Genomic DNA, 227,105 nt, shown 5'->3' on the forward strand with positions numbered 1-227,105 from the left:
CGGGGCGACCAGGATTCCGATCAGTAACGTAAGGGCGGCAAGCAGTGCTCTCATGGGGGTGGCCCTTCGGGTAAGGCGGATGGCCGAACCATAAGATGTCGAGCAGAAGGCCGCAATATTTCGACGACATTTCGCAAACATTTGACTGACAAAAGTTGTACAGTGCCGTCTCGAAGTGCTGGTCAGCGAGCGGGTACAGGCACGAACCCCGCCGTGGGCGCGGCGCAAGCCACGACGTCCGATCTACGTAAGCCGTTGCAAGCGCTTGCGCGGAAGGTCGTATAGTTTGCGCATGACTCGACGACTCGCAGAGGTGGCCAAGAAGGTCGGGGTGAGCGAGGCGACCGTGAGTCGCGTGCTCAACGGCAAGCCCGGGGTGTCCGACGCGACTCGCGAGGCCGTGCTGACCGCGCTCGACGTGCTGGGCTACGAACGCCCCACCCAGCTGCGCGGCGACCGCGCCCGGCTGGTCGGCCTGGTGCTCCCCGAGCTGCAGAACCCGATCTTCCCCGCCTTCGCGGAAGTGGTCGGGGGCGCCCTCGCGCAGCAGGGCTTCACCTCGGTGCTGTGCACCCGCACGGTCGGCGGCGTCTCCGAGGCCGACTACGTGGATCTCCTGCTCCAGCAGCAGGTCAGCGGCGTGGTCTTCGCCGGCGGCCTGTACGCCCAGGCCGACGCCTCGCACGGCCACTACGAGCTGCTGCACGAGCGCAAGCTCCCCACGGTCCTGGTCAACGCCGCCGTCGAGCACCTCGACTTCCCCCAGGTGTCGTGCGACGACGTGGTGGCCGCGGAGATGGCCATCGCCCACCTGCGCGCCCTCGGCCACGAACGGATCGGCATGGTGCTCGGGCCCAAGGACCACATGCCGTCGCGGCGCAAGCTGGAGACGTTCCAGGCCGGGGGCGGGGACGCCGAGCTGGTGGAGCACACGATGTTCTCGCTGGAGGGCGGGCACGCGGCCGCCGCCCGGCTGGTCAGGCGCGGGGTGACCGGCGTGATCTGCGCCAGCGACCTGCTGGCGCTGGGCACGGTCCGCGCCGCCCGCCGCGCCGGCCTCGCCGTCCCCACGGACATCTCGGTCATCGGCTTCGACGACTCGGCCCTGATGAACTGCACGGAGCCGCCGTTGACCACGGTCCGCCAGCCGATCGACGCCATGGGCCGCGCCGCCGTCGACCTCCTGGTCGCCCAGATCGACAAGGCCGTGGTGCCCGCCGACGAGCTCCTCTTCGAACCCGAACTGGTGGTCCGCGCCTCCACCGCCCGCGCCCACCCCTGACCCCAGGGGGTCTGCCCGGCACCGGCGAGGGGGGCCTTCCGGGCGCCCCTCCTGAGGCCCCGCCCCCCTTCCGGAGCACGCCCCCGGTGAACGGCGTGCGCGGGCCCGTCACGCCCCGGACCGCCTGACGACGGTGCTGGGCGGGCCGGCTTCCCGGGCCGGACCGGTGGGCGCCGCGGACGACGCTTCCGTGGGCCGGTCCGGCGGCACGACGCGGTCGAGCGCCGCCGATCCTCCTCCCGTCGTCCCCAAGCCCTCGGCCCGTGCGGCGGGGACGGGCGCGGCCCCGTGCCGTGGAGGAGGTTCGCCGGACCGGCGGCGTAATGCAGTCGTTATCTTGCAATATGAAGTCGAAATATTGCGCACATACGTCACGGATCCTATGGTGTGGGCACCTCGCATCAGAAGGGTCAGATCATGCAGAGATCCACCGGACTCTTGCTCGTAACCGTGCTAGGACTCGCGGCCTCGGCTTGCGGATCGGGCGGCGAGCCGGCCACCCCCAACGCCAGCGGCGGCGCCAAGGCCGTGACGATCACGGTGGCCTGCCAGCCGGCGAAGTCCGCGCCGAAGGAGCGGCAGGCCTGGGACGACGACGTGGCCACGTTCATGAAGGAACACCCCGGCGTGACGGTCAAGAGCACCGACCAGCAGCCGTGCTTCGACCCCAAGACGTTCGGTCCCAAGCTGGCGGGCGGCCAGATGGAGACCGCCTTCGTGGTGCCCGTGACCAACTACAACGACGTGATCTCCAAGGGCCAGGCGCTGGACATCACGCAGTACACCAGCAGCATCAAGAACTGGAACGACCTGCGCGCCGACCACAAGGAGCTGGTCACCAAGGACGGCAAGGTCTTCGGCGTCCCGAACGTCCACTACAGCGTGGGCCTGGTCTACAACCGGGCCCTGTTCACCAAGGCCGGGCTCGACCCCAACACCCCGCCCACGACCTGGGCCGAGGTCCGCGAGGCGGCCAAGAAGATCGCCGCGCTCGGCCAGGGCTACGTCGGCTACGGCGAGTACTCCGGCGGCAACACCGGCGGCTGGCACTTCACCCAGGCCATCTACGGTCGCGGCGGCGACATCCTGACCCCCGACAACAAGAAGGCCGCGTTCAACTCGCCCGAGGGCAAGGCCGTGCTGCAGAACCTGCACGACATGCGCTGGGTGGACAACAGCATGGGCTCCAAGCTGCTGGTCGGCTGGGAGTCGCTCATGGTCGCCATGGGCAGCGGCAAGGTCGGCATGATGCTGGGCGCCCCCGACGTGGTCACCGACGTGGTGAACAAGTTCAAGGGCAACGTGGCCGACTACGGCATCACCGGCTTCCCCGAGGCCAAGGCGTCGCTGAGCGGCGGCGAAGCGTTCATGATCAACCCTAAGGCGACCCCGGAGGAGGCCAAGGCCGCGCTGGAGTGGATCGACTTCCGCTTCAACACCGTCGGCAAGGGCCGCTTCGACTTCGCCCGCGGCAAGAGCATCGGCAACCCCGTGGGCGTGCCGGACAACGCCGTCTTCGGTGACTCGCCCACCGGCCAGGCCATCCAGGCCGACCGGGTGAAGAACGCCTCGCTCCCGGTGACGAACTACGAGTCGTACGTACAGGCCGCCGGCACGATCCCGCCGAAGGCGGAGCCGCTGCACGCGCAGGAGCTGTACGCCATCCTCGACGTGGCCATGTCCGGCGTGCTGAGCCGCAAGGACGCCAGCGTCGACCAGCTGCTCGCGGACGCCGAGACGAAGGCCAACTCGATGCTGGCGGCCAAGGGCTGACCTCAATGCAGATCTTGAGGCGCAATCTGACGGCCTACGGGTTCTTGTGCGCGGCGCTGGCCTGCTTCACGGTGTTCGCCTGGTATCCGATGGTCAGGGAGTTCATCCTGAGCTTCCAGAAGACCGACCTGATCAACGAGCCGATCTGGGTGGGCCTGGACAATTTCAAGACGGCGTTCCTGGACCCGGCCTTCGGCGAAGCCTGGCTGAACACCCTGGAGTTCACGCTCCTCGCCCTGCTGTGCGGCTATGCCGTGCCGTTCGTCGTCGCGCTCGTGCTCAACGAGCTGCGCCACGCCCGGGCCTACCTGCGGTTCGTGGTCTACCTGCCGGTCATGCTGCCGCCGATCGTGGCGGTGCTGCTGTTCAGGTGGTTCTACGACCCGGGGCCCGGGCTGTTCAACCAGGCACTCGACTTCTTCGGGCTGCCGCCGCTGGCCTGGCTGGACAGCTCGTCCACCGCCCTGATCTCCCTGGTCATCGTCTCGACCTGGATGAACATGGGCAGCGCGACGCTGATCTACCTGGCCGCGCTGCAGAACATCCCGCCGGAGCTGTACGAGGCGGCGGAGCTGGACGGTGCCGGGATCTTCAAGCGGATCAGGCACGTCACGATCCCGCAGACGCGGCTGATCCTGCTGCTCATGCTGATGCTGCAGATCGTGGCGACCATGCAGGTGTTCATCGAGCCGTACATGCTGACCGGCGGCGGGCCGGAGAACTCGACGGTCACGGTGGCGTACCTGATGTTCCAGAACGCGTTCACGCTCCAGGACTACGGCTCGGCCGGGGCGCTCGGCATGATGCTCATGATCGTGCTGCTCGTCTTCGCGGCCTTCCAGCTCCGGCTGACCAGGGAGGACAAGGCGTGATCTCCGTCGGAGCCCGGGCGACGACCGGGGGGAAGCGGGGCAGGAAGCGGTCACCGAAGCCGATCGAGGTGCAGTTCCGTACGATTGTCTCCCCGCACCAGCTCAACAGCAGGTGGGGCCGGCGGATCTACTGGCTCGTGCTGGCCACGGTCCTCGTCGTCTTCACGGCGGCCTTCGTCTTCCCGCTCTACTGGATGGTCACCGGCGCGCTCAAGACGCCGGAGGAGCTGGCGCAGATGCCGCCGACGCTCGTGCCGGCCGATCCCACGCCCGACGCGTTCTTCGAGGCGTGGGACCTGTTCGACATCGGCACGCTGCTGGCGAACACCGCCTACTACTCGCTAGGCGGCTGGATCGTCTGCATGGCCGTGGACGTCTCGGCGGCGTACGCGCTGTCGAAGCTGCGGCCGATGTTCGGCAACGTCATCCTGGGCATGATGCTGGCGACGCTGATGATCCCGGCGATGGTCATCCTGATCCCGCTGTACGTCACGGTCGTGGACCTGGGGCTGCTCAACAACCCGTGGGCGCTGTGGTTGCCCGCGGCGGCCAACGGGTTCAACATCTTCCTGCTCAAGCGCTTCTTCGACTCGATCCCCAGGGAGCTGATCGAGGCGGCGCAGATCGACGGGGCCGGGGCCGTGCGGATCCTCCGCTCGGTGGTCCTGCCGATCTCCAGGCCCATCCTGGGCGTGGTGTCCATCTTCACGATCGTCACCTCGTTCAAGGACTTCGTCTGGCCGCTGCTCGTCATGACCGACAGCGACAAGATGACCATCAGCGTGGGCCTGTCGCAGACGGCCGGGGCCGTCACCCAGAACCAGGTCATGGGCGGCCTGCTGATCACCAGCATCCCCATGATCATCGTTTTCTTCATCTTCCAACGGCACATCATGGCGGGACTCACCGCCGGAAGCATCAAGGGATAAGCGCATGTCGCAAACGTGGTGGCGGGGGGCCGCGATCTACCAGGTCTACCTGCGTAGCTTCGCCGACGGGAACGGCGACGGCGTGGGCGACCTCGCCGGCCTGCGCTCCCGCCTGCCGTACCTGCAAGAACTCGGGATCGACGCCATCTGGCTCAACCCGTGGTATCCGTCGCCGATGGCCGACGGTGGCTACGACGTGGCCGACTACCGCGACATCGAGCCGGTCTTCGGCACGCTGGCGGAGGCCGAGCGGTTCATCCAGGAGGCGCACGAACTCGACATCAAGGTCATCATCGACGTGGTCCCGAACCACAGCTCCACCGAGAGCGCCTGGTTCAAGGAGGCCCTGGAGAACCCGGCGGCTCGTGACCGGTTCTGGTTCGCCGACGAGCCGCTCAACGACTGGCAGTCGATCTTCGGCGGCTCGGCCTGGACGCAGGTGCCCGACGGGCAGTGGTACCTGCACCTGTTCGCCCCGGAGCAGCCGGACCTCAACTGGACCAACCCGGAGGTGCACCGGGAGTTCGAGGACGTCCTGCGCTTCTGGTTCGATCGCGGCGTGGACGGCGTCCGCATCGACTCGGCGGCCCTGCTGATCAAGTCCGACACCGCCTACGAAGACCTCGACGAGGTCCACGACGTCTACCGTCGGTGGCGCGAGGTGGCCGACGAGTACGGCGAGCGCATCCTGATCGGGGAGGTCTGGCTCCCCGACCAGGAGCGTTTCGCGCGCTACCTGCGGCCCGACGAGCTGCACACGGCCTTCAACTTCGACTTCCTGTCCTGCGCCTGGGACCCGGCCGACCTGCGCAGGTCCATCGACCTCACCCTGGCCACCCACACCCCCATCGGCGCCCCGCCGACGTGGGTGCTGTCCAACCACGACGTCACCAGGCCGGTTACCAGGTACGGCCGCGCCGACACCTCGTTCGCGCACGGGGGCGCCCTCCACGGCACGCCGTCGGACCCCGAGCTCGGCTACCGCCGGGCCCGGGCGGCGGCGTTGCTGGCCATGGCCCTGCCCGGCTCGGTCTACGTCTACCAGGGCGAGGAACTGGGCCTGCCGGAGGTGGAGGACCTGCCGGACGAGGTCCGCCAGGACCCGATGTACGCCCGCTCGGGCGGCACGAACCCGGGCCGCGACGGCTGCCGCATCCCGCTGCCGTGGTCGGGCGAGGAGCCCCCGTTCGGCTTCGGGACCGGCACGCCGTGGCTCCCGCAGCCGGAGAGCTGGCGCAAGCTCACGGCCGAGGCGCAGCGTACGGACCTGGACTCGATGCTCAACCTGTACCGCACGGGCCTGGGCGTCCGCCGGGACCTGCTCGGGGACGGGACGCTGACCTGGCTGTCCCTGGGGGAGGAGGTGCTGGCCTTCACCCGCGACTCGGGCCTGACCAGCATCACGAACCTGGGCAAGGAGCCGATCCCGCTGCCCGCGGGCACGGTCGTGCTGGCCAGCGGCGTGATCGAGGACGGCCTCCTGCCTTCCGACACCACGGTCTGGCTGACCTGACGTCCGGCGCCCCGAGCGGACCGCGTACCGCTCGGGGCGTTGCACACCGATCGTTCATGACGTGAGCTTGAGCGTGTAGCGCCGCAGCCCGTCCGCCTCCTCCCCGAGCACCGCGCCCAGCCGCTCCGCGAGCCGCTGCGAGGCCGTGTTGCCGGCGTCGGTCTCGATCACGATCTCGGCCAGCCCCGCCCGCCGCCCCGCCGCGAGCACGGCCTCGGCCGCCTCGGCCGCCAGCCCGGCCCCCCAGTGAGCCGGATCCAGGCTGTAGAGGAGCTCCACCCGATCCTCGCCGTGCCGCCGCAGCCCGCACACCCCGATCAGCACGCCGTCCCTGAACACCTGCCACAGCCCGTAGCCGTGCCGCGCGAAGCCGGCCTCGCTGTCGCGCAGCAGCGTCCCGGCCAGCTGGGGGGCCACTTCGCGATCGTCGAACAGGTAACGCCTGACCTGCGGGTCGTTCCAGTGCCGGACGAGCACGCCGAGATCGCGCACCCCGGCGGGACGCAGCTCCAGCCGTTTCGTGGATATCGCCGTCATATCCTCCAGCCAACACCGCCCGGCTCCCCGAGGAAAAGGGCGTTACGATCACGCCATGGCACGGCTGCGCAGAACGCCTCCGCACGACCTTGACCCCGAGGCCCGGACTCTCTACGACAAGATCGCCTCCGGGCCGCGCGGCGGTTTCATGGTCGACGAGGAGGGCGGCCTCACCGGCCCGTTCAACGCGATGCTGCTCAGCCCGCCCGTCGGCGACCCGCTCCAGGAGCTCGGGGCGGCCGTCCGCTACCGTTCCTCGCTCACCGACCGGGCGCGGGAGCTGGCGATCCTGGTCGTGGCCGGGCACCAGGACAGCGCGTTCGAGCGGGCGGCCCACGAGCCGATCGCCCGCGGCCTGGGCTTCACCGAGGAGCAGCTCCAGGCGCTGCGCGACGGCTCGCCCCTGACCCTCGACGACCCGGCCGAGGCGGCGGTGCTCGGCGTGGCCCGCGCCCTGGTGGCGAAGGGCGACCTGGACGACGAGGAGTACGCGGCGCTGGGTGAGCGGACGCTGTTCGAGCTGACCACGCTGGTGGGCTACTACTCCACGCTCGCACTCCAGCTCCGCGTCTTCCGCGTGTAGGTCACCGGGTGGCGCCGCTGGGGTCGCGCAACCACGCTTCCAGGGCCGCGCGCGCCCTCCCGGCCTCCGAGGGGAAGCGCGTCGCCCTGGCCAGCACCCACAGCGTGCCCTGCAGCCCGCGAGCCGCCAGGCAGGCCCGCAGGCCGGGAGCGTCCGGATCGGCCCCGTACGCGCGCACCGCCGCCCGCCCGTCGAGCCGCGTCGTGCGGAGCAGGCACGCCAGGTCCCACTCCACGGGCCCGGCCATGCTCTCCTCGAAGTCGTTCCAGAGCAGCCCGGCCGGGGTGGCGAGCAGGTTGCCGGGGTGCGCGTCACCGTGCACGGCCTGCGCCGCCGTCCCGTCCCGCAGCCGCTCGGCCAGCCCGGCGTGCGCGTCCCGCAGGCGGGCCGGCACCTGCGGTCCGAGCAGCTCCATCAGCCGGGCCGGCTCCTCCAGCACCGGCCCGAGCAGCGGCAGCTCGCCGGGGAACCCGCGCAGGGCCTCGTGCAGCTCGAACAGCATCCGCCCGGCCGCGTCCGGCGTCACCACATGGTCCGGATCGTGCCCGGCGTGGGCCCAGAAGGACAGCGCGACCCCGTCCCGTACGTGCGGCCCGGCCGGCAGCAGGTCGCTCGGGGGCACCACCGGCGCGCCCGCCCGGTGCAGGTAGGACACGACCGCCAGCTCGCGCTCCAGCGCCTCGGCGGGCCGGGGCCTGCCGAGCGCGGTGACGGTGGGCACCCGCGCCACGATCGGCGCGGGCGCCAGATGGATCCGCAGGTTGAACGAGTCGTTCAGCACCACCGGCGCCCGCACCCGCACCCCGTGCTCCGCGGCCACGGCGACGGCGGCGGACACGGCGGCGGTGCGGGAGATCATGCCCCTATTGTCTACAGGCGGTGCGCAGCCCGTAGAACCAGGACAGGTACCGGCTGTGGATGTCCCGCCCGGAGATCCGGACGAAGGCGTCGTCCGCGTTCTCCATGTACGTGAAGTTCGCGCTCCCCGTGTAGACCCGTGGCGTGATGTCGTCGTCGTAGAACCCGTCGATCATCATGACCTTGTTGTGCGTCACCACGTCCCGCGTGCCCACCCTGAACCGGCACGGCGTGACCTGGACGGCCCGCCCGTTGACCGTCCTGGCCAGGGTCTGCCGGATCGTGTCGTCCACGTTCTTGCTGGCCGCCCCGGCGGCGTTCTCGTAGTACACGATGTCCACCCAGCAGTTCTCACCGCGCAGCCGGACCAGCTCGTTCGCGATCGCCACCCGGTTCTTGTTGAACGCGGTCAGCGCCATGCGGATGTCGGTCTGCCGCGTGACCCCGTCCGCGTCCTGGTAGCCGCACTCGACGAGCCGCAGGATGGAGACGATGGGGTCGGCGTCGCCGGCCAGGCGGGGGTAGAAGGTGGCCCGGTGCGTGGTCCCGGTCGGCGAGGTCCAGTAGTAGCCGGGGTCGACCGCCTTGCGCCGTCCCGCCTGCAGGTCGGCGAAGTAGGTCCGGTAGGCGTTGTAGACGGCCTGGTCGGTGAAGGTGTACGCGTCGTTGTAGGAGTTGTACAGGTACCAGTTCGACAGGTTCGACGAGGTCTGGAACACCACGTTCGGGTGCGAGGTGCCGTCGATCACCACGTTGGAGAACAGCGCGAACTTGCTGTGCAGGTAGTTCCGGGCGATGCAGCCGCGATCGACCGTCGACTCGTTCGGATATTCGCAGCGGATCACCCAGGAGCCGGCCGACTCCGAGGTGCCCAGCGCCGCCCTGAGCGTGGCGGTGATGGCGTCGTTGGCGCCGTTCTCCATGCTGTCGAGGATCACCTGCACGCGTACGCCGCGGTCGTGCGCGGCGACGAGCTGGTCGGCGATCTCGCTCGACCGGTCGCCGGGCGCCCATTCATGCGTCACGAACCGGATCTCCCCGCCCGTGGGGACGGCCCGGATCAGGCGGATGAGCTGGTCCATGACGGCCGACTGCTTGGCGCTCGGGCTGCCGGCCACCCCGGAGTCGGCGGTCGGGTCGTTGAACACCGGCGCGTTCAGCACGGGCGGCCCCGTGACGTCCGCCCCGGCCGGGCCCGCGCTCGCGAGCAAGCCGGTGACCAGGCATAACGCCAGGAGGATGCGTCGGATCGTCGTCATGTGCGATTCCCTTCTGGTGGGCAGCACATGCGACCTTCTACTTAAATATGATTTTTTGTCAATGGACCTCTAGGCCGACTCCCGGACCACCAGCTCCGTGGGCAGGATGACCGGATCGGTCGGGCCCCCCTCGAACAGGTTGAGCAGCAGCCCCACCATGGCCGCCGCCTGCTCGGTCACCGGATGCCTGAGCGTCGTCAGCGGCGGCTCGGTGTATTTCGCCGCCTCGATGTCGTCGAAGCCCACCACCGCCACGTCGTCGGGCACCCGCCGCCCGGCCTGGCGCAGCGACTGCAACGCCCCCACCGCCATCAGGTCGTTGGCCACGAAGACGGCGTCCAGCGACGGATCGTCGCCGAGGAGCTGCCGCATCGCGATCGCCCCGGACTCGCGCGTGAAGTCGCCGACCGCGACGATCGAGCGGCAGTCGGAGTCGCGCAGCACGTTGCGGTAGCCGGCCAGCCGGTCCTGCCCGGCGATCATGTCCTGCGGCCCGGCGATCGTGGCGATCCGGCGCCGCCCCGACTCCACCAGGTGCCGCACCCCGGACTCGGCCCCGCCCACGTTGTCGTTGTCCACGAACGGGATGTCCACCGGCACGGCGGGCCGCCCGTAGGAGACCACGGGCACGCGCAGCCGCGCCAGCGCGGCCGGCAGCGGGTCGGCGCCGTGCATGGACAGCAGCATGACGCCGTCCACGTGGCCGCCGGCGATGTAACGCTCCACCCGGGCATGGCTCTTGGGTGAGGAGGCGAGCATCAGCACGACCTGCTTGTTGATCGCCTCCAGCTCCACCGACGCCGACCTGATCGCGGTGGAGAACAGCGGGTCCTCGGAGAAGACCCGCGTCCCCGGCTCGCTGACGACCAGGGCGACGGAGTCGGTGCGCTGGGTGACCAGGCTGCGCGCGGCCGAGTTGGGCACGTAGCCCAGCTCGTCGATCGCGCGCAGCACGGCGTCGCGGATGTGGGGCGCCACGGTCGTCTGCCCGTTGACCACACGGGAGGCGGTGGCACGCGAGACGCCCGCCCGGGCGGCGACCGCCTCGAGCGTCGGGCGTCTCATGACTGAACCAGAAGGGAGAGCACGGAAAAAATCTACAGGCCGTTTCTGCTGATCACGTCCCGGTACCACAGCGCGCTGTCCTTGGGCACCCTGGTCAGGGTCGCGTAGTCCACGTGCACGATGCCGAAGCGCCGCCGGTAACCCTCGGCCCACTCGAAGTTGTCCAGCAGCGACCACACCAGGTATCCCCGCAGGTCCGCGCCCGCCTCGATGGCCCGGTGCACCTCGCGCAGATGCCCGTCCAGGTACGCCACCCGCTCGTCGTCGTGCACCCGCCCGTCCTCCACGAGGTCGTCGAAGGCCGCGCCGTTCTCGGTGACCATGAGCCCGACCTGCGGGTAGTCCTGCGAGAGCCGTACGAGCAGCCGGGACAGGCCGTCGGGCACGATCGGCCAGCCCATCGCGGTCGTCGGCGCGTCAGCCGTGGCGAACCTGACGTCCTCCGAGCCCGGCCACGCGGCGTCGGCCGGCAGCCCGGGGCCCGACTCGACCACGCACGGGTTGTAGTAGTTGACGCCGATCAGGTCGATCGGCGCGTTGATCAGCGCGAGGTCGCCCTCGTGGATGTGCTCCGTCCCGCCGTTGCGCGCCGCGGCCTCCAGCACCTCCTCGGGGTACGTGCCGTACACGGCCGGGTCCAGGAACTGCCTGGTCAGCAACGTGTGGATGCGGTGGGCCACGGCCGCGTCCGCCTCGCTGGGCACCGCCGAGGGGTCGTTGACCTGGGCGGGGGTGAGCACGGGGGAGGAGTTGACCACCAGCATGATGCGCCGCGCCCCGGCCGCGCGCAGCCGCCGCGCGGCCAGCCCGTGGCCGAGCAGCAGGTGGTGCGCCGAGCGCATCGCGTCCGCGGGGTCGCGGCGGCCCGGCGCGTGCACGCCGTTGCCGTAGCCGAGGAACGCCGCCACCCACGGCTCGTTCAGCGTCGCCCAGTCCGCGACGCGGTCGCCGAGCTTGTCGTAGACGGCCTGGGCGTAGTCGGCGAAGCGGTAGGCGGTGTCGCGGTTGGTCCAGCCGCCGCGGTCCTCCAGCGCCTGCGGCAGGTCCCAGTGATAAAGCGTGACATAAGGCGAAATTTCGGCTTGCAGTAGCTCATCGACGAGCTTGTCGTAAAAGGCCAGGCCGCGGGGGTTGATCGAGCCATCGCCGTCGGGCTGGACGCGCGGCCACGCCACCGAGAACCGGTAGGCCCCCAGCCGCAGCTCGCGCATCAGCCCGATGTCGTCCCGGTAGCGGTGGTAGTGGTCGCAGGCCACGTCTCCGGTGTCGCCGTCGGACACCTTCCCGGGGGTGTGGGAGAAGGTGTCCCAGATCGACTGGCCCCGCCCGTCCTCCTTGACCGCCCCCTCGATCTGGTAGGAGGCCGTGGCGGCGCCCCAGACGAAGTCCTCGGGAAAGATCATCCCTTAACAGCTCCTTGCATGATTCCACCGATGATTTGCTTGCCGAACAGGGCGAACACGGCCACGAGCGGCAGGGTCCCGATCGCGGTGCCGGCCAGGCCGAGCACGTAGTCGTTGACGTACCCGCTGGCCAGGGTCGAGAGCGCCACCTGGACGGTCGGGTTGTCCGGGTTCAGCACGACCAGCGGCCAAAAGTAGTCGTTCCAGGCCGACATGAACGTCAGCATGCCCAGCACCGCCGCCGCGGGCCGCGCGGTGGGCAGCACGACGTGCCAGAACAGCCCCCACGTCGAGCACCCGTCCACCCGCCCGGCCTCCAGCAGCTCGGTGGGCAGGGCGCGCGACAGGTACTGCGTCATGAAGAACACGCCGAACGCGTTGACCAGCGCGGGCACGATCAGCGCGTAGTTGGTGCCGGTCCACTCCAGCTTCACCATGAGCATGTAGAGCGGGATGATGCCGAGCTGCGCCGGGACCATCATGGTCGCGACCGTGATCACCAGCATGATGTTCCGGCCCCGGAACTTCAGCTTGGCGAAGGCGAACCCGGCCAGCGTCGAGAAGAACATCACCGCGATCGAGATCGACCCGGCCACGATGACCGAGTTGACCAGCGCGAGCCCGAAGGGGACGGTGTCGAAGACCCTGGCGACGTTGGCGAAGAAGTTCCCGCCGGGCAGCAGCGGCGGCGGCACCTCGGCCAGCGCCGAGTTGTGCCGGGAGGCGACCACGACGCTGTAGTAGAGCGGGAAGGCCGAGAAGAAGGCCACCGCGATGAGGGTCAGGTAACGCAGCCTCATACCAGCCCGCCCTTCACCTTGCGGGTGATCAGGAAGTTGATCCCGGCGACGATCACCACGGCCACGAACATGAGCCACGACGCCGCCGAGGCGTAGCCGAAGTCGAACGTCGAGTTCGCGAAGCCCTGCTCGTAGACGAACAGCGCCAGGGTCTGGAACTGCCGGTCGGGACCGCCCGTCGCGATGCCGCCACCGCCGCCGCTGCTCTGCCCGAACAGCATGGGCTCGGCGATGATCTGCATCGCGCCGATCGTCGAGACGATGACCACGAAGATGATCGTCGGCCGGATCATCGGCATCGTGATCTTGCGGAGCTGGGTGAAGTTGCCCGCGCCGTCGAGGGTGGCGGCCTCGTACAGCTCGCGCGGCACGGCCTGCATGGCGGCCAGGAAGATCAGCGCGTTGTACCCGGTCCAGCGCCACATGATCATCACCGACAGGGCGATGTGCGAGCTGGCCGTGCCCGCCCCCCAGTCGATGGTGCCCGCCCCGAACCAGGACAGGACCCAGTTGATCATGCCGAAGTCCCGGCCGAAGAGCTGGCTGAAGATCACCACCACCGCCACCACGCTCGTGACGTTGGGCAGCAGCAGCGCGACCCGGAACAGCGTCTGGAACCGCAGCCGCCGGTTGAGCAGGTGCGCCAGCCAGATGGCCAGCGCGAGTTGCGGGACGGTCGACAGCACGCCGATGGACAGGGTGTTGAAGGTGGCGTTCCAGAAGTACTCGTCGGCGAGCAGCGTCGAGTAGTTCGCCGCCCCGACGAACTCCTGCGTCTCGGACAGCAGCGTCCACTCGTGCAGGCTCACCCAGGCCGTGTAGACCAGCGGGAACAGGCCGAAGGCGCAGAACAGCAGGAAGAACGGGGCCACGTAGGCGTACGGCGACACCCTCACGTCGAGGGTGTGCCGCACGCTGCGCCTACGCCGTCGCGTGACCGCGAGGGGAAGGGTGCTCATTTGATCTTCTTGACGTCCTCGAGTACCTGCGCCCACGCCTCGTCCGGCGTCTGCTTGCCCTGCTCGACCCGGCCGAGCCCGTTGCCGATGGCGACCCGGACGTCGGCCTCCTTCGGGCCGAGGTGCTGCGGCTTGAGCGCCTTGGCGGCCTCGGAGTAGATCTTGCCGATGGGGGCGTCACCGAAGAACGGCTTGGTGAAGTTCTGGATGGACGGGTCGTCGTACAGCGCCGGAATCGACGGGAACGTGCCCTCCTCCTTGAACACCTTGGCCTGGTTGTCCTTCGAGGTGAGGAAGTCGATGAGCTCGGCCGCCTCCTTCGGGTGCTTGCTCTGCTTGGGCACCATCAGGTGCGAGCCGCCGCTGTTGCCCGAGCCGCCGGGCACGGTCGCGATGTCCCACTTGCCGGAGGCGTCCTTGGCCTGCTCCTGGATGAAGCCGGTCATCCAGGCCGGGCAGATGATCGTGGCGAACGAGCCCTTGGCGAAGCCGGTGTTCCACGGCGGTGAGAAGGCGGCCAGCTTGGCGGTCAGGCCCTCCTGGGTGAGCTGGTTCGACAGGTCCCAGGCCTTCTTCACGTCGGGGTTGGACTCCACGATGATGTTGTCCTGGGCGTCGTACAGGCCGACGGGCGCCTGGTTGACCATCGCGCGGAAGATCTCACCGGGGGAGTCCACGAACTTGGCGCCGGCCACGTTCGCCCCGGCGAACTTCTTGCCGGTCGCGATGTACTCCTCCCACGTCGGCCAGAGCGCCGCCACCTTGTCGCGCTCCTCCGGCAGCCCGGCCTTCTTGAACAGGTCCTTGCGGTAGCACATGGCCAGCCCGCCCACGTCGGTGCCCAGGCCGAGGACCTGCGCGCCGTCCTTGCTCAGGCCCTGCTGCCACTTCCAGTCGAGGTAGTCGGCCTGCCGCTTGTCGAGCCCGTACTGCTTGAGGTCGACGAACCTGCCCGGCTGGGCGGTGAACGTGCTGACGTAGCCGACCTCGACCGCCTCGATGTCCCCCGCGCCCGCGTTCGTGGCCAGCCGCTTGACCAGGTTGCTGTGGTGGTCGTTGAACTGCGTGACGTTCTCGACGATCTCGATGTCGGGGTGGGTCTTCTTGTATTCCTCGTAGAGCGGTTTGAAGCCGAAGTCGCCGAACAGGCCGACGGTCAGCTTGATCTTCTCTCCGGGCTTGGCGCTCGCCTCGGTCGCGGTGTTCCCGCCACCGCCGCCACCGCACGCCGTCGCCAGGGCGAGGACGGACGCGGTGAGCAAGGGCAGGCCGAGCCGCCGGATACGAGGGGTCATGGAAACCCTCCTGGGTCGCACTTAGGGGAATGATGAGAGAGCGCTCTCTCACGAGATTGTTGGAGCTCACATGCCTCTGTCAACGGAAGTTAAATAACGATCCGTGTTACCCGAGAGAGCGCGTTCCCAGATTGGAAACCGGCCACCCGCTCGCGCTCGGCGCCCCGTGGTGTCCTCGCAGGCGACCCCGCCCGGTCCCATCACCGACGCCGGCGGCTTCTTCAGGCAGTGGACGCAGCGGTGTCCTCGGTCGCCCGCTCCTCGATGTCACGAGGACCTGGGTCAACCGGTCAGGGCGCGACCGGCCATCCGGGCGTACATCCGGCCCGGGCTCGGCGCCCTGGCGAGGAACCCCGGCAACATGGGCAACCCCACGGCGAACGGATCAAGGCGCTCGTACAGCTCGTTCGCGTCCGCCGGGCGATCATCCGGCTTCTTCTCCAGCAGCTGCGCCAGCAACGCCCCCAGCTCCTCCGGCAATCCGGGAATCGCCGGCGGCCGCTCCTTGACCTGCTTCTCGAAGACCACGTAGTCGGTGGGCCCGGTGAAGAGCTGCCGCCCGCTGAGCATCTCGTGCAGCACGCACCCCAGCGAGTAGAGATCGCTGCGCGGCTCGGCCACCCCGTGCTGGATCTGCTCGGGAGCCATGTACGCCGGCGTCCCCAGGATCTGCCCGATCCTCGTGAACGTGGTCACGTCGGACTCCCGCAGCATGGCCAGCCCGAAGTCGAGCACCTTCACGCTGCCGTCCGGACAGAGCATGAGGTTCGTCGGCTTGAGATCCCGATGGCAGATCGACAGCGCGTGGGCCGCCGACAGCACGGCACACGCCTGGGCCGCGATGGCCGCCGCCCACGGCACCGGCAGCGGCCCGTGCTCGTGCACCACGTCGGCCACCGTGACGCCCTCGATGAACTGCATCACCTGGTAGAGCCGCTGCTCGTGGGTGCCGAAGTCGTAGAGCACGGGAGCGCCGGGATGCTCCAGCCTGGCCAGGATGCGCGCCTCGCGGATGAACCTGGTCTCCAGCTCGTGGTCGGGCCCGCTGGGCAGCCGCAGCAGCTTCACCGCGACCCGGCGATCGAGGTGGCGGTCGTGCCCCGCGTAGACCGCTCCCATGCCACCCTGCCCGAGTGGGAGGTCGTCGAGCTCATAGCGGTCGCCGATGACCATTCGCCCCTCCCAGCAGCCTTTCGGGAAAAAGCTACACCGTCAGGACTGCGGGTGCAGGTGGCCGTCCGCGAGGCCGTCGAGGCCCAGCCGGATCAGCGTCTGCCCCAGCGTCGAGGTCTCGCGAATGGCGTCCTCCAGCACGGCCAGTTGCCGGAACGCCTCGCCGTACGCCTTCTGCTCCTTCAGCGACAGCCGCGGCAGGCGGGTGCGCCGCACGTCGAACCTGCTGGAGCCGGTCGTCACCCGCCCGCCCGCGGCCCGCAGGAAGCCGGCCAGGAAGTCGGGATCCAGCCTGCGGGAGTCGACCCGGTAGAGGGTCAGGTGCGGCCCGAGCACGGCCCCGCCGCCGTCGGCCATCACGCGTACGGCGGAGTAGGAGGCCACCACGTCGCCCGGGTGGATCGCGATGAGCCCCTGCTGCGTGGTGGTGAAGCCGGACGGCGAGCCGCCGCTGAACACGTCGTCGGAGGTCAGGACGGGCACGTCGCCCTCGTCCGCGGCCATCTTGGGCGGGGCCTGCGACGTGGTCACCAGGCCCTCCTTGATCAGGTCGCCCAGCGTGGTGGCGGGCTGGTCGAGCGGCTGCTCCAGCACCTTCAGGTCGGGCGGCACGGCGGCGGCGGCCAGGAAGCGGTCGCGCGCCTCGGCGAACGCCCGGCCCACGTCGTCGCGCCGCTGGTGGCGGGCCGGGGTCATGTCGACCTCGTCGGCCAGCAGGTCGATGATGCGTACGGTCTGGTCGGAACGGTCCTCCAGGTACGCCTGCCAGGCCGGCTCGACCGCCGGGAGGTCGGCCGTGGCGTCCAGGATCAGCACCTCGGACGGCGGGCGCTCACCCGCCGCCGGGCGGCGCAGCAGCCACAGGTCGGAGCCGGGCAGCGCCACGACCGCCCGCAGCGCTCCGGCGCGCAGGAGGTTGGCGCGGATCCGGCGGCCCGCCTTGCGGCTGGCGGCGGCCGGCGGCATGAGGATGGCGACCAGGCCGCGCGGCTTGACGTGGGTGAGGCAGTGCTGCACCCAGGCCAGCTCGGGCTCGCCGCGCGGCGGCAGGCCGTACTCCCAGCGCGGGTCGCCGGTCAGCTCCTCGTAGCCCCAGGCCCGCTCGTTGAACGGCGGATCGCACACCACCGCGTCGGCCCGCTCGTCCGGGAAGCCGTCGTGGCGCATGGAGTCGCCGGCCACGACACCGGCCTCGATGCCGCGCAGCCGCAGCCGGGCGGCGGTGATGGCGGCCGAGGTCTCGCTGAGCTCCTGGCCGAGCATCCGCGTCGTACCCGCGGGGTTCAGGAGGGTGGGGGCCAGGAGCAGCGTGCCGACGCCGCACGCCGGGTCGAGCACGGTGCCGGCGTCCGCGCCCACGAGGCGGACCATCAGCTCCGCGACGTCGTCGCGGGTGACGGAGAGCTGGCGCGAGTGGGCCTCCAGGTAGCGCTCGCAGAGGAACTCGTACGCGGCCAGCGGGCCCAGCTGCTCGCCCAGCTCCAGAATGAGCCCGGCCAACTCGGAATCCAGCCCGCCACCCGCAGCACCGGCCCCGCCACGCGCCGCTTCGGACGCGCGACCCGCCGCTTCGGACGCGCCACCCGCCGCTTCGGACGCGGGACCTGCCCGCTCCAAGCCGGTGGCCGCCTGATCAGGGTCGGCGCCCGCCTGCCCGGGCGCGGCGTGGGCCTGATCCAGCGCGCCCGGCGTCCGGTCCGCCCCGCCATGCGCCTGCTCCGTCCCGGTACCACCGCCGACACCGTCACTGCGCGGGCCGTCACTATGCGGGCCGTCACCGTGCGGGCCGTCGTCGTGCGAGCCGCCGTTCCCGGCGCCTCCGACGCTGCGCGGGGCGGCCCGGGTCAGTAGGGTTCCCGCGTGGGCCACCAGCTCGCCCAGCCGCAAATCACCCGCCGCTTTCAGGCGTTGCCACACCCGATCTCCCAGGGAGACCTGGTAGGACTTCCCGTAGCGACGCAGCCACGACTCCACCTGCCGCAGCGAGAACAGCGGCTGGTTGGCGGTGCCGCCGATGGGCTGGGGGAAGTCGTCGTGGCGGCGGCGCCAGTTGCTCACCGCGGCCCGCCCGACACCGGCGAGCCGGGCGATGTCCCCGGCGTTGACGGTCGGGTCGTGGCTCATGAAGCCCACAGTAGTTCACAAGAGTCTTCAGCGCATCTGCTTGTGAAGTCTTTCAACCAATGATTTACTGCTGGGTATGAAGCACAACATCCGCTATGCCGCCGGATCAGATGTGGGCCGCCGCAGGGAGCAGAACGAGGATTCTGGCTACGCGAGTGGCCGGTTGCTCGTGGTGGCTGACGGGATGGGTGGACACGCGGCCGGCGAGCTGGCGAGCTCGGCGGCGATCGCCGTCATGCGCGAGCTGGATGCCACGCTTCCCGAGACGGGCTCGGACCTGGAGGCCGCGCTGGAGGCCGCCGTGCACGAGGCGGCGCGCAGGCTGGTCGAGCTGGCCGACATCGACCCCGCGCGCAGGGGGATGGGGACCACGGTGACCGCCATGCTGTGGGACGGCTACCGGTTCGCCCTGGCTCATCTCGGTGACTCCCGCGGATATTTGCTTCGCGATGGTGCGCTCTACCAGATGACCAAGGATCACACACTTGTGCAGTCGATGGTGGACGAAGGACGGATAACGGAGGATCAAGCCGCCGTGCACCCCCGCCGGTCGATGGTGCTGCGCGTGCTGGGCAGCGAGGGCAGGGCGGAGCCCGACATGGCGCTGCGCGAAGCGGAGCCTGATGACCGCTACCTCCTCTGCTCCGACGGGCTCACGACCGTGCTGGGGCCCGAAGTCCTGCACGAGGTGCTGACCACGGTGGCAGACCCCGCGGCGGCCGTCCAGAGGCTGATCGATCTGGCCAACGAGGGCGGCTCGCCGGACAACGTGACCGTGATCGTGGCCGACGTGGTCGCGCCGGGCGCGGGAGACGCGGGCGTCTATCGCGTCGGTGCCGGCTGCTAACGAGGATAGTAGTAAGTCCCACCAGCCTCAGCAGCCACATAGCCGAAATTTCGGCTCATAGCAAGACACTTTCCGGGTGACACGCGCAATTCTGCGACGGCGCTACTACAGTCCATCGTGATTTGTCGGTTTTCTGGGAGGAGTCACCCTGGACCCGATCGCGGACGAGCTGCTGAAGACGGTGCGGCAGGAACTCGGCTATAAGGAGAAGAGCGGCCAGTTCACCAAGTTCGGCCAGTGGTACGCGGATCGCGTCCAAGACACCCAGTACCGCAACGCGCCATGGTGCGACATGTTCCTCGCCTATGCCGCGAACAAGGCCGGCATCTCCGACTACGTCGGTGAGTTCGCCTGGACGCCCTCCCACGCGGCCTGGTTCATCAAGCAGGGCGCCTGGACGCAGAAGCCCGAGCCGGGCGCGCTGGTCTTCTTCGACTGGCGCGGCGGCAAGAGTTACAAGGGCATCGACCACGTCGGCGTCGTGGAGCGCGTCAGCGGCACGAAGATCCACACCATCGAGGCGAACGTGGATCGCGTCTGGCTCAAGCGCAAGACCAGGGAGACGGACAAGGTCGTCGGGTACGGCATCCCGCGCATGGTCAAGGCCGGGTCCGACCGGCTGGAGGAGATCCGGACCACCGAGCGGCCGTTCGTGTCGCCGCCCCGCGCGGAGACCGGGCATGGGTCGCCGCTGGACGTCTTAGGCACTCCGCCCGCGCTGCTGGCCGCGATGGTGCTCATGACCATCGTCCTCTCGCTCCGCGTGTCGGGCCGCCGCCGCGGCACCCACCGCCGCCTCCCCTGGCCCTGGGCCGCCCCTTCCGCCGCCCAGCCCCCGGCCGGCACGAGAGTTCCGTCCCCCAGGAACCCCCTGGCGACCCGCGACCAGCCACCCGCCGACGCCAAGCCGCCCGCCCGTGACAGGGCACCGGCCCGCGAGAAGGTTCCTTCCGGCGGCAGGCCGCCTGCCCGTGACAGCGCCTCCGCCGGTGGCAAGACGGCGACCCGCGACAACACGTCCGCCGGTGGCAAGGCGGCCGCCCGTGACAGCGCCTCCGCCGGTGGCAAGACGGCTGCCCGTGACAGCGTTTCCGCCGGTGGCAAGGCGCGCGCCCGGGACAAGGCGCCGGCCGCGAAGCGGTCGCGGGGCACGACCGCGGTCACGGACCCGGAGGAGGGGCAACCGCGCCGCCGCGCGGCCGAGCAGCCGCAGGTGGAGCCGCACCCCGCCGCCGCTCCCGCCCAGTCCGCCCGCCCCGCCAAGGACCGGGTCCCGGCCGGGTCGGGCCGCTCCGCCACCAAGCACTCCACCCCCGCCAGGCGCAAGCCCTACGACCCGAGCTGAGCCGCACGGGCCCCACCGAAGGCCGGGCTAGGCCGTGAGGTCGATGACCGCCTTGACGTCGTCGTCGGCGGGTTCGAAGACCTCCAGGGCGCGCGACAGCGGCACCCGCCGCGTGATCAGCCGCTCCAGCCACCCCGGATCCGCCTCGGCCAGCGCCGCCGCCGCGGCGCGGAAGTGGCGCAGGTTCCCGTTGACCGTCCCGAAGACCACGTCGTTCTCCAGCACGATGTCCCGGTTGATCACCCCGGCGTCCACCCGGTGCGTCCGCCCGCCGGGCGAGAGCCCGCACAGGCAGAGGATCCCCGCGGGGGACGTGGTGGTCATGGCGTCGATGACGAGTTGCCCCGCCCCCGTGCACTCGATGATGACGTCCGGCTTGGCGTCGTGGAACGCCTCCAGCGTCGAGGACGAGTGGTAGGTCCCGCCCAGCTCCTCCACCAGGCTCGACTTGAGCCCCGGGGCCGGGGACCGGTCGAGGACGTGCACCTCCAGCCCGCGCTGCCGCCCGAGCAGCGCCGCCAGCAGCCCGATCGGCCCGGCACCGGTGATCAGCAGCCTGCGCGGCTCGAACCAGGCCCGCGAGCCGATCCGCTCGATCTGCTCCCACGCCTTGGCCACCACCGACGTGGGCTCGACCAGCATGCCGACGCTCTCCAGCGAGGGGTCCAGCCGTACGGCGTAGCCGGCCTCGACGGTCCAGCGCTCGCTGGCGTACCCGTCGATCTCCTTGATGCCGCGCTCGGTGTAGCGGCCGTTGCGGCACATGTCGAACTCGCCCCGCGCGCATGCCCCGCACGGCTCGGGGTCCGGCCGGCGTACGACGCCGACGATCAGGTTCCCGGGCGAGAACGCGGAGCCCTCCGGCGCCTCCAGCACCCGGCCGAGCGACTCGTGCCCGATGACCATGCGTTCCCTGCCGGGCGGCGGCCAGCCGTACTCGGCCCGGTCGAGCTCGCGGTCGGTGCCGCAGACGCCCACGGCCAGCCCCTGGACGAGCAGCTCGCCCTGGCCAGGTCGCGGGTCGGGCACTTCCTCCACGTCGAGCGTGCCCTTCCTGCCCGGCACGAACGTCAGCGCGCGCATCGGCGTCACCCCCTGGGAGTGCCTCTACCCCGGACGTCGTTGGGAAATAGTAGGACGTCCTAGTATCTTCATAGATGTAGCCTCCACGAAGGAGTGATCAGGCGTGCACGTCCCGGTTCACCCAGTCCGCTTCGTGACCGCCGCGGCCCTGTTCGACGGGCATGACGCGGCGATCAACATCATGCGGCGAATCCTCCAGTCCCAGGGGGCCGAGGTCATCCACCTCGGGCACAACCGTTCGGTGGACGAGATCGTCACCGCCGCCATCCAGGAGGACGTCCAGGGGGTGGCGATCAGCTCCTACCAGGGCGGGCATGTCGAGTTCTTCTCCTACCTGGTCGACCTGCTGCGGGAGCGCGGCGCGGGCCACGTCAAGGTGTACGGCGGCGGCGGGGGCGTGATCGTCCCCGAGGAGATCGAGCTGCTGCACTCGCGTGGTGTCACGCGCATCTTCTCGCCCGAGGACGGCCAGCGGTTCGGCCTGCCCGGAATGATCAACAAGCTCATCGAGGAGTGTGACGTCGAGCTGGGCGACCCTCCGTCGGTGGAGGCCGTGGTGTCCGGCGACCAGACCGCGCTGGCCCGCGCGATCACGCTGATCGAGTCGGGCCGCGCCCCCGAGGAGCTGGTGGCGGGGCTGAAGGGGGCTACGGAGCGGCGCGCCCCCGTGCTCGGCATCACCGGTACGGGCGGCTCCGGCAAGTCCTCGCTCACCGACGAGCTGGTCCGCAGGTTCCGCGTGGACAACGACGACAAGCTGCGCATCGCGATCATCGCGATCGACCCCACCCGCAGGCGCGGCGGCGGCGCGCTGCTCGGCGACCGCATCAGGATGAACAGCCTGGGCCCCCAGACCTACTTCCGCTCCCTGGCCACCAGGGGCGCGGCCAACGAGGTGCCCGCCTGCCTCGACGACGTGATCACCGTCTGCCGGGCCGCCGGCTACGACCTGGTGATCGTGGAGACGCCCGGCATCGGCCAGGGCGACGCGGGCATCGTGCCCCACGTGGACGTGCCCATCTACGTGATGACGCCCGAGTTCGGGGCGGCCTCCCAGCTCGAGAAGATCGACATGCTGGACTTCGCCGAGGCCGTGGTGATCAACAAGTACGAGCGCCGCGGCGCGGAGGACGCCCTGCGCGACGTGCGCCGCCAGCTCGTACGCAACCGCGAGGCATTCGGCGCCGCACCCGACGACATGCCGGTCTTCGGCACCATCGCCGCCCGCTACAACGACGGGGGCGTCACCGCCCTCTACCAGCACCTCAAGCCCCTGCTCCGGATCGGCGACGGTCCCGGGCTGCTGCCCCGGGTCGAGGGCCGCACCTCGAAGGCGTCGGAGGCCATCGTCCCGCCCGCGCGGGTGCGCTACCTGGCCGACATCGCCGAGACCGTGCGGGCCTACCACGCCGAGACGCTCGCCCAGGCGGAGGTGGCCCGCCGCCGCCAGCAGCTCGCCGCCGTACGCGACCTGCTGAGCGAGGAGGGCGCGCGGGAGGCCGAGCGGGTCGAGGGCGAGCTGTCCGACGAGAGCCGCGCGCTGCTGGACGGCTGGCCCGCCGTCAAGGAGCGCTACACCGCCGACGAGCTGGTCGTGAAGGTACGCGACCGCGAGATCCACACCCCGCTCTGGCGCGAGACGCTCTCCGGCAACCGCATCCCCAGGGTGGCCCTGCCCCGCTACACCGACCACGGCGACCTGCTGCGCTTCCTGCGCGGTGAGAACCTGCCCGGCATGTTCCCGTTCACCGCCGGCGTGTTCCCGTTCAAGCGCGACGACGAGGACCCGACCCGGATGTTCGCCGGCGAGGGCGACCCGTTCCGCACCAACAGGCGCTTCAAGCTGCTGTCCGAGGGCCAGCCCGCGACCAGGCTGTCGACGGCGTTCGACTCGGTGACGCTGTACGGCAACGACCCCGACCCGCGGCCCGACATCTACGGGAAGGTCGGCACCTCCGGGGTCTCGATCGCCACGCTCGACGACATGAAGGTGCTCTACGACGGGTTCGACCTGGCGGCGCCCAACACGTCGGTGTCGATGACGATCAACGGCCCGGCCCCGACGATCCTCGCCTTCTACCTCAACGCCGCCATCGACCAGGCCAGGGATCGTTTCCGCGGCGAGCACGGCCGCGACCCCGACGAGGGCGAGGACCGCGAGCTGCGGGCCCGCACGCTCGCCACGGTCAGGGGCACGGTGCAGGCCGACATCCTCAAGGAGGACCAGGGCCAGAACACGTGCATCTTCTCCACCGAGTTCTCCTTGCGGATGATGGCCGACATCCAGGAGTGGTTCATCCGGAACGGGGTCAGGAACTTCTACTCGGTGTCGATCTCCGGCTATCACATCGCCGAGGCCGGGGCCAACCCGATCAGCCAGCTCGCCTTCACGCTGGCCAACGGCTTCACGTACGTGGAGGCGTACCTGGCCAGGGGCATGAAGATCGACGACTTCGCGCCGAACCTGTCGTTCTTCTTCTCCAACGGCATGGACCCCGAGTACAGCGTGCTCGGCCGGGTGGCCCGGCGCATCTGGGCGGTGGCGATGCGCGAGCGCTACGGCGCCGGCGAGCGCTCGCAGAAGCTGAAGTACCACATCCAGACCTCGGGCCGCTCCCTGCACGCCCAGGAGATGAACTTCAACGACATCCGCACCACCCTGCAGGCCCTGATCGCGATCTACGACAACTGCAACAGCCTGCACACCAACGCCTTCGACGAGGCCGTGACGACGCCCTCGGCCGACTCGGTGCGCCGGGCCATGGCCATCCAGCTGATCATCAACCGCGAATGGGGCCTGGCCAGGAACGAGAACCCGCTGCAGGGCTCGTTCATCGTGGAGGAGCTCACGGACCTGGTGGAGGAGGCGGTGCTGGGCGAGTTCGAGCGGCTGTCGGACCGGGGCGGCGTCCTGGGCGCGATGGAGACCGGCTACCAGCGCGGCAAGATCCAGGACGAGTCCATGCTGTACGAGATGCGCAAGCACGACGGCTCGCTGCCCATCGTCGGCGTGAACACGTTCCGCAACCCGCGCGGCGAGAACGAGGCCGACCCGCACAAGCTGGAGCTGGCCAGGGGCACGGAGGAGGAGAAGCGCTCGCAGCTCGACCGCCTGCGCGCCTTCCACGAGCGCAACCGCTCCGAGGCCCCCGCCCAGCTCGCCCGGCTGCGTGACGTGGCGATGTCGGAAGGGAACGCGTTCGCGGTGCTGATGGAGGCGGCCCGCGTCTGCTCGCTCGGCCAGATCACCGACGCGCTGTTCGAGGCGGGCGGCCAGTACCGCCGCAACGTCTGACACCGGGGCCCACGTGACGCTCGGGACGCGGGCCGGCGCGATGCCGGCGCCCAGCCCGGCGCCTGTGCCGTGATCGGCGCCGGAGGGTGGCGCCGATAGGATCACGGTTCTGGGGACGAGATCGTTATCAGGAGGCTTTCATGTCCGACGTCACCTTCAAGGGCAACCCGATCACCGTGGCCGGCACCTTCCCGAAGCCGGGCGACGCCGCGCCCGCGTTCCGGCTGGTGGGCGGCGACCTCGCCGAGCGCTCGCTCGACGACTTCGGCCAGAAGACCAAGGTCCTCAACATCTTCCCGAGCGTCGACACCGGCGTCTGCGCGGCCTCGGTGCGCCGCTTCAACCAGGTGGCCGGTGAGCACCCCGACGTGGCCGTGCTCTGCGTGTCGGCCGACCTGCCCTTCGCCCAGAAGCGGTTCTGCGGCGCCGAGGGGCTCGACAACGTGACCATGCTCTCGCTCATGCGGGGCCGCGAGTTCCTCGCCGACTACGGCGTGGCGCAGGAGTCGGGGCCGCTGGCGGGGCTGGCCGCGCGCGCGGTCGTCGTGATCGACGGCGACAACAACGTGGTCTACTCCGAGCTGGTGCCGGAGATCACGCAGGAGCCCGACTACGAGGGCGCGCTGGCCGCGCTCAAGTAGTCGGCGAACTCTCCCGCCAGCTCCAGCAGGTGCTGATCGCTCGTGGCGGTGTGCTGGAGGTCCAGGATGATCTCGTGGACCCCGGCCTCCGCCGCGCCGGCCAGGTAGGCGGCGATCTCGGCGACCGTGCCGCTCCTCGGCGGGGTGCCCCGGTCGGTGACGATCGGGTTGGAGCGCAGGATCATGCGCAGGGCGCCCGGGTCGCGGCCGGCCTCCTCCGCGGTGCGGCACACGGTCTGCCACATCGAGGTGAGCACGGGGACCGGCAGCGTCGCCGTCAGCCAGCCGTCGGCCCGGCGGCCGATGCGACGCAGCGTGGCCGGCGAGAATCCGGCCAGATAGAGCGGTGGCCGGCGGGCCGGCTTGGGCTCGATGTGGCTGGGGGCGATCGTCCACAGCTCGTGCTCGAACGCGACCGGATCGGTCGTCCAGATGGCCTCCAGCGCGTCGAGCGTGGCGTCGTAGCGCCGCGCCCGGTCCTTCCACGGCACGCCGGCGGCGGCGTATTCGTCGGAGGACCAGCCGAGCCCGAGGCCGGCGTCGAGCCGCCCGCCGCTGAGGTGGTCGATCGTGGTGAGCGAGCGGGCCAGGACCACCGGGGGATACCAGCAGGCGTTGAGCGCGCTGGTGCCCAGGCGTACGGAGGAGGTCACCGAAGCGGCCACCGACAGCACCGCGAACGGGTCGAGGAACACCCGGTGCGCCTCGGGGATGCTGCCGTCGCCGCCCGGATAGGGGTCGCTGGGCCGCAGCGGGGTCAGCAGCCGGTCGCCCGCCCACAGGCTGTGGAAACCCATCGACTCGGCCTCGCGCGCCACCCGCAACACGCTGGACAGCGCCGCGAACCTGCCGTATTGCGGCACGGCCAGCCCGATCTCCATGCTCAGCCCTTTCTGCCCACGCCACAAAGGATCAGCGACGACTCGGGGGCGTCGACGAAGTCGATCACGTCGGCCTGCTCGGGCCGCCACTCGGGCAGCCACACCAGGCCGGGGTCCACCAGCTCGAACCCCTCGAACAACTCCATGATCCTGTCACGCCCGCGCAGGGTGAGGGGAGCACTGGCGCTCCGGTAGACCTCCGTGCCCCGGTTGACGGCGGCGGCGCGGGCGTCGCTCGTGCCGTGGGACATGACCAGGTAGCTGCCGGGGGCCAGGGCGTCGCGCAGGGTCGCGATGATCTCGCCGGGCGCGTCGGACTCGGCGATGAAGTGCATGATCGCCACCAGCAGCACGCCGACCGGCCGGCTGAGGTCGAGGGCCTCCTGCACGTCGGGATGCTTGAGGATCTCGCCGGGCCTGCGGAGATCGCCCTCGACCACGGTCGTGCCGCCCTGGCCCGCCAGCAGCGCCCTGGCGTGCACCAGCACCACGGGGTCGCGGTCGACATAGACCACCCTGGCGTCGGGAACGACCTTCCCGGCCACCTCGTGCACGTTGCCCTGGGTGGGCAGGCCGGTGCCGATGTCGAGGAACTGCGTGATGCCGGCCTCGGCCAGGTGGCGCACCGCCCGGCCCAGGAACGCCCGGTTCGCCCGGGCCGCCGCGCGTAACTCGGGGGCCACCTTCAGGATCTTCTCGGCGGCCTCGCGATCGGCCGGGAAGTTGTCCTTGCCGCCGAGATAGTAGTCATAGAGCCTGGCGACGCTCGGCACCCGCGGATCGAAGCCCGGTGATTCACGCTTCAAACCGTCATCCCCCGATCACGAGTCAAACGATCTTTGCCTGGAGTCTACGGACCCGCACCGACATTCGGCCACCGGGCCCGTGGATCTAGGCTGCTGTTGTGGATGACACCGGCGTGGCCGTGAAGATTCCCGGGACCGTGCGGCGGATCGTGTCCCTGGTGCCGTCGCTGACGGAGTCGGTGGCGGCGACCGTGCCGGAGGCGCTGGTCGGGGCGACCGACTGGTGCTCGCATCCGGCGGACCTCGACGTGGTCAGGGTCAGGGGCACCAAGAACCCCGACCTCGACGCGATCAGGCGGCTGAGGCCCGACGTCGTGCTGGCCAACGCCGAGGAGAACCGGGCGCCCGACATCGAGGAGCTGCGCCGGTCGGGCGTGCCGGTGTGGGTCACGAAGATCGAGACGGTGGCGGAGTCGTTCACGTCGCTGGAGCGCATGTTCGCCCTCGCCTGCCGTACCGATCCGCCCGCCTGGCTGGCCGAGGCGCGGCAGGCGTGGCGCGCGCCCTACGAGGGCCCGCGCAGGACGGCGATCATCCCGATCTGGCGCCGCCCGTGGATGGTGGTGGGCCGCGACACCTTCACCGGTGACGTGCTCAGGCGCCTCGGCGTGGACAACCTGTACGCCGGCCACGCGGAGCGCTACCCCAAGATCCCGCTCGCCGAGCTGGCCGGGCGGGAGCCCGACCTCGTGGTCCTGCCCGACGAGCCCTACGCCTTCAGCGCGACGGACGGCCCCGAGTCGTTCCCCGGCCTCACCTGCGCCCTGGTCAGCGGCCGCCTGCTCACCTGGTACGGCCCCTCGCTCGTGGACGCGCCCGCCCTCCTGCGCCGGGCCCTGGGCTGACGGGGGGTCAGCTCACCGCGTCGGTCTTGGCGGCCAGGGCGGCGTCCACGGCGGTGGGGGAGAGCACGTGCTCCATCACGATCACCGCCATCCCGACGATCCCGGCCCGGTCGCCCAGCGAGCTGGTGACGATCTCCAGGTTCCGGGTCGTGTACGGCAGGCTGCGCCGGTAGACGATCTCCCTGATGCCCGTCAGGTAGTGCTCCCTGGTCGCCGCCATGTCCCCGGCCAGCACCAGCACGCCGGGGTTGAGCAGGCTGACCGCCGTGGCCAGCACGACGCCCAGCGTGCGCCCGGCCTCCTGGACGCGGGCGATGGCCTCGGGGTCGCCCGCCTGCACCAGGCGGACCACGTCGCGGCTGGACGCCTGGCCCAGGTCGCCGGCCAGGGCGTGGCCGCTGGCCAGCGAGGCCACGCAGCCGCGCGAGCCGCACGTGCAGACCCGGTCGTCGGTCTCCCGCAGCCGCACATGCCCGATATTTCCGGCGGCCTCCTCGACACCACGATAAATCTGACCATCGAGGACGATGCCGGTCCCGATCCCGGTGGACACCTTGATCAGGACCAGCGAGTCGGTGTCCCGCCAGAACGACCACCACTCGCCCAGCGCCATCGCGTTGGCGTCGTTCTCCACCAGGATGGGCACGTCGTACGTCTCCGCGATCGCCTCGCCCACCGGATGGTCGTCCCACCCCGGCATCAGGAACGACCTGATCACCCGCCCCGTGGTGTGGTCCACCGAGCCGGGCAGGTCCAGGCCGATCCCGCACACCTCGTCGGCCGGCCGCCCCGCCCGGTCCAGCATCCGCTGGAACGCCTGCCGCACCCACGACAGCACCGCCTCGGGCCCGAGCTCGATCCGCATCTCGGTGCTCTCCTCGGCCATCGGCCGGGCGGCCAGGTCGGTGAGCGCCACCCGCGCGTGGGTGGCGCCCAGATCGGCCACCAGCATCAGGCGCCTGCCGGCGTCCACGTCGAGCACCGAGGGCGGTCGCCCGCCCCCGGACGCGCCCACGCCGGACTCGTGGATGTAACCGGCGTCGATGAGCCGGTCGACCCGGTCGGTGATGGTGGACCGGGACAGGCCGGTGTACTCGATCAGTTCTTTGCGCGTACGGCAGGAGCCATTGCGGATGAGCTGGAGGATCTGCCCCGCCGTCAGCATGGTCTATCCCTTCTCCGCTCCCGCGGTGAGGCCCTCCGTCAGCAGGCGCTCGCTGGCGAAGAACACGATCACGATGGGCAGCGTGAGCACCACCGAACCTGCCATCAGGACCGTTGTCGGGATCTCGATGCTCCCCGCCAGCTGAGAGAGCCCCAGGGACACCGTCCAGTTCTCCCGCCTCTCCACCAGGAAGAGCAGGGCGAACAGGAACTCGTTCCACGCGATCATGAACGCGTAGAGGCCGGTGGCCATCAGCGCCGGCTTGGACAGCGGCAGCACCACGCGCCAGATGGTCGACAACCTCGTGCACCCGTCGATCGCGGCCGCTTCCTCCACGCTTTGCGGCACGGTCTCGAAGTAGTTGCGGAGCATGTATACCGTGACAGGCACCGTTTGCGCGATATACACGAGGATCAATCCGATTAGGGACCCCCGCAGCCCGATCATCGTGAAGAGCACGAAGAGCGGGATGGCCAGCACGATCGCCGGGAACAGGTAGACCGCCAGGAACAGGAAATGCACCTGACGCCGGCCGAAGAAGCGCAGCCGCGCGACCGCGTACGCGCCCGGGATCGAGATCAGCAGCGTGAACGCCACCGAGGCGACCGCGATGATCGCGCTGTTCCTGAGGAAGGTCAGGAAGCCCTGCCTGGTCAGCACGTTGACGTAGGTGTCCAGGGTGAAGCTGCGCGGCCAGAGCGAGCCGGGTTCGAGGATGAGCTCCTGGATGTCGCGTACCGACAACATCACCATGTAGAAGAACGGGAACGCGGTGATCAGGAAGAGGAACGCGATCACCAGCGGCTTGAGCACCTTGAGCAGGCCGCGCTCGAACCTATCTCTGCTCATGCTCACCTCCGGCGAAGAACCTGAGGTAGACGGCCAGGAAGACGACCAGGAAGATCGCCAGGACGATCGCCTGCGCCGCCGCCGCGCCGATGTCGTCGCGCGAGGTCAGGAAGTTGTAGACGCGCACGCTGACCACCTCGGTGCCGGCCCCGCCGCCGGTCAGCAGGTAGACGTCGTCGAACTTGGTGAAGGTGAACACGAAGCGCAGCACCGACAGCAGGGCGATGATCCGCCAGAGCTGCGGCATGATCACGTATCTGAACCGCTGGGTGGGCGTGGCGCCGTCCACCACCGCGGCCTCGTCCAGCTCCGCGGGCAGCGCCTGCAGCCGGGCCAGGATGAACAGGAACGCGAACGGGAAATACCGCCACGCCTCGAACGCGATCACCGTGAGGAGTGCCACGGGCACCTGCATGCCCAGGAACTCGCCCCTGGCCTGGGTGAGGAACGCGACCGGCTCGCGCAGCCAGGTGTTGACGATGCCGTACTGCGGGTTGAGCATCGTCTCCCACAGGAACGCCACGGCCACCACGGGGGCCACGTACGGGATCAGGATCGAGGCCCTGACCAGCGTCCGCCCCTTGAACCTGTCGCGCAGCGCCAGCGCCGTCACCAGCCCGATCACGATCGACAGCGCCGTCCCCGCGACGGTGTAGACGAGCGTGTTGACCAGCGACGTCCAGAAGCCCGGCTCGGACATCACGTACGTGAAGTTCTCCAGCGTGTAGTGCCCGAAGACGCCCACCCGCCGGATGTTGATCAGCCGGGCGTCCTGGAACGCCAGCATGATCGCCCACAGGAGCGGCAGCACCACCACGACCAGCGTGATGATCAGCGTCGGCGAGATGAGCGCCAGCCCGGCCCGCCCCTCCTGCTCCCGCAGCGTCCGGCCGCGCTTCTTCTCACGGTGCCGCGGCGGTGGCGCCGGGGGCCGGGTGCGGGTGGCGGTCACTGCCGGATCCCGCGTTTGATCGACTCCACGTCCGTCTTGGCCTGCGCGGCGGCGGCCTGCGGGGTCAGCGACCCGTCGACGACCATGCTCAGCGCCTTGGGCACGGGCAGCTCGCCCATCGTGGCGCCGACCAGCTTGCCCTGCCCCTGCGGGATGCCCCACCTGGCGAAGGTGTCGGGGCTCTTGCGCAGGGCCTCGAGCACGTCGGCCGGGTAGACGTCGGCCAGCGGCTTCTTGGAGTCGACCCCGGCGGGCAGCTTGTTCCACTTGTCCTCGAAGCCCTTGCGGGTCGGGAACTTGCCCTCCGGCGCCATCCCGATCCAGCGCTCGTAGCCCTCGTTCATCATGTACGAGACGAACTTGGTCGCCGGGTCGGCGGCGGCGTCACGGGTGATCGCCCAGGAGACGATCTCGCCGTACTGCGCGGGGGCGCTCCCGTCGGGGCCCTTCAGCGCCGTGACCACGCCGGTGTTCTTGGCCAGCCATTCGGGGTCCGCGCGGCACTCCTGGCAGCTCGGCAGGGCGTCCTTACGCAGCCCCGCCATCTCGTCGAGGATGAACGACGACCAGATCATCATGGCCGCCTTGCCCGAGAAGTAGGTGGCCCTGGTGGAGTCGACGTCCTGCTTGCCCTTGACGGAGTAGTCCTTCGCCAGCTTCGCGTAGAACTCGAAGGCCCTCGCGCACTGTGGTGAGTCAAGGGCGACATTTCCGGAATTGTCGACCAGCTGGCACCCGTTCGCCTGCGCCACGTGCTCGAAGCTCTGCGCGGTGAACGAGTCCTTCGGCGCGATCGCGAGCGTGATGCCGGCCACCCCGCCCGTGTTGAGCTTGGCGGCCGCCGCCTCCAGCGCCTCGTACGTGTCCGGGGGCCGCAGCCCGGCCTTGTCGAACAGGTCCTTGCGGTAGAGCAGGAGCTGCGCCCACCCGTCGCTGGGCACGGCCAGCAGCTTCCCGTCGGCGGTGTTGAGCTCCAGCGCCCGCGCCGAGAACGAGTCCCGGCCGAGCTGATCGACGATCTTGCCCGGCGTCTCGGTGTCGAGCAGGTCGTTGGCCTCCAGCTCCCGGATGGACGCCAGCGGCAGCGCGCCGATCACGTCGGGCAGGTCGTCCGCCGCGGCGGCCGCGGTGATCGTCTGGCTGAACTGGTCCTCGGCCACGCCGACCAGCTTCACCTTGATCCCGGTCTTCTGGGTGAACTCGGCGACGATCGTGTTCTGCACGGTCATCCGGTCCTCGAGGTTCTCCTCGGTCCAGACCGTGATCTCGTTGCTCGTGGACGACTGTTCGCCACCGCCGTCACCGCAGGCCGCCACGGAGGCGGCGGCCAGCAGTGCGACGGAGAGGACGGCGGTTACCTTCGTCGGCATGGCACGCTCCTCTGATTGGGGATATGCCGCCCTTACCCCTGGATCAGATGGCGCAACGTGCGGTAGGCGATACCGAGACCGGTCTGTACTCTCTCCGTGCTGCCGCTCCACACGGGATCCTCATGCTCCACGGAGACCACTCCGTCGTATCCGCCCTCGTAGAGCGCGTCGATCACCGCGGTCCAGTCCACCTGGCCGAGGCCGGGCACGCGGAAGCGGTACCAGCCCTTCTCGCCGCTGATGGGGCCGTGGAAGCCGTACCTGTCGATCTTGCCCGGCAGGAACTGGGTGTCCTTGGCCTGCACGTGCGCGATGTTCGGGATGTACGGGGTCAGCGCCGCGACCGGGTCGATCCCGAGCGCCACCAGATGTGAGGGGTCGTAGTTGAGCTTGAGCCCCAGCGTGAACATCCACTCCCACAGCTCGGGGGAGTAGGCCAGGTTGCCCGGATAGCCATCGGGATGCCAGCTTTTCATCACGCAGTTCTCAATGACGATCTTGACCCCCCGTTCCGTGGCGTACTCGACGAGCGGACCGAGGACATCCGTGGCCCGCTTCAGGTTCTCGCGCACCGGCAGGCCCGGGTCGCGGCCCACGAACGTGCCGACCGTGGGGCAGCCGAGCGCGGCAGCCGCGTCCACACAGGCCCTCACGTGCGCGTTCACCTGCGGCCCTTCGTGAGGGTGAAGATTGTTCTCGTAGTACGCGATCGAGGAAAGCGTCAGTCCGGTCTCCTCGAAGATTCGCCCGACTCGATCACATTCGGCGTCGTCGAAACGATCTACTCTGATGTGATTTCGGTCATCCGAAGACGGCCAACCCGCGACTTCCAGGGCCTCGAAGCCCTGGTTCGCCGCCCAATGCGCTATGTCGGTAAGGTCGCTTTCCGGAAGACACGCTGTCAGAAACCCCAATTTCATCAGTCACCTCCGACGGAAGTCGTAGACTTACGAGTGTTACCAGCGCAACTATCGTGTGCAAACAAGCACTAAATCTTTGACTTTTGTTTGATCAAAAAGCGTAAGTGTGGGGAATGCGCGTCATCACCTTCGAAGAGCCAGGCCATGTCCGCGTCAGCCTGGAGTCGCCCGCCGATCTCGGCCCGGGCACAGTGCGGGTTCGCACTCTCTATTCAGGAGTCTCAGCGGGCACCGAACTCACCGCCTATCGCGGGACCAATCCATACCTCAATCGCAAATGGGACACCGAGCGCCGGCTCTTCGTCGAGGGCCAGACCCATGCGTACCCGCTCGCGGGCTGGGGCTACCAAGAGGTCGGCGAGGTGGTGGAGGCCGCGCCCGATGTGGCCGATCCGCCGGTCGGCAGCCTGGTGTGGGGCATCTGGGGCCACCGCGCCGAGGCCGTCGTCCCGGCGGACAAGCTCGTCGGCCACGTCCTGCCGCCCGGCGCCGACCCCCTGACCGGGGTCTTCGCCCGCGTGGGCGCCATCGCGCTCAACGCGGTCCACGCCGCGGACGTGCACCTGGGCGACCAGGTCGCGATCTTCGGCCAGGGCGTCATCGGGCTGCTCGCCACCCGCCTGGCCGTGCTCAGCGGCGCCCGGGTGGTCGCCGCCGACTCCGTCCCCGACCGGCTGGAGCTGGCCAGGAAGTTCGGCGCGGCCGAGACGTTCGACGTGGCCTCCGGCTCGGTGGCCGAGTTCATGCGCAAGCGCGTCGAGGGCGCCGACACCGCCATCGAGCTCAGCGGCAGCCACCTCGGCCTGCACGAGGCGATCAGGACCGTCCGCAAGGGCGGCCGGGTCGTGGCGGCCGGGTTCTACCAGGGCGACGGCATCGGGCTGCGGCTCGGTGAGGAGTTCCACCACAACCAGGTCCAGCTCGTCTCCTCCCAGATCGGCGGCGTCGCCTCCTGGCTGGCGCACCGGTGGGACGTCGAGCGCCTGCAGCGCACCTTCATGGAGCTCGTGCACCGCGGAGAGGTCGACGCGGGTGAGCTCATCACCCACGTCATGCCCGTGGACCGGGCCGCCGACGCCTTCGACCTGCTCGACAAGCACCAGTCCGAGGTGCTCCAGCTCGTCTTCGAATTTGAGGAGTGACTGTGAAGCTCGCCGTACAGGAGCAGCTTCTGCCTGGCCGCAGCCTGCAGGAAAAGTTCTCGTTCGCGCTCGACGCCGGGTTCGACGCCATCGAGCTGCGCGGGAAGGGTGATTTCCACTTCGCCGGCCGGCTGACCGAGCTCAAGCGCGCGCTGGCCGACGGCGTGGTGATGCCGACGGTGTGCGTGGACATGCCCCACTTCATCGGCGACTTCGACCCGGCCAAGCGCAAGGACGCCATCCAGCAGCTCAGGTCGCAGCTCACGGTGATCGCCGAGCTCGGCGGCATCGGCGTCATGACCCCGGCCTCCTGGGGCCAGTTCTCCCGGCGGCTCCCGCCGTTCGAGCCCCCGCGCAGCCCCGAGGAGGACCGCGAGGTGCTGACCGAGGCGCTGGGCGTCCTCGGCGAGCACGCGCACCGCAACGGCGTGCTCATCATGCTGGAGCCGCTCAACCGCTACGAGAACCACATGGTCAACTCGCTCGCCGAGGCGGTCTCCTACTGCGCCATGGACTCGATCAGGGTCGTCGGCGACACCTACCACATGAACATCGAGGAGGACGACCCCTGCCGCTCCCTGGTGGACGCGGCCCCCTACATCGCGCACATGCAGATCAGCGAGTCCAACAGGAACCAGCCGGGCACCGGTCACCTCGACTGGGGCGCGCAGCTGGCCACCCTGGACGCCGTCGGGTACGAGGGCTACCTCGCCCTCGAATGCCGCCTGCGTGGCGAGCCCGAGATCGTCCTTCCCCAAACAGCGGCCTTCATCAGGAAATATCTATGATCCTTCGCGACGCCGTGCGCGTCCTAGTGAGCAACTGGGATGGCGCTTACACGGTTCCCTCCCGTCGCCTGTACCCCCACCAGTGGAGCTGGGACTCCGCCTTCATCGCGATCGGCAACGCCCGCTGGTCGCCGCGTAGGGCCAGGTCGGAGTTGCTGACACTGTTCGGTGCCCAGTGGGGTGACGGCAGGGTGCCGCACATCGTGTTCAACCCGGCGGTGCCGGAAGGCGCCTACTTCCCCGGTCCCGAGTTCTGGCGGACGCGGGCGCCGTCCGGGGTACAGACCTCCGGCATCGTCCAGCCTCCGGTGCACGCGCTGGCCGCGTGGCGGACGCACCTGGCCGAGCCCGATTCCGCGTTCCTGCGCCGGATCTACCCCCGGCTGGTGGCCCAGCAGGAGTTCCTGCGCGCGGCCCGGCGCTCCCCCGAGGGCCTGATCTCGATCGTGCACCCCTGGGAGTCGGGCATGGACAACAGTCCCGCCTGGGACGCGCCGCTGCGGGAGGTGAAGACGGGGGCGGCCGGCTTCGTCCGCAGGGACCTCGAGACCGTCAGCGCCGACGAGCGGCCCACCGATCGCGACTACGAGCTCTACATCGAGCTCGCCCAGACATATCGCGACTCCGGTTACCAGGAGCCTGGCGCGTTCCAGGTCGAGGATCCGCTGTTCAACGCCGCGTACGGGCTCGCCGAGGTGACGCTGGCCAAGATCGCCGAGGTGTGCGGGCTGGACCCCGAGCCGCACGAGCGCGAGGCCGCCGCGATCACCCTCGCCATGGTCGAGCACCTCTTCGACGGCCGCCTCTTCCAGGCCCGCGACGTGCACACGGGTGCGCTGATCCACTCCAGCAGCGCGGCCGGGCTGACGCCGCTCGTGCTGCCCGGCCTGCCGGACGAGGTGGCCGACGCGCTGATCACCACCGCGCTCGACCGGTTCGGGCTCAAGGACATGGTGCTGCCCAGCTACGCCCCGGACGCGGCCGAGTTCGACCCGGCCCGCTACTGGCGGGGCCCGAGCTGGATCAACCTGGGCTGGCTGGTCTGGCACGGGCTCCAGGACCGCCGCCCCGACCTGGCCAGACCGCTCGCCGACGCGATGATGCGCGCGGTGTGCCTGTCGGGCTTCCGCGAATACTTCAACCCGCTCACGCTGCGCGGTCACGGCTGCCGGGACTTCAGCTGGTCAGCCGCCCTCATCCTCGACCTGGTCGCAGAGCACAGCCTGAACGGTCTGAAGCCGTCCGGCCGCGAGGCCGGTCAGGAAACGTGGAGCCTCTGCAAAACCGATGACGTCGGTGATCACGTGCTCGCGTAGCGGCCCGCCGCGCTCCCTGAGCAGGTTGATCGTCTCGTGCGAGAGCCGCTCCCTGTCCCAGGCGTGCGCCAGGCCGCGCGGCACCCGGCCGATCTGGGCACACCGCACCGTCAGCCCGTTGTGGTGGAACTCCTCGCCGAGCCGCACCTCCTGCGCGCCCTGCGTGTAGAAGGCCAGGTCCACCAGCGTGCCCTGGGGGCGCAGCAGCCGCAGCCCGAGCGCCAGCGCCCGGGCCTGGCCGCGGCACTGGAAGACCACGTCGGCGCCGCGGTCGTTGGGACCGTGGCGCCAGCGGCGCTTGAGGGTCACGGCCGGGTCGTCGTCGGCGGCCAGCACGTTCGCGCCGAGCGCCTCGGCGATCGCGAGTCTGGCCGGGGTCTCGTCCACCACGACGACCTCGGCGGCGCCGCCGGACAGGGCGAAGCAGGCCGTCAGCAGCCCGACCACGCCCGCGCCCACGACCGCCACCCGCCGCCCGCGCACACCGTCGCCCAGCTGCCCCACGGCCGGGCCGTGCAGGTCGTGGGCCGCGTGCAGGAGGCCGTTGGCGCAGATCGGGCCCATGTGGGCGACGTAGATGCCGAGCATGGGGTCGAGGTCCTCCGGCAGCTCCACGAACCTGTCCGCCATCGGGTCGGCCACGTACGCCGTGCGGTGCCCGTAGCACATCGCGACCAGCGCGCCCTCCCTCACAGCCCGGGTCCGCGTCTCGACCACCAGGCCGACCTGCATGTAGCCGATGCCGCGCACCGGGTAGGACACCGACGGCGCGCCCTCCATGAACAGCCCGAGCGCCGGGTCCCAGGTCGCGCCGAGGTAGGGGTTGGTGCCCTTGACGTAGGTCAGCTCGGTGCCGGCGGAGACGCCGCTGTGCGTGGTGGCCACCATGAAACCGCCGTCGGGCACGTCGGGCAGCTTCTCCTCGACCAGGCACACCTCACCCGGCCCCTCGATGCTCAGGATCTCAGCCATCCAGCGTCACCGGCCTCCGTTCGGCGGCAGAGCGTGCCAGCGCCAGCGCCAGGCGGTGGGTGCGCAGCGCCTCCCCGTACGGTACGCGGACGTCGGCCGGCCTGCCCTGCACGGCGTTGATGAACTCCCGGTCCACCCGCGTCTTCGCCTGTCCGTCGTCCTCGACCACCCGCTCACCGTCCACGAGCAGCCGCGTCTCGCTGAGCTCCAGCGCGATCCCGTCGGCGCACACCTCCAGCCCCACCCGGTGCTTGTGGGCGAGCAGGCAGGAGGTGGCCAGCAGCCCGGCCGCGCCGCCGGCGAAGCGCAGCACCGCGGCCGTGGCCCGGTCCACCTCACCGTCCACGCTGTTGTCGGCGGGCACCGCATGCACCATGGACACCTCGCCCACCAGGAGCCGTGCCAGGTCCAGCACGTGGACCGCCTGCTCCACGATCTGGCCGCCGGACCGGCTCGCGTCCAGCCACCAGCCGACCGGGGGCACCTTGTCCAGCCAGTGGCCGAGCGCGAGGCGTACCGGGCGGCCGGCCAGCAGGTCACGGGCATGTGTGGCGATGTCGAGATAACGCCAATGGTGTCCGACGGCGGAGGGCAGGGATCTCCGCTCGATTTCGGACGCGATCCTTTCTGCGGTTTGGAGGTCCAGAGAAAGGGGTTTTTCCACGAAAATCGGGAGATTGCACGACAGAACATCATGTTCCGCGTTACCGTGCGCGAAAGGAGGCACACAGACGTAGACAGCATCGAGACCGCCGGCACTGAGCAGGTCGGCATGGCCGCCGTAGGCGGGGGTGCCATGCTTCGAGGCCAGCGCCTCGGCCCTGTGGGGATCGGTGTCGGCGATTCCAGCGATCGTGACATCGGGGAAACTGGACAGGACGTCGGCATGGCGAGCGGCGACATTTCCGGCACCCACGATGCCGACACGGGTCATTGGGGACACAACCCGGCATATGCCACTTCTGGGCTGAATCAAACAAACATGTTCAGGAGCCTATAGATCGGGCAGAAGCTGGGACCTCATGAGATCGGGGCTGATGCATGGAGACAGATTTGCGAGCCTTGGCCAGGGTCCAGGAGTGGTACGGCCCGCACTCGAGCACGGCAGCCGAGTGGCCGGTGGACGCCTTAATGATGGCCAAGGGAAACACCACGGTAAGCGTTGTCCTGCCCGCTCGTGACGAAGAGCGCACAGTGGGCGACATCGTCACCGTGATCCGCCGGGACCTCGTCGAGCGCAGCAGGCTCGTCGACGAGATCCTCGTGGTCGACTCCAACTCCACCGACGCCACCGCGGAACGGGCCCGGGAGGCGGGCGCGCGCGTGGTGGCGCAGGACGAGGTGCTCTCGGGCCTGCCGCCGCTCACGGGCAAGGGAGAGGCGTTGTGGAAGGGGCTGGCCGCTTCCAAGGGTGACATCGTCGCCTTCGTCGACGCCGACCTGCGCAGCTTCGGCGCGCACTACGTGTCGGGCCTGGTGGGACCACTGCTGGTGAACGGCGACACACATTTCGTCAAGGCAACCTACGAACGGCCCTACACCGGGGCGGACGGCGTCATCCAGCGCGGTGGCGGCGGGCGCGTGACCGAGCTGGTGGCCAGGCCGTTGCTCAATATGTTCTGGCCGGAACTCGCCGGCTTCGCCCAGCCGCTCGGCGGCGAGTACGCCGCCCGGCGCGAGGTCCTCGAACAGGTGCCCTTCGTCACCGAGTACGGCGTGGAGTTCGGGCTCCTCGTCGACCTCCTCCAGCTCATCGGGCTGGACGCGATGGCCCAGGTGGACCTGGGACACCGCACGCACACTCATCAGTCGATGGCCGCGCTCGGCCGGATGGCCGGGCAGATCATGCTCACCGCCTGGTCCCGCCTGGAGCGCCAGGGCCGCGTGCTGGCGTCGGAACCCCCGTCGCACACGCTGCTGCAGTACGGGCTCGAAGGACAGGCCGACCTGGTGGACGTGGCCGTGGCGGAGCGACCTCCGCTCGCCTCCCTCGTACTTGAGGAGGACGTGGCATGAAAGTCCTGGTGAACGCGGGGCCCTGGCTCGCGGTCCCGCCCCCCGGCTACGGCGGGATCGAGAACGTGGTGGCCACGCTGGTGCCCGCGCTGCGCGAGCGCGGCGTGAGCGTGGTGCTGGCCACCGTCGGCTCCAGCACGCTCGAGGTGGACGAGCTGATCAGCGCGTACGACGCCGAGCAGTTCGCGGAGCTGCAGAAGCCGTACAACCAGGTGATGGGCATCGCCCACGCGCACCTGGCCCGGGTGGTGGCCGAGCTGCGCCGGCGCGACGACATCGACCTGGTCCACGACCACGTGGAAGTGGTCGGCCCGGCGGTGCTGTCGGCGTACGGCGGGCCGCCCGTCCTGCACACCCTGCACTGGGACCTGCACAAGCACCCGGCCTTCTACGGCGCGTTCCCGTCCTCCATCGCGGTCAACGGCGTCTCGGAGTCGCAGCTCGTCCGCGCCCCCGAGGCCCTGCGGGCGGCCGCGCTCGGGGCCGTCCACCTGGCCAGCCCGCTGGCGGACCGCGACCTGCGGACGGACCAGGGCGAGCATCTGGTGGTCATGGGCCGCATCTGCGGGCTCAAGGGCCAGCACGTGGCGGCCAGGATCTGCCAGAAGCTCGGCCTGCCGCTGGTCCTGGCCGGCCCGGTGAGCGGCCGCAACACCCCCGCCGAGCTGGACGTCGTCGCCCAGGACCCGTACCACCCGCTGCACAGCCACCCCGACGTGCGCTACCACCTCGACCAGGTGGCCCGCTATCTCGACGGGGAGCTGGTCAGGTGGGTCGGGGCGGTGGGCGGTGACGCCAGGGACCACCTGTACGCCTCGGCCCGCGCGGCGCTCTTCCCCATCCAGTGGGACGAGCCGGGCGGCACGGCCGTCGTGGAGGCGCTGGCGCTCGGGGTGCCCCCGGTGGGCCTGCGCCGCGGCTGCCTCCCGGAGATCATCGACCACGGCCGCACGGGTTTCCTCGCCGACACCGAGGAGGAGCTGGCCGAGTGGGTGCTGCGGGTGCACGAGCTGGACCCGGAGGAGTGCCGCCGCGAGGCCCGCCGCCGCTTCTCGCCGTCGGTGATGGCCGACCGGTACCTGGAGCTGTACGAGCAGGTCATCCGGGGGTCAGACAGCTGAGACGGCGTCCGCGGGGCGAACCCTGAGGGCCAGGCGGGCGGGCAGGGACGTGGACAGCAGAGCCAGGCCCGCCGCCGCCACGATCACCAGCCCGTACGCCACCGGCGGCACGTACGGCGTGGCCGAGCCCGTCATCCCCGCCCCGAACGCCGCCAGCGTCACCAGGGCGATCGCCGTGCCCGCCACCGCGGCGGTCAGGACCGCGCAGAGCGTCTCCAGGCGCAGCATGCGCAGGACCTGCCGCCGGGTGGTGCCCGCCAGCCGGAGCACGGCCAGCTCCCTGGTCCGGCCCGACGTGGCCATGGCCAGCGTGTTGACCACGGCGATCGCGGTGAAGGCGATGATCAGGCCGAGCGCCACGAACGTGACCTGCGGGTCGGCGGCGGCCACCTCGGCGGCCTCGGCGCGGTCCAGGACCGGCGCGACCGCGGCCAGGTCGGCCTTCGTGAGCGTGGGCGCCGACACCAGCAGGGTGCCCGCGGGGTCGTCCACGTGGCCGGCGACGAGCTCGTACGGCAGCGTCACGTCGCCGAAGCCGAGGCCGCGGGAGTAGACGGCGGCCACCTTCAGCGTGGCGGGGGTGCCGTCGCCCAGCGTGAGGCTCACCTGGTCACCGGGCGCGAGGCCGAGGTGGCCGGCGGCGGTGCCGCTGAGCGCGACCGAGCCCGCGCCGAACCCGTCCATCGAGCCGCCGACGATCCCCAGGTCCATCGTGCGGGGGTCGTAGGTGACGGCCTGCGCGCCGTACTTGTCCAGGCCGACCCGGATCGACGTGCGCAGCACCTGCGTGACGGCCTCGACGCCGGGGATGCGGCGGACCTGCTCGGCGGAGGCGCCGGGCAGCACGTAGCCGGCGCGGGTGCCGGCGTCGGCCTGCTCCTGCGCGGCGTGGCCCAGCGTGGTCTGGGTGAACAGGATCGTGCACGTCATCGCGACCATCAGGGTGAGCGGCGACAGCAGGGAGGCCAGCGACCTGGGCGTGGCGCGCAGGTTCCGGGCGGCCAGGAAGCCGCTCGCGCCGGCGGCCCGCAGCGGGACCAGCCGCGCCGCCCTGGCGACCAGCGGGCCGAGCACGGTCATGGCGATCGTCCCGACCAGCGCGGTCAGCATGGTCACCGGCGTGGCCGCGGCCTCGGTGTCCAGCCCGGACAGGACCAGCGTGAGCACCACGCCGCCGGCGACCAGCACCGGCCCGGCCACCAGCCGCCACCACGGCAGCCGCCCGCCGTCGAGCGCGGCCTCGCCGAGCGCCTCGACCGGCCGGATCCGGGTCAGGCGGCGGGCGGAGACGCGGGCCGCGACCCAGGCGGCGCCCACCGCGGCGACCAGCGCCAGCAGCGGCGGGAACGGGCTCACGACCAGGCCCAGGTTCGCCGGGGTCGCGCCCAGCGCCACGAACGTGGCGTGCAGCCACAGGCCGAGCCCGAGGCCGGCCGCCGCGCCGGGCACCCCGGCCAGCACGCCGACCAGCAGCGCCTCGCCGCCGACCAGCTTGCGCACCTGACCGGGCGTGGCGGCCACGGCCCGCAGCAGCGCCAGCTCGCGGTGGCGCTGCTGGATCGACAGGGCGAACGTGCCCACCACGACGAGGATCGCCACCAGCAGCGAGGTGCCGGCCAGCGCCCCGCCCATGCTGATCAGCTGGACCCGCGCCTGCTCCGCGTCCAGGAACTCCAGCGTGCCGCGCGCCTCGCCGGTGTACAGCACGGCCCCTTGGGGCGCGCGGGACAGGCCGGGGAAGACGCCGGCGGCGCTGACCTGGCCGGGGTGCCCGGCCAGGCGGCGGGCCTGGGCGGGGCTGAAGAACACGGTGTCCTGGCTGGGCAGGGCCTGCGCGGTGACGCCCACGACCCGGTAGCCGCGCAGCCGCGACCCGACCTCCAGCCCGGCGCGGGCGTCCACCACCACCTCGCCGGCGGCCCGCGGCTCGCGTCCCCGCTCGATCGTGAACGGGGTGAGCGCGGCCGACTCCCAGCCGTGCCCGGTGTACTCCCCGAACGGGAAGGTCACCTCGGTGACGACCTTCGACACGCCGGGCGTGCGCCGGAGGGTCTCGACGACGGTCCCGGGCAGCCAGGCGCGCTCCGACAGCGGCTTGGCCTTGGTCTTGGTCTCGCCGTCGCCCTTGTCGATGGTCTCGCGGACGTACTGGTCGGCGGCCACGATCGCGGGGGCGCCCGCGTACCGCTCGGGGGCGACCGTGCCGCGCAGTCCCGTCTCCAGCAGCATCAGGCACGCGCACATGAGCGCGGCTGCGCACAGCAGCGCCACGAAGGCCCCGGCGAACGCGCCCTTGCGGTTCCTCAGCGTCTTCAACGCGAACGCCATCATCACTTCCACGCTCCCAGCCCGGTCATCCGCCCGGCCACCTTCTCCGCGGTCGGGCCGGTCATGGCGTCCACGATCCGGCCGTCGGCCAGGAACAGCACGGTGTCGGCGTACGAGGCCGCCACCGGGTCGTGCGTCACCATCACCACGGTCTGGCCGAGCCCGTCCACCACCTCGCGCAGCAGCCGCAGCACGTCCCTGGCGGTCATCGTGTCCAGCGCGCCGGTCGGCTCGTCACCGAAGACCACCTCGGGGGCGGTGATCAGCGCCCTGGCGATGGCCACCCGCTGCTGCTGGCCGCCGGACAGCTGCGCGGGACGGTGCCCGGAGCGGCCGTCCAGGCCCACCCGGCGCAGGATCTCCTCCAGCCGGGCCCGCTCCACGCGGACGCCGGACAGGCGGAGGGGCAGGGTGACGTTCTCGACCACGTCGAGCGCGGAGATCAGGTTGAAGGACTGGAAGACGAAGCCGACGCGCTGCCTGCGCAGCTCGGTGAGCTCGGTCTCGCCCATCCCGGACAGCTCGGTGCCGCCGAGGCGCACCGAGCCGGACGACGGCACGTCCAGCCCCGCCGCGCAGTGCAGGAACGTGCTCTTGCCCGATCCCGACGGGCCCATCACGGCGGTGAAGGAGCCGCGGGGGATGCCCACCGACACCTCGCGCAGGGCCGCCACCGCGCCCTGACCCTTCCCGTACACCTTGCTCACGGCGTCCAACCGGACTGCGTCTGTCATGTCTCCAAGCGTGCCGACCAGCGGGTACGCGCCCCAGAGACGCCGTCACCGGTGACCCATGACGTCATCATGATCCGGACACTGGTGGACAATGTGTGCGTGATTCGCGTACTCGTAGCCGAGGACCAGGCCGTCATCAGGGGCGCGCTGGCGGCCCTGCTCGACCTGGAACCGGACCTGGAGGTCGTCGCCACCGTCGAGTCGGGCGCGGCCGCCGTCGCCTCGGCCGCGGTGGAGCTGCCCGACGTCGCCGTCCTGGACATCGACATGCCGGGCGAGCTGGACGGCCTGGAGGCGGCCGCCCGCATCCATGCCCGCGTGCCCGCCTGCCGCACGCTCATGCTCACCGGGCACGGCAAGCCGGCGCACCTCAAGCGGGCGCTGGCGGCGCAGGTGGGCGGGTTCATGCTGAAGACCGCGCCGCCGGAGGAGCTGATCGGCGCGATCCGGGAGGTGGCCGGCGGCAAGCGGGTGCTCGACCGGGCGCTGGCCGTCACGGCCTGGGACCTGGCCGACAACCCGCTCACGCCGCGCGAGGCCGACGTGCTGCGGCTGGTGGCGGGGGGCGCCGACGCCCCTGACATCGCCGCGCGGCTGCACCTGACGCCGGGGACCGTGCGCAACTACCTGACGGCCATCGTGGCCAAGCTAAACGCGCGCAACCGTACCGACGCCGTCCGCATCGCCACCGAGTCCGGCTGGATCTAGGTAGGGCGCCCGGGCGTCGAGCCGGAACCAGCCGTCCTCGACGCCCGTGGCGAGCCGGCCGTCCAGGGCGGCCAGGCGGGTGGTCAGGTTGCCCAGGCCGGAGGAGCCGCGGCGGGCCTCGCCCGGGCGGGCGCCGTCGTTGCGCACGGTCAGCCGCACCAGGCCGCCGTCGGCCGCCGTCGAGATCGAGCAGTGGCGGGCGGTGCTGTGGCGCAGGACGTTCGTCACCGCCTCGCGCAGCACGGCGCTGAGCACGGTCTCGACCTCGGCCGGCAGGGGCGGGTGGGCCAGGTCGGCGGTCACCTCCACGCGGGCCGTGCGCAGGATGGACGCGGCCGACTCCGCCTCGGCCGTCAGCGACAGGTCGCGCTGCTCGCCGGAGACCGAGCGCAGGTCGTGCCCGGCGCGCTCGGCCATCTCCAGCACCTCCGCCAGCTCCGCCCCCGCCCGCTCCGGCGGGAGGCGGCGGGCGAGCTCGCACTTGAGCAGGATGGCGGCCAGGCTGTGGCCGAGCAGGTCGTGCAGGTCGCGGGCGGCCCGCAGGCGCTCCTCGACCACGGCCGAGCGGGCCAGGCCCTCCCTGGCCGCTTGGAGCTCCTTGGCGATCCGGGCCAGGCGCAGCAGGCTGTAGACGACCAGGCCGGTGACCAGGGTGCTCAGGGTGACGTTCGCTCCTTGGGGGAGGGGCAGGCCGAACAGGGCGGCGATGGCGGCGGTCGAGGCCACGACGGCGGCCACGAGCGGCCAGGCGATCAGGGGGCGGAAGGCCAGCAGCACCGGCCCGGCCAGGAAACCGCTCGCGCCCAGCCAGATCGGCCCGAACACCGGCACCGGCGCGTAGGTGAGCACGGCCATGACGGCCAGCGCCGTCATGTGGCGGCCGGTGACGGACCTGAGCTGCATCACCACGATCACGGCCAGCATCGCGGCGCCGGGCACCAGCAGGGCCGGCGGCATCCGGAGCAGCGCCTTGACGCCGAACCCGACCAGCACGGCGGCCAGCAGCAGCACGGATACGTCGGCGGGCTCGCGCTCCTCCGGGCGGCGCTGGGGCGCGGGCAGAGTGGCCTCGACGGTGTGGCGGCCCTGGTCGGACAGGCCGCTCCGGAGCCGGCCGCCCGCGGCCCGTACCTGGCGGGCGAGGTCGGCCAGGGCGTCGTCCTCGGCGGTGCGGCGGCCGTCGTCGGTGATCCGCAGGCCCACCGTGCCGGCCTCCTCGGAGGTCTCGATCACGCAGGTACGGGCGGCGCCGTGGCGTACGACGTCGGTGACGGCCTCCCGGAGCACGGCCGCGAGCAGCGCCCCCGCCGGTCCCAGCGGCTCGGTGTGCCCCGAGCGCACCTCCACGGCCACCCCCGCCGCCGCCAGCATGGCCTTGGCCGTGGTCAGCTCGGGGGCCAGCGACATCGCGCGGAAGCCGGCCGCCGCCGCGCGGGCGTCCGCCAGCGACTGCCGTGCCGTGGCCACCACCTCGCCCAGATCGGCGGTCCCCGCCCCGGCCAGGGCCCGGCGCACCCCGCCGATGACGGTGTCCAGGCCGCGCCCCAGCCCGTCGCTGAGCTCGGCCGCGATGCGCAGCCGCTCCTCGCCCACCGCCGCGGCGGCCAGCGCTAGTCGGGTGGCGTGCAGCTCGTCCACCCGTTCCACCAGCCGGATGAGGCCGGGGACGATCAGCGTCATGAGGATCGTGGTGATCGTCAGGTCGAGGGTCGTGATCACGTCGCCGCCCCGCGCGTACGCGATCACGACGGCGCCGAACACCACCCCGGGCGCCAGCGCCCACAACCGGGTCACCAGCAGCGAGCCGGCCAGGTAGCCCAGCACCACCACGGACGCCCCGGTCCCCAGCGTCACCCAGGTGACGAGCGCGGCCTGCGCGGCCAGCAACCACCACTTCCTGGCCCAGAGCGTGTAGAGGCACTGCACCGCGAAGACCAGGACCGCCCCGGCGGCGCCCGCCAGGACGTAAACGCTGGACAGGGCGGCCAGCACCGCCACCACGATCACACGGGCCAGTAACACACCCGCAAGCCTAGGAGAACCCCCTGGGCAGAACGGTGACGGGGCAGGCGGAGGCGCGCAGCACCTTCATGGCCAGCTCGCCGAGGAACACCCGGTGCGGCTGCGCGTCCTCGCTGGCCGCGCAGACCAGCAGCTCGCCCTCCAGCCACTCGACGTCCCGCAGCGCGGCCGCCACGTCGTGCCCCTCGGCCACCTCCGACTCCGCCTCGATCCCGGTCGTCTCCCACGCCAATCGCACGGCCAGCGCGAGGTCGTCGCGGAGCTTGCCCTGGTCCTCCGTGCGCAGGTCGAGCGTGATCAGCCGGAGCGGCACGCCGAGCCGCAGCGCCGCCTGGGCCACCTGCCCGACGGCCGCGTCGCACTGCGGCCGGTGCACGTAGGCCAGCGTGAGGCGGGTGGGCTCGGTGGGCGGGAGGTAACCGGCGGGCGCCAGCATGACCGCCTCCGACGACAGGTGCAGCAGGTGGTCGGAGGTGGCGCCGATCGCGATGCGGCCGGGTGCCCCGCCGGAGGCGGAGCCGACCACGATCAGGTCCGCCCTGATCCGGCTGGCCACCACCGACAGCCCGCGCCCGGACCCCCTGCTCTCGTACGTGATGTATTCGGCGGGGACCGGCCCCAGCTCCTCGGCCGCGTGCGCCAGGTTGGCCTGCGCCTCGACCGCCAGCCCGGGGCTGCCCGGCGGGTAGATCGTGGCGATGGTGAGCTCGCCGCCGGTCACGCGCGTGATCGCGGAGCCGAGGGCGAGAGCGTCGCTCCCGCCCGCGTCATTCGTGTAGCCGACGATCACGTGCGCTCCGATCACGACACCCCTCTTACCCGCTCTGAACAGGGAATACGCGGCTTTATGGGGAGCGTTGTCAATATACGGAGGCGCAAAGAACGTGAAGATCACCCTTGACACCCGGTTCAACGGGTCCCTCGGCCCCGTCACGCTCCGTGAAGCGGTTCAGCAGCTCAAAGAGCGTGACCTGGCCTGCACGGTGGCGCTCGACACCGTGGAGAGGAAGGCCACCGTCTTCTCCGACTGCGTGGAGCGCGGGTTCACGCCGCTCCGCAGCGAGATCATGGCCGCTTACTACGTCGCCGAGCGCGACGCCACCACCGAGGCGTTCGACCGGGGGCTGATCACCCGCGGCGAGCTGGAGACCAAGCACGCCGCCCTGGCCCGCCGGCTCCTGTCCTGAGGATCTTTCCACCTTTTGGTGGAGGCGTTTGACGGGTTGAGTTCGTAAGGTCGTGTCCATTGCCTATTCACGGATTGGACACGTGTTGTACCAGGACATCGTCGACTTCTCTCTCACCACGCCCGCATGGCTCCACACGCTCGCCGAGGTCGGCACGGACGCGGGGTTATTCGTGTTCGCGGCCCTCTTCGTGGTGGCGGCGCTGCGGGCGTGGCGGGGGCCGGCGCGTGACCTGGCGCTCGTGATCGCGGGACCGGCCGGGATCGTGGCCGCGTACGTGGTGAGCGAGGTCGTCAAGCTCCTCGTCCGGGAGGACCGGCCGTGCCGGGGCGGGATCACGACGATCGCCGTGTGCCCGCCCTCGGACGACTGGTCGTTCCCCAGCAACCACTCCGTGATCGCGGCGGGCGCGGCGGCCACGCTCGTGCTGGCCTGGCGGGCCCTGGCGTGGGCGGTGTTCCCGCTGGCCGCGGTCATGGCGTTCTCGCGGGTGTTCGTCGGCGTGCACTATCCGCACGACGTGGCCGCGGGGTTCCTGCTGGGGCTGGCGCTCGCGCCGCTGTTCGCGCTGCTGCTGGTCGGGGCCGTCACCCCCGCGGTACGCCTCATGCGAACCCGTCTGTCGCCGCGATGAGCCGGTCGAGGACGCCCGGCTCGGAGTAGGCGTGCCCGGCGGCGTCGACCACGTGGAGCTCGGCCTCCGGCCACGCCCTGTGCAGGTCCCAGGCCGTGGCCATGGGCGTGCACACGTCGTAGCGGCCCTGCACGATCACGGCCGGGATGTGCCGGATCTTGCCGACGTCCCTGATGAGCTGGCCGGGCTCGAACCAGCCGCTGTGGGTGAAGTAGTGGTTCTCGATCCGGGCGAAGGCGACGGCCATCTTGTCCTCGCCGAACTCCTCGACCAGCGCGGGGTCGGGCAGCAGCGTGACCGTGCCGCCCTCCCACTGGGCCCACGCCTTGGCCGCCGCCAGCCTGGCGTCCGCGTCCTGCCCCTCCAGCCTCTTCCTGAAGGCCGCGATCAGGTCGCCCCGCTCCTCCTCCGGGATCGGGGCGACGAAGCGCTCCCACAGGTCGGGGAACAGCTCGGAGGTGCCCTCCTGGTAGAACCAGCGCAGCTCCTGGGGTCGCAGGGTGAAGATCCCGCGCAGCACCAGCTCGGTGGTCCGCTCGGGGTGCGTCTGCGCGTACGCCAGCGCCAGCGCGCTGCCCCACGACCCCCCGAACACCTGCCACCTGTCGACGCCGAGGTGCTCGCGCAGCCGCTCCATGTCGGCCACCAGGTGCCACGTCGTGTTGGCGCTCAGGTCGGTGGCCGGGTCGGAGGCGTGCGGCAGGCTCCGGCCGCAGTTGCGCTGGTCGAACAGGACGATCCGGTAGAGCTCGGGGTTCCACTGGCGGCGGTGCTTGGCGCTGCACCCGCCTCCGGGGCCGCCGTGCAGCATGACGGCCGGTTTGCCGTGGGGGTTGCCGCAGACCTCGTAGTAGATCTGGTTGCCGTCGCCGACGTCGAGCAGGCCGGAGTCGTACGGGTCGATGGGCGGGTACAGGGTTCTCATAGGCCCTGATCCTGCCTTACTTTCCGAATTCGTAGCGAGTGAGGAACGAGCGGTCGCCCGTCGCGTACTCGTGGAACGCCTGCCGCACCTCCGCCAGCTCCGGCACCATCGCGCGGACGAGCGTGCCCTCTTTGTACTCCAGCTCGTATCCCGGCGAGACCTGAAGGAAGTGCTGCCCGAAGTTCACCAGCGCCACGAACGGGTTCTGCGGCGACAGGGTGCCCAGCACGTCGTGGACGAGCCCGAGGTCGGGGTCGTTGACGATCATGCCGTCGCCCGTGTGCAGCTGCATGCCCTCGTAGACCCCCAGCGGCGCCACGTTGTGCACCAGGTCGCGCTGGGGGTCGTAGCAGACCAGGCCGTGGGCGCGGGCGATCGTGAAGACCTGGGCGGACATCTCGTCCATCGTGTCCAGGTCCATGGTCACCAGCACGTGTCCCGGATAGAGCGTGATCTCCCCGGGCAGCTCCTTGGCGACGTCGGGCACGTCACCGCCCCCCGGCTCGGTCCGCTTGACCGCCAGGTACGTCGCACGCGCCTGGTCCCTGCTGATCGGCACCGGCTCGTCCCAGACCATCAACTCAACGCTCATCGGTCCATCTTGCCGAACCGGTGCCGCCGGTCGCGTGTCACTGCCTGGGTTTTTCCGAATCCGGCACCAGCTCCACCGTGCAGCTCGCGCACCGGCGAGCCTCGGCGGGAATGTCGGACAGGCATTCGGGGCACTGCTTGGTCGCGGCCGCCTGGTCCCGGTTGAACAGGCTGATGAGCCGGGTCATCGGGGCCACGACCAGCCAGTAGACGACGGCCGCGATGATCAGGAAGGTGATCAGGTGGTTGAGGAAGTCGCCGTACCTGAACACGCTGCCGTTGACCGTGAACGAGTAGTCGGCGAAGTTCGGCTGCCGGCCCCCGGTGATCGCGCCGATCAAGGGGGTGATCAGGTCGCTGACCAGCGCCTGCACGAGGCCGCTGAACGTGGCGCCGACGATCACCGCCACGGCGAGCTCGACGATGTTGCCGCGAAGTAAGAACTGTTTGAAACCGCCCATGACATTCGCATGTAGCCCAGAGCGGCGCTCGCAAACGATGCTGGACGGGTGGGCCGCCTCCGATACCGCGCCGTCGGGGGCGGTCCACCCCTTTTGACCTCGGGCTTTGATCTCGATCTGAGTGATCATCGGTGCAGCGTGGGAAGGAACATGGTGATCAGTGGGGCCCGGGGTTGTCGGGTGGAGCGGGGGAACGGAACATGGGGAGAGACCGCAAGGGAGCCTCGATGATCGAGATCTGGCCGGGAGACCCCTATCCACTCGGGGCTACCTACGACGGTGCGGGGACGAACTTCTCGCTCTACACCGAGGTCGCGGACAAGGTGGAGCTGTGCCTGTTCGACGAGGACAACGTCGAGTCGCGGGTGCCGCTCACCGAGGTGGACGGGTTCATCTGGCACGGCTACCTGCCGGGCATCGGCCCCGGCCAGCGGTACGGCTACCGCGTCCACGGGCCCTACGACCCGTCGCGCGGGCTGCGCTGCAACCCGGCCAAGCTGCTGCTCGACCCGTACGCCATGGCCATCGAGGGCGGCGTGCGGTGGCACGAGGCGGTGTACGGCTACCGCTTCGGCCAGCCGGACACCAGGAACGACCTCGACTCCGCCCCCTACGTGCCGCGCTCGATCGTGATCAACCCGTTCTTCGGGTGGGGCCACGACCGGCCGCCCGCGACGCCGTACCACGACACCGTGATCTACGAGGCCCACGTGCGGGGGCTGACGATCAGCCATCCGAAGATCCCCCGGCACCTGCGCGGCACGTACGCGGCCCTGCACCACCCCGAGATCCTCGACCATCTCACCAAGCTCGGCGTGACGGCGCTGGAGCTGATGCCGGTGCACCAGTTCGTCACCGACCACATCCTGGAGCAGCGCGGGCTGTCCAACTACTGGGGCTACAACTCGATCGGGTTCTTCGCGCCGCACAACCGTTACTCCAGCCAGGGGCAGCGCGGGGGCCAGGTGCTGGAGTTCAAGGCCATGGTCAGGGGGCTGCACGAGGCGGGCATCGAGGTCATCCTGGACGTCGTCTACAACCACACCGCCGAGGGCAACCATCTCGGGCCGACGCTGGGGTTCAGGGGGATCGACAATCCCGACTACTACCGGCTGGTCCAGAACGACAAGCGCTACTACGTCGACACCACCGGCACCGGCAACAGCCTGCTCATGCGCTCGCCGCACGTGCTGCAGATGATCATGGACTCGCTGCGTTACTGGGTCATCGAGATGCACGTGGACGGGTTCCGGTTCGACCTGGCCTCGACGCTGGCGCGGGAGCTGCACGAGGTCGACCGGCTGAGCTCGTTCTTCGACCTGGTGCAGCAGGATCCGGTGCTGTCGCAGGTCAAGCTGATCGCCGAGCCGTGGGACGTGGGCCCCGGCGGCTACCAGGTCGGGAACTTCCCGTCCCGGTGGACCGAGTGGAACGGCCGCTACCGCGACACGATCCGCGACCTGTGGCGGGGGCAGGCGGCCACGCTGCCCGAGTTCGGCTCCAGGTTCACCGGGTCGAGCGACCTCTACCAGGACGACAGCCGCCGCCCCGCCGCCTCGATCAACTTCGTGACCTGCCACGACGGGTTCACCCTGCAGGACCTGGTCTCGTACAACAACAAGCACAACGAGGCCAACAAGGAGGGCAACCGCGACGGCACCGACGACAACCGGTCCTGGAACTGCGGCGAGGAGGGCCCGGCGGGCATCGCCATCGAGTCGCTGCGCGAGCAGCAGAAGCGCAACTTCCTCACCACGCTCTTCCTGTCGCAGGGCGTGCCGATGCTCTCGCACGGCGACGAGCTGGGCCGTACGCAGCGGGGCAACAACAACGGCTACTGCCAGGACAACGACCTGACCTGGGTGGACTGGTCGGACGTCAGGGAGAACTGGCTGCTGCTGGAGTTCACGCAGAGCCTGGCCGAGCTCAGGAAGAAGCATCCCGTTTTCCGGCGAAGGAGGTTCTTCTATGGCAAGCCGGTGCGTGGGTTGAGCGACATCGCGTGGCTCACCCCCTCGGGCGAGGAGATGACCGACGGCGACTGGCACGTGGGATACGCGAAGTCGCTGGCCGTCTTCCTCAACGGCGACGCCATCACCGAGCCCGACCGGCGCGGCCGGCCGATCCGGGACGACTCGTTCCTGCTGCTCTTCAACGCCCACTACGACACGATCAAGTTCACGATCCCCAAGGACTACGGCGAGATGTGGCACACGGAGATCGACACGGCCATGCCGATCAGGCTCGACGCCCGGATGGTCAAGGCGGGAGAGGGGATCGCGGTCCCGGGCCGCAGCGTACGGGTGCTGCGTCGTGTCTAGGCCCATCTCCACCTACCGGGTGCAGCTGACCCCCGACTTCGGCTTCGCCCAGGTGGCGGAGATCGCCGGCTACCTGCGCGACCTCGGCGTGAGCCACGTCTACCTGTCGCCGATCCTGCAGTCCACGCCCGAGTCGCGACACGGCTACGACGTCACCGACCACTCCAGGATCCGGGAGGAGTTCGGCGGCGCCACCGGCTTCAGGGAGATGGCGCAGCAGCTCGCCGCCCACGACCTGGGCATCGTGGTGGACATCGTGCCGAACCACATGAACACGGTGAACGCCCAGTTCTGGTCGGTGCTGAAGGACGGGCCCGACTCGCCGTACGCGCCCTGGTTCGACATCGACTGGGTGGACGGGAAGGTCGCGCTGCCCGTGCTGGGCGACGACACCGAGCCGGTCGTGGACGGCGACGTGCTGCGCTACCACGAGCACGCCTATCCCCATCCCGGGCACTACCGGCTGGTCGACTGGCGCGAGGGGCCCGGCTACCGGCGCTTCTTCGACGTGTCGTCGCTGATCGGGCTGCGGGTGGAGGACCCGTCCGTGCTGTTCGCCACGCACGAGGTGATCTTCTGGCTGCTCGACGAGGGGCTGGTGGACGGGTTGCGCGTCGATCACCCCGACGGGCTGGCCGATCCGCGCGGCTACCTCGATCGGCTGCGCGACCGGGTGGGCGGCGCGTGGACGGTGGTGGAGAAGATCCTCATCGGTCCCGAGCGGCTGCCGGACGACTGGGCGTGCGACGGCACCACCGGTTACGAGGTGCTCAACCGGGTCAACGGCCTCTTCGTCGATCCGGCCGGCAAGGCGCCGCTGGTCAAGATCTTCGCGGACATGACGGGGCAGCCCGCCGAGTACCGGCCCGTGATGGCGCAGGCCAAGCGGGAGGTGCTCGACCTGTTCTTCGGGGCCGAGGTGGACCGGCTGGCCAGGGTGACCTCGTGCGACCCGGCCGCCGTGCGCGAGCTGCTCGCCGCGATGCCGGTCTACCGGGCGTACGTGGTGCCGGGGGAGCCGCCGCCGCCCGAGTCGGCCGAGATCGTCGAGCTGGCCGCCGAGTCCTGCTCACCCGCCGTGCAGCCGCTGGTCCGCGAGGTCCTGTACGGCTCCGCCGAGTCGATCGTGCGGTTCCAGCAGTCGTGCGGGCCGGTCATGGCCAAGGGCGTGGAGGACACGGCGCTCTACCGGTGGTTCCCGCTGGCCTGCCTGAACGAGGTCGGCGGGGAGCCGGACGCGTTCGGGGAGTCGGTTGAGGACTTCCATGACTTCTGCGAGGAGATGTCCCCGTACGCGATGACCACGCTGTCCACGCACGACACCAAGCGGTCGGAGGACGTGCGGGCGCGGTTGTCGGTGTTGTCGGAGATGCCCGGGGAGTGGGCGGCGGCGGTGGCGGAGTGGTCGGCGCAGGTGAGCTTCGACCCCCACCTCGACTACCTGGCCTGGCAGAACCTGATGGCCGCCTGGCCGATCTCGGCCGAGCGGTTCACGGACTACCTGCTCAAGGCCGCGCGGGAGGCCAAGACCGCCATTTCCTGGATAAGTCCGGATCCGTCCTATGAGCGGCGGCTACGCTCCTTCGCCGAGGCCGCCGTACGCCTGCCGATCGGCGGGTTCACCGAGCGCATCGACCCCTTCGCGATGTCCAACTCGCTGGGGGCCAAGCTCGTGCAGCTCATGATGCCGGGGGTGCCGGACGTGTACCAGGGCAACGAGACGACCGACTTCTCCCTGGTCGATCCGGACAACCGGCGGCCCGTGACGTACCCGCGCAAGCCCGAGACGTCCTGGGACTCCGCCAAGCTGCTGGTCACGACCCAGGCGTTGCGGCTGCGGCGCAGGCTGGGGGGCGCGGCCCCGTACCTGCCGATGGAGGCGGAGGGGGAGCGGGCGGAGCACGTGATCGCCTTCGCCCGCGGCGAGCGGCCGCAGGCCGTCGCCGTCGCCACCCGGCTCCCCGTGCGCCTGGCCGCGACGGGATGGGGCGCCACGGCCCTGACGCTCCCCACGGGCACCTGGCGGGACCTGCTCACCGGCGCGCTGTTCACCGGGCGGATCCCGCTGGCGCACCTGCTCGGTCAGTATCCGGTCTCACTCCTGGAGAGACATGATCTTTGAGGTCTGGGCACCGAAGGCCACGGCGGTCGAGGTAGTCGTCCTGGGCGGGCGGCGGGCGATGTCGCCCGGGGCGGGGGGCTGGTGGTCGGCCGAGGTGGCGGAGGCGGGGCACGGCACCCGCTACTCCTTCATGGTGGACGGCGACGGGCCGTACCCCGATCCGCGCACGCGGCGGCAGCCGGAGGGGATCTTCGGGCCGAGCGCGGTGTACGACCACGCCCGCTTCACCTGGTCCGACCACGACTGGAAGGGCCGCGACCTGCGCGGGGCGGTGATCTACGAGCTGCACGTCGGCACGTTCACGGGGGAGGGGACGTTCGCGGCGGCCATCGAGCGGCTGCCGCACCTGGTGGAGCTCTGCGTGGACTTCGTGGAGGTCATGCCGGTGGCGCCGGTGCCGGGCGGGCGTAACTGGGGGTATGACGGGGTCGACCTCTATGCCGTGAACGAGACGTACGGGGGGCCGGACGGGCTCAAGTCGTTCGTGGACGCCTGCCATCGGGCCGGGATCGGGGTCATCCTGGACGTGGTCTACAACCATCTGGGGCCGTCGGGGAACTTCCTCCGGCCGTTCGGCCCATATTTTTCCGGATTTGACGGCAGTTATTGGGGCGAAGCGGTCAATCTGGACGGGCCGGAGTCCGACGAGGTGCGGCGCTACTTCATCGGCAACGCGCTGCAGTGGCTGCGCGACTTCCACATCGACGGGCTGCGGCTGGACGCCGTGCACGCGCTGCACGACAAGCGGGCCAAGCACCTGCTGGCCGAGCTCTCGGAGGAGGTGGACGCGCTGGCCTGCTCCGTCGGCCGGCCGCTGTCCCTGATCGCCGAGTCCGACCTCAACGACCCGAGCATGGTGCGCCCGCTCGACGCCGGCGGCCTGGGCATGACAGCGCAGTGGGACGACGACGTACACCATGCCCTGCACTGCGCGGTCAGCGGCGAGAGCCACGGCTACTACCAGGACTTCGCCCAGCTCTCGGCCCTGGCCAAGGTGCTGACGAGCGGGGTGCTGCACGACGGGACCTACTCGAGCTTCCGGGCCCGCGCGCACGGCCGTCCCTTCGCGGGGGTGCCGGGACACCGGCTGGTGGCCTGCCTGCAGAACCACGACCAGATCGGCAACCGCCCCGCCGGCGACCGGCTGCCGATCCCCGCGCTCAAACTCGGCGCCGGCCTGCTCCTGACCTCGCCGTTCACGCCGATGTTGTTCATGGGGGAGGAGTGGGGGGCGCGCTCGCCGTTCCTGTTCTTCTCCGACCACGTGGAGCCGGCGCTGCGGGACAGCGAGGGGACGCGGAGGGAGCGGGAGTTCGACGGGTTCGGGTACGCGTGGGAGGCGCCGAACCCTTCGGACGAGGAGACGTTCCTGCGCTCGAAGCTGGACTGGAGCGAGGTGAAGGAGGAGGCGCACTGGTCGCTGCTGTGCTGGTACCGCGACCTGATCGCCCTGCGCAAGGCCCTGCCCGAGCTGTCCGACCCGCGCCTGGACCGGGTGCGGGTGGAGGTGGATCCGCTGGGGAAGTGGCTGCTGGTGTGGCGGGGGGAGCTGGCGGTCGCGGTGAACTTCTCACTGGAGTCGGCGACGCTGCCGCTGCCGCCGGGGACGCTGCTGCTGGCTTCGGACGAGCCGGTGGCGGCGGATGGGGAGGGCTTGCACCTGCCCGCCCAGTCCATGGTGATCACCCGCCCCACACCCCCCTGACCACCCCTCCCCACAACGACCCCCAAACCACCCACCACCGACCCCCCACCGTCTCCGGACCCGACACTCACCGTCTCCGGAAACCCACCGTCTCTGGAGCTGACACCCACCGTCTCCGGAAACCCGGCTGCCCCCGAAACCCGACGGCCTCCCTTCTACGGCGTCCCCGGGAAATCGGGCTGCTCCCGAACCGGGCGGGCTCCCTCTCCGCTGTCCCCCGGAATCAGGCCGCCCTGAAACCCAGCCGCCCCGCAAGTGCGAGCCGCCCCGTACGGGCCAGCCGGCCCCTAACGGCCAGCCGCCCCGTACGTGCCGGCCGCCGCTGGAGTGCCGGGGACGCAGTTCCGCACGACGCCCTCGCCTGCGCACCACCGGCCCAGCAGCACGTAAACCTGGCGCCCGCGAGATCCCCCGGCTCGGCCGCTGCCGTGTCCCGCGCCCCGGACCGGGTGGCTCATTGATTGCCGCATGCATCGCCAGGTTTTCCACAGGCGTGTCTTCCGCCGGGAGCGTCATCCACAGAATCCCGCTCCACTCCCCGCCCCCCAGCCGCCGTCGTCCATCCTGAGTGCCTCCAGATCGGACCCGAGCCGGATCGGGCGAGGCCGGCCCATCCGACGCGGATCCAAGCAGACCCAAGTACCCAAGCAGACCCAAGTACCCAAGCAGACCCCAGTACCCAAGCCGAACACGTCCGATCTCGCCCGTTCCGCTTTCCCCTTGCCCCGACCCCTGCCCGAGCTCCATCCACCACTACGATCCCGTCCGCACGGAGGCCACCGAGCCATGAAGATCACCCTCCCTTTGCCCGACGCCATGACCTCCCTCTTCATCGTCGCTACGGATCACGCTCCGTTCGACGTCGAGTCGTTCGTGCCCTGGCGCGTCGGCGGCCCGTACCGAAGAGCCGCGATCAGCGCAGCAGGCAACGGCGCTCTGTCGGTGACCCACCACCCGACCCCGTGGAAACCCATCGAAACCAACCTCACGGACGACGAGAGACGCCGCCTGCGCCGCACAAAGCAACACATCGTGGTGGAGTCCACGGCACCCCCACACAAACTCCTCACCACCGTGCAGGTGGCCCGCGCCTCCGCCAGAGCCCTGGCCCGGGAGTGCGACGGCCTGCTGATCGACCCGCTGACCGGCTCGACCATCCTCACCTGCGGACGATGTGCCGGCGAGCCGACCCACTTCCGCCTCAACGACGACTGGCTGTCCTGGGACGTCCAGGTCCACGACGCCGCGACCTGCCCGCCCTGGGACCCGTCCGACATGGGTGCATGCGACTGCCTGCGCGTCACGTCCCGGGGCCTGCGCCGCTTCGCCCTCCCAGAGATCACCTTGGACGGCGCCGCCTGCGCCCACAACCTGTGCGCCACCAACCTCCTGCGCACGGTGGCCAACCGGCTGCTGACAGACCACCTGACCTACCTCACCACCCACCCGGCCGCCACCCACCGCAACATCGATGACTTCCTCCAGATACACCCCTCCGACCAGCCGGACGGCGGCCTCCCGTTCGGCGTCCAGCTGACGCCGTACGACGCGGACCTGGGCGAGCTGGGCCGCACCGGCAGCATCCGCCGCCTCAAGGTGGGCCCCGCCCCCGGCACCGGCCAGATCACCTGCCTCAAGGTCGGCCCACCATCAGGCTTCACCGGTTCCTTGAACGACTGGCTGTGCGCAACCCAGGCCTCCCACCACGCCACCCTGACCTCGATCGACTGCCGAACCCCAGACCCCTCGCGAATCCTGGCAGCCTGACCAAGCCACCCGACCCAGCGCACACCGCTCCAGCTGCGACACCGCTCCAACTGGGGCACCGCTTCGACCGTGGGGCCGGCTCCGCTCGTAGCGGAGTGCATTCTGCTCCGGTGCAAGGAGTGGGTGTTGTGGCCTTGCGCACCTGGCGCAGGGGCAGGAGGTCCGGCTGTGCACAGCCGGCGCAAGGAACCTGGGTGTCTCGGCCACCCCCACCACAGATCGGGCGCAACCCGTTCAAGACGGTTGGTGGCTCCACGTGAAAGCTGGCCCGAACCCCGAACCCCGAACCCCGAACCCCGAACCCCGAACCCTGTACCTGGACCGGCTGCCTGACCGCTGTGGCGGGGCGGGGCGGGGTCGCGGGGAGCAGAGGGTGAAGGCTCGGGGTGGAGGCCGGAAACGGTCAGGTGGTGGAGTTGAGGGCTTGGGCGGCTTCCAGGGATTCGGTGATGGCTGAAGGGATGTCCAGGACCGGAAAGATGACGTGGCGGATGGTGCGGGAGCGGTCGATCAGCAGGATCAGGCGCTTGAGTTTCATGGCCTGACCGGCTCGGAACGTCGGCAGTCTCAGGGCGGCGGCCAGGTGCAGGTCCATGTCCGAGAGCAGCGGGAACGGGATCGACTCCGCGGTGGCGAAGGCCGCCTGCTCGTCCGGGCGTTGCGTGCTCACGCCGTGGACGGCGACCCCGGCGGCGGTGAACTCGGGGTGGCGGTCGCGGAACAGGCGGTTCTCCAGGGTGCAGCCCATGGCCCCGGGGACCTGGTCCCAGTCAGGAGGGAGGGACGTGGCCAGGCCGGTTGACGGGTAGGCGAACAAGATCGTCGCGTTCTCGGTGTCGGAGACCACGTCGAGCTGAGGGCGGTCGGGGGTGGTCGCTTGCCGCCGTTGGGCGGATGCGGCTGGGGCCTGTTGACGGGCGGAGACGGTGGCGTCCTGTGGGTGGGGGGAAGCGGCTGCGGTGGATCGCCGGGTGTGGGGAGGTGCGTCCCGCTGCTGGGTGGAGGGGGATCCGCCCCGCCGCTGGGCGGCGGGGGATCCGTCCTGCTGGTGGGCAGGGGCGGCTGCCTCCTGTAGGTGGGGTGGGGTGGCGGGGAGGGGGAGGGGGGCGGGGATCCGGGTGTGGAGGAGGGCATGTACGCGGGCCGTCTCCGTGCCCCCCGAGCTGGGGATGCCCGTCAAGGTGCCGTCCCCCAGCAGCCAGCGGTCCGCCCAGTCCTGCATGCTGATCAACGTCGGCGCCAGGGCCCAGCCCGTGTCCGTCAGGACGTATTCGTGGCGCACCGGCCCCACCTGGTACGGCTCCCGCGCCAGGATCCCGTGCTCCACCAGGTGCTTCAGGCGTTCCGTCAGGATCTTCCTGGAGATGCCCAGCTCCCGCAGCAGGTCGTCGAAGCGGCGGTGGCCGCGCGTCACCTCCCGCACGATGAGCAGGCTCCACCAGTCGCCGATGACCGAGGCCGCCTGGGCGATCGAGCACTGGGCGTCCTGTTCGCGTAGCTCCCTGACCATGGGCGGACTTTACCGCATTGTGAGTCTCTGATAGAAACTCAGTCAGTTCCCAAAGGAGACTTATGGTGGTGACATGGGCGACATTACGACGGTCGTGGCTGGTGACGAGGCGGGCCTACCCCTGGACGTACTTCGTCGGCAACCTCCTGCTCGGCGTGTTCACGGTGAGCCTGGCCTACCTCGGGCTGCGGATCCTGGGCCGGGGTGAGGTGTCGGCGGAGTTCCGCGGGAAGTCCGGCACGGCCGACTACCTGGGCTACGTCGCCGTCGGCGCGGCGGCGCTCATGTTCGTCAAGCACTGCATCCTGTGGACCGGCAAGGCCATGATCCAGGAGCAGCGCGAGGGCACCATGGGCGCGCTGATCGTGGCCCCGGCGCGGCGCATGCCGTACCTGCTGGGCCTCTCGCTGTTCTCCTTCAGCGCCGTGGCGCTGGAGGTGGTGGTGCTGCTCGGCTGCGCGGCGCTGTTCGGGGTGCGGCTGGAGCCCACCGGGTGGGGTGACGGCGTGCTGGCCGTGGCGGGGCTGGGGCTGGCCGTGTTCGGGATGTCCGTGGTGCTGAGCAACGTGATGATCGTCGCCGGGGAGGCGCACATCACGCAGAACTCGGTGTTCTACGCGATCGCCCTGCTGTCCGGGTTCACGTTCCCGAGGGAGTACCTCCCCGAGGTGCTCCAGTGGCTCGGCGAGGTGGTGCCGGTGACGGCGGCCATGGACGTCGTACGCGGGGTGTTCACCGTCGGCACCGGTGTCGACGCCGGGCGGCTCGCCACCGCCGTCCTGATCGGCCTCCTCTACACGATCGCCGGATTCCTCGCGATGCCATGGGCGGAGCGCAGGGCCATGGAACGGAGTTACTGATGATCGAAACCGTGAACCTGCGCAAGCAGTTCGGCGCGAAGGTGGCCGTCGACGGGCTGAACCTGACCATCCCGACCGGCCGCGTCACGGGACTGCTCGGGCTGAACGGCGCCGGGAAGACCACCACCATCAAGATCCTCGCCACGCTGCTCAGGCAGACGTCGGGGACCGTGCGGATCGGCGGGCTCGATCCGGTCAGACGGTCGCACGCCGTGCGGAAGAGGATCAACCTGATCGCGGGTGGCGAGCGGATGGTGTACGCCCGGATGACCGGCCGGGAGAACCTCTGGTACTTCGGGCAGCTGTACGACGTTCCCGGAAAGGTGTTGCGGCCCCGCATCGGAGAGCTGCTCGAACTCGTCGGTCTGACCAAGGCGGCCGACACAAGGGTCGAACAGTACTCCCGGGGCATGACCCAGCGCCTGTCGATCGCCCGCGGCCTGGTGAACGACCCCGACTACCTGCTGCTCGACGAGCCCACCCTCGGCCTCGACGCCCCGATCGCCCGCGACCTGCGCAAGGTGGTGGCCGAGCTGGCCGAGCGCGGCAAGGGAGTGCTGCTGACCAGCCACTACCTGGCCGAGGTGGAGCAGCTCTGCGAGCACGTGTACGTGATCGGCGACGGCCGCCACCTCGCCGCCGGCACTCCCGCCGAGCTCATGGCCCTCACCGGCTGCCACCGCACCGTACGCGTCACGGTGACCGGCCTGACGCCGGAGGTCGAGGCCGCCGCGCTGGCGTTCGACCCGGCCGTACGGGTGCGCCCCGGCGGGGTGATCGAGCTCAGCCACCCCGGCGACGTGGCCGGGGCGCTCACCACGACGATCATCGAGGCGGGCGGCACGCTGGGCGGCCTGGAGATCGCCGAGCCGTCGCTGGAGGACGCCATCCTGGCCCTGAGCGACCGCCCGGCCATGGCGGTGGTCGCATGAGGTGGCGGATATTCGGCCGCTGGTCGGAGCGCCGTCACACGGGCGCCGGCCCGATGTGCCCGGCCTGCGCCACGGACCTGCACACCCTGTGCCCCTGCCTGATCGTCCCGTGGCAGGTGACCAGGTGAGGCACGCGGTGAAGATCCTCCGGGCCGAGGCGCTCAAGCAGCACCGGCAGATCTTCGGCAGCAAGCTGGTCATCCTGTCGATGCTGATCTGGCCCCTGCTGCAGCTCGCCGAGACCTACTACATGCTCCAGCCGCTCGCCGCCACCCCCGGCATCGCCGACCGCTGGCCCCTGGCCGCCGATCCGCAGCGCCTGCTGGCCTTCCTGGCCACCGGCGCGCTCGGGTTCACGTTCTTCTTCTCGCTGGTGCAGTCGGCCTGGCACTTCTCCATGGAACGGCAGACGGGGACGCTGGAGCTGCTGTTCCTGTCCCCGGCCAACCGGCTGGTGATGGTGGTCGCGAACGGGTTCGGGGCGCTGGTGCAGAACGTCTGGTTGTTCGCCTGCTTCTCGGCGGCCATGCTCACGCTGCTCGACGTGGTGCACGTGGCCCACCCCGCCATGTACGCGGTCGTCTTCCTGGCCCTGCTCCTGCCCGCCGTCGCCTGGGGCGCGTTCCTCAACAGCCTGCTGATCTTCTCCAGGGACTCGGCGTTCCTCTACACCCTGCTCGACGATCCGATGTGGTTCGCGAGCGGGGTGCGGCTGCCGACGTTCGCGCTGCCGGGGATCGTCCGCGCCTTCGGGTCCGTGCTGCCGCTCACCGGGAGCCTGGCGATCGTGCGCGGCGCGCTGCTCGACGGGCAGGGGGTGGGCGAGCTGGCCGGGGAGCTGGCGGCGCTGGCCCTGCTGTCCGCGGTGCTGCTGCTGGCGGCCGTCGTGGCGCTCCGGACCGGTGAGGCGAAGGCGCAACGCACGGGACAGCTGAGACTGTTCTGACCTGGTTTGATGGGAAAAGTCCATGGTCGTCCTGAACCAAATGAGGTCGTTAGCCCGTCAAAGGGTCGTGATCCCGTTTGAGATGATCGATGAAGATCTGCACACGGCGCGCCTGCGGGCGCGTCGCTGGGAGGAGCTGAACGAGCGCCGCACGGCGATCACCGGCCTGATGCGGGAGGCCCGGCGGGAGCTCGACGCGGCCGGGGTGTGGGATCCGGAGCACGTGGCCATGGAGGAGGCCCGGCTGGGGGCGTACACGATCGTGCTCGCGGCGGTGGAGCGGGAGCTGGCCGAGGTGGGGCCGGCCAAGGAGCTCTACGAGGAACTCCTGGTACGCGAGGAGCGCCGGCTGACCGGCTCGGCCGATCCGCGGGGCGCCGAGCTGCTGGAGATCCGGCGGCTGCTGGCCGAGCTCGACGTGGAGCTGCCGGCCAGGGAGCGTGCGACGGCGGCCGGGCTCGCGATCCTGGACGGCCCAGGGCCCCAGGAGGCGGCGGCCGGAGGCGGCGAAGAGGCGACGGCCGGAGGCCGGGAGGAGGCCGCGGTCGGGTTCGCCCGGGAGGTCCGGGCGCTCGGCATGACCGTGCCGCCGGGAGCCACGGGCGGCGTGGCCGGCGGCGACAGCGGTGGCGAGGTCGCGGAGGTGGTGGAGCGGCTGGAGGAGCGCCGCCGGGAGCTGGGCCGCATGCGGGACAGGCTGTGCGCCCGGCGCGAGGAACTGCTGCTCGGCTGAGAAACCGCAGACGGGAGGGGACGGGGCGGGGCGGTGCCCGAGTGGTTGCCGCCCCGCCCCCCGGCCGGGTCAGCCTTGCCGCCCCGCCCCCCGAGTCAGCATCGGCCGCCCCGCCCCGGCTGGTCAGCGGCTGAGGATCCGGCGCAGGACGCGGTCCAGCGTCTCCACCGGGTCCGGGTCCGGCTCGGGTGAGCGCCAGGCCACGTACCCGTCCGGCCGCACCAGTACGGCGCCGCCCCCGCTGACGCCGTACCGCTCCAGGAACCGCCCCTCCACGTCCAGCAGCTCGTCGTCCACCAGCAGCCGGGTGAGCTCCACCCCGAGCCGCTCCTTGACCAGCCTGCCCGCGTCCATCCACACCTGACCCGACTGCTTGGCCGCCATCAGCACGAAGCCGGTGCCGAACAGGTCGATGGTGGAGATGCGCTGCCCGTCCCAGTCGAGCACGACGTGCGGGGCCCGGCTGCCGGGACGTCCGGTCGGCACGCGCGGATCCTCCAGGATCGACCCGTCGTCGCCGGGCTCGTCGAGGATCGCCGTGGAGTGGTACCGGTGCCCGAGCAGCGCCCCCACCTGGTCCTCGAGCGGCTCCGGATAGCCGACCCGGGCCGCGGGCGGCATGCGCGCCCCGAGGTTGGCGAGCTGCGCGTCGGCCGTCAGCGCCCCGATCGGCCGGCGCTCGGCGTCGTACGTGTCCAGGAAGTCCGGCCCGGCCTGCCCCGTGAGCACCAGCCACAGCCGCCAGGCCAGGTCGCACCCGTCCTGGAGCGCCGTGCTCCCGCCCTGCCCCCCGGTGGGCGGCATGGTGTGGGCCGCGTCCCCGGCGAAGAACACCCGCCCCGCCCGGTACGACCCCGCGAGCACGTGCGCGATCCCGAACGTCGCCTTGTCGAGCACCCGCACGTCCAGGTCGGGCCGGCCCGTCCCCCGGCGTACGAGCTCGACGCAGCGCTCACCGGTGAAGTCGGCCGCGCTCTGGCCCGGGGCGAGGTTGACGCCGAGCACGTGCGCCCCGACCCCGGTGCCGGTCACGATCACGCCGGTGAAGGACTCGTTCTGCAGGTACCAGAGCGTGACCTCGCGCTCCCGGACCAGCCCGGACAGGTCGGCGTCGAACATGATCGAGCACATCTGGCCCACCTCGCCCACGCCCGAGGTGGGCACGTCGAGGGACTGCCGCAGCGGGCTGCGGTAGCCGTCGGCGGCCACCACGTAGTCGGCCCGCACGAGCCGGTCGCCGTCCTTGCCGCGGATCCACGCCGTCACGCCGTCCTCGTCCTGCTCCAGCGAGACCAGCTCGGTGGAGAAGCGCAGGTCGGCGCCCAGCTCCTCGGCTTTGACCCGCAGCACCTGCTCGATCTCGGCCTGGGGCGCGCCGACCATCGCGGCGGGCGTGAGGCCGGCCAGGAAGGCGAACTCCTCCTTCTCGTCACTGATGATCATGTGCGGATCGGGGTCGGCCAGGTCCTTGGCGATGGCGATGCGCATGTTCTCGCCGATGCCCGCCCAGATGCCCGCGAGCTGATCCTCGATCCCCGGCACCGGCCGCAGCAGCTCGACCGCCCGCGGGCCGACCCCGAACGCCTTGGGCTGGACGGAGGTGCTCGGGTGCCGCTCGACCAGCATGACGGGCACCTCGCGCCAGGCCAGCAGGGTCGCGGCGCTCAGCCCCGCGTAACCGCCGCCGACCACCAGGACCGGCACTCGCTCTTGCTCCATTGGACCCCACCTCCGAGAACGCGTACTATCGCGTCAGTGACGATAGACACGATATGTCGCGTCCTCGTAGGTGGTCAAGATATATCTCGAATTTGGCGAGAGGGGCCCCTGGGGGCAGAGGGTTCAGGGGAGGTGGCGCTCCAGGGATTCGAGCTTAGACGTCATGCCGTCGGTGACGCCCTGCCGCAGGTCGGCCTTCAGCACCAGGCTTACCCGGGGAGCGACCTCGGCCACGGCGTCCACGGCCCGCCTGACCACGTCCATCACCTCGTCCCACTCGCCCTCGACCGTGGTGAACATGGCGTCCGTCCGGTTGGGCAGCCCGCTCTCGCGGACGACCTTGACGGCGCGGGCGACGGGCTCGGCGACCCCTTCGCCGACGCCCAGCGGGGTGATAGAGAATGCGACGATCATCGGATGTCCTCTCGCGTTGGCCGGAGGGTTCCGATCCTAACCAGCGCGATCTTCACCGGTGTGAGGTGTCCGGCACCGGGGTCAGGACAGCGAAAAGCCACGACGCAGGAGAACGCCGTGGCCGCCGCCGTGTGTCAGTGGTGCTCGTGCTCGTCGTCCTCTTCCTCGCTCGGCCCCTCGGAGGGCTCCACACCGAGCACGGCCTCGCGAGGCTCGATCTCGGTGATGTGGTCGACGAGCTGCAGCACGTGGTCGGGCTCGATCAGCCACTGCAGCGCGGAGGCGCCGCTGTCGTCGGAGGAGACCAGCTCGGCCTGCTCCGTGCGCTCCTCTTCGGTGAGATCGGCGTCGGGGTGCCTGATCTCAGCCAGCGCCGCCGCCTGCAGCGCGTCCATGTCGAGCACCTCGACGGTCAGCTCGACCGTGAGACGCAGGAACTTCGGTTCATCACTCATGGCGACGATGCTAGGGCAGCTTCCACTCGACAGGTGCGGCGCCTTGCTGGATCAGCAGTTCATTGGCGCGGCTGAACGGCCGCGAGCCGAAGAAGCCGCTGCGCGCCGACAGCGGGGAGGGGTGGGCGGACTCGACGCGCGGCACGCTGCCCAGCATGGGCGCCAGGTTGCGCGCGTCGCGGCCCCACAGGATCGCCACCATCGGCTTGGCACGCGCCACGAGGGCGTGAATGGCCTGCTCGGTGACCTGCTCCCAGCCCTTGCCACGGTGGGAGGCCGGCTTGCCGGGCATCACGGTGAGCACCCTGTTGAGCAGCAGGACGCCCTGCTCGGCCCACGGCGTCAGGTCGCCGTTGGCGGGCCGGGGCAGGCCGAGGTCGCTCTCCATCTCCTTGTAGATGTTGACCAGGCTGCCCGGCAGCGGGCGCACATCGGGGGCCACGGAGAACGACAGCCCGACGGGGTGCCCCGGGGTGGGGTAGGGATCCTGGCCCACGATCAGCACCTTGACCTCGTCGAAGGGCTGGTTGAACGCACGCAACACGTGCGCGCCGGCCGGCAGGTATTGCCTGCCTTCGGCGATTTCCTTGCGCAGGAAGTCGCCCATCTGGGAGATCTGCTCGGAGACGGGCTCCAGTGCACGGGCCCATCCGGCTTCGACGACTTCGTTCAGTGGAAGACCGGCCATGGCCGTTGAGCTTAGCCAGGTCTGGTACGGCTTGCGGCCGAAACGTCGGTCCCAAGCCGTACCAGAATGATCACAACGACGGCTTGCCGGGCTTGAAGAGCCAGGCGTCGAAGAGGGCGTCGAGCTGCCTGCCCGACACGCGCTCCGACAGGGCGATGAAGGCGGCGGTGTCGGCGTTGCCGTACTTGTGCTCGCCCGCCCACGCCCGCAGGATCGCGAAGAACGCGTCGTCGCCCACCTCGCGCCGCAGCACGTGCAGGGTCATCGCGCCGCGGTCGTAGACGGGGTCGTGGAAGAGGTTCTCCGGGCCGCCCGGGTCGGCGGTCGGGGTCTGCCAGAACTCGTCCTCGGCCGCCGTCGCGTACGCCTGGTCGAAGGCGGCCTGCACGGTACGGGTGCCGAGCTTGTCGGCCCACAGCCACTCGGCGTACGTGGCGAAGCCCTCGTTGAGCCAGATGTCGCGCCACAACGTCGGCGTCACCGAGTTGCCGAACCACTGGTGGGCCAGCTCGTGGGCGAGCAGCGACTCGCTGGGCACCCGCGGGTAGATGGGCCGGGTCTGCGTCTCCAGCGCGTAGCCGACCTCCGGCGCGTGGTCCACGATCCCGCCGGTCGAGGAGAACGGGTACGGGCCGAAGATCGAGCTGAAGTAGTCGAGCACCGGAGGATGCCGATCGGGGAAGCCCGCGGCGTCGCCGGCCAGCTTGGGATCCACGGCGGTGGTCACCCGGTGGCCGCCGATCCGGGAGTCGGCGAGCTCGAACTTCCCGATCGACACCGTGGCCAGGTAGCTGGCCATCGGTTCACGGGAGTCCCACACGTACGTCGTCCGCCCGCCCTTCGGCACCTTGGCCACCAGGTCGCCGTTGGCCACCGCGACCCGGGTGCTCGGCACGGTCACCGTGAACCGGTGGGTGGCCTTGTCGGTCATGTGGTGGTTGCCGGGGAACCAGGTCATCGCGCCCTGGGGCTCGTTGGCGTTGTACACGCCGTCGCTGGTCTTGATCCACCCGTCCACGGAGCCGTCGGGGTCGACGACGTGGACGGGGCGGCCGTCGTACCTGATCACGACCGTGAAGCCGCGGCCCGCGCCGAGCGCCCTGGCGGGGGTGACCACCAGCTCGGAGCCGCCCTGCGTGTAGGAGGCAGTCCGGCCGTCCACCGTCACGGACCGCACGGACAGCGTGCTGACGAGGTCGAGGTTGAAGCGGCTCAGCTCCTGCGTGGCCCGGGCGGAGATCCGCGCGACGCCGGTCAGGCGCCCGGAGGAGGGCTCGTAGTCGAGCGAGAGGTCGTAGTGGCCGGCGTCGTAGCCGCCGTTGCCCTGGTCGGGGAAATACGGGTCACCGGCGCCCGGGGCGCCCGGCGTGCCGTGCGACAGGGCGGCGGGGTCGGTGGCAGTGGCGATGGCTGGGGCAGGAGTGAGGGGTAACGAGATGAAGGCTGCTGCGGTGAGGGCGAGGAGACGCTTCATGAAGAATCATCGAATACACATGACCAGGCGTTACGGCGGGCGCCCGCATGCCCCCCTCGGGAAGGCGGGCGCCCGTCAGCTCACCTACTTCACGGAGCCGGACATCATGCCCTGCACGAAGTACCGCTGGAACGCGAAGAACAGGATCAGCGGGATGATCAGCGACATGAACGCGCCGGACGACAGGATGTCGACGTTCGACCCGAACTGCCGCATCTGAGACTGCAGATACTTGGTCATCGGCTGGTTGCCGGTGTCGGCGAAGACCAGCGCGATGAGCATGTCGTTCCACACCCACAGGAACTGGAAGATGCCCAGCGAGGCGATGGCGGGCTTGCCCAGCGGGAAGACCACCGACACGAAGATCTTCCACTCCGACGCCCCGTCCATGCGCGCCGCCTCCAGCAGCGAGGACGGGATGCCGACGAAGAAGTTCCGGAGCAGGAAGATCGCGAACGGCAGGCCGAACGCCACGTGGAACAGCACCACCCCGGCGATCGAGCCGAAGATCCCGGCCCCACCGTAGAGGGAGGCGACGGGGATCAGCGCGATCTGGATCGGCACGATCAGCAGCCCGACGACGACCAGGAAGGACAGGTCCCGGCCGGGGAAGTCCATCCAGGCGAACGCGTAGCCCGCCATCGCCGCGATGCCGATCACCAGGAGCGTGGTCGGCACCGTGATCAGCACGGTGTTCCAGAAGGACGCGGTGAAGCCGCTGCCCAGCAGGTTGGCGTAGTTCTGGATGGTCAGCTCGGCCGGTTTGGTGAAGACCGTCCACCAGCCCTCGGCGTTGTTGACCTGCGTGGTGCGCATCGAGACGACCAGCAGGCCCAGCGTGGGCACCAGCCAGAACAGGCCCAGCAGCACCATGATCACCTGGACTGTGCCGCTGCCGATGCGATCGACGATCCTGCTCGCCAGGCCCCTGCGCGGCGTTCCGGACTCCAGCCCGGTCGGCGCCGTAGCCGTTGCCGTGGTCATGTGTCTTCCCTCCTGAACCTGCGGATGTTCATGATCATGAAGGGGAGGACCAGTATGAGCAGGAAGATGGCCAGCGCGCTGCCCAGGCCCTGGTTGTTCCCGCCGCCGAACGACACGCGCCACATTTCCAGCGCGACCACGTTCGCCTGCGGCTGGACCGAGGCCGGCGCGATGATGAAGACAAGGTCGAACACCTTCAGCGTATTGATGATCATCGTCACGAAGACGACGAGCAGCACCGGCGACAGCAGCGGCACCGTGATCCTGCGGAACACCTGCCACTCCGTGGCGCCGTCGATGCGGGCCGCCTCAAGCGCGTCCCGCGGGATCGCCGCGAGGCCCGCCGCGATCAGCACCATGGCGAACCCGGCCCAGACCCAGACGAACGCGCCGATGATCGCGGGGGTGATGAGCGTCGGGCCGAGCCAGGTCAGCCCGCCGTAGGAGGCCTCGAAGTTGGCCTGCGGGAGCCGTACGACGTAGGAGCCCGCGGGCAGGCCGTCGAAGCGGAACGAGCCGTCGTCGGCCGTCGTGGTCGTCTCGGCGACCTGCCCGTTCTGGACCGCCTCGACGGTCATGCCGGGCAGGCCCTTCTCGGTGCCGTCCACCGCGCCGCTCTGCCCGCCGCCGCCCGGCGTGAAGTCGAACCACACGACCCCGGACAGACCGGTCCCCGCCGCCGGGGGCCGCGCCGTCTGGGCGCTGGGCGGCATGACGTCCGGCTTGACGCCCACGATCGGGATCAGCACCGGCTGGCCCGCCTGGGCGGGCTGCTTGGTGACGACCGCGCCGTCCTGGGTGGCGACCGGCGACTGGTCGCCCTCGCGCGGCCGGGCCTCCGGGTAGCCCTGAGCGGAGGAGAACGTGTCGTGGACGGTGGTGAGGACGGCGTTGGCCAGGCCCCGGTCCGGGTTCTCCTCGTAGACGAGGCGGAAGATGACGCCGGCCGCCATCAGCGAGACGGCCATCGGCATGAACACGATCAGCTTGAACGCCGTCGCCCATTTGATGCGCTCGGTGAGCACCGCGAAGATCAGGCCCAGCGTGGTGACCACGATCGGCGCGACGACCACCCAGATGAGGTTGTTGCGGATCGTGGTGAGCATGCCCTGATCGGTGAAGATCGAGATGTAGTTGCCCAGCCCCACGAATCCGTCGCCCGCCGAGTCGAACAGGCTCCGGAAGATGGAGTAGACGATCGGATAGACCACCCAGATGCCCAGCAGCAGCGCCGCCGGGAGGAGGAAGGCGATGGCGACCGCCGGCGAGGGGCCGAGGCGTCTTCTCGTACGGGGGGTATCAGCCGGTCCGGTCGAGGGCCCGCCCGCGATCTCCGCGGGCGGATCCTGCCGGCCGTCCAACCGTTCGGTCACGGCCTTACCTCTTTACTTCCAGGCCTTCTTGGCCTCGGCTTCGAGAGCGGTCTGGGTGCCCTTGACGTCACTCGGGTCGCGCAGGAAGTCCTGCAGCACCTTCCACTCGCCCTTGCCGTCGGTGCCGCCGAACGCGCTCGGCGCCAGGTCGGACATGTCGTAGCGGACAGCGTCGCCGGCCGAGACGATCGTCTGGCCGAGCTGCTTGGTCAGCTCGTCCGGGTAGTTGTCGGGGGAGACGTTCTTGTTGGGCGACAGGTAGCCGGGGAGCTTGGCCCAGATCTCGCCGCCCTCCTTGGAGGCCAGGAACTGCACCAGCGCCATGGCGCCGGGGGAGTCCTTCATGGCCACGGCCACGTCGCCGCCGAGCACGACCGGAGCGGTGTCACCGGCCTTGGGGAACGGGAAGTACTTCGCCTCTTCGCCGAGCTTGGCGCCCGACTGGTCGGCCTCGACGGCCACGAAGTCGGCCTCGATGACCATGGCGGCCTTGTCCGTGCCGTAGACCTTGCTCACGCAGGTGGGGAAGTCGGTCTGCATGGTGCCCGAAGTGCCGTCGACCAGGAACTCCGGCTTGGCCGCGATCTGCTGGATCTTCTCCAGCGCCGTGGCCACGGTGGGGTCGGTCCACGGGATCTCGTGCTTGGAGAGCTTGTCGTAGTTCTCCGGCCCCGCGGTGGACAGGTAGACGTTCTCGAAGAGGTCGGTCAGCGTCCAGCCGGAGGCGCCGCAGAACGAGAACGGCGGCGTGCCGGAGTCGGCGATCGTCTGCGCGGCCTTGACCAGCTCGTCCCAGTTGGTCGGGGGCTGCACGCCCGCGTCCTCGAACGCCTGCGACCGGTACCAGACCAGCGACTTGTGCGCGGCCTTGACCAGCACGCCGTACACCTGGCCCTCGACGGAGCCGAGCTCCTTCCAGTACGGCGTGTAGTTGGCGTCGATCTCCTTGGTGACCTCGGGGGTCAGCGGCTTGAGCGCGTCCTGGTCGACGTACTGCTGCACCAGGCCCGGCTGCGGCAGGATCGCGACGTCGGGCGGGTTCTTGCCCTGGATGCGCGGGCCGAGGTAGGCGCCGGTGTCCTCACCGGTGGAGGCGTACGTGACCTCGGCGCCCGTCTTGTCGGAGAAAGCCTTGAGCACCTGCTCGAAGTTCTTCTGCTCGGCGCCGGTCCACTTGGCGGCTACCTCGAGCTTCACGCCCTGGAGCGTCTTGGCGGCGCCGGACGCCGGCGCCGACTGCGACGCGGTGGGCTCGGTCGTCGTCGGCGCGTTACCGCAGGCGGCGACGGCTACCGCGAGCCCGGCCAGGATCGCTGCTGCACTGCCTTTTCGCATGGCTGCCTCACTGGGTTCTGATGATTTCTTCGAGTTCGGACTTCATGGAGGCCGCGACATCGGCGGCGGCCTCGGGGGAGGGACTGCCGAGCGCCTTGGCGACCGAGCTGGCGATCACCAGGCTCAGCTGGTTGTAGTTGGCGCTCACCGGCCGTGCCTTGGCGGCGAGGATGCTCTCCTTGAGCACGGGCAGGTAGGGGAAGCGCTTGATGAGGTCGGGGTCGTCGTAGAGCTCGGTCCACACGGGCGGGAACGAACCCTCGGTGAGGACCCGGCGCTCGTTCTCCAGGCTCGTGAAATAGCGGATGAACTCCTGGGCGGTGTGCTGGTGCTTGGAGTAGGCGCTGATCGCCAGGTTCGCGCCGCCCAGCGTGCTGGAGCCGGGCCCGTCGAGGCCGGGCAGCCGGGTCACACCCAGCTTGTCGCCCAGCTCGGCCTTGGCCGGTCCGTACGCGTGCGGCCAGTTGCGGGCGAAGGCCAGCTCGCCCTCCTGGAAGGCCAGGCGGGACTCTTCTTCCTTGTAGCTCAGCGACTCCTTGGGGATCCAGCCCTCCCGCAGCCCCTGGAGCAGGAAGTCGAGCGCGATCTCGGCCTTGGCGGGGTCGAGGGCCACCTCGGTGCCGTCGTGGCTGACGATCTGCCCCCCGGCCGACTGCACGGCCTCGGAGAAGTTGACCGTGAGCCCCTCGTAGGCCAGGAACTGCCCGGCATAGCCTCCTATGTTGTGTTTTTTCCGTATTTCACGCGACTGGTCGCGAAGCTCGGCCCACGTCTGTGGCGGCTTCTTGACCAGGTCGGTCCGGTAGTAGAGCAGCCCCGCGTTGCTCGTGTACGGGACGGCCCAGAGCTTGTCCTTGTAGATCGCCGTCTCCACGACCGGCGGCAGGAACCTGTCGAGCGGGAACAACCCGCGCTCCAGGGGGATGATCCAGCCGTTCTCCGCGAATTCGGCGGTCCACACCACGTCGAGCCCGAGCACGTCGTAGCGGTTGCTCCGGGCCTGCAGGTTGGCCGCGATCTGAGCGCGTTGCTCGTCCGCGGCCTCGGGCAGCTCCAGCAGCGTCACCTTCTCGGCCGGGTGGGCCTGGTTCCAGCGATCCAGCAGGGGTTGCAGGTACGCCGTGGTGTCGCGTCCGGTGGCGAACGTGATGGGCCCGGTTCCGCCCGTCCCCGTCTCGCCGCCGCCCTCGTCGCCCGCCGCCGCGCATCCGGCCGCCAGGGTTACGGCCAGAAGGACCGGCAACAGGCGAAGCACCCTGTTTCCTCCGTGTTCAACTCGGTTTACATACGTGTTAGGTAGATGCATTCATGTTATGCACACCTGTAATCTGAAGGTCAACGGAAAACTGCGTAACGCCTACGTAACATGAGCGGGGAGGTGGGGCGGTGCGGCTTCACCTGCTGGCGCTCCTGGCGAAGGAGCCGGCCCACGGCTACGAGCTCAAACAGGCGCTGGAGCAGACCTTCGGCAGCGCCTATCCCTCGCCCAACATCGGGCAGATCTACGTCACGCTCGGCAGGCTGGAGAAGGACGGCCTGGTCAGGGCCGTGGACGTGGAGCAGTCCAACCGGCCCAACAAGAAGGTCTACTACCTGACCGCCAAGGGCCGCGACGTGCTCATGACCTGGGTCGACGAGCCGACCGAGGGCCCCAGGGTGCGCGACGAGTTCTTCATGAAGCTCGTGCTCGCGCCGCTGACCGGCATCGCCGACCGGATGGCGCTGATCAGCCGGCAGCGCCGCCACTACCTTTCGCTCATGGGCGATCTCAACGACCTCCTCGCCCGCACGCCGCCGACCGACCGGGTCGCGATGCTGCTCATCGAGGGAGCCATGCTGCACCTTCAGGCGGATCTTGACTGGCTCGAGCGATGCCAGGAGGATCTGGCATGAGCGCGGTTGTGAAAACGGTCAATCTGGTCAAAATCTACCAGGATGGTGCGGTCCCCGTGCCTGCCGTGCGCGGCGTGGACCTGCAGGTCGAGCCGGGCGAGTTCGTCGCGATCATGGGACCGTCCGGTTCCGGCAAGTCCACGCTCGTCCACATGCTGGGCGGGCTCGACGCCCGGACCAGCGGCGAGATCTGGCTCGACGACAAGCGGGTGGACACGCTCTCCGAGAGCGCGTGGGCGCTGCTGCGGCGCAAGAAGATCGGGTTCGTCTTCCAGTTCTTCAACCTGGTCGCCAACATGACCGTCGGCGACAACGTCGAGCTGCCCGCGCTGCTGGGCGGGGCCTCGCCCAAGGTGGCCCGCGAGCGCCGGGAGAGCCTGCTGGCGGCGCTCAACCTGACCGACCGGGCCGACGCCGCCCCCGCCCAGCTCTCCGGCGGCGAGCAGCAGCGGGTCGCGCTGGCCAGGGCGCTGGCCAACCAGCCCAGCCTGCTGCTGGCCGACGAGCCCACGGGCAACCTCGACAGCCGCAACACGCGCGACGTGCTGAGCCTGCTCGGCAAGGTCCACAAGGAGGGTCAGACGATCGTCATGGTCACCCACGACGCCCGCGTGGCGAGCCTGGCCGACCGGCTGGTGTCGCTGTTCGACGGGCAGATCGTGGACGACGGGCGCATCGCGCGCCGCCGCACCCGTACGGCCGGCGAGGTGATCGACCTCCGATGAGCGCTTCGCTGGCCGGGAGCCGGTGGATCAAGGCCGATCTGCGGGCCAGGAAGGGCCAGGCGGTGCTGACCGTGCTGGCCGTGGCCGGGATCGTGGCCGCGCTCATCACCGCGGCGACCCTGCTGGAAGACGGCACCAACCCGTGGCGGAGCCTGTCCGCCCAGACCGACGGTGCCCACGTCTGGCTGCACACCAACCACAGCCCCCAGGTGGCCCTGGGCGACATCGACGGCGTGACGCAGACCGCGGGCCCCTACCGGTCGGCGCCCGTGACCGTGGCCCAGAACGGCCGGAAGGACCCGGCCGCGCTGCGCGCGATGCCGGCCGCGCCGCCGCAGGTGGCGCATCCCGTGGTGGCCGAGGGCCGGTGGCTCGACCCCGCCCAGCCCGACGGGGTGGTCGTCGAGCGCTCCTTCGCGGCCGCTCTGGGGCTCAGGATCGGCGCGCCGCTCACGATCATCGCGCTCAGCGGCGAGCGCCACACCCTCTACGTACGCGGCATCGCCGACACCGCCGACCAGGGCTTCTATCCCGAATGGACACCCGGCCTGGCCTACGTGCTGCCCGCCATGCTCGACCGCGTCGAGCCCATGCTCGGCCGCAGCGAGTGGGTGACCGGGCTGCGCCTGGCCGACCCGGAGGCCTCGCAGGTCGTCTCCCAGCGCGTGGTCGTCATGCTGGAGGACCGGCTCCAGCGCGTCTACACCTGGCGCGAGGTCAGGGCGGCCATGGAGCTGGACAACCGGCTGCTGGGCACGCTGCTGGCGCTGTTCGGCGTGGTCGGGCTCGTGGCCGCCGCGCTCGCGCTGGCCAACGCGGCCGGTGGCCGGGTGCTCGGCCAGCTCCGCGACCTGGCCACGCTCAAGTCCATGGGCTTCACCAGGGGCCAGGTCGCGCTGCTGCTGCTGGTCGAGCACGGCGCGCTCGGGCTGCTGGGCGTCGCGGTCGGCGCCCTGGCCGGCTGGAGCGTGATGGCGGCGATGCTCGGCGCGACCTCGGTGGCGCCGATCCCGGTGCTGGCCATCGTCGCGGGCACGGCCCTGGTGGTGCTGGCCGCCGTCGGGATCCCCGCCTGGCGGGGCGGCCGCACGCCGCCGATCCCCGACGTGCCCTCCGCGCCACCGCGCGGACACCTGTCCAGGCTGGCCCGGCTGGCCCTCCTCGTACGCCTCCCGCCCGCCCTCGTCCTGGGCACCAGAGACGCCTTCACCCGCCGGGTGCCGGCGTTCCTGACGGCGTTCGGCCTGGCCGTGCCGATGATGATGATCACCATCGGGCTCGGCGTGTGGGCCACGCTGGACAACTTCCTGGCCCACCCGGAGCAGGTGGGCCAGCACGCCGCCCTCTACGTCCGGCCGGGCAAGCTGGACGCCGTGGAGGCGGAGCGGGCCGTCCGGCGGGACAGGGACGTGGCCTCCGTCTACCCGGGCACCGACGTGAACGCGCTGGCACCGGGTGAGGCCCGTTCGGTCAGGGTGCGGGCGATCGGCAGCTCGACGCAGCCGTACCCGTTCCCCGTGGTCGAGGGCCGCATGTACACCCGTCAGGGCGAGGCGGTCGCCGGTCAGGGGCTGCTCGACCTGCTCGGGCTCAAGATCGGCGACCGGGTGCGGCTCACCGTGGGCGGCACCCCGCTGATCGTCCGGATCGTCGGCAGGACCGTCGAGCCCGAGCAGGACGGCGAGGTGCTCTCGGTGGGGCTCGACAGCCTGGCGGCCAAGGACTCGGTGCCGCCGGAGTTCTACGCGCTGGCACTCAAGCCGGGCGCCGACCGGGCCGAGGTGAGCGGCCGGCTGCTGGCCGAGTCGCGCGAGGGCCTGGACGTGCAGGCCGCGGTCAACCCGGCCGACCGGCTGGCGGTCATCAGGGTGGTGATCGTGGCGCTGATCGTCGTACTGACCCTGATCGGCCTGGCCAACCTGCTCACCGCCAGCGCGCTGGGCCTGCGCGACCACGCCTTCGACCTGGCCGTGCTCAAGGCCATGGGGCTGACCCCGCGCCAGGTCATGGCCACGCTCGTGACCGGCACGGGGTTGCTGGTGGTGCTGGGTGTGGGGGTGGGCGCCGCGGTGGGCGTGTCCGTCGTCACCTGGCTGATCGACCTGCAGGGTCACACCAGCGGCGTCGGCACGGGCATCGGCCGCGCGCCGTCGCCGATGACGCTGACGGTGGCCGTGCTGGTTGCCGTGGGCACGGCCCTCGCCGTCGCGCTCATCCCGGCGCGCCGCGCGGCCCGTGCCCAGGTGCCCGTCACCTCTCGCTGAGGGTCTCCGGCTTCTTCAGCGCGAACCAGTAGAAGCCGTGCCCCGGCAGCGTGAGCAGGTAGGGCAGCTCCCCGATCGACGGGAAGGGCACCCCGCCCCGCGCCTCGACCGGCGTCATGCCCTCGAAGCGGCGCAGGTCCAGCTCCACCGGTTGCGGGAACTTCGACAGGTTGTTCACGCACAGCATCACGTCGTCGCGGTCCTCGCGCACGTACGTGAGCACGCTCGGGTTCGACGACCACATTTCCGTGTACGCCCCGATGCCGAACACCGGGTGCCTGCGCCGGATCTCCAGCATCTTGCGGGTGAAGTGCAGCAGCGACCCCTCGTGGCGCTGCTGGGCCTCCACGTTGACCGCCTGGTAGCCGTAGATCGGGTCCATGACGGCCGGCAGGTAGAGGCGGCCCGGGTCCGCCGAGGAGAACCCGGCGTTGCGGTCGGGGCTCCACTGCATCGGCGTGCGGACCGAGTCGCGGTCCTCCAGCCAGATGTTGTCGCCCATGCCGATCTCGTCGCCGTAGTAGATCACCGGCGAGCCCGGCAGCGACAGCAGCAGCGCCGTGAACAGCTCGATCCGGTCCCGGTCGTTGTCCAGCAGCGGGGCCAGGCGCCGGCGGATGCCCAGGTAGGCCCGCATGCGCGGGTCCTTGGCATATTCCTTGTGCATGTAGTCGCGCTCTTCCTCGGTCACCGTCTCGAGCGTGAGCTCGTCGTGGTTACGCAGGAAGATGCCCCACTGCGCGGTCTCCGGCAGCTTGGGCGTGAGCGACATGATCTCGGAGATCGGCTCGCGGGTCTCCTTCTTGACCGCCATGTAGATGCGCGGCATCAGCGGGAAGTGGAAGGCCATGTGGCACTCGTCGCCGCCCGTGGTGGGGTCGCCGAAGTATTCGACCACGTCCTCCGGCCAGCCGTTGGCCTCGGCCAGCAGCACCCGGTCGGGGTAGAGGCGGTCCACCTCCGCGCGGATCTTCTTCAGGTACGCGTGCGTCTCCGGCAGCCCGGCGCACGCGGTGCCCTCGCGCTCGAACAGGTAGGGGACCGCGTCCAGCCGGAAGCCGTCGATGCCCAGGTCCAGCCAGAACCGCAGCACCTCCAGCATGGCCTCCTGCACCGCCGGGTTGTCATAGTTCAGGTCCGGCTGGTGATGGAAGAAACGGTGCCAGTAGTACTGCTTGCGCACCGGGTCGTAGGTCCAGTTGGACTCCTCGGCGCCGATGAAGATGATCGGCGCGTCGGGATAGCCACCGGGGTGGTCGGACCACACGTAGAAGTCGCCGAACGGCCCCTCGGGGTCGTGCCGGGACGCCTGGAACCAGGGGTGCCGGTCACTGGTGTGGTTCATCACGAGGTCGGTGATGATCCGCAGGCCACGCTCGTGCGCCGCCTCGATCAGTTGGACGAAGTCTCCCAAGTCCCCAAAATCCGGGAGGATCTTCATATAGTCCGAAATATCGTAGCCGCCGTCGCGCAGCGGCGACTCGTACAAGGGCAGCAGCCACAGGCAGTCCACGCCGAGCCACTCGAGGTACCCGAGCTTCTCGATGAGACCGCGCAGGTCGCCGGTGCCGTCGCCGTTGGAGTCCTTGAACCCCCGGACGAGAACCTCGTAGAACACCGCCCGCTTGTACCAGGCCGGATCTTCCGAGACGAAGGCCTCGGAGATCGGCTCCGGCGTTGGGGATGCGTTGATCATGATGTCGCTCACAGGAAGAGATGTGGGCAGGACGAAGTCACCGGTTGCCCCGGCGTTGTTATCTGGTGACCGCGCCGCGTGGAGTCGTCATCCCTGCGAACTCCATGCCCTCGAACGAGACCGGATTTGTGATCTGGTGCCCGTTTGTGCGGCGCTTACGGGCCGAACACTACCAGCCCGTTGGCTTTCCGGAACCCGCTTCTGCTGTGCGACGGTTAATACCCGCGAGATCCGTATGTAATCGCCCTGTTACCCAGAGTTCACTAAAAAGGTGTGGCCAGGTCCGAGAGGTCGTTCTCGAAGTCGTTCAGCCAGAGCCCGAACAGCACCAGACCGCGCACCCAGAAGCGGTCGTTCCACCCGTTGAACCTGGTCAGGGCGTCCGGCCCGCCGGCGACCACCTCGTGCAACTCGTCCGACAACAACCCCGGCACGCGGTTCACCAAGGTCTCCAGCATGCGGTGCGAATAATTTCGGGCAGGCCCCGCCGTTGACCGCAGCGGCACCCGCTGAAGGGGCTGCTTGATGACATTCGTGGACGGCAGCGCGGCGACGCGGGGATTGGCCGCGTGCAGCACCTCGCGGTAGAAGCGGCCCTTGTCCTTGCGCGCCACGCCGACGGAAAGCGCGGCGTCGAAGAACTCCGGATGGATGAACGGCGCCGCGAACGACGCCTCGGGCCCCACCAGGTTGACCGCCGAGCGCGCGATGCCCCGCACGGTCCTGGTGTGCAGCACCGACAACGACAGCTCGGCCCGGTGCCCGTGGAGCATGGAGGTGGCGGCCGCGAACTGCTCGCGTACGGTCTCCTCCATCCACTGCGCCGCGGCCTTGGACAGGAACGGCTGCGCGGGCTGCCCGAGCGACAGCGAGGCCAGCACGGCCGCGGAGCGCTCGGCCTGCGTCCTGGCCTCCAGCGCGGCCCCGCTGACCATGAAGTTCTTCAGCAGCGGCCCGCCGGCCAGCCCGTCCACCAGGATCCGGCCCGCGCCGTGCACCTCCTTGGCGAAGGGGGCGTACCAGGCGTGGTGCGGCGTCAGGTATTCGAGCCGGCGCGCCACCTCCACCGCGTCGGCCGGGTAGTCGGCGGCGTCCTGGGTGATCACCCGGTGCGGGATGCCCAGCTCCCTGGTGATCGACCTGGCGAACGCGATGTCGGTGTCGGTGCCGTCGTCGGGGCTGGTCGTCCACGACTCCACGTCCGCCCCACGCGCCTTGGCGACGCTCGCCAGCAGCCGCGAGTCGTAGCCGCCGCTGACCGGCACCAGCAGCTTGCGCCCGTCGTAGTCGTCGTAGACGCGGTGCAGCAGCTCGACGATCTCCCCGGGGCTGATCCACGCCTCATAGGGCTCGGTACGCAGCCAGCGCGGCAGCCTTCGCTCGGTGGCCACCCGGTCGTGCTCGAACACCAGCGCGCTCGATCCCGGCAGCCGCCTGACCCCGGTGTACGGGGTCGCCTCGCCCAGCGGGAACGTCACCTGGAGGATCGAGGCCCACGCCGACCAGTCGATCTCGATGGGCACGAGGCTCAGCAGGGGCTGGATCAGGGACGAGAAGTAGACCGCGTCGCCGTGGTGCACGTAGTAGACGTCCACCAGGCCCAGCGCGCCCGTGTGCAGCGTCACCCGCCGCCCGTCGCCGATCAGCCCCGGCGTCTCGTACGTCTCCGCGATGGAGATCCACTCGTCGGCGGCCTTGGGCCTGCGCTCGCCCCAGGCGAACGCGAACGACCCGTCGGCCCGCTGGTAGGGCGGCAGCGGCGTGGAGCTGAACAGCGCCGCCTCGGCCGTCTGCAACGCCGGACGGACCTTTGGCCCGGCGGCGGTCAGCTTGCCGAGCATGGCGGTGTCGATCCGGCCGAGAGCGCCACAGATGTAGGGCCTTACGTTGAACTGCACCGGATCTCATCCCTTCGAGACGCTTCCCGCAAAAGAGTATCCTTTGCCGGGCTGAGAGAGCGGAGGTCCACTTGTCTACTGAGCTTGAGAGCACGCGCAGGGCGTTGCGGGAGGCCATCTCCCAGGCCGGGCGTGCCGCGGAGCTGGCCAGGCTGCTGGACGCCGCGCAGGCCAGGCTGGCCGCGGCCGAGCAGAGCGCGGAGGAGGCCAGGACACTGGCCGAGCAGCTCAGCGAGGCCGAGGAGCGGCTCGAGGCCGAGCAGGCCGCCGCCGACAGGCTGCGCAAGGAGCTGGCCGAGCAGCGCTTCCAGGCCGAGGTGGCCAACTGGAAGCTGTCCTCCATCAAGGTCGCCCGCTGGAACCGCCTCGGCGACGCCATCAAGAGCGGCAAGAGCAACCCGGTGCGGCTGGCCAGGGGCCTCAGGGGCGCCGCCAAGCCGGTCAAGCGGCCCACCGCGCCCAAGCGCAGGCCCGTGGCCGCCGCCAAGGCCAAGGAGGAGCGCCCCGGGGCTGCGTTCCAGGCCACCAGCACCACCAGGACGCTCGGGGGCGCCTCGTTCAAGCTCAAGCCGTTCCGGGTGCCGACCGGCCCCAACACGCGCCCGCACCTGACGGCCGCGGTGATCGCCGACCCGCACGTCGAGGCGCTGCTGCGCTACGAGTGGCGGCAGACGACCGGCTTCACGCCCCGCGACTTCTTCAGGGTGCTCCCTCTTGAGGTGCCCCACCTGCTGGTCGTCGAGTCCGTCACGCAGGGCCCGTGGGCCGAGGAGATCACCGGCGAGCCGGGCGAGGGCCTCAGGGCGCTGCTGGCCTGGTGCGCCGAGCGCGGCATCCGCACGGTCTTCTGGCACACGCAGGGCGACGTGGCCGCGTACGCCGCGGCGGCCGAGCTGTTCGAGCACCGCTTCACCACGGACATGACCGTGGCCTGGCCGCGGCTGCAGTTCGGGGTGCAGCCCCGGGTGCACAACCCGCTGCCGCTGGCCGGGGGGCGCATCGATCGGGTGCTCACGCTCGACCAGCTCCTGCCCGGCCACCTGTCCTACCCCGACGTGCTGACCTCCTACCGCTGGCCCGCCGCCGCCGACTGCCCGCCGGGCACGCCCCAGTGGCGGCTGACCGAGATCGCCGCCTGCGGCACGCCCATCGGCACCGAGGCGGACTCGCGGCGGGCGCACGTGGCGCTGCGGCGGGCGTACTCGATCGGGACGATGAGCGAGCGCATCGACGAGCTGCTCGACGCGATCGGCCTGCCCAGCGCGCGCGCCACCCTCAACACCTCCGTGATGCTGCCGATCCTCGACCCCTACCTGATGGAGCACGCGCTCGCGCAGGTCGCCAGGCAGTCGGGCGTCGACCAGCTCATCGTCATCGGGCCGCCGGAGGCGGAGCTGCGCGCCCGCGACGTGCTGCCGGACGTGGAGGTCGTCTACCGCCGTCCGCCGGCCGGGATGACCGAGGGCGCGATGCTCAACGCGGGCATCGACCTGTGCGAGGCCGACCTCGTGGCGGTCATGGACCCGCGCGACGTCTACGGCCCCCACTACCTGTCGGACCTGCGCCGGGCGTTCCTGTTCAGCACCGCCGACATCGTCGGCAAGGCCGCCTTCTACGCCCACCTGCGCAAGCCCCAGGCCACGCTGCTCAAGCAGCCGGACGCCGAGTACTCCTACCTCCCGGAGATCGCCGGCGCGACCCTGCTGGCCAGGCGTAACGCCCTGCGGGAGCTCGGCTTCGCCGACCTCACCGAGGGCTGGGACGAGGTGCTCATGCGGCAGTGCCGCACGGACGGCATCAAGGTCTTCTCGGCGGACCGGTTCGGCTACGTACGGGTGCGCGACGAGGACCGCTGGCTCCTGGGCGCGGCCCACCTGGTCGAATACGGTTCCGCGGAGCCGCACGCGCTCATCTAGGGTCGTCTCCGTGACGCCTGGGGAGCTGGCCGAGGTGCTGGGGGAGCCGCCCGTGCCCGAGGGGACGTGGGAGCGGGAGGCCCGGTATGTGTCGGCGGTCCCCCTGCGGCGGCGCGTCCCCGCGGAGCCGCTCGCCGAGCGGGTGCGGGCGCTCGACGGGGTGGCCTCCGTGGAGGTGCGGGGCAAGGGGTTCCTGCGGATCGTGGTGACCGAGCCCGGGGAGCTCCTGGAGGAAGAGCCCGTACGCGTGCCCTTCGAGCCCGGGTGGCCGGACTTCCCGCGCACCTGGGACAACCCCGGGTTCGTGGTGCGCTACGGGCACGCGCGGGCTTGCGCCGTGCGGCGGTGGGCGCGGCAGCTGGGGGTGCCGGAGGCCGGGTTCCGGCCCGGGTTGCTGGACGATCCGTGCCACCGGCGGGTGCTCAGGGTGCTGGCCGAGCTGCCGGGGCGGCTGGGCAGCAGGGAGCCCGGCTGGGAGAGTTACCTCCTGCGGCTGGCGCTGGCGTACCACGACGCCCATGAGCGGGCCTCCGCCGTGCCGGTCGGGGACGAGGAGCCGGGGCCCGTGCACACCGCGCGCGTGCGGCTGGCGCGGGTGGTGGGCGACGTGCTGCCAGGGCCCGATCGCTTGTGATAGATCACAAAATATTCGGCCAAACGGCGAAAAAGCGTAAAAATATCCCTTCGTGGGCTTGATCGCGTCTCGATACGTGGGCACGCGGTCATGGCGTACTGGCGCTTCCGATAGCCTCGATCGGGTGAGTCGATTCGCCCATCCCGCCGGGGACCGGCACGCCGAGATGCTGCCCCACGAGCGCCCGCCGCTGGCGCCCGCCGACCTCAACCGGATCAACCCCGCGATCTGGCCCCGAACGTCGACCCGGACCGATGGCTCGCTCACGGTCGGCGGCGTGGACGTGCGCGACCTGGCCCGCGACCACGGCACGCCGCTCTACGTCGTAGACGAGGACGACGTGCGCTCGCGCATGCGCGACTACGCCACGGCGTTCGCCGGCTCCGAGGTCCACTACGCCGGCAAGGCGTTCCTGTGCAAGGAGATCGTGCGCTGGCTGCAGGACGAGGGCCTCGGGCTCGACGTCGCCAGCAGCGGCGAGCTGGCGGTCGCGCTGAGCGTCGGCTTCCCGCCCGAGCGCATCACCATGCACGGCAACAACAAGTCGGTGGCCGAGCTCCGCAGGGCGCTGGAGGCCGGGGTCGGGCACATCGTGGTCGACTCGTACGACGAGATCGCCAGGCTGGGCTACCTCGCCGAGGAGCACGGCAAGCGGCCCAAGGTCATGATCAGGGTGACCACCGGGGTCGAGGCGCACACGCACGAGTTCATCGCCACGGCCCACGACGACCAGAAGTTCGGGCTGTCGCTGAGCACGGGGGCGGCGGCGGAGGCCGTACGCCGGATCCTGGCCCTGCCGCAGCTCGAGCTCGTCGGCCTGCACTCGCACATCGGCTCCCAGATCGTCGACACGGCCGGGTTCGAGGTGGCCGCGCGGCGGCTGGCCACGCTGCTCGTCCAGATCAAGCAGGAGCACGGCGTGGTGCTGCCCGAGCTCGACCTCGGGGGCGGCTACGGCATCGCCTACGTCGAGGGCGACGAGGCGCCCGACATCAAGGAGCTGGCCGACGGCCTGCGCGAGATCGTCACCAAGGTGTGCGAGGACGAGGGCCTGCCCGTGCCCCGCCTGACCGTCGAGCCGGGCCGCACGATCGTCGGCACCGGCGGCATCACCCTCTACGAGGTCGGCACGATCAAGGACGTCGAGGGCCTGCGCACCTACGTGAGCGTCGACGGCGGCATGAGCGACAACGTGCGCACGGCGCTCTACGGCGCCGAATACACCGCCGTGCTGGCCAGCCGCGCCAGCGACGCAGCGCCCATGCTCAGCCGCCTGGTCGGCAAGCACTGCGAGAGCGGCGACATCATCGTGCGGGACTTCCACCTGCCCGCCGACCTGGCCCCCGGTGATCTCATCGCCGTGGCCGCGACCGGCGCCTACTGCCGCTCGCTGGCCAACAACTACAACTACCTGCCCAGGCCCGCCGTGGTCGCCGTCTCCGGCGGCGTCTCGCGCGTGATCGTGCAGGGTGAGACCGAGGACGACTTGTTGAGGGGGCAGCTGTGAAACCGCTGAAAGTGGCCCTGCTGGGCTGCGGCGTCGTCGGCTCGCAGGTCATCAGGCTCATGCACGAGCAGGCCGACGACCTGGCCGCCCGCGTCGGCGCTCCCCTGGAGCTGGCCGGGGTGGCCGTGCGCCGGCTGGGCCGCAAGCGCGACGTCGAGGTCGACCCCGCCCTGCTGACCACCGACGCCGAGTCCCTGGTCACCCGCGACGACATCGACATCGTGATCGAGGTCATCGGCGGCATCGAGCCCGCCCGCTCGCTCATCGTCGCCGCCCTGTCCAGGGGCAAGTCGGTGGTCACCGCCAACAAGGCGCTGCTGGCCGAGGACGGCGCCACCCTGCACGAGGCGGCCAGGAACGGCAAGGGCGACCTCTACTTCGAGGCCAGCGTGGCCGGGGCCATCCCGCTCCTGCGCCCCCTGCGCGAGTCGCTGGCCGGCGACCGCGTCAAGCGGGTGCTCGGCATCGTCAACGGCACTACCAACTACATCCTCGACAAGATGGACTCCACGGGCGCGTCCTTCACCGACGCCCTGGAGGAGGCCCAGACGCTCGGTTACGCGGAGGCCGACCCGACGGCCGACATCGAGGGCTTCGACGCCGCCGCCAAGGCCGCCATCCTGGCCGGGCTCGCCTTCCACAGCCGCGTGCGCGCCGAGGAGGTGCACCGGGAGGGCATCACCGAGATCACCGCCACCGACGTGGCCTCGGCCAAGGCCATGGGCTACGTCATCAAGCTGCTGGCCATCTGCGCCCGCTCCGACGACGGCCGCTCGTTCGGGGTGCGGGTGCACCCGGCGATGATCCCGCGCTCGCATCCGCTGGCGGGGGTGCGCGAGGCGTACAACGCGGTCTTCGTGGAGGCGGAGTCGGCGGGCCAGCTGATGTTCTACGGCAAGGGCGCCGGCGGCGCCCCCACGGCCTCGGCCGTGCTCGGCGACCTGGTGGCCGTCGGCCGCAACCGCCTGGCCGGGACGCGCGGTCCCGAGGAGTCGACCTACGCGGACCTGGCGGTGCACCCCATGGGCGAGACCGTCACGCGCTGCCACGTGGCCCTCGACGTGGCCGACAAGCCGGGCGTGCTGGCCCGGGTGGCCGACCTGTTCGCCAAGCACGACGTGTCGATCCAGACCGTCCGCCAGGAGGGCCACGGCGACGACGCCCAGCTCGTCATCGTCTCCCACCGCGCCACGGACGCCGCGCTGTCGGCGACCATGGAGGGCCTGCGCGAGCTGGACATCGTCCGCGCGGTGGCGAGCGTGATGCGCGTGGAGGGCGACGAATAGCCGATTGACTTCGGAATTAGTTCCGAAGTAGCGTTTGCCGCGTGACTACGCCGACGGTTCCCTTCAGCGATCTCTCCAAGCATTCCAAAGAAGTCGCCGAGACCGTCTCGCGCGTGCGTCGAGTACACATCAGGCGGCGTGACGGCGAGGACCTCTACCTCACGACCGCCCAGCACGACCGGGAGAGGGAAGAGACCGCGAGCGTCGTGGCTCACTTGCTCGCGGCGCTCGTCATGAGCGACGAAGGAGCCCGTGCGGTGGAGCGCGCGCTCCCCGCCGTGTTCTCGTGGACCCGGCACCTCTCGGCCGGGGAACGACGGGAGTTCGTCCAGGATCTCGTGGACGCCACGAAGGATGCCGTGGATCTGGACGTCCATGCCACCCTGCACAGGGTCGTCGCGGAATGGCGGGCCACCGCCCGCATCCTGGCCGATCCCGCGCTGACCGCCCGGCTCACCCGGCCGCTGCCGGACGAGGACCACGGCGAGGTGCTCGCGCCGTGAGCCCGAAGCGAGGTGACGATGTGGCGCCTCCTTCGATCGGTGACGAATGGCGTCTCCGATTCGCCACGAACGAGGCGGCCAAAGGCTGGGCGGCGCTGTGCGCGGAGGCCTCCGGAAACACCCGCCGCTGTTTCGAGGCTCTGCGGAGCGACCCCCTCGCCACGGACAATCCGGACCGGCAACATCGGCTCCGCGGCCGGCTGGCCGTGGCGAATCTCGGCGGACGCGACCTTCCGCAATGGGAGTGCGAGGTGACCTCCGGCGGGCGAGTGAGGTATCTGGTCGATGCTCAACGGCGAACCGTGCATCTCGTCCATGCCTCCACCCGGCACCCGAAGGACACCGACGTATCGGGCTAGTTGTCGGGGAAGGCCAGGTTGCGGACGCGGCGGACGGCTCGTCTGAGCACCGTGCGGTTCTGCTCCCTGGCCAGCCGGACCGCCTCCCGGCGCCAGGCCTCGGCCTTCTCGCGCCACCGTGCCGCGTCCCGGCCGTTCTTGCCCGCCTCCCGGCGCAGCTGCGCGAGCTCGGCCCTGAGCGCGGCCGTGCGCTTGCGGTAGAGGGCGATCTCCTTCTGGTGCGCGGCGGTGAGCTGGGCCAGCTCCGACGGGGGCCGCTTGCGCGGCGGGTACAGGGCCGGGCGGCGCCTGACGCCCCACGTCTCCCTGTCCACCCATTCCACCCCGAACAAGGCGTCGATGACGTCGTCCGGGTGGTCGCCGGGCCCGGAGACCAGCGCGGCTCGGGAGAGGGCCGCCGTGCGGTCCAGGCGGGCCGCGGTCACGCCGGCTTCGGCCGTCTCCTCCAGGGCGACGCAGAGCGTGCCCAGGTCGTGCTCCTCCATGTGCTCCACCAGCCGCTCCACCGTGTCCTTCGCCACGACCCAGCCGGGCGGGACCGACAGGCGGAACGGGGCGGTGCCGGGGAGGGGGCCAGGGAGGGGGCCGGGAGATGTGCGGAGGTGGACGCGGGGGTCGTGGTCGAAGGAGGCGTGGATGAGGCGCAGGTCCAGGAGGGGGTCGCCGAGCGGGGAGCGGCGGCCGGCGGTCAGCGAGTCCCACGGGCCGATGACGGTGACCCGGACGTCCGGGAGCGAGCCGGCCAGCAGGGAGTCCACCGTCGCCCGCACGTCCTCGTACGAGCCCGCGGGCACCGTCACCTCCACGTACGGCACCAGCCACTGCCGCCCCGGGTCCGTACGCAGGTAGCGCCGGTACGGCACCCGGTCGGCCACGTACGGATCGTTGTACCGCTTCAGCGCCTGGAAGTCGCGCATCGCCGTGGGCAGCCCGACGTGCCACGCCCTGGACTCCGGGTCGGGGACGTACACCGCGCCGGCCTGCGTGAGCCGATACCCCAGCTCGGTGTCCTCGGCCAGCACCAGGGACGTGTCCATGCCGCCGATCGAGCGCAGCAGCGCCGCCGGGTACGACACCGTGGCCCCCACGTGGATCCGCGTGGCCAGCGAGCTCGGGGCGGTGCGCAGGCCGTCGTGGTCGTGGATGATCTGCTCGGCCCAGTCGTGGCGGTGCGGTGAGAGGGGGAAGAGCTCGCCCTCGGCGCCCGACTCCAGCGCCCGCACGACCCGCTCCTGCGTGGGGAGGGGCCCGTCGGCCGCGGTGAAGTCGATCCAGCCGAGCGCCACCACGTACGGGGCCAGGTGGTGCCACCGTAGCTGGGCCTCGACGTGCTGCCGGTGCGGCACCATGTCGGCGTCCAGCACGAAGACGACTTCGCCGGTCGCCGCGTCGAGCCCCGCCTGCACCGCCCAGGCGCGCCCCCATCCGCCCGGCGGGCTGGAGATCAGCTTCGTCCGGGCGGGGACGATCTCGGGCAGGCGCAGCGGTGTGGTGCTGCCGTCGTCCACGACGATGACGTCGAGGAGGTGCTCGGGATAGCTCTGCGCCGACAGCGCCGCCAGCGTCAGGTCCAGGGTCTCCTGGCGGTCGTGGGCGGGGATGACGACGGTGACCGTGAGCGTGGGCTCCCAGCCGCCGAGGGCGGGCGGGATGAGGATGCCGTAGTCCTGGCGGCGGATGCGTGGCACGCCGGTCATGCTCGCCGGCTCCCGTCCAGGGCCATCAGGGCGTTCGGCCGGAAGCCGCGCCACTGCCGCCTGTTGCGCTGCAGGAACGTCCCGATCGGCTCCTGCCAGGTGTGGTTGGCCGCCGGACCCCTGCGCAGGATGTAACCCAGCCCGTGCGTACGGTAGATCTGCCCGCCCGCCGCCTGCAGCGCCTCCTGGAACTGCGTGTCGACCGAGCGCCGCAGCGGCCGGAACCCGCCCACCGCCTGGAACGCCGAGCGCTCGACCAGGATCGTCCCGCCGGCCACGAAGCTGGTGATCTGCTCGGTGACCTGGCTGCGATGCACGGTGACGTCGATGGAGGACAGGTAGACGAACTCCGGCACCGTGCCGACCACCTGGGCCCCCGAGTACGAATGCGCCAGCAGCAGATCGGCCAGGAAGTCGGGCCCGTACCAGTCGTCGTCGTCCATCTTCAGCAGGAACGACCCCGAGGCCTTGGCGGCGGCGAGGTTTAGCACCTCGCCGAAGACGTCCTGGCGGTCGGCCTCGAACACGGTCAGCGGCCCGTCGTAGGCGGCGATCGCCGCCGCCACGTCCGGATGCCCCTTCGGCACGCCGTGCAGGGCGAGGATGACCTCAAGACGGGCGTCGCGCTGCCGGGCGACCTGCTCCAGGGCGAACGACACCATGTCGGTGCGCCGGGTGGCCAGCAGCACCGAGGTGAGCGGGGGAGCGGGGGCCGGGGCGCCGAGCTGTTCCCAGCGGGCCGCCACCCCATGGGTGCGCAGGGCCGCGCGGCGCAGGCGGATGCTGTGCTCCTCGCGCCGGAGCTCGTCGGAGAGGTCGGGGGTGAGCGTGAGCAGCTTGACCAGGTCCTCCCCGAGCGCGCCCGCCCATCGCGGCACCTCCTCGGCCACCAGCGGCACCCCGGCGGCGGCCAGCCCGGTCAGCACCCGTACGGCCGCCAGCGGGCCGCTGTGCGCGTGCCGCCAGTCCACCTCGACGCCGCGGATCTGCCGCAGCCTGGCCACGTCCGCGTCGGTGACCCCGCCCGACTCGGCGAACGACGTCACGACCTTCCCCTCCAGCAGCACCGACCAGCGGCCGTCACGCTCGGCCAGGGACGCCATGCCGCGGGAGGGCGTGGTCACGAAGCCCTGAGGGTTCACCAGCCGCTCGTCCACGGGCGGGATCATGGAGGGCTCGCCGAGCACGTCGGGGTCGGCCAGCGGCGAGCCGGCCATCCCGGGCCGCCCGAGGCGTTCCCAGCTCGCGGCCTGCAGCGTCGGCCGCTCGATGGGCGTCTCGTCGCCGGCCCACTCGACGTCCCCGTCGGCCGGCTCGCCGCCGGTGAGCTCCCCGGCGTCCGGCGGGACGGGCAGAGCGTCAGGGGAGGACGCGAGGGTACGCAGCACCATGTCGCTGCCCGGCGCGCCCACCCGCTCGGGAACGGGCCCGCCCACCTCAGAGGGCGTCGCGTTCGGGTCTCCCGGCCGCCAGTCGGCCGCCCCCACGCCCGCGATCGCCGCGGCCGGGGCCGCGATGACGTCCAGGCGGTGCCCGGCGAACGCCCGGGCCGTGGCGGTCACCGTACGCCCGGCGGGCGTTTCCGCGGAGAAGCGCGCGTCCACCACCCAGACCCGGTTCTTCGGCCGGTACACCCGCAGATCCGTCAGCGACCGCCACCGGTGCGCCGGGGTGGGCGTGGGCACGGGCGCCGGGTGCGAGGGCGGCGTGTCGAGCACGGCCACCACCACCCGCTCGGCCTGCGGCAGCAGCTTGTGCAGCGTGGCGATCCTGCGCAGGTCGGCGGGGGTCTTGGCGAGGACGAGGACCTCGCGGGAGCGCTCGGGCTCGGCCGGCGGCTCCAGCAGGTCGCGATCCAGGTCCACCACGTCGGCCCGGTCGCCGGAGTACAGGGGCGCGACGTCGTCGATCCCGGCGAAGAACACGCGCGCCGCGGGCAGCTCCGCCAGCAACCGGCTGATCACCCGGTGCTCCGCAGATGGCGGATGATCGAGCTCAGGGCGCCGCCGCGGTCCTGGTCGTCCGGCTGCTCGGAGGCGGCCGTGAGCCGTTCGACCTCGGCCGTCAGCTGTTCCACCCGGGTCCGCAGCTCCTTGACCTCGCCCAGCCGCTGCCCGGCCAGCGCCCGCCACTTCGCGGGCTCGCCGGCCAGCGGCTCGGCCTCCTCCGCCATCGCGAACTCGTACTCGGCGCCGCTCACCCACTCCGACCCGAACAGCTCGTCCACCAGGTCGTCTGCGCTCCCGGGGAACAGCGCGGCGCGGGCGAAGGCGGCCGTGCGCTCCAGGCGGGCGGTCTCGACGCCGCCCGGGCCCTCGGCGAGCGCCACGGAGACCAGGCCGAGCAGGTCCTTGTCGGCGTGCCGGACGAGCCGGGCGAGCGTGTCGGCGCCCAGCACCCATCCGGCGGGCACGGTCAGCAGGAAGGGGGCGGGCGCGGCGGAGACGGGTACGCTCTCCGCGAACTCGACCCGGGGCTCGTGAACGTAGTGATTGTGCAGGAGTCGCAGCTCCAGCATGGGATCGTCGAGGTTGGCGCGGCGCTCGCCGGTCAGCTTGCCCCAGGGGCCCACGAGCGTGACGGCCGCGTCGGTGAGCGTGCCCGCGAGTGCGGAGTCCACGGTCGCGCGCGTCTCCTCGTACGCGGTGGCGGCCACCGCGACCCGCACGTACGGGACGAGCCAGGTGCGGCGGGGATGCCGGCGCAGCCAGCGCAGATCCGGGATCAGGTCACCGAGGTAGGACCAGTTGTGCCGGTGCACCTCCTTCTCCCGCAGCATCACGGTGGAGGGCCCGACGTGCCACGCCCTGGCCTCCGCGTCGGGGATGAACACCGCCCCCGCCTGGGCCAGCCGGTATCCGAGCTCGGTGTCCTCGGCCATGTTGAGCGAGGTGTCCACGCCTCCGGCCGCGCGCAGCAGGTCGGCGCGCACGGAGGAGGAGGCCCCCGTGTGCTGCAGGTACGCGCTCGTTCCCGCGTCCTTGAGCCTCCTGGTGGACTCCAGGGTCTTCCTCGTGTACTCCGACTGGACGCCCTCCTCACCCGGCGCGTCCACGAACCGGGTGTCGCCGATCACCACCGCGTGGTCGATCAGGTGGTGCCAGCGCATGTGCGCCTCGAGGTGGTCGTCGGCCAGGATCATGTCGGAGTCGAGCCAGTGGATCACGTCGCCGGTGGCCGCGAGCTGGCCGGTCTGCCGGGCCGCGCCGCGCCCCCACCCGTCGGTCACCCGTACGACCCGCGCCCCCGCGAGCTCGATCGGCGGCTCGCTGCCGTCGTCGGCGACGATCACCTCGACCAGCTCGGCCGGGTACGTCTGCCGGGCCAGCGCCGGGACCGTACGCCGCAGCGCGTCCGCGCAGTCGTAGGCCGGGATGACCACGGACACGCGCAGCGAGGGCTGCCACGCGCCCAGCGCGGGTGGCCGCAGCACGCCGTAGTCGTTGTGCCTGACCCGCGTCATACGCGGTCCTTGGCCAGGGCGCGGACCTCCTCGCGCAGCTCCTCCACCTCGCGCGCCCGGGCCATGGCGTTCACCCGGTCCTCGCCGAGGGAGGCCAGGATGGCGCCGAGGTCGTCGGCCCGCCGCGCGGCGGACTCCTCGACGGCCTGCACCAGCACGTCCAGCCGGGTCTCGATGTTCTTGAGCACGGTGGTGGTCCGGACCAGCTCGGCCTCGTGCTTCTTGATCCGCAGATCGATCCGCTGGGTCTTCCCGTCGAGGCGGCGCACGGTGAGGAAGAGCAGAGCCAGCGCAGCCAGCGAGACCAGGAACGCCACCGCGGTCGCCGCCGCGCCGAACGTGATCAGGTCGGCGAGCACGAGGAGCGCGAGCACGCCGAGGGCCAGTGCTGCGAGGGGTGCGGCGGTCGCTGCCAGTCGGCGGGGCGAGAGCATCCGCGCATACCTTTCGTAGATCACGACGAGTAGGACATTGGAGGCGTCACGGACATCTGGGGATTATTGACAGCTTAATAAACATCGGCAACTACCGTGCCATAAGTTCCTGAAGGATCGCCGGGAATCTTGAGCCCCGCGACCTGCATCGCCGGGCCTGCCGAATCTGGCGCCCGCGCCTACCAGTCAGTAAAACGGGCGTAAGGTAGGCGCCGGTCGAGTCCCAAGCGATCGAGGAGCGCACCCACCCATGTCCGTCACCCCTTGCGGCTTCGCGCGTACGCCGGGGAAGGGGCTGGCCCGGCTGCACTGGGCCGGCGCCGGCTGGGCGGTCGACGGCCGGCCGCCGGACGTGCCCGAGCTGCGCCCGCTGCGCGGCCTGGAGGTCGAGTGGCCCGACGCCCGCGTGCCGCTCGACGGCCTGCTGGCCCTGGCCGCCGCCGGGGTGCCGATGACGGCCGACCGCGCCGCGCCCTGGGTGCCCGGCGACCTCGCCGCGCTGCTCACCGACCGCGACTGGCTCGGCCACGCCGCCGACGGCACCGCGCGTTCGGTGGCCGACCTGCGCCGCGAGGAGCACAGCGTACGGCTGCGCCGCCTGGCCCACCCCGCCGCCACTCCGCAGGTCAGCATCGTCATGGCCAGCAAGCGGCCGGGCCTCGTCGGCGCGGCCCTGGCCCAGATGGAGCGCCAGCGGGACGTCGCGGCCGAGGTGTTACTGGGGCTGCACGGGGTGGCCTTCGAGCAGGTACGCGCGGCGGTCGAGTCCTGCTCGCTGCCCGTGAGGTGGGTCGAGGCGCCCGCGTCGGTGCCGTTCGGCGAGGTGCTCAACCGGGCCGCGGCGCCGGCGAGCGGCGACTGCCTGGTGAAGTGGGACGACGACGACTGGTACGGCCCGCGCCACCTGGCCGACCTGTTCATGGCCCTGTCGTACGCCGGGGCCGACGTGGTGGGCACGACCGCCGAGTTCTTCTACCTGGAGCCGCTGAAGGCGACGATCAGGCGGACGACGTTCGCGAGCGGGGCGAGCTATCCGAGCGAGGTCTGGGCCGATCACGTGGCCGGCGGAACGATCATGATTCCCCTGGCGAAATTTCGTGAAATAGGCGGATTTCCTGAGTTGCCGCGGGCAGTCGATCTCGAATTCCTGAAAGCGGCGAAAAAGGCGGAGGCCCGCATCTACCGGACCCACGGACTCGGCTACGTCCTGCGCAGAGGGCTCAGCGGCGACCACACCTGGCAGCTGCCCTTGGCCCACTTCGTCAAGGTGGCCGCCAACCAGTGGCGCGGCTTCCGCCCGAGCCTGCTCATGGAAGCCGCATGACCACAGGCGGCGGCCACCCGAGGGTGCGCGGCAACGACTACCGGCCGCTCGCACCCGGGGAGCGCTTCACCCCGCGGTTGACGGTCAGCGTCGTGATCCCCGCCTACGGGGGCCAGGACAAGCTCGACCTGGTGCTCGCCGCGCTGGCCAGGCAGACGTACCCGGCCGAGCTGGTCGAGGTGATCGTCGTCGACAACGGCACCGAACCCCCGCTGCGCCTGCCCGCCACCCGCCCGGCCGCCACCCGGCTGATCGTCTGCCCCGTGCCGGGCCGCGCCGCCGCCCGCAACGCCGGCCTGGCCGAGGCCACCGGCGACGTCATCCACTGGCTCGACTCCGACGTGGTCCTCACCCCCGGCGCGATCGAGGCCCACATGCGCTGGCACCACGCGGCCCCGTACCTGGTGGTCACCGGCTGGATCCGCTTCACCGACGCCGACGTGCCCGCCGAGCTGCCCGACGACCTGGAGAAGGCGTTCGAGCCGGCCGAGCCGCACTCCTGGATCGTGGACCTGGTCGAGCGCACCGACGGGCTCACCGACAACCCCCAGCGCCCCTTCAGCCTGCACGTCGGGGGCGCGACCTCGGTCAGCGCGCGGCTCGTCGAGGCGGCCGGGCCGATGGACGACGAGCTGATCCTCGGCCAGGACACCGAGATGGGCTACCGGCTGTGGCAGGCGGGGGCGGTCTTCGTCCCCGAGCCGTCGGCCCGCGCCTACCACCTCGGGCCGACGATGCGCATGCGCGACAAGCAGCCCATCGACCGGGTGAGCCACGCGTTCGTGGCCGACCGCATCCCGGCCTACCGCTGGCTCCGCGGGCATCCCGGGCGGCGGTGGAAGGTCCCGTACGTCACGGTGGTCGTGGACGGCACGACCGGCTACGACGGCGTGCGCGCGACGGTGGACGCCCTGCTGGCCTGCACCATCCCCGACCTGGACGTGCTCCTCCTCGGCCCGTGGGACGCCCTCGACCGCGACCGCCGGGCCCCGCTCAAGGACCCGCACCTGGACCTGGCGCTGGTCCAGGGCCACTACCGGCACGACGGCCGGGTACGCCTGGCCGGAGCGGAGGACGTGGACCCGGCCGTGCCGTTCGTGCTGCGCCTGCCGGCCGGCTGGATCCCCGGCGAGGACAGCCTGGCCCGCCTGCTCGACCTGGCCCGCGACGAGGGGCTGGGCCTGGTCAACGTGCTGCTCGACGAGTCGTCGGAGGGCGTGGTCGCGGCCCGCCTGGAACGCGCGTCCGCCTTCGCCAGGGCGCGCGTCGTGGTGGACCCGAACGAGGACCCGGGCGAGGACCCGGGCGAGGACCTGGACGACGTGGTGGACGCGGTGTCGGGCGTGTCGTGGGTGGAGGCCGAGACCTACGACTTCACCGCGTTCGCCGGCGGCCCGGTGGCACCGGCGCTGGGACGGCGCGGCGCGTACCGGGCCCGGGTGGAGGCGCAGGCCGAGGCGGCCAGGCTGGCCAAGGAGGCCGAGCGGCTGCGCGCGCAGGTGGCCAAGTGGCGCGAGGAGGCGGGTCGCTGGCGCAAGTCGACCGTGGAGCTGCGCCGCGAGGTCGGCACCCTCCGCCGCCAGCTCGCCGCCGCCGGCCGCGCCCAGCAAAGCCTGCGCACCCTGATGTCCACCACCATGAAGCGCGCCCTCCGCAAGCGCCTGCGCGACTGACGGCGCCTCCCGTGCCGCCCGCCCGGCAGGCGGCGGGGCCGTGTCAATTAAGGCGCCGTCAGTTGGGGCGCAGGGCCGACTTCAGGCGTCGGAGCAGCGTCTTCTCGGGCGTCTCCACCGAGGCGTCCGCCGGCACCACGACGGGCGCCGCGATGGTGACCGGCTCGGGTTGCGCGGGCGCGGGCCAGAAGCGGTCCGGCGGCTCGTGTCGTACCCCGTGCGTGGCGTCGATGACGTCGTCCAGGTCGTCGCCCGCGTCGGCGAGCAGGGCGGCGCGGCCCAGGGCCGAGGTGCGTTCGAGGCGGGCCGTGCGCCCGTCCGGCAGGTCCACGACCAGGACGCCCGCGAGATCCTTCTGCACCGACTCGATCATCCGCTCCAGCGTCGCCCGGTGCAGCGGCACGTCCACCGGCCCCCGGTAACGGAACGGCGTGGGCGCGGGCGTCGGCGCGGCCTCGTCGATGAGGCGGATGCGTTCGTCGTGCGCGAACAGGTCACGCATGAGACGCAGCTCGAAACAGGGATCCGACAGGCCGAAACGGCGCGAGGAGTCCAGCAGCGACCACGGCCCCACCAGCGTCACCACGACGTCCTGCAGCTTGCCGTCCAGCGCCGCCGCCACCGCCTGCCGCACCACCGACTCGGAGGTGTCCGTGACGTCGAGCACCACCTCCACGTACGGCACCAGCCACCGCCGCCCCCGGTCCTTGCGCAGGTCCCGGCGCAGCGGGATCCGGTGCGCCAGGTACGGCTCCACGGCCCGCACGGCCCGCTCCCGGTCACGGTGCTGGGCCGGCAGCCCCAGGTGCATGGCCTGGGCAGCCAGGTCGGGGACGAACACGACCCCGTACATGGCCAGCCGGTAGGAGAACTCGGTGTCCTCGCCCCGCGCCACGTTCGGGTCGAGCCCGCCCACGGCGTGGAAGACCTCCCGGGGAAGGGCGAAGGTCGGGCCGGTGCACACGTGGTACGGATTGCGGCTCTTGCGCAGCCCGTCGGTCTTGGCGATCGTCGCCTCGGTCGAGCTCGACACGGCCGCTTCCAGGTCGAACAGCTCTCCCAGGTGTTCGGCCCGGTAGACCTGCTCGGCGGTGACCGGCGGCGCGTCGACGAACTTCTTCATCCCGATCGTGACCAGGTAGTCGGTCACGTGGTGCCAGCGCGCCAGGGCCTCGATGTGCTCCCGGCAGGCCACCATGTCGGCGTCGAGCCGCTGGATGATCTCGCCGTCGGCGGCCTTGGCGCCGGTGTTGACGGCGTTGGAGATGCCCCACCCGTCCCGTACGGGTACGAGGCGCGTGTTGACCGGCCGGATCTCCGGCAGCCTGATCGGCGGCCGGCTCCCGTCGTCGACGACCAGGACCTCCATGAGATGGTCCGGGTACGTCTGCGCGGCCAGCGCCGCCAGCGTCAGGTCGAGCTTGTCCTGCCCGCCGTGCGCGGGTATCACCACGCTCACGGAAAGTGCGGGTGACCAGGCGCCGAGCTGCGGTGCCGCTACTGGTGAAAAGTCGTTCTGCCTCAAAGCAGGACGCGCGTTCATGGTCGTGACCCCCTTCCGCGACCTTATCGGGAGATGCTGAGAATTTCCTGAATAGTGACCCTGTCCAACGGATGAGTCCGACCTGTGGACGCGGCTCCTCGCCGGCCGCCCGCACCCCGTACACTCGGTGCCCAACAGCGCAGGTAGGGGAGTCATCATGAGCAGGTCGTGGCGTGGCCTCATCGAGGAATACCGCGAGCGTCTTCCGGTAACCACGAAGACGCCTGTCATCACGCTGCTCGAAGGCGGCACGCCGCTGGTGCCCGCGCATCGCGTCTCGGCCCTGACGGGGTGCGACGTCTACCTGAAGGTCGAGGGGGCCAACCCGACGGGCAGCTTCAAGGACCGCGGGATGACCATGGCCATCAGCAAGGCGGTGGAGGAGGGGGCCAAGGCGGTCATCTGCGCCTCCACCGGCAACACCTCGGCGTCGGCCGCGGCCTACGCCGTCCGCGCGGGGCTGACCTGCGCCGTGCTGGTGCCGCGGGGGAAGATCGCCATGGGCAAGCTGGCCCAGGCGCTCGTTCACGGGGCCACGCTGCTGCAGGTCGAGGGGTCGTTCGACGACTGCCTGGAGATGACCCGCAAGCTGTCGTCCAGCTATCCGATCGCGCTCGTCAACTCGGTCAACCCGTTCAGGTTGCAGGGGCAGAAGACGGCGGCCTTCGAGATCGTGGACACGCTTGGTGACGCGCCCGACATCCACTGCATCCCGGTGGGCAACGCGGGCAACATCTCGGCCTACTGGATGGGATACCAGGAATACTTCGACGACGGTGTGTCGGCGAAGCGGCCGCGCATGTTCGGCTTCCAGGCCAGCGGCGCGGCGCCCATCGTCGAGGGCGCGCCCGTCGCCCATCCGCACACGATCGCCACCGCGATCCGCATCGGCAACCCGGCCTCCTGGTCGCTGGCCACCGCGGCCCGCGACGAGTCGGGCGGGACCATCCAGGCGGTGACCGACCGGCAGATCGCGGCGGCGTACAAACTGCTGGCGCAGGAAGAGGGCGTGTTCGTGGAGCTCGCCTCGGCCGCCAGCGTCGCGGGGTTGCTGCAGGCCCACGCACAGGGCATGGTGGAGGCGGGGCAGCGCATCGTCTGTACGGTCACGGGCAATGGGCTGAAGGATCCTGACTGGGCCATCTCGGGGGCACCGGCGCCAGTGGTCATCCCCATCGACGTACACGCCGCCGCGGCGGCGCTCAACCTCGCCTGACGGGGAGTGACGAGGGAAAAGTGAACGAATGAGGACCGTTGACATTCGCGTGCCCGCGACGTCGGCGAACCTTGGGCCGGGGTTCGACGCGCTCGGGCTCGCGCTGAGCCTCCACGACGAGGTCGAGGCCACGCTCACCGGGGAGCGCGGCGTGCACGTCACGGTGGAGGGCGAGGGCACGGGGGAGGTGGATCTCGGCGAAAGGCATCTCGTCGTCAAGGCGATGCGTGCGGCGTTCGACCGCATCGGAGTGCCTCAGCCGGAGGGCATACGCCTGCGCTGCCGCAACAGGATCCCGCACGCGCGTGGTCTCGGATCGTCGGCGGCGGCTGTGTGCGCGGGCATTCTCGCCGCGCGCGCTTTGGCCGAGAGCGAACTCACCGACGACGACGTGCTCGCCCTGGCCACCGAGATGGAAGGCCATCCCGACAACGTCGCCCCCTGCCTGGCAGGCGGGCTGACCGTGGCGTGGTCCGACCACACCGGTGCGCCACATATGGTGAAACTGGCTCCCGACCAGCGCATCCGTCCAGTCGTCGTCATCCCATCGACGCGGCTGTCCACGGAGGCCGCACGGGGGCTCTTGCCGAAGGACGTGCCCCACAAGGACGCCTCCTTCAACGCCGGCCGGGCCGCGTTGCTGATCGCCGCGCTGACCCAGCGACCTGAGCGAGGGCTTCTGCTCGCCGCCACCGAAGATCGGCTCCATCAGCATTACCGCGCGCCTGCCATGAGGGAGAGCGCGAGTCTGGTAGAACGTCTCCGTGCAGTGGGCGTGCCCGCGGTCGTTTCGGGAGCGGGTCCCACGGTTCTTGCGTTTTCGACATCGGATACGCAGGATTTGATCGCGCCAGAAGTGGGTAATGACTGGCACATCCAGCTAATGGACGTCGACCCGGTTGGTGCGAACGTTCAGTTCCCCGAGACACGCTGATGCCTCTTTAGACCTTCAGGGAATAGCCGTGTGCGCTGGTGATGTTAGGCTGATAGCCGCACCAGATGCCCCCTTGGTGGGTGCGTGCTTGTCAGCCATACATCGCTGCATCATGCTTCACGTCGCGAGGCGTGGGCAGCGCGGCTGTCTCCCCGGAATCCGTTGCCTCCGGTTGGCCCACACCCGGTTGGCTCAACGCGAGGTGGCGACGACGGGGACCTGCGCGTTCGAATCATCTCGACATCTGGTTGGCGACAGCAATCTGGGGGGTGTCAGCCACGCGCCAAGGGCCATCGGCGGCGTGACGAACCCCTCCCCAAGAGTGGCGGCCGTCTCCAGCGACAGCCGAAGATCGCAAAGTGCACCCCGACCCGGTCTGTCCCGCCGGATCGCAAGCACCTCCGGGACGCCCGGAAGAACAAAACCGGCGCCCGACCCCTGGGAAGGACCTTTTAGTTGAGCGACACCACCGAACTCCTCTCCGACGCATCAGGCGCTGAGCCGGCGTCCGGCGACACCCCCACCCGCGCCGCGGCCAAGCCGCGTGCGCGTCGCTCCGGCACCGGCCTCTCCGCCAAGGTGCTGCCCGAGCTGCAGAAGATGGCCGCTGAGCTGGGCATCAGCGGGACCGGGCGCATGCGGAAGAGCCAGCTCATCGCGGCCATCCAGGAGAAGCAGGGTGGCGGTTCCGGAGACGGCGCAGCAGCTGCCGCACCCGTGGCGGAGGCGCCCGCCCCGGCCACGACGGAGGCGGCCCCCGCAGCCGAGCGGCCCACCCGTGTACGCAGGGAACGTTCCCGCGCCAAGACCACCGAGGAGCCCGCCCCGCAGCCCGTCGCGGCACAGCCCGCCGAGCCCGTGGCCGCAGCGCCCGAGTCGGTCGTGGCCGCCGCGGAGCCGGTCGTGGAGCAGCAGGCCCAGCTGGTCGAGGCCGGGCAGGGCGAATCCCGCTCCGACCGCGGCGAGAGCCGGCGCGAGCGCCGCAGCCGCGGCGAGCGCCGCGAGCGTGGCGACCGCGGTGACCGTACCGGCGACCGCGGTGAGGGCGGCCGCGCCGAGAGCAGCCGTGACGGCGGGCGCGACAGCGGCCGTGACAGTGGCCGCGACGGCGGCCGCGACGGCGGTCGCGACGGCGGTCGTGACGGCAGCCGTGACAGTGGCCGTGATGGCGGCCGTGACAGTGGCCGCGACGGCGGTCGTGACGGTGGCCGCGGTGAGCAGCGCGATCGCGCCGCCGACCTCGGCAGCCGTGGTGACCAGCGGGGTGACCAGCGGGGTGACCAGCGGGGTGACCAGCGGGGCGACCAGCGGGGCGGCGTCGACGACGACGACCGCGGCGGGCGCAGCCGCAGGGGCCGCTTCAGGGAGCGCAACCGTGGCCGCGGCCGCGAGCGCTTCGAGAGCGGCGAGCCCGTCATCGGCGACGACGACGTGCTCATCCCGATCGCCGGCATCCTCGACATCCTCGACAACTACGCGTTCGTCAGGACCAGCGGCTACCTGCCGGGCAGCAACGACGTCTACGTCTCGCTGGCCCAGATCCGCCGCAACGGCCTGCGCAAGGGCGACGTCATCACCGGCGCCGTCCGGCAGCCGCGCGACGGCGAGCGGCGCGAGAAGTTCAACGCCCTGGTCCGCCTCGACACCGTCAACGGCATGGACCCGGAGCAGGCCCGCAACCGGCCCGACTTCAACAAGCTGACGCCGCTCTACCCGCAGGAGCGTCTGCGCCTCGAGACCGAGCACAACATCCTCACCACGCGGATCATCGACCTCGTGTCGCCGATCGGCAAGGGCCAGCGTGGCCTCATCGTCTCGCCGCCCAAGGCCGGTAAGACGATGGTGCTGCAGGCGATCGCCAACGCGATCACCCACAACAACCCCGAGTGCCACCTGATGGTCGTGCTCGTGGACGAGCGGCCGGAAGAGGTCACCGACATGCAGCGGTCGGTGAAGGGCGAGGTCATCCACTCGACCTTCGACCGTCCCGCCGAAGACCACACCACGGTCGCCGAGCTCGCCATCGAGCGGGCCAAGCGCCTCGTGGAGCTGGGTCACGACGTCGTCGTGCTGCTCGACTCGATCACCCGCCTCGGCCGCGCCTACAACCTGGCGGCCCCGGCCTCCGGGCGCATCCTGTCGGGTGGCGTCGACTCCACGGCGCTCTACCCGCCGAAGCGGTTCTTCGGCGCCGCCCGCAACATCGAGAACGGCGGCTCGCTGACGATCCTCGCCACGGCCCTGGTCGAGACCGGGTCCAAGATGGACGAGGTCATCTTCGAGGAGTTCAAGGGCACCGGCAACATGGAGCTCAAGCTCAACCGCTCCCTGGCCGACAAGCGGATCTTCCCCGCGGTGGACGTCGACGCGTCCGGCACGCGTAAGGAAGAGATCCTCATGGCCAAGGAAGAGCTCCAGATCGTCTGGAAGCTGCGGCGCGTCCTGCACGCGCTCGACATGCAGCAGGCGCTCGAGCTGCTCCTGGAGAAGATGAAGGAGACCAAGTCGAACGCGGAGTTCCTCATGCAGGTCCAGAAGACCACGGTGAGCAACGACCGCGACTAGCGGCTCCCTTAGGAAGGGGCGGCGGGGTTCTCCCGCCGCCCCTTTCGCATGGCTGGGGCTCACGGGTGGGTACGGGCGGGGGTTATCCCCACCCCGGCGACGGCCGCCTTCCGTATTCACTGCGCCGCCTCGCGCGGGCAGTCTTGAGGGCATGCGATCAGTGGCGTTGAAGGACCGCGTACCGCTCGGGCCCAAGGGCCCGCTGGGTGTTCTGGTGGATCCGATGACCTGGCGGGCGGCCCCGTACCTGCTGGTCACCGGGTTGCTCGGGTTCGGCTGGTTCTTCGTGCTGGGCGTCGCGGTGCCGGTCTCGCTCACCCTGTCGGTGATCTGGGTGGGCGTGCCGCTCATGATGGCCACCGTGCTGATGTGGCGCGGCGGGGCGATGCTGGAGCGGCGGCTGATGTACGCGGCGTTCGGGCTGAAGATCGCCGACCCGTACCGTCCCAGGCCGGAACGCGGGCTCGGCGCGCACCTGCGCTGGCTCCTGTCCGACCCGGCCACCTGGCAGGACCTGGGTTACCTGCTGATGCTGCTCCCGCTCGGCGCGGTCGAGGTGGTCCTGTCGTTCGTGGCGTGGTTCATGTCGATCGCGCTGCTCATCCAGCCCCTGCTGATGACCATGTACGAGCTCGGGGGCGTCCACAGCGAGCTGATGATCGGCGACTGGGTGGGCTCCTGCGTGGCGGCCGTCTTCGGGGCCCTGGCGCTCGTGCTGACGGCGTACCTCGCGCGGGGCATGGCCTGGTTGCACGGCACGCTGGCCACGGTGCTGCTCGGCGGCAGCGAGGAGGAGCGGCTGCGGGCCAGCAGGGCCAGGGGGATCGACGCCGCCGAGGCCGAGCGGCGCAGGATCGAGCGCGACCTGCACGACGGAGCCCAGCAGCGGCTGCTGTCGGTGGCGGTGGACCTCGGGCGGGCGCAGGCGAAGTTCGACACCGAGCCCGAGGTGGTCAGGATGCTGATCGCCCAGGCCCACGCGGGCACGAAGGCGGCCATCGCCGAGCTGCGCAACCTGGCCAGGGGCATCCATCCGGCCATCCTCACCGACCGCGGGCTCGACGCCGCCCTGTCAGGACTGGCCGCGCGGGCGCCGATCCGGGTGGACGTGTCCGTCGAGCTGGAGGAGCGGCCGCCGCCGGCGGTGGAGAGCATCGCGTACTTCATCGTGGCCGAGACGCTGGCCAACATGGCCAAGCACTCCGGCGCCACGGAGGCGTCGGTCACGGTGATGAGGGACCATCGCGGCGTGGTGGTGGACGTGTGGGACAACGGCATCGGCGGCGCTGTCGTCACCCCCGGCGGCGGCCTGTCCGGGCTGGCCGACCGGGCGGCGACCATCGACGGCGTGCTCGTCCTGCACAGCCCCGTGGGCGGCTCCACCCTCGTACGCGCCGAACTGCCCTGCGAGTGGTGACCGACGTCTGAGTGGACGACCGGAAGCGGCTGCGCGCTGCCTGCAGTGGACAGCTATACGCTGCCCACTGTAGTCATGTGGCCATGCGTGTCGTCATCGCCGAGGACTCCGTACTGCTGCGTGAAGGGCTCGCGCGGCTGCTCGCCGACGGCGGGATCGAGACGGTCGCGAGCGTCGCGGACGGGCCCGGGCTGGTGGCGGCGGTGGCGGAGCACGAGCCCGACCTGGCGATCGTCGACGTGCGCATGCCGCCCACCCACACCGACGAGGGGCTGAGGGCGGCGCTGCAGGTCCGTTCGGCCCGGCCGGACTTCCCGATCCTGGTGCTGTCGCAGTACGTCGAGGAGCAGTACGCCGGTGACCTCATCGGCAGGGCCGTCGGTTACCTGCTGAAGGAGCGGGTGGCCGACGTGGCCGAGTTCCTGGAGACGGTGCGGCAGGTGGCGGCCGGGGGCACGGTCATCGACCCCGAGGTCGTCGTGCAGTTACTCAGCCGCCAGCGTCGCGGCGCGCCGCTGGACTCGTTGTCCCCCCGCGAGCGCGAGGTCCTCGCGCTCATGGCCGAGGGCCGCTCCAACACCGCCATCGCCGCCCGGCTGGTCGTCACGGAGGGCGCGGTGGAGAAGCACATCTCCGGCATCTTCGCCAAGCTGGCCCTCGGGCCGGCGCCCGAGGACCATCGGCGGGTGCTCGCCGTGCTGACCTACCTGGGCCGATGAGCCGCCCTACCGCACGTCCACGAACTCCTGCGGCGACAGCGCGCTGCGCGTCTTGCTCGTGCCCGGCACCTTGACCTGGAAGTAGCCGTCCTTCCTGGCCTTGAACGACTTCGTGTACTTGCCGCTCGAGGTGGCCTTGGCGAAGCCCATGAACTGGTACGACTTGGTGCCCTTGGCCTTGAAGTAGACCTCGACCTTCTTGCCCGCGTACGCCTTCGAGCCCCGGTAGACCTTGCCGTACACCTTGAACGTCTTGCCCTTGCGCACCTTGTTCACCGCGGCGATCGTCACCCGGCTCTTGGCCTTCTTCGTCGACCCGCCAGCCGCCGCCTCGACGGTGAACGCCGCCTCCGCCTTGAGCGTCTGCCCGCCCTTGTGGGCGTAGACCTCGAGCGTCCAGTCGCCGGCGGGGGTGTCGTCGGCGAAGTACGTGACGCCGCGGTAGTAGCCGTCGGACTCCTTGGCCAGGTCGCCGAGGTCGTAGTACTCGCGGCTGGTGTCGCTGACGAGCTTGGCCGACACCGTGGTGGCGTCCTTCACCGACGCCTCGACCGAGACCTTGACGTCCTTGCCCTTGACGAGCTTGACGGGGTCGGGGGTGACCTTCGCGCCGGAGATGCCCTGCTTGCCGGAGACCTTGACCACGAACGGGGTGGTGCTCGCGCCGGTGTCGCGGGTGACGACGACGTTCATCTTCCAGTCGCCGGCCGGGTCGTCCTTGGTGATCGGCCACCGGCCGGTGATGGTCTGCTCGGCGGACGTGTCGCCCGTCCTGAAGTTGAACGTCACCGTCTTGGCCGCCTGGCCGGGCGGCTCGATGGTGGCGGTGACGCTCGAGACGTTCGACGGGTTCCTGAGCGTGAGCGTGACGGTGCCCTCGACGTCGCTCTGCAGGGGGACGAAGGCGTTGGCGGAGCCGCTGCCGGTGAAGTCGTCGGCCATGACGTGGGCGTACCGGGCGGCGTGGGCGGCCGTACCGGTGCCGCCGAGGAGAACGGCGGCCCCCGTGGCGGCCGCCAGGAGCAACCGCGCGCTTCTCTTCATGTGAATCGGGTCATCCTTATCGGAAAAGTGACGGCTGGTGTGATCGGAGCCTAATGTGGCAGGAGTCGCGGCGTCACGAAGATCTGCGGGAATGCCCGATGGCCTGGGATGGTTGGACGATCTGGCACACTGGTAGCTGACCATTTTGCGGTTCCGGTTCACGCCATGCGTGAAGGCGACCCGGCGGCCGCACCCCGAAAGGACAGCGATGAAGCGCGACATCCACCCTGACTACAACGTGACGCAGGTGTCCTGCTCCTGCGGTAACACGTTCACCACTCGTAGCACCGCCAAGAACGGCGTGATCCACGCCGACGTGTGCTCTGCCTGCCACCCGTTCTACACGGGCAAGCAGAAGATCCTCGACACGGGCGGCCGGGTGGCTCGCTTCGAGAAGCGCTTCGGCAAGAAGGCCACGGGCAAGTAGCTCCACCCACGCCGGCCCGGACGCACCCCGGTGCGCCGGGTCGGCGTTGTTGGTGAAACGGCCATACTTCTGGAAAAGGACCCACGGTGAATCTCGACGAGTTGCTCAAGGAGTATTCCGAGCTGGAGCTGCAGCTCGCCGATCCCGCCGTGCACGCTGACCAGAACAAGGCACGCACGCTCGGCCGCCGCTATTCCCAGCTCACCCCGATCGTCGGCACCTATCGCGAGCTGGAGTCGGCCCGCGAGGACCTGACGGCCGCCAAGGAGCTGGGCGGCGAGGACGAGGCGTTCGCGGCCGAGGCCGTCGAGATCGAGGAGCGCATCCCCCAGCTGGAGGAGAAGCTCAGGCACCTGCTCATCCCGCGCGATCCCAACGATGACAAGGACATCATCATGGAGATCAAGGCGGGCGAGGGCGGTGAGGAGTCCGCGCTGTTCGCGGGCGACCTGCTGCGGATGTACCTGCGCTACGCCGAGCGGCTCGGCTGGAAGACCGAGGTCATCGACAGCCAGCCCTCCGACCTGGGCGGATACAAGGACGTCACGGTCGGCATCAGGGCCAAGGGCGACGAGGGCGTGTGGTCCAGGCTCAAATACGAGGGCGGCGTGCACCGCGTGCAGCGGGTGCCCGTCACCGAGTCGCAGGGCCGCATCCACACCAGCGCCGCGGGCGTGCTCGTCTACCCGGAGGCGGAGGAGGTCGAGGTCCAGATCGACCCCAACGACCTGCGCATCGACGTCTACCGCTCCAGCGGCCCCGGCGGCCAGAGCGTCAACACCACCGACTCCGCGGTCCGCATCACCCACCTGCCCACCGGCGTCGTCGTCTCGTGCCAGAACGAGAAGAGCCAGCTCCAGAACAAGGAGTCGGCCATGCGCATCCTGCGCGCCCGGCTGCTGGCCGTGGCCCAGGAGCAGGCCGACGCGGCGGCGCAGGCCGAACGCAAGTCGCAGGTCCGCACCGTCGACCGCTCCGAGCGCGTACGCACCTACAACTTCCCGGAAAACCGCATCTCCGACCACCGCGTCGGCTTCAAGGCGTATAACCTCGACCAGGTTCTCGACGGTGAGCTCAGCGCCGTCACCCAGGCACTCATCGACGCCGAGATGGCGGAGAAGCTCGCACAACACTCATGACATTTCTGCTGGACGAGATCGCGCTCGCCACCGCCCGGCTGGCCGAGGCAGGTGTTCCTTCACCGCGCACGGACGCGGAGGAGATCGCGGCGTTCGTCCACGGCGTGCGCAGGAGCGAGCTCCACACGGTCAAGGACTCCGACTTCGACGCCCTGTTCTGGGAGGGCGTCGCCCGGCGCGAGGCCCGCGAGCCGTTGCAGCACATCACCGGCCACGCCTACTTCCGCTATCTGGAGCTCGCGGTCGGGCCCGGCGTTTTCGTGCCGCGGCCGGAGACCGAGGTGATGGCCGGCTGGGCCATCGAGACGCTGCGGGAGATGGACGTCACCGCCCCGCTCGTGGTCGACCTCGGCACCGGCTCGGGCGCGATCGCGCTCTCGATCGCCCAGGAGGTGGCGCTCGCCGAGGTGCACGCCGTGGAGGTCGATCCGGAGGCGTACACCTGGGCCAAGCGCAACATCTCCGAGCTCGGCCAGGGCCGCACCCACCTGCACCCCGAAGACCTCGCCGAGGCGTTGCCCGAGCTCAACGGCAAGGTCGACCTGGTCATCTCCAACCCGCCCTACATCCCGCCCGGCGCGATCCCGCGCGACCCCGAGGTGCGCGACTACGACCCCTCGAGGGCTCTGTTCGGCTCGGGCGACGACGGGCTCGGTGAGGTGCGCGCGGTGGAGCGCACGGCCCGCCGCCTGCTGCGGCCCGGCGGCTGGGTGGCCGTGGAGCACGCCGACGAGCAGGGCAGGGCCGTCTACCTGACCTTTCCCGAGGACAACGGCTGGCGCGACGTGCGCCTGCGCCAGGACCTCACCAGAAGAGACCGCTTCGTCACGGCCAGGCTGGGCCAGGACTAGGATGCACGCGAGCGGCGCGGCCTTCTCCTGATGACGAAAGTGGGAGCGCGGCGACCGTACGAGGAGGAAGGAGGAGGCCTCAGCAGCGCCGCTCGCCGCCGAGCGGAGTGAGGCAACGAGATCGTGGGAAGAGTTTTTGACTGCTCCGACGCCGCACAGCGGGCCGAGGGCCTGACGGAGGCCGCGGCCGCCGTACGCCGCGGGGAGCTCGTCGTCCTGCCGACCGACACCGTCTACGGCATCGGCGCCGACGCCTTCATGCCGGCCGCCGTCACCGGGCTGCTCGACGCCAAGGGCCGGGGCCGCGACATGCCGCCGCCCGTCCTGGTGGGCACCGTCAGAGCCGCCACAGCGCTCGTGGACGACCTGGGGCCCTACGGGCAGGACCTGATAGACGCCTTCTGGCCCGGGCCGCTCACGCTCGTCTGCAAGGCCAACAGGGCCCTTTCCTGGGACCTGGGGGACACCAAGGGCACGGTGGCCGTACGCATGCCGCTCCACCCCGTCGCGCTCGACCTGCTCAAGGAGACCGGGCCGATGGCCGTCTCCAGCGCCAACCGCTCGGGCGCGCCCGCCGCGACCACGGCGCAGGACGCCGAGGAGCAGCTCGGCGAGTCGATCGCGGTCTACCTCGACGGCGGCAAGACCACCGACAACACGCCCTCCACCATCCTCGACCTGACCACGGCCGTGCCCCGGATGCTGCGGCGCGGGGCCATCCCGGTGGAGAAGCTGCGCGGCATCATCGGCTACGTCGCCACCGACGACTGACGTATACCGGCTGCTTATTCCGGCTGCGATCGCGCTCGGGCCAAGATTACGGTGAGGCCCGGAGCGGCGATACGTCCGGGAGTGGCCCATGGGCAAGTACGACGGCATGGATCCCAAGCTGGTCCGTGACCTGCTGACCGAGGTGAAACACGCGGCCACGCAGATGCGCGCGGTCGAGGACCGGGTCAGGGCCGCCATGCACCAGGCCGGGCTGCCCACCCAGGCCACCCACCGGCCCGTCCAGATCGCCGACGCCGTGGACGACATGGTCAGGGACGTCAACGTCCGGCTCGGTGTGCTGGAGAAACGCGTCGACCCGCCCCGAGCGGGTGGCGGCGGGGCCGGGGACGAGTCCAAGGAAGTGCGCGGCGATCACGACCGGTACGACAATCCGCGGGCCGGCGAGGAGACCCCCCGGGATGACGGGGGCGGGACCGGCGGCGACGGGACGAAGACCGGCACCGACGGGGAAACGGGGTCGGACGGCAAGACCGGTTCCGACGGCAAGACGGGATCCGACGGCAAGACGGGATCCGACGGCAAGACGGGATCCGACGGTCGGACCGGCTCGGACGGCAAGACGGGCTCGGACGGTCGGACGGGATCCGATGGGACCACCGGCTCGGACGGGAAGACCGATTCCGACGGGAAGACCTGCGACGACACGGGGACCGGCAGAGACACCGGGACCGGCAAGGACACCGGGACCGGGGCGGGGACGGACACCGGGACCGGGACGGGGAGGGACACCGGGACCGGGCGGGACGGCGGGACCGGTTCTGATACGGGGACGGACACCGGCACTGGGACCGGGGTCGATGGCGGGGCCGGGGAGCAGCCGGTTGACCAGCCCAAGGACGACGACCTGGACAGCAGGCGCGATCGAGGCACCGAGGCGGACGGCGGTGCGGCGGACACACCAATCAAGGACGGGCAGGACGCCACCAAGCCCCAGGTCGTGGTGGTCGATGGCGTCAAGGTCCTGCAGGTGCCGCTCGACCCGCCCACGGCCGCGGCGCTGGAGGACATGCTCGAGAACAGCGACGACGTGCAGCCGGCCGAGATGCCGAAGCTTCCCGCCGACGGCGGCAACGCCACGGGCGTCAACGCCTGGGCCAACGACGGCAGCGACGTCGTCTCTTCAGAGGCGAATCCCCCTGACCTGGACGCGCTGAAGACGGTGATCGAGGACCACCGGGAGATCGCGCCCCAGGACATGCCGGGTGTGGAGGTTCCGAAGGGCGAGTACGGCAAGGGCGAGTGGGCCGAGCGCGACATCCGGCCGGACGGCCCGGCCGGCTCGATCGACGCGGGCAGGCCGAGCACGGGCGGGAGCGAGTCGGTGACGCTCCCGCCGACGGACGCCACCTCAGGCGGTGTCTCGGACGGTGTCTCGGATGGTGGTCTGGGCGCGGGCTCCACGGCGGAGGTCTCCGGCGCCGCCACGACCACGACGCCGACGGACGACACGGGCGCCGATGCGGGTTGCGGCTCGGACAAGGACACGACGCCGGGCGACACCACTCCGCGCGACCCCGCACCGGGCGGCAAGGACACGACGCCGGACCAGCCCTCGGGCGACCGGCCAGGCCAGGACGCCGACGACGGCCAGGGCGGCGCCGACCGCGACACCGGCGACCGCGACACGGGCGCCCGGGGAACGGGCGACCAGGGGGCCAGGGACCAGGGCACGGGTGACCGGGGAACTGGCGAGCAGGGAACGGGCGACCGGGGGGCCGGCGAGCAGGGCACAGGTGACCAGGGGACCGGTGACCAGGGAACTGGGGATCGGGGGACCGGGACCGGTGACCAAGGCACCGGTGACCGGGGAACGGGCGACCGCGACACGGGTGACCGGGGAACGGATGTGCAGGGGACGGGTGACCAGGGGAAGCCGGTCACGATCCCGCCGACCAACCCTTCCGCAGAGACGCCCAACGGCACCGCCGCCGACGCGCCAGGCCCGGCGACGGGAGCCGAGGCCGCCCCCGGAGCTCAGGGTGGCGGCGGGTCCAGGGCGGATGACGGCTATGGGATGGGTCCTGGTGGCCAGGGTGCCGGGGCTGGGAGCCAGGGTGCCGGGGATGGCAGCCAGGGTGCCGGGGCGGTGCCCGGGTTGCTGATCGCGTACGACGTGGAGCCCGGTCACCAGGCGACGGCCGGCCCGGACGGGTGGGCGAACGACGGGAGCGACGTGGTCTCCGCCGAGGCGGACCCGCCCGGCCTGGAGGCGCTCGGGACCGTGATCGAGCACCACCGCGACATCCAGCCCCAGGACATGCCCTCCGTCCAGATCCCGCCCGGCGAGTACGGCAAGGGCGCCTGGGCGCCGGAGGACGTCGGGCCGGACGGTCCGCCGGGTTCGGTCGATCCCGGCCGGCCGGAAAGGAGCTCGTGATGTACGTCGACCCGCCGGCCCCCCGCCCCAAGGGGCGCAACGAGGAACCGCCCCACAGCACCCCAGGAGCCCTGGAGACCCCGCAGCGTGCCTGGGAGTTCAACCCCGACTACGAGCGCCTGGTGGTGGCCTGGAAGACCGTCATGCTCCAGCTGGACACCCTCAGAACGGTCCTCGACAAGGCGTACGGCCTGGCCAAGAGCCCTCAGACGTGGGACGCCCCCGTGGGGGAGCGCTACGTGGAGGACATCCGCGAATGGCGCACCAGGCTGGCTCTCTACCGCCACTCCGTGCTCACCGCGATCAGCGACGAGGCGGCCGACACGCCCCGGTGGGTGCAGACGACGGCCAACGCGCCGCACGCCTTCCCAGGATGAGATGAAATTTCGGGGAACTTCCGGTGTATGGGAGAAACGGACAGTGGGTCGTACAGTGGGGAAATGGGTGCGGAACCCTACTACGGACCGGACTTCGGGCTGCTGCAGCGGCGGGATCCCGAGATCGCGCAGGTCCTGATCGACGAGCTCGACCGGGTGCGCGGCGGGATCCAGCTGATCGCGAGCGAGAACTTCACCTCGCCGGCCGTCATGGCGGCCCAGGGCTCCACGCTGACCAACAAGTACGCCGAGGGCTACCCGGGCAGGCGCTACTACGGGGGCTGCGAGGTCGTGGACCGGGCCGAGCGGCTGGCGGTCGAGCGGGCGCGCGAGCTGTTCGGGGCCGAGCACGCGAACGTCCAGCCCCACTCCGGCGCCTCGGCGAACCTGGCCGCGTACGCCGCCCTCCTTCAGCCCGGCGACACCATGCTCGCCATGGCGCTCCCGCACGGCGGTCACCTGACCCACGGCTCCAAGGTGAACTTCTCGGGAAGGTGGTTCGACGTCGTCTCGTACGGCGTGCGTCGCGACACCGAGCTCATCGACTACGACGAGGTGCGCGACCTGGCACTGCGGCACCAGCCGAAGCTCATCGTGTGCGGCGCCACGGCGTACCCGAGGCTGATCGACTACGCCATTTTCCGCGGCATCGCGGACGAGGTGGGGGCGTGGCTGCTGGCCGACGCGGCGCACCCGATCGGGCTGATGGCGGGCGGCGCGATCCCGTCGGCGGTGCCGTACGCGGACGTCGTGACGTTCACCACCCACAAGGCGCTGCGCGGCCCGCGCGGCGGCGCGATCCTGTGCACCGGCGAGCTGGCCAGGAGGATCGACCGGGCGGTGTTCCCGTTCGTCCAGGGCGGGCCGCTGATGCACGTGGTGGCGGCGAAGGCGGTGGCGTTCGCGGAGGCGATGCGGCCGGAGTTCGCCGACTACGCCAGGCGGGTGATCGTGAACGCGCGGGCGCTGGCGGAGGCGCTGGCGGTGGAGGGGATGCGGGCGGTGTCCGGCGGGACCGACACCCACCTGGCGCTGGTCGACCTGCGCGGAGTGGGCGTGTCAGGGGCGGAGGCGGAGCGCAGGTGCGCGGCGGCCGGGATCACGCTCAACCGCAACGTCATCCCGTACGATCCCGAGCCCGCCGCGATCACGTCCGGGATCCGGGTCGGGACGCCGTGCGTGACCACCCAGGGGATGGGGCCCCAGGAACTCAAGGAGGTGGGCACGCTCGTGACCCGGGCGGTGCGGCATCCGGCCAGCGCAGGGGAGGTTCGGGAAAGAGTCTCGGCGCTTCTTGCCATCCATCAGCCATATCTCAGCGAATATTAAGCTGGTCTGTGTCGTTTTCCGGTCACAGCTGGCCGGAGCATCCGGGAAACTAGGTCCGTGCGCGAATACCTGTTCATGGCGCTCATCTCAGCGGCGGTGACCTATTTGCTGGTCCCGCTGGTGCGTCGCTTCGCCATCCGCATCGGCGCCATGCCCGAGGTTCGCGAGCGCGACGTGCACACCACGCCGACGCCCAGGCTCGGCGGCCTGGCGATGTACGGCGGCCTGGTCGTGGGCCTGCTGACCGCCGGCCAGCTCACCCACACCGGCGAGGCGCTGGCCGCCTCCGACGCCAACGCGGTCACCGCGCTGATCGTCGCGGGCGGGCTCATCACGCTGACCGGGTTCCTCGACGACTGGTGGGGCATGGACGCCTTCATCAAGCTCGGCGGGCAGATCGCGGCGGCGGGTGTGCTGGTCTTCTTCGACCTCCGGTTGCTCTACATCCCGCTGCCGAAAGACTGGGGCGGCTCCACCAGCCTCGACTACACGCTCAGCACGATCATCACCATCCTGATCGTGGTGGTGACCATCAACGCGGTCAACTTCGTCGACGGGCTCGACGGTCTCGCGGCCGGCATCGTGGGCATCGCCGCCATGGCCACCTGGGCCTACTCCATCTTCCTGGCCCAGAGCATGAGCGTCGGCAACATCACCACGACCGCCGCCATCGCCGCCGTCCTCATCGGCACGTGCCTGGGGTTCCTGCCGCACAACTTCCATCCGGCGAAAATCTTCATGGGTGACACGGGCGCGATGCTGATCGGGCTGGTGCTCGCCTCCTCGATCGTGACCGTGACCCCGCTCGACCCGGCGGCCATCGAGGACATGAACAAGGTCCCCGTGCTGCTCCCGCTGATGCTGCCCGCCGCGGTGCTGGTCCTGCCGTTGATCGACCTGATCACCGCCGTGGTGCGGCGTACCTCCCAGGGCATGTCGCCGTTCGCGCCCGACCGCGGCCACCTGCACCACCGGCTGCTGGACATCGGCCACTCGCACCGGCGCTCGGTGCTGATCATGTACGCGTGGGCGTTCCTGTTCGCCTTCGGCATGGTGCTGATGTCCCGGCAGGGTGTGCCGGTGCTGATGTTCCCCGTCGTCATCGTGCTGGCGGTGGGCGTGCTCGTGCTGATGGCCGCCCCGCGCTGGCGCGGCCGGGGTGGTGCGCACTCCGCGCCCCGGGGCAAGCAGCCCGACAACGACGACGGCCCCCCGACCGGCCCCATGCCGCCGATCCTGCCGGACACCCAGGTCAGGCGGCAGATGCCGCCGGCCGCGGACGGGCCTTCGCACGAGCGCGCCACGGCCGAGGGCAATCCGGTCATACCTGTCTTTCCGAGCCGTTCTTGATCGGGAACTAGAAAGGGCAGGTAAAAGCGGTCTTCCGTGAGCTTGTGATATCTTTCACGAGCAGGGACTCCAGACGCACCGGTTCTGGAGGTAGCAAACGCTCGCTTGATAACACGCTGATGGAGCACCGATGCAGGCCAACGACGTGCGCGTACTCAAGAGCGCCGCGATTCCGACCTTCGCGGTTGGAGTGGCCGCTGTGATCGTGGCGCTTCTGATGGCAGGTGGCAAGGGAGCATTGGGCGCGGGCATCGGCACCTTGCTGGTCGGGGTTTTCTTCAGTATCAGCGTGGTAGCGGTGTCCTATGCCGCACGCGTCTCACCGCAGATGATGGCGATCGCCGCGATGCTCAGCTATCTCGTCAAGGTCGTCGCCATCATGATCGTGCTGAGCGTTTTCGGCGATACCACGGCCTGGAATCCCAAGGCTTTCGCCTGGACGGTCGTGGTCTGCACGCTGGTGTGGACGGGCTTTGAAGTGCGCGCCTTCATCAAGACCAAGATGCTTTACGTCGACCCCGAGGCCAGGGTCCCCGGAAAGGGCGACTCATGAGGCTGGTCCTCGGACGGGGTCCGATATGACTAGTCCTCTACTCGCCTGCTATCGTCGGGGCCGCGATGAGCGCACAGGAACGCCGACCGGAAGAAGACGGTCGCGACTTCGCCGACGCCATGTGGTCGATCCCCAGCTATCTGCTCGCTGGGATGGCGATCTACGGGGGCGCCGGGTGGTTGCTGGACCGCTGGCTCGACATGTCCGCGTTCTTTCCCATAGGCACCGTCCTGGGGCTGGTGCTTGCCGGATATCTGGCCTACCGGAAGTTCTCTCGCTAGCCCGACGTAGCGAAAACTTCGCCGAGGAAACCCTTGTGATCTACTACGACGTTGAAGGGAACGCCGCGTGATTACGCTGACGGCCCCAGCCCCTGGCGGAGAGTTCCAGGCGCCGACGCCAAACGAACTCTTCGACCTGCCCCCGATTATCGCGGGGGTCGAATGGTTCACCAAGCCGGTTCTGCTGGCGGCACTCAGCGCGATCCTCGTGATCGGCCTGACCTGGGCGGCGTTCTCCAAGCCCAAGCTGGTGCCCCGAGGCATGCAGAACGTCGTCGAATACGGCTACATGTTCGTCCGTGACCAGGTCGCCCGCCCGTTCCTGGGCAAGGACGCTGACCGGTTCATGGGCCTGCTGGTGACCCTGTTCTTCCTGGTCCTCGTCTGGAACCTGGCCGGCGTCGTCCCGTTCGTCCAGTTCCCCGTGGCCTCGCACATCGCCTTCCCGGCGGTGCTCGCGATCTCGATCTACCTGCTCAAGATCTACCTCGGTATCAAGCACCAGGGCGCGGGCGGCTACTTCAAGAACATGATGTTCCCGCCGGGGCTGCCGAAGCCCATCTACGTGCTGCTGTCGCCGATCGAGTTCCTCTCGAACATGATCATCGCGCCGTTCACGCACGCGGTCCGACTGTTCGCGAACATGTTCGCGGGGCACATGCTGCTCGCCTTCTTCAGCATGGTCGGGTTCTGGTTCCTGTTCGAGAAGCTCACCCCGCTGGGCGCCGGCGTCGGCGTCGTCGGTGTGGTCATGACGATCGTCTTCACCGGGTTCGAGATCTTCATCCAGTTCCTGCAGGCATTCCTCTTCGCGATGCTGGCATCGATGTACATCGGTGGCTCCTTGCACGCAGAGCACTGAGAACCACATACCGGAATATCCATGACCGGTGAGACTCCACGTCACCGGCCGTCCAGTAAAGGAATAACAGCAATGAGCGTTCTCGCTGAGGTCTCCGGCAACGTCACCGCCATCGGTTACGGTCTCGCCGCCATCGGCCCCGGCATCGGCGTCGGCATCATCTTCGGTCAGGGCGTGCAGGCCATCGCGCGCCAGCCCGAGGCCTACGGCCTGATCCGCCAGAACATGCTCCTCGGCTTCGTCCTCACCGAGGCCCTCGCCCTGATCGGTCTGGTCGCGCCGTTCCTCTTCGCGAACCTCTAAAGGCCAGAAGAATCCCTGACGAAAGGCTGCACCCATGAAGTTGGCAGCTACGCTCCTCGCGGCGGAGGAGGGTGAGTTCAACCCCCTCCTGCCGCACATGTACGAGCTCGTCGTCGGTATCTTCTCCTTCCTCGTCGTCTTCTTCGTCGTCGGCAGAATGCTCGTCCCGCGTATCCAGAAGACGCTGGCCGAGCGGACCGACGCCATCGAGGGCGGCATCAAGAGGGCGGAGGAAGCGCAGGCGGAGGCTCAGGTTCTGCAGAAGCAGTACGCCGAGCAGCTCGAAGAGGCCCGTCGCGACGCGGCCCGGCTGCGCGAGGAAGCTCGCGAGCAGGCCGCGCAGATCAAGGCCGAGCTTCGCGAGGAGGCGCAGGCCGAGGCCCGCCGTCTCGTCGAGGCCGCGCACGCCCAGATCGAGGCGGACCGCCAGGCGGCGTTCGCCCAGCTCCGCACGGAGATCGGTCGCCTGTCGACCGAGCTGGCCGGTCGCATCGTCGGCGAATCCCTCGAGGACGAAGTCCGCCAGACCCGCATCGTCGACAGGTTCCTCGACGAGCTGGAGAGCTCGAACGCGCAGGCGGTGCGCTGATGCGCGGTCTGAGCAGGGCCTCGCTGGCCGAAGTCGAAGAGCGGTTCAACGCGGTCGCCGGTAGCGCCGACCTCGGTGAGCTCTCCGACGAGTTGTTCGCGGTCGCGGATCTGCTCGACCGTGAGCACGGCCTGCGCCGCGCCCTGTCCGACCCGGCCAGGGCGACCGAGCAGAAGGCGGGCGCCGTGCGCTCGCTGCTGCAGGGCAAGGTCAGCGAGTCGGCCCTGGCCACCGCCGAGGCCGCGGTCTCGGCGAAGTGGTCGCGTGCCGGTGACCTGGCCGACGTGCTCGAACGGCTCGGCGTCGTCGCCGCGGCGGCGGAGGCGGAGAGCCAGTCCAGGCTCGACGAGGTGGAGGACGAGCTCTTCCGCTTCGGCCGCATCGTCGCCGCCAACCCCGAGCTGCGTCGTGCGCTCGCCGACGCGGCCGCGCCCGAGGCGGGCAAGCGCGACCTGCTGCGCGACCTGCTCGAGGGCAAGGTCGGCCCGACCAGCCTGCGCCTGATCGCGCAGCTGGTGGTGCACCCGCGTGGGCGTAGCCTGGAAACAGGTCTGGATGAGGTCGGCCAGCTCGTGGCCCAGCAGCGCCAGCGCCTGGTGGCGGTGGTCCGCAGCGCGGTCGAGCTGACCGAGGCGCAGAAGGAGCGCCTGGCGGCGTGGCTGCGCACCTCCTACGGCCGTGACGTGCACCTGAACGTCGAGGTGGACAAGCGAGTGCTCGGTGGGTTCTCGGTCCGCATCGGCGACGAGATCATCGACACCACCATTGTGGGACGAATCGAAGAAGTCCGCCGCCGGTTGGCCGGCTAGGCGAATAGGGAGACAGAGTAGAGATGGCGGAGCTTACGATCCGGCCGGACGAGATCCGGGACGCGCTTGAGCGCTTCGTCCAGGCGTACGAACCGGAAGGCGCCGCGCGCGAGGAGATCGGGACCGTCGTCGACGCCGGCGACGGCATTGCCCATGTCTCCGGCCTTCCCTCGGCGATGGCGAACGAGCTGCTCGAGTTCGAGAACGGCACGCGCGGCCTGGCACTTAACCTCGACACCCGCGAGATCGGTGTCGTTGTCCTGGGCGAGTTCAGCGGCATCGAGGAGGGCCAGACGGTCCGCCGGACGGGCGAGGTCCTGTCCGTGCCCGTCGGCGACAACTTCCTCGGCCGCGTGGTCGACCCCCTGGGCAACCCGCTCGACGGCAAGGGCGCCATCGAGGCCGAGGGCGTTCGCGCCCTCGAGCTGCAGGCCCCCTCGGTCGTCCAGCGGCAGCCCGTGAAGGAATCGCTGGCCACGGGCATCAAGGCGATCGACGCCATGACGGCGATCGGCCGCGGCCAGCGTCAGCTCATCATCGGCGACCGCGGCACCGGCAAGACCGCGATCGCCGTGGACACGATCCTCAACCAGCGCGAAAACTGGGCCTCTGGCGACCCCGCCAAGCAGGTGCGCTGCGTCTACGTCGCGATCGGCCAGAAGGGCTCGACCGTCGCGCAGGTGCGTGCCCGCCTGGAGGAGGCCGGCGCGATGGAGTACACCACCATCGTCGCCGCTCCCGCCTCCGAGGCCGCCGGCTTCAAGTACATCGCGCCCTACGCCGGCTCGGCGATCGGTCAGCACTGGATGTACCAGGGCAAGCACGTCCTGATCGTCTTCGACGACCTGACCAAGCAGGCGGACGCCTACCGCGCCGTCTCTCTGCTGCTGCGCCGTCCCCCGGGCCGTGAGGCGTTCCCCGGTGACGTCTTCTACCTCCACTCCCGGCTGCTGGAGCGCTGCGCCAAGCTCTCCGACGACATGGGCGGTGGCTCGATGACGGGTCTGCCGGTCATCGAGACCAAGGGCAACGACGTCTCGGCCTTCATCCCGACCAACGTCATCTCCATCACCGACGGCCAGGTCTTCCTCGAGACGGACCTGTTCAACGCGGGCGTGCGCCCGGCCATCAACGTCGGTGTCTCGGTGTCCCGAGTCGGTGGCTCCGCTCAGTCCAAGGCCATGCGGAAGGTCGCGGGCACGCTGCGTCTGTCGCTGTCGCAGTACCGTGACCTCGAGGCCTTCGCGGCCTTCGCCTCCGACCTGGACGCCGCCTCCAAGGCCCAGCTCGAGCGCGGGCAGCGTCTGGTCGAGCTGCTCAAGCAGGCCCAGTACAGCCCGTTCTCGCTCGAGCGCGAGGTCGCCTCGATCTGGGCGGGCACGACGGGCGAGCTGGACGAGGTGCCGATCGAGGACATCCGTCGCTTCGAGCTCGAGTTCCTGGACTACATCCAGTCCTCGCACAAGGGCATCTTCGACACGATCCGTGAGACCAGGGAACTGGTCGACGACACGGTGACCGCTCTCAAGGACGCCATCACGGAGTTCAAGAAGGGCTTCACCACCTCCTCCGGCGAACTGCTGGTCAAGGACGAGCCGGTGGCGCCCCTGGGCGCGGACGAGGTCGGCCAGGAGAAGATCAAGAAGGTCGTCCGTCCGGCGGCGGAGAAGTAGGACATGGGTGCCCAGCTAAGGCTGCTGCGGCGGCGGATCAACTCGGTCAAGTCGACCGCGAAGATCACGCGCGCCCAGGAGCTCATCGCCTCTTCACGGATCGTGAGGGCGCAGCAGCGGATGCAGGCGGCGCTGCCGTACGAGCGTGAGATCACTCGCGCCGTCACCGGCGTCGTCAGCAACGCGGCCAGCGTCGACCATCCGCTGACCGTGGCGAAGGAGAACCCCGCCAAGGCGGGCGTCCTCATCGTCACCAGCGACAGCGGGTTCTGCGGCGGCTTCAACGCCAACGTCCTGCGCGAGGCCGAGGCCCTGCGCGGGCTGCTGGAGAGCCGCGGGCTGACCGTGGTGCCGTTCGTCACCGGGCGGAAGGGTGTCACCTGGCACACCTTCCGCAACCGGGAGATGGGCGGCAGCTGGGTCGGCTTCTCGCGGAAGCCGGCCTACGCCGACGCCAAGGAGATCGCGACCACGCTGATCGACTCGTTCAAGGACGACAACGGGATCGACGAGATCCACATCGTGTCGACCGAGTTCGTCTCGATGCTCACGCAGAACGTCGTGGTCAAGCGGGTCCTGCCGCTGGAGGTCGAGGAGACCGAGGCGACGGACACGACCGTGATCCCGCCGTACTTCGAGTTCGAGCCGACGGCGGGTGACGTCCTGGAGTCGCTGCTGCCGCGTTACGTGGAGTCGCGCATCTTCACCGCGTTGCTGCAGTCGGCGGCCTCCGAGGAGGCGGCCCGACGGCGCGCGATGAAGTCCGCGACCGACAACGCCAACGAGCTGATGCGGGTGCTCACCCAGCAGATGAACCAGGCTCGCCAGGCCGAGATCACCCAGGAAATCAGCGAGATCGTCGGTGGCGCCAACGCGCTCGCTGACGCCGCAGCGGGGAAAGAGTGAAATGACTGCAGAGGCTGTTGAAACTGTAGAAGCCCCCGCGGCCGGCACTGGCCGCGTGGCACGTGTCACCGGCGCCGTCGTCGACGTGGAGTTCCCCGTCGAGGCGATGCCGGAGATCTATAACGCGCTCAAGGTCGAGGTGACCCTCGGCGGCGAGACCAAGACCCTGACGCTCGAGGTCGCCCAGCACCTGGGTGACAACCTCGTCCGGGCCATCTCCATGCAGCCCACCGACGGCCTGGTCCGTGGCCAGGCGGTGGCCGACACGGGTGCGCCGATCTCGGTGCCGGTCGGCGACGTCGTCAAGGGCCACGTGTGGAACGCGCTGGGCGAGACGCTCGACGTCCCGACCTCCTCGCTCAAGATCGAGGAGCGGTGGGGCATCCACCGGCCGTCCCCGGCCTTCGACCAGCTCGAGTCGCGTACCGAGCTGCTGGTCACCGGCATCAAGGTCATCGACCTGCTCACCCCGTACGTGCAGGGTGGGAAGATCGGCCTGTTCGGTGGCGCCGGTGTCGGCAAGACCGTTCTGATCCAGGAGATGATCCGCCGGGTCGCCCGTAACTTCGGTGGCACCTCGTGCTTCGCCGGTGTGGGCGAGCGCACCCGTGAGGGCAACGACCTCTGGCTGGAGATGGAGGAGGCGGACGTCCTCAAGGACACCGCGCTCGTCTTCGGCCAGATGGACGAGCCGCCGGGCACCCGTCTGCGGGTCGCCCTGTCGGCGCTGACGATGGCGGAATACTTCCGCGATGTGCAGAAGCAGGACGTGCTGCTGTTCATCGACAACATCTTCCGCTTCACGCAGGCCGGTTCCGAGGTCTCCACCCTGCTCGGCCGTATGCCGTCGGCCGTGGGTTACCAGCCCACGCTGGCCGACGAGATGGGTGTGCTCCAGGAGCGCATCACCTCGACGCGTGGTCATTCGATCACCTCCATGCAGGCGATCTACGTGCCCGCCGACGACATCACCGACCCGGCCCCGCACAACGCGTTCGCGCACCTCGACGCGCAGACCGTTCTGTCGCGGCCGATCTCGGAGAAGGGCATCTACCCGGCGGTGGACCCGCTCGACTCCTCCTCCCGGATCCTCGACCCGCAGATCGTGGGCGAGGAGCACTACCGGGTGGCCCAGGAGACCAAGCGGATCCTGCAGAAGTACCGCGAGCTCCAGGACATCATCGCGATCCTCGGTATCGACGAGCTCTCCGAGGAGGACAAGGTCACCGTCCAGCGGGCCCGCCGCATCGAGCGCTTCCTGTCGCACCCGATGTACGCGGCCGAGGCCTTCACCGGCCAGCCGGGCGAGACCGTCCCGCTCGACGAGACCATCGCCTCCTTCAAGGGCCTCTGCGCGGGTGAGTACGACCACCTGCCCGAGCAGGCGTTCTTCATGGTCGGTGGCATCGAGCAGGCCATCGCGAAGGCCAAGGAACTCGAGCGTCGCTAATCGCCTTATGGTGGTGGTACGGCTCTTCGCGGGTCGTACCACTACCTGATCGGAAAGGAACCTACACAAGTGGCGAAGCTACGCGTAGGGGTTGTCTCACCCGAGCGTGAGATCTGGTCGGGCGAGGCCGACATGGTGATTGCCAAGACCGTGGACGGCGAGATCGGTATTATGCCGCAACACGCACCTGTGCTCGGCGTCCTCGTCGAGGGCGGCGTGCTGCGCGTGAAGCGGGAGGGTGAGCCGGAGCTGGTGGCGGCGGTGCACGGGGGCTTCATCTCCGTGGCCGACGACGAGGTGTCCGTGCTCGCCGAGGTGGCCGAGCTCGGTTCCGAGGTCGACGTCTCGGCTGCCCGTGACGCTCTCGACCGGGCCCAGGCCTCGATCGAGGCCAACCAGGAAGACGCCGACGCGGCGGTCGAGGCCAAGCGTGCCAGGGCCCGGCTGCGTGCGGCGGGCGAAGAGGTTTAATACCGTAAGCGGGGCTCAGGGGGCGGCATGGTAGCAACGGTAGTCATTGTCCTGGTGCTGCTGGCCGCCCTCATCGTGGTCCGGGGGGTGACGCTGGCCCGCTCGCGCGGGAGCGTACCCTGTCGGCTGCGGGTGGGTGACCGTGGCTGGCAGAGCGGGGTGGCCCGCTATGCCGACGGGGAGCTCCACTGGATCCCGCTCTTGGGCGTCCGACTCAGGCCGCGCCACGCGATCGCGAGGCGCGGCCTTGTCGTATCCGCTCGTCGGGAGATCGACGGCGGGCTCTACGCGGTCGACTGCGAGGGGAGCACGCGGGGGATCTCCCTGGCGATGAGCGCTGACGCGCTGACGGGGTTCCTGGCGTGGCTGGAGTCGGCGCCGCCCAGCGCCTACCTCGACGTCGCCTAGGGCCCTTCCGGAAGTGGGAGGCGCTGTGGGGGTCCTGCGGGGCTAGCGGGTGCCGCCGGGCTTCCAGACGATCTCGTTGCCGTCGTGGGCCACGCGGCAGGCGATGAAGAGCAGGTCCGACAGGCGGTTGAGGTATTTCGCGGTCAGCGGGTTCATGTCCTCGTGGGCCTGGAGGGCCGCCCAGGTCGTGCGCTCGGCCCTGCGGACCGTGACGCGGGCCACGTGAAGGGCGGCCGTCGCCGGGTCGCCACCGGGCAGGATGAAGCTGCGTAGCGGTTCGAGGCCCGCGTTGAGGCGGTCGCACTGCTCTTCGAGGCGGTCGATGTACGACTGCTCCACCCGCAACGGCGGGAACTCCGGGCTCTCGACGACCGGCGTGGCCAGGTCGGCGCCCAGGTCGAACAGCTCGTTCTGGATCCGGATCAGCAGCGCCACGAGATCGGCGGGCAGCGTGCCGTGCGCGAGCGCGACGCCCAGGTGGGCGTTGGCCTCCTCCACGTCGGCGTAGGCGGCCAGCCGGGGATCGGTCTTCGAGGTGCGGCTCATGTCGACCAGCGCTGTGGTGCCGTCGTCGCCGGCCCGGGTGTAGATGTGGGAAAGGACGACCGGCTTGTCCTTGTCGGCGCGCGTCATGGCCTCAGCGTAATGACAAATGTCATCCGGATCGTACGCGGGATCCACATCGGGCCGATGATTTCCACGACTACCTGGGCGAACGCGGCTAAAGCCACTATTGACCCATGACGAAGGAGATGACCTGATGCTCGAGATCAACGAGCTGCGCAAGCGCTTCGCGGGTGGCCCCGACGCCCCCGGCGGGAAGGTGGCGCTGGACGGGATCAGCTTCGCCGTGCGGCCGGGTGAGATGTTCGGTTTCGTAGGGGCGAACGGCGCCGGCAAGACCACCACGATGCGCATCGTGATGGGCGTGCTCCAGGCGGACTCCGGCTCGGTGAGCTGGCAGGGCAAGTCCCTCGGCTACGACGCCCGGAAGCGGTTCGGGTACATGCCCGAAGAGCGGGGGCTCTACCAGAAGATGCGGGTCGCCGAGCAGATCGAATACTTCGGCCGCCTGCACGGCATGAGCACCCCGGCCGCGAAGAAGGCCACCGACGACCTGCTGCAGCGGCTCGGGCTGACCGAGCGGCGGAGCGACGCCGTGCAGGCGCTCTCCCTGGGCAACCAGCAGCGCGTGCAGCTCGCCGTGGCGCTGGTGCACGACCCCGAGGTGCTGGTCCTGGACGAGCCGTTCTCCGGGCTCGACCCGATCGCGGTGGACGCGCTGGCCACGGCGCTGCAGGAGCGGTGCAGGGGCGGCGTACCGGTGATCTTCTCCAGCCACCAGCTGGAGCTGGTCGAGCGCCTGTGCGACTCCGTGGGCATCGTCTCGGCCGGCCGGATGGTGGCCGCCGGCACGGTGGGGGACCTGCGGGCCGCCGAGGGCAACACGCTGCGCGTGGTCGTCCGCGAGCCGTCCCCCGGCTGGGCCGACGGCCTGCCCGGCACGGTCACCGTGCAGGGCGGCCGGCACATCCTGCGTACGACCGACGGCGACGACCAGGAGATCCTGCGTCGCGCCATGAAGGCGGGCCACGTCGAGCACTTCGGCGTCGAGCAGCCGACCCTCACCGAGATCTTCAAGGAGGCCGTGGCGTGAACGGACTGATGCTGATAGCCCGGCGCGAGGTCACCACGCAGATCCGGACCCGGGCCTTCGTGATCGGCCTGCTCGTCACGGCCGCGCTGGTCGCGGCGGTGTCCTTCCTGCCCAAGATCATGGGCGGCGGCGACTCGTACACGATCGGCACCGTCAACTCCCAGCAGCTTCCGCTGCACACGGCGGCGCCCGAGGTGGAGTTCGAGTGGCGCAAGTTCGCCGACGAGGCGGCGGCCAAGCAGGCCGTGCTCGCCGGCGACGTGGACGCGGTGCTGGTCAACGACAGCAAGGTGCTCACCGACGGGGAGATCGAGACCGAGCTCGGCGTGCTCATGCAGAGCGTCAACCGGGAGTTCAAGCTCGGCGCCGCGGGTGTGGCCATCCCGCCGCTGGAGATGCAGTCCGTGGGAGCGGACACCCGGTACGAGTCCTCGCGCCAGGCGATCGCGACCGTGCTCGTCCTCGTGCTCTTCATGCTGATCATGGGACAGGTCGTCATGGTCGCCATGGGCGTGGTGGAGGAGAAGGGCAGCCGGATCGTGGAGATCCTGCTCGCGTCCGTACGGCCGTGGCAGCTGCTCGGCGGCAAGATCCTCGGGCTGGGCGTGCTCGGACTGATCAACCTGGTCACGATCGCGGTGGTCGGGCTCGGCGCGGCGGTGGCCTCCGGCGCCGCCTCGGACTTCCCGCCCGGCATCCCGGGGCTGGTGGCGGCGGTGCTGGTGTGGTTCGTGCTCGGCTACGCCTTCTTCGCCACGCTGGCGGCGGCGCTGGCCTCCCTGGTCTCGCGCCAGGAGGAGGTCAACAGCGTGCTGACCCCGCTGACCATGGGCATCATGGCCACGTACTTCGTGTCCTTCTACGTGACCAACGAGCCCACGGGCACGCTGGCCACGGTGGCGTCCTACATCCCGCCGTTCTCCTCCATGATCATGCCGGTGCGGATGGCCGCGACGGACGTGCCGATGTGGCAGGTGGGCGTGTCCATGGTGGTGATGGTGGCGGCCGTGGCCGCGGTGCTGGCCTTCGGGGCCAAGGTGTACGAGCGGGCCGTGCTGCGGACCGGGGCCAGGGTGAAGCTCGGCGACGTGCTGCGTACCCGGTAGGCGAGAAACAGACGGATGGCGATGGACTCGGTCGAGCGGGCGCGGCGCACCACCTGGAAGATCCTGGTCTTCAACTTCGTCGCCATGTGGCTGCTGATCCTCATGATGACCATGGCCGTGGTCGGCGAGGGGAAGCTCAACTGGTGGCGGGCCGCGCCCGCGTTCGTCGCCGCGGTCTGCTTCACCTGGCTCAGCCTGAGAGCCATCGACGCGGTGCTGGACCGCCGTTACCCCACCAGGCAGGTGGTGGTGGCGGCGGTCTTCGCCGTGGTCGCGGCGGGCCTGGGCGGTGCCCAACCGTTCGGCTGGGGCTGGGTGCTGGTCTGCTGGCTGTCGATCGCCTCGCTGGAGATCCCCAGGCGCACGGTCGCGCTGCTGCAGGTGGGTACGTGGGTGGCCGGCGTCTCTCTCAGCGCCCTGGGCGGGGAGGCCGGCGTGAGCGCCTGGAGCCTCGACCTGTCGGCGGATCAGGCGCTGGTGCTCAACATGGTGAGCTACGCGGTCTTCTGCGTGCTCGTGCCGCCGTCCAACCGGGTCTGGATCTGGATCTGGACGCTGGCCGTGGAGGCGCACAAGGGCCGTGAGGCGCACACGCGACTGGCGCTCGCCGAGGAGCGGCTGCGCTTCGCCAGGGACCTGCACGACCTCGTGGGGCACCAGCTCTCGGCCATCGCGGTCAAGACCGAGCTGGCCGTACGTCTGTCGGACGTGGACGCGGCGCGGGCCAAGGCCGAGATGACCGAGGTGAACCGGCTGACCAGGCAGGCGCTCAAGGAGCTGCGTCAGGCCGTGCGCGGCTACCGCGAACTTGACTTGCCCGCTGAGCTGAATAGCGTGAAAGGTGTGCTCGAAGCGGCAGGGGTCCGCTGCGAGGTTCACCTGCCCTACCGCGAGCTGCCGGACAGTGTGGCGCCGGTGTTCGCCTACGCGGTACGCGAGGCTGTGACGAACGTGCTCAAGCACAGCGCCGCGACCTTCTGCGACATCACGCTCCGCTTCACCGCGCAGGAGGCGGAGCTGACGGTGCGCAATGACGGGGCGGCCCGGCGGGGGGCCGACGACCTGGGCAGTGGCCTGGCGGGGCTGGCGGAGCGGCTGGCCGTCGTGGGCGGCGTCATGACGGCCCGTCCGACGGCCGACGGAGAGTTCCTGCTCAACGCGGTCGTGTCATTGCCGATAGATGGGTAGGGGAGTTGTGCGAGGGTCACCTCAGCGAGCACTTCGCGCAGGGGAATGACTACGCTACGTGCGTGACTGAGGAGGTGGCATGCGCGTCCGGGGCAATCCGAGAGCCCAGGTGGTACGGATCGGTGCCCGGCTCGACGCCGGCACGTCCGCGGGAGTGCGTGAGCGGCTGCACAAGGCGCTCGACTCCGGTGAGGGCGACCTGATCCTCGATCTCTCGAAGCTGGAGATGATCGACGCCACCGGTCTCGGGGTGCTCGTGGGTGCGCATCGGCGCGCGCTGAGCGTGCAACGCCGTCTCGTTCTTCGGGGGGTGCCACCGAGGATCATGCGGATACTGGCGGTCACCCGGCTGAATCGGGTGCTGCACGTGGAGGCTCCGGCGGCCGCGGTGGCCTGATGACATATCGAGCGGGTGACGATCAGCCGTCACCCGCTCTTTCCATGCTTAGACAAAATGTAGATTTCGGTTGTCCGTCTACCGGCCCCGAAAAGATCGCGTTTTCACCGGCGTTTGCATATCGCGATCAACCCGGGGCGAGGCTCCGGCTGAAGATGTGCACCGCCACCGCGACGAGTTCGTCGATCGCCGGCTGCTCTTCGGCGAGCAGCCATTCGATCAACAACTCTTGTAGCGCTCCAATTACACCGAGTGCCACCAGTCGCCGATTCAACGGGGTGGCCTGCGGGAAATCCGCGGATGCCTCCTCCACGAGCCGCGCGAACGCGTCCACCGCCCGCTGACGCGACAGTGTCAGGACGTCCCCTGATCTGCGGACCTCGACGTGCATGATGCGGGCCCGGCGCCAGTCCGCCGTTGTGAACTCGATATAGGCGCGAATCCCGGCCTTGACTCTTCCGTCAAGCGTCTCAGGCGCCTCCTGTAACGCTTTGGCCACAACCGCAAGGCTTTCCTCCACGCAGCGCTCGTGTAACGCCTGCAGGAGCTCCTCGCGGCCGCCGAAACATTCGTAGAAGGCCCGGTTGGAGATCCTGGCCTCCGAGCACAGCCTTTCGATGGTCGTCGCTACGAACCCCGGTTTCGCGTATAGCGAGTACGCGGCCGTCATCAGCCGCTCACGTCTGTCCGCCAGCCTTTGCTCAGCCGACATTCCCCGGTAAGACCGGTTCACATTCCACCCGTCCAACATGATCGTGGCCCCCAGAGCACACAATTATGGACGGATGATCGGATTTGGGAAAGGGCAAGAAGATTATCTTTTACGTCGTCCGTGCAAGAACGTGACAAGCCTGAGCAGTCGCTCAAGTTCGGCGGGGCCCCGCGTGAACGACGTGAGGTTCATCCCGGGTATCGCGAAGCGCTGACGGGAGACGGCTTTCGGCCTGGCGAACTCGCGCAGGCCGTCGGCTCCGTGGATCCTGCCGAATCCCGAGTCGCCGACCCCGCCGAACGGCAGGGCGGGGACTCCGGCGAAGGAAATGACCGAGTTGATGGCGGTCATGCCGGAGCGCATGAGGCGGGCCAGCTCCGTCGCGCGGCGGACGTTGCGGCTGAAAATCGTGCCGCCCAGGCCGTACGCCGAGGCGTTGGCCAGCTCCAACGCCTCCTGGGCGTCCCGGGTGCGGCGCACGGTGATGGTCGGGCCGAACGTCTCCTCGCGTACGGCCGGCGAGTCCTCCGGCACGTCCTCGACGATCACCGGGTCCACGTAAGGTGCGCGTACCGACGCGGTGCCGCCGGTCACCGTCCTGCCCGCCTTGACGGCGTCGTCGATGTGCCGCTTGATGATGTCCACCTGGCCGGGCATCGTGATCGGGCCGTAGTCTTCACCGGCTTTCACTTTTGTCGCCCGATCGGACAGCTCGCGCATGAAACTTTCATAGACGGCGTCCACGACGTAGACCCGCTCGACGCCCACGCAGGTCTGGCCGGCGTTGGACAGTGCGCCCCAGAGGCAGGCGTCGGCGGCCGCCTGGAGGTCGGCGTCGGCGTCCACGATGAACGCGTCCTTGCCGCCGCACTCGGCCACGATCGGCGTGAGGTTCTCGGAGCAGGCGGCCATGACCCGCTTCGCCGTGGCGGTGGAGCCGGTGAAGGCGACCTTCTTCACCCTGGGGTCGGCCGCCAGCGCCGCGCCGGTCTCGCCCAGACCCGTCACGGTCTGGAACACCTTGTACTCGGGGACGGACTCCTCGAAGAGCTCGGCGAGGCGGACCCCGATGCCGGGGGTGAGCTCGCTCGGCTTGAACACGACGGCGTTGCCGGCCGCCAGGGCGTAGGCGATGGAGCCCATGGGGGTGAAGACCGGGTAGTTCCACGGGCCGATGACGGCGACGACGCCGAGGGGAAGGTATTCGAGGGTGGCGGTCAGGTTGAGGCCGATCATGCCGGTGGCCACGCGGCGGCGGCCGAGCACCTTCTGGGCGTTGCGGGCGGCCCAGTCGATGTGGGTGACGGCCAGCACGATCTCCAGCGTGGCGTCGCCCACCGGCTTGCCCGTCTCCTGGTGGACGAGGGCGGCCAGCTCGCGGATGTGCTGGGTGAGCACCGCCTTGTAGTCCAGCAGGCGGCGCCGGCGCTCCGCCGCGGGCAGCGCGGCCCACCACGCGGCCGCCTCCTCCGCCCGGCCGACGGCCTCGTGGACGGCGGCGGGAGTGTGCTTGGGATGACTGCCGACGACCTCGCCGGTAGCCGGATTGAGTGAGTCGAAGGTCAGCGTCGTCATGGCGCCACGATAAACCGGTAAGCCATCGCTTACTAGAGTCGGGGCGCCGGTGCCGGGCAGGCTGGCCCTCAGAGCGCGCTGAACGCGCCCTGGGCCGCCGGAGGACCACTCAGGGGGCCCAGGGGCGCTCCGTGACGGCGGGCCACCACTGAAGGGTCAGAGGGCGTTTCCCTGGAGGGCCCTCAGCCGGAGTGCGGCGGGTGGGGAGCCACGGCAGCGCGTAGATCTAGAAAAGCGCGTAGATCTAGAAAAGGGTCGGGTTCTCCGGCTCGATGCCGCGCAGGGCGTCGTAGTCGAGGGTGACGCAGTTGATGCCGCGGTCGGTGGCCAGGACGCGGGCCTGGGGCTTGATCTCCTGCGCCGCGAACACCCCGCGCACCGGAGCCAGCAGCGGGTCGCGGTTGAGCAGCTCCAGGTAGCGCGTGAGCTGCTCCACCCCGTCGATCTCCCCGCGGCGCTTGATCTCCACCGCCACCGTCGACCCCGCCGCGTCCCTGCACAGGATGTCCACGGGCCCGATCGCCGTCATGTATTCGCGGCGGATCAGCGAGTAGCCGTCGCCCAGCGTCGTGATGTGCTCGGCGAGCAGCTCCTGCAGGTGGGCCTCCACGCCGTCCTTGATCAGGCCGGGGTCCACCCCGAGCTCGTGGCTGGAGTCGTGGAGGATCTCCTCCATGGTCAGGACCAGCTTCTCGCCGGTCTTGCCGTGGGTGACCGTCCAGGTCTCGCCGTCCTCTTTGAGCTTGCACGGCGGGTTCATCCAGTTGAGCGGCTTGAAGGCGCGGTCGTCGGCGTGGATGCTCACGCTGCCGTCCGCCTTGATGAGCACGAGTCTCGGCGCCATCGGCAGGTGCGCCGTGAGCCGTCCGATGTAATCCACGCTGCATCGCGCGATGACCAGCCGCATGACCGTCCACCTTAGTGCCTCTGGAAAACTGGACGCATGGCGTTTGAACGGGTGGGAGTGGTCGGTCTCGGCACGATGGGTGCCGGGATCGCCGAGGTGTTCGCGCGGGCGGGGCTGCGCGTGATCGGGGTCGAGGCCGACGCCGAGATGCTGGCCAGGGGGCGCGGGCTCCTGGAGAGATCCACCGGCCGCGCCGTCGACAAGGGCAAGCTGACCGGCGCGGAGCGGGACGAGATCCTCGGCCGCGTGACGCTGACCACCTCGCGCGCCGACCTGCGCGACGCCGACCTGGTGATCGAGGCCATCCCGGAGATCCTCGACTACAAGGTCTCCCTGTTCGAGGACCTCGACGGCATCTGCAAGCCCGAGACCGTCCTGGCCACCAACACCTCCTCCCTGTCCGTCACCGCCATCGCCGCCGCCACCGGGCGTCCGGGGCGGGTGGTCGGCCTGCACTTCTTCAATCCGGCGCCGGTGATGCGGCTGGTCGAGGTCGTGAGCACAGTCGTGACCGAGCCGGGGGTCGTCGGCGCGGTCTCGGAGCTGGCGGGCCGGCTGGGGAAGACGGCCGTGACGGTGGGCGACCGGGCCGGGTTCGTGGTCAACCGGCTGCTGCTGCCCTATCTCAACCACGCGGTCGCGCTCATGGAGCAGGGCGTGGCCGGGCGCGACGACATCGACCTGGCCATGAAGGTGGGCGTCGGGCTGCCGATGGGGCCGTTCACGCTGCTGGACCTGATCGGGCTCGACACCTCCTACGAGGTGATGGAGGTGCTGTTCGACGAGACGCGCGAGCGCCGGCACGCGCCGTCGCCGCTGCTGCGGGAGCTGGTCACCGCCGGGTTGCTCGGGCGCAAGTCGGGGCGGGGCTTCTACGGCGAGGAGCGGGCCCACCCCTCGGGTGCCGGACGCTCCCTGCCGATCGCGTTCGACGTGGCGGGGCCGGGCTCCGAGGAGCTGGTGGCACGGCTGGCGGCGGCCGGGTTCGAGCGGTCCGGCGAGGGCGCCGACGTCGTGCTGCGGCTCGCCGACCGCCCGGTGGTCGAGCACGCCGTACGCCTGCGCGACCCCGCCACGATGGTCGGCGTGCACCTCGTCGGCGACCAGGTGGCCGAGCTGGCGAGCACGGCGCTGACCTCCGACGCGGCCGCCGACGCGGCCGCGGACCTGATGAAGGTCGCGGGCCTGTCGCCGGTGTCGTGCAAGGACCGGGCGGGCTTCGTGGTGGACGCGCTGCTCTACCCCTACCTGAACGACGCCGTCCGCATGCACGACGCCGGCTACGCCTCGATCGACGACATCGACGCCGCCATGCGCCTGGGCTGCGGCTACCCGGCCGGCCCCTTCCAGACGCTGGAGTCCCTGGGCCTGGCCCGCGTACGCGACGGACTGAGGGCCCTCTACGCCGAATACCGCGAGCCGGCCTTCGCCCCCGCCCCCCTGCTCGACCAGCTCGTCACCGCGGGCGCGAGCGAGTTCCCCCGCCGATGAGCCCCCGCCGCGCCCGCCGCAGGGAGTCCTCCCGCCCCTTCGGCTTCCCGACCGGCCTGGACAAGGTGGAGGAGTGGCCCGACGGCGAGTGGAAGGTCCGCATGCTCACCGGCGCCTCCTCGGCCAAGAACTACCGGTGCCCGGGCTGCGACCAGGAGATCGCCGGCGGCCGGCCGCACCTCGTGGCCTGGCCCAACTGGCCGGGCGGCGACGAGGAACGCCGCCACTGGCATTCCGCCTGCTGGCGTAAGAGACTCGACCGCGGCCCCGGCCGCAGCCGTTACTGAAGGGACCCATGGTGGACATTCGCGCGGCGACGGTGCTGCCCGCCCGGCGGGAGCCGATCGAGCTGCACACCGGCGACGGCCTGACCCTGGTCGGCGAGCTGGCCCAGCCCCTCGACCGGCCCCCGGTGGCGACGCTGGTCACGCTGCACCCGCTGCCCACCCACGGCGGGTTCATGGACAGCCACGTCTACAAGAAGGCCGCCAACCGGCTGCCCGCGCTCGCCGATCTGGCCGTGCTGCGCTTCAACACCCGGGGCACCTCCTCCGACCGCGGCACCTCGGAGGGGACGTTCGACGGGGGCGAGGGGGAGCGGTTCGACGTGGCCGCGGCGCTGGAATACGCCGAATACCACGACCTGCCGCACGTGTGGGTGGTCGGCTGGTCGTTCGGCACCGAGCTGACGCTCAAGTGGGCGCACGATCCGCTGGTGGAGGGCGCGATCCTGCTCTCGCCGCCGCTGCACAGGGCCACCGACGCCGATCTGGACGCCTGGGCGGGATTCGGGCGGCCGCTGGTGGCGCTGGTGCCGGAGTTCGACGACTACCTGCGGCCGGAGGAGGCCCGGTCCCGGTTCGCGCGGGTGCCGCAGGCCGAGGTCATCGGGGTCGACGGGGCCAAGCACCTGTGGGTGGGGGAGCCGTACGTACGCATCGTGCTGGACGAGATCGTCAAGCGCGTCAACCCGGCGGCCTGGCCGCTGCCGGTGGAGGTATGACGGATATTTCCGGATATTTTCCTGCTCTGAAGGTTTTTTGAGCAGAATGAGCAGAACTCTGGACCTTCCGATTGGCGAGGGTGAGAATCCGATCGTCAACCGAAGATCGTGGAGACGCCGGGCGATCGCTGTCCGCGCGTAATCCCTGCTCTGCATGGGCGAGGCACGTATGCGGGTAGTGCATGGACTGGTCGCGGCGGCGTTAACGATCACGACTCTGGGGGTCCCGCAGCAAGCGGCCGCACAGGAGTCTCCACAGGCGGTCCACACCGTCGCGCCGCCCTCGGAGGCGGAGACGGAGCGGGCCGCCCTCGCGCTCGCCCGCAGCGCGGGCAAGCCGGTCGAGGTCGAGTCGATGCGCAGCGAGACCCGCCAGGTCTTCGCCAAGCCCGACGGCACGCTGACCATGGAGCTGAACGTCCGCCCCGTACGCGTGCGCCAGGCCGGCCGCTGGGTCCCCGTGGACACCACGTTGCGCGTGCGCCCCGACGGCGCGGTCGAGCCGGTCGCCGCGGCGATCGGCCTCACGCTGTCGGGCGGCGGCAGCGCCCCGCTCGCCCGCCTGTCGCGCGGCGCCAAGACCCTGGAGCTCGGCTGGCAGGGCACGCTGCCCAAGCCGGTGCTGAGCGGCGACACCGCCACCTACGCCGAGGTCATGCCGGGCGTGGACCTCCAGGTCACCGCGGACGTGGACGGCTTCTCCCACATCCTGGTGGTCAAGTCGCGGGCCGCCGCGGCGCAGCTGACCGAGCTGTCGTACCCGCTCACCGCCGACGGCGTCGGGTTGAAGTCGGACAAGGCCGGCAACCTGGAGGCCGTGGACGAGGCCGGCGGCACGATCTTCGTCGCGCCCACCCCGAAGATGTGGGACTCCGAGGGCATCACGAGTCCGCAGGCGCTCAAGGAAGGCCGCTCGCCCGAGGCCCGCGAGGCCACCATGGGGGTGGAGCTGGCGGGCGGGAAGCTGCGGCTGCGGCCGGACCGGAAGATGCTGGCGGACCAGAAGACGAAGTACCCCGTCTATCTGGACCCGTACTTCTCGGCCGCGCGCGGCTCGTGGACGGCCGTCTGGAGCAACTGGCCCAACTCCAACTACCTCAACTCCAGCGACGTCGCCCGGGTGGGACACGTCGAGTCGCAGAAGAACCGCTCGTTCTTCCAGATGAGCACCGGCTCGACCATCCACGGCAAGCAGATCATCAAGGGCACGCTGCGCACGTACGAGACGTGGTCGTACTCGTGCAGCGCCCGCCAGGTCGAGGCCTGGGGGACCGGGGCGATCAGCAAGAGCACCACCTGGAACAGCCAGCCGTCGTGGACGAGGAAGCTCGCCACGGTGAACGTGGCCAAGGGCTGGGGCTCGTCCTGCCTGCCCGGCGGGGTGGAGTTCGACGTCACGACCTGGGTGGCCGACGCCGCCGCCAAGAAGTGGTCGCAGGCCACCATCGGCCTGCGCGCCACCAGCGAGACCGACGTCTACGCCTGGAAGAAGTTCAAGAACAACCCGAGCCTGGTCATCGAGTACAACTCCATCCCCACCGACCCCGTGGCCGCCGACCTGTGGTCGGACCCGGGCGGCCCGTGCGTCTCCGGTGACGGCCGCCCGGTCATCAGCACCGCCACGCCCAAGCTGTGGGCCAAGCTGAAGGACACCGACAACTCGGTCAAGGGCCGCTTCGAGTGGTACAACGCCGCCGGCACGAAGACCGGCGAGTACGTCACCGCGCTCGGCTCCTCCGGCACCGCGTTCTACGCCACGATCCCGCAGAGCCTGTACGCCGACGGCGCGCTCGTCCGCTGGCGGGTGCGGGGCGAGGACGGCAAGGCCACCAGCGCGTGGAGCCCGTTCTGCGAGGCCACCGTGGACGCCACCGCCCCCGGACGGGAACCGGTCGTGACCTCGCCCCAGTTCGCGGAGAACGCCTGGAGCGACGGCGTCGGCCTGGAGGGCACGTTCACGTTCGACCCCAACGGGGTCGCCGACGTCGCCGCCTACGTCTACGGCCTCGACACCACGCCCAAGACGGAGGTCCCGCCCGGCCCGGACGGCAGGGCCACGATCCGGCTCACCCCGCGCCACGACGGCCCGAACGTGCTGTCGGTCCGCAGCAAGGACCGTGCGGGCCAGCTCGGCCCGATCCGCACGTACGTCTTCAACGTCAACGGCGGCTCCGCCCCGGCGGGCCACTGGACGCTGGACGACGGCCAGGGCGGCACGGCCGCCGACGCGGCCGCCGCTCACCCGGCGACGCTGTACGGCGCCACGTGGACGACCGGCAGGACCGGCAGCGGCCTGCGTCTGGCCAGTGCGTACGCCCAGACCACGGGCCCGGTCGTGGACACCGGCCGCAACTTCACCGTCACGGCCTGGGCCCGCCTGACCGGCAACGCCGCCACCGCCACGGTCGTCACCCAGGAAGGCACCAGGACCGGCGGGTTCGCCCTGCAGTACTCGAAGGCCGACGACCGCTGGGCGCTCACCCGCCCCGGCACGGACGCCGACAACGCGGCCACCGCGCGCGCCCTGTCCGCCGCCGCCCCGAGGCTGACCGAGTGGACCCACCTGACCGGCGTGTACGACTCGGCGGCCGGCCAGATCTCGCTCTACGTGAACGGCCGGCTGGAGGGCACGGCCGCCGTCACGCAAGCGTGGAACGCCACCGGCCCCCTGACGATCGGCCGCGGAAGGGTCAACGGGGCGGCTTCGGACTACTGGCCCGGGGACGTCGACGAGGTGCGGGTCTACGGCCGCGCCATGTTCGCCGACGAGGTCGCCGAACTGGTCAACAGCGCTGCCACGCTGGTCGGCCACTGGAAGCTGGACGAGGAGTCCGGCTTGTCGGCCGCCGACTCCTCGGGCCGGGCGACCGCCGGGACGCTGTCCGGAGCCGCCTCGTGGACGTCCGGCTGGCTGGACGGCGCCCTCGCGCTCGACGGCGTCAACGGCCACGCCCAGACGGCCGCCCCCGCGGTCAACACCAGGACGGGCTTCACCGTCGCCGCCTGGACGCAGCTCGACTACCTGCCCACCCGCGACACGGCGGCCGTGGCCCAGCCGGGCAGCCGGGCGGCGGGCCTCCAGCTCGGCTTCGACAAGGAGCAGGGCCGGTGGACCCTGGGCATGGCGGCCGCCGACACCGACACCGCCGCCCTCGTACGGACCCGGTCGGACGCCATCCCCAACCCGCTGGAGTGGACCCACATCGCCGGTGTGTACGACGCGCTGGCCGGCCAGCTCCGGATCTACGTCAACGGCCGCCTGTCCACCACCACCGTCACCTCTCACCTGAGCGCCTGGAATGCCACCGGCCCGCTGCAACTGGGCCGGACCAAGAGCGCGGGCGCGTTCACCGGCTACTGGCCGGGGAGCGTGGACGACGTCCGCACCTACGACGGCGTGCTGAGCGCCGAGCAGATCGCCCAGCTGGCCGCCCAATGAGTCCGCAGCCGTAAGTCGACCGAGTAAGTCCCGAATCACCGCACCCCAATACTGGGAGAGGTTCTCATGGACCTGCCGGAAGAGTTAGACCTGCCCGAATCCCGCTGGAATCGTGTTCCCCCGCAGGAGGAATTCGAGGTTCCCGACCCCAGGTGGAACCGGTTCCTCGAACCCAGGCCGGAGTCGCCCTGGCCGCGCAGGCTCGCGGCCGTGCTCTCGATCGTGCTGGTCGTGCCCCTGACGTACGCCATGCCGGCCGAGGCCGCCGCCCGGCCCGCCCCGGCCACGCAGAAGGAGACGCCGGTCAAGGGCACGAGGGTGCCCGTCAAGCCGCCGCTGGAGGATCCGGCCGCGAAGCAGGCGTGGAAGGCGCCACCGGGCGTCACCTGGCCCAAGCCGCAGAAGGCGGAGCTGGGTGGTACCGCCGCCAGGACCCTGGCGGCCGGCTTCCCGGTGCGGCTGGCACCCGGGGCGGCGAAAGCGGGGCAGGTCGCGGACCCGGTGAGTGTCGAGCTGCTCGACACCGACCGGCTCGGCCTGGCGATGCGTGTCTCGCCGGGCCAGGGCGTCGCGGCCACCAAGGCGACGGCGAAGACGAAGCTGGAGATCGACTACTCCGGCTTCCGCTACGCCTACGGCGGCGACTACGGCGCCCGGTTGCGGCTGGTGAAGCTGGAGGAGTGCGCGCTCACCGGCGCGGCCGGCTGCCCGCAGCCGGAGCCGGTGAAGAGCGACAACAACGCCGTGGACGGCACGGTGACCGCCGAGGTCGAGACCGGCGCCGTGTACGCCCTGACGGCCGCCGCCTCCGGCCCGTCCGGCGACCACTCGGCCACCTCGCTGGCCCCGTCCGCCGACTGGAGCGTCGGCACCCAGACCGGCGACTTCAACTGGGGCTACGACATGCGGACCCCGCCCGCGCTGGGCGGCGACGAGCCGGAGCTCTCCCTGGCCTACTCCTCGCAGAGCGTGGACGGCCGCACCGTCTCCACCAACAACCAGGCGTCCTGGGCGGGTGAGGGCTTCGAGCTGAACCCGAGCGGCTACGTCGAGCGCCGCTACAAGTCCTGCATGATCGACGGCAAGAAGACCGGCGACCTGTGCTGGGACCAGGACAACGCCACCCTGTCGCTGGGCAACTCGGCGGTGGAGCTGGTCAAGGACGCCACCACCAAGCAGTGGCGGCCCAAGCGCGACGACGGGACCCGGATCGAGTACCTGACCGGCGCCACGAACGGCGACAACAACGGCGAGTACTGGCGGGTCACCACGGCCGACGGCACCCAGTACACCTTCGGCCTGAACCGGCTGCCCGGCTGGGTCACCGGCAAGGCGGAGACCAGGTCGGTGCAGACGGTGCCGGTGTTCGGCAACAACAGCGGCGAGCCGTGTTACAACAGCACCCCGGCCAACGCCTGGTGCCAGCAGGGCTACCGGTGGAACCTCGACTACGCGGTGGACACCCACGGCAACGCCACCACCTACTGGTACGAGCGCGAGACGAACTACTACGGCCGCAACATGAAGCCGGAGCTGGGCACCCAGTACGTGCGCGGCGCGTACCTGACCCGGATCGACTACGGCTACCTGAAGAGCGAGCTGTTCACCAAGGCGCCCGCGGCCCGGGTGGTATTCGAGGTGGCCGAGCGCTGCCTGCCCAGCGGGACCGTCACCTGCGCCGCCGACCAGCTGAAGAAGGAGACCGCCGGCCACTGGCCGGACGTGCCCTTCGACCAGATCTGCGCCGCGGGGGTGACGTGCACCGACCGCCTGGCGCCGACGTTCTTCACCCGCAAGCGCCTGGCCAAGGTCACCACCCAGCTCAACAACGGCGCCGGCACGTACAACCCGGTGGACTCCTGGACCCTGGCGCACCAGTTCCCCGCCACGGGTGACGGCCTCAGCCCGTCGCTGTGGCTGGCCTCGGTCCAGCAGACCGGTCACGTGGGCGGCACGATCACGCTGCCCAAGACCACGTTCGTCGGTGTGCAGCTGCCCAACCGGGTGGACGCGAACGAGGGCCGCGCGCCGCTGGTCAAGTGGCGCGTCCAGGCGGTCAACAACGAATCCGGCGGCGAGCTGCGGGTCAACTACGCCCCGGCCGACTGCAAGCCGGGCGACGTGCCGACCGCGGACCGGAACAACCGGCTGTGCTTCCCGCAGCGCTGGTCGCCGCCGAACGAGGCCGAGGTCACCGACTGGTTCCACAAGTACGTCGTCGCGCAGACGATCGAGGTGGACCGGGTCGCCGGCTCGCCGAACGTGGTCACCAGCTACGAGTACCTCGACGGCGCGGCCTGGCACTACGCCGAGAACATCCTGGTCAAGCCCGAGCACCGGACCTGGTCGGACTTCCGCGGGTTCGGCCGGGTCCGCGTCCGCGAGGGCGACGGGCAGGACACCAAGCGCACGCTGACGGAGTTCAGGTACTTCCGCGGCATGCACGGCGACAAGCTGGCCGACGGCACCAGGCGGGTGGCCCAGGTCGAGGACACGGAAGGCGTCAAGCTGGACGACCTCGACCAGTACTCGGGGTTCGAGCGCGAGGAGATCGCGTACGACGGTGACGGCGGGGCCATCCTGACCGCGACCGCCGAGCAGCCGTGGTCGCTGAAGACCGCCGAGTCCACGCAGGGCGGCGTCACCAAGACCGCGCACATGGTCGAGGCCAAGTCCATGGTCACCCGGACCGCGCTGCCGGGGGGCAGGTGGCGGCGTACCGGCGAGGAGCGCTCGTACGACGCCAGGGGCCTGCTGCTCCAGGTGGACGAGAAGGGCGACCTGGCCTCGGCCGACGACGACACCTGCACCCGCTACACCTACGCCCGCAACGACACGAGCTGGATGCTCGACTACACCAGCCGGATCCAGAAGGTCTCGGCCGGCTGCGGCACCGCGGTCTCCACGCTGGCCGCCGGTGAGGTGATCTCCGACGAGAAGGTCGGGTACGACGGCCAGGCGCACGGCCAGGCGCCGACCAAGGGCGACGTGACCTCGGTCCAGCAGCTGGTCGCCGGGGACGGCACGACGATCACCGACAGCACCCACACCTACGACGCCTACGGCCGCGAGACCAGCGAGACCGACGCGGTCGGCACCAGGTCCACCACCACCTACACCCCGGCCACCGGCGCCCCGCCGACCGAGATCGCGCAGACCAACCAGCTCGGTCACGTCGAGCGCACCGTGGTCAACCCGGCCTGGGGCGAGCCGGTCGCCGAGATCGACGCCAACAACCGCCGCGTCGACATGGAGTACGACGCCCTCGGCCGCCTGGTCAAGGTCTGGCAGCCGGACCGCAGCAAGGCCGCCGGCCAGTCGCCCAGCACCGAGTACGCGTACGTGATGCGCACCGACGGCCCCAGCGTCGTCACGACGAAGACGCTCAACGCCGACGGCACCTACTCCGCAAGCCACGAGCTCTACGACGGCCTGATGCGCGAGCGCCAGACCCAGGAGCCCGCACCCAGGGACGAGCAGACGCAGGACCCGGCGCTGCGCGACGGCCGCACGATCACCGACACCCACTACAACTCCCTGGGCCAGCAGAGCAAGGCCAACACCGGCTACTTCGCCACCGGCACCCCCGCCACCGACCTGCTCGCGGTGGCCGACACCGACGTGCCCACCCAGGTCGTGTCGACCTTCGACGGCACCGGGGACGTCAACGCCCAGATCCTCAAGGCGAAGGGCGTGGAGAAGTACCGGGTCAGCACCGTGCAGGAGGGCGACCGGCTGCACGTGACGCCGCCGCCCGGCGGCACCGCGACCACCCGCATCGGCGACGCCCAGGACCGGCTCGTCGAGCTGCGCCAGTACAAGGGCGCGACCCCGACCGGCGAGTACGAGTCCACCAGGTACACCTACGACCACGCCGGACGGCTGTCCACGGTGACCGACCACGCCGGCAACGTGTGGCGGCACCACTATGACCTGCGCGGCCGGCAGATCAAGGCGGAGGACCCCGACAAGGGCGTCACCACCATGACCTACAACGACGCCGACGAGCTGGTCTCCACGACCGACGCCCGCGGCCGGACCCTGTGGTACGTCTACGACGAGCTGGGCCGCAAGAAGGAGCTGCGTGACGGCTCCGCGACCGGTCCGCTGCTGGCCGAGTGGAAGTACGACGCGCTGGCCAAGGGCCACATGAACGCCAGCATCCGCTATGTGGGCGGGCAGGCGTACAAGGCCGAGATCAACGCCATCGACGCCGACTACCGCACCCTGCGCCAGACGGTCACCGTCCCCGAGCGGGAGGGCAGGCTGGCCGGCTCGTACGTGCTCAACACCCGCTACACGCTCGACGACCAGGTCCAGTCGGTCAGCTTCCCGGCGGCCGGCGGCCTGGCGGAGGAGTCGGTCGTCTACACCTACGACGCGCAGAGCCAGCCCTCCAAGGTGACCGGCCTGTCGACGTACGTGACCGCGACCCGCTACTCCAAGCTGGGCGAGACCCTCCAGTACGAGCTGGGCACCGGCACCAGGAAGACCTGGCTCACCTACACCCACGACGAGGCCACCCGCAGGCTCACCGGCATGCGGCTGGACAGGGAGGGCGCGAGCGCGACCGACCTGGACCTCAACTACTCCTACGACGCGGTGGGCAACATCACCAAGGTCGCCGACCGGGCGAGCGGCCAGGACACGCAGTGCTTCACCTATGACCACCTGCGCCGGATGACCTCGGCGTGGACGGCCACGGACGACTGCGCCAGTGGCAGCCCGCAGTCCGGCACGATCGGCGGCGTGGCCCCGTACGCGGTCAGCTACGCCTACGACTCCACCGGCAACCGGATCAAGGAGACCAAGCACGCCTGGGGCGGCGCGGGCGAGACGGTCCGCACCTCGACCTACCCGCCGGCCGGCGGCAAGCAGCCGCACGCGCTGCAGACCGTCGGGTCGGACCTGTTCGAGTACGACGCCGCGGGCAACACCACCAGGCGCAAGGTCGGCACCTCCGACCAGAGCCTGGTCTGGGACGCCGAGGGCAACCTGGAGTCGGTGACCGAGGCCGGCAAGACGACGTCGTTCGTGTACAGCGCGGACGGCGACCGCCTCATCCGCAAGACACCAGCCGACGCCACGCTCTACATCGACGACATGGAGCTGCGCTTCGACTTCGCCAAGGACGCGGTCGAGCAGACCCGCTACTACACCGTCAACGGCACCGCCATCGCGGTCCGCACCCCCGACAACCAGGTCTACTTCCTCGCCGGTGACCACCAGGGCACGGCCCAGGCGGCCGTGAACGCCGGGACCGGGGAACTGGCCGTACGGCGGCTGACGCCCTTCGGCGAGAACCGGGGCTCGCCCCCGGCGTTCTGGCCGGGACAGCGCGCCTTCGTCGGAGGCACCCAGGACCCGACCACCGGGCTCGTCCACCTCGGCGCCCGCGAGTACGACCCCAGGAACGGCCGGTTCCTGTCGGTCGACCCGGTCATCGAGGAGTCCGAGCCGCAGCAGCTCAACGCCTACGCCTACGCCAACAACAGCCCCGTCACCATGACCGACCCCGACGGGCAGCTGTTCTGGTTCGCCGCCGCCATCGCGGCCAGGGTCGCGGCCCAGATCATCGCCAGGAGGCTGGCGGCGGCCGCGGCCAGGCGGGCGGCCATCGCGGCGGCCCGCGCGGCGGCCAGGCGCGCCGCCATCGCGGCGGCCCGGCGCCGGGCCGCGGCCGAGGCCCGGCGGCGCGCGGCGGAGGCGGCCAGGAAGAAGGCCGCGGAGGCGGCCAGGAAGCGCGCCGCCGCGGCGGCCAGGAAGCGCCTCCAGGCGGAGGCCAGGAGAAAGGCGGCAGAGCGGGCCAGGAAGGCGGCCACGGCCAGGGCCAAGCGGCGGGCCGCGGCGGCGGCGAGGAGAGAGGCCAAGCGGAAGGCCGCCGACGCACGGGCGGCCAGGCGGGCGGCGCAGGCGGCCCGGGCGCGCAACCGGCGGGCCGGCCGGGTCCCCAGCGGGATCCAGCGGGCACGGCAGCGCCCGGCGCAGCGGCCGACCAGCCACCGCGCGCAGCAGCGGCAGACCCCGCCCAGGGACAGCCGGCAGCCGACGCAGCCGCGGCCCGGCCAGGTCTACCGGAACGACGGCAGCATCCAGCCGACCCAGTCCTACACCGTCTACCGGGACGGCCGGATGTACCCGGACGGCCCGCCGCCGCAGATCCGGCCCGGGGGGTCCGGCCAGGGTGAGAAGCAGATCTTCCGGCCGGAGAAGATCGAGCCGGAGAGCACGCGGACGGGCACGGTCGCCGAGGCCGGCGCGCGTGTCACCCGATGGATCGACCAGAGCGGCCTGGACGACTTCTTCGGATTCTTCTTCTGATCCACCAGGTACGCGGCCGGCGCGGGACCCTCGTGGTCTCGCGCCGGTGGCGTTCCCGGGCCTCCAGTCCATAGAATCTTGTTCGGTTCCAGGGTCGTCAGAGGAGGCGGTGTGGGCGCGTTCGATCTCACGGGGAAGCAGGCTCTGGTCACAGGGGCGTCGAAGGGCATCGGGCGGGCCATCGCGCTCGCGTACGCCGAGGCCGGGGCCGACGTGGCGCTCGTGTCCCGCTCGGCGGAGACGCTCGCCGAGGTCGGCAAGGAGATCGAGGCCCTGGGCCGGCGGGCGGTCGTCATCCCCGCCGACCTCACCGACCGCGAGGCCGCCGCCTCCGCCGTGGCAGCCGCCATTGACGGGCTCGGGCACGTCGACATCGTGGTCAACAACGCCGGCGGGTCGAACTTCCTGGTCGAGTTCAAGGACCTGCGGCTGTCGGGCTGGGACAAGCTGATGCGGCTCAACCTCGACTCCGCCATGGCCGTCTGCCACGCCGTCGCCCCCCACCTGCTCGGCCGGGGCGAGGGCGTGGTCATCAACGTGGCGTCGGTGGCCGCGCTCGGCGCGCCGCTGCTCGCCCCCTACGCCGCCGCCAAGGCCGGGCTGGTGGCGCTGACCAAGACGCTGGCCGTGGAATGGGCGGGGGCCGGGGTGCGCGTCAACGCCCTGTGCCCGGGGTGGACGGCCACCGAGCTCAACCGCAACCTCTGGGAGGACGAGGCGTCGAACGCCGCCACGGTGGCCAGCGTCCCCATGCGGCGCTGGGGGAGCACGGCGGAGATGGCGCAGCCGGCCGTGTTTCTGGCCAGCCCGGCCTCGGCGTACATGACGGGTCAGGTGCTGTTCATCGACGGGGGTGCCACCGCCATCTGATCAGGCGGGCGGCACGTCGTCGGCCGGGGGCTCGAAGACGAGGACGATGTACGTCTCGTACTTCTTCGAGCCCAGTCCGGCCACGCGGGCGGCGCCCATCGCCGTGGTGCTCTTCCCGATGAGCCGGCTGTGATCGGCGCGCCCGGCGTACCAGGAGGCCACCGCCCGCGCGGCGTCGCTCATGTCCTCGCCCTCGCTCCAGAACAGGTTCTCGCCGGTGCCCGCGCGCAGGCCGTCGTGCCCGCCGCCCAGCCCTTCGTGCCGGGAGAGGGCGGCCGCCCTGGACTTGGCGTACTCGACCAGGAGCGGGTCCATCGCCAGGGGTGGCACGTGGTGCTCGGCCCGGCGGGCGTTGACCTCCTGCAACGCCTGGAGGAGGAAGTCGCCGTTGGTGGCGTCGGGGAGTGCGGGGCGGGTTCCTGCCATTCCTGTCACCTCACGGTGCACGGGTCGCTGTGCCTGGATTGTGCGCGGGAATTATTCGTCGGGCAATGTCAGACTTATGGTGGATATTGGCGAAGTGAGGCTTTTGTAGAAGTCGTCAGGCCTGTCCGGGGATATTCGGCATAAGCCATCGAGTGATTGTCGGCGTGAACCGCGTTACCGTGTGGTCCGTGCAGCTCTACACGAGATCTGCCGGGACCGGGATCCCGGTTGTCCTGCTTCATGCGTTCCCGCTGTCCTCGGCGATGTGGCTGGCGCAGCGGGAAGGGCTGGCCAAGGTCTGCCGGGTCATCACCCCTGACCTGCGCGGCTTCGGCGGGTCGCGGCTGGGCGAGGACGATCCGTCGCTCGACCTGATGGCCGACGACGTCGCCAGGCTGCTCGACGAGGAGGGCATCGACAGGGCGGTGGTCGGCGGGCTGTCCATGGGCGGCTACGTGACCATGGCGTTCTGCCGCCGGCACCCTGACCGGGTGCTCGGCGTGATCCTGGCCGACACCAAGGCCAGCCCGGACCCGCCCCCGGCGAGGGAGAACAGAGAGCGCATCGCGCAGGCCGTCCTGTCCGGCGGCAGCGAGGTGCTGGTCAGCGAGGTGCTTCCGGCGCTCATCGGGCCGACGACCAAGGAACGGCGGGCCATGGTGTTCGGCCGGGTCAAGGGCCTGGTGCAGTCCGCCCCGCCGGGCGCGGTCGCCTGGGCGCAACGGGCGATGGCCGCGCGGCCCGACTCGTTCGAGACCTTGAGCGGGCTCAAGGTGCCGCTGCTGATCCTCGTGGGGGAGGAGGACGAGCTGTCGCCGCCCTCCGACGCCGAGGCCATGTCGCGGGCCGTGCCCGAAGGCAGGCTGGAGATCATCCCCAAGGCCGGCCATCTCAGCGCGGTCGAGCAGCCGGAGGCGTTCAACGCGGCGGTGACGGAGTTCCTCCGGACGGAGCTGGGCGGACTCAGGGCCGAGCGACCCTGAGCCCTTCAGGCCCGATCTTGGCGGGGCAGCACCAGCTCACGGATGATCAGCGAGATCGCGGCCGCCACCGGGATGGCCAGCAGGGCGCCGACGATGCCGAGCAGCGCGCCGCCGAACAACGCGGCGATGACCGTCACGGCCGGCGTCACGTCCACCGAGCGCTTCATCACCCTGGGATAGATGAAGTAGTTCTCGACCTGCTGGTAGAGCACGAAGAAGATCGCGCACGCGATGCCGGCGGGCACCGAGTCCAGCAGCGCCACGCCGGTCACGAGCACCGCGCCGATGGTGGCGCCCACCAGCGGGATCAGGTCCGTCAGGGCCACGACCAGGGCGAGCGCGAGCGCGTACTGGACGCCGGCGATCGACAGGAAGATCCAGGTCAGCACGCCCGCGATGATCGAGATGAGCACGTTGCCCGCCACGTACCCGCCGATGCCGGTGAGGATCTGCTCGCTGATCACGCGCGTCCGCGGCCTGCGCGAGGCCGGTACGAGCTTGAGCAGGTAGTCCTTGATCGTGTGCAGCGAGCCCAGGAAGTACAGCATGAGCACCAGCAGCGTCACCGTGGTGAACACGCTGTTCAGCACCACCAGCCCCGCGCCCATGATCCCGGTCGCCAGCGACGGCCCCAGCGTGCCCGTCACGAACGTGCGGATCTGCGGGAGGATCTGGTAGTCGGCGTCGAGCTGGCGGAGCGTCGGATGGTTGCTCAGCTCGGTGATGTAGCCCGGCACCGCGTCGATGAACTCGGTGAGCTGCTTGCTGACCGGCGGCACGATGGCCAGCCCGAACAGCACGAACGCCACGATGACCCCGGCGAACACGATCGAGATCGCGCCCCGCCTGGCCAGGCCGCGCCGCTGCAGGGCCTCGACGGCCGGGTTGAGCCCGACGGCCAGGAACATCGCCACGACGACCAGGATGATCGTGCTCAGCGACGCGACGATCATCTGGGCGAGCGCGATCGCCGTCAGCACCCCGAGGCCGCCGACCAGGCCGAAGAGGAAGGGGCCGCGGGCCAGCGGCTTGCCCGGCAGCCCGTACGACGTCCAGCTGGCGTCACCCTTCGGCTGCGGCGCGTCCGGCTGCGGCGCGTCCGGCTCCCGCGAATCTTCGCTCGCCGGCTCTGTCGTCTCCGGTTGTATCTTCTCCGGCTCTGTCTTTTCCGGCCCGGTCGCGGGCTCGACGTCTGCGGACACGGAGGGCTCCAGGGGGATCGGCGACAGAGCATGACGGACCGGCATCGGTTCGTACACGCCCGACAACAAAGAGAGAGCCTAGCGACCATTTGATCGCCAGGCTCTCCCCAGCCGTCATTCAGCCCCCGTGTGCCAGCTTCGTGACTACTCCTGCCACCACTCCGCGTCGTCCTCCGACTTGGCCTCCACCTTCGGAGCGGGCGTCGTGACCGGGGCCGGAGGCTCGGCCACCGGCGCAGGCGCGGCGAGCGCCGGCTTCGGCGGGGCCGCGGTGACCGCGGGCTCCGGCTCCATGCCCGGCAGGGCGGCGCCGCCGAGCAGCTGGCGCAGCTGGGCCAGGTGGCTGGTGATGCTGTCGCGCTGGCGGGTGAGCTCGTCGACCTGGCGCTGCATCGCCGAACGGGTGCGCTCGGCGTCGTTCTTCGCCTCGGTGACGATCGTCTCGGCGCTCGACTTGGCCTCGGCCACGATGGTCTCGGCGCTCTTGCGCGCGTTCGCGACGAGCTGCTTGGCGTGCAGGTCGGCCTCGCGGCGGGTCTGATCGGCCTGCTGCGTGGCCTTCGTGGCCCGCGACTCGGCCGTGGCGGCGCGCTGCTCGGCCTCGGCGACCAGCTTCTGCGTGGCGGCCTGCGCGGTGGCGTGGCGCTCGGCCTCCTGGCGCTCGGCCTCCTCGCGGCGGGAGGCGAGCTGGATCTCGAACTCCGCCTCGTCCTGCGCCCGCTTGGCCTCCGACTCCTCCAGCACCCGCTGAGCCTGCGCGCGCATCTCGTCGGCCTGCCGCTTGGCGGTGGTCAGCACCTCGTCGCGCTCGCGCTTGGTCGAGGCGCGCAGCTGCGCCACCTCGCGCTCGGTGGTGGTGCGGAGCTTGGCGATCTCCCGCTCGGCGTCGGCGCGCTTCTCCGCGACCTCGTGGTCGGCCGTCGCGCGCAGCTTGGCGGCCTCGCGCTCGGTGGTGTTGGTCAGCTCGTCGGACTCGCGGCGGGCGGTGGAACGGATGTCCTCGGCGTCGCGCTCGGCGCTCGTGCGCATCTCGTCGGTCTCGCGCGTGGCCTGGGCGCGCTTCTCAGCGGCCTCGGCCTCGGCGGCGGCCCGCACGTCGGCGGCCTCGACCTTGGCGGCCGCCTTGATCTCGTTGGCCTCGGACCTGGCGGCCTGGACGAGCTCGGTCGCCTGCTCCTCGGCCAGCCGGAGCAACTGCTCGATGCGGGCGCCGAGACCGGAGTAGGTGGGGCGCTCCTGCTCCTGTAGCTGGCGCTGGGAGTCGGACAGGTCGCGCTGGAGACCGGTGACCTGCTCGCGGGCCTGGCGCAGCTCCCCGTCGAGCTGCTTCAGATGATCGTGGACCTGGTGCCGGTCGTAGCCGCGCAGCACCACGTCGAACTCGCGTGCTGGGGCGTCCTCGAAGAAGTTGTTGAGCTGGGCGTCGATGTCGGACTGCATGGAGGCTCGATCCTGGGTTGTCGAGACGGCTACACGGGCCGGACGGGGGGTTCGGGGCATCCGTACCAGGAGCCTGTGCCTCGCGGCAGGCCCCATGTCCGGTGGAAGGTCAAGCGTACTCCGCTGGTGCCACCTGCGAAGCCCCGTCCAACTTTCTGCGTGACTAGTTACATATGAACGTTTTTTACGTTTTGTGGCGGTTTGCTAGTGCTTGGCTGCTTGGACCAGCTCTGTCAACATTCCTCCCACATCCTTGGGATGCAGGAACGCGATTTCCGAGCCCATCGATCCGTGCCTGGGACGCTCGTCCAGCAGTCTCACACCCTTCTCGTTGATCTTGGCCATGGCGGCCGCGACATCGGCCACCCCGAATGCCACGTGATGGACGCCTTCGCCCCGCCTAGCGAGGAATTTTCCCACAGGCGAGTCCTCGGAGAGAGGCTCCAGGAACTGAATGTAGGAGCCCCCACCTTCGCCGTCGGCGATGTGCAGCATGGCCTCCTTCACGCCCTGTTCCTCGTTCACCTCCCTGGCCACGACGGTCAGCTCGAACGTCCGCGAGAAGAACTCGATCTTCTCCTCGAGGTCGCGGCAGGCGATCCCGATGTGATCGATCCGCATGAACATGTGTGGCCTACCTCCATGGCGAGCGACGTCGTACTCGTGGGTATGGTGTCAAAGACCCGACGCGCGAGCACAGGAGGCCGTTGTCATGTCCAGTTCCGTCATCGTGGCCGGAGCTCGCACCCCCATCGGCAAGCTCCTCGGATCCCTCTCCGGCCTCCCGGCCGTCGAGCTCGGGGGCATCGCCATCAAGGCCGCCCTGCAGCGGGCCGGGGTCGCTCCGGAGGCGGTCGAGTACGTCATCATGGGCCAGGTCCTCCAGGCGGGCGCCGGCCAGATCCCCTCCCGCCAGGCCGCCGTCAAGGCCGGCATCCCGATGACCGTCCCCTCCATCACCATCAACAAGGTCTGCCTGTCGGGCCTCGACGCCATCGCCCTGGCCGACCAGCTCATCAGGGCGGGCGAGTTCGACATCGTGGTGGCCGGCGGCATGGAGTCCATGACCAACGCCCCCCACCTGCTGCCCGGCCTGCGCAAGGGCGTCAAGTACGGCGGCTCCGAGGTCGTCGACTCCATGGCCCACGACGGCCTGTTCTGCGCGTTCGACCAGTGCGCGATGGGCGAGTCGACGGAACGCTACAACGCCCGGCTGGGCATCGGCCGCGAGGAGCAGGACGCCCTGTCGGCCCGCTCCCATCAGCTCGCCGCCGCCGCCATCAAGAACGGCGTCTTCGAGGAGGAGATCGTCCCGGTGGAGATCCCGCAGCGCCGCGGGGAGCCGGTGGTCGTCAAGGAGGACGAGGGCGTACGCGGGGACACCACGGCCGAGACCCTCGCCAAGCTCCGCCCGGCCTTCGCCGCCGACGGCACGATCACCGCCGGCTCGGCCTCCCAGATCTCCGACGGAGCCTGCGCCGTGGTCGTCATGTCGAAGGCGAAGGCGGAGGAACTGGGCCTTCCGTGGCTGGCCGAGATCGGCCGGCACGGCAACGTGGCGGGCCCCGACGCGTCGCTGCAGTCGCAGCCCGCCAACGCCATCAAGCACGCCCTGGCCAAGCAGGGCGTCACGGCCGACGCCCTGGACCTCGTGGAGATCAACGAGGCCTTCGCCAGCGTGGTGCTCCAGTCGGCCAAGGAGCTCGGGATCCCGCTGGACAAGGTCAACGTCAACGGCGGCGGCATCGCCCTGGGACACCCGATCGGCGCGTCGGGGGCCCGGATCGTGCTGACCCTGGCGTACGAGCTGAAGCGCCGGGGCGGCGGGCTGGGCGCGGCCGGCCTCTGCGGCGGCGGCGGCCAGGGCGACGCCCTCCTCATCACCGTCCCCAAGCCCTGACCACAAGGGACGCTTCACCCGTCAGGATTCCTTCGACCCCCCGAAACCCGCACCACTCATTGCCTGGGTTACCGGCACGGCCCTCTCCGCCTGCCCCGCTCGGGCCTCGCCTCGATTGGGGGACCGTTCTCCGGGGGCTCGCGGCTTCGCCATGAGCCCCGGGGCGAGCGAGCTTCCAGTCCCTCACCCTCCCGGACGCTGACCGGCGTCACCTGTCCCCGAACCCTCGCCGGAACCGGCCGCCGCCCACTCATTCCTCATTGATCGTCTGGTCACCGCCGGCCTGGTAGATCCGCCCCTGCCCTGACGCCTCAGCCCGCATCTGCACGTTGGTCGCCCCGTCCCCCGTCGAGATGACGCCCGAATTGTCACCCCCGATGGCCACGGACCTCGACCCCGACGCCGAAACGTCCGGCTCGACCTCGGCCCCCTGGACAGGCTGGTCGCCCGCCCGATCACCGACCACCCCGTAGACGGCGATGACCAACCCGACCAGAGCGACGAACACCCCGATCACACTCGCGAGCTTGTCGGCATGCTCCAGCCCCACCCGCACGAAGTAGACGCCCAGTCCCGCCATGGCCACCACGGCGACCACGACCCCGCCCCACACCAGCCTGCGCTTGCGCATATCCGCATCATCAACCGCACGATGAGCGCGCACAACGCGAACGGCGATGTGCGCATCCTCGGCAACCGCTTCGCCGGGATGACATGACCGTCACCCGTGAGGAGATCGGTCTCAGGGACAAGCCTGTCATCACTCGGCGTAAACGAAGTGTTGCCATTACATCACTCTCCGTGTGCATAATGGAATCACACCCACCAGAAAGGCCCATCCGCCACAGAAACATCGTCAACTCCACACGCCTCGTCTCCTCTCCGAAAGCACCGGTTCGAGCGGAGGATCACGTCGATGTCCCCCGACCCCGGCCGCACAGTCCCCACGCGGTCGTTCGAGATGCCCATCCCCTACCAACCCGCCCCCGCCCGCCTGAGCCCCCATGCGGACGGCGCCCACGTGCACTCCCTCGCGTGGGCCCGGGGGATGGGGTTGTTCGACTGCGAGGACGGACGGGGGGAGCGGGTCTGGGACGAGGAGCGGTTCGACTCCATGCGGATCCCGCTGTTGGCGGCGTACTGCCATCCGGACGCCGCCCCCGAGAAGCTGAATCTGGTCTCCGACTGGTACGTGTGGATGTTCTGGTTCGACGACCACTTCGCCAGAACCTTCAAGCGGCCGGGCGCCCGGCAGCAGGCGAAGGAATACCTGGACAGGCTGCGGCGGTTCACGCCGGTCGGCTCCGCGGGCACGGCGTCCCCGGCGAACCCCGCGGAGCGCGGGCTGGCCGACCTCTGGGCGCGTACCCTCCCCGGCACGTCGACCGGCTGGCGGCGCAGGTTCGCCGGGAGCGCGCAGAGCCTCGTCCAGGGCTGCCTGCGCGAGCTGGAGAACATGCGGGACGGGCGGGTGCCCAACCCCATCGAGTACATCGGGCTGCGCCGCGCCTCGGGTGGCGCCCCCTGGGCGGCGGACCTGGTCGAGTACGCGATCGACGCCGAGGTGCCGGACCGGATCGCCGGTACGCGGCCGGTCCGGGTGCTGCGGGACACCTTCTCCGACGGCGTGCACCTGCTCAACGACCTCTATTCCTACCGGCGGGAGATCGAGGAGGAGGGCGAGGTCGACAACGGCGTCCTGGTGCTGGAGCGGTTCCTGCGCTGCGGCACCCAGGAGGCCGCCGACCGGGTGAACGACCTGCGCACGTCGCGGTTGCGGCAGTTCGAGAACACGGCGCTGACGGAGCTGCCGCCGGTGGTGGAGGAGTGCGGGGCGGATCCGGGCGAGAGGGGGAGGGTCGTCCGGTATGTGCAGGGGCTGCAGGACTGGCAGTCCGGGTCGTGCGAGTGGCATCGGCGGTCCAGCCGGTACGCGGCGTCCGAGCGGCCGCCGGTCGGCCGGGCGCCGGGCGCGCCGGCGGGGCTCGGGGTGCCGGCCTCCGCGCTGCGGTCCCCGAACGGGGTGACGCCGGGTTATCCCTTCCGGCTTCCCGCATTCGACATGCCGTGGAAAGTGAGCGTGAATCCGCACCACGCGGGAGCCCGGGCGGCGGGAAAGGCGTGGGCGTGCGAGATGGGGATCGTCGGGCCGCCGGGCGGCCTCTGGTCGGGCGAGAAGTACGACGCCATGGAATTCGCCAAGTGGTGTGCCATGACAAGCCCGTCGGCCGCGCCCGAATATCTGGAGCTGATGGCGCTCTGGTTCACCTGGGTGCTCGCGCTCGACGACTATTTCATCGCCGAATACAAGGCGCGCCGGGATGTCGTGGGCGCCCGGGTCTTCGTCGAGCGGCTGGCCTGTTTCATGCCGTTGGAAGGGGGCGAGCCGGTCCCGGGCAACTGTGTCGAGCGGGGGCTGGCCGACCTGTGGAGCAGGACGGCGGAACGGCTGCCGGCGGCGCGGCGGGAGGCGATCCGGCGCGAGGTGCTGCTGCTCGCCGCGGGCAATCTCTGGGAGATGGGCAACAGCGTGCTGCACCGGATCCCCGACCCGATCGACTACATCGAGATGTCACGGGTGGCGAAAGGGGTGGCGGGTCTCGGGGCCCGGCTGGTGCTGCTGGTCCAGCAGCTCGACATCTCCGAGGAATTGCTGGACAGCCGGTTGATGCGCGAGCTCGTGAACGCCTATGCCGACCATATCGACCTCACGAACGACATCATTTCCTACCGGCTGGAGACCGAGGCGGAAAGGCACCTCAACAACGGCGTCCTGGCCGTACGGAACTTTCTGCGCTGTGGCCTCCAGGAGGCCGTCGACATCGTCAACGACCAGCTCACCGCATGCGTGCAGAATTTCGAGCGCATCGCCGGGGAGGAACTGCCCGGAGACGCCGCCGACGTGGCGGCGTACGTCGAGAACCTGCGCCACTGGATGAGCGGCAACCTGGCCTGGCACGTCGGCAACAGCCGCTACGTCGACCTCGATCCCGTCGCCGGCGTCGTGCCCTTCCCCCGAGTGCTGTCGACCGGGCACGTGAGTGCGGCGCCCCCGCCGAGCGACCAGGGCATGCAGCGGCTCGCCGGGATGTAAAGAATTATGGACATGATGTCTGGATTGCTTTACATTATGCAGGCATGGCACCCGAAGAGAAACGCGCATGGGTCATGGTCGTGGTCTCCGCGGTCGCGTACCTGACGTACGTGGCGATCATCCTCGGCCGGGCGGGGGCCGTCCCGCTCGCCGAGGTGCCCTACGCGGCGACCCTGCTGTGGACCGTCGGCGCGGCGATCGTGGCGGGGATCGTGCTGCACATCGCGGTCACGCTGATCTGGCGCGACCAGATCGGCAAGAAGGACCGGCGCGACAAGGAGATCAACCGGTACGGCGAGTACACCGGGCAGTGGTTCCTCGTCGCGGGCGGGGTGGCGGCCATGGTCATGGCGATGGCCGAGCTGGACCACTTCTGGATCGCCAATGTGCTCTACCTGGCGTTCGTCCTGTCGTCCGTCCTGGGTTCCGTGCTGAAGATCATCGCCTACCGCCGGGGTCTGCCGTCATGGTGAAACCCACGAAGGTCACGAACTCGATCCGCGCCCTGCGTTTCGCGCACGGCGAGATGACGCAGGCGGAGCTGGCCGACCGCATCGGCGTGACCCGGCAGACGGTCATCGCGATCGAGCAGGGCCGCTACTCGCCCTCCCTGGAGATGGCGTTCCAGATCGCCAGGGTCTTCGGGGTGCCGCTCGACGACGTGTTCCAGTACCCGGACGGCTGAGGGTGAGCCCCACGCCCGGGTACGACGATGCCCCGGCCCACCAGGAATGGACCGGGGCTTCGTCACGCCACACTTCGGCCCGACCAGGAATTCGGACCTGAGTGTCGCCGCCCCCTAAGGGGGCATTTCAGCCCGGCCGCGAGGGAGGTTGCGGCCGGGCTGCTTGTGGACGGTCATGAGGCGAGGAGGCGGGCGAACACCGAGCGGTGGCGGCGCTCGGAAGGCCGGCTCTTGCTCGCCTCGCGGACGCGCCGCTGCTCGGCGGCGGCCTGCCGCAGCTCGGCGGCGTGGTGTTGCATGACGCTGTATTCGAGTTCGGCGTTCATCCGAGTGCTCCTTGGAGTCCTTGTGCGTTTCCCTGCACTCTCAAGACTCCGCCTAAGGCCCCCTCCGGCACATCGGGCGTATGCCTTATCTCCGGGCATAGGCGCAGATAGGGAGGTACTTAGGAGGGTGCACACGGCGCCTAAGGCGCAGGTGAGCACGCCTAAGGCTCGTCGGTGAACTTCACCGTGACCTTCGTGAAGCCGAGCGACCTGAGCATGCCCGACAGCATCGCCTTGGTGTTGGTGTCGGCCCGCGCGCGCAGGTCGCTCGCCACGGCCGCCTCGGTGATCTTCTTTTCGGCCAGGAGATAGAGCTCCCGCTGGTCCCCGGGCGAGCCCGACAGGAAGTCCTGCACCCGGTCGAGCAGGCCGCGCTGCTGCGCGAACACGTAGGAGCGGCTGTTGTCCAGGTTCGGCTTCTCCAGCTGGGCCCGCGGCAGGCGTATGGTGGCCTCGGTGCGGTCCTCCGAGACCGTCACCCCGTCCGTCGCCATCGCGGAGAAGTCGACATAGGCGTCCACCCCGCCCGCCCCGACGAACAGCGTGCGCGTGCCCTTGACCGCGTCGGGCAGGAAGTTGGCGTCCTTCTCCAGGTCAACGACCACCTGGAAGTTCCCCGTCGCCGCCTCGAACCTGCTCAGGTCCTTGATGGACTGCAGGAGCACCGGCTGGCTGCGGTCGATGGTCTGCTCGCCGAGCGGGTTGAGCCAGGACCAGGCCAGGCGGCCGCCCACCACGAGCAGGACCGCCAGGACCAGGAAACCCGCCACATATCGCCACCTGCGACGCCGCCCGGGGGTAACCTCGGGCAGCGTCGTTCGGGAAGTCGTCATGCGAGCATGACTACCCGGTGGTCGATCATCAGTGCCAGCCGTTTGGTGACATCTTCGGTCCCGAGCCGCCGCCGTGGCCGTGCGGCGCCGCCCCGCGCGAGTGCCCGCGCGGGGCGGCCCCGGGCCCGCCCGCCGACATATGCGCCGCCGGCGCAGAGCCCTTGGCCGGGACAGAGCCCTTGGATGCGACAGTGCCCTTGGACGGGACAGTGCCCTTGGACGGGACAGAGCTCTTGGCCGCGACGGTGCCCTTGGACGTCCCGGAACCGTCGGCCGTCCCGGTGCCCTCGACCCTCCCGGGAGCGGCTGAGGCTCCGGAATGATGGGCAGGGGCGCCGGGCTCCGCCGGCCTCCCGGCGCCACCGGGAGCTGCGGCCGCGCCGGGCGCGACGGAAGCGCTCGACGTGTCGGAGACCAGCATCGGCCAGCTCCTCCCCGACGTGTCGGGCGCCCAGCCCTCCGCCGGATCGGCCGGAGCCCACCCGGCGGAGGGCGCGTCCGTGGTCCAGCCGGTCTCCGGCGTCCGCGGCGCGGACCCCGATCCGGGCGTGTCCGGCGCCGAGTTGGCCGACGTGGTGCCGGACGGGTCCGGGTACACCGGGTAGACGTGGCTCGACTCCGGGGTCGGGCGCGCGGACGGCGCCACCTGGGCGTGTCCGGGCCCGCCGCCGAAGTGCGTGCTCGACAGCCTGCAGCCCTGGAAGTCGCTGTAGAACATGCGCAGCCACTCCCTGCGCTGGTGCTCGCTCAGCGAGGAGAACCACGCCGTCGCGTACTGGTGCTCGGGCAGCGGCGTTCCCGGCAGCGGCTCGCCGCGCAGCCAGGCCACCACGATCTGCCGGTAGCCCTCCGCGACCGTGCTCTGGCACCTGGGGGCCAGCGACTCGATGTACTCGTACGCGGCCTCCTCCGCGAACCCGGCCGACAGGTCGGGCACGTGCACCGGAGCCAGCCCGTTCGACGGCTTCAGCGCGTCGTCGAGCGGTCGCTGCTCCACCCGCGTGAACGCGGCGGGCGTGCCCGCCAGCCGGGAGGCGATCTGCGTGAACGCCGCTCCGAGCTCGGTCAGCCCCGCGCGCATCCCCGGATGCACGCACACCGTGATCGGCCACTCCTGGCAGCTGTACGCGATGTCCACGGCCGCGGCCGGCTTCGCCTGCGTCAGCACCCGCGACACGCCCATGCCCGCGGCCAGCACCGCCAGCAGCGCGCACGCCAGCACCAGGGCCTGCCTGGTCACCAGCGCCGCCCACCCGAGCAGCAGCGCCGCCGTGATGCCGAGCAGCCAGATCGTCTGGTCGAAGAACGGCGCCCCGTTCAACCCCTGGAACAGGTCGTACGGCTCCCCGGTCCCCGGCGCCAGCTTGTCAGCCCACCCGCGGTCGTCGGCCAGCCAGGAGAACAGCCCGTAGCAGGCCAGCCCGGCGATCGGCGGTGTGTACGGCCGCGGCAGCACCCAGCCGGCCACCCACCCGATCACCGAGTACAGCGCCAGCCCCGCCATGCCCATGCCCAGCCCCGACAGGCTGAGCCGGCCCGCCTGGTCGGTGAGCACCGTCTTGACGGCGAGCACCAGCACCGTGGCCCCGAACGACCCCAGCACCACCACCACGATCGCCAGCGGCGCCTTGAGCGCCCGCCACGTCGTGAGCGAACGGCCGCGCAGCGCCCGGCGCTTGCGCAGGGCCACCCAGGCGGCGAAGGCGGCCGCCACCGGCCCGGTCAGCCGGAGCGAGCCGATGACCGCGGCCACGATGTTCTCCCACGCGTCTACGCCAGGGATCAGGACGTTCCACGCCGCGACCAGGCCGACAGCCAGCAGTACGGCAACCGTCACGGCCGCGCTGTGCTTCAGCTCCTCTCGTGAAACGCCCGCGTGCTCACGCACCCTTTTTCCCGTTGAAGTTCATCAAGCACCCCCCGTGCCCCTCGGCAAGGCGGAAAGCCGATCGGTCCGAACCCGTCCCCACAGGCCCTTGGACTTGGCATCCGCGTCACCATACGTACGAGAACCATAACTGAGCGTGATGATTGATGTCCGTATTCTTGGTCAAGCGAAGAGGCCTGTCGCGGAGAGTAATCAGACGAACCGGGACGACCGGCGCGCTACCGTAGCGCTGTGTCGCAGCCGAAGCCGCTCAACCTGCCGTTCGATCCCATCGACCGCGCCGCGGAGAGCTGGCGCGCTCACTTCGGACCTTCCGCCGCCATGGCCGCCGTTACCTCGATCATGAGAGCGCATCAGATCCTGCTGTCGCAACTTGACTCGCTCCTGAAGCCATACGACTTGACCTTCGCCAGATACGAGGCCCTGGTCCTGTTGACCTTCAGCAAGACCGGCGCGCTCCCGCTGTCCAAGATCGGCGAACGGCTCATGGTCCACCCCACCAGCGTCACGAACACGGTGGACAGGCTGGAGAAGTCCGGGTTCGTCTGCCGGCTGCCGAATCCCCGCGACGGCCGCGGCGTGCTGGCCGAGATCACCCCTGCGGGCAGAGAGGTCGTGAGCCGCGCCACCGCCGACCTGATGGCGGCCGAATTCGGCCTCACGATGTACGCCGAGGACGAACTCCACCAGATGTTCGACCAGTTGCGCACCCTTCGCGTGGCGGCGGGTGACTTCCCGGCCTCGTCCATGCGGCAAGATGAAGGGCATGGCGGACTTCTCTAAGCCCGGGTCACTCTACGGAGCTATCGACCTGGGCGCGCGCAAGCAGGCACTGGAGGCGCAGGCCCGGCGGGACGCGGCAGGTCCCCAGGCGGCCTCCTCGGCCTCGGTCGTCGACGTGACCGAGGAGACGTTCACTACCGACGTCATCGACCGGTCCATGACGGTGCCCGTCGTCCTCGACCTCTGGTCTCCACGGGCGCCGGGCAGCGCCCAGCTCAGCCCGGTGCTGGAGAAGGTGGTCGGCGACCTGGGCGGCAAGGCGATCCTGGCCAAGGTCAACGTCGACGCCAGCCCGCAGATCGCCCAGGCGCTGCGGGTGCAGGCGGTGCCGACCGTGCTGGCGATCTTCCAGGGCCAGGCCGTGACCGGCTTCCAGCAGGTCCTGCCGGAGCAGGAGGTGCGCCGGTGGCTCGACGAGCTCATGGGCGCGGTCGAGCAGTTCTACCAGGCCAACCCCGACGCCCGGCCGCAGGCGGGGCCCGGTGAGCCGGAGGCGCCCGCGGGGCCGCCGGCCGACCCCGACCTGGTGGCGGCCGAGCAGGCCATCGAGGCCGGCGACCTGGACGCGGCGATCGAGGCCTACCAGCGGCTGCTGGCCCGCGCGCCGGGCGACGAGGACGCCAAGATGGGGCTCGCGGGCGTCAACCTGATCAAGCGCACGGCCGACGCCGACCCCGCCGACGTGCAGCGGCGCCTGCAGGATCCGGCCGACATCGACGCCCAGCTCCTCGCGGCCGACCTGGAGATGATGTCCGGCTCGGTGGACGAGGCGTTCGCCCGGGTCATCGCCGTGGTCAAGCGCACCTCGGGTGACGAACGCGACCGGGTCAGGCGACACCTGCTCGGACTTTTCGACGCGTTGCCCGCCGAAGACCCATCTTTGGCGAAAGCACGTAGAGCATTGGCGAGCGCCCTGTTCTAACCTGGGAATATGCGGGTCGTCACAATATCGGCGACATACGGCACGGCCGGCAGCCAGATCGGCCCGGCCGTGGCCGAGCGACTCGGCGTGCCCTTCGTCGACCGTGCCATCCCCAGTGCCGTGGCCCAGGAGCTGGGCTGCACGCTGGAGGAGGCGCTGGCCCACGACGACCGCGCCGAACACGGCCTCGGGCGGCTGTTCTCGGGCGCCATGCGGCTGCCGACGGTCACGTTCGGGGGCGTGGACATGTACGTCCCGGGCGCGCTGCCGCTCGCGCCCGAGGAGTTCGTCCGCCGTACCGAGCGCATGCTCAAGGACATGGCCCGCAACCAGGGCGGCGTTTTCCTGGGCCGGGCGGGGGCGGTGGTGCTGGCCGACCATCCCGGCGCGCTGCACGTCAGGCTCGACGCCCCGGTCAAGCGCAGGATCCGGCAGACGGCCACGCTGGGGGAGCTCAGCGAGCGCGAGGCCCGCCGGATCATCGAGGACAACGACCGGGCCAGGACCGCCTACGTACGCCACTTCTACCGCGCCGATCCCGGGGATCCCTGTCAATATCATCTGGTCCTCGACAGCACCACGATTCCGGTCGTCACCTGCGTCGAGCTGATCGTCCTGGCAGCCGAGGCACTGGATTGACCAAACGCCCCCTAACATGGGAGGCATTCTTGGTCAGTCCCGAAGGAGCGATTGACGTGGCGACCGTCCCGAGTGTGTCGTACTCCATCACCGTGCGTCTCGAGGTGCCGGCCGGCGGCAAGGCCGTCAGCCAGCTCACCCACGCCGTAGAGTCGGCAGGGGGCGTCGTGACCGCCCTCGACGTCACGAACGCGGGGCACGAGAAGCTCCGCATCGACGTCACGTGCGCGGCGAGGGACACCGACCACGCCCAGGCCATCGTCGACCAGCTCGAGGCCGTCGAGGGCGTCGTCATCCACAAGGTGTCCGACCGCACGTTCCTCATGCATCTCGGTGGCAAGATCGAGATGAAGTCCAAGGTGCCGCTGCGCAACCGTGACGAGCTGTCCATGGCCTACACGCCGGGCGTGGCGCGGGTGTCGATGGCGATCGCGCGCAACAAGGAGGACGCCCGGCGCCTGACCATCAAGCGCAACACCGTGGCCGTCGTCACCGACGGCTCGGCGGTGCTGGGGCTGGGCAACATCGGGCCGGAGGCGGCGCTCCCGGTCATGGAGGGCAAGGCGGCGCTGTTCAAGCGGTTCGCGGGCATCGACGCTTGGCCGATCTGCCTGGACACGCAGGACGTCGACGAGATCGTGCGCACGGTGCAGGTGATCGCGCCCGGGTTCGGCGGGATCAACCTGGAGGACATCGGGGCGCCGCGCTGCTTCGAGGTGGAGCGGCGGCTGCGCGAGCTGCTCGACATCCCGGTCTTCCACGACGACCAGCACGGCACCGCGATCTGCGTGCTGGCCGCGCTCACCAACGCCCTGCGCGTGGTGAACAAGAACATCGAGAACGTCAAGATCACCATGGCGGGTGCCGGCGCGGCGGGCAACGCCGTGCTGCGGCTGCTGCTGGCGGCCGGGGCGCGCAACGTGATCGTGTGCGACTACCTGGGGGCCGTGCACAAGGGCCGCGACGACCTGGACGAGTCGCTGCAGTGGATCGCCGACCACACCAACACCGAGGGCTACTCCGGCGACCTGCGCGGGGCGGTCAAGGGTGCCGACGTGTTCGTGGGGGTCTCCGCGCCGGGCATCCTGGTCGGTGACGACATCGCCACGATGGCCGACGACGCGGTGGTGTTCGCGCTGGCCAACCCCGAGCCCGAGGTGTCGCCCGATGACGCCCGCGAGCACGCGGCCGTGGTGGCCACGGGGCGCTCCGACTACCCCAACCAGATCAACAACGTGCTGGCCTTCCCCGGGGTGTTCCGCGGGCTGCTGGACGCGCAGGCCGGTGGGGTGACGCAGGAGATGCTGCTGGCCGCCGCCGGCGCGCTGGCAGCGGTCGTCACGCCCGAGGAGCTGGGCCCCAACTACATCGTCCCGAGCGTGTTCCACCCCGACGTGGCCACAGCGGTGGCGGCGGCGGTCCGCGAGTCCGCCGGCGGCCGGGCACGCGGCTTCACCGAGGCGTAGAAGTCCAGGGCGTAGAAGTCCAGGGCGTAGTAGTCCAGGGCGTAGAAGTCCGAGGCCCGGATAGTCCGGAGCGTAGGAGTCCCAGGCGTAGTAGTCCGGGGCGTAGAAGTTCGGGACGTAGAGGCCCGAGGCCCGGGAGTCTCTTACGGCGTCGAGTTCGGCGCCGGGGTGGTGATCGCGGGCATCAGGCGATAGCTCTCCTGGAAGACCAGGTTGTGGGCGTCGCCTGCCGCGATCACCCGTAGCGTGTCGAGCTGGCCGGCGGCGTCCGCCTCGTCGAAGACGTTGAGCGGCCAGTCGCCGACCGTGTTGCCCCGCAGGTGCGGATGGTGGAAGTCGCGGCCGTAGTGGGCCACCACCGCGATCGGCTGGACGTGGCTCGCCCGCTGCTCGGGCCAGGTCAGCGACCACATCGCGTTGAGGCCGCCCTCCTGCGACCTGGTGACCCCGCTGGCCACCACCTCCCCGGTGCCGAGCAGCAGATCGGCGTTGGCCTCGTCGAGCGCCGCGCGCGCCACCGGGTCCAGGAGCTCGACGGCCCGGACGAACACGCGCTCCTTGTCGTCGCGCGTGACGGCCCGGCCGTGGTCGCCGTCGCGCAGGTCACAGAAGTGCCTGAGCAGGGCTTCGTTCATCGGAGTTGGAGTACGCATGCCTACCCCCTTCCCCGATCAGGGTCAGGTGAGCAGGCCCTCTATCCGGGTTCGGATCTCGGGCGTGTCGAGGCCGCGTACGGTGAGGGTCGTGCGGCGGCGTACGACGTCGTCCACCGTGGCCGCCCACTCGTGGTCGCGGGCGTAGACCGCCTGCGCCCAGATGTCCGGCCCGTCCGGATGGATGCGCTCCCCGAGCGCGGGATCCTCGCGGATGAGCCGGGCCAGGTCGAACGCGATCGAGCCGTAGTGCGTGGCCAGGTGCCGGGCGATCAGGGGGTCCATGCGCGTGCCCGGGTCGCGGTCGGTCCACAGCCGCATGGCCACCGCGTCGGGGCTGGCCAGGCCGGGCAGCGGCACGGCGGGCAGGATGTCGGCCAGGTCGTCGCCCAGCGGCAGCCCCGGGAGGTGGGCCAGGGTGTCGAGGACGTGCTTGCCGATGTGGCGGTAGGTCGTCCACTTCCCGCCGGCCACCGACAACATACCGCCCGAGCCGCTGGTCAGCACCGTCTCCCGCTTGGCCGCCGTCACCTGCCCGGGGCCGCCGGGCAGCACCCGCAGGCCGGCGAAGGCGTAGGTGATGTCCTCGCGCCTGAGCTGGGAGTCGCGTACGGCGTGCCCGGCCTCGTCGAGGATCTGCGTGATGTCGGCCTCGGTGGCGGCCACCGCGCCCGGATCGCCCTCGTACGCCTCGTCCGTCGTCCCCAGCAGCAGGTGGTCCTCCCACGGGATGGCGAACGACACCCGGTACTTGTCGATCGGCGTGGTCAGGGCCGCCTTCCACGGCTCGTGCCGGCGCAGGACCAGGTGGGCGCCCTTGGACAGGCGGATGCTCGGGGCCGCGTCCGGGTCCTCCATGCGCCGCAGGTGGTCCACCCACGGGCCGGTGGCGTTCAGGACGAGCCGGGCGGACACGCCGAACTCCGTGCCGTCGAGCCGGTCGCGCAGCTCGGCGCCCGTCACGCTGCCGGCCGTCTTGCGCAGCCCGACGACCTCGGCGTGGTTGAGCACGATCGCGCCCGCGTCCACGGCGGCGCGTACGGTCATGACCGCGACGCGGCTGTCGTTCATCTGGTGGTCGCCGTAGACGGCGGCGGCCCGCAGCCCCTCCGTGCGCAGCGCGGGCACCTTGGCCAGCGCCTGGTGCGGTGTGATCACCTTGCCCATGCCGTCGCCGAACACCGACAGCGCCGAGTACAGGAACACGCCCGCGCCCAGCTTGGCGGCCCCGTGCGGCCCGCCCTTGTAGATCGGCACCAGGAACGTCAGCGGCTTGACCAGGTGCGGCGCGATGTCGCCGGCCAGGGCGCGGCGCTCGCGGTGGTTCTCCGCCACCAGCCTGACGTTGCCGGTCTGCAGGTAGCGCAGGCCGCCGTGGACGAGCTTGGAGGAGGCGCTGGAGGTCGCGCCAGCGAAGTCGCCCGCGTCGACCATCGCCACCCGCAGTCCCGCCTGGGCGGCCATCCAGGTCACCGACGTGCCGAGGATGCCGCCGCCGATCACGAGCAGGTCGTAGGTGGTGCCGGCCAGCTCGTGGCGGATCTCCGCCCGATCGGCGCCGATCGTGGTCCTCATTGCCACACTCCCTACTGCTCGACCCAGTCGAGGGTCCGGGCCACGGCCTTCTTCCAGTTGCGGTATTCGCGCTCGCGTACGGACTCGTCGATCGCGGGGCGCCACTCGGCGGCCTTGTGCCAGTTGACGCGCAGGCTGTCGAGGTCGGGCCAGTAGCCGGTCGCCAGCCCGGCGGCGTACGCGGCGCCCAGCGCGGTGGTCTCGGCCACCATCGGCCGGATCACCGGCACGGCGAGCACGTCGGCCAGCGTCTGCATGAGCAGGTTGTCGGCGGTCATGCCGCCGTCGGCGCGCAGCGTCGTCAGGTCGAGCCCCGAGTCGGCGTTCATCGCGTCGACCACCTCGCGCGTCTGCCAGGCCGTGGCCTCCAGCACGGCGCGCGCGATGTGCCCCTTGTTCACGAACCCGGTCAGCCCCGCGATCACCCCGCGCGCGTCCGACCGCCAGTGCGGCGCGAACAACCCCGAGAAGGCCGGTACGAAGTAGCAGCCGCCGTTGTCGTCCACCGTCTTGGCCAGCGTCTCGATCTCGGCGGCGCTGGAGATCAGCCCCAGGTTGTCGCGCAGCCACTGCACCAGGGAGCCGGTGACCGCGATGGCGCCCTCCAGCGCGTACGTGGCCGGCCCGGCGCCGATCTGGTAGCCGACGGTGGTCAGCAGGCCGTGCTTGGAGACGACGGGCTCCTGGCCGGTGTTCATCAGCAGGAAGCTGCCCGAGCCGTAGGTGCTCTTGGTCTCACCGGGCGCGAAGCAGGTCTGCCCGAACAGCGCCGCCTGCTGGTCGCCGAGCGCCGAGGCCACCGGGACGCCGGCGGAGGTGCGGCCGTAGACCTCGGCGGACGGGCGGATCTCGGGGAGCATCGCGCGCGGCACGCCCATCGCGGCCAGCAGCTCGTCGTCCCAGGCCAGCGTGTGGATGTTCATGAGCATCGTGCGGCTGGCGTTGGTCACGTCGGTGATGTGGCGGCCCGTGAGGTTCCACAGCAGCCAGCTGTCCATCGTGCCGAACAGCACCTCGCCGCGCTCGGCCCGCTCGCGCAGCTCGTACGCGTCCAGCAGCCAGCGGATCTTCGGCCCGGAGAAGTAGGTCGCCAGCGGCAGCCCGGCCCGCTCCTTGAACAGCCCTTCGTGCTCGGCCAGCGCGTGGGTGAGCGCGTCGGTGCGGGTGTCCTGCCAGACGACGGCCGGGCAGACCGGGCGGCCGGTGGCCCGGTCCCACAGCACGGTGGTCTCGCGCTGGTTGGTGATGCCCAGCGCGGCGATCTGGCCGTCCTCGATGCCGGCGCCGCTCACCGCCTCGGCCAGCACGCCCTGCACGGCCTGCCAGATCTCGTCGGCGTCGTGCTCCACCCAGCCCGGCTTGGGGAAGATCTGGCGGTGCTCGCGCTGGGCGACGGAGATGATGTTGCCGGCCTGGTCGAAGACGATGCACCGGCTGGACGTGGTGCCCTGGTCGATGGCTGCGACGTAGTGCGGTCGAGGCACTGGGGTTCCTCGCAAGGGCTCATGGTTCGACAATGCCGAACGAATGGTATTTGGTCGCCGGGGTGCTGTTCAAGTGTCATCTGGCGAGGTCGCGGGTGATGGCGCGGGCCGCGTCGCGTACGTAGGAGACGAACTCCATGGGCAGGTCGCCGCCGGGAGCCAGGCGCTCGACGGCGCCCCGGATGCCGATGGCGCCCACCACGAGGCCGCGCGGGTCCTTGATGGGTGCGGCGATGGCCACCTCGCCCTCCGTCAGCTCCTCCATCTCCGCCGCCCACCCGCGCGCCCTGACCTGGTCGAGCTCCGCCTCCAGCTCCACCGGGTTGACCAGCGTGCGCTTGGTGTGCGGCTGCAGCGGCGTGGCGAGCGACTCCCCGTAGGGGTCGAAGGCGAGCAGGACCTTGCCCAGCGCGCTGGCGTGCGTCGGCAGGTATGTGCCCACCTGCAGCGTCTGCATGCTGTCGTCCGGCCGGAACACGTGGTGGATCACCAGGACGTGGCCCTCGTGCAGGGTCCCGATCCAGGCGCTCTCCCTGCTGCGCCCGGCCAGCGCGTCGGCCCAGTTGATCGAGCGGGTGCGCAGCTCGTTGACGTCGAGGTAGCTGCTGCCCAGGTGGAGCAGCGTGGCGCCGAGGCGGTACTTCCCCGTCGTCTGGTCCTGTTCGACGAACCCCACGTGGACCAGGGTGCGCAGGATGCCGTGCAGCGTGCCCTTGGGCAGGCCCAGCGCCCTGGCCAGCTCGGCGACCCCGAGCAGGCGGGGACCGGAGGCGAGCAGCCGCAGGATCGCGGCCGCCCGTTCGACCGACTGAATCGTCTCTCCCACAACGGGCACCATAGCGCAGTCTGGTTCGGTATTGCCGAACACTGCGGGACCAAACCCACTATTGGCCCGGCGGCGTTGTGAGCGGTCCCCCTACAATGGCGCCAGAGGTGAACCCGGCAGGCACCAACGCCCCCGTTCGACCCCAGCGCACGAGTCCGGAGCGGCCATTCCGCGAGCAGCGGGAGCCCCGGCAGGCATGACGATGGCGGCGGCGAGTCCCCCGGATCGCCCCTGCCCACGCAACACACCCCCCCCGGCGAGGCCGCCAGGCCCTCCCGCGAGCGAGGAGAGCCCGAGCAGCGCCCCCACGACCGGCACCGACCGCTGGGCCGGCGGCACGCCATCATTTAATGGAACCTATGTTTCGTTAAGATGCAGCGACGAGGAGACTAGATGGACCAACCTTCCCGTTCGGCGGGAACCGTGCGGCCCGGAGGCCGCACTGCCAGGGTGCGCGCGGCCGTCCTGGAGGCCACCCAGGACGAGCTGGTCGAGCACGGCTTCCACGGCCTGACCATGGATCAGGTCGCGGCCAGGGCGGGCGTCGGCAAGACGACGGTCTACCGGCGCTGGGGGAGCAGGGCCGGCCTGGTGGCCGACCTCATGACCGAGCTGGCCAACCAGTCCACGCCCTACGCCGACACGGGCGGCATCGAGGGTGACCTGCGGGCCAACGCGTTCTCCGTGCTGGAGGCGCTCAACGACGGCCGCCTCGGGTCCACCTTCCAGGCGGTGATCGCCGCGGCCACCAGCGACGAGCAGGCCGCGCAGGCGCTGCGCGCCTTCTACCTGCGGCGCATCGAGGAATGGGCCAACGTCGTGGACCTGGCCGTCAAGCGGGGCGAACTGCCCGAGGGGACCGACGGCGGGGAGGTGATCCGGGCGATCTCTGCGCCGCTCTACTACCGGCTGGTCGTCACCAGGGAACCGGTGACGAGGGAGACCGCCGAGCGGTCCGTCGCGCGCACGCTGGCCGCCGCTCGGGCGGGAGCGTTCGTCGTGCCGGATTCGGCTGGTTGACCGCGTCCAGTTGCTGAACGGGTGCGAAAAGTAACATCGGGGCACTGGGGGAGCGCGCACCCCCACTGAGCCTTCATGATGGAGGTATGGCGGAAGCGATCTACGTCGGCGGTTTGTTGGTGGCGACGCCGCTTCTCGACGACCCCAACTTCCGGCGTAGCGTCGTGCTGATTCTCGAACACGACCACGACGGCGGCACCCTGGGCGTCGTGCTCAACCGGCCGAGCGACATCTCGGTGACCCAGGTGCTGCCCGTGTGGGACCCGCTGGTCACGGGGCCGTCGGTGCTGTTCGAGGGCGGGCCCGTACAGACGGACAGCGCGCTGGCGCTGGCGGCGGTCCCGAGCGGCGAGGAGCCGCTCGGCTGGCGCCGGCTGCACGCGGGCACCGACGCGGTGGCCCGGCTGGGCACGGTGGATCTGGACGCGCCGCCCGAGATCCTGCAAGGGGAGATCGCGCAGATGCGCATCTTCGCGGGCTACGCGGGGTGGACGTCGGGACAGCTGGAGAGCGAGATAGCCGAGGGCGCCTGGTACGTCGTCGACTCCGAGGTCGGCGACACCTTCCACGCGGATCCGGCCTCGCTGTGGCGGCACGTGCTCCGGCGCCAGCGCGGCGAGCTGGCGTTCGTGGCGACCTGCCCGGACGATCCGACGATGAACTGACGCCGGAGATCCCGGCCCGCGAGCTAGTGCCGGAGGTCCCAGCCCGGCCGCAGCGAGCGCTCGGCCAGCTCGATGCTCTCCGCCATCCGGTGCGTGACCTCGCTCATCGTGCCGTCGCGGCGCGGGCACTCGAGGCCGACGCGCATGGTGGACATCGCGAACCCCACGATCAGGTGGGACAGCTGGTCGTGGTCGGGGTCCACGCCCCTGCGGGCGGCGATCACCTCGGCCACCTCGCGCTCGGTCTCCGCGCCCTTGGCCACCGACAGGCCGACCAGGCGAGGGTGCTCGTCCATCAACCGGCGCAGCTTCAGGAACCTCTCCGCGTCCTCGGGCGCCGAACCCGCGACATCCGCCAGGACGGCACGCAGCGCGTGCATGAGTGAGGTGAACGGCGGCTCGTCCTGCGGGCGGCTCGCCAGGGTCTCCAGCATGATCGCCTTGCCGTGCTCGTGGAACCACAGCACCAGGTGATCCTTGTTGGCGAAGTAACGGAAGAAGGTGCGGGGGGAGATCTCGACGGCCCCCGCTATCTGCTCGACCGTGGTCAACTCGTATCCTTGTTCGACGAACAGGTCGAGCGCCGCGTCGAGGATCGCCAGGCGCGTCTTCTCCTTCTTGCGTTCCCGCAGACCCACTGTGGACACTCCCTCGAAACCCTTCTGACACAGTGTGCCATAAGTCATAGGACGACGATTAAAAGTCGGTTGTCATATGGCATCGACTGCCATAGATTACCGGAGGCTTACGAGGTCTATGCCCCGGTGTGGGGCTGTATGTGTATTTAGGGGGACTACATGGTTCACGCGAAGGCGGTCGACGCGCCGTCATCGCCCGACCCGATCAAGCCGGGGACCGGGGGAAATCCGTGGCTTGTGCTGCTGGCGGTCAGTCTCGGCGTCATCATGGTGATGCTCGACGGCACGGTGGTGGGCATCGCCAACCCGGTCATCCAGGTCGACCTGAAGGCTTCGCTGTCGGACCTGCAGTGGGTGACCAGTGGTTATCTCCTGGCGCTGGCGGTCTTCCTGATCACCGCGGGCAAGCTGGGTGACCTGTTCGGGCACAAGCGCGTCTTTCTCATCGGTGTGGCCGGCTTCGCGGTCTCCTCGGTGGGCATCGGTCTCAGCGCCGAGCTGGCCGACATCATTCCCGGTGTCTCGCCGGTCGGCGCGCTGATCGGCCTGCGCGTGCTGCAGGGCCTGTTCGGCGCGTTGCTGCAGCCCGCCGCGCTGGCGCTGCTGCGTGCGGCGTTCCCCGGCGAGAAGCTGAACCAGGCGATGGGCGCGTGGGGTGCGATCATCGGTCTGTCCAGCGCCGCCGGCCCGATCGTGGGCGGCGTGCTGGTCGAGAAGGTGAGCTGGGAGTCGGTCTTCTTCATCAACGCGCCCGTCGGCGTCGTCGCCCTGGTCATGGGCATCCTCCTGATCAAGGAGAACCGCTCGCAGACGCTGGCGCGCATCGACTGGCTCGGCGTGGTGCTGCTGTCCGGCGCGATGTTCTCGCTGGTCTGGACGATCATCAAGGCTCCCGAGTGGGGCTGGGGCGACAGCACGACGCTGACCTTCGTGGCCGCGTTCGTGGTGCTGATCGGCGCGTTCATCTTCTGGCAGAGCAGGGCCAGGCAGCCGCTGGTGCCGCTGTCGCTGTTCGCGAACCGCTCCATCTCCATCGGCACCTTCCTGATGATGATGGTCGCGTTCGCCATGTTCGGCGCGATGTTCTTCCTGGGCTTCTTCTTCCAGGGCGTGCACGGGCTGACCCCGCTGGAGGCCGGTCTGCGCATGCTGCCGATGAGCGCCGGCATGATCGTCGCCTCGCCGCTGGCGGGCATGGCGATCGGCAGGCTCGGACCGAAGATCACGATGGCCGCCGGTCTGCTGATCACCGCGCTGGCGATGTTCCTCATGTCCCAGCTGAGCATCGACGCCTCGTTCATCGAGAGCGGCATCCCGTTCGTGCTGCTGGCCTTCGGCCTCTCGCCGGTCTTCGTGGGCGCCACGGAGATCATCGTGGGCAACGCGCCGGTGGAGCTGAGCGGTGTCGCGGGTGGTCTGCAGCAGTCGGCCATGCAGGTCGGCGGCGCGCTCGGCACCGCGATCCTGGGCGCCGTGATGGCCGCCGAGATCTCCAGCAAGCTGCCCGGCTACCTCGGCCCGGCGACGCAGGCGATCCCGCCCGCCCAGAGGGCCGGGCTGGAGGAGGCCGCCTCCTTCGGCGTGGCGCCTCCCGGGCTGCCGCAGCAGATCACCGACGCCGTGCACCACTCGTTCATGGACGGCATGCACCTCGCCTTCCTGGTGAGCACCTGCATCGCGGTGCTGACCGCCGGGCTGACGTTGTTCGTCAAGTCCGGGCGGAAGACCGAGGGCGCGCCGGTCCACATGGGCTGACCAGGGCTCTCCGTACGGCCTCCGCTCACCGGGCGGGGGCCGTACCGCTGTTCGGGGTCGCGGGCGGGCATAAACTCAATGGGGTGAGCACGAAGATCCTCCCAGAGCAGGAGACCACTCCGCGGACGTCGCACGGCGATGGCGATCACGAGCGGTTCGCCCACTACGCGGACAAGCACAAGATCACCGAGAGCATGGTGACCGGCACGCCCATCCGCGCGCTGTGCGGCAAGGTCTGGGTGCCCAGCCGCGACCCCAAGAAATACCCGGTCTGCCCGGAGTGCAAGGAGATCTACGAGGGCCTGCCCCAGGGCGGCGACGGTGACGGCGACAAGCAGTGAGTGTTGCTGAGCGGTAATCCCGCTGCGTGGAGCTACGGTCTGTAGCCAGACCAGCTCAAATCGTAGTGAGGGGACCGCATGGCCCGGCGTGTGACCGCCGTCTCGTTGGCATGCCTGCTCGCGGCCGGGTTCCTCCCGCCGCCCCGGGCCGGCGCCGACCAACTTTCGGCAGGCTGTGCGCGACACGCGCCACGAACACCCGGGCCACGCTCGCCCAAGCCGGAAGACGTGTCCAAGGTCATGGCCGAGCTCGACAGGCGGCTCGCCGGGGTCACGCCACCGACCCGGATCACCGTCCCCACCCGGGTGCACGTCCTCTCCCGCGGCTCTGACGGCAAGGTCTCCGACGAGGCGGTCAGGGCCCAGATCGACGCGCTCAACTCCGCGTACGGCGGCGCCTTCGGCGGCGTCGACACCGGCGTGCGCTTCCGGCTCGACGCCATCTCGGTCAAGGAGGAGTCCTCCTGGTTCGCCGACCCCGTCGCCCACGAGAAGGCCATGAAGAACGCGCTGCACGAGGGCGGGGCCGGCACGCTCAACCTGTACATCGCCCAGCTCAGCGAGCTCATGCTGGGCTTCGCCAGCTACCCCTACTGGTACGCGGACGCCCCCGGCCTCGACGGCGTGGTGATCGACTGGCGCAGCCTGCCCGGCGGCGCGATGACCAACTACAACCGCGGCTTCACCGGCGTGCACGAGATCGGGCACTGGCTGGGGTTGTTCCACACGTTCGAGAACGGCTGCGCGGCCCCCGGCGACGGCATCGACGACACGCCGCCCGAGGCCAGGCCGACCGAGGCGTGCCCGCAGGACAAGGACACCTGCACCGCGCACAAGGGCAAGGACCCGGCGCACAACTACATGGACTACGCCCACGACCGGTGCATGTGGGAGTTCACGCAGGGGCAGGCAGATCGCATGCACGAGATGTGGGCGGCGTACCGCGACACGGCGGCTGCCTAGATTTCCGGCAAATTACGATGTGTGGGTGACAGCACCAAAGGCACTCGACGCTCCGCACCGGACGCCCGGGATCCTCGGCCCCGAATACCGGACGGCCACGTTAGGGATCCTGCTCGTCGTCACGCTGATCGCCTTCGAGGGGATGTCGGTCGGCGTCGTCATGCCGGTCATCGCCAGGGAGCTGAACGCGCTCGACCTGTACGGCCTCAGCTTCTCCGCCTTCCTCATCGCCAGCCTGTTCATGAACGTGGTGGCCGGGCTCTGGTCGGACCGGCGCGGGTACCGGCTGCCGTTCCTGGCCGGGGTGGTGCTGTTCGTGATCGGGATGGGGCTGGCCGGGGCGGCCGTCTCGCCCGGGATGTTCCTGGTGTCGCGGGCCGTGCAGGGGCTGGGCGCCGGCGCCTCCATCGTGGCGCTGTACGTGATGATCGCCCGGGTCTATCCGGTGGACGTACGGCCCAAGGCGTTCGCCGCCGTCTCCGCCGCCTGGGTCGTGCCCGCCATGGTCGGGCCGGCCGTGGCCGGGACCGTCGGCGAGCATCTGGGCTGGCGCTACGTCTTCTACGGGATCATCCCGCTGGTCGTGCCCGCGCTCGCGATGCTCGTACCCGCGTTGCGGATGGGGTCGCCGTCCGACGCCGAGCCCGGTACCGGGCCCCGCTCCAGGCCGGTGGCGATGACGCTGGCCGCCACCGCCACGGCGGGCGGGGCCGGGCTCCTGCTGCACGGGGCGGACCGGCTGCACACGGACCTGGCGCCCGCGGCCGTGGAGACGGTGGCCGGGCTGGCCCTGCTGTTCTACGGCCTGCACCGGCTCCTGCCGCCGGGCGCGCTGCGGTTCGGGCGCGGGCTGCCCACCACCGTCCTGATGCGCGGGTTCTACTCGGCCGCCTTCTTCGGCGTCAACCAGTTCATCCCGCTGGCACTGCACGAGGTGAAGGCGTTCGACCCGACGGCCGCGGGCATCGCGCTGACGACCGGGGCGCTCGGCTGGTCCGCGGGGTCGTACCTGCAGAGCAGGCGCCCCGGCGCGGCGCACAGGAGGATCAGGCTGGGTGCCGGGTGCCTCACCGCCTCGATCCTGATCTGCACGCTCTGCGTCCTTCCGGGGGTGACGGGGTGGATCGCGGTGCCGGCCTGGATCGTGGCGGGCTTCGGGATGGGCTTCGGCATCACCACGGTCAGCGTCCTGGCGATGAGGCAGTCCCCGGTCAACGAGCAGGGGGCCAACTCGGCGGCGCTGTCGGTGTCCGACCAGCTCGGGTCGGCGCTGTCGGTCGGGATCGGCGGGGCGGTGGTGAACGTGATCGGGCACTCCCCGTCGGAGATCGCCAACGGGTTCCTGGTCATCTCGGGCCTCATGGCCGCCATCGCGCTGGCGGCCACGCTGCTCGCCGGGCGCACCCGCTGAATTCCGTCCCTCCCGTCACAGCGATCACGGTTCTCCTGATCCCCGTGGCGAGGAGTGATAGGACAGCGGGCAAGGAGGTGCCATGGAGGGTGATCACCGAGTCTGGCCTCCCGGGCCGGGGGCCAGGCATCGCCGTACTCCTCCAGAGGACACGGAGCCCGCGTGGGGTGCGGACCGTGACGAGGAGCCGCGACGGGGCCGCGCCGGCCTCCCGTACTCCTCGGGACGGGACCCCGGCCCCTTACCTCAGGACCAGGACCCCACTGCTCGCGCGCCCGGCCCTTCGACGCCTGACCTGAACGCGCGCCGGGGGCGCCCTCCCGAGCCGTCGCCGGACCGCTCCGCCGAGGCGCCGACGGACCGGAGACGCTTTCCCGAGGCTCCTCCGGAGTGGGGCCGCTCTCCGGAGCGGGGGCGCCCTCCCGAGCCTCCACCCGACTGGGGCCGCCCGCCCGCGGCTCCTCCGGACCGGGGGCACCGAGGTTCGGGACGGCCGGTCGAGGATCTTCGGGGCCGGAGTTCGGGACGGCCGGTCGAGGTGGCGCCGGAGTGGGGGCACCGGGAACGCCCGCATCCCCTCGACCTGGATCCGGAGGAGCCGGCGTGGAACCCCCGGATCGGCAGGACCGCCTCCCGGCCCCCCGGCCACGACTGGGGGACGGAGGACGACCTTCCCCCGTCCGCCCGTCTCTACGGCGCTCCGGCCGACCCGGGGGTGCGCAAGAGGCGCACCGGCGGGGGGCAGGTGTGGCGGCGCGTGGTGGCCGTGCTGGTGGCGCTGGCGGCCGGTGCGGGGCTGGTGGCGGGGGCCACGGTGGTGGCGTTGCGGCTCACGGCGCCGCCGGCGGAGACGGGGCGGCTGAGCGACTCGCTGGCCGGGGTGACGGCGACGCTGCCACAGGGATGGAGCGCGGGGGCGGTGGCCCCGGTCACGGGGTTCACCTCCGTCGTACGGGACGGGGGCGGGGGATTCGTGATGGCCAGGCCGGTACCTGGGCCGGTGCGGGACCCGAAGAAGGCCACGGCGGAGGCGGCGGAGCTGTACTCCAGGCTCCTGCTCAAGGGCGACCGCGTGACGATCGTCGAGGACAAGGCGGTGCCCGGCGGCCACACCCGTGCGCTCCGGGCGGAATATCGGGATGTGGTGAACCGGCCGGCGTTTCTCAGAGTGATGCTGCTCACTCGCCCGGACAAGCCCGTACTGCTCGTCGGGCTGCTCCAGCCCGAGGAGAACAACCGCAGGCAGGAGCTCGACACGGTGATGACGAGCGTCCGATAAGCCGCATAGCACGTGAGGAAGACCTTGGCCAGAATCCTCGGCTCACGGCACGTCTTGTCGGTGGGCCCGATTACCCTTGGGTCACTGTGAGAGAGCGAAGCACACGAACCCCAGAGGTGATGCGGTGAGCACCTTCGCCGCGTCCCACCTTTCGCCTTCCTATCCAGACCGGGCCGCGTGGGGCACCGCGCCCAAGTTGCGTGCCTGGCAGCAGGAGGCGTTCGACCTCTACTTCAGGCGCGAGCCGCGTGACTTCCTCACCGTGGCGACGCCGGGCGCGGGCAAGACGACCTACGCCCTGCGCATCGCCAGCGAGCTGCTCGCCAACGGGGTGATCAGGGCGGTCACCGTCGTGACCCCCACCGAGCACCTCAAGCGCCAGTGGGCCGACGCCGCCGGGCGGGTCGGCATCGGCATCGACCCGGAGTTCAAGAACAGCCAGGGCGCGACGTCGCGTGACTACACCGGGGTGGCGGTGACCTACGCGCAGGTCGCCATGCACCCGGCCCTGCACAGGGCGCGCACCGAAAACCGCAAGACGCTGGTCATCTTCGACGAGATCCACCACGCGGGCGACGCCAAGTCGTGGGGCGACGGCGTGCGGGAGGCGTTCGAGCCCGCCACGCGCCGCCTCCAGCTCACGGGCACACCGTTCCGGTCCGACGACAACCCGATCCCGTTCGTCGGCTACGAGGAGGACGCGGAGGGCTTCAAGCGCAGCGTCGCCGACTACTCCTACGGCTACGGCCCGGCCCTCGACGACGGGGTCGTGCGGCCGGTCATCTTCCTGGCGTACTCGGGGGAGATGAAGTGGCGCACGCGCGCGGGCGACGAGATCGCCGCGACGCTGGGCACCCCGCTCACCAAGGACCAGCTCTCCCAGGCGTGGCGGGCCGCGCTCGACCCCAAGGGCGACTGGATCCGCCAGGTCATGCAGGCGGCCGACCGCCGCCTCACCGAGGTGCGCAGGGGTGTGCCCGACGCGGGCGGCCTGGTCATCGCCACCGACCACGAGACCGCCCGGGCCTACGCCCGCCACCTGCGCAACATCACCGGCGAGGGCGCCACCGTGGTGCTGTCCGACGACCCGGGCGCGTCGAAGAAGATCAAGCAGTTCGCGGCCTCGGAGGACCGCTGGCTGGTGGCCGTGCGCATGGTGTCGGAGGGCGTCGACATCCCCCGCCTGTGCGTGGGCGTCTATGCCACCTCCACCTCGACCCCGCTCTTCTTCGCCCAGGCCGTGGGCCGCTTCGTGCGGGCCCGCAAGCGCGGCGAGACCGCCTCGGTCTTCCTCCCCTCGGTGCCCACGCTCATGGGGCTGGCCAACGAGATGGAGGTGGAGCGCGACCACGTGCTCAACAAGCGGCCTCCGGAGGACGGCCTCGACGACACCCTCCTGGAGCAGGCCAACCGCCAGAAGGACAATCCCGACGTCCTGGGCGACGAGCTGCCGTTCGAGACGATGGAGACCACGGCCACCTTTGACCGGGTGCTGTTCGACGGCGGCGAGTTCGGCACCGGCGCGGAGGTCGGCTCGGCCGAGGAGGAGGACTTCATCGGCCTGCCCGGCCTGCTGGAGCCCGACCAGGTGGCCACGCTGCTGCGCAAGCGGCAGTCGGATCAGCAGGCCGCCAGGCGCAAGCAGGCGGCGGAGGAGCCCCCGCAGGCGCTGGCGCCGCACGAGCAGATCGCGGATCTGAGGCGCGAGCTGAACGGCCTGGTCGGCGCGTGGAACCACCGCACGGGGCAGCCGCACGGGGTGATCCACTCGGAGCTGCGGCGAGCGTGCGGCGGCCCGCCGATCGCCCAGGCCACGGCGGAGCAGATCCAGGAGCGGATCAGCATGATCCGCCGCTGGGCCACCCAACGCCGCTAGGACAGCCGCCAGGAGGAAGCGCGCGCCCGCCCGCCGTGGCCGCCGAGGCCGGCCGGCGGGGGCGTGCGCGCGCCGTGCTGGGCGAGGTCGCGGACATCACGCGCGGGCACCGCCACCGTCGTCGGCCATCGCCGCCCGGGCCGGTTCGTGGAGGCGCGGTCCTTCGGTGAGCGGGGCCGGGGCGGTTTCACCTCTGGCCGGTTGCCCGGTCGTGGGGATGGTGGTGGTTCAGGCGGCGGACCATGATGCGGCACAGCTCCGGCCGCAGCTCGCGCTCGCCGTCCGCGCGGTACACCACCTGCGTGGTGCCGACCTTGCCGTGCGGCCACTCCTCGTACCCGTGGCGCCGGTACAACCGCTGCGCCGACGGATTGTCCAGCCCCACGCCGAGGGCGACCTGCTCGTGCCCCATGGCGGTGAGCCGCTCCTCGGCCGCCCGCAGCAGCTCGGTGCCGATGCCCTGGTTGCGCCGCTGCGGCACCACCTCCAGGTGGGTGAGCAGCGCGACGCCGGGCAGGTGGGTACGCAGCTCCGGCTCCTCCGCGGGGGCCAGCCAGACGTAGACGTCCCCCAGCGCCCGCTCCGCCTCCCAGGCCACCAGGAGGAACCCGTGCCCGGAGTCCTGCAGGGCCAGCCGGTCGGCGAAATAGGGCTCCTGCCCGAGCGCGCGGATCATGGCAGGAAGATCGGTATGGACGGCTTGGCGGATGTCAGGTGCCCCCACGGACGTCAAGATTCCCGGATCATACTCCTGTGAATCAATTGAGGAGGTTCATGCGGTATTGACAGTTCAAGGGTGATGCGTCGCTTTTGACCAGCCGTTTCAGCGCCTCGTCGACGCCGGACGCGAGCCGCGAACGGCTCTTGAGGTGCTCGATCCAGGCGTGGCGATCCTCCTGCCAGCCCTTGACGTACCGTACGCAGAACTCCGGCTCGATGCTGTTGAGCCTGCCCAGCGCCGCCCGCAACGAGGCCTCCATGGCCGCCGGATCGGGATCCCGGCCGGGCGGCATCCGCCTGACCCGCCGCAGCACGTCCTTGATGAACGCCTCGCGCCGGGCCAGGAACCCCGCCCAGTGCCGGGCGTCGGTGGCGGCGCCCAGGCCCTTCCCGCCGTCGAGCAGCCAGTAGACGCCCTCGGCCAGCACGTCGCCGAACTCCTGGTCGCGCGCCCTGGCCGGCCGGTCGAACGGGTCGTACGACCGCTGCTTCACCCTCCCCGTCACCGCGAGGCTGCGCAGCGAGGTCTCCTCCAGCAGGTAGAACCAGTCCTCGTTGTAGACGTTCGGGAAGAACGAGGGGTTGCGGAACGTCTCGACCGCCAGCGCGCCGCCGCCCACGAACGACTCCTGGTGCCCGCCGGCCAGCCGGTGCGCGTGGCACACCACCGAGTTGTCCGGAAAGCCGCCGATGTGCATGCCCACCGCGTCGTAGCGGTCGAGCAGCGCCGCCGCCCTCATGACGTCCTGGTGCCCGCCGACCTCGATGTCGTCGTCGAGGAAGACGACCCGCTCCCAGCCCATGAAGTGGGCCAGGAGCAGCCCGAGGTTCCGTTTCGCGCTGAGATCGGTCACCCGGACGAACTTGGTGCCCTTCACGATCGTCGTCGTCTCGAAGTCCGGCATATCGAGCCGGCTCACGTCGTCGACGTCGATCGCGATGTATTTGATGTCGTGCGGCATCAGGGCGGCCGCGCGGTCGGCCCTGCTCCAGGGCCGGCTGTGCAGGGTCACGAGCGGGCAGCGCAGCTCGGCCGCCAGGCGGACGGCGTGGCTGAGCCAGCGTGGATGCCGGATCGTGGGGACGACGATCGCGTCCACGGTGGCCGACGGCGCGTGGCCCGGATCCGGGTCCGGCTTGTCGACCAGGTGCCTGTGGGAGCCGTGGTGGTGCTCCGTGCCGACCTGTTCTATCTCAGTCTCCATCGGCGGGCTCCGACCATTCGTGGAGCCGAACGGTGTCCAGAGTCCAGTCCGGGGTGACGACGGCCCGGCCCTCGATCCGGACCCGGGTGAGCATGCTGTAGGACGGCGCGGTGCCGAAATGTTGCCGGAGGTAGGCGGTGTTCCGGTCGCGGAACCGTTCGTCGGTCAGCGCTCGGACCGCTCCATAGACGCCTCTGCCGTACATCCCGTTGCAGATGGTCAGGGTGCGTTCGACGTTGTAGGGATTGACCCCGCGGTAGAAGAACGCGACGTCCTCCAGGAGTCGAACATTAGCGCCTGACCCGCTGCGTACGGGGTAGTGCCTGCGCGGCGTGTCGTCGCCCTCGTCGACCTCGAAGTACGGTCCCAGCTCGCCGTCCCAGTCGGCCACCTGTCGCACCGGGAGCTCGATCCGCGCCAGCATCGACCTGGTGACCTGGTTGTAGTCCACCCCGCCCAGGAGCGCCAGGTGCGTCGTGAAGTCGTCGGAGCGTAAGTCCTCGGGGGCGCGGAGGGTGACCAGGCTCCTGGGGTTCGCGGCCCGGAGGTGGCCGTGCAGCTCGAACAGGGAGTCCAGGTCGGAGTACTTGTAGTGCTCGATGTAGTCGGCGGTCTCGGGCGACGCGTACGGGATCTTGGCCCGCTGCTCCTCCGGGAGCTGGGAGCAGATGATGGTGATCGTCTCCCCGTCGGGGAAACGCCACGGGTTGAGGCGGTAGACGTCCTGCCCGGGTGCCGGCTCGGCGTTCTCGCCCGAGGCCAGGGCCCGCAGCACGGTCTGGCGCAGCCGGGTCAGCTCGGTGAGGAGCCTGCGCTGCTCCTCCAGCTCGACCGGCGTCATGTCGGCCAGCGGCAGCACGCGGGCCCGTCCGTTGCCGAGCGAGCGCCTCGTCGCGAAGAACGCGGCGTACTTCTCCAGCCTGTGCAGGGGCGGCACCTTGATCGCGTGGGTCGACTCCCACGAGGAGATCAGCGGTACGCTCACCCCGAGCGCCTCGCGCAGCTGCGCCTGGGTGATCCGCACGTCCGGCCAGTGGCCCTCGCGGAGCTCGCGCAGACGGCGCGCCAGCGCGGTCCCCGCGGATTCGTCGCCGCCCATGCCCAGCCTCACTCGATGTGAACTTCAGTGATTTCTAGTGAACATGGTTCTCCACGACGGAGTCGATAGGCGAATCCCCAGCTAGACCCCCATATCGCGCTCGACGTGGGAAAACCTGCGCACAAGAGCCACCAGTCTAGCCACCTGGCCGTGCGCGCCGTGCACGAATGGGACGCATCGGTGCGGGGTAATAATGTAAATGGGAGAAGTTCAGTTAATACAACTGAAGTTGACTGAATAATAGGTGGAGGTGGTTCGCGACGGATATGCGATGAGCCACATTCCCCACTACGAGCGGCATCCCAGCGGAAAGACCGCGGACACCCCCGAGACCCGACATCTGCAGAGGTGTCCGCGAAGCAAGGTTTGTGTCAGAGCGCGTCTCCGCACCAGGGAAAACCTCATGCCAACAGTAGTCCCCCACCTAACGGTGGCAATGCCCACTTCAATGCCCACTTCAATGCCCGCTTCGATCGAGACCAGGCAGCTGTCCCTCTTCATCCTGACGATCATGATCGTCCTGACGGTGGCGGCGATTCGCGGATTGCTCCGGCGGACGCACATCGTCATGGTGATCGGCGGCACGAGCGTCATGCTCATGATCCTCGCCATCCTGGCCGCCGCCTACCTGATCACCTTCGCCGGAGCCTGAGAGACGAGGCCCGGCGCCGCCCGAACCCAGGTCAAAGGGTACGAAGCGGCCGCCGGGCCGGTGGTTACGTTGAGTGACTCTAAGCATTTGGACACAGAGCAGTGACCTCCTGTTAGAAGCTCGGCGGAACCGGCAACAACACTCTTGGCTGTCTTGGGATATGCAGAAGGACTTCGCCCATGTCGTCTGAGGCCACCGGAAAGTCCACGCTCACCGTCACTTCCGGCCTCTCTCGAAACGCCATCATCATCAGGCTCGAAGGCGAGCTCGACGTCAACGCGCTGCCGGTGCTCAGGGAGCACCTGCAGCGCATCTGGGACCTTCCCCCCAAACCATTCCTGATTCTGGACCTCGGTGAGGTCGCTTTCTGTGACTCCATGGGCATGAACGAGCTCGTCGACATCATGCACCGGTGCGAGTCCAGAGGCACCAGGCTGCTGCTCGGCGGGGTTCAGGGGGTCATGGCCCGGGTGTTGTCGATCACCGGTCTGCGGCACGCGTTCGAGGTGTTCGCGAGATTCGACGACGCGCTTCGGGCGGCCGTCGCGCACGTCTAGCTGCGCACACCTGGCAAATGGCTGAATCGTGTACTCACGCGGCCGGCCGGGGGATAGGGCGCCCGCTCCGGCCATCCGTCGGGATATATCCCGTCTTCTCGTCTAATGGGACCTTGAGGGTGGCTATGCCGTCTTGGAGATGGACGGGGAGCGTGAACACGGCCCGGTGACGCATGGTGAGCATGGCCCGGTGCTCCTCGGCCCGCGGGGTCTCGTACAGCCAGACCAGCAGCTTCCGCCCTTCGACGCGGATGATGACCTCGGCCGTGGGGCACTCGCGCGGCGCGGCCGGCCACGTCAGCACGAGCTCCTGGCCGGCGCTCGCGGACTGCGGCACCGGGGCGCGCTCCTGGCAGGGGAGGGGTGGGGCGGGCACCGAGTGGGCCGCGGCGGCGGGATGGACGGGGGCGGCGGGGTGGGGGATGGCGTTCATCGCGATCGTCCCGCCCTCCAGCAGGCATAACGTCACTATCGCGCCCGCGCGCTCGACCTTGGTGCCCTTGACGAGCAGCCAGAGACTGAGGGGGGCGAGAAGGAGCCAGGCCATGCCGAGGGAGAGGGCAAGCATGGAGAACCTCCCACTAGTAGGAAGAACCGTCACTCTCCGTATTGCTCCGACTTCGGAGTGGGTTCGCCCTCTTCGATATCACATGACCTGAGCGTTGCACAGTGCGTACGCTTCGTGATCAGGGAATCGGTCACCCGACGGCGGGCGCGCCTCGCAGGGTGGCGCCCGCCCGGCTCATCTCCGCCACGGCCGCCTCCGTGGTCGTCGGGGCCACGCCGGCCGTCAGGTCCAGCAGCACCCGCACCGCCAGCCCCTGCTTGACCGCGTCCAGGGCCGTGGCGCGTACGCAGTGGTCCGTGGCGATGCCCACCACGTCCACCTCCTGCACCCCGCGCTCCCTGAGCCAGTCCGCCAGCGTCACCCCGTCACCGGAAGTGCCCTCGAAGCCGCTGTACGCCGCCGCGTACGCACCCTTGCTGAAGACCTCCTCCACCCCCGCCACGTCGAACGACGGGTGGAAGTCCGCACCGGGCGTGCCGGCCACGCAGTGGGCGGGCCAGGTGGAGACGTAGTCGGGGGTCTCGGAGAAGTGGCTGCCGGGGGAGATGTGGTAGTCGCGGGTCGCCACGACGTGGTCGTAGCCGTGGTCGGCCACGTGGCGGGTGATCGCCGCGGCCACCTCCGAGCCCCCGGCCACGGCCAGGCTGCCGCCCTCGCAGAAGTCGTTCTGCACATCGACGATGATCAACGCGCTGCCCATAGGTAGCACGATACGTCAGGCGAATTCGGTGGGAATCGCCGCGTACCCCCGCCCCAGGTGGAGGGCCTCCTGCGGGAGGGTGGCGACGGCGGCGGCGTGGCGGTCGCGCGCGGCGGACAGGGGTTCCCGGCCGACGACCACCCCCTCGCGCACGAGCTGGTGCAGCAGGGGGACGCCGCCCTCGGGGGCGAGCCCGCCGGTGGTGATCAGCTCGGTCTCGACGTGACCGGACTCGTCCATCAGCCGGTACGCCTCCTTGCGGCCCCCGCGCGACGGCTTGCCCACCGAGCGCTTGGCCACGGCCTCCAGCTTGCCCGTGGCCGTCTCCCGCGCCACGAGCTTGTACACCAGGGCCGCCGTCGGCACGCCGGACCCGGTCACCAGGGAGGTGCCCACGCCGTAGCCGTCCACGGGGGCGGCGGCGAGCGCGGCGATGGCGTACTCGTCGAGGTCGGAGGTGACCAGGATGCGGGTGTTGAAGGCGCCGAGGGCGTCGAGCTGCTCGCGCACCTCCTGGGCCGCCGCCGCCAGGTCCCCGGAGTCGATGCGGACCGCGCCCAGCTTCGGGCCGGCCAGCTCGACGGCCGAGCGCACCGCCTCGGCCACGTCGTACGTGTCCACCAGCAGCGTCGTCTCGGCCCCGAGCGAGGCGATCTGGGCCTCGAACGCCGCCCGCTCCGAGTCGTGGAGCAGCGTGAACGCGTGCGCCGCCGTGCCGGCCGTGGGCACGCCGTACACGCGCCCGGCCATCAGGTTGGAGGTCGAGGCGAACCCGGCGATGTACGCGGCCCTGGCGGCGGCCACCGCGGCGGCCTCGTGCGTGCGGCGCGAGCCCATCTCGATGAGCGGCCGCGGGCCGGCGGCGTTGGTCATGCGGGAGGCGGCCGAGGCGATGGCGCAGTCGTGGTTCAGGACCGACAGCGTCACCGTCTCCAGGAGCACGGCCTCGGCGAACGTGCCCTCCACGATCATGATGGGGGAGGCGGGGAAGTAGAGGTCGCCCTCGCGGTAGCCGTAGATGTTCCCGGAAAACCGGTAATCGGCGAGAAACGCCAGAGTGGTGTCGTCGACGACCTGGTGCTCCCGCAGATAAGTGAGTTCCTCGTCACCAAAACGGAAGCGTTCGAGCTCGTCCAGGACACGTCCCGTCCCGGCGACGACTCCATAGCGCCGCCCGCCTGGCAGATGGCGGGCGAACACCTCGAAAACCGCGCGCCGGTGCGCCGCGCCGCTCCGCAGGGCGGCCTGCAGCATCGTCAGCTCATAGTGATCTGTGAGCAACGCAGTGCTCATGGTCATTCTCACGAGTCGAAGACTACGGCCCAGATAGGGCAGACTCGGGGATGTGGGTAGCACCGCTCCAATCGCCGTTGAGCGTCCGTCATCGGACGTCCGGCCCGATCTGCCGTGGGTGACCATCGTCTGGAACGACCCGGTCAACCTCATGTCCTACGTGACCTATGTCTTCCAAACGGTCTTCGGTTATCCCAAGGAGAAGGCCGAGAAACTGATGCTGGACGTGCACCACAAGGGCAAAGCGGTCGTGTCCAGTGGCACGCGCGAGGAGATGGAACGGGATGTGCAGATTCTCCACTCCTACGGCCTGTGGGCGACGGTCCAGCCGGACTCGGTCAAGTGAGTCATATGAGTCGTACAAGTCGTACAACACAGAGGTCGAGGCCAGTGAGGCGGCGCGGGTGAGTTCGGGGTTCTCGCGGGGCAAGGAAGGCGCCGTCATCGCCAAGTTCGAGGCGGCGGAGATCTCGCTGCTGCGCTCGCTGGTCTCGATGATGCTGGGCATCGTCTCCCCGGGGCAGACGAGCGACGACCCGCTGGAGCGGGCCCTGGGCATCGGCGACAGCGCGGTGCCGTCCGATCCGGTGCTGGCCAGGCTGTTCCCCTCGGCGTACGAGGACGAGAAGGAGGCGGCGGAGTTCCGCCGCTACACCGAGGCCACGCTGCGCGACGGCAAGCGGGCCGACGCGCAGACCGTCCACGAGACCGCCCGGGCGGGGCGTGCCGAACTGTCGCCCGAGCAGGCCCAGGCGTGGCTGCGCTCGCTCAACGACCTGCGCCTGACGCTCGGCACCAAGCTCGACGTGACCGAGGAGATCCACGACGAGATCGCGATGATGTCCGAGGACGACCCCCGTTATCCGGCCTATGTCACCTATGACTGGCTGACCTACCTCCAGGACAGCCTGGTCCGTGCCCTCTGGTAATTTCCGGGCATGCTGTCGATCTCGCAGGAACTGGTAGACAAGATCGTCGCCCATGCCCGGGCGGATCACCCCGACGAGGCGTGCGGCGTCATCGCGGGCAAGGACGGTGTGCCCGAGCGGTTCATCCCGATGGAGAACGCCGAGCGTTCGCCCACTTTCTACCGCTTCGACTCGATGGAGCAGTTCCGGGTCTGGCGTGACATGGACGATCGCGACGAGGAGCCCGTCGTGATCTACCACTCCCACACCGCCACCGAGGCGTACCCGTCGCGCACCGACGTGTCCTACGCCTCCGAGCCCAACGCCCACTACGTCCTGGTCTCGACGAGGGACGAGAACGAGGTGGAGTTCCGCTCGTACCGCATCCTCGAAGGTGTGATTACCGAGGAAGAGGTAAGGTTTCTCCCATGATGGCCAGGCCTGTGCAGAGCTTCCTCTTCGCACACACTCCTGCTGTCGTCGTCTACGACTGTCGCTGATTCGGAATCCGCATCAAGCCGTCGGCGTTGCTGCCGATGGGACGACGACCTGACCTGAGGAGACTGACCGCGATGGCCATCGAGGTTCGCATTCCGACCATCCTGCGCAATTACACTGACGGCGCCAAGGCCGTGAGTGCCGAGGGGGCCACCCTCGAAGAGCTGATCAGCAACCTGGAGTCGCACCACCCCGGCATCAAGGACCGCCTGGTCGACCAGGGCGCGCTGCGCCGCTTCGTCAACGTCTACCTGAACGACGAGGACGTGCGCTTCCTCGGCGGCCTCGGCACGCCGGTGTCCGACGGTGACACGGTGACCGTCCTCCCCGCTGTCGCCGGCGGGTGACATGCGTTTCGACTCGCTGATCGACTCGGTCGGCCGCACCCCGCTGGTCGGGCTGCCGAGGTTGTCGCCCTCCGCCGACGTGCGTGTCTGGGCCAAGCTCGAGGACCGCAACCCGACCGGGTCGATCAAGGACAGGCCGGCGCTCTGGATGATCCAGGAGGCGGAGAAGGACGGCCGCCTCACCCCTGGCTGCACGATCCTGGAGCCCACCAGCGGCAACACCGGCATCTCGCTCGCCATGTCGGCCAAGCTCAAGGGCTACAAGCTGATCTGCGTGATGCCGGAGAACACCTCGGAGGAGCGTCGCCAGCTGCTGCGCATGTGGGGTGCGGAGATCATCTCCTCGCCCGCCGCGGGCGGCTCCAACGAGGCGGTGCGCGTGGCCAAGGGCCTGGCGGCCGAGAACCCGTCCTGGGTGATGCTCTACCAGTACGGAAACCCGGCCAACTGGCGCTCCCACTACGAGGGCACCGGCCCCGAGATCCTCGAGGACCTGCCCACGGTCACCCACTTCGTGGCCGGGCTCGGCACGACCGGGACGCTGATGGGCGTCGGGCGGTTCCTGCGCGAGCGGGTGCCCGGCGTGCAGATCGTCGCCGCCGAGCCGCGCTACGGCGAGCTGGTCTACGGGCTGCGCAACGTGGACGAGGGCTTCATCCCCGAGCTCTACGACGAGTCCGTGCTGACCACCCGCTTCTCGGTGGGCTCGGCCGACGCGCTCAGGCGCACCCGCGAGCTGCTGGCCGCCGAGGGCATCTTCGCCGGGGTGTCGACCGGGGCCGCGCTGCACGCGGCGCTGGGCGTGGCCAGGAAGGCGGTCCAGGCGGGCGAGCGGGCCGACGTCGTGTTCGTGGTGGCCGACGGCGGCTGGAAATACCTGTCCACCGGCGCGTACGAGGGCACGCTCGACGAGGCGGAAGAGCGCCTCGAAGGCCAGCTCTGGGCATAGACCCACACCTGCGTGACGAAGGCGGCCGGTCCGAAGGGACCAGCCGCCTTTCTCGTCCGTGTGTGCCGCCACCCGCCGGGCGGCCACCACGGGCTAGTTGAACAGCAGCCGCAGCGAGAACGTCGCCTCGCTGTCGGTCTGCGTGCCGCTCAGGCCGACGGCCCGCAGCACCTGGGCGTTGGCCTTGTCGTCACCCTCCATGGACTTGAGGTAGAGGTTCTCCACCTTGTCCAGGTCCACGAAGAGCGCGTAGTTCACGTCGGCCGCGTTGGGGATCGCCGTCTGGAACGTCTCCGAGTCGGCGAGCGTGCCCTCCTCGGCCAGCTTCTTGGCGTACTCGTCCGTCGTCGCCACCGTGAAGACGCCGTCGCCGGAGACCTTGGCGATCTGCGGGGCGGGCTGGCCGCTCTGCGTCATCGCCCGCTGGATCTTGTCCAGGATGGCCTGCGCCTTGGCCGGGTCGGTGGCGATGCGCACGCCGCCCTTGATCTGGTCGCTGTCCAGGCCCTCGCTGTCCACGGCGACCGTGAAGTTCTTGCCGAAGATCGTGGCCAGGTCGGCGGGCAGCTCCAGACCGAACTGCGTCTTGGCCTGCTGGAGGAGCTGCGAGATCTCGGCGCTGCCGGCCGCCGTGGCCTGCTTCTCGATCTCGGCCCACTGCTTGGTGACGATCTGGTCCATGCCGGAGATCGACAGGGCGCCGGCCGTGGTGGCGGGCAGGGTGCCGAGGTTGGCCTTGGGCAGGTCGCCCTCGGGGGTCATGCCCTTCGCGCCCCGTACGACGCCGGCGAGCTCGACGTAGGCGCTGTCGAAGCGCAGCGCGCCGGCGAACCTGGCGTCCTTGACCTGGTCGAGGGTCGCGGCCTGGTCGGCCGGGATCTCCTTCTTGGCCAGCTCGAGCAGGCCGCCCATGTCGGCCCAGAACGACAGCACGCCCTGCTCGCCGACGGCGCCCATGTCCTCGCTGAACTCGGCGTTGTCGGCCAGGCTGCCCTCGGCCTGCGCGTACTTGTCGGCCAGGGCCTGCGTGGCGGTCAGCAGCGCGTAGTCCTCGCGGAAGGCGATGCCGTACTTGTCGCCGTCCATCAGCTTGGCGATGCCGGCCTTGGCCTGCTCCTGGTCCTTGACCTGGACGGCCACCGCGAAGTCGGGCTCCTCCTTGCCGGAGGGCACGGCGGCGAAGCCGATCCGGCTGCCCAGCCAGGGGTCGACGTCCTTGGCGAAGTCGATCTTGCTGTCCGGGTCCTGCTCGTTGATCGTGTCGAACAGCGCCTTGCGCGGGTCCTCGCCGGAGAAGGTGTCCTTGGTGACCGTGAACTTCCTGGCCAGCTGGAACAGCGCCAGCTTCTGGTTCGCGGCCGGGTCCAGGTCGAGGCGGGCGTAGGCGATGGAGTTGGCGGGCAGGACGTCGTTCGGCTGCGTGCCGCCGCCGCCGAAGGCGCCCACGGCCCACACCGCGCCGCCACCGAGCACGACCACCGCGAGCGCCGCGGCGATGGCGATGATCCAGCTCTTGCGGCCCTTCTTCGCCGGCTCCGCCGGGCCGAAGCCGTCGGGGCCCTGCTGCTGCCAGCCGCCCTGGGCGTACTGGTCCTGCTGCCAGCCCTGCTCCTGCTGCCAGCCCTGCTGTGGCTGCTGCTGTTGCCAGCCGCCCTGGGCCTGCTGCTGGCCGTACTGCTGCTGCCCATGCTGTTGCTGGCCGTACTGCTGGTCCCCGTACTGCTGCTGGCCGTACTGGGGAGCGCCGTAGGAAGGCTGCTGCTGGCCGTACTGAGGGCCGTAGGCGGGCTGCTGCTGGCCATGAGATGCCTGCTGCTGGCCATAGGGCTGCTGCTGGTACGGCTGTTGCGGTGGGTAGGGCTGCCCCGGATACTGCGCCGTCGGCGGAGTCTCCGGCTGCTGCCCCTGGTTCCAGTTGTACGCCGTGGTCCGGTCAGGATCCTGGCCATAGGGGGGATTGTTAGCAGACATCACTCAACTCACAATGTGGACTTTTGACCACAGAGAACGTAGCTGATGTTGCTGTACGGGCGCTTGCAATGTACTGAAGTCGGTATTTAGACCCGGTTCAGCTCTTTGCGCAGTATGTCGATGTGAACCTCGCCGTCCCCGTAATCGAGGACGTTCTCCCAGGGCACGAACATGCACCCGGCGTAGACCAGGCGGGCCAGCGTCCGCGAGAGCCAGGCCGATCGGCCCTGGCGATCACGAGTGAGGCCGAGCAGGAGCGGGGCGCGCCGGCTCGAGACGACCAGGCCGTAGACGGTGTGGCTCTGCTGGAGCTCGCCCCTGTGCTTGACGACCCGGATGTCCACCACGAAACCGACCCACACCCCGTTGGAGTCCCAAACGGACTGACCGATGAGTTCGGTGACACTTGCCATGATCAAACGGTGTCACCCGAATCACGTTTTCGCAGGTAGGCGCGCTGATGGGCGAATGCTCTACTCTTATCTAGAACATAATTCCAGCTGAGGGGCAGGTACGGATGACCAAGTTCGACGAGGCCACGCAGGCGATCAGGGTGGACGAGAACACCTATGACGTGTGCCTCGATCCCGGCTACTCGATCGGCGGCCCGCTCAACGGCGGCTACCTGATGGCCGTGATCCTGCGTGCGGCGGTGGACGCCTCGCCGTTCGAGCATCCGGTGAGCACGACGGCGCAGTTCCTGAAGGCGCCGGTGGCCGGGCCCGCGCAGGTCAGGGTGGAGCCGCTCAAGGCGGGCCGGACGGCCGCGTTCGCCAGGGTGACGCTGGTGCAGGACGGCGCGGCGCAGATCGAGGGCCTGATCACGACGGCCACGCTGAACGACGTCGAGCCGATTTATGCCGACAAAGCGGCTTACTCCATGCCGCCGATCGAGGACTGCACCAAGCTGCCCGACCCCAAGCCCGAGTCGGGCATGACGCTGAACGCCCAGATGGACCTGGTCTTCGACCCGCCCACGATCGGCTGGCTGAAGGGCGAGCCCACCGGCCGGCCGGAGGCGCGGGCGTACTTCAGGATGGCCGAGCCCCAGGACCCCGACCCGTACGTGCTGGCGCTGGCCGTGGACGCCCTGCCCCCCGTCGTGTTCTCCGCCGGCGGGCGCGGCTGGGCGCCCACCGTGGACCTCACCTGGCACCTGCGCGCCCTGCCCGCGCCCGGCTGGCTGACGCTGCTCGGCAGCGGCCGGCTGGTCTCCGACGGCTGGTTCGACGAGGAGGTCGAGGTGCGCGACTCCGCGGGCCGCCTCATCGCCCAGTCGCGCCAGCTCGCCCGCGTCGGGAGAGGCTGAAAACACCCGGCCGGCAGGCACCGACAGGGCGCCGACAGGCCTTGATGTGACGAAGGCAACATCGCATCAAGGCCACGTGTCGCAGGTGTGAGCATTCTTACGCAGTGTTGATCGTGCAGGTCGCCTACCCTCTAGAGCGTGCCGGACGCGAGTATTGGGATCTTCGACAGCGGGGTCGGCGGCTTGACGGTCGCGAGAGCGATCATCGATCAGCTGCCCCACGAATCCATCACCTACGTGGCCGACACGGCCCGTCAGCCGTACGGGCCGAAACGCATAGCGGAGCTGCGCGCCTACGCTCTGGAGGTCATGGACCACCTCGTCGAGCAGAACGTCAAGATGCTCGTGATCGCGTGCAACAGCGCCAGTGCCGCCGTGCTGCGCGACGCCCGCGAGCGCTATGACATGCCCGTCGTCGAGGTGATCATGCCGGCCACCAGGCGGGCGGTGCAGGCCACCCGCAGCGGAAGGGTCGGCGTGATCGCCACCAGGGCCACCATCGAGTCCATGGCCTATCACGACGCCTTCACCGCGGCTCCCGACGTGCAGCTCACCGGCGTGGCCGCCCCACGCCTGGTGGAGTACGTCGAGCGAGGAGAGACGATGAGCGACGAGCTCATCGAGGTCGTGCGCGAATACCTGGAGCCCATCAGGGCCGCCGGGTGCGACACGCTCATCCTCGGTTGCACGCACTACCCGCTGCTGACGGGCGCCATCTCCTACGTCGCCGGTGACGGAGTCACGCTGATCTCCAGCGCTGAAGAGACGGCCAAGGACGTCTACCGGATCCTGCACGACCGCGATCTGGCGGTGGGAAGCGAGGCCACCCCCCGGCATCGCTTCCGCGCCACCGGCGACTCCCTGCTCTTCGCCCGGCTCGGGCGACGTTTCCTGGGCCCGGAGATCGATGTGGTCGAAGTCGCACCAGTGGGGGGTACTACCTTTAACGGGAGGCCCACATGAAGGTGACCATCGTCGGCTGCTCCGGGAGCTACCCCGGCCCCGACAGTCCCGCGTCCTGCTACCTCCTCGAAGCCGACGGGTTCAGGATGTTGCTCGACCTCGGCAGCGGGTCGCTGGGGGCGCTGCAGCGCCACATCGGCCTGTACGACGTGGACGCGATCTGCCTGTCACACCTGCACGCCGATCATTGTCTCGACATCTGCGGCTATCACGTGGCCCGCACGTACGGGCCCGCGGCCCCGTATCCTCTCGTGCCCGTCTACGCGCCCGCCGCCGCGCCCGCCCGCCTGGCGGCCGCGTACGGCATGCCTGAGGAGCCGGGCCTGGAGACCGCGTTCGAGTTCGTGCCGCTCTCCCCGGGCTCGTTCGAGATCGGGCCCTTCACCCTCACCGCCGGCCTGGTGAACCACCCGGTCGAGGCGTACGGCTTCCGCGTCGCCAACGGCGGCCGGAGCGTGGCCTACTCCGGTGACACCGGCGAGTCGGACGAGCTGGTCAAGCTGGCCACGGGCGCCGACCTGCTGCTGTGCGAGGCGTCGTTCGTGGAGGGCCCCGATCTGCCCCCCGGCCTGCACCTGACCGGCCGCCAGGCGGCCGAGCACGCCGCCAAGGCCGACGTGGGCAGGCTCGTGCTCACCCACCTCGTCCCCTGGAACGCCCAGGCCACCGTGCTGGAGGAGGCGTCGGGAGGCGGCTATGACGGGCCGATGGAGCTGGCCCGCAGCGGCTCCGTCTACGACCTGGCCTGAACCTCGGTGAAGTCACGCATGCGGGGCAGCGGCGAGAACAGCAACGGCAGGAACGCCAGCACCCTGCCGACCACGAGCACCCACAGCGTCTGACGTACCCCGATCTGCTGGGCGACGAGCCCGCCGAGCAGCGCCCCCAGCGGCATCACACCCCACGTCATGAAGCGCACCGACGCGTTGACCCGGCCGAGCAGATGGTCGGGGGTGACGATCTGGCGGTAGGTGATCTGGCCCACGTTCGAAAGTGTCGCGCTCCACGAGATCATGATCGAAGTGATCGCGAAGCAGACGACCCGCCAGTCGGCCTCCGTCAACGGCAGGAGCAGGGCGAACGGGGCACCCGTCAGGGCGGCCAGCCAGGTCATCCTGGCGGTGCCCTGCCTTCTGGCCAGCCAGCCGCCGGTGAGACCGCCGAGCAGGCCGCCGATCCCGCCGGTCATCACCAGCGCCCCGACCGCGCCCGGCGCGAGCTTCACCGTCTCGGCCAGGAACAGCACCGACAGGCCCATCACACCGCTCACGCACAGGTTGCCGATCGCCGAGGAGGACACGAACGCGCGTAACAGCCGGTCCCGCCACACGTACGCCAGCCCCTCGCGGATGCCCCGCAGCAGCGGCCCGCGCTCGGTGTCGGCGGGCGGCTTGTCGGGCGCCCTGATCGAGGCCAGGAAGGCCACCGAGGCGAGCGCGCCGAACGCGGTGGCGACGATCGTGCGCGGCGCGCCCAGCAGCTGCACCAGCAGGCCCCCCACCCCGGGCCCCGCCAGGAACGCTCCCGAACGCACCACCTCCAGCTTGGCGTTGCCGTCGCCGAGCTGCCCGGTGCTCACCAGGTCAGGAAGGTACGTCTGGTCGGCCACGTCGTTGAAGACCTGCGACACCCCGGCCAGCAGCGCCACCACGAACAGCAACTCGATCGTCAGCAGGCCCAGCCCGGCCGCCACGGGGATGCTGCTGAGCAGCGCGAACTTGGCCATGTCGGAGGCCATCATCACCCGGCGCCGGCGCATCCTGTCGACCCACACCCCCGCGGGCAGGCCGATCAGCAGGAAAGCGGCCGTCTGCAACGACGACAACACTCCGACCTCCGCCGGCCCCGCGTGCAACACCAGCACGGCGACCAGCGGAAGCGCCACGCGTGAGATATTCGCCCCAAGCTCGTTCGCCACGTGCGAACTGAGGAACCGGAGGAAGTCAGGGTTACGCAACACCCCCGTTGTCATTGCGTAAGGATCCATGTGTCGGACACATTTGGTCAAGGGCGTTGTGCCGCGGAGATAGGGTGATCTGCATGTCCAGACAGGATGGCCGCGGCCCTGACCAGCTCCGTCCCATTACCATCACCAGGCAATGGCTGACCCACGCGGAAGGATCGGTGCTGGTCGAATTCGGCGGCACCCGGGTGTTGTGCGCCGCGTCGGTCCAGGACAGCGTGCCCCGGTGGCGCAGAGGCAGCGGGCAGGGCTGGGTTACGGCCGAATACGCCATGTTGCCGCGAGCGACCAATACCCGTAACGATCGTGAATCGGTCCGCGGCAAAATCGGCGGCCGGACTCACGAGATTTCCCGGTTGATCGGGCGTTCACTGCGCGCGTGCGTCGATTACAAAGCGTTGGGCGAAAACTCCATTCTGCTCGACTGCGACGTGCTGCAGGCCGACGGCGGCACCCGGACCGCCGCGATCACCGGCGCCTACGTCGCGCTGGCCGACGCGGTCGCCTGGATGCGCGAGCGCCGCATGTGCCCGGGAGACCCGCTCATCGGCTCGGTCGCGGCCGTCTCCGTCGGCGTGGTCGGCTCGGTGCCGATGCTCGACCTCTGCTACACCGAGGACGTCGCCGCCGAGACCGACATGAACGTCGTGATGACCGGCGAGGGCAGTTTCGTCGAGGTCCAGGGGCACCGCCGAGGGCGCGCCCTTCGACCGCGCCGTGCTCGACCAGCTGCTCGACCTGGCCGTGGCGGGCTGTGAGGAGCTGACCCTGATCCAGCAGGAGGCCCTGGGCGCATGAAGATCGTGCTGGCCACCCGCAACGCGGGCAAGATCGCGGAGCTGCGCCGCATCCTCAGCGGGTTCGAGATCGTCGGGCTCGAGGAGTTCCCCTCGATCGGCGAGGTCGCCGAGACCGGCGTCACGTTCGAGGAGAACGCGCTGCTGAAGGCGCACGCGGTGGCTCAGCAGTCCGGGCTGCCCGCGGTGGCCGACGACTCGGGGCTGTGCGTCGACGTGCTCAACGGCATGCCGGGGGTCTTCTCGGCCCGCTGGGCGGGGCGCCACGGCGACGACCGCGCCAACCTGGACCTGCTGCTGGCCCAGATCTCCGACGTGCCCGCCGGGAAGCTGACCGCGCACTTCGCCTGCGCCGCGGTCCTGGCGCTGCCGTCGGGGGAACACCGCGTGGTGGAGGGCACTCTGCCCGGCCGCCTCGTCACGACGCCGCGGGGGTCCAACGGCTTCGGCTACGACCCGATCTTCGTGCCCGACGGCGAGGAGCGCACGACGGCCGAGATGGCGCCCGAGGAGAAGGACGCGATCAGCCACCGCGGGCGCGCCTTCCGCGCGCTGGCGCCGATCGTGCGCGATCTGCTCAGCTCGTAACCACCGCGTAAGAACCCTGTGGCGCGGGGGGACGTACCTTCGGACTGTGCAGAGGAATGAGATGGCTCCCGCCTGGGCGGGCGCCTTGGCGGGACTGGTGTCCGGAGGCGTGGCCCTCGGGATCGCGCAGCTCGTGGCCGGATTCGTCGGGCCCGAGACGTTTCCCGTGGTGGCCGTGGGCGATGCGACCGTCGATCTGACGCCCGCCCCGGTCAAGGACTTCGCGATCAGGACGTTCGGCGAGAACGACAAGGCCGTTCTCGTGGGGGGCGTGCTGGTGGTGCTCGCCGGGGTCGCCGCTCTCATCGGGGTGCTGGCCTGGCGACGGCTCGCCTACGGCTTCGCGGGGCTGGCGGCGTTCGGGGTGATCGGCGCGCTGGCGGTGGTCACCCGGCCGGACGCCGGGCTCCTGGACGCGTCGCCGACCGTGGTGGGGGTGGCCGTCGGCGCCTGGGCACTCGCCTGGCTGGTACGCCGGGCGGGCGGGCGACGAGGTGCCGGACCCGCCCCGGACACGGCCTCCGCCTCCGCTGCCTCGGTCCCCCTCACCCTGGTCGGTGCCGAGCGGGCCACCTCAGCTGTCGGCGAGCAGGCGGGGGACGGTGCCGAGCGGCCGGCGGTGATGCGGGCCGGGGGTGAGCCGGTCGCGTTCGATCGGCGGCGGCTGCTGACCGGGGCGGTCGGCGGTGTGGTGGTCGCCGGGGCGGCCGGGGTGCTCGGGCAGCAGCTCGGCGGGCGGCAGGCGGTGGACGCGGCGCGCACCGGGGTGGCGCTGCCCAGACCCGCGACTCCCGCCAAGCCCCTCCCGGCGGGCGCCGATCTGCGCATCCGCGGCCTGTCGCCGTTCGTCACGCCGAACCGGGACTTCTACCGTGTCGACACCGCCCTCGTCGTCCCCCAGGTCGACCCGAACGACTGGAAGCTGCGCATCCACGGCCTGGTCGACCGTCCCGTCGAGCTCACCTACGCCGACCTGCTGAAGATGCCGCTCACCGAGGCCGACGTCACGCTGGCCTGCGTCTCCAACGAGGTCGGCGGCCCCTATGTCGGCAACGCCCGCTGGCTGGGCGTGCGCATGTCCGAGGTGCTGCGCCGCGCGGGGCTGCGGTCCGACGCCGACATGCTGCTGTCCACCTCCGCCGACGGCTTCACCTGCGGCACCCCGGTGGACGTGGTGATGGACGGCCGGGAGGCGCTGTTCGCGGTCGCGATGAACGGCGAGGTGCTCCCCGTCGACCACGGCTTCCCGGTGCGGCAGGTGGTGCCGGGACTGTACGGGTACGTGTCGGCCACCAAGTGGGTGGTGGACATCAAGGTGACCAGGTTCGACCGGGACGAGGCGTACTGGACCCCGCGTGGCTGGTCGGCCAAGGGCCCGATCAAGACGCAGTCGCGCATCGACGTGCCCAAGTCCGGCGACTCGCTCAAGGCGGGCGGCACCACGATCGCCGGAGTGGCGTGGGCGCAGCACACCGGCGTGGACGCGGTGGAGGTGCGCGTGGACCGCGGGCAGTGGCGGCAGGCCAAGCTGGCGGAGGTGCCCGGGCCCGACACCTGGCGGCAGTGGTCGATCGACTGGGCCGCGACTCCCGGCGAGCACACGATCGAGGTGCGGGCGACCGACGCCTCGGGGTACACCCAGACCGACCAGCTCGCGCCGCCCGCGCCCGACGGCGCGACCGGATGGCACTCCATCACCGTCAAAGTGAGCTGAGGTTTGGGACGTTTACCCAGGTACGGGGGATAGTTCGGGCGGGGAAATTCGCCGAGTTCGCCTCGTTGTCACGACGGCCCCTCTACGATCGGTCGTCGAGCATGACAGGAGGCAGGCCGTGGTCCGCGAGCGCAAGCCGAGTGTCCGATGGGCCCTTCCGGAGGGACGGTACAACCCCGAGGTGGCCGATGGGGTGCGGTGGCTGGACTACGAGCAGGCCGCCCACCCCGCCCTGGACGGCTCCGCTCCCAGAGCCGGCGCCGGGACCGGCGCGGCGGCCACCGCCGGGAGCGCCGCTGTCGAGACCACCTGCGGGCTGCCGGAGGGCGGCGACTGGTTCGACCTGCCCGGGCGGCCGCCCAGGCTCGCCGACAGCCGCCCGTACGGTGTGCCGGGAGGGCTCGCGCAGCCGGACCCGCAGGTGGAGCGGGACCTGGCGGAGGCGCTGCGGCCCGGCGCCCGCTTTCCCGACCCGCGCGGCACCTGGGTGCGACTGGTGAACGGCGGCGGCCCCGCCGACGACCCCTTCCGGGCCACCAACGCCGCCGACTGCGCGCTGGCGGTGCTGTCCACCTGGCACGGCGAGCCCGCCACGGCCGCGCCGAGGCTGCCCGAGTACGACCCGATCGGCCGCCCGGTGCTGACCGGCGAGCGGGGCAGCGTGGCCAGGATCGAGCGGTGGGTGGGGCACCGCCTGCAGTACGCGGGCCAGGGCCGGCACGCCTACCCGATGATCGCGCGGCGGCTGCTCGACGCCGGGCACGGGGCGGCCGCCGTCATCGTGGTGCGCTGGCCGGGAGGAGGTTCGCACGCCTGGAACGCGGTCAACTTCGACGGCGAGGTGATCTGGATCGACGCCCAGCGCGGGCACATGTCGGTCGAGCCGCCGTACCGGACCGTGACCGGGGTGTTCTGCTCGATCCTCGACCGCCAGGGGCGGCCGCGATGAACATGGAGCAGGCCAGGGCGCTGGCCGAGGAGTACTACAACGGGGTGCGGCCGCCGGAGGAGGCGGTGCCGGTGGGTGTGTACGCGTTCGACGGCGGTTACGTGGCGTGGGTGCGGGACCTGGAACCCGACGATCCGGCCCGGCTGCCGGAGACGGCCGGCGCCGGGTGCGTCGTGATCGACCGGGCGACGGGCGAGGTGGTGGCCCGGCCGCTGCTCGACCCGGAGACCGTGGCCGAGCTCTGGCCGGGCCGCACACCTCGCTGACAATCCGGCTGGCATGCCCCCGGCGTCGTCAAGAGGGGCCGGGCGCCGCCCCCGTAATGACGCCCGACCCGCACATACCCTCTATCCGGGTTTATCGGTTTTATTCGACTACGGGTCTTTTGCCCGACTCAATCCGTGGCCAGAGAGCCCACGATCGAGGCCCGCGCGGCGCGGCGGGCCGGGAGCACCGCCGCCAGCACGCCCGCCAGCCCCGACAGCGCCACGAACAGCGCGATCTGCGGCACCGGCGCCGAGAACAGGGCCCCGTCCAGCATCGCCCGTAGCGCGGCCCACCCGAAGACGACGCCCAGCCCGACGCCCACCAGCGCCCCGATCAGGCCGAGGATCAGCGCCTCGACGGACAGCATCCGGCGGAGCTGCGGCCGGGTCAGGCCCAGGGCCCGCAGCAGGGCCGACTCCCTGGTCCGCTCGTGCACCGACAGGGACAGCGTGTTCGCGATGCCCAGGAGCGAGATGAGGATCGCCAGCCCCAGCAGCCCGGTGATGATCATGAGCATCATGTCGAGGGTCTCGTCGAACTGCCCGCGTATCTCCGTCGAGCTGCTCACCTGCACGGTCGGGTAGGGCGCGGCGGCGGCGTCCACCACCGCGCGGGCCCGGTCCGCCGCCACCCCGTCCTTGGCGTTCACCATGACGCGGGAGTCGGGCACGGCGCCGAAGTAGGCGTCGAACGGCCGCTCCGCGATCGTGACGGGAGTCAGCGACGACTGGGAGCCGTTGAGCAGCGCGACCACCTTCAGCGAGACCGTGCCCGCGCGTTTCGTGGCGAGCGTCACCGTGTCGCCGACCCGCGCGCCGAGCGCCTCGGCCGTGAGGTCGTCCAGAGCCACCTGGCCCGCGCCGAAGCCCTTCATGGACCCGGCGGACACGTACGGCTCGATGGGCCCGCTGAACGTGCCCACGTCGAGGCGCTTGCCCGCGACCGCGGCCTTGACCTCGCGGATCTGCGCCACCGAGGTCAGCTCCGGCCTGCCGCGCAGCTCCTCGGCCACGGACCTGGGGATGATGGAGTCGCGCTCCTGGCCGGCCAGCAGGTAGTCGATCGGGAACTGCTCGTCCAGCTGGGCCGTCAGCGTCAGCCTGGTGGACGCGGTGACGACCGAGATCAGCGTCATCAGCGTCACCCCGATCGTCAGCGCGACCGTGGTGGTCGCGGCCCGCTTCGGGTTGCGTCCGGAGTTGTCCACCGCCAGGCGGCCCGGCACCCCGAACAGCCTGCGCGGGATCCAGCCCACCAGCGCGCTCAGCGGCCTGATGAGCACCGGGCCCAGGATCAGCACCGCCAGGAAGGTCAGCGCGCCCCCGCCCATGACGACGAAGAGCGAGACCTCCTGGCCGGGCGTGAGGACGAAGGCGCCCACGCCGGTCGTGGCCAGGCCCGCGACCAGGAAGAGGGCGGCGAACCCGGCGCGTACCAGGCCGGCGCGGAACGTCTGCTCCTCGGCCTGGCTGCGCAGGGCCGCGATCGGCGGCACGCGGGTGGCCGACCTGGCCGGCAGCAGGGCCGCGCACACCGTGACCGCCAGGCCGACGGCCAGGCCGATCGCGATCGTGCCCGGGGTGAGCGTGACCGCCGCGTCCGTGTGCAGCGGGGCGTCCAACGCGCCGAGGATCGTCAGGGTGAGCGTGGCCAGGCCGTACCCGACGAGCAGGCCGAGCCCGGAGGTCACCAGGCCCACGGCGGCCGACTCCAGCATGATCGAGCCGAACACCTGCCCTCGGGTGGCCCCGATGCACCGCAGCAGCGCCATCTCCCGCGTGCGCTGGGCGACGAGGATGTTGAAGGTGTTGTAGATGACCAGCGCGGCCACCATCATCGCCACGATGCCGAACATCAGCAGGCCCATCGTGAACGAGCGGGTCTCCACCCCGGCCGCGCCGGCCAGGTCGTCGGCCAGCTCGTCCCCGGTCTTGACGGTGTACCCGCCGCCGGCGGCCGCCGCGACGGCCTGCTTCAGCCCGGGGGCCGAGCCCGCGACGTCGATCTCGGCGTACCCCTTCCCGCCGGTCATCCGCCACGCGGTGGCCGGGGTGAAGCCGACCGCGCCGGTGTAGGCCAGCATCTGGTCCACGCCGGTGTCGATCAGGCCGACGAGCCGGAAGCGGTGCTCGGCCCGCTCGCCGTCCAGCACGGTGATCGTGTCGCCGAGCCGGAAGCCCTGGGCCTCGGCGGTGTTCTCGTCCAGCACGGCCGCCTCGTCGTCGGTGCCCGGGCCGGTGCCGGAGACGACGTCGGTACGGTCCAGCGGGCCCGTGACGATCGACAGCGCCGTGGTGGGGGCGTTGCCGGCGGTCTTGCCGTTCCTGCCGAGCACGGGCGTGCTGCCGCGGACCAGGCCCTGCGCCTCGGTCACGCCCGGCAGCGCCCGGATGCGCTCCAGCACCTCCTCGGGCAGCACGTCGTCGGAGTCCTTGGGCAGCACGGCCACGTCGACCTTGCCCGCGTCGGCGGTCACCCGCTGGGCGAAGCCGGCCTCGATGGTGTCGTTCAGCACGAACGTGCCCGCGATGAAGCCCACGCCCAGCATGATCGCCAGTGACGTGAGCATCAGCCTCAGCCGGTGCGCGCGCAGCCCGGCCAGCGCGGTCTTCAGCACCTCAGGCCTCCAGCCGGACGAGCGTGTCCAGCACGGACTGCGGCGTCGGCGTGGTGAGCTCGGTGACCAGCTCGCCGTCCCGCAGGAACACCACGCGGTCGGCGTACGAGGCCGCCACCGGGTCGTGCGTGACCATGACGATGGTCTGGCCCAGCTCGCGTACGGAGGTGCGCAGGAACGACAGGACCTCGGCGCCGCTGCGCGAGTCCAGATTGCCCGTGGGCTCGTCGGCGAAGATCACCTGGGGCTTGCTGATGAGCGCCCTGGCCACGGCCACGCGCTGCTGCTGGCCGCCGGACAGCTCCGACGGCCGGTGCGCGAGCCGGTCCCGCAGCCCGACCGTGTCGATGACCCGGTCGAACAGCGGCTGGTCGGCCTGGCGGGCGGAGATGTCCAGCGGCAGGCGGATGTTCTGCTCGGCGGTCAGCGTGGGCAGCAGGTTGAACGCCTGGAAGACGAACCCGATCCGCTCCCGGCGCAGCATCGTGAGCTGCCGGTCGTTCAGCCCGGTCAGCTCCACGTCGCCGATGTGCACGGTGCCCGACGTGGCGGCGTCGAGGCCGGCCAGGCAGTGCATCAGGGTGGACTTGCCGGAGCCCGACGGGCCCATGATGGCGGTGAACGCCCCGGTGGCGAAGGACACGGTCACGCCACGCAGGGCGTGGACCTGGGCGTCGCCCTGGCCGTACACCTTGGTCAGATCGGTGGCCACCGCCGCGGGCGGGGCTTGGCGCCGGGTCTCGGTGAGCGTCACGTTCACTCCTACGTCGTGTTTCTTTCAACGCGACCAACGCTAGGAGTGGAAATCTGCTGATCCATGGGCCTTGAGGAGGGACTTCATGTGCGCCGGCAGATGACCCCGGTCAGACTTTCGGCCGATGGGAGGGCACGATCAGCCCGGCCTCGTACGCGTACACCACCACCTGCGCCCGGTCCCGCAGCCCCAGTTTGGCCAGCACCCGGCCCAGATGCGTCTTCACCGTCGCCTCCGCCACCTCCAGGCGGCCCGCGATCTCCATGTTGGACAGGCCGCGCGCCACCATGAGCAGCACCTCCCGCTCGCGCGGCGTCAGCTCGCCCGCGGCCGCCGCCAGGGGCCCGTCGGTGGGCAGCTGCGCGGCGAACCGGTCCAGCATCCGCCGCAGCGTGCTGGGCGACACCACGGACTCGCCCGCGTGCACGACCCTGATCGCGGTGACCAGGTCGGCCGGCGGCACGTCCTTGAGCAGGAACCCGGCCGCGCCCGCCTTGACCGCCGAGAAGGCGTACTCGTCCAGGTCGAACGTGGTCAGGATGAGCACCTTAGGCCCCTCGATGCGCCTGGTGGCCTCCACGCCGTCCATCGTGGGCATGCGCACGTCCATCAGCACGACGTCCACCTGGGTGGTCTTCAGGATCTCCAGGGCCGCGGCGCCGTCGCCGGCCTCCGCCACCACCTCGATGTCCGGCTGGGCCGCCAGCACCATCCTGAAGCCGGTCCGCAACAACTCCTGGTCGTCGACCAGCATCACGCGAATCACGCCGCCTCCTTGGTGATGGGCAATCTGGCCAGCACCTCGAAGCCGCCGCCCCCCAGGGGGCCCGCCGACACGGCGCCGCCGTACATGCCGGCCCGCTCGCGCATGCCGATCAGGCCGTGGCCGTCGGGGCTCCTGGGGGCGGCGGCGCCCCGGCCGTCGTCGGTCACGCGGACGACCAGGTCGGGGCCGCTGTAGTCGATCTCGACGGTGGCCCGGACATCGGGGCCGCCGTGCTTGAGCGCGTTCGTCAGAGCCTCCTGGACGATGCGGTAGACCGCGAGCTGCTGGCCCTCGGGCAGGTCGGCGGGCACGCCGTCGATCCGCAGCCGGGCGGGCACGGTCGAGCCGCGTACGAGCTCCTCCAGCTGGCCCAGCCCCGGTTGCGGGGTGTAGTCGGTGCCCGCGGCCTCGTTCTCGCGCAGGACGCCCACCAGCCGGCGCATCTCGGCGAGCGCGGCGCGGCCGGTCTTCGAGATGTTCCTGACGGCCAGCCGGGCCTGCTCGATGTCGCTGTCCATGGCGTAGCCGGCGCCGTCGGCCTGCACCACCATCACGCTGACGTTGTGGGCCACCACGTCGTGCAGCTCCCGGGCGATCCTGGCCCGCTCGGCCGCGGCCGCCATCCTGGCCTGCTGGTCGCGCTCGCGCTCGGCCCGCTCGGCGCGCTCCTCCAGGCCCTCCAGGTAGCGCCTGCGCGTGCTGGCGTACAGGCCGGTCAGCCAGACCGTCACCACGAAGATCGAGCCGCTGAAGAACACGCCGAACGTCGGGTCGTACCAGTTGACCAGCGCCATGGACATGCCCAGCTCCGCCACCAGCCCCGCCGCCAGCGCCCAGCGGAACGAGCACCGGTAGGCCACCGCCCAGAGCGCGACCAGCACCGCGAGGTTGGCGGGCAGCGGATGGACCCCCGCCAGCCACTGCCCGAAGCTGATCAGCGCGACGGCGGCGAACGAGGCGATCGGCCGGTCACGCCACACCAGCGGCGCCAGCAGCGCCGCCGACAGGGCCAGGTAGAGGCCCACGCCGAGGTAGACGCCGTCGTCCGGCGGGGTACTCGCGCCGTACGGCACCGCCAGGATGGCGCAGAGCGCCGCCAGGGGAGTCACCCGCAGGGCGCCCGCCAGCTTCTCATGGCGCCTGGACCACGCCCGTACACTGCCGAACACATCATCACGATATGTAGGGCCGCCGGGACATTGGTCCGTCTGGAGGCTGAAGTACGACTACGACCCAGGTCTTACATGGCCTGGTGCTTACGCGGGGCTTACGCTGGCTTTGGCATTCTCGTTACCGGGAGCGCCCCCTGCGGGGCGAGTAAAGGGAGATCGTGATGGCGGATCATGATCGCGACGCCGGGTCGCGCGGCGAAGAGGAAGCGCCGCGCGACCCGAGTCCCACCGAGCCGACCCAGGAGCTGCGCTCGCCGGGCGAGGAGCCGGGTCAGCTGAAGTACGGGGAGCAGGCGGACCGCGCATACGCGTACATCCCGCCCACCGTGCCCGATCCGGCCGGCTGGGAGCGCGAATCCTTCAGTGACTTCGCCCGCCGCAAGCGGCGCCAGATCATCGGCGCCGGCCTGATCGGCCTCGTCGTCGGCGGCCTGCTCGGCGGGCTCGGGGTGGCCGCCTTCAGCGACGATCACGACGACCACGGCCGGTACGGCGTCTGGATGCGGCCCGACCATCCCGCGCACCGCGACTTCATGATGCCGGAGAGGCTGGAATCGGGCTGCTACGAGAGCGAAGAGGATCTCTATTGCGTCGTGCCGCCGCCCGACAGGGTGTTGCCGGCTCCGGCGCCTGATGCCCCTGACGCTCCGGATGGCGAGAACGTGGCCCCGAGGCCCGTCAGGACCGGCTAGGGATCGCCGTATCGGGGATCCGCGAATTGGCGGAGTTGTCGGCGGGAATTCGTGCCGAATGCGGATCCCGCGCCCGGTGACATTTGCCGGGCGAAAACAGCGGCCGAGCCGTGGACAGGTGTGCGGGCGGGGGGACTCGAACCCCCACAGTGTTGCCACCAACAGGACCTAAACCTGCCGCGTATGCCATTTCGCCACGCCCGCGCAATCCCCGCCGCAGCGGGCTTGTGACAGTTTAGCGCTCCGAATGGGAGCAGGGGGCACCCGTGATGATGAGGTGGCTCCCGTCCGGAAGGCGATTCGGGCCCTCCGGCAAGGGGAGGGCCCGCGGCCGCCGGGTCAGGACAGGCCGAGCTTCTTCTTGAGCGAGGCCACGTGGCCCGTCGCCTTCACGTTGTAGAGCGCCTGCTCCACTTTCCCGTCGCCGTCGATGACGAAGGTCGAGCGGATGACGCCCACGACCTCCTTGCCGTACAGCTTCTTCGTGCCGTAGGCGCCGTAGGCCTGGTGGACGGCCAGGTCGGGGTCGGACAGCAGCGGGAAGGTCAGCGCGTCGCGCTCGGCGAACTTGGCCAGCTTCTCCGGCTTGTCCTTCGACACGCCGAGGACGACGAATCCCTCGGCGGTGAGCCGGCTCAGGTTGTCGCGGAAATCGCACGCCTGCTTGGTGCACCCGGGAGTCATCGCGGCGGGGTAGAAATAAAGGATCACCCGCTTGCCTCGGTGCGCATCGAGGGAGACGGTGCCGCCGTCGGCGGTGGGTAGCGTGAACTCGGGCGCGGCGTCGCCGGGCGCGAGCTTGGTTTCGGTCAATGGGCCCTCCTGAGTTCTTCCCGCCAACCTACCGGCCTGGCCGCCGTGCCGTACGGCGTGCCGACCTGACAGACTGATCACGACCAGAACGGACGGGGCCCGCCGCGGGGCACGCGTACGGTCGAAAGGAGAGCCATGGCTGACACCGATCCCGACGAGCTGGAGCGGCGGATCGCGCGGACGCGCGCGGAGCTGGCGCAGACGGTCGACGCCATTGCCGATCGGGTGAGCCCCAAGCGGGTCGCCGAGCGTACGGTGGCCGACGTCAAGAGCCGGGCCGGGCACTTCGTGGCATCCGTGGGGGATGCCCTCGGAGTGACGCCGAGGCCGGTCGAATACGCTGACGATCCCGATCGGGTGTGGGAGGAAGAGCGGCCGGATCTGGGGCCGGTGCTGATCGGGGTCGGGGCGGTGCTGGTCGTGGGGGCGGCCATCGTGCTGTGGCGGCGCCGGCGACGCCGCCTCTGAGCCGGCCGCCTCACAGGAACGTGCGGCCCTCGCCCCGGTAGGTCGGCACCGACTCCACCAGGGTGTCGCCGTCGACGAGGTGCAGCGCGTCGAAGCGCTCGCACATCTCGCCCGCCTTGGCGTGCCTGAACCACACCCGGTCGCCGATCCGCAGATCCCCGGCGGCCTGGCCGAGCAGCGGGGTCTGCACCTCGCCCGCGCCCTCGTCGCGCGCGTAGCGCAGGCCGGCGGGCAGGTACGGCTGGGGCAGGCGGCTCGGCCCGGGGGCGCCCGAGGCCAGATAGCCACCGCCGAGCACGGTCACCGTGTCCGGGGCCGGGCGGCGCACCACCGGGAGCGCGAAGAGGGCCGCCGGCCGGCCGGTGAAGCCGCGGTAGAAGTCGAACAGCCTGGGGTGGAAGAAGCCGGAGCCCGCCGCCACCTCCGTGACGGCCTTCTCGCGCGTGGTGCGCTCGACCGAGCCGGTGCCGCCGCCGTTGACGAACTCGAGGTCGGCGATCTGCCGCACCGCGTTCACGATGCGGCCGCGCCGGAGGATGAGATCCCTGGCCGAGCGGGCCTGCATGGCCCTGATGAGGCGGGCGTAGGCGGGGCCCGCGGGCGGGTCGTCGCCGACCCCGGCGATCTGCGACTCGTACGCCATCAGCCCCGCCAGCCGGAACCCCGGCCGCTTGGCGACGACGCCGGCCAGGTCGGCGGCCTGGCCGGGCTCGCGGATGGGGGAGCGGAGCGCGCCCGCCCGGAATCGCCCGCCGAGGGCGACATATCCGGCGTCGATGTCGATGCAGATCCGGATCTCGGCGCGCGGGTGGACCGCGGCCACGGCGGTCTCGATGAAGTCGAGATGGGCGGGGGAGTCGACGATCACGGTGATCTCCCGGGCCGCGCCCGGGTCCCCGGCCAGGGCGGCGAGCGCTTGCCGGTCGGCCGTGGGGTAGGCGACCAGGATGTCGGTGAAGCCGTGCGCGGCCAGCCAGAGGGCCTCGGGCAGGGTGAAGGCCATGACGCCGCGGAAGCCGTCCATGGCCAGGATGCGTTCGAGGAGGGGGCGGCTGCGTACGGACTTGCTGGCGACCCGGATCGGCTTGCCCGCCGCCCGTCGTACGAGGTCGGCCGCGTTGGCCCGCATGGCTGCCAGGTCGAGGATGGCGAACGGCGGTTCGAGGGCCGCTGTGGCGCGGTCGTAGCGCTGGCGGTCATCCATACCGGCAGCGTAACCGCATATGGGGCAAATGAATATGAGACTTGTTCGCGTTAACCGTGGTCCCCGTAATGATCGGGCAAATCGGCGGCGAGGGCGCGGTTCAGGCCATGCGGGACCCATGTACGTCTGTCGTTGTGATGACCACGCTTCAGCAGATACTGCCCGGCGCCGTCGCCGCCCCCAGGCACGCCGGGCTGCGCAGGGCGAGCAGGGCGCTCAGGCCGGCGCGTACCCTCCCGGGAGCTCTGGTCGCGCTCACGCTGGCCGCCGGGCTGGGGGCGACCGCGGCCGAGGTGGTGTCGGGGCTGCTCGGCGCGCCGCTCGGCTGGGTGCCCGTGAACGAGCTGGTCGACCTCGCGAGCCGGAGCACCTGGCCGGAAATCGCCACCGGGGCCCTGGTCGTGGCGGGGGCGGGCGCGGTGATGGTGCTGCTGGCGATCGTCCCGGGCCGCTCCAGGATGGTGCCGGTCGAGACGTCCGACCCGCTGATCGTCATCGGCATCACCCGCGCGGGCCTGCGCCGCACGTTGTGCGCGGCGGCGCAGCAGGTGGCGGGCGTGGACAAGGCCCGCGTACGGCTGCGCAGGCGCACCATCGAGGTCACCGTGATGACGGGCGCGGAGAGCTCCGGCCAGATGCTCAGGCAGGTCGGGACCGCCGTGGGCGACCGCCTGGCGGGCGTGGGCACGCTGGGCACGGGCGAGGTCGTGGTCCGCCTGCGCAGGAGGGCCGCGTGATGCGCCAGTACGCCGGCAACCGCGTGGGCCTGGCCGTCGTGGGCACGACGCTGCTGGGCCTCGGGACGTACGCGTGGCTGCGCGGCGAGGACCGCTTCCTCGACCTGCCGCCGAACGCCAGGGTCCTGCCCGCCCAGACCCACAGGGCGCTGGCGGAGGAGCCCTGGCCCCTGTGGCTGCTCGCGCTGGGCCTGCTGCTGCTGGCCCTGGTCTCGCTGCGCTGGCTGCTGCTCTGCCTGGGCTGGGGGCGCCGGGGCACGCACAACGGCACGGGCACGGCGATGCTGTTCGTCGGCCTCAAGGGCGTGGACGGGCTGAGCAGGACAGGCGTGCGGGTCGCGGAGGACGGCCTGCGCATCGGCCTGACCTGCCCGGCGGCGGCGGACGTGGGGGCGGTGGTGGGCAAGCTGGATCAGGACATCGTGGGCCGGATCCGGCGCGAGATCAGCGACGACGAATGCCCGGCCGTCGTCCGGCTGCACGTGCGGCGCCCGGTCAGCACTCGATCACGTTGACGGCCAGGCCGCCGCGCGAGGTCTCCTTGTACTTGTCGAGCATGTCGCGGCCGGTGTCCCGCATGGTCTTGATCGCCTTGTCGAGGGCCACGTAGTGGCGGCCGTCGCCGCGCAGCGCGATGCGGGCCGCCGTGATGGCCTTGTTGGAGGCGACCGCGTTGCGCTCGATGCACGGGATCTGGACCAGGCCGCCGATCGGGTCGCAGGTCAGGCCCAGGTTGTGCTCGATGCCGATCTCGGCCGCGTTCTCCACCTGCTCGGGCGTGCCCCCGAGGACCTCCGTGAGCCCGGCCGAGGCCATCGAGCAGGCCGAGCCGACCTCGCCCTGGCAGCCCACCTCGGCGCCCGAGATCGAGGCGTTCTCCTTGAACAGCACGCCGATCGCGCCGGCCGTCAGGAGGAAGCGGACCACGCCCTCGTCGTCGGCGTGCGGGACGAAGCGGGTGTAGTAGGTCAGGACGGCCGGGATGATGCCGGCGGCGCCGTTGGTGGGGGCGGTGACGATGCGGCCGCCGGCGGCGTTCTCCTCGTTGACCGCCAGCGCGAACAGCGTGATCCAGTCCATCGCCTGCAAGGGGTCCTTCTCGGCCGACTCCGACTGCAGGCGGCGGTGGAGCTGGTTGGCGCGGCGCTTGACCTTGAGCCCGCCGGGCAGGACGCCCTCCTTGGAGATGCCGCGGCGTACGCAGTCGGACATGACCTGCCAGAGGTTCAGCAGGCCCTGCCTGATCTCCTCCTCGGTACGCCCGAACGCCCGCTCGTTCTCCAGCATGACGGCGGAGATCGACAGGCCCGTGTTCGAGCAGTGCTTGAGCAGCTCCTCGCCGGTGGTGAAGGGGTAGGGCAGCACGGTGTCGTCCGGCTTGATGCGGTCGGCGCCGGTGGCCTTCTCGTCCACGACGAAGCCGCCGCCGACCGAGAAGTACACCTTCTCCCTGAGCCGCTCGCCGGAGGCGGAGTAGGCGGTGAAACGCATGCCGTTCGGGTGCTCGGGCAGCGAGATCTTGCGTTCGAAGACGAGGTGCTCGCCCACGACGAACGGGATCTCGTGCGTGCCGAACAGCTTGACCGTGCCGGACTCGCGCATCTCGGCGATGCGGGCGTCCACGGTGTCGACGTCGACCAGCTCCGGCTTCTCGCCGGACAGGCCGAGCAGGACCGCCTTGTCGCTGCCGTGGCCCTTGCCGGTCAGGCCGAGCGAGCCGTACAGGATGGCCTCCACGCGCGCCACCTGGTCGAGCAGGCCGTCCTGGTGGAGCCCGCGGGCGAACTTGTGGGCCGCCGCCATCGGGCCGCCCGTGTGGGAGCTCGACGGGCCGATGCCTATCTTGAAGAGGTCGAAGACGCTGATCGCCATTGATGTGCGCCCTTCCTGAAGGGCCGGGGCCCGGAACTAGCGGGCCCCGGCGAATGGGTCAGGACTCGGTGCCCGAGGTCAGCGCCGTGTACTCCTGGGCGGAGAGCAGGTCCTCGGGGTCGCCTTCCATGCGCACCCGGAACATCCAGCCCTCGCCGTACGGGTCGCTGTTGGCCAGGCTCGGGTCGTCCACGATGGACTGGTTGACCTCGACGATCTCGCCCCCGACCGGGCTGTAGATCTCGTTCACCGACTTGGTGGACTCCACCTCGCCGACGGAGTCGCCCTGCTCGACGCTCGCACCGACCTCGGGGAGCTGCACGAAGACGACGTCACCAAGGGATTCGGCGGCGAAGGCCGTGATGCCGACGGTCACGGTGAGGCCGTCGTCGAGGCCGGCCACCCACTCGTGCTCCTTGGTGTAGCTCAGGTCGTCAGGGATGTTGCTCACTTGTTCCTCCTGTAAAAGGGCAGCTCAACCAGGTCCATAGGTTCATGGCTGCCCCGGATGTCCACGGCCAGGCCTGATCCGGCGCCGGTGTCCACATAAGCCATCGCGATGGGCTTTCCCAGAGTCTGGGAAGGCGCACCACTGGTGACCTCGCCGACGACGACGCCGTTCTCGGTTACCGGGTAGCCATGGCGCGGCACCCGGCGGCCCCGCGCGACGAGGCCGACGAGCCGGCGTCGGGGCGCGTCGTCCTTGACCGCCTCGAGCGCCGACCTGCCGACGAAGTCGCCCGGCTTGTCGAATTTCACCACCCTGCCCAGCCCCGCGTCGAACGGAGTGAGCTGCTCGCCCAGTTCGTTCCCGTACAGCGGCATGCCGGCCTCGAGCCTGAGCGTGTCGCGGCTGGACAGGCCCGCCGGCCGCAGCCCGTGCGGCTCGCCGGCCGCCATGAGGGCGTGCCACAGCGGGACCGCGTCCTGGTTGGCCACGAACAGCTCGAATCCGTCCTCGCCGGTGTAGCCGGTACGGGCGATGAGCGCCTGCCGGCCGTCCACCAGGCCCGGCAGGCCCGCGTAGTACTTGAGCCCGCCGAGGTCGGCGTCGGTGAGCGTGGCGAGGATCTCCTGGGAGCGGGGTCCCTGGACGGCGATCAGCGCGTACTGGTCCGAGCGATCCTCGACCACCACGTCGTACGTCTTTGTACGATTTTTCAGCTCATTACCGACTTTTTCATAGTTCGAGGCGTTGGCCACGACCATGAACTCCTCGTCCCCGAGCCGGTAGACGATGAGGTCGTCGAGCACCCCGCCGCGCTCGTTCACGATCATGGTGTACCTGGCCCGGCCGGGAGCCAGCGCCGACAGGTGGCCGACCAGCGCGTAGTCCAGCGCCTGCCCCGCCTGCGGCCCGGTCAGGAAGATCTCGCCCATGTGCGAGAGGTCGAACAGCCCGGCCGCCTCGCGAACGGCCTTGTGCTCCGCGGACTCGCTGCCGTACCGGAGCGGCATGAGCCACCCGGCGAAGTCGGTGAGCGTGGCGCCGAGGCTCTCGTGAACGTCTCGTAGCGGTGTCGGTCGGGACATTTGTCGCACCTCAGGACAGGATTGGATGCCAGCATCCTCCCCCTCTGTCATCGATGCCTGAGAGCTTCGCCCGAGCTTTGCCGGACTTTCACCTTCGGCGAGGCCCGCGGGCCTGCTTTCCAGAGGTCACCTTGCCCGTGCGGTCCTTTGCCTTGAGAGGTTTGCGGGGAGGGCTTGCTCCTTCAGGGACCCTGACCGGCTGTCAGGGTGCTCTCCCGCACGGTTTCACCGGTGATGTCCGCCAGCCTAGTGGGGTTACGGGGCTGTTGTCGCGTTCTGGGTGGGGTCGTTCAGCAGGCCGCCACGAGAGCCTCGAAGAGCGCGTGGTCCTCGGCGGCCTCCGGGTGCCACTGCACGGCCACCGTGAACCGTCCCGCGAACCGTCCCGAGTCCAGCTCCACGGCCTCGATCGTGCCGTCCGCGGCGGTGGCGGTGACCGTGAGGCCGGGGGCGAGGCGGTCGACGGCCTGGTGGTGGTAGTGCGGGACCGTCACGGGGCCCTCGCCCAGCGCCTTGGCCAGGCGGGTGCCGGGGGCCGGGGTCACCGGCAGGTGCCCGAACCGGCCGGGGCCCGGGCAGTGGTCGGTGTGGCCGACCGCGTCGGGCAGGTGCTGGAGGAGGGTGCCGCCGAGGGCGACGTTGAGGACCTGGAGGCCGCGGCAGACGCCGAGGTAGGGCAGGCCGGCGTCGAGCGCCGTCGCGAGCAGCGAGAACTCGGCCTCGTCACGAAATTTCCGGACGTAGCCGGTGCGCTCTTGCGCGTCCTGGCCGTACCTGGCCGGGTCGATGTCGCCGCCACCGGCCAGGATGAGCCCGTCCAGGCCGGGTACGACCCCGGCGGGATCGCCGGCCGGAGGCAGCAGGACGGGCTGCCCGCCGGCGCGGACGACCTGCTCCACGTACATGTACGGCAGCAGCGCGGCGGTCGTGTCCTGCCACACCGTGAACGAGGCGGGCTCGACGTAGCACGTGATGCCGATGATGGGACGCCGCACGGCGACGGGACCTCCTAGAGCGGTGTGACGTAGGCGCCGGAGATGCCCCCGTCCACCAGGAACTCGCTGCCCGTGATGAACGAGGCGTCGTCGCTGGCCAGGAACGCCACCGCCGCCGCGATCTCCGACGCCTCGGCGAAGCGGCCCACCGGGATGTGCACCAGCCGCCGCTGCGCCCGCTCCGGGTCCTTCGCGAACAGCTCCTGCAGCAGCGGCGTGTTCACCGGCCCCGGGCACAGGGCGTTCACCCGGATGCCCTCCCTGGCGAACTGCACGCCCAGCTCCCGCGACATCGCCAGCACCCCGCCCTTGGAGGCGGTGTAGGAGATCTGCGAGGTCGCCGAGCCCATGACGGCCACGAACGACGCGGTGTTGATGATCGAGCCCTTGCCCTGGCGGCGCATGTACGGGATGGCGTGCTTGCAGCACAGGTAGACGCTGGTCAGGTTCACCTCCTGGACGCGGCGCCAGGCCTCGATGCCGGTCTCCAGGATGGAGTCGTCCTCGGGGGGCGAGATGCCGGCGTTGTTGAAGGCGATGTCCACGCTGCCGTAGGTCTCGTACGCCGTGGCGAACATCCGTACGACGTCGTCCTCGCTGGTCACGTCGGCCTTGACGAACAGGCCGACGACTTCGCTCGCCGCCTTGCCGCCCGCCTCCTCGTCGATGTCCACGCAGACCACCTTGGCGCCCTCGTCGGCGAACCTGCGGGCCGTGGCCAGCCCGATCCCGCTGCCCGCGCCGGTCACGACCGCCACCCGATCCTGCAACCGCTGCATGTCACTCCCTGTCCATCGGTCGTTCACTCCGCTAATTGTTCACTCCGATGAAATGAAGACGTTCTTTGTCTCGGTGAACGCCGCCAGGGCGTCCGGGCCGAGTTCCCGGCCGAGGCCGGACTGCTTGAAGCCGCCGAACGGGGTCCAGTAGCGGACGGAGGAGTGCGAGTTCACCGACAGGGCCCCCGACTCGACGGCCCTGGCCACGCGCAGCGCCCGGCCGACGTCACGGGTCCAGATGGAGCCGCTCAGGCCGTAGGGCGTGTCGTTGGCGATGCGTACGGCCTCCGCCTCGTCCTCGAACCGCGCCACCGACACGACCGGCCCGAAGATCTCCTCGGTGAACGCCCGGTCGGTGACGTCGGGGGTCAGCACGGTCGGTGGGAACCAGTAGCCCCTGCCCTGGGGGCAGGACCCCTGGAGGTAGGGGGCGCCCTCGACGAAGCCGCGCACGCGGTCGAGGTGTTCGGCGCTGATCAGGGGCCCCATCTCGGTGGACTCGTCGAGGGGGTCGCCGACCTTGACGCCCTGTACGGCGGGTGCGAGCAGGGCCATGAACTCGTCGTACACGGAGGACTGGACGAGCAGGCGGGACCTGGCGCAGCAGTCCTGTCCCGCGTTGTCGAAGACGGCGTAGGGCGCGGTGCCGGCCGCCTTCTCCAGGTCGGCGTCGGCGAAGACGATGTTCGCCGACTTGCCGCCCAGCTCCAGCGTGATCCGCTTGACCTGGCGCGCCGCCTTGGCGGCGATCTCCTTGCCCACCTCGGTCGAGCCGGTGAACACGATCTTGGCCACGTCGCGATGCTCGACCAGGCGGGCCCCCGCGACCTCCCCTGCCCCAGGCAGGACCTGGAGCACCCCCTCGGGGAGGCCCGCCGCCAGGGCCAGCTCGGCCAGCCTCAGCGCGGTCAGCGGCGTCCACTCGGCCGGCTTGACGATCACCGTGTTGCCGGCCGCCAGCGCGGGGGCGACGCCCCACGACATGATCAGCATGGGGAAGTTCCACGGCACGATGACCCCGACGACGCCCAGCGGCTCCTGGAACGTGATGTCCACGCCCCCGGGCACCGGGATCTGCTTGCCGTGGTTGCGCTCCGGGGCACCGGCGTAGAAGTGCAGGACGTCGCGTACGGCACCGGCCTCCCAGCGGGCGTTGCCGATCGGGTGCCCGGCGTTGACCAGCTCCAGCCGCGCCAGCTCCTCCCCGTGCTCGCCCACCAGGTCGGCGAAGCGCCTCAGCAGCCGCGCCCGGTCGCCCGGCGACACCTCGCGCCAGGCGGGGTAGGCCTTCCTGGCACGCTCCACCGCCCGGTCGACCTCCGCCGCGTCGGCGAGCTCGACGTCCGCGACGACGTCCTCGGTCGCCGGATTGATGATTTTCATGCCTCACATCCGCTCGAAGCCACGGAACAGCTCCCAATCCGTCACAGCCGCGGCGAACGCGGCCAGCTCCACCCGCGCGTTGTTCGCGTAGTGCTCGACCACGTCCTCGCCGAACCTCTCGCGGGCCAGCTTCGACCCCTCGAACAGCGCGAGGGCGTCGCGCAGCGTGTGCGGCACGGTCTCGGCGCCGCTGGCGTAGGCGTTGCCCTCGAAGGCGTCCTCCAGCGGCAGCTCGGCGTCGATCCCGTACAGGCCGGCCGCGATCAGCGCGGCCACCGCCAGGTACGGGTTCACGTCGCCGCCCGGCACCCGGTTCTCCACGCGCAGCGACTGCCCGTGGCCGACGAGCCGGAGCGAGCAGGTGCGGTTGTCGACGCCCCACTTGACGGCCGTGGGGGCGAAGCTGCCGGGGACGTAGCGCTTGTAGGAGTTGATGTTGGGGGCGTACAGGAGGGTCAGCTCCCGCATGCAGGCGAGCTGGCCCGCGATGAAGCGGGCGCCGAGCGGCGAGAGCCCGTGGGGCCCCTCGCCCGCCATCACCGGGTCCCCCTCCTGGGAGCGGAGGGAGATGTGGATGTGGCAGGAGTTGCCCTCGCGCTGGTTCGGCTTGGCCATGAAGGTGATCGACCGGCCCTCCTGGGCGGCGATCTCCTTGGCGCCGGTCTTGTAGATGACGTGGTTGTCGCAGGTCCTGAGCGCCTCGTCGTAGCGGAAGGCGATCTCGTGCTGGCCGAGGTTGCACTCGCCCTTGGCGGACTCGACGTAGAGCCCGGCGCCCTCCATCTCGCGCCGGATCCGCCGCAGCAGCGGCTCGATGCGGGCCGTGCCCATGAGCGAGTAGTCGACGTTGTAGAGGTTGGCCGGCACCAGGTCCCGGTAGGACCGCTTCCAGGCGTCCTCGTAGCTGTCGTCGTAGACCACGAACTCCAGCTCGGTGCCCACGTACGCGGCCAGGCCCCGGTCGGCGAGGCGGGCGAGCTGCCTGCGCAGGATCTGGCGGGGCGAGGCGGTCACGTCGCCGCCGCCCTCCCAGCCCAGATCGGCCATCACCATCGCGGTCCCCTCGTGCCACGGCACCCGCCGCAGCGTCTCGAGGTCCGGCTTCATCACGAAGTCGCCGTAGCCCCGGTCCCAGGACGACATGGCGTAGCCCGGGACGGTGTTCATGTCCACGTCCACCGCGAGCAGGTAGTTGCAGCCCTCGGAGCCGTGATGCAGGACCTCCTCGAGAAAGTAGCGTGCCGACAGCCTCTTGCCCTGCAACCTGCCCTGCATGTCGGCGATCGCGAGGAGCACGGTGTCGATCCGCCCGGCCGCCACCTCGTCACGCAGCTCGCCGACGGAAATGAACCCGCTGCTCGGTCGCTCGCTCACGCCCACGTCGCTCCGATCTGGCCTGACGCGCTTTCCCGTTGATTGGGCTAGTCTCAGACCATTGATGTGTATGTCGGGATCGCTTGTCAAGACCTGAGGACACGTTGGACGAGTCGGCGCGTTTGATGACGGTGTTGCGCCCGGTCAGGGCCGGCAACGCCTTCGAGGAGACCGTGGAACGGCTGCTCCAGGCGATCAAACTGGGCGTGGTCGCGCCGGGCGACAAGCTTCCCCCGGAGCGCGAGCTCGCCGTGCAGCTCGGCATCAGCCGGGTGACGTTGCGCGAGGCGATCCGGGCGCTGTCGGACGCGGGCTACCTCGACGTGCGGCGGGGCCGCTACGGGGGCGCGTTCGTGACGTACACGCCGCCCGCGCCGGACGCCGGCGACCTGCGCCAGGCGGTCAACGAGATGGGGAAGGCCGACCTGTCGGACGCGCTCACGTTCCGGCTGGCGGTGGAGTGCGGCGCGGCCGAGGTGCTGGCCGCCTCCGACCTCACGCTGGACCAGCGGGCCGTGCTCCGCCGCAGGATCGCGGAGCTGAACGAGGCCGGGCTGGACGACTACCGCCGCCTCGACACGGCCTTCCACCTGTCCATCGCCGAGCTCACCGGCTCCAGCCTGCTGGCCACGACGTGCGCGGACGCCCGGTCGCGGGTCAGCGACCTGCTGAACGCCATCCCGATGCTCCAGGTCAACCTCGACCACGCCGCCGTCCAGCACCAGGCCATCGTGGACGCCATCCTGGCAGGAGACCCGGACGCGGCCAGGCGGGCCGTGGTGGAGCACCTGGAGGGCACGGCGGCACTGTTAAGGGCGTTCCTGGCATGACGGGCCCATGGCTCGAAAGGTGCGGGCAGCTCGTACCATCGACTTCAGGGCTATGGGGAACTGGTTCCAGCAAAGCATTGTCGCGACGGGACGGCTGCCGCTGTTCTGCTTCTTCGTCATGCTCATCGTGGCGTTCATCGCCACCCGCATCAACGTCCGCCTGATCAGGGCCAAGATCGGCTGGTTCCGCAACGTCAACGTGGGGGAGATGCACATCCACCACGTGGTGTTCGGCGTGGTGCTGATGTTAGTCGGCGGAGTGGCGCTCATCGTCTCGCCCGGCTCGCAGGTCGGCACCGCCGCCGCGGCCTCCGTGTTCGGGATCGGCTCGGCGCTGGTGTTGGACGAGTTCGCGCTGATCCTGCACCTGCACGACGTCTACTGGGAGGAGGAGGGGCGCACCTCGGTGGACGCGGTCTTCATCGCGGTCGCCGTGACCGGCCTGCTGCTCATCGGCCTGCGCCCCCTCACCTGGGACTACGGCACGCTGGTCGATCCGGCCGCGCTGATCGTGGCCAACCTGCTGCTCGCCGTCGTCACGCTGCTGAAGGGCAAGATCTGGACGGGGATGGCGGGGCTGTTCGTGCCGCCCATGCTGCTGGTGGGCGCGCTACGGCTGGCCCGGCCCGGCTCCCCCTGGGCCCACTGGTTCTTCGCCACGCGCTCACCGCGCAAGCTGGCCAGGGCCATCCACCGGGAGGAACGGTGGCGGCGCCCGGTGATCAGGGTCAAGATCGCGTTCCAGGAGTTCCTCTCCGGGCGGCACGACCTGCCGTCGACCCGGCGCGGCCGCCGGCACGGCTAGGCGGCCCAGCTGGGTGGCCCAGCTGCGCGGCACGGCTGTGCCGCCCGGCTAGGGGACGCACGTGAGCTCCGGGCGCTTGGCCGTGCGGCCGTCGCCGGAGGAGCGGCCGAGCAGGCGGCGGCCGATCCACGGGCCCGCGAACGTGGCGAACCACCGCAGCTCGGTGGTCGCCATCCGCCATCTGGTCGCCGGTGGCAGGGGCGGCAGCGGTTGACACCACGTGTCGTCGCTGCCGGGCAGGGCCAGGGTGTGGGCCACGGCGGCGGCGAAGCGGGTGTGGCCGGCCGGGCTGGCGTGCAGGCGGTCGGTGCTCCACATCCGCGCGTCCGTCAGGAACTCCAGCGGGAACGTGTCCACCAGCGTGACCCCGTGCCGGGCCGCGGCGTCGCGGATGCGGGCGTTGAGGTCGAGCACCCGGGGCCGGAGCGGCCGGGCCATCGGCGCGATCCTCCCGATGTCGGGAAACGTCACGGTGACCACGTGCGCGCCCGCCCCCGCCAGCGCTTCGTACATGTCCTCCAGCGCGGCCGCCACGGCCGCCGCGTCGAACCCGGGGCGGATGAGGTCGTTCATCCCCGCCATGACGGTGGCCAGGTCGGGCCGCAGGGCCAGCGCCGTGGCCAGCTGCTCGTCGCGGACCTGGCTGGCCAGGCGGCCGCGGACCGCGAGGTTGGCGTAGCGGAGATCGGGGTTGCCGCGGGCCAGGTGCTCGGCCAGGCGGTCGGCCCAGCCGCGGTGCCCCCGGACGTCGTCGCCGTCGCCGAGGCCCTCGGTCTGGCTGTCCCCGAGCGCGACGTAACGCGTGTAGGTGGTCATGGTGTCTTCCCTTCCGTACGCCCGGCGCGGGCGGCGGGGTCGGCGCGGCCGGCCAGCGTCCGGGCGGTGTGCAGGCACCAGTCGCGCATCTCGCGTTCCAGCCGGCAGCCCGCCAGGCAGGACAGGTACGGGCCGACGTGCTCGCCCTGGCGCAGGAACGTCTCCTCGTCCAGGTCGCCGCGCAGGCGGACGAGGGTCTGCTCGAACAGCTCCAGCTTGGCGGCGGCCTCCCGGGCCCGCTCGTGGAGCTGCTCGATCACCGGCGCGGGGTCGAGCAGGTCCACGGCGTGCACCTTGACGATCAGGTCGTCGCGGATGAGCAGGGGCTTGGCGGGAGTCGCCGCGAAGGCCGCGAGCTCGCCGATCCCGGCCTCGGTGACCTGGAACACGCGCTTGTTGGGGCGGCCGCGCTGGGCCACCTCCCGGCCCGTCACCAGGCCGTCCGCCTCCAGCTTGGTCAGCTCGGCGTAGAGCTGCTGGGGTGCGGCGTACCAGAAGTTGGAGACGCCGATGTCGAAGATCTTGGTGAGCTGGTAGCCGCTGTACTCGCCGCCGAGCAGCGCCGCCAGCACCGCGTGCCTGAGGGCCACCGGCTAGCGATGGTCATGGGCATGAGTAGTCATGTCCATGACCATACGACGACGGGGCAGGGGGACGCTAGAGGGCGGCCACGGAGCGGAGGGCCAGGCCCGCGCCCAGGAGGACGACCATGGCCGCGGTGCCCAGCGGGGCCAGGCCCGAGACCTTGGCGGCCAGGCGGCGGCCGGCCGAGGCGCGGCGCTCCAGGCGGTCGACCAGCTTGACCAGGAGCAGGCCGGTGACGGTGAGGGTGGCGGCCATGCCGACGCCGTACGCGGTAACCAGCGCGACCCCGAACCACGTACGGCCCAGGGCGATCGCGCCGAGCAGGACGATCAGGGCCGAGGGGCTGGGGACCAGGCCGCCCGCCACGCCGAGGCCGATGAGGCCCGCCCGCTTGGTGGGCTGCTCCTGGCCGTCATCGTGGCCGTGGCCGTCCTCGTCCTCGTCCTCGTCCTCGTCCTCGTCCTCGTCCTCGTGCCCGTGCCCGTGCCCGTGCCCGTGCCCATGTCCGTGGCCGTGGCCGTGGCCGTGCCCATGTCCGTGGCCGTGCGGGGAGCGGCCGCGGCGGGTGTTGTGGAGGAGCCGGAGGCCGATCACGGCGATCAGGACGCCGCTGGCCACCCCCAGCCAGGCCAGCACCGACTCGCCGGCCAGCGCCGTGAACACCGTCAGCAGCAGCCCCACCACCAGTACCCCGGCCGTGTGCGTGGCCGTCACCGTCGCGCCGACCACCACCGCGTCGCGCGGGCGCCCGCGGCGGCCCGCCAGGTACGCCGCCATGATGGTCTTGCCGTGCCCCGGGATCAGCGCGTGCCCGGCCCCGAGCACCACGGCCAGCCCGACCGCCAGCAGCCCCAGCGGCACCGTGAGCGACTCCGAGCCGATCAGCCCGGTGAACATCCGCTCCAGCGCGGCCAGCGCGTCCCCGATCGGGCCGCCGATCCCGATCCCGCCGGACACCGTGCCGTCGAACACCGTGCCGTCGGACACCGTGCCGTCGGACACCGTGCCGCCGTCCGCCGGGCTCCCGGAGGACGTGGCGGGCAGGCCCAGCCCGGCGCCGGAGACGGTGAAGACCGCCTGGCGCTGGTCGAGCGGGGCCGACAGCAGGTCGTCGGGGTAGGCCCGCAGCTCCTGGCTGATGCTCGTCGTGGGCACGGAGGAGCCGGCCAGCCGGACCCCGTCCCCGACGGCGGTGATCTCGCGCCAGCCGATCCTGTCCTGCTCGAACCCGTCGGTGAACTTCACGGCCCCCGAGGCGCGAACCTCCGCCACGAGCCGGCAGGACAGGCGGCTGGTCCGCAGGCCCCCCTCGCCGGGGGCGTGGTCGAAGGCGGAGCTCGCCACCCGCCACGGCACCGCCCGCCCGGCCACCTCGAGCCGCTGGGCGGCGGCCAGGGCGGCGCAGCGGCGGGCCGCGTACGTGGCGTCCACCTCCGGCTCGGCCTGCAGCGTGGGGAGCTCGGCCAGGTCCACGACGGCGAGGTTGCGCACGTCGGAGGGCGTGACCCGCAGGCCGTTGTAGTGGTTGACGGTGAACTTGCCCAGCGGGTGGGCCGCGGTCCGCGCGTGTGCCGGGGCGCCCAGCAGGACGCTCGCGCACAGCGACAGCAGCAGGCCCGTCGCGACGGACAGCAGGCCGAGCCGGACCGGTCTCATGAGAACCTCGCCAATGCGGACAGCGTCGGGTCGAATCCGGGGTCCACCCGCACGGAGCGGCCGAGAGCCTGCTCGATCTTGGCGCGGTGGTAGGTGAGCAGCGGGTTCTGCCAGCCGGTGGCGGTGGCCCGCTTGGCGTACGGGAGCGCCTCGGCGGGCTCGCCCGCCTTGAACAGGGCCCAGGCCAGGGCGTCGGCGGCGACGAGGCCCGGGTTGCGGGCGTACTCGGCCCTGGCGTGCCGCACGGCCTGCGCCGGGTCGCCGTGGTCGGCCTCGAACTCGGCCCACGTCAGGTCGTCGCGCACGCCCGCGGCCTCGAAGAGCTTGCGCTGGGCCCTGAGCAGCGTCCAGTCGGCGCTCCGGCCTGCCTTGATCCGGGTCTCGCCCTGTTCGATGAGGTATTGGGGGAGGGGCAGCCGCTGGACCACCTTGTCGTACAGGTCGAGGGCCTCGGTGAGCCGGCCGCCGAGCGCCGCCGCCCTGGCCTGGCCGGCGAGCGCGGGGGTGTAGGCGGGGTAGGCCTGCAGGGACCTGGTGTACCAGCCGGTCGCCGTCTTCAGGTCGCCCGCGTGGAGGGCCAGCTCGCCCAGATAGTAACGGGTGAAGGCGAGGTCGGCGGGGCTCCAGGCGTCGTCGTGGGCGTACTCGAGGTATTTGCGCGCCCCGTCCCGGTCGCCGCGCAGCTCGGCCGCGTAGGAGGCGCGGGAGAAGGCCGCGACCCCCGGGCGCAGGTCCATCATCTTGTCCACGGCCCGCTGCGCCGCGCGCAGGTCCCCGAGCTGCGTCTTGGCGTCGGCCAGCACGCCGTAGGCGGCGGCGCCGTACGGGTTGGCGTCGATGGCGCGCTCGGCCAGCCGTACCGCGCCGGCGAACTCGTGGCGGCCGGCGGCCAGCGCCGCCTGGCCGGACAGCACCGCGTCGTCGCGGCCGTTCAGCCGGGCGGCGGTGGCGAGGGCGCCCTCCGCCTTGGTGTAGTACGACGGGTCGCCGGTGATCCGGGCCTCCTCCACGTACTGGGAGGCGAGTTGCGCCCAGCCGCGATGGTCGCCGGGCAGGCGCTTGAGCCGCTCCTGCAGCGTCTCGCGGCGCTGCGCGTCCGCCACCGGCAGTGGCTCGGGCACGGCCGAGAAGGAGAGGATGGTGAAGATCATCGCCCCGATCAGGGCGAGTCCGGCGAATATCGCGAAGGCACGCATTTCCAAGGCTCCAGAGCTGGATGTGGGGCCGGCCGGCCGTGACGGGGAGCACGGCCGACCGGCCCTTTTCTTGGCGGCAGACGATGGGAGACGGGTGGTCTGCCGCCGGGGCGGACCGGCCGGTTCTGGAGAGGGAACCGGCCGGCCAGGCGGGTCAACGCTGGTTCACTGCCACGTTGCTCGGCAGCGGGATGTACGGGAACGTCTGGCCGAAGGGCCGGTCGTTCCTGTCCACCTTGTCCGTCAGCCCGGGAACGAGCTTGCCGGTCAGCGCGGCGCCGGCCACGGCCTGCAGCTCGATGTCCACGACGTCGTCGGCGAGACGGCGGCCGTTCGGGAAGCCCTGCAGGTCACCGGCGAGCACGCCGAGCCTGTTCGGGTCCTTCGTGGGCGGGATGGACATGTTCAGCCGCAGCATCTCGGAGGGCCGCAACTTGCCCGCGTCCTTGTTGAGCACCTGCGAGTTCAGATCGGCCTTGATCGGGCCGTTCTGCTTGGCGATGCCGGTCAGGAAGATCTCGACCAGGTCGGCGCGCGGGGTCGCGGGCGCCTTGATGCCGTAGATGGCCTGGAGCAGCCTGGCCACCTCGGGGTCGGTGACCCGGTCGACCAGCGCCTGCACGTCCGCGTCCTTCGACGGGTCCAGCGCGTTGTAGGCGTCCTTCAGGCCGGCCGAGGCCACCAGCTCGTTCACCAGCGGGTTGCACAGGCGCGAGACCTGCACGAACGATTCGCCGTTGAACTTGTCGGTGGTCGAGCAGACGCCGATCACGGGGTTGCGCTTGGGGTCGCCCTTGAGCGCCAGGTCCGCGGTGGGAACCTGGATGGCCAGCGTGTTGGTGTTGTAACCCTTGAGGGTGTCCTGGCCGACCTCGGACAGGTCGCCGCCGTAGAGGAAGTCGAACACGCGCAGGTCGAGGAAGAACGCCTCGTCCGACTGCCCGGCGAACGTCTTGCCGCCGTTCGGCAGGTTCTTGATGGACTGGTTGCGCAGGGTGCCGTAGTTCGGCATCGATGCGCGGCCGACGTTGCTGGGCGCGACGATGCCGTCGTCGATCAGCGTCTTGGTGTCGTTCGGCGTGATCCGCTTGAGCGTGTAGCGCTGGCGGAAGAGCAGGTTCGGGTCGTCCAGCGAGGTGACGGGGCCGTTGTTGTACAGGAATGTGTCGGTGCCGCGCTTGTCCTCGTTGCGGAACGTCCACTGGTACGTGATGTCGGTCTTGGCGTCGCCGTCGTTGTCGATCTTGATGTTGTGCCGCGACTTGGTGGCGAAGGGGTAGAAGTTCGGGCCGCCATTGGGTTCCTCGAACGGGATCCAGTTGGCGATCAGGGTCACGGTGTTGGCCTTGTCGGGGCTCACGAACGCGTACACGTCGGTGTTGTCGTGTTGCGGGTCGTTCGAGATGGCCGGAGCCTCGCGGTGCGAGGAAGCGGTGCCTGAGTCGGTGCGGAGCGCGGCCAACGACGACGCGGCTACCGCTGCGGCGAGGCCTAGTCCGACTAGAGCGCGCCGGTTGATCCGGAGCTCCATGTTCGGTCCTTTCGAAGGGCTGATCGTTACTGCGAGGTTCCGGCCGGGTTCCTCGACGCCCTATTCGTCCGCGGGCCGCCTCCGGATGTCTGTCTCCTCCTCAAGAATGAGGGTCAACCAAAGTTGACATACTTAGGTCGTCAATTTAGGTTGACGCTGTTGGCTGGTGCGGATCATCCGGTCCCGTTCGTTGAAGCCAATCGAGAAATGTCGTGAAAGGAGACGCGGTGGTCAAGGAGTTGCTCGCCTACATCCGGCCGCACCGGAAGATCCTCGTCCTGGGTGGGTTATTGGGCCTGATCGGCTCGGCTGCGGGCCTCGCGATGCCGTTGCTGGCCAAGTATGTGGTGGACGCGTTCGGCCAGGCCGGGTCCATGACCGGGCCGTTGCTGGGGCTGACCGCGGCGGTGCTGGTGAGCGCGGTCGTCTCGGCCGCCGGAAGCTATCTGATGGAGCGCACGGGCGAGGGGATCGTGCTCGGGGCCCGGCGCCAGCTCGTGGACCGGTTGCTGCGGCTCAGGGTCGCCGACGTGGACCGGCTCAAGCCCGGCGACCTGCTGTCGCGGGTGACCGGTGACACGACGTTGCTGCGGGCCGTGCTGACCAACGGCGTCGTCGAATCCGTCAGTGCGGCGTTCATGCTGGTCGGGGCCATTGTCCTGATGGCGGCCATGGACGGGGTGCTGCTGCTGGTCACGTTGCTCATCGTGGTGGTGATCGGCGGGATGGTCGCGCTGATCATGCCGAAGATCCAGCGGGCGCAGACCCACGCCCAGGAGGCCGTGGGCGAGATGGGGGCCGTGCTGGACCGGGCGCTGCAGGCGTACCGGACGGTCAAGGCCAGCGGGGCGGAGGAGCGGGAGATCGCCGTGGTCGGCGACGCGGCGATGCGGGCCCGCGACCGGGGGCTGCAGGTGGCCGGATGGACGTCGCTGGCGGGAGTGGCGACGTGGATGGCGGTGCAGACCGCGTTCCTGGCCGTGCTGGCCGTGGGCGGCGCCCGGGTCGCCTCGGGCACGCTCGAGGTGTCGTCGCTGATCGCGTTCCTGCTCTACCTGTTCTACCTCGTGCCGCCGATCGGGCAGCTCGTCCAGGGCGGCGTGCAGCTGCAGCAGGGGCTGGCCGCGATGAAGCGGATCAAGGAGATCGAGGAGCTGCCCGCCGAGCCGGTCGCCGTCGCGGCGGCGGGCGACACGCAGCCGGTCGGCGTGACGTTCAGGGACGTCGTGTTCAGGTACGGCGAGGACCGGCCGATCGTGCACGACGGCGTCAGCTTCGAGGTGCCCCCGGGCGGGATGACCGCGCTGGTCGGCCCGTCGGGAGCGGGCAAGTCCACGGTCTTCGCGCTGCTCGAACGCTTCTACGACCACCAGGACGGAGAGATCGTGATCGGCGGCCGGGACATCCGCGACTGGCCCCTGGGCGAGCTGCGGGCCGCCCTCGGCTACGTCGAACAGGACGCCCCCGTGCTGGCCGGCACGCTCAGGGAGAACCTGCTGTTCGCCGCCCAGGACGCCACGGAGGAGGAGCTGCACCGGGCGATCACGCGTACCCGGCTCGACGACCTGGTGGCCCGGCTGCCCGAGGGGCTGGAGACGCCGGTCGGGCACCGGGGCGTGCTGCTGTCGGGCGGCGAGCGGCAGCGCGTGGCCATCGCCAGGGCGCTGCTGCGCAAGCCCAGGCTCCTGCTGCTCGACGAGGCGACCTCGCAACTCGACGCGGTCAACGAGCTGCGGCTGCGCGAGGTCATCGCCGAGGTCGCCGCGGAGACCACCGTGCTGGTCATCGCGCACCGCCTGTCCACGGTGACCAACGCCGGCCGGATCGTGGTCATGGAAGGCGGCGGTGTGCGGGCGGTGGGCACGCACGACGAGCTGGTCGGCGGCGACGACCTCTACCGGGAGCTGGCCGCCACCCAGTTCCTGGTCGGCTGACCGTCCTCGCGGGGCCCCGGGCTGGTCCCTTCGTGAATGGGTTCATTCACGAAGGTTCCGCCCATGGGCGGGGGTGGCCGGCGCCGAAGGCCGTACGCGTCCCGATGCGGGAGTTCGTGACCTCCTTTGTTACCGAAGTGAGGGATGAGAATGCCCGGTCGGGAGCGTTGGAGGTGACGTGGCGGACGGAAATCACAGCAGCTATCACGGTGGGCTCAGCGTGCTGCTTGACGGCCGGAGGCTGTCGCCCGTCCAGCGCAGGATCGCGCACTATCTCAGCGAGAACCTGGATGAGGCGATCTTCCTGTCCAGCGTGGAGCTGGCCGAGCGGGCCGGGGTCAGCCAGCCCTCGGTGACCAGGTTCGCCATGGTGCTGGGCTTCACCGGATACCCCGAGCTGCGGCAGGCCCTGCGGCCGCTCGTGCTGGGCGGAGGCGCCGAGATGCCGCAGGAGAGCCTGCTGCGCGGGGCCATCGACTGCGAGATCCGCAACCTGGCCCTGATCAGGGAGCGGCTGGCGGCGTTCCCGCTCAAGGAGCTGGGTGAGCAGCTCGCCGCCACCGAGCCGCTACCCGTGCTGGGGCTGCGCGTCTCGTGCGGGCTGGCCACCACCTTCGCCTACTACGCCCGCCGCATCCACCCCGACGTGCGGCTGCTCACGCACGGCGGGTCGGAGCTGGCCGACGGGCTGCACGCGGCCCGCCGGGCCGGGGCCGAGTGGCTGGTGGCCGTGGTCCTGCCGAGATACCCGTCGGAGGCCGTGCAGGCCCTGGAGTACGCGGAGAAGCTCGGCCTCCGGGTGGTCGCCATCACCGACAAGGCCGACTTCCCGGCCGAGGTCGTGCTGGACGCCCCCGTGGGCGACCGGCTCGTGTTCGACTCGCACGCGGCGCCGCTGGCCCTGGCCATGGCCCTGGTGGAGGCCATCGCCGACGCGGCGCCGCTGCGTACGCAGGCCAGGCTCGACGAGTACGAGCGGATGGCCGGCGAGACCGGCACGTTCCTAGCCGGCGATCTTCCTTAGCGACCTCATCGACCACATCGTCGTGAGCACCGCCAGCACGATGAACAGGGCGAACGCGACCGGGATCGAGGAGTCCGCCAGCCGCCCGTCGAACAGCGCCCGCCCGGCCTCGACGGCGTGGTAGAGCGGGTTGACCGGGGCGAGGAAGCGCATCCAGTCGGGCGCGAACGAGATCGGCACGAACAGCCCGGCGAGCAGCATGATCGGCAGCATGAACAGGTTGAGCGTCTGCGACATGCCGTTCTCGTCGCGCACGGTCAGCGCCAGCCCCTGCGAGAGCCCGGAGGCGAACAGCCCGGTCGCGGCCATGAGCAGCAGCACCAGCACCAGCTCCACGAGCCCGATCCGCACGCCCATGGCGATGGCCACGATCAGGACCAGGATGGCCTGGAAGACCAGCACCACCATGTCCTTGGCCACCCTCCCGAGCACGATGGCCGGGCGCCAGGCGGGGCTGACGGCGTAGCGTTCGAGGGAGCCGTTGCGCAGCTCGGCGATCATCCCGAACCCGGAGAACAACGACCCGAACACGGCGATCATCATCATGGACGCCGGAGTGAACATGCGCAGCGCGTCCACCGTCGTGCCGCCCGGCGTCAACGTCTTCAGCAGCGGCGCGAACATCAGCAGGTACAGCACCGGCTGCATGATCCCGAAGATCGGCCAGATCGGGTTGCTGAACGACTTCTTCAGCTCGTAGCCGGTGAACAGGACGGTGTGACGGATCATGCGTCGGCTCCCGCGTCGCGAAGGGATCGGCCCGTCTTGGCCAGGAAGACGTCGTCGAGGGTGGAGCGATCGAGCGCGATCGAGCTCAGGCGCAGGCCCTGCTCCTCCAGCGCCCGCAGCAGGGTGGGCAACGTGTGCTCGCCGTCGTCCGCGTAGACGCGCAGCAGGTCGTCGTCCACCCGGGTCTCGCGGGCCATCGGCTTGAGCGTCTCCGCCGCCCGCTCGGGCTCGTCCACCCTGAGCGTGATCACGTCGCCCGAGACCTCCCGCTTGAGGTCGGCCGGTGTGCCCTCGGCCACGACCTGCCCGTGGTCCACGATCATCAGCCGGTCGCACAGCGCGTCGGCCTCGTCGAGGTAGTGGGTGCTGAGCAGCACGCTCGTGCCCGCTTCGCGCAGCTGCCTGATGCGGTCCCAGAGGTTGGCCCGGTTCTGCGGGTCGAGGCCGGTGGTGGGCTCGTCGAGGAAGAGCAGCGGCGGGTTGTGCACGAGCCCGATCGCGATGGCCACGCGCCGCTTCTGGCCGCCGGAGAGCGTACGGCCCGGCCGGTCGGCCATCTCGGTCAGCTCGAACCGGTCGAGCACCTCATCGGTCGCCCGCCCCGGATCGGCCATGGAGTGGATCCTCGCGGCCATCGTGATCTGGGCCCTGGCGCTCGTGGTGTCCTCCACCCCGCCGGCCTGGCTCACGTAGCCGAGGTTGCGCCGGATCGCGGCGGGTTCCTTGAGCAGGTCGTGGCCCGCGATGGTGGCCGTGCCGGCGTCGGGGGCGATCAGCGTGGACAACATCCTGATCGTGGTGGTCTTGCCCGCGCCGTTGGGCCCGAGCACGCCGAAGATCTCGCCCTTGGCCACCTCGAGGTCCACGCCGCGCACGGCCTCGACGGTCTGGGTGCCCTTCCTGCTCCTGGTGGTGAACGTCTTCCGCAGGCCATGTGCCTGGATGATCATCGGGGGGTTCAGCTCCTTCATGGCAACTCGTCGGCCTCGACCCGCGGTATCGCCTTCTCCACCCAGTCGAGCTGGGCCTGGAGCATGGCCCGCTGCAGGCCGAGGTTCTCGTTGACGTGCTGAGGGGCGCCGTGTGCCAGCTTGACGCCGGTGATGTGTCCCATGGTCTCGACGTACATCTTGAGCTGGGCCATCCTGCCACGCAGCGCCGTCAATATCTCCTGCTTGTCCAGCCTGTCGATGAACGTCATCGCCACCTGGAACGGGTCCACGACGGGCTTGAGCTCGTGCCACGCCTGGAGGAGCATCCGGTGGAACTCCGCGCGGCCGAGGTCGGTCAGCGCGTAGACGACCTTGCCGCCCTTGCCCGCCTCGACGATCTCCAGCAGGCCCTCGTCGGCCATCTTGCCGAGGCCGTGGTAGATCGAGCCGAAGGCCACGTTGGTCCAGGTCTCGATCCCCATGACCTCCAGGCGCCGGCGCACGCCGTAGCCGTTCATGGGGCCGTCGAGCAGGGCGCCGAGGATCAGGATGCGCGTCGAAGACATGCTCAAGTTTGCATACAAATTTGAGTAATCGTCAAGCTCAATAAGCTGCCTTCATGAGTGAACGACCGACGGCGCTGGTCACCGGCGCCTCCCGGGGTGTCGGCGCGGCCGTCGCCCGCGCGCTGGCCCCGACCCACGACGTCATCCTGGGCGGCCGTGACCAGGAGGCGTTGACCGCGCTGGCGGCCGAGCTGCCCGGCGCGCGGCCCTGGCCGGTGGAGCTGACGCGGGTCGCGGCGGCCGACGTCGAGGGCGTCGAGCGGCTCGACGTGCTCGTGCACAGCGCCGGGGTCAGCTGGCTGGGCCGCATCGCCGACCAGCCCGCCGACGTGTGGCGCCGGACCATGGAGGTGAACGTCGTCGCGGTCGCCGAGCTGACCAGGCTGCTGCTGCCCGCGCTGCGGCGGGCCGGCGGCCACGTCGTGTGCGTGAACTCCGGCTCCGGCCAGCGGGCCAACCCCGACTGGGCCTCCTACGCCGCCAGCAAGTTCGCGCTGAAGGCGTTCGCGGACGCGTTGCGGCTGGAGGAGCCCGAGCTCAGGGTCACGACCGTCTATCCGGGGCGGACCGCGACCGACATGCAGCGCGGCGTGCGGGCGTACGAGGGCGGGGAGTTCGAGCCGGAGAGGTACCTCAGGCCGGAGACCGTGGCGCGGGCGGTGCTGGCGGCCGTCACGGCCGGGCCCGACGCCCACCTCACCGAGGTGACCGTCCGGCCCAGGGGCGGTCCCGTCAACTGAGCTGAATGGGTCCATTCGGCGCGGGCTCCTGGACCGGCGACACGCCCGCGCCGATCCGGCCCACGGGAGCCGGTCACGACGCGGGAATCCTGGCCACGGCGGGCGTTCCCGGACACCACGCCGTCCGCCGGGAACCCCACCGGCGTGTCCGGTACCCCCGGCGAGCTCGCGGAGCGGGCAGACTGCGAGGCGGGAGTCGTGGCACTCGTGGACGTGCTGGAGGATCTGTGTCGCTGACCTACTGGTGCGAGCGGGCCTGGCTGCCCGACGGGGTCGCCGACGACGTGCTCGTCGAGATCGACGGCACCAGGATCAGCCGGATCGAGCAGGGCCCGCCGGGCTCCGCCGAGCGGCTGGCCGGGCTGACGATCCCCGGCCTGGCCAACGCCCATTCCCACGCCTTCCACCGCGCGCTGCGCGGCGCCACCCAGGAGGGCCGGGGCGACTTCTGGACCTGGCGCGAGCTGATGTACGAGGTGGCCGCCCGGCTCGACCCCGATTCCTACCTGCGCCTGGCCACGGCCGTCTACGCCGAGATGGCGCTGGCCGGGGTGACCTGCGTGGGCGAGTTCCACTACCTGCACCACGCCGAGGGCGGCCGGCCGTACGACGACCCCAACGCGATGGGCCACGCCCTCGTCCGCGCCGCCCGCGCCGCCGGCCTGCGCATCGCGCTGCTCGACACCTGCTACGTCTCCGGCGGCGTCGGCGCGTCCCTGTCCGGGGTGCAGCTGCGCTTCAGCGACGGGGACGCCGAGCGCTGGGCGGCCAGGGCCGAGCGGCTGGCCGCGGCCTACGAGGGGCAGCCCGACGTGGAGATCGGCGCGGCCATCCACTCCGTACGCGCGGTGCCGCCCGAGCAGATGCCCGTCGTGGCCGACTTCTCCCACCGGCACGCGGCCCCCCTGCACGTGCACGTCTCCGAGCAGCGCGCGGAGAACGCGGCCTGCGTCGAGATGTACGCCGCCACCCCCGTCCAGATCCTGCACGAGCGCGGCGCGCTGGGGCCGCGCTCGACCGCGGTGCACGCCACCCACCTGACCGACGTGGACATCGAGCTGCTCGGGCAGTCGGGGACGTACATCTGCATGTGCCCCACCACCGAACGCGACCTCGCCGACGGCATCGGACCCGCCAGGGCGGCGTGCGACCGTGGCGCGCGGATCACGCTGGGCTCCGACAGCCACGCCGTGATCGACCTGTTCGAGGAGGCCAGGGCGGTGGAGCTGAACGAGCGGCTGGCCAGCGAGCGGCGCGGCCACTGGCCCGCCGCCGACCTGCTCGCCGCCGCCACGGGCGCGGGCCACGCCTCGCTCGGCTTCCCCGACGCGGGCCTGCTCGTCCCCGGCGCCTGGGCGGACCTGGTGTCGGTACGCCTCGACTCGGTGCGCACGGCGGGCGCGTCCGGGGCGGAGGCGATCGTGTACGCGGCCACCGCGGCCGACGTGCACGCGGTCGTCTCCGGGGGCCGCCGCGTGGTCGCCGAGGGCCGCCACGTGCTCGGTGACGTCGGACCCATGCTCGCCCAGGCGATAGGAGACCTGCGATGACCACGACCCTGATCGACCGGATCGGGCTCCTCTACACCGGCGACCCGGAACGCGAGGAGCTCGCCGACGCCGCGCTCGTCATCGAGGACGGCCTGGTGGCCTGGACCGGCCCCGCCGCCGAGGCCCCGGACGCCGACGAACGCGTGGACGCCGGCGGTCGCGCCGTGCTCCCCGGGTTCGTGGACAGCCACGCCCACCTGGTCTTCGCCGGCGACCGGACGGCCGAGTTCCAGGCCCGCATGTCCGGCGAGCCGTACACCGGGGGTGGCATCAGGACCACGGTAGCCGCCACCCGCGAGGCGAGCGAGGCCGAGCTGGCCACGCACACCCTCGCCCTGGTGAACGAGATGCTCGCGCAGGGCACCACCACCGTCGAGATCAAGAGCGGCTACGGCCTGTCCGTCGAGCACGAGCGGCGCTCGCTGGAGATCGCCACCGGGCTGACCGACGAGACCACCTTCCTGGGGGCGCACGTCGTCCCCGCCGACGTGGACGCCGACTCCTACGTGCGGCTCGTGGCCGGGGAGATGCTCGAGGCGTGCGCCCCGTACGCGAAGTGGGTGGACGTGTTCTGCGAGCGGGGCGCGTTCGACGGGGACCAGACGCGGGAGATCCTGACGGCCGGGGTGAAGGCCGGGCTCGGGGCGCGGGTGCACGCCAACCAGCTCACCGAGGGGCCGGGGGTGCGCATCGCGTGCGAGCTGGGCGCGGCCTCCGCCGACCACTGCACCCACCTGACGGCGGCCGACGTGGACGCGCTGGCCTCCTCGGGGACGGTGGCGACGCTGTTGCCGGGGGCCGAGTTCTCCACGCGGTCGCCGTACCCCGACGCGCGGCGGCTCATCGACGCGGGCGCGACGGTGGCGCTGGCGACCGACTGCAACCCGGGGTCGTCGTTCACGTCGTCGATGGCGTTCTGCGTGGCGCTGGCCGTGCGGGAGATGCGGATGACGCCGCTGGAGGCGATCAGGGCGGCGACGTACGGCGGGGCACGCGCGCTACGCCGTACGGACGTAGGCTGGCTGCGGCGCGGAGCCCGCGCGGACCTCGTCGTGCTCGACGCCCCGTCCTACGTCCATCTGGCCTATCGACCCGGCGTTCCCCTTGTCCACCAGGTGTTTCAGAGCGGCCTCCTCCTTTAGGAGGACGACCAGAACCATCCCACGGTCGTAGCTGTTTAGGGAATCTTTGCTTCTGGCCGGACGTTGGCGGGATATAGAACGCAGCTGCGGAACGAGGTGCCTGGGGATGGCAAGGCCTACGGGGAGTCGCACGCAGGAGCAGCACGTCGCTGATCGCGATCTGCTGGGGACCTATTTGGCCGAGATCGGCCGGGTCCCGCTGCTCACGGCGGAGGAAGAGGTGGAGCTCGCCAAGCGGATCGAGGCGGGCCTGTTCGCCGAGCAGCTGCTCGACAGCGGGGGCACGGAGCCGCGCATCGGGGACGCGGCCGACGAGGAGCTGGAACGGCTGGCCATCTCGGGCCAGCGCGCCAAGGACGAGTTCATCCAGGCCAACCTGCGCCTGGTGGTGGCGGTGGCCAGGAAATATTCGGGCCGGGGGATGCCGCTCATCGACTTGGTCCAGGAGGGGAACCTGGGCCTTGTTCGTGCGGTGGAGAAGTTCGACTACCGGCGGGGATACAAGTTCTCCACCTACGCCACGTGGTGGATCAGGCAGTCGGTGGGCCGGGCCATCCACGAGCAGGCCCGCCCGGTGCGTCTTCCGACGCACGCCGGGGAGCAGATGACCCGGCTGATGCGGGTCCGGCGCGACCTGCTGGCGGAGTTCGACGCCGAGCCGACCGACGACGATCTCGCCGGGATCCTCGAGCTGCCGATCGAGCGGGTCCGTGAGCTGCGCCGCTGGGCCTCCGACCCGGTCTCGCTGCAGCTGGGGGTCGGCGACGAGGACGAGACGGAGCTCGGCGAC

207 protein-coding genes, 1 tRNA gene, 3 pseudogenes and 2 riboswitches (1 of these 213 running past the window's edge) are annotated in these 227,105 nt (G+C 70.6%); of the genes and pseudogenes, 117 read left to right on the top strand and 94 right to left on the bottom strand.

Features of this window, described 5'->3' with window-relative positions:
* Positions 1-292 precede the first annotated feature (292 nt).
* The 5 genes from ACTWPW_RS04475 (at position 293) to ACTWPW_RS04495 (ending at position 6,369) form a co-directional block, all read left to right on the top strand.
* Positions 293-1,282 (top strand): LacI family DNA-binding transcriptional regulator, encoded by a 990-nt coding sequence (locus ACTWPW_RS04475; protein WP_375113139.1) that lies wholly within the window; start codon positions 293-295, stop codon positions 1,280-1,282.
* A 450-nt stretch (positions 1,283-1,732) separates the two neighbouring features.
* Positions 1,733-3,055, top strand: coding sequence for an ABC transporter substrate-binding protein (locus ACTWPW_RS04480; RefSeq protein ID WP_375113140.1), 1,323 nt, complete (start codon positions 1,733-1,735; stop codon positions 3,053-3,055).
* Positions 3,056-3,060: 5 nt separating this feature from the next.
* Positions 3,061-3,927, top strand: coding sequence for a carbohydrate ABC transporter permease (locus ACTWPW_RS04485; protein WP_364120571.1), 867 nt, complete (start codon positions 3,061-3,063; stop codon positions 3,925-3,927).
* Positions 3,924-4,856 (top strand): carbohydrate ABC transporter permease, encoded by a 933-nt coding sequence (locus tag ACTWPW_RS04490; protein WP_375113141.1) that lies wholly within the window; start codon positions 3,924-3,926, stop codon positions 4,854-4,856. Before ACTWPW_RS04485 ends, ACTWPW_RS04490 begins: the two co-directional genes overlap by 4 nt.
* Before the next feature lie 4 nt (positions 4,857-4,860).
* Positions 4,861-6,369, top strand: a complete 1,509-nt coding sequence (locus tag ACTWPW_RS04495) for a glycoside hydrolase family 13 protein (protein ID WP_443168027.1) — start codon at positions 4,861-4,863, stop codon at positions 6,367-6,369.
* A gap of 54 nt (positions 6,370-6,423) precedes the next feature.
* Here ACTWPW_RS04495 and ACTWPW_RS04500 read toward each other — a convergent pair whose 3' ends face one another.
* Complete coding sequence (locus ACTWPW_RS04500) at positions 6,424-6,906, bottom strand: GNAT family N-acetyltransferase (protein ID WP_375113143.1); 483 nt, start codon at positions 6,904-6,906, stop codon at positions 6,424-6,426.
* A 55-nt stretch (positions 6,907-6,961) separates the two neighbouring features.
* Here ACTWPW_RS04500 and ACTWPW_RS04505 point away from each other — a divergent pair, with 55 nt between their 5' ends.
* Positions 6,962-7,489: a carboxymuconolactone decarboxylase family protein gene (locus ACTWPW_RS04505; protein WP_375113144.1), complete on the top strand. Its 528-nt coding sequence runs from the start codon at positions 6,962-6,964 to the stop codon at positions 7,487-7,489.
* 1 nt (position 7,490) lies between these two features.
* On the opposite strand, the gene ACTWPW_RS04510 is transcribed toward ACTWPW_RS04505, so the two are convergent.
* The 9 genes from ACTWPW_RS04510 to ACTWPW_RS04550 all read right to left on the bottom strand — a co-directional run bounded on the left by ACTWPW_RS04510 (position 7,491) and on the right by ACTWPW_RS04550 (position 18,425).
* On the bottom strand, positions 7,491-8,348 hold the full coding sequence (locus ACTWPW_RS04510; protein WP_443168028.1) for a phosphotransferase: 858 nt from the start codon (positions 8,346-8,348) through the stop codon (positions 7,491-7,493).
* Between the two features lie 4 nt (positions 8,349-8,352).
* On the bottom strand, positions 8,353-9,606 hold the full coding sequence (locus ACTWPW_RS04515; protein WP_443168029.1) for a phospholipase D-like domain-containing protein: 1,254 nt from the start codon (positions 9,604-9,606) through the stop codon (positions 8,353-8,355).
* A gap of 69 nt (positions 9,607-9,675) precedes the next feature.
* A complete protein-coding gene (locus tag ACTWPW_RS04520) occupies positions 9,676-10,671 on the bottom strand; it encodes a LacI family DNA-binding transcriptional regulator (protein WP_375113147.1) in 996 nt (331 codons plus the stop codon).
* 32 nt (positions 10,672-10,703) lie between these two features.
* Entirely contained in the window at positions 10,704-12,074 is a 1,371-nt protein-coding gene (locus tag ACTWPW_RS04525; RefSeq protein ID WP_375113148.1) for a GH1 family beta-glucosidase, read from the bottom strand.
* The gene (locus ACTWPW_RS04530; RefSeq protein ID WP_364120541.1) at positions 12,071-12,874 is read right to left on the bottom strand and encodes a carbohydrate ABC transporter permease; all 804 of its coding nucleotides are present in this window, start codon (positions 12,872-12,874) and stop codon (positions 12,071-12,073) included. Before ACTWPW_RS04530 ends, ACTWPW_RS04525 begins: the two co-directional genes overlap by 4 nt.
* Positions 12,871-13,833, bottom strand: a complete 963-nt coding sequence (locus tag ACTWPW_RS04535; protein WP_375113149.1) for a carbohydrate ABC transporter permease — start codon at positions 13,831-13,833, stop codon at positions 12,871-12,873. The genes ACTWPW_RS04530 and ACTWPW_RS04535 overlap by 4 nt, the downstream gene beginning before the upstream one ends.
* Positions 13,830-15,128 carry an ABC transporter substrate-binding protein gene (locus tag ACTWPW_RS04540; protein WP_375113150.1) on the bottom strand — a complete coding sequence of 433 codons (1,299 nt, stop codon included), beginning with the start codon at positions 15,126-15,128 and terminating at the stop codon, positions 13,830-13,832. Before ACTWPW_RS04540 ends, ACTWPW_RS04535 begins: the two co-directional genes overlap by 4 nt.
* A gap of 282 nt (positions 15,129-15,410) precedes the next feature.
* Positions 15,411-16,301, bottom strand: a complete 891-nt coding sequence (locus tag ACTWPW_RS04545) for a serine/threonine-protein kinase (RefSeq protein WP_375113151.1) — start codon at positions 16,299-16,301, stop codon at positions 15,411-15,413.
* 39 nt (positions 16,302-16,340) lie between these two features.
* Positions 16,341-18,425 (bottom strand): N-6 DNA methylase, encoded by a 2,085-nt coding sequence (locus ACTWPW_RS04550; RefSeq protein ID WP_443168030.1) that lies wholly within the window; start codon positions 18,423-18,425, stop codon positions 16,341-16,343.
* A 76-nt stretch (positions 18,426-18,501) separates the two neighbouring features.
* Here ACTWPW_RS04550 and ACTWPW_RS04555 point away from each other — a divergent pair, with 76 nt between their 5' ends.
* Both ACTWPW_RS04555 and ACTWPW_RS04560 read left to right on the top strand, forming a co-directional pair.
* The gene (locus ACTWPW_RS04555; RefSeq protein ID WP_375113153.1) at positions 18,502-19,272 is read left to right on the top strand and encodes a PP2C family protein-serine/threonine phosphatase; all 771 of its coding nucleotides are present in this window, start codon (positions 18,502-18,504) and stop codon (positions 19,270-19,272) included.
* A gap of 181 nt (positions 19,273-19,453) precedes the next feature.
* Complete coding sequence (locus ACTWPW_RS04560) at positions 19,454-20,617, top strand: CHAP domain-containing protein (protein ID WP_443168031.1); 1,164 nt, start codon at positions 19,454-19,456, stop codon at positions 20,615-20,617.
* A gap of 27 nt (positions 20,618-20,644) precedes the next feature.
* Here the strand turns inward: ACTWPW_RS04560 and ACTWPW_RS04565 are convergent, their stop codons facing one another.
* Positions 20,645-21,700 (bottom strand): glucose 1-dehydrogenase, encoded by a 1,056-nt coding sequence (locus ACTWPW_RS04565; protein ID WP_443168032.1) that lies wholly within the window; start codon positions 21,698-21,700, stop codon positions 20,645-20,647.
* 103 nt (positions 21,701-21,803) lie between these two features.
* Here ACTWPW_RS04565 and icmF point away from each other — a divergent pair, with 103 nt between their 5' ends.
* Positions 21,804-24,995 (top strand): fused isobutyryl-CoA mutase/GTPase IcmF, encoded by a 3,192-nt coding sequence (gene icmF / locus ACTWPW_RS04570; protein WP_375113156.1) that lies wholly within the window; start codon positions 21,804-21,806, stop codon positions 24,993-24,995.
* A 140-nt stretch (positions 24,996-25,135) separates the two neighbouring features.
* Positions 25,136-25,636 carry a thiol peroxidase gene (gene tpx, locus ACTWPW_RS04575; protein WP_364120514.1) on the top strand — a complete coding sequence of 167 codons (501 nt, stop codon included), beginning with the start codon at positions 25,136-25,138 and terminating at the stop codon, positions 25,634-25,636.
* On the opposite strand, the gene ACTWPW_RS04580 is transcribed toward tpx, so the two are convergent.
* Together ACTWPW_RS04580 and ACTWPW_RS04585 are read right to left on the bottom strand one after the other, a co-directional pair.
* A complete protein-coding gene (locus ACTWPW_RS04580) occupies positions 25,606-26,517 on the bottom strand; it encodes a TIGR03619 family F420-dependent LLM class oxidoreductase (protein WP_443168033.1) in 912 nt (303 codons plus the stop codon). The genes tpx and ACTWPW_RS04580 overlap by 31 nt on opposite strands.
* 2 nt (positions 26,518-26,519) lie before the next feature.
* Entirely contained in the window at positions 26,520-27,323 is an 804-nt protein-coding gene (locus tag ACTWPW_RS04585) for an SAM-dependent methyltransferase (RefSeq protein WP_375113158.1), read from the bottom strand.
* Positions 27,324-27,421: 98 nt separating this feature from the next.
* Between ACTWPW_RS04585 and ACTWPW_RS04590 the strand changes: the two genes are divergently transcribed.
* The gene (locus ACTWPW_RS04590) at positions 27,422-28,168 is read left to right on the top strand and encodes a helical backbone metal receptor (protein WP_443168034.1); all 747 of its coding nucleotides are present in this window, start codon (positions 27,422-27,424) and stop codon (positions 28,166-28,168) included.
* A gap of 7 nt (positions 28,169-28,175) precedes the next feature.
* On the opposite strand, the gene ACTWPW_RS04595 is transcribed toward ACTWPW_RS04590, so the two are convergent.
* Genes ACTWPW_RS04595 through ACTWPW_RS04615 form a run of 5 tightly spaced genes read right to left on the bottom strand, consistent with a single transcriptional unit; the run spans position 28,176 to position 33,424 of the window.
* Positions 28,176-29,333, bottom strand: coding sequence for an ROK family transcriptional regulator (locus ACTWPW_RS04595; protein WP_364120502.1), 1,158 nt, complete (start codon positions 29,331-29,333; stop codon positions 28,176-28,178).
* 3 nt (positions 29,334-29,336) lie between these two features.
* Positions 29,337-30,182: a carbohydrate ABC transporter permease gene (locus tag ACTWPW_RS04600; protein ID WP_375113160.1), complete on the bottom strand. Its 846-nt coding sequence runs from the start codon at positions 30,180-30,182 to the stop codon at positions 29,337-29,339.
* Positions 30,169-31,134: a carbohydrate ABC transporter permease gene (locus ACTWPW_RS04605; RefSeq protein WP_364120496.1), complete on the bottom strand. Its 966-nt coding sequence runs from the start codon at positions 31,132-31,134 to the stop codon at positions 30,169-30,171. Before ACTWPW_RS04605 ends, ACTWPW_RS04600 begins: the two co-directional genes overlap by 14 nt.
* Entirely contained in the window at positions 31,131-32,504 is a 1,374-nt protein-coding gene (locus tag ACTWPW_RS04610) for an ABC transporter substrate-binding protein (protein ID WP_443168035.1), read from the bottom strand. Before ACTWPW_RS04610 ends, ACTWPW_RS04605 begins: the two co-directional genes overlap by 4 nt.
* A gap of 32 nt (positions 32,505-32,536) precedes the next feature.
* On the bottom strand, positions 32,537-33,424 hold the full coding sequence (locus tag ACTWPW_RS04615; RefSeq protein ID WP_443168036.1) for a sugar phosphate isomerase/epimerase family protein: 888 nt from the start codon (positions 33,422-33,424) through the stop codon (positions 32,537-32,539).
* A 113-nt stretch (positions 33,425-33,537) separates the two neighbouring features.
* Between ACTWPW_RS04615 and ACTWPW_RS04620 the strand changes: the two genes are divergently transcribed.
* The 3 genes and pseudogenes from ACTWPW_RS04620 to ACTWPW_RS04630 all read left to right on the top strand — a co-directional run.
* Positions 33,538-34,566 carry a zinc-binding dehydrogenase gene (locus tag ACTWPW_RS04620; RefSeq protein ID WP_375113163.1) on the top strand — a complete coding sequence of 343 codons (1,029 nt, stop codon included), beginning with the start codon at positions 33,538-33,540 and terminating at the stop codon, positions 34,564-34,566.
* 2 nt (positions 34,567-34,568) lie between these two features.
* Complete coding sequence (locus ACTWPW_RS04625) at positions 34,569-35,354, top strand: sugar phosphate isomerase/epimerase family protein (protein WP_443168037.1); 786 nt, start codon at positions 34,569-34,571, stop codon at positions 35,352-35,354.
* Positions 35,351-36,529, top strand: a pseudogene (locus tag ACTWPW_RS04630) (MGH1-like glycoside hydrolase domain-containing protein); the annotation flags it as partial. The gene ACTWPW_RS04625 and the pseudogene ACTWPW_RS04630, both read left to right, overlap by 4 nt.
* A 9-nt stretch (positions 36,530-36,538) precedes the next feature.
* Here ACTWPW_RS04630 and ACTWPW_RS04635 read toward each other — a convergent pair.
* The 3 genes and pseudogenes from ACTWPW_RS04635 to ACTWPW_RS04645 form a co-directional block, all read right to left on the bottom strand.
* On the bottom strand, positions 36,539-37,642 hold the full coding sequence (locus ACTWPW_RS04635) for a zinc-binding dehydrogenase (RefSeq protein WP_443168038.1): 1,104 nt from the start codon (positions 37,640-37,642) through the stop codon (positions 36,539-36,541).
* Positions 37,635-38,126 (bottom strand): Gfo/Idh/MocA family protein, encoded by a 492-nt coding sequence (locus ACTWPW_RS04640; RefSeq protein WP_375113187.1) that lies wholly within the window; start codon positions 38,124-38,126, stop codon positions 37,635-37,637. The genes ACTWPW_RS04635 and ACTWPW_RS04640 overlap by 8 nt, the downstream gene beginning before the upstream one ends.
* A gap of 150 nt (positions 38,127-38,276) precedes the next feature.
* Positions 38,277-38,576: pseudogene (locus tag ACTWPW_RS04645) on the bottom strand (Gfo/Idh/MocA family protein); the annotation flags it as partial.
* A 107-nt stretch (positions 38,577-38,683) separates the two neighbouring features.
* Between ACTWPW_RS04645 and ACTWPW_RS04650 the strand changes: the two are divergent.
* Both ACTWPW_RS04650 and ACTWPW_RS04655 read left to right on the top strand, forming a co-directional pair.
* The gene (locus tag ACTWPW_RS04650; RefSeq protein WP_375113165.1) at positions 38,684-39,658 is read left to right on the top strand and encodes a glucosyl-3-phosphoglycerate synthase; all 975 of its coding nucleotides are present in this window, start codon (positions 38,684-38,686) and stop codon (positions 39,656-39,658) included.
* A complete protein-coding gene (locus ACTWPW_RS04655; RefSeq protein ID WP_443168039.1) occupies positions 39,655-40,779 on the top strand; it encodes a glycosyltransferase in 1,125 nt (374 codons plus the stop codon). Before ACTWPW_RS04650 ends, ACTWPW_RS04655 begins: the two co-directional genes overlap by 4 nt.
* On the opposite strand, the gene ACTWPW_RS04660 is transcribed toward ACTWPW_RS04655, so the two are convergent.
* Positions 40,768-43,110 (bottom strand): FtsX-like permease family protein, encoded by a 2,343-nt coding sequence (locus tag ACTWPW_RS04660; RefSeq protein ID WP_443168153.1) that lies wholly within the window; start codon positions 43,108-43,110, stop codon positions 40,768-40,770. The two genes, ACTWPW_RS04655 and ACTWPW_RS04660, sit on opposite strands and share 12 nt — an antisense overlap.
* On the bottom strand, positions 43,110-43,841 hold the full coding sequence (locus ACTWPW_RS04665) for an ABC transporter ATP-binding protein (protein WP_443168040.1): 732 nt from the start codon (positions 43,839-43,841) through the stop codon (positions 43,110-43,112). Before ACTWPW_RS04665 ends, ACTWPW_RS04660 begins: the two co-directional genes overlap by 1 nt.
* A 99-nt stretch (positions 43,842-43,940) precedes the next feature.
* On the opposite strand from ACTWPW_RS04665, the gene ACTWPW_RS04670 reads away from it, so the two are divergent.
* Positions 43,941-44,549, top strand: a complete 609-nt coding sequence (locus ACTWPW_RS04670) for a response regulator transcription factor (RefSeq protein WP_375113168.1) — start codon at positions 43,941-43,943, stop codon at positions 44,547-44,549.
* Here the strand turns inward: ACTWPW_RS04670 and ACTWPW_RS04675 are convergent.
* Both ACTWPW_RS04675 and ACTWPW_RS04680 read right to left on the bottom strand, forming a co-directional pair.
* Positions 44,490-46,571 carry a sensor histidine kinase gene (locus tag ACTWPW_RS04675; protein ID WP_443168041.1) on the bottom strand — a complete coding sequence of 694 codons (2,082 nt, stop codon included), beginning with the start codon at positions 46,569-46,571 and terminating at the stop codon, positions 44,490-44,492. The two genes, ACTWPW_RS04670 and ACTWPW_RS04675, sit on opposite strands and share 60 nt — an antisense overlap.
* Positions 46,572-46,581: 10 nt before the next feature.
* The gene (locus ACTWPW_RS04680) at positions 46,582-47,376 is read right to left on the bottom strand and encodes a universal stress protein (protein WP_375113170.1); all 795 of its coding nucleotides are present in this window, start codon (positions 47,374-47,376) and stop codon (positions 46,582-46,584) included.
* Positions 47,377-47,455: 79 nt separating this feature from the next.
* Between ACTWPW_RS04680 and ACTWPW_RS04685 the strand changes: the two genes are divergently transcribed.
* Both ACTWPW_RS04685 and ACTWPW_RS04690 read left to right on the top strand, forming a co-directional pair.
* Positions 47,456-47,758, top strand: a complete 303-nt coding sequence (locus ACTWPW_RS04685; RefSeq protein WP_375113171.1) for a hypothetical protein — start codon at positions 47,456-47,458, stop codon at positions 47,756-47,758.
* Positions 47,759-47,840: 82 nt separating this feature from the next.
* A complete protein-coding gene (locus ACTWPW_RS04690) occupies positions 47,841-48,392 on the top strand; it encodes a phosphatase PAP2 family protein (protein WP_375113172.1) in 552 nt (183 codons plus the stop codon).
* On the opposite strand, the gene pip is transcribed toward ACTWPW_RS04690, so the two are convergent.
* Genes pip through mscL form a run of 3 tightly spaced genes read right to left on the bottom strand, consistent with a single transcriptional unit; the run spans position 48,364 to position 50,369 of the window.
* A complete protein-coding gene (pip, locus tag ACTWPW_RS04695; protein WP_443168042.1) occupies positions 48,364-49,317 on the bottom strand; it encodes a prolyl aminopeptidase in 954 nt (317 codons plus the stop codon). The genes ACTWPW_RS04690 and pip overlap by 29 nt on opposite strands.
* Before the next feature lie 16 nt (positions 49,318-49,333).
* Entirely contained in the window at positions 49,334-49,909 is a 576-nt protein-coding gene (locus ACTWPW_RS04700) for a hypothetical protein (protein WP_443168043.1), read from the bottom strand.
* Positions 49,910-49,946: 37 nt separating this feature from the next.
* The gene (gene mscL / locus ACTWPW_RS04705; protein WP_375113175.1) at positions 49,947-50,369 is read right to left on the bottom strand and encodes a large conductance mechanosensitive channel protein MscL; all 423 of its coding nucleotides are present in this window, start codon (positions 50,367-50,369) and stop codon (positions 49,947-49,949) included.
* A 227-nt stretch (positions 50,370-50,596) separates the two neighbouring features.
* On the opposite strand from mscL, the gene glgX reads away from it, so the two are divergent.
* The 4 genes from glgX (at position 50,597) to ACTWPW_RS04725 (ending at position 58,284) form a co-directional block, all read left to right on the top strand.
* Positions 50,597-52,690, top strand: coding sequence for a glycogen debranching protein GlgX (gene glgX / locus ACTWPW_RS04710; RefSeq protein WP_364120453.1), 2,094 nt, complete (start codon positions 50,597-50,599; stop codon positions 52,688-52,690).
* A complete protein-coding gene (treY, locus tag ACTWPW_RS04715; RefSeq protein ID WP_375113176.1) occupies positions 52,683-54,812 on the top strand; it encodes a malto-oligosyltrehalose synthase in 2,130 nt (709 codons plus the stop codon). The genes glgX and treY overlap by 8 nt, the downstream gene beginning before the upstream one ends.
* The gene (treZ, locus tag ACTWPW_RS04720; protein ID WP_443168044.1) at positions 54,802-56,517 is read left to right on the top strand and encodes a malto-oligosyltrehalose trehalohydrolase; all 1,716 of its coding nucleotides are present in this window, start codon (positions 54,802-54,804) and stop codon (positions 56,515-56,517) included. The genes treY and treZ overlap by 11 nt, the downstream gene beginning before the upstream one ends.
* A gap of 786 nt (positions 56,518-57,303) precedes the next feature.
* Complete coding sequence (locus tag ACTWPW_RS04725; RefSeq protein WP_375113178.1) at positions 57,304-58,284, top strand: hypothetical protein; 981 nt, start codon at positions 57,304-57,306, stop codon at positions 58,282-58,284.
* 403 nt (positions 58,285-58,687) lie between these two features.
* Here ACTWPW_RS04725 and ACTWPW_RS04730 read toward each other — a convergent pair whose 3' ends face one another.
* Positions 58,688-59,794 carry a winged helix-turn-helix transcriptional regulator gene (locus ACTWPW_RS04730; RefSeq protein WP_443168045.1) on the bottom strand — a complete coding sequence of 369 codons (1,107 nt, stop codon included), beginning with the start codon at positions 59,792-59,794 and terminating at the stop codon, positions 58,688-58,690.
* Between the two features lie 62 nt (positions 59,795-59,856).
* On the opposite strand from ACTWPW_RS04730, the gene ACTWPW_RS04735 reads away from it, so the two are divergent.
* From ACTWPW_RS04735 to ACTWPW_RS04755, 5 genes are all read left to right on the top strand, one after another.
* Complete coding sequence (locus ACTWPW_RS04735) at positions 59,857-60,654, top strand: ABC transporter permease (protein WP_375114873.1); 798 nt, start codon at positions 59,857-59,859, stop codon at positions 60,652-60,654.
* Positions 60,654-61,586 (top strand): ABC transporter ATP-binding protein, encoded by a 933-nt coding sequence (locus ACTWPW_RS04740; RefSeq protein WP_375114874.1) that lies wholly within the window; start codon positions 60,654-60,656, stop codon positions 61,584-61,586. The genes ACTWPW_RS04735 and ACTWPW_RS04740 overlap by 1 nt, the downstream gene beginning before the upstream one ends.
* Positions 61,583-61,714 carry a hypothetical protein gene (locus ACTWPW_RS04745; protein WP_443168046.1) on the top strand — a complete coding sequence of 44 codons (132 nt, stop codon included), beginning with the start codon at positions 61,583-61,585 and terminating at the stop codon, positions 61,712-61,714. Before ACTWPW_RS04740 ends, ACTWPW_RS04745 begins: the two co-directional genes overlap by 4 nt.
* Positions 61,711-62,532, top strand: a complete 822-nt coding sequence (locus ACTWPW_RS04750; RefSeq protein ID WP_443168047.1) for an ABC transporter permease — start codon at positions 61,711-61,713, stop codon at positions 62,530-62,532. The genes ACTWPW_RS04745 and ACTWPW_RS04750 overlap by 4 nt, the downstream gene beginning before the upstream one ends.
* Before the next feature lie 82 nt (positions 62,533-62,614).
* On the top strand, positions 62,615-63,265 hold the full coding sequence (locus ACTWPW_RS04755) for a hypothetical protein (RefSeq protein ID WP_375114876.1): 651 nt from the start codon (positions 62,615-62,617) through the stop codon (positions 63,263-63,265).
* A 123-nt stretch (positions 63,266-63,388) separates the two neighbouring features.
* Here the strand turns inward: ACTWPW_RS04755 and ACTWPW_RS04760 are convergent, their stop codons facing one another.
* From ACTWPW_RS04760 to ACTWPW_RS04800, 9 genes are all read right to left on the bottom strand, one after another.
* Positions 63,389-64,984, bottom strand: coding sequence for an FAD-dependent monooxygenase (locus ACTWPW_RS04760; RefSeq protein WP_443168048.1), 1,596 nt, complete (start codon positions 64,982-64,984; stop codon positions 63,389-63,391).
* 123 nt (positions 64,985-65,107) lie between these two features.
* Positions 65,108-65,398 (bottom strand): MTH1187 family thiamine-binding protein, encoded by a 291-nt coding sequence (locus ACTWPW_RS04765; protein ID WP_375114878.1) that lies wholly within the window; start codon positions 65,396-65,398, stop codon positions 65,108-65,110.
* A gap of 134 nt (positions 65,399-65,532) precedes the next feature.
* On the bottom strand, positions 65,533-65,853 hold the full coding sequence (locus ACTWPW_RS04770; RefSeq protein ID WP_443168049.1) for a hypothetical protein: 321 nt from the start codon (positions 65,851-65,853) through the stop codon (positions 65,533-65,535).
* Positions 65,854-65,863: 10 nt separating this feature from the next.
* Positions 65,864-66,541, bottom strand: a complete 678-nt coding sequence (locus ACTWPW_RS04775) for a uracil-DNA glycosylase (RefSeq protein WP_375114879.1) — start codon at positions 66,539-66,541, stop codon at positions 65,864-65,866.
* Positions 66,542-66,611: 70 nt separating this feature from the next.
* Positions 66,612-68,015 carry a M1 family metallopeptidase gene (locus tag ACTWPW_RS04780; RefSeq protein WP_443168050.1) on the bottom strand — a complete coding sequence of 468 codons (1,404 nt, stop codon included), beginning with the start codon at positions 68,013-68,015 and terminating at the stop codon, positions 66,612-66,614.
* An 84-nt stretch (positions 68,016-68,099) separates the two neighbouring features.
* Complete coding sequence (locus tag ACTWPW_RS04785; RefSeq protein ID WP_375114881.1) at positions 68,100-68,999, bottom strand: carbohydrate ABC transporter permease; 900 nt, start codon at positions 68,997-68,999, stop codon at positions 68,100-68,102.
* Positions 68,996-70,372: an ABC transporter permease gene (locus tag ACTWPW_RS04790; RefSeq protein ID WP_375114882.1), complete on the bottom strand. Its 1,377-nt coding sequence runs from the start codon at positions 70,370-70,372 to the stop codon at positions 68,996-68,998. The genes ACTWPW_RS04785 and ACTWPW_RS04790 overlap by 4 nt, the downstream gene beginning before the upstream one ends.
* A gap of 12 nt (positions 70,373-70,384) precedes the next feature.
* Positions 70,385-71,707: an ABC transporter substrate-binding protein gene (locus ACTWPW_RS04795; RefSeq protein ID WP_375114883.1), complete on the bottom strand. Its 1,323-nt coding sequence runs from the start codon at positions 71,705-71,707 to the stop codon at positions 70,385-70,387.
* A 7-nt stretch (positions 71,708-71,714) separates the two neighbouring features.
* The gene (locus ACTWPW_RS04800; RefSeq protein WP_375114884.1) at positions 71,715-72,962 is read right to left on the bottom strand and encodes an ABC transporter substrate-binding protein; all 1,248 of its coding nucleotides are present in this window, start codon (positions 72,960-72,962) and stop codon (positions 71,715-71,717) included.
* 131 nt (positions 72,963-73,093) lie between these two features.
* Here ACTWPW_RS04800 and ACTWPW_RS04805 point away from each other — a divergent pair, with 131 nt between their 5' ends.
* From ACTWPW_RS04805 to ACTWPW_RS04815, 3 genes are read left to right on the top strand one after another with little or no spacing between them, the layout of a single operon-like run.
* Positions 73,094-73,600 (top strand): PadR family transcriptional regulator, encoded by a 507-nt coding sequence (locus ACTWPW_RS04805; protein WP_364114335.1) that lies wholly within the window; start codon positions 73,094-73,096, stop codon positions 73,598-73,600.
* Entirely contained in the window at positions 73,597-74,325 is a 729-nt protein-coding gene (locus ACTWPW_RS04810; protein WP_364114337.1) for an ABC transporter ATP-binding protein, read from the top strand. Before ACTWPW_RS04805 ends, ACTWPW_RS04810 begins: the two co-directional genes overlap by 4 nt.
* Positions 74,322-76,589 (top strand): ABC transporter permease, encoded by a 2,268-nt coding sequence (locus ACTWPW_RS04815; protein WP_375114885.1) that lies wholly within the window; start codon positions 74,322-74,324, stop codon positions 76,587-76,589. The genes ACTWPW_RS04810 and ACTWPW_RS04815 overlap by 4 nt, the downstream gene beginning before the upstream one ends.
* Here the strand turns inward: ACTWPW_RS04815 and treS are convergent.
* Positions 76,576-78,285, bottom strand: coding sequence for a maltose alpha-D-glucosyltransferase (gene treS / locus ACTWPW_RS04820; RefSeq protein WP_375114886.1), 1,710 nt, complete (start codon positions 78,283-78,285; stop codon positions 76,576-76,578). The two genes, ACTWPW_RS04815 and treS, sit on opposite strands and share 14 nt — an antisense overlap.
* A 263-nt stretch (positions 78,286-78,548) precedes the next feature.
* Positions 78,549-80,183: an asparagine synthetase B family protein gene (locus ACTWPW_RS04825; protein ID WP_443168051.1), complete on the bottom strand. Its 1,635-nt coding sequence runs from the start codon at positions 80,181-80,183 to the stop codon at positions 78,549-78,551.
* Positions 80,184-80,254: 71 nt separating this feature from the next.
* Between ACTWPW_RS04825 and ACTWPW_RS04830 the strand changes: the two genes are divergently transcribed.
* The 6 genes from ACTWPW_RS04830 (at position 80,255) to ACTWPW_RS04855 (ending at position 86,388) form a co-directional block, all read left to right on the top strand.
* The gene (locus ACTWPW_RS04830; protein ID WP_443168052.1) at positions 80,255-82,099 is read left to right on the top strand and encodes a hypothetical protein; all 1,845 of its coding nucleotides are present in this window, start codon (positions 80,255-80,257) and stop codon (positions 82,097-82,099) included.
* A gap of 10 nt (positions 82,100-82,109) precedes the next feature.
* Positions 82,110-82,733: an anticodon-binding protein gene (locus ACTWPW_RS04835; protein WP_443168053.1), complete on the top strand. Its 624-nt coding sequence runs from the start codon at positions 82,110-82,112 to the stop codon at positions 82,731-82,733.
* A 124-nt stretch (positions 82,734-82,857) separates the two neighbouring features.
* Positions 82,858-84,240 (top strand): diaminopimelate decarboxylase, encoded by a 1,383-nt coding sequence (gene lysA / locus ACTWPW_RS04840; protein ID WP_375114890.1) that lies wholly within the window; start codon positions 82,858-82,860, stop codon positions 84,238-84,240.
* The gene (locus ACTWPW_RS04845) at positions 84,237-85,526 is read left to right on the top strand and encodes a homoserine dehydrogenase (protein WP_443168054.1); all 1,290 of its coding nucleotides are present in this window, start codon (positions 84,237-84,239) and stop codon (positions 85,524-85,526) included. Before lysA ends, ACTWPW_RS04845 begins: the two co-directional genes overlap by 4 nt.
* A 113-nt stretch (positions 85,527-85,639) precedes the next feature.
* Positions 85,640-86,029, top strand: coding sequence for a hypothetical protein (locus ACTWPW_RS04850; RefSeq protein ID WP_443168055.1), 390 nt, complete (start codon positions 85,640-85,642; stop codon positions 86,027-86,029).
* Positions 86,026-86,388 (top strand): hypothetical protein, encoded by a 363-nt coding sequence (locus tag ACTWPW_RS04855; protein ID WP_375114893.1) that lies wholly within the window; start codon positions 86,026-86,028, stop codon positions 86,386-86,388. The genes ACTWPW_RS04850 and ACTWPW_RS04855 overlap by 4 nt, the downstream gene beginning before the upstream one ends.
* Here ACTWPW_RS04855 and ACTWPW_RS04860 read toward each other — a convergent pair.
* The 4 genes from ACTWPW_RS04860 to ACTWPW_RS04875 are packed head-to-tail and all read right to left on the bottom strand — an operon-like array spanning position 86,385 to position 92,006.
* Complete coding sequence (locus ACTWPW_RS04860) at positions 86,385-88,085, bottom strand: glycosyltransferase (RefSeq protein ID WP_443168056.1); 1,701 nt, start codon at positions 88,083-88,085, stop codon at positions 86,385-86,387. The two genes, ACTWPW_RS04855 and ACTWPW_RS04860, sit on opposite strands and share 4 nt — an antisense overlap.
* A complete protein-coding gene (locus tag ACTWPW_RS04865) occupies positions 88,082-90,049 on the bottom strand; it encodes a glycosyltransferase (RefSeq protein ID WP_375114895.1) in 1,968 nt (655 codons plus the stop codon). Before ACTWPW_RS04865 ends, ACTWPW_RS04860 begins: the two co-directional genes overlap by 4 nt.
* A complete protein-coding gene (locus ACTWPW_RS04870; RefSeq protein ID WP_443168057.1) occupies positions 90,046-91,548 on the bottom strand; it encodes a glycosyltransferase in 1,503 nt (500 codons plus the stop codon). Before ACTWPW_RS04870 ends, ACTWPW_RS04865 begins: the two co-directional genes overlap by 4 nt.
* Positions 91,545-92,006, bottom strand: a complete 462-nt coding sequence (locus ACTWPW_RS04875; protein WP_364114361.1) for a hypothetical protein — start codon at positions 92,004-92,006, stop codon at positions 91,545-91,547. The genes ACTWPW_RS04870 and ACTWPW_RS04875 overlap by 4 nt, the downstream gene beginning before the upstream one ends.
* Positions 92,007-92,232: 226 nt before the next feature.
* Between ACTWPW_RS04875 and ACTWPW_RS04880 the strand changes: the two genes are divergently transcribed.
* Together ACTWPW_RS04880 and ACTWPW_RS04885 are read left to right on the top strand one after the other, a co-directional pair.
* A complete protein-coding gene (locus ACTWPW_RS04880) occupies positions 92,233-93,306 on the top strand; it encodes a family 2 glycosyl transferase (RefSeq protein WP_375114897.1) in 1,074 nt (357 codons plus the stop codon).
* Complete coding sequence (locus ACTWPW_RS04885) at positions 93,303-94,979, top strand: glycosyltransferase (RefSeq protein ID WP_443168058.1); 1,677 nt, start codon at positions 93,303-93,305, stop codon at positions 94,977-94,979. Before ACTWPW_RS04880 ends, ACTWPW_RS04885 begins: the two co-directional genes overlap by 4 nt.
* Before the next feature lie 58 nt (positions 94,980-95,037).
* Here the strand turns inward: ACTWPW_RS04885 and ACTWPW_RS04890 are convergent, their stop codons facing one another.
* Entirely contained in the window at positions 95,038-96,438 is a 1,401-nt protein-coding gene (locus ACTWPW_RS04890) for a glycosyltransferase (protein WP_443168059.1), read from the bottom strand.
* Between the two features lie 241 nt (positions 96,439-96,679).
* On the opposite strand from ACTWPW_RS04890, the gene thrC reads away from it, so the two are divergent.
* The 5 genes from thrC to ACTWPW_RS04915 all read left to right on the top strand — a co-directional run bounded on the left by thrC (position 96,680) and on the right by ACTWPW_RS04915 (position 103,373).
* Positions 96,680-97,738, top strand: a complete 1,059-nt coding sequence (thrC, locus tag ACTWPW_RS04895; RefSeq protein ID WP_443168060.1) for a threonine synthase — start codon at positions 96,680-96,682, stop codon at positions 97,736-97,738.
* Positions 97,739-97,766: 28 nt separating this feature from the next.
* Positions 97,767-98,672 carry a homoserine kinase gene (thrB, locus tag ACTWPW_RS04900; protein ID WP_443168061.1) on the top strand — a complete coding sequence of 302 codons (906 nt, stop codon included), beginning with the start codon at positions 97,767-97,769 and terminating at the stop codon, positions 98,670-98,672.
* 456 nt (positions 98,673-99,128) lie between these two features.
* A complete protein-coding gene (gene rho / locus ACTWPW_RS04905) occupies positions 99,129-101,237 on the top strand; it encodes a transcription termination factor Rho (protein WP_443168062.1) in 2,109 nt (702 codons plus the stop codon).
* 151 nt (positions 101,238-101,388) lie between these two features.
* The gene (locus tag ACTWPW_RS04910) at positions 101,389-102,654 is read left to right on the top strand and encodes a sensor histidine kinase (RefSeq protein ID WP_443168063.1); all 1,266 of its coding nucleotides are present in this window, start codon (positions 101,389-101,391) and stop codon (positions 102,652-102,654) included.
* An 83-nt stretch (positions 102,655-102,737) separates the two neighbouring features.
* Complete coding sequence (locus ACTWPW_RS04915; protein WP_364114377.1) at positions 102,738-103,373, top strand: response regulator transcription factor; 636 nt, start codon at positions 102,738-102,740, stop codon at positions 103,371-103,373.
* 6 nt (positions 103,374-103,379) lie between these two features.
* On the opposite strand, the gene ACTWPW_RS04920 is transcribed toward ACTWPW_RS04915, so the two are convergent.
* Positions 103,380-104,417: a hypothetical protein gene (locus tag ACTWPW_RS04920; RefSeq protein ID WP_443168064.1), complete on the bottom strand. Its 1,038-nt coding sequence runs from the start codon at positions 104,415-104,417 to the stop codon at positions 103,380-103,382.
* Between the two features lie 208 nt (positions 104,418-104,625).
* Here ACTWPW_RS04920 and rpmE point away from each other — a divergent pair, with 208 nt between their 5' ends.
* From rpmE to ACTWPW_RS05015, 19 genes are all read left to right on the top strand, one after another.
* Positions 104,626-104,844, top strand: coding sequence for a 50S ribosomal protein L31 (gene rpmE, locus ACTWPW_RS04925; RefSeq protein ID WP_106248153.1), 219 nt, complete (start codon positions 104,626-104,628; stop codon positions 104,842-104,844).
* Between the two features lie 86 nt (positions 104,845-104,930).
* Positions 104,931-105,983 (top strand): peptide chain release factor 1, encoded by a 1,053-nt coding sequence (gene prfA / locus ACTWPW_RS04930; RefSeq protein WP_364114381.1) that lies wholly within the window; start codon positions 104,931-104,933, stop codon positions 105,981-105,983.
* Positions 105,980-106,834 carry a peptide chain release factor N(5)-glutamine methyltransferase gene (gene prmC, locus ACTWPW_RS04935; RefSeq protein WP_375114905.1) on the top strand — a complete coding sequence of 285 codons (855 nt, stop codon included), beginning with the start codon at positions 105,980-105,982 and terminating at the stop codon, positions 106,832-106,834. The genes prfA and prmC overlap by 4 nt, the downstream gene beginning before the upstream one ends.
* A 123-nt stretch (positions 106,835-106,957) precedes the next feature.
* Complete coding sequence (locus tag ACTWPW_RS04940) at positions 106,958-107,605, top strand: L-threonylcarbamoyladenylate synthase (RefSeq protein WP_364114385.1); 648 nt, start codon at positions 106,958-106,960, stop codon at positions 107,603-107,605.
* A gap of 88 nt (positions 107,606-107,693) precedes the next feature.
* Entirely contained in the window at positions 107,694-110,003 is a 2,310-nt protein-coding gene (locus tag ACTWPW_RS04945) for a hypothetical protein (protein ID WP_443168065.1), read from the top strand.
* Positions 110,003-110,380, top strand: a complete 378-nt coding sequence (locus ACTWPW_RS04950; protein ID WP_364114389.1) for a hypothetical protein — start codon at positions 110,003-110,005, stop codon at positions 110,378-110,380. The genes ACTWPW_RS04945 and ACTWPW_RS04950 overlap by 1 nt, the downstream gene beginning before the upstream one ends.
* 63 nt (positions 110,381-110,443) lie before the next feature.
* On the top strand, positions 110,444-111,709 hold the full coding sequence (gene glyA / locus ACTWPW_RS04955) for a serine hydroxymethyltransferase (RefSeq protein ID WP_443168066.1): 1,266 nt from the start codon (positions 110,444-110,446) through the stop codon (positions 111,707-111,709).
* 57 nt (positions 111,710-111,766) lie between these two features.
* The gene (locus ACTWPW_RS04960) at positions 111,767-113,059 is read left to right on the top strand and encodes a glycosyltransferase family 4 protein (protein ID WP_375114909.1); all 1,293 of its coding nucleotides are present in this window, start codon (positions 111,767-111,769) and stop codon (positions 113,057-113,059) included.
* A 130-nt stretch (positions 113,060-113,189) separates the two neighbouring features.
* A complete protein-coding gene (locus ACTWPW_RS04965; RefSeq protein ID WP_364114395.1) occupies positions 113,190-113,612 on the top strand; it encodes a hypothetical protein in 423 nt (140 codons plus the stop codon).
* 65 nt (positions 113,613-113,677) lie between these two features.
* Positions 113,678-113,893 carry an AtpZ/AtpI family protein gene (locus tag ACTWPW_RS04970; protein ID WP_364114397.1) on the top strand — a complete coding sequence of 72 codons (216 nt, stop codon included), beginning with the start codon at positions 113,678-113,680 and terminating at the stop codon, positions 113,891-113,893.
* A 67-nt stretch (positions 113,894-113,960) separates the two neighbouring features.
* Complete coding sequence (gene atpB, locus ACTWPW_RS04975; RefSeq protein ID WP_375114910.1) at positions 113,961-114,755, top strand: F0F1 ATP synthase subunit A; 795 nt, start codon at positions 113,961-113,963, stop codon at positions 114,753-114,755.
* 72 nt (positions 114,756-114,827) lie between these two features.
* The gene (atpE, locus tag ACTWPW_RS04980; protein WP_103955992.1) at positions 114,828-115,058 is read left to right on the top strand and encodes an ATP synthase F0 subunit C; all 231 of its coding nucleotides are present in this window, start codon (positions 114,828-114,830) and stop codon (positions 115,056-115,058) included.
* Positions 115,059-115,092: 34 nt separating this feature from the next.
* Positions 115,093-115,647, top strand: a complete 555-nt coding sequence (locus tag ACTWPW_RS04985; RefSeq protein ID WP_375114911.1) for a F0F1 ATP synthase subunit B — start codon at positions 115,093-115,095, stop codon at positions 115,645-115,647.
* A complete protein-coding gene (locus tag ACTWPW_RS04990) occupies positions 115,647-116,456 on the top strand; it encodes a F0F1 ATP synthase subunit delta (protein WP_364114403.1) in 810 nt (269 codons plus the stop codon). Before ACTWPW_RS04985 ends, ACTWPW_RS04990 begins: the two co-directional genes overlap by 1 nt.
* Positions 116,457-116,479: 23 nt before the next feature.
* Entirely contained in the window at positions 116,480-118,129 is a 1,650-nt protein-coding gene (gene atpA / locus ACTWPW_RS04995; protein WP_375114912.1) for a F0F1 ATP synthase subunit alpha, read from the top strand.
* Between the two features lie 3 nt (positions 118,130-118,132).
* Entirely contained in the window at positions 118,133-119,035 is a 903-nt protein-coding gene (locus tag ACTWPW_RS05000; RefSeq protein ID WP_375114913.1) for a F0F1 ATP synthase subunit gamma, read from the top strand.
* A 1-nt stretch (position 119,036) separates the two neighbouring features.
* Entirely contained in the window at positions 119,037-120,485 is a 1,449-nt protein-coding gene (gene atpD / locus ACTWPW_RS05005) for a F0F1 ATP synthase subunit beta (RefSeq protein WP_364114409.1), read from the top strand.
* A 69-nt stretch (positions 120,486-120,554) separates the two neighbouring features.
* The gene (locus tag ACTWPW_RS05010) at positions 120,555-120,956 is read left to right on the top strand and encodes a F0F1 ATP synthase subunit epsilon (protein WP_364114411.1); all 402 of its coding nucleotides are present in this window, start codon (positions 120,555-120,557) and stop codon (positions 120,954-120,956) included.
* 27 nt (positions 120,957-120,983) lie between these two features.
* The gene (locus ACTWPW_RS05015; RefSeq protein WP_375114914.1) at positions 120,984-121,364 is read left to right on the top strand and encodes a DUF2550 domain-containing protein; all 381 of its coding nucleotides are present in this window, start codon (positions 120,984-120,986) and stop codon (positions 121,362-121,364) included.
* A 42-nt stretch (positions 121,365-121,406) separates the two neighbouring features.
* On the opposite strand, the gene ACTWPW_RS05020 is transcribed toward ACTWPW_RS05015, so the two are convergent.
* A complete protein-coding gene (locus tag ACTWPW_RS05020; protein WP_364114415.1) occupies positions 121,407-121,997 on the bottom strand; it encodes a cob(I)yrinic acid a,c-diamide adenosyltransferase in 591 nt (196 codons plus the stop codon).
* 127 nt (positions 121,998-122,124) lie between these two features.
* Here ACTWPW_RS05020 and ACTWPW_RS05025 point away from each other — a divergent pair, with 127 nt between their 5' ends.
* From ACTWPW_RS05025 to ACTWPW_RS05040, 4 genes are all read left to right on the top strand, one after another.
* Positions 122,125-123,021: an ABC transporter ATP-binding protein gene (locus ACTWPW_RS05025; RefSeq protein WP_375114915.1), complete on the top strand. Its 897-nt coding sequence runs from the start codon at positions 122,125-122,127 to the stop codon at positions 123,019-123,021.
* Positions 123,018-124,127 (top strand): ABC transporter permease, encoded by a 1,110-nt coding sequence (locus ACTWPW_RS05030; RefSeq protein ID WP_375114916.1) that lies wholly within the window; start codon positions 123,018-123,020, stop codon positions 124,125-124,127. Before ACTWPW_RS05025 ends, ACTWPW_RS05030 begins: the two co-directional genes overlap by 4 nt.
* Positions 124,128-124,142: 15 nt before the next feature.
* Positions 124,143-125,315 carry a sensor histidine kinase gene (locus ACTWPW_RS05035; protein WP_443168067.1) on the top strand — a complete coding sequence of 391 codons (1,173 nt, stop codon included), beginning with the start codon at positions 124,143-124,145 and terminating at the stop codon, positions 125,313-125,315.
* 79 nt (positions 125,316-125,394) lie between these two features.
* The gene (locus tag ACTWPW_RS05040) at positions 125,395-125,712 is read left to right on the top strand and encodes an STAS domain-containing protein (RefSeq protein WP_357859237.1); all 318 of its coding nucleotides are present in this window, start codon (positions 125,395-125,397) and stop codon (positions 125,710-125,712) included.
* Positions 125,713-125,839: 127 nt separating this feature from the next.
* On the opposite strand, the gene ACTWPW_RS05045 is transcribed toward ACTWPW_RS05040, so the two are convergent.
* The 3 genes from ACTWPW_RS05045 to nucS all read right to left on the bottom strand — a co-directional run bounded on the left by ACTWPW_RS05045 (position 125,840) and on the right by nucS (position 128,906).
* Positions 125,840-126,382, bottom strand: coding sequence for a TetR/AcrR family transcriptional regulator (locus ACTWPW_RS05045; RefSeq protein ID WP_364114423.1), 543 nt, complete (start codon positions 126,380-126,382; stop codon positions 125,840-125,842).
* Positions 126,383-126,526: 144 nt separating this feature from the next.
* On the bottom strand, positions 126,527-127,999 hold the full coding sequence (locus ACTWPW_RS05050) for an aldehyde dehydrogenase family protein (RefSeq protein ID WP_443168068.1): 1,473 nt from the start codon (positions 127,997-127,999) through the stop codon (positions 126,527-126,529).
* Between the two features lie 244 nt (positions 128,000-128,243).
* Entirely contained in the window at positions 128,244-128,906 is a 663-nt protein-coding gene (gene nucS, locus ACTWPW_RS05055; RefSeq protein ID WP_364114427.1) for an endonuclease NucS, read from the bottom strand.
* 36 nt (positions 128,907-128,942) lie between these two features.
* Between nucS and ACTWPW_RS05060 the strand changes: the two genes are divergently transcribed.
* From ACTWPW_RS05060 to ACTWPW_RS05085, 6 genes are all read left to right on the top strand, one after another.
* Complete coding sequence (locus ACTWPW_RS05060) at positions 128,943-130,397, top strand: 3-hydroxyacyl-CoA dehydrogenase (RefSeq protein WP_443168069.1); 1,455 nt, start codon at positions 128,943-128,945, stop codon at positions 130,395-130,397.
* Complete coding sequence (locus ACTWPW_RS05065) at positions 130,394-130,684, top strand: ATP/GTP-binding protein (RefSeq protein WP_364114431.1); 291 nt, start codon at positions 130,394-130,396, stop codon at positions 130,682-130,684. Before ACTWPW_RS05060 ends, ACTWPW_RS05065 begins: the two co-directional genes overlap by 4 nt.
* Before the next feature lie 11 nt (positions 130,685-130,695).
* On the top strand, positions 130,696-131,400 hold the full coding sequence (locus ACTWPW_RS05070) for an alpha/beta hydrolase (RefSeq protein WP_375115123.1): 705 nt from the start codon (positions 130,696-130,698) through the stop codon (positions 131,398-131,400).
* Positions 131,401-131,569: 169 nt separating this feature from the next.
* On the top strand, positions 131,570-134,839 hold the full coding sequence (locus ACTWPW_RS05075) for a LamG-like jellyroll fold domain-containing protein (RefSeq protein WP_443168070.1): 3,270 nt from the start codon (positions 131,570-131,572) through the stop codon (positions 134,837-134,839).
* Positions 134,840-134,905: 66 nt separating this feature from the next.
* Positions 134,906-141,160: an RHS repeat domain-containing protein gene (locus ACTWPW_RS05080; RefSeq protein WP_443168071.1), complete on the top strand. Its 6,255-nt coding sequence runs from the start codon at positions 134,906-134,908 to the stop codon at positions 141,158-141,160.
* Between the two features lie 111 nt (positions 141,161-141,271).
* Positions 141,272-142,030, top strand: coding sequence for an SDR family NAD(P)-dependent oxidoreductase (locus ACTWPW_RS05085; protein WP_443168072.1), 759 nt, complete (start codon positions 141,272-141,274; stop codon positions 142,028-142,030).
* On the opposite strand, the gene ACTWPW_RS05090 is transcribed toward ACTWPW_RS05085, so the two are convergent.
* Complete coding sequence (locus ACTWPW_RS05090; protein WP_375114923.1) at positions 142,031-142,456, bottom strand: CAP domain-containing protein; 426 nt, start codon at positions 142,454-142,456, stop codon at positions 142,031-142,033.
* Positions 142,457-142,644: 188 nt separating this feature from the next.
* Between ACTWPW_RS05090 and ACTWPW_RS05095 the strand changes: the two genes are divergently transcribed.
* Positions 142,645-143,439 carry an alpha/beta fold hydrolase gene (locus ACTWPW_RS05095; RefSeq protein WP_375114924.1) on the top strand — a complete coding sequence of 265 codons (795 nt, stop codon included), beginning with the start codon at positions 142,645-142,647 and terminating at the stop codon, positions 143,437-143,439.
* A 5-nt stretch (positions 143,440-143,444) separates the two neighbouring features.
* Here ACTWPW_RS05095 and ACTWPW_RS05100 read toward each other — a convergent pair whose 3' ends face one another.
* From ACTWPW_RS05100 to mce, 3 genes are all read right to left on the bottom strand, one after another.
* Positions 143,445-144,641, bottom strand: a complete 1,197-nt coding sequence (locus ACTWPW_RS05100) for an AI-2E family transporter (RefSeq protein WP_375114925.1) — start codon at positions 144,639-144,641, stop codon at positions 143,445-143,447.
* 144 nt (positions 144,642-144,785) lie between these two features.
* Positions 144,786-146,081 (bottom strand): DivIVA domain-containing protein, encoded by a 1,296-nt coding sequence (locus ACTWPW_RS05105; protein ID WP_375114926.1) that lies wholly within the window; start codon positions 146,079-146,081, stop codon positions 144,786-144,788.
* Positions 146,082-146,285: 204 nt separating this feature from the next.
* On the bottom strand, positions 146,286-146,708 hold the full coding sequence (gene mce / locus ACTWPW_RS05110) for a methylmalonyl-CoA epimerase (RefSeq protein WP_443168073.1): 423 nt from the start codon (positions 146,706-146,708) through the stop codon (positions 146,286-146,288).
* Between the two features lie 85 nt (positions 146,709-146,793).
* Between mce and ACTWPW_RS05115 the strand changes: the two genes are divergently transcribed.
* Positions 146,794-147,981 (top strand): acetyl-CoA C-acetyltransferase, encoded by a 1,188-nt coding sequence (locus tag ACTWPW_RS05115; protein ID WP_364114449.1) that lies wholly within the window; start codon positions 146,794-146,796, stop codon positions 147,979-147,981.
* 250 nt (positions 147,982-148,231) lie between these two features.
* Here ACTWPW_RS05115 and ACTWPW_RS05120 read toward each other — a convergent pair whose 3' ends face one another.
* Positions 148,232-148,612 carry a hypothetical protein gene (locus ACTWPW_RS05120; protein WP_443168074.1) on the bottom strand — a complete coding sequence of 127 codons (381 nt, stop codon included), beginning with the start codon at positions 148,610-148,612 and terminating at the stop codon, positions 148,232-148,234.
* Positions 148,613-148,897: 285 nt separating this feature from the next.
* On the opposite strand from ACTWPW_RS05120, the gene ACTWPW_RS05125 reads away from it, so the two are divergent.
* The 3 genes from ACTWPW_RS05125 to ACTWPW_RS05135 are packed head-to-tail and all read left to right on the top strand — an operon-like array spanning position 148,898 to position 151,760.
* A complete protein-coding gene (locus ACTWPW_RS05125; protein ID WP_443168075.1) occupies positions 148,898-151,075 on the top strand; it encodes a terpene synthase family protein in 2,178 nt (725 codons plus the stop codon).
* Positions 151,076-151,119: 44 nt separating this feature from the next.
* Positions 151,120-151,548, top strand: a complete 429-nt coding sequence (locus tag ACTWPW_RS05130) for a hypothetical protein (RefSeq protein WP_375114931.1) — start codon at positions 151,120-151,122, stop codon at positions 151,546-151,548.
* Positions 151,542-151,760, top strand: coding sequence for a helix-turn-helix transcriptional regulator (locus tag ACTWPW_RS05135; RefSeq protein WP_364114460.1), 219 nt, complete (start codon positions 151,542-151,544; stop codon positions 151,758-151,760). The genes ACTWPW_RS05130 and ACTWPW_RS05135 overlap by 7 nt, the downstream gene beginning before the upstream one ends.
* Before the next feature lie 173 nt (positions 151,761-151,933).
* Here ACTWPW_RS05135 and ACTWPW_RS05140 read toward each other — a convergent pair whose 3' ends face one another.
* The 3 genes from ACTWPW_RS05140 to ACTWPW_RS05150 form a co-directional block, all read right to left on the bottom strand.
* The gene (locus ACTWPW_RS05140; protein ID WP_375114932.1) at positions 151,934-152,086 is read right to left on the bottom strand and encodes a hypothetical protein; all 153 of its coding nucleotides are present in this window, start codon (positions 152,084-152,086) and stop codon (positions 151,934-151,936) included.
* A 161-nt stretch (positions 152,087-152,247) separates the two neighbouring features.
* Positions 152,248-152,919, bottom strand: coding sequence for a DUF4230 domain-containing protein (locus ACTWPW_RS05145; RefSeq protein ID WP_443168076.1), 672 nt, complete (start codon positions 152,917-152,919; stop codon positions 152,248-152,250).
* Positions 152,920-152,947: 28 nt separating this feature from the next.
* The gene (locus tag ACTWPW_RS05150) at positions 152,948-154,756 is read right to left on the bottom strand and encodes a hypothetical protein (RefSeq protein ID WP_443168077.1); all 1,809 of its coding nucleotides are present in this window, start codon (positions 154,754-154,756) and stop codon (positions 152,948-152,950) included.
* 282 nt (positions 154,757-155,038) lie between these two features.
* Here ACTWPW_RS05150 and ACTWPW_RS05155 point away from each other — a divergent pair, with 282 nt between their 5' ends.
* From ACTWPW_RS05155 to ACTWPW_RS05170, 4 genes are read left to right on the top strand one after another with little or no spacing between them, the layout of a single operon-like run.
* On the top strand, positions 155,039-155,590 hold the full coding sequence (locus ACTWPW_RS05155; RefSeq protein ID WP_443168078.1) for a MarR family winged helix-turn-helix transcriptional regulator: 552 nt from the start codon (positions 155,039-155,041) through the stop codon (positions 155,588-155,590).
* Positions 155,574-156,512 carry a tetratricopeptide repeat protein gene (locus ACTWPW_RS05160; RefSeq protein WP_443168079.1) on the top strand — a complete coding sequence of 313 codons (939 nt, stop codon included), beginning with the start codon at positions 155,574-155,576 and terminating at the stop codon, positions 156,510-156,512. Before ACTWPW_RS05155 ends, ACTWPW_RS05160 begins: the two co-directional genes overlap by 17 nt.
* Before the next feature lie 9 nt (positions 156,513-156,521).
* Positions 156,522-157,151, top strand: coding sequence for a cytidylate kinase-like family protein (locus ACTWPW_RS05165; protein WP_364114472.1), 630 nt, complete (start codon positions 156,522-156,524; stop codon positions 157,149-157,151).
* A gap of 56 nt (positions 157,152-157,207) precedes the next feature.
* The gene (locus tag ACTWPW_RS05170) at positions 157,208-158,617 is read left to right on the top strand and encodes an NAD-dependent malic enzyme (protein ID WP_364114474.1); all 1,410 of its coding nucleotides are present in this window, start codon (positions 157,208-157,210) and stop codon (positions 158,615-158,617) included.
* Between the two features lie 143 nt (positions 158,618-158,760).
* Here ACTWPW_RS05170 and ACTWPW_RS05175 read toward each other — a convergent pair whose 3' ends face one another.
* The 4 genes from ACTWPW_RS05175 to ACTWPW_RS05190 form a co-directional block, all read right to left on the bottom strand.
* Positions 158,761-159,270 (bottom strand): hypothetical protein, encoded by a 510-nt coding sequence (locus tag ACTWPW_RS05175; RefSeq protein ID WP_375114937.1) that lies wholly within the window; start codon positions 159,268-159,270, stop codon positions 158,761-158,763.
* Positions 159,271-159,294: 24 nt separating this feature from the next.
* The gene (locus tag ACTWPW_RS05180; RefSeq protein WP_364114478.1) at positions 159,295-160,845 is read right to left on the bottom strand and encodes a glycerol-3-phosphate dehydrogenase/oxidase; all 1,551 of its coding nucleotides are present in this window, start codon (positions 160,843-160,845) and stop codon (positions 159,295-159,297) included.
* 11 nt (positions 160,846-160,856) lie between these two features.
* Entirely contained in the window at positions 160,857-162,329 is a 1,473-nt protein-coding gene (gene glpK / locus ACTWPW_RS05185; protein WP_375114939.1) for a glycerol kinase GlpK, read from the bottom strand.
* Positions 162,330-162,405: 76 nt separating this feature from the next.
* On the bottom strand, positions 162,406-163,167 hold the full coding sequence (locus ACTWPW_RS05190; RefSeq protein WP_443168080.1) for an IclR family transcriptional regulator: 762 nt from the start codon (positions 163,165-163,167) through the stop codon (positions 162,406-162,408).
* Positions 163,168-163,548: 381 nt separating this feature from the next.
* Between ACTWPW_RS05190 and ACTWPW_RS05195 the strand changes: the two genes are divergently transcribed.
* The gene (locus ACTWPW_RS05195) at positions 163,549-164,175 is read left to right on the top strand and encodes a TetR/AcrR family transcriptional regulator (protein ID WP_375114941.1); all 627 of its coding nucleotides are present in this window, start codon (positions 163,549-163,551) and stop codon (positions 164,173-164,175) included.
* Positions 164,176-164,261: 86 nt separating this feature from the next.
* Complete coding sequence (locus ACTWPW_RS05200; protein WP_364114486.1) at positions 164,262-164,840, top strand: YqgE/AlgH family protein; 579 nt, start codon at positions 164,262-164,264, stop codon at positions 164,838-164,840.
* Between the two features lie 23 nt (positions 164,841-164,863).
* Here ACTWPW_RS05200 and ACTWPW_RS05205 read toward each other — a convergent pair whose 3' ends face one another.
* Positions 164,864-165,487 carry a TetR family transcriptional regulator gene (locus ACTWPW_RS05205; RefSeq protein WP_443168081.1) on the bottom strand — a complete coding sequence of 208 codons (624 nt, stop codon included), beginning with the start codon at positions 165,485-165,487 and terminating at the stop codon, positions 164,864-164,866.
* A gap of 150 nt (positions 165,488-165,637) precedes the next feature.
* Between ACTWPW_RS05205 and ACTWPW_RS05210 the strand changes: the two genes are divergently transcribed.
* The 6 genes from ACTWPW_RS05210 (at position 165,638) to ACTWPW_RS05235 (ending at position 173,103) form a co-directional block, all read left to right on the top strand.
* Positions 165,638-167,233, top strand: coding sequence for an MFS transporter (locus tag ACTWPW_RS05210; RefSeq protein WP_443168082.1), 1,596 nt, complete (start codon positions 165,638-165,640; stop codon positions 167,231-167,233).
* An 83-nt stretch (positions 167,234-167,316) separates the two neighbouring features.
* Complete coding sequence (locus ACTWPW_RS05215; RefSeq protein ID WP_043616197.1) at positions 167,317-167,574, top strand: DUF3039 domain-containing protein; 258 nt, start codon at positions 167,317-167,319, stop codon at positions 167,572-167,574.
* A gap of 228 nt (positions 167,575-167,802) precedes the next feature.
* Positions 167,803-168,537, top strand: a complete 735-nt coding sequence (locus ACTWPW_RS05220; protein WP_375114944.1) for a zinc metalloprotease — start codon at positions 167,803-167,805, stop codon at positions 168,535-168,537.
* Positions 168,538-168,562: 25 nt separating this feature from the next.
* Positions 168,563-169,948 carry an MFS transporter gene (locus ACTWPW_RS05225; RefSeq protein WP_443168083.1) on the top strand — a complete coding sequence of 462 codons (1,386 nt, stop codon included), beginning with the start codon at positions 168,563-168,565 and terminating at the stop codon, positions 169,946-169,948.
* Between the two features lie 538 nt (positions 169,949-170,486).
* On the top strand, positions 170,487-171,227 hold the full coding sequence (locus ACTWPW_RS05230; protein ID WP_443168084.1) for a hypothetical protein: 741 nt from the start codon (positions 170,487-170,489) through the stop codon (positions 171,225-171,227).
* A gap of 124 nt (positions 171,228-171,351) precedes the next feature.
* Positions 171,352-173,103, top strand: coding sequence for a DEAD/DEAH box helicase (locus tag ACTWPW_RS05235; RefSeq protein WP_375114947.1), 1,752 nt, complete (start codon positions 171,352-171,354; stop codon positions 173,101-173,103).
* A gap of 187 nt (positions 173,104-173,290) precedes the next feature.
* Here ACTWPW_RS05235 and ACTWPW_RS05240 read toward each other — a convergent pair whose 3' ends face one another.
* The 3 genes from ACTWPW_RS05240 to ACTWPW_RS05250 all read right to left on the bottom strand — a co-directional run bounded on the left by ACTWPW_RS05240 (position 173,291) and on the right by ACTWPW_RS05250 (position 176,127).
* The gene (locus tag ACTWPW_RS05240) at positions 173,291-173,779 is read right to left on the bottom strand and encodes a GNAT family N-acetyltransferase (RefSeq protein ID WP_443168085.1); all 489 of its coding nucleotides are present in this window, start codon (positions 173,777-173,779) and stop codon (positions 173,291-173,293) included.
* Positions 173,780-173,861: 82 nt separating this feature from the next.
* On the bottom strand, positions 173,862-175,028 hold the full coding sequence (locus ACTWPW_RS05245) for a hypothetical protein (RefSeq protein ID WP_375114949.1): 1,167 nt from the start codon (positions 175,026-175,028) through the stop codon (positions 173,862-173,864).
* Positions 175,018-176,127 (bottom strand): helix-turn-helix domain-containing protein, encoded by a 1,110-nt coding sequence (locus ACTWPW_RS05250; RefSeq protein ID WP_364114505.1) that lies wholly within the window; start codon positions 176,125-176,127, stop codon positions 175,018-175,020. Before ACTWPW_RS05250 ends, ACTWPW_RS05245 begins: the two co-directional genes overlap by 11 nt.
* Before the next feature lie 460 nt (positions 176,128-176,587).
* Between ACTWPW_RS05250 and ACTWPW_RS05255 the strand changes: the two genes are divergently transcribed.
* Together ACTWPW_RS05255 and ACTWPW_RS05260 are read left to right on the top strand one after the other, a co-directional pair.
* Positions 176,588-176,779, top strand: coding sequence for a hypothetical protein (locus ACTWPW_RS05255; protein ID WP_443168086.1), 192 nt, complete (start codon positions 176,588-176,590; stop codon positions 176,777-176,779).
* A gap of 179 nt (positions 176,780-176,958) precedes the next feature.
* Positions 176,959-177,336 (top strand): STAS domain-containing protein, encoded by a 378-nt coding sequence (locus tag ACTWPW_RS05260; RefSeq protein WP_375114951.1) that lies wholly within the window; start codon positions 176,959-176,961, stop codon positions 177,334-177,336.
* A 34-nt stretch (positions 177,337-177,370) separates the two neighbouring features.
* Here ACTWPW_RS05260 and ACTWPW_RS05265 read toward each other — a convergent pair whose 3' ends face one another.
* The 3 genes from ACTWPW_RS05265 to ACTWPW_RS05275 all read right to left on the bottom strand — a co-directional run bounded on the left by ACTWPW_RS05265 (position 177,371) and on the right by ACTWPW_RS05275 (position 179,903).
* Entirely contained in the window at positions 177,371-177,904 is a 534-nt protein-coding gene (locus tag ACTWPW_RS05265; RefSeq protein ID WP_443168087.1) for a hypothetical protein, read from the bottom strand.
* Between the two features lie 130 nt (positions 177,905-178,034).
* The gene (locus ACTWPW_RS05270; protein ID WP_443168088.1) at positions 178,035-178,604 is read right to left on the bottom strand and encodes a nicotinamidase; all 570 of its coding nucleotides are present in this window, start codon (positions 178,602-178,604) and stop codon (positions 178,035-178,037) included.
* A gap of 15 nt (positions 178,605-178,619) precedes the next feature.
* Complete coding sequence (locus tag ACTWPW_RS05275) at positions 178,620-179,903, bottom strand: nicotinate phosphoribosyltransferase (protein ID WP_375114954.1); 1,284 nt, start codon at positions 179,901-179,903, stop codon at positions 178,620-178,622.
* 46 nt (positions 179,904-179,949) lie between these two features.
* Here ACTWPW_RS05275 and clpS point away from each other — a divergent pair, with 46 nt between their 5' ends.
* The 5 genes from clpS to ACTWPW_RS05300 all read left to right on the top strand — a co-directional run bounded on the left by clpS (position 179,950) and on the right by ACTWPW_RS05300 (position 182,599).
* Positions 179,950-180,243, top strand: a complete 294-nt coding sequence (gene clpS, locus ACTWPW_RS05280) for an ATP-dependent Clp protease adapter ClpS (RefSeq protein ID WP_043616171.1) — start codon at positions 179,950-179,952, stop codon at positions 180,241-180,243.
* Between the two features lie 58 nt (positions 180,244-180,301).
* A complete protein-coding gene (locus tag ACTWPW_RS05285; protein ID WP_375114955.1) occupies positions 180,302-180,826 on the top strand; it encodes a DUF2017 domain-containing protein in 525 nt (174 codons plus the stop codon).
* Between the two features lie 9 nt (positions 180,827-180,835).
* Positions 180,836-181,237, top strand: coding sequence for a M67 family metallopeptidase (locus ACTWPW_RS05290; protein ID WP_364114519.1), 402 nt, complete (start codon positions 180,836-180,838; stop codon positions 181,235-181,237).
* A 140-nt stretch (positions 181,238-181,377) separates the two neighbouring features.
* Positions 181,378-181,650, top strand: a complete 273-nt coding sequence (locus ACTWPW_RS05295) for a MoaD/ThiS family protein (protein WP_375114956.1) — start codon at positions 181,378-181,380, stop codon at positions 181,648-181,650.
* A 1-nt stretch (position 181,651) separates the two neighbouring features.
* Positions 181,652-182,599: a PLP-dependent cysteine synthase family protein gene (locus tag ACTWPW_RS05300; protein ID WP_364114523.1), complete on the top strand. Its 948-nt coding sequence runs from the start codon at positions 181,652-181,654 to the stop codon at positions 182,597-182,599.
* A 93-nt stretch (positions 182,600-182,692) separates the two neighbouring features.
* Here ACTWPW_RS05300 and ACTWPW_RS05305 read toward each other — a convergent pair whose 3' ends face one another.
* Both ACTWPW_RS05305 and ACTWPW_RS05310 read right to left on the bottom strand, forming a co-directional pair.
* On the bottom strand, positions 182,693-184,570 hold the full coding sequence (locus ACTWPW_RS05305) for a DUF3352 domain-containing protein (protein WP_443168089.1): 1,878 nt from the start codon (positions 184,568-184,570) through the stop codon (positions 182,693-182,695).
* 86 nt (positions 184,571-184,656) lie between these two features.
* Entirely contained in the window at positions 184,657-184,983 is a 327-nt protein-coding gene (locus ACTWPW_RS05310) for a hypothetical protein (RefSeq protein ID WP_443168090.1), read from the bottom strand.
* 104 nt (positions 184,984-185,087) lie between these two features.
* Between ACTWPW_RS05310 and ACTWPW_RS05315 the strand changes: the two genes are divergently transcribed.
* The 3 genes from ACTWPW_RS05315 to ACTWPW_RS05325 all read left to right on the top strand — a co-directional run bounded on the left by ACTWPW_RS05315 (position 185,088) and on the right by ACTWPW_RS05325 (position 187,591).
* Positions 185,088-185,879 (top strand): thioesterase family protein, encoded by a 792-nt coding sequence (locus ACTWPW_RS05315; protein WP_375114959.1) that lies wholly within the window; start codon positions 185,088-185,090, stop codon positions 185,877-185,879.
* A 138-nt stretch (positions 185,880-186,017) separates the two neighbouring features.
* Positions 186,018-186,842, top strand: a complete 825-nt coding sequence (murI, locus tag ACTWPW_RS05320; RefSeq protein ID WP_364114531.1) for a glutamate racemase — start codon at positions 186,018-186,020, stop codon at positions 186,840-186,842.
* Complete coding sequence (locus ACTWPW_RS05325) at positions 186,839-187,591, top strand: MBL fold metallo-hydrolase (RefSeq protein WP_364114533.1); 753 nt, start codon at positions 186,839-186,841, stop codon at positions 187,589-187,591. The genes murI and ACTWPW_RS05325 overlap by 4 nt, the downstream gene beginning before the upstream one ends.
* Here the strand turns inward: ACTWPW_RS05325 and ACTWPW_RS05330 are convergent.
* The gene (locus tag ACTWPW_RS05330) at positions 187,576-188,829 is read right to left on the bottom strand and encodes an MFS transporter (RefSeq protein WP_375114960.1); all 1,254 of its coding nucleotides are present in this window, start codon (positions 188,827-188,829) and stop codon (positions 187,576-187,578) included. The two genes, ACTWPW_RS05325 and ACTWPW_RS05330, sit on opposite strands and share 16 nt — an antisense overlap.
* 53 nt (positions 188,830-188,882) lie before the next feature.
* Between ACTWPW_RS05330 and rph the strand changes: the two are divergent.
* The 5 genes and pseudogenes from rph (at position 188,883) to ACTWPW_RS05355 (ending at position 193,119) form a co-directional block, all read left to right on the top strand.
* Positions 188,883-189,603, top strand: a pseudogene (gene rph / locus ACTWPW_RS05335) (ribonuclease PH).
* Complete coding sequence (gene rdgB, locus ACTWPW_RS05340; protein ID WP_443168091.1) at positions 189,600-190,190, top strand: RdgB/HAM1 family non-canonical purine NTP pyrophosphatase; 591 nt, start codon at positions 189,600-189,602, stop codon at positions 190,188-190,190. The pseudogene rph and the gene rdgB overlap by 4 nt, the downstream one beginning before the upstream one ends.
* Positions 190,191-190,251: 61 nt before the next feature.
* Positions 190,252-191,904: a molybdopterin-dependent oxidoreductase gene (locus ACTWPW_RS05345; protein ID WP_443168154.1), complete on the top strand. Its 1,653-nt coding sequence runs from the start codon at positions 190,252-190,254 to the stop codon at positions 191,902-191,904.
* A gap of 181 nt (positions 191,905-192,085) precedes the next feature.
* On the top strand, positions 192,086-192,853 hold the full coding sequence (locus tag ACTWPW_RS05350) for a toxin glutamine deamidase domain-containing protein (protein WP_375114963.1): 768 nt from the start codon (positions 192,086-192,088) through the stop codon (positions 192,851-192,853).
* Positions 192,850-193,119 (top strand): hypothetical protein, encoded by a 270-nt coding sequence (locus ACTWPW_RS05355; protein WP_375114964.1) that lies wholly within the window; start codon positions 192,850-192,852, stop codon positions 193,117-193,119. Before ACTWPW_RS05350 ends, ACTWPW_RS05355 begins: the two co-directional genes overlap by 4 nt.
* Positions 193,120-193,247: 128 nt before the next feature.
* Here ACTWPW_RS05355 and ACTWPW_RS05360 read toward each other — a convergent pair whose 3' ends face one another.
* The 4 genes from ACTWPW_RS05360 to ACTWPW_RS05375 all read right to left on the bottom strand — a co-directional run bounded on the left by ACTWPW_RS05360 (position 193,248) and on the right by ACTWPW_RS05375 (position 198,426).
* Positions 193,248-195,737, bottom strand: coding sequence for an ABC transporter permease (locus ACTWPW_RS05360; RefSeq protein WP_443168092.1), 2,490 nt, complete (start codon positions 195,735-195,737; stop codon positions 193,248-193,250).
* Between the two features lies 1 nt (position 195,738).
* A complete protein-coding gene (locus ACTWPW_RS05365; RefSeq protein ID WP_375114966.1) occupies positions 195,739-196,491 on the bottom strand; it encodes an ABC transporter ATP-binding protein in 753 nt (250 codons plus the stop codon).
* A gap of 109 nt (positions 196,492-196,600) precedes the next feature.
* Positions 196,601-197,257 carry a response regulator gene (locus ACTWPW_RS05370; RefSeq protein WP_375114967.1) on the bottom strand — a complete coding sequence of 219 codons (657 nt, stop codon included), beginning with the start codon at positions 197,255-197,257 and terminating at the stop codon, positions 196,601-196,603.
* Entirely contained in the window at positions 197,254-198,426 is a 1,173-nt protein-coding gene (locus ACTWPW_RS05375) for a sensor histidine kinase (protein ID WP_375114968.1), read from the bottom strand. The genes ACTWPW_RS05370 and ACTWPW_RS05375 overlap by 4 nt, the downstream gene beginning before the upstream one ends.
* 164 nt (positions 198,427-198,590) lie before the next feature.
* Here ACTWPW_RS05375 and ACTWPW_RS05380 point away from each other — a divergent pair, with 164 nt between their 5' ends.
* A complete protein-coding gene (locus ACTWPW_RS05380) occupies positions 198,591-199,121 on the top strand; it encodes a hypothetical protein (protein WP_443168093.1) in 531 nt (176 codons plus the stop codon).
* A gap of 121 nt (positions 199,122-199,242) precedes the next feature.
* Here ACTWPW_RS05380 and ACTWPW_RS05385 read toward each other — a convergent pair.
* Together ACTWPW_RS05385 and bcp are read right to left on the bottom strand one after the other, a co-directional pair.
* A tRNA-Leu gene (locus ACTWPW_RS05385) sits at positions 199,243-199,325 on the bottom strand.
* Between the two features lie 135 nt (positions 199,326-199,460).
* A complete protein-coding gene (gene bcp, locus ACTWPW_RS05390; RefSeq protein WP_375114970.1) occupies positions 199,461-199,934 on the bottom strand; it encodes a thioredoxin-dependent thiol peroxidase in 474 nt (157 codons plus the stop codon).
* A 135-nt stretch (positions 199,935-200,069) separates the two neighbouring features.
* On the opposite strand from bcp, the gene ACTWPW_RS05395 reads away from it, so the two are divergent.
* Positions 200,070-200,402 carry a DUF3618 domain-containing protein gene (locus ACTWPW_RS05395; protein WP_364114557.1) on the top strand — a complete coding sequence of 111 codons (333 nt, stop codon included), beginning with the start codon at positions 200,070-200,072 and terminating at the stop codon, positions 200,400-200,402.
* A 10-nt stretch (positions 200,403-200,412) separates the two neighbouring features.
* Here the strand turns inward: ACTWPW_RS05395 and ACTWPW_RS05400 are convergent, their stop codons facing one another.
* Entirely contained in the window at positions 200,413-201,606 is a 1,194-nt protein-coding gene (locus tag ACTWPW_RS05400; protein WP_443168094.1) for an amino acid deaminase/aldolase, read from the bottom strand.
* 137 nt (positions 201,607-201,743) lie between these two features.
* Here ACTWPW_RS05400 and ACTWPW_RS05405 point away from each other — a divergent pair, with 137 nt between their 5' ends.
* Positions 201,744-202,343 (top strand): DUF6286 domain-containing protein, encoded by a 600-nt coding sequence (locus tag ACTWPW_RS05405; RefSeq protein WP_375114972.1) that lies wholly within the window; start codon positions 201,744-201,746, stop codon positions 202,341-202,343.
* Positions 202,340-202,858: a hypothetical protein gene (locus ACTWPW_RS05410; protein ID WP_375114973.1), complete on the top strand. Its 519-nt coding sequence runs from the start codon at positions 202,340-202,342 to the stop codon at positions 202,856-202,858. Before ACTWPW_RS05405 ends, ACTWPW_RS05410 begins: the two co-directional genes overlap by 4 nt.
* Here the strand turns inward: ACTWPW_RS05410 and ACTWPW_RS05415 are convergent.
* The 7 genes from ACTWPW_RS05415 to ACTWPW_RS05445 all read right to left on the bottom strand — a co-directional run bounded on the left by ACTWPW_RS05415 (position 202,839) and on the right by ACTWPW_RS05445 (position 210,279).
* The gene (locus tag ACTWPW_RS05415; RefSeq protein WP_375114974.1) at positions 202,839-204,215 is read right to left on the bottom strand and encodes an L-serine ammonia-lyase; all 1,377 of its coding nucleotides are present in this window, start codon (positions 204,213-204,215) and stop codon (positions 202,839-202,841) included. The two genes, ACTWPW_RS05410 and ACTWPW_RS05415, sit on opposite strands and share 20 nt — an antisense overlap.
* 58 nt (positions 204,216-204,273) lie before the next feature.
* The gene (gcvH, locus tag ACTWPW_RS05420; protein WP_364114567.1) at positions 204,274-204,666 is read right to left on the bottom strand and encodes a glycine cleavage system protein GcvH; all 393 of its coding nucleotides are present in this window, start codon (positions 204,664-204,666) and stop codon (positions 204,274-204,276) included.
* The gene (gcvT, locus tag ACTWPW_RS05425; RefSeq protein ID WP_375114975.1) at positions 204,663-205,748 is read right to left on the bottom strand and encodes a glycine cleavage system aminomethyltransferase GcvT; all 1,086 of its coding nucleotides are present in this window, start codon (positions 205,746-205,748) and stop codon (positions 204,663-204,665) included. The genes gcvH and gcvT overlap by 4 nt, the downstream gene beginning before the upstream one ends.
* Before the next feature lie 34 nt (positions 205,749-205,782).
* Positions 205,783-205,878: riboswitch (glycine riboswitch) on the bottom strand.
* Positions 205,879-205,976, bottom strand: a riboswitch (glycine riboswitch).
* 62 nt (positions 205,977-206,038) lie between these two features.
* A complete protein-coding gene (locus tag ACTWPW_RS05430) occupies positions 206,039-206,743 on the bottom strand; it encodes a gamma-glutamyl-gamma-aminobutyrate hydrolase family protein (protein WP_443168095.1) in 705 nt (234 codons plus the stop codon).
* 14 nt (positions 206,744-206,757) lie between these two features.
* The gene (locus ACTWPW_RS05435) at positions 206,758-207,522 is read right to left on the bottom strand and encodes a 3-oxoacyl-ACP reductase (protein ID WP_375114977.1); all 765 of its coding nucleotides are present in this window, start codon (positions 207,520-207,522) and stop codon (positions 206,758-206,760) included.
* Between the two features lie 39 nt (positions 207,523-207,561).
* Entirely contained in the window at positions 207,562-208,905 is a 1,344-nt protein-coding gene (locus tag ACTWPW_RS05440; protein WP_375114978.1) for an aldehyde dehydrogenase family protein, read from the bottom strand.
* A 3-nt stretch (positions 208,906-208,908) separates the two neighbouring features.
* On the bottom strand, positions 208,909-210,279 hold the full coding sequence (locus ACTWPW_RS05445; protein WP_443168096.1) for a glutamine synthetase family protein: 1,371 nt from the start codon (positions 210,277-210,279) through the stop codon (positions 208,909-208,911).
* A gap of 125 nt (positions 210,280-210,404) precedes the next feature.
* Here ACTWPW_RS05445 and ACTWPW_RS05450 point away from each other — a divergent pair, with 125 nt between their 5' ends.
* Entirely contained in the window at positions 210,405-211,109 is a 705-nt protein-coding gene (locus ACTWPW_RS05450) for a FadR/GntR family transcriptional regulator (RefSeq protein WP_443168097.1), read from the top strand.
* A gap of 52 nt (positions 211,110-211,161) precedes the next feature.
* Positions 211,162-211,914 (top strand): hypothetical protein, encoded by a 753-nt coding sequence (locus tag ACTWPW_RS05455; RefSeq protein WP_375114981.1) that lies wholly within the window; start codon positions 211,162-211,164, stop codon positions 211,912-211,914.
* A gap of 48 nt (positions 211,915-211,962) precedes the next feature.
* On the opposite strand, the gene ACTWPW_RS05460 is transcribed toward ACTWPW_RS05455, so the two are convergent.
* From ACTWPW_RS05460 to ACTWPW_RS05480, 5 genes are all read right to left on the bottom strand, one after another.
* A complete protein-coding gene (locus ACTWPW_RS05460; protein WP_443168098.1) occupies positions 211,963-212,730 on the bottom strand; it encodes an SGNH/GDSL hydrolase family protein in 768 nt (255 codons plus the stop codon).
* On the bottom strand, positions 212,727-213,320 hold the full coding sequence (locus ACTWPW_RS05465) for a PadR family transcriptional regulator (protein WP_375114983.1): 594 nt from the start codon (positions 213,318-213,320) through the stop codon (positions 212,727-212,729). Before ACTWPW_RS05465 ends, ACTWPW_RS05460 begins: the two co-directional genes overlap by 4 nt.
* A gap of 67 nt (positions 213,321-213,387) precedes the next feature.
* Complete coding sequence (locus ACTWPW_RS05470) at positions 213,388-214,971, bottom strand: nickel/cobalt transporter (protein ID WP_443168099.1); 1,584 nt, start codon at positions 214,969-214,971, stop codon at positions 213,388-213,390.
* Positions 214,968-216,167, bottom strand: coding sequence for a tetratricopeptide repeat protein (locus ACTWPW_RS05475; RefSeq protein WP_375114985.1), 1,200 nt, complete (start codon positions 216,165-216,167; stop codon positions 214,968-214,970). Before ACTWPW_RS05475 ends, ACTWPW_RS05470 begins: the two co-directional genes overlap by 4 nt.
* A gap of 154 nt (positions 216,168-216,321) precedes the next feature.
* A complete protein-coding gene (locus tag ACTWPW_RS05480; protein WP_375114986.1) occupies positions 216,322-217,698 on the bottom strand; it encodes a DUF4331 domain-containing protein in 1,377 nt (458 codons plus the stop codon).
* Positions 217,699-217,910: 212 nt separating this feature from the next.
* Between ACTWPW_RS05480 and ACTWPW_RS05485 the strand changes: the two genes are divergently transcribed.
* On the top strand, positions 217,911-219,632 hold the full coding sequence (locus ACTWPW_RS05485) for an ABC transporter ATP-binding protein (protein ID WP_443168100.1): 1,722 nt from the start codon (positions 217,911-217,913) through the stop codon (positions 219,630-219,632).
* A gap of 178 nt (positions 219,633-219,810) precedes the next feature.
* On the top strand, positions 219,811-220,656 hold the full coding sequence (locus tag ACTWPW_RS05490; protein WP_375114988.1) for a MurR/RpiR family transcriptional regulator: 846 nt from the start codon (positions 219,811-219,813) through the stop codon (positions 220,654-220,656).
* Here ACTWPW_RS05490 and ACTWPW_RS05495 read toward each other — a convergent pair.
* Genes ACTWPW_RS05495 through ACTWPW_RS05505 form a run of 3 tightly spaced genes read right to left on the bottom strand, consistent with a single transcriptional unit; the run spans position 220,636 to position 222,883 of the window.
* Complete coding sequence (locus ACTWPW_RS05495; protein WP_375114989.1) at positions 220,636-221,385, bottom strand: ABC transporter permease; 750 nt, start codon at positions 221,383-221,385, stop codon at positions 220,636-220,638. The two genes, ACTWPW_RS05490 and ACTWPW_RS05495, sit on opposite strands and share 21 nt — an antisense overlap.
* Entirely contained in the window at positions 221,382-222,356 is a 975-nt protein-coding gene (locus ACTWPW_RS05500; protein WP_443168101.1) for an ATP-binding cassette domain-containing protein, read from the bottom strand. Before ACTWPW_RS05500 ends, ACTWPW_RS05495 begins: the two co-directional genes overlap by 4 nt.
* Positions 222,353-222,883, bottom strand: a complete 531-nt coding sequence (locus ACTWPW_RS05505; RefSeq protein ID WP_375114991.1) for a PadR family transcriptional regulator — start codon at positions 222,881-222,883, stop codon at positions 222,353-222,355. The genes ACTWPW_RS05500 and ACTWPW_RS05505 overlap by 4 nt, the downstream gene beginning before the upstream one ends.
* Before the next feature lie 53 nt (positions 222,884-222,936).
* Between ACTWPW_RS05505 and ACTWPW_RS05510 the strand changes: the two genes are divergently transcribed.
* The 4 genes from ACTWPW_RS05510 to ACTWPW_RS05525 all read left to right on the top strand — a co-directional run.
* Positions 222,937-223,623: an SDR family oxidoreductase gene (locus ACTWPW_RS05510; protein ID WP_443168102.1), complete on the top strand. Its 687-nt coding sequence runs from the start codon at positions 222,937-222,939 to the stop codon at positions 223,621-223,623.
* Positions 223,624-223,850: 227 nt separating this feature from the next.
* A complete protein-coding gene (locus ACTWPW_RS05515) occupies positions 223,851-225,173 on the top strand; it encodes a formimidoylglutamate deiminase (protein ID WP_443168103.1) in 1,323 nt (440 codons plus the stop codon).
* Complete coding sequence (gene hutI, locus ACTWPW_RS05520; protein ID WP_375114994.1) at positions 225,170-226,315, top strand: imidazolonepropionase; 1,146 nt, start codon at positions 225,170-225,172, stop codon at positions 226,313-226,315. The genes ACTWPW_RS05515 and hutI overlap by 4 nt, the downstream gene beginning before the upstream one ends.
* 106 nt (positions 226,316-226,421) lie before the next feature.
* A protein-coding gene (locus ACTWPW_RS05525; RefSeq protein WP_375114995.1) for a sigma-70 family RNA polymerase sigma factor crosses the window boundary here: on the top strand, positions 226,422-227,105 show its 5' portion. The gene runs 258 nt beyond the window's last position; 684 of the gene's 942 nt are visible here — the first part of the coding sequence; the start codon lies at positions 226,422-226,424; its stop codon lies beyond the right edge, outside the window.

The organism is Nonomuraea sp. KM90 (assembly GCF_052246675.1).
In the GTDB taxonomy this organism is placed as follows: Bacteria; Actinomycetota; Actinomycetes; order Streptosporangiales; family Streptosporangiaceae; genus Nonomuraea.

Excerpts from the sequence above, each read along its gene's own strand:
- ACTWPW_RS04475 (WP_375113139.1), top strand. The coding sequence starts at position 293 with ATGACTCGACGACTCGCAGAGGTGGCCAAGAAGGTCGGGGTGAGCGAG.
- ACTWPW_RS04485 (WP_364120571.1), top strand. The coding sequence starts at position 3,061 with ATGCAGATCTTGAGGCGCAATCTGACGGCCTACGGGTTCTTGTGCGCG.
- ACTWPW_RS04495 (WP_443168027.1), top strand. The coding sequence starts at position 4,861 with ATGTCGCAAACGTGGTGGCGGGGGGCCGCGATCTACCAGGTCTACCTG.
- ACTWPW_RS04500 (WP_375113143.1), bottom strand. The coding sequence starts at position 6,906 with ATGACGGCGATATCCACGAAACGGCTGGAGCTGCGTCCCGCCGGGGTG.
- ACTWPW_RS04505 (WP_375113144.1), top strand. The coding sequence starts at position 6,962 with ATGGCACGGCTGCGCAGAACGCCTCCGCACGACCTTGACCCCGAGGCC.
- ACTWPW_RS04510 (WP_443168028.1), bottom strand. The coding sequence starts at position 8,348 with ATGATCTCCCGCACCGCCGCCGTGTCCGCCGCCGTCGCCGTGGCCGCG.
- ACTWPW_RS04515 (WP_443168029.1), bottom strand. The coding sequence starts at position 9,606 with ATGACGACGATCCGACGCATCCTCCTGGCGTTATGCCTGGTCACCGGC.
- ACTWPW_RS04520 (WP_375113147.1), bottom strand. The coding sequence starts at position 10,671 with ATGAGACGCCCGACGCTCGAGGCGGTCGCCGCCCGGGCGGGCGTCTCG.
- ACTWPW_RS04525 (WP_375113148.1), bottom strand. The coding sequence starts at position 12,074 with ATGATCTTTCCCGAGGACTTCGTCTGGGGCGCCGCCACGGCCTCCTAC.
- ACTWPW_RS04530 (WP_364120541.1), bottom strand. The coding sequence starts at position 12,874 with ATGAGGCTGCGTTACCTGACCCTCATCGCGGTGGCCTTCTTCTCGGCC.
- ACTWPW_RS04535 (WP_375113149.1), bottom strand. The coding sequence starts at position 13,833 with ATGAGCACCCTTCCCCTCGCGGTCACGCGACGGCGTAGGCGCAGCGTG.
- ACTWPW_RS04540 (WP_375113150.1), bottom strand. The coding sequence starts at position 15,128 with ATGACCCCTCGTATCCGGCGGCTCGGCCTGCCCTTGCTCACCGCGTCC.
- ACTWPW_RS04545 (WP_375113151.1), bottom strand. The coding sequence starts at position 16,301 with ATGGTCATCGGCGACCGCTATGAGCTCGACGACCTCCCACTCGGGCAG.
- ACTWPW_RS04550 (WP_443168030.1), bottom strand. The coding sequence starts at position 18,425 with ATGAGCCACGACCCGACCGTCAACGCCGGGGACATCGCCCGGCTCGCC.
- ACTWPW_RS04555 (WP_375113153.1), top strand. The coding sequence starts at position 18,502 with ATGAAGCACAACATCCGCTATGCCGCCGGATCAGATGTGGGCCGCCGC.
- ACTWPW_RS04565 (WP_443168032.1), bottom strand. The coding sequence starts at position 21,700 with ATGCGCGCGCTGACGTTCGTGCCGGGCAGGAAGGGCACGCTCGACGTG.
- tpx (WP_364120514.1), top strand. The coding sequence starts at position 25,136 with ATGTCCGACGTCACCTTCAAGGGCAACCCGATCACCGTGGCCGGCACC.
- ACTWPW_RS04580 (WP_443168033.1), bottom strand. The coding sequence starts at position 26,517 with ATGGAGATCGGGCTGGCCGTGCCGCAATACGGCAGGTTCGCGGCGCTG.
- ACTWPW_RS04595 (WP_364120502.1), bottom strand. The coding sequence starts at position 29,333 with ATGCTGACGGCGGGGCAGATCCTCCAGCTCATCCGCAATGGCTCCTGC.
- ACTWPW_RS04600 (WP_375113160.1), bottom strand. The coding sequence starts at position 30,182 with ATGAGCAGAGATAGGTTCGAGCGCGGCCTGCTCAAGGTGCTCAAGCCG.
- ACTWPW_RS04610 (WP_443168035.1), bottom strand. The coding sequence starts at position 32,504 with ATGCCGACGAAGGTAACCGCCGTCCTCTCCGTCGCACTGCTGGCCGCC.
- ACTWPW_RS04615 (WP_443168036.1), bottom strand. The coding sequence starts at position 33,424 with ATGAAATTGGGGTTTCTGACAGCGTGTCTTCCGGAAAGCGACCTTACC.
- ACTWPW_RS04620 (WP_375113163.1), top strand. The coding sequence starts at position 33,538 with ATGCGCGTCATCACCTTCGAAGAGCCAGGCCATGTCCGCGTCAGCCTG.
- ACTWPW_RS04635 (WP_443168038.1), bottom strand. The coding sequence starts at position 37,642 with ATGGCTGAGATCCTGAGCATCGAGGGGCCGGGTGAGGTGTGCCTGGTC.
- ACTWPW_RS04650 (WP_375113165.1), top strand. The coding sequence starts at position 38,684 with ATGGAGACAGATTTGCGAGCCTTGGCCAGGGTCCAGGAGTGGTACGGC.
- ACTWPW_RS04655 (WP_443168039.1), top strand. The coding sequence starts at position 39,655 with ATGAAAGTCCTGGTGAACGCGGGGCCCTGGCTCGCGGTCCCGCCCCCC.
- ACTWPW_RS04660 (WP_443168153.1), bottom strand. The coding sequence starts at position 43,110 with ATGATGGCGTTCGCGTTGAAGACGCTGAGGAACCGCAAGGGCGCGTTC.
- ACTWPW_RS04665 (WP_443168040.1), bottom strand. The coding sequence starts at position 43,841 with ATGACAGACGCAGTCCGGTTGGACGCCGTGAGCAAGGTGTACGGGAAG.
- pip (WP_443168042.1), bottom strand. The coding sequence starts at position 49,317 with ATGAGAACCCTGTACCCGCCCATCGACCCGTACGACTCCGGCCTGCTC.
- ACTWPW_RS04700 (WP_443168043.1), bottom strand. The coding sequence starts at position 49,909 with ATGAGCGTTGAGTTGATGGTCTGGGACGAGCCGGTGCCGATCAGCAGG.
- mscL (WP_375113175.1), bottom strand. The coding sequence starts at position 50,369 with ATGGGCGGTTTCAAACAGTTCTTACTTCGCGGCAACATCGTCGAGCTC.
- glgX (WP_364120453.1), top strand. The coding sequence starts at position 50,597 with ATGATCGAGATCTGGCCGGGAGACCCCTATCCACTCGGGGCTACCTAC.
- treZ (WP_443168044.1), top strand. The coding sequence starts at position 54,802 with ATGATCTTTGAGGTCTGGGCACCGAAGGCCACGGCGGTCGAGGTAGTC.
- ACTWPW_RS04725 (WP_375113178.1), top strand. The coding sequence starts at position 57,304 with ATGAAGATCACCCTCCCTTTGCCCGACGCCATGACCTCCCTCTTCATC.
- ACTWPW_RS04730 (WP_443168045.1), bottom strand. The coding sequence starts at position 59,794 with ATGGTCAGGGAGCTACGCGAACAGGACGCCCAGTGCTCGATCGCCCAG.
- ACTWPW_RS04735 (WP_375114873.1), top strand. The coding sequence starts at position 59,857 with ATGGTGGTGACATGGGCGACATTACGACGGTCGTGGCTGGTGACGAGG.
- ACTWPW_RS04740 (WP_375114874.1), top strand. The coding sequence starts at position 60,654 with ATGATCGAAACCGTGAACCTGCGCAAGCAGTTCGGCGCGAAGGTGGCC.
- ACTWPW_RS04745 (WP_443168046.1), top strand. The coding sequence starts at position 61,583 with ATGAGGTGGCGGATATTCGGCCGCTGGTCGGAGCGCCGTCACACGGGC.
- ACTWPW_RS04755 (WP_375114876.1), top strand. The coding sequence starts at position 62,615 with ATGATCGATGAAGATCTGCACACGGCGCGCCTGCGGGCGCGTCGCTGG.
- ACTWPW_RS04760 (WP_443168048.1), bottom strand. The coding sequence starts at position 64,984 with ATGGAGCAAGAGCGAGTGCCGGTCCTGGTGGTCGGCGGCGGTTACGCG.
- ACTWPW_RS04765 (WP_375114878.1), bottom strand. The coding sequence starts at position 65,398 with ATGATCGTCGCATTCTCTATCACCCCGCTGGGCGTCGGCGAAGGGGTC.
- ACTWPW_RS04770 (WP_443168049.1), bottom strand. The coding sequence starts at position 65,853 with ATGAGTGATGAACCGAAGTTCCTGCGTCTCACGGTCGAGCTGACCGTC.
- ACTWPW_RS04775 (WP_375114879.1), bottom strand. The coding sequence starts at position 66,541 with ATGGCCGGTCTTCCACTGAACGAAGTCGTCGAAGCCGGATGGGCCCGT.
- ACTWPW_RS04780 (WP_443168050.1), bottom strand. The coding sequence starts at position 68,015 with ATGAAGCGTCTCCTCGCCCTCACCGCAGCAGCCTTCATCTCGTTACCC.
- ACTWPW_RS04785 (WP_375114881.1), bottom strand. The coding sequence starts at position 68,999 with ATGACCACGGCAACGGCTACGGCGCCGACCGGGCTGGAGTCCGGAACG.
- ACTWPW_RS04795 (WP_375114883.1), bottom strand. The coding sequence starts at position 71,707 with ATGCGAAAAGGCAGTGCAGCAGCGATCCTGGCCGGGCTCGCGGTAGCC.
- ACTWPW_RS04810 (WP_364114337.1), top strand. The coding sequence starts at position 73,597 with ATGAGCGCGGTTGTGAAAACGGTCAATCTGGTCAAAATCTACCAGGAT.
- ACTWPW_RS04815 (WP_375114885.1), top strand. The coding sequence starts at position 74,322 with ATGAGCGCTTCGCTGGCCGGGAGCCGGTGGATCAAGGCCGATCTGCGG.
- treS (WP_375114886.1), bottom strand. The coding sequence starts at position 78,285 with ATGATCAACGCATCCCCAACGCCGGAGCCGATCTCCGAGGCCTTCGTC.
- ACTWPW_RS04860 (WP_443168056.1), bottom strand. The coding sequence starts at position 88,085 with ATGACCGGCGTGCCACGCATCCGCCGCCAGGACTACGGCATCCTCATC.
- ACTWPW_RS04870 (WP_443168057.1), bottom strand. The coding sequence starts at position 91,548 with ATGACGCGGGTCAGGCACAACGACTACGGCGTGCTGCGGCCACCCGCG.
- ACTWPW_RS04880 (WP_375114897.1), top strand. The coding sequence starts at position 92,233 with ATGTCCGTCACCCCTTGCGGCTTCGCGCGTACGCCGGGGAAGGGGCTG.
- ACTWPW_RS04885 (WP_443168058.1), top strand. The coding sequence starts at position 93,303 with ATGACCACAGGCGGCGGCCACCCGAGGGTGCGCGGCAACGACTACCGG.
- thrC (WP_443168060.1), top strand. The coding sequence starts at position 96,680 with ATGAGCAGGTCGTGGCGTGGCCTCATCGAGGAATACCGCGAGCGTCTT.
- thrB (WP_443168061.1), top strand. The coding sequence starts at position 97,767 with ATGAGGACCGTTGACATTCGCGTGCCCGCGACGTCGGCGAACCTTGGG.
- ACTWPW_RS04910 (WP_443168063.1), top strand. The coding sequence starts at position 101,389 with ATGCGATCAGTGGCGTTGAAGGACCGCGTACCGCTCGGGCCCAAGGGC.
- ACTWPW_RS04915 (WP_364114377.1), top strand. The coding sequence starts at position 102,738 with ATGCGTGTCGTCATCGCCGAGGACTCCGTACTGCTGCGTGAAGGGCTC.
- ACTWPW_RS04920 (WP_443168064.1), bottom strand. The coding sequence starts at position 104,417 with ATGAAGAGAAGCGCGCGGTTGCTCCTGGCGGCCGCCACGGGGGCCGCC.
- rpmE (WP_106248153.1), top strand. The coding sequence starts at position 104,626 with ATGAAGCGCGACATCCACCCTGACTACAACGTGACGCAGGTGTCCTGC.
- prmC (WP_375114905.1), top strand. The coding sequence starts at position 105,980 with ATGACATTTCTGCTGGACGAGATCGCGCTCGCCACCGCCCGGCTGGCC.
- ACTWPW_RS04945 (WP_443168065.1), top strand. The coding sequence starts at position 107,694 with ATGGGCAAGTACGACGGCATGGATCCCAAGCTGGTCCGTGACCTGCTG.
- ACTWPW_RS04950 (WP_364114389.1), top strand. The coding sequence starts at position 110,003 with ATGTACGTCGACCCGCCGGCCCCCCGCCCCAAGGGGCGCAACGAGGAA.
- glyA (WP_443168066.1), top strand. The coding sequence starts at position 110,444 with ATGGGTGCGGAACCCTACTACGGACCGGACTTCGGGCTGCTGCAGCGG.
- ACTWPW_RS04965 (WP_364114395.1), top strand. The coding sequence starts at position 113,190 with ATGCAGGCCAACGACGTGCGCGTACTCAAGAGCGCCGCGATTCCGACC.
- ACTWPW_RS04970 (WP_364114397.1), top strand. The coding sequence starts at position 113,678 with ATGAGCGCACAGGAACGCCGACCGGAAGAAGACGGTCGCGACTTCGCC.
- atpE (WP_103955992.1), top strand. The coding sequence starts at position 114,828 with ATGAGCGTTCTCGCTGAGGTCTCCGGCAACGTCACCGCCATCGGTTAC.
- ACTWPW_RS04985 (WP_375114911.1), top strand. The coding sequence starts at position 115,093 with ATGAAGTTGGCAGCTACGCTCCTCGCGGCGGAGGAGGGTGAGTTCAAC.
- ACTWPW_RS04990 (WP_364114403.1), top strand. The coding sequence starts at position 115,647 with ATGCGCGGTCTGAGCAGGGCCTCGCTGGCCGAAGTCGAAGAGCGGTTC.
- atpA (WP_375114912.1), top strand. The coding sequence starts at position 116,480 with ATGGCGGAGCTTACGATCCGGCCGGACGAGATCCGGGACGCGCTTGAG.
- ACTWPW_RS05000 (WP_375114913.1), top strand. The coding sequence starts at position 118,133 with ATGGGTGCCCAGCTAAGGCTGCTGCGGCGGCGGATCAACTCGGTCAAG.
- atpD (WP_364114409.1), top strand. The coding sequence starts at position 119,037 with ATGACTGCAGAGGCTGTTGAAACTGTAGAAGCCCCCGCGGCCGGCACT.
- ACTWPW_RS05015 (WP_375114914.1), top strand. The coding sequence starts at position 120,984 with ATGGTAGCAACGGTAGTCATTGTCCTGGTGCTGCTGGCCGCCCTCATC.
- ACTWPW_RS05020 (WP_364114415.1), bottom strand. The coding sequence starts at position 121,997 with ATGACGCGCGCCGACAAGGACAAGCCGGTCGTCCTTTCCCACATCTAC.
- ACTWPW_RS05025 (WP_375114915.1), top strand. The coding sequence starts at position 122,125 with ATGCTCGAGATCAACGAGCTGCGCAAGCGCTTCGCGGGTGGCCCCGAC.
- ACTWPW_RS05035 (WP_443168067.1), top strand. The coding sequence starts at position 124,143 with ATGGCGATGGACTCGGTCGAGCGGGCGCGGCGCACCACCTGGAAGATC.
- ACTWPW_RS05040 (WP_357859237.1), top strand. The coding sequence starts at position 125,395 with ATGCGCGTCCGGGGCAATCCGAGAGCCCAGGTGGTACGGATCGGTGCC.
- ACTWPW_RS05045 (WP_364114423.1), bottom strand. The coding sequence starts at position 126,382 with ATGACGGCCGCGTACTCGCTATACGCGAAACCGGGGTTCGTAGCGACG.
- ACTWPW_RS05050 (WP_443168068.1), bottom strand. The coding sequence starts at position 127,999 with ATGACGACGCTGACCTTCGACTCACTCAATCCGGCTACCGGCGAGGTC.
- nucS (WP_364114427.1), bottom strand. The coding sequence starts at position 128,906 with ATGCGGCTGGTCATCGCGCGATGCAGCGTGGATTACATCGGACGGCTC.
- ACTWPW_RS05060 (WP_443168069.1), top strand. The coding sequence starts at position 128,943 with ATGGCGTTTGAACGGGTGGGAGTGGTCGGTCTCGGCACGATGGGTGCC.
- ACTWPW_RS05065 (WP_364114431.1), top strand. The coding sequence starts at position 130,394 with ATGAGCCCCCGCCGCGCCCGCCGCAGGGAGTCCTCCCGCCCCTTCGGC.
- ACTWPW_RS05075 (WP_443168070.1), top strand. The coding sequence starts at position 131,570 with ATGCGGGTAGTGCATGGACTGGTCGCGGCGGCGTTAACGATCACGACT.
- ACTWPW_RS05080 (WP_443168071.1), top strand. The coding sequence starts at position 134,906 with ATGGACCTGCCGGAAGAGTTAGACCTGCCCGAATCCCGCTGGAATCGT.
- ACTWPW_RS05090 (WP_375114923.1), bottom strand. The coding sequence starts at position 142,456 with ATGGCAGGAACCCGCCCCGCACTCCCCGACGCCACCAACGGCGACTTC.
- ACTWPW_RS05105 (WP_375114926.1), bottom strand. The coding sequence starts at position 146,081 with ATGCAGTCCGACATCGACGCCCAGCTCAACAACTTCTTCGAGGACGCC.
- mce (WP_443168073.1), bottom strand. The coding sequence starts at position 146,708 with ATGTTCATGCGGATCGATCACATCGGGATCGCCTGCCGCGACCTCGAG.
- ACTWPW_RS05115 (WP_364114449.1), top strand. The coding sequence starts at position 146,794 with ATGTCCAGTTCCGTCATCGTGGCCGGAGCTCGCACCCCCATCGGCAAG.
- ACTWPW_RS05120 (WP_443168074.1), bottom strand. The coding sequence starts at position 148,612 with ATGCGCAAGCGCAGGCTGGTGTGGGGCGGGGTCGTGGTCGCCGTGGTG.
- ACTWPW_RS05125 (WP_443168075.1), top strand. The coding sequence starts at position 148,898 with ATGTCCCCCGACCCCGGCCGCACAGTCCCCACGCGGTCGTTCGAGATG.
- ACTWPW_RS05130 (WP_375114931.1), top strand. The coding sequence starts at position 151,120 with ATGGCACCCGAAGAGAAACGCGCATGGGTCATGGTCGTGGTCTCCGCG.
- ACTWPW_RS05135 (WP_364114460.1), top strand. The coding sequence starts at position 151,542 with ATGGTGAAACCCACGAAGGTCACGAACTCGATCCGCGCCCTGCGTTTC.
- ACTWPW_RS05140 (WP_375114932.1), bottom strand. The coding sequence starts at position 152,086 with ATGAACGCCGAACTCGAATACAGCGTCATGCAACACCACGCCGCCGAG.
- ACTWPW_RS05145 (WP_443168076.1), bottom strand. The coding sequence starts at position 152,919 with ATGACGACTTCCCGAACGACGCTGCCCGAGGTTACCCCCGGGCGGCGT.
- ACTWPW_RS05160 (WP_443168079.1), top strand. The coding sequence starts at position 155,574 with ATGGCGGACTTCTCTAAGCCCGGGTCACTCTACGGAGCTATCGACCTG.
- ACTWPW_RS05165 (WP_364114472.1), top strand. The coding sequence starts at position 156,522 with ATGCGGGTCGTCACAATATCGGCGACATACGGCACGGCCGGCAGCCAG.
- ACTWPW_RS05175 (WP_375114937.1), bottom strand. The coding sequence starts at position 159,270 with ATGCGTACTCCAACTCCGATGAACGAAGCCCTGCTCAGGCACTTCTGT.
- ACTWPW_RS05180 (WP_364114478.1), bottom strand. The coding sequence starts at position 160,845 with ATGAGGACCACGATCGGCGCCGATCGGGCGGAGATCCGCCACGAGCTG.
- ACTWPW_RS05190 (WP_443168080.1), bottom strand. The coding sequence starts at position 163,167 with ATGGTGCCCGTTGTGGGAGAGACGATTCAGTCGGTCGAACGGGCGGCC.
- ACTWPW_RS05195 (WP_375114941.1), top strand. The coding sequence starts at position 163,549 with ATGGACCAACCTTCCCGTTCGGCGGGAACCGTGCGGCCCGGAGGCCGC.
- ACTWPW_RS05200 (WP_364114486.1), top strand. The coding sequence starts at position 164,262 with ATGGCGGAAGCGATCTACGTCGGCGGTTTGTTGGTGGCGACGCCGCTT.
- ACTWPW_RS05210 (WP_443168082.1), top strand. The coding sequence starts at position 165,638 with ATGGTTCACGCGAAGGCGGTCGACGCGCCGTCATCGCCCGACCCGATC.
- ACTWPW_RS05240 (WP_443168085.1), bottom strand. The coding sequence starts at position 173,779 with ATGATCCGCGCGCTCGGGCAGGAGCCCTATTTCGCCGACCGGCTGGCC.
- ACTWPW_RS05245 (WP_375114949.1), bottom strand. The coding sequence starts at position 175,028 with ATGGAGACTGAGATAGAACAGGTCGGCACGGAGCACCACCACGGCTCC.
- ACTWPW_RS05250 (WP_364114505.1), bottom strand. The coding sequence starts at position 176,127 with ATGGGCGGCGACGAATCCGCGGGGACCGCGCTGGCGCGCCGTCTGCGC.
- ACTWPW_RS05255 (WP_443168086.1), top strand. The coding sequence starts at position 176,588 with ATGCCCGCTTCGATCGAGACCAGGCAGCTGTCCCTCTTCATCCTGACG.
- ACTWPW_RS05260 (WP_375114951.1), top strand. The coding sequence starts at position 176,959 with ATGTCGTCTGAGGCCACCGGAAAGTCCACGCTCACCGTCACTTCCGGC.
- ACTWPW_RS05265 (WP_443168087.1), bottom strand. The coding sequence starts at position 177,904 with ATGCTTGCCCTCTCCCTCGGCATGGCCTGGCTCCTTCTCGCCCCCCTC.
- ACTWPW_RS05270 (WP_443168088.1), bottom strand. The coding sequence starts at position 178,604 with ATGGGCAGCGCGTTGATCATCGTCGATGTGCAGAACGACTTCTGCGAG.
- ACTWPW_RS05275 (WP_375114954.1), bottom strand. The coding sequence starts at position 179,903 with ATGACCATGAGCACTGCGTTGCTCACAGATCACTATGAGCTGACGATG.
- ACTWPW_RS05290 (WP_364114519.1), top strand. The coding sequence starts at position 180,836 with ATGCTGTCGATCTCGCAGGAACTGGTAGACAAGATCGTCGCCCATGCC.
- ACTWPW_RS05295 (WP_375114956.1), top strand. The coding sequence starts at position 181,378 with ATGGCCATCGAGGTTCGCATTCCGACCATCCTGCGCAATTACACTGAC.
- ACTWPW_RS05300 (WP_364114523.1), top strand. The coding sequence starts at position 181,652 with ATGCGTTTCGACTCGCTGATCGACTCGGTCGGCCGCACCCCGCTGGTC.
- ACTWPW_RS05305 (WP_443168089.1), bottom strand. The coding sequence starts at position 184,570 with ATGTCTGCTAACAATCCCCCCTATGGCCAGGATCCTGACCGGACCACG.
- ACTWPW_RS05310 (WP_443168090.1), bottom strand. The coding sequence starts at position 184,983 with ATGGCAAGTGTCACCGAACTCATCGGTCAGTCCGTTTGGGACTCCAAC.
- ACTWPW_RS05315 (WP_375114959.1), top strand. The coding sequence starts at position 185,088 with ATGACCAAGTTCGACGAGGCCACGCAGGCGATCAGGGTGGACGAGAAC.
- ACTWPW_RS05325 (WP_364114533.1), top strand. The coding sequence starts at position 186,839 with ATGAAGGTGACCATCGTCGGCTGCTCCGGGAGCTACCCCGGCCCCGAC.
- ACTWPW_RS05330 (WP_375114960.1), bottom strand. The coding sequence starts at position 188,829 with ATGGATCCTTACGCAATGACAACGGGGGTGTTGCGTAACCCTGACTTC.
- rdgB (WP_443168091.1), top strand. The coding sequence starts at position 189,600 with ATGAAGATCGTGCTGGCCACCCGCAACGCGGGCAAGATCGCGGAGCTG.
- ACTWPW_RS05345 (WP_443168154.1), top strand. The coding sequence starts at position 190,252 with ATGGCTCCCGCCTGGGCGGGCGCCTTGGCGGGACTGGTGTCCGGAGGC.
- ACTWPW_RS05355 (WP_375114964.1), top strand. The coding sequence starts at position 192,850 with ATGAACATGGAGCAGGCCAGGGCGCTGGCCGAGGAGTACTACAACGGG.
- ACTWPW_RS05380 (WP_443168093.1), top strand. The coding sequence starts at position 198,591 with ATGGCGGATCATGATCGCGACGCCGGGTCGCGCGGCGAAGAGGAAGCG.
- ACTWPW_RS05395 (WP_364114557.1), top strand. The coding sequence starts at position 200,070 with ATGGCTGACACCGATCCCGACGAGCTGGAGCGGCGGATCGCGCGGACG.
- ACTWPW_RS05400 (WP_443168094.1), bottom strand. The coding sequence starts at position 201,606 with ATGGATGACCGCCAGCGCTACGACCGCGCCACAGCGGCCCTCGAACCG.
- ACTWPW_RS05405 (WP_375114972.1), top strand. The coding sequence starts at position 201,744 with ATGACCACGCTTCAGCAGATACTGCCCGGCGCCGTCGCCGCCCCCAGG.
- ACTWPW_RS05415 (WP_375114974.1), bottom strand. The coding sequence starts at position 204,215 with ATGGCGATCAGCGTCTTCGACCTCTTCAAGATAGGCATCGGCCCGTCG.
- gcvT (WP_375114975.1), bottom strand. The coding sequence starts at position 205,748 with ATGTCCCGACCGACACCGCTACGAGACGTTCACGAGAGCCTCGGCGCC.
- ACTWPW_RS05435 (WP_375114977.1), bottom strand. The coding sequence starts at position 207,522 with ATGCAGCGGTTGCAGGATCGGGTGGCGGTCGTGACCGGCGCGGGCAGC.
- ACTWPW_RS05440 (WP_375114978.1), bottom strand. The coding sequence starts at position 208,905 with ATGAAAATCATCAATCCGGCGACCGAGGACGTCGTCGCGGACGTCGAG.
- ACTWPW_RS05450 (WP_443168097.1), top strand. The coding sequence starts at position 210,405 with ATGACGGTGTTGCGCCCGGTCAGGGCCGGCAACGCCTTCGAGGAGACC.
- ACTWPW_RS05455 (WP_375114981.1), top strand. The coding sequence starts at position 211,162 with ATGGGGAACTGGTTCCAGCAAAGCATTGTCGCGACGGGACGGCTGCCG.
- ACTWPW_RS05460 (WP_443168098.1), bottom strand. The coding sequence starts at position 212,730 with ATGACCACCTACACGCGTTACGTCGCGCTCGGGGACAGCCAGACCGAG.
- ACTWPW_RS05470 (WP_443168099.1), bottom strand. The coding sequence starts at position 214,971 with ATGAGACCGGTCCGGCTCGGCCTGCTGTCCGTCGCGACGGGCCTGCTG.
- ACTWPW_RS05475 (WP_375114985.1), bottom strand. The coding sequence starts at position 216,167 with ATGCGTGCCTTCGCGATATTCGCCGGACTCGCCCTGATCGGGGCGATG.
- ACTWPW_RS05480 (WP_375114986.1), bottom strand. The coding sequence starts at position 217,698 with ATGGAGCTCCGGATCAACCGGCGCGCTCTAGTCGGACTAGGCCTCGCC.
- ACTWPW_RS05495 (WP_375114989.1), bottom strand. The coding sequence starts at position 221,385 with ATGATCCGTCACACCGTCCTGTTCACCGGCTACGAGCTGAAGAAGTCG.
- ACTWPW_RS05500 (WP_443168101.1), bottom strand. The coding sequence starts at position 222,356 with ATGAAGGAGCTGAACCCCCCGATGATCATCCAGGCACATGGCCTGCGG.
- ACTWPW_RS05505 (WP_375114991.1), bottom strand. The coding sequence starts at position 222,883 with ATGTCTTCGACGCGCATCCTGATCCTCGGCGCCCTGCTCGACGGCCCC.
- ACTWPW_RS05510 (WP_443168102.1), top strand. The coding sequence starts at position 222,937 with ATGAGTGAACGACCGACGGCGCTGGTCACCGGCGCCTCCCGGGGTGTC.
- hutI (WP_375114994.1), top strand. The coding sequence starts at position 225,170 with ATGACCACGACCCTGATCGACCGGATCGGGCTCCTCTACACCGGCGAC.